Source organism: Bacillus sp. FSL R7-0166 (assembly GCF_038008935.1).
Classification (GTDB): Bacteria; Bacillota; Bacilli; order Bacillales; family Bacillaceae; genus Bacillus; species Bacillus altitudinis.
In genome coordinates this window covers 2,474,806-2,705,491 of the sequence record NZ_JBBPAC010000001.1, presented here as the reverse complement: position 1 = coordinate 2,705,491, position 230,686 = coordinate 2,474,806, and the positions used below count along the sequence as shown (strand labels likewise).

The following is a 230,686-nucleotide window of genomic DNA, read 5'->3' as shown; positions in this document are numbered from 1 at the left end:
CATCGTTGGAATACTTGCTGGCAAAATGACCTCACGGAAGACCGTTCTTTTTTTTGCGCCAAAGGTTTTCATGACTTTTAAATAATTCTCATCGACTTCTTGAAAGGCTGTATAAATGACGATGGTGGTAATGATCACACTGATAATGGCACCCATCGCGACAATGCTGATCATGCCTGGTCCAAGGGCAACAATTAAAATGGGGGCGAGAGCGACTTTCGGCATCGCATTTAAAATAACCAAATAAGGATCTAGAACATTTGCAAGACGGGTGGACCACCATAAGGCGGCGGCTAATAAAATGCCGCAAAAAGTACCAAGTAGAAAGCCGAGCACTGTTTCAAATAGTGTAATGCTCATATGATTGATTAATGAACCATCTGATAATTTTTGTACAAACAATTGGCAGACGGCAGATGGTGAACTGAAAATGAGCGGGTCAATCAGTCTGAAATGGCTCGCAAGCTCCCAAAGCGAAAAGAAACTGGCGAAAATGATCAACTGGTAGACTCGCGTCATGCGTTTTTCCATTCGAACTTTTTTTCGATAGGCTTCATGTAAAAGGTCACTGTGTTTCAACTGTCTTCAGCTCCTTCCAAATCGTTTGAAAGAGCTCTTGGAAACTTGCTGTCTGTCTCGCTTCAAAAGGAGAGAGCGTCCTCAGATCATCTGGAACCGTAAACATTCGCTGGATAGAGCCGGGATGCTTTGAGAATAAGAAAATGCGATCACTCATCGCAATGGCTTCGCCGATGTCATGCGTGACAAGAACAGCCGTTTTTTGATAGTTTTTTAATGTGTGAAAGACGAGGTCTTCTAATGTCAGTTTCGTCTGGTAATCTAGTGCTGAAAATGGCTCATCAAGCAGAAGTAGGCCGGGATCAACTGCAAGCGTTCGGGCGAGAGCCGCACGCTGCCTCATCCCGCCTGACAGCTCCTTCGGGTATTTTTCTTCGACATCATTGAGTCCAAGCTTTGGCAGTAAGCTAAGGGCAGCTGAGGTGGCTTCATGTGAATCTTGTTTTGCAATTTTTAATCCGAGAATGACATTTTCCTTGATCGTTTTCCATGGGAACAAATAATCTTGCTGGAGCATATAACCGATTTGATGCTCCTGTTGATTCGGTTCTTTTCCTTCGATTAAAATTCGACCTTCAGAGGGTGGCGTAATGCCTGCGATGATGGACAGCAAGGTTGTTTTCCCGCAGCCGCTGGGACCAATAAATGAGATGAATTCACCTTGAGTGATCTCCATATTGATGTGCTTGATGGCCGTGGTTTTTTCTTTTAAAGAGAAGTACGTGTGGGTCACATGGTCAATTTGAAGGAAAGACATGTGCTACCTCCTGTTCTATTTGTGATCTGTGACCTTCTTGGCAATGGATGAATCGACAAGTTGTTTGTACGGGATAAATTCCGGCAGTTCACCACTTGCTTTCATGATTTCCTGTAATTTGTTCCATTCCTCTTCATTTAGAAGGGGATCTGTTGCATAGGAGTTCTGCTGTTTGTAGCGTTTGATAGCTGTTGATAAGACATCAAGGTCTGTATCAGGAAATTGAGATTGGATTGTCTTGGCAATCTCCTCTGGGCTCTTTGCTTTGACCCATTTTTGCGCTTTGTAAATGGCACGAGTAAAGGCTTCAGCTGTCTCTTTGTTTTCCTCTAAGTAACTCTTCTTTGCCATAAAGGTGGTATAAGGCACCTTGCCGGAAGCCTCACCAAAGGAGGCGGTAATGTACCCTTTGCCTTCTTTTTCAATTAAGGAAGCTGTCGGTTCGAATAACTGCACAAAATCGCCAGTTCCAGAGGAAAAAGCACCTGAAATGTTGGCAAAATCAATATTTTGAATCATGCGAAGATCCTGTTTCAAATCAATGCCTTCTTTTTTCAGGACATATTCACCGACCATTTGCGGCATGCCGCCTTTCCGTTGTCCGAGAAAGTCCTTTCCTTTCAATTGATCCCAAGAGAATTGATTGATTTTTTCCCTTGAAACAAGAAATGTACCGTCTGTTTGTGTCAGCTGTGCAAAGTTCATGACAGAGTCTTTCGTGTCTTGTGCTTCCACATAAATAGAAGATTCAGATCCGGTCAGAGCGATATCAGCGCCGCCGGATAAGAGAGCTGTCATTGTTTTATCGCCGCCCCAAGTGGTTTTTAATTCAACCTCTAAGCCTTCATCTTTGAAAAATCCTTCGGATAGGGCGACATAAAGCGGTGCATAAAAGACCGAATGGGTCACCTCGGCTACTTGTACGGTCTGCTCTTGGTCTTTTTTACAGGCGACAAATGGAATAAAGAGCAGGACAACGAATATGAATGCCAGTCTGACTTTAATGGAACGATTCAAGAGTAATTCGCCTCCTTTGTTCTAGATCACTAATTAAAGTATGTCAAAAGGGATTTTTGGTGAGTGCCTAGATGAAATAAGAAGCGCATTGTTTATTTATAGAACGTGTCTTTTTTTCTATACTAGAAGCATGAATGCTTTCTTGAATTTGGTAGAAATAAAGGAGCGGTTTCGTGTATAGATTGAGTTGGGTATTTGTTGGATGGTATGTAGTGGGTCTTATTTTAATGGTCTTTTTTGAAGTGCCGGCATGGCTTCAGTTTGCGAATGGTATCTTTCTTGTGCTTTACGCCTGCTGCGTCATTGAGATTGGCCGAAATATCTACGGGGCATGGAGCTTTGTGATCGTAAGAGCAGCCATTGTGGGTGTGTTGACGTTTACGGTTGAATGGGTGGGGATCACAACTGATTTTCCATTTGGGGCCTATGATTATTATCCGACGCTTGGATTTCTTGTGGCGGGAGTACCTTTGACGATCGCTTTTGCATGGGTTGGTGTGTTTTTAAATAGTCTTTTTTTATCAAGACAACAATCGAAGTGGGAGCGAGCCGTCGAAACAGGTATATGGATTGTGCTGCTTGATCTCATATTAGATCCGGTAGCGGCTGAACGAAAGTTTTGGGTGTGGTATGACGGTGGAGGTTTCTTTGGTATCCCTTTTGAGAATTTTGTCAGCTGGGGTATCATTGGAGCAGGACTTTCATTTCTGTTCCCGCTTGTATCCATTGATCAGCAGGCATTGCGCTGGAATGGGCGTATTTATCAGGCCATGGTGTTCTTCTTTGGTCTTTTAGCATTAAAGGGCGGGTTGGATGTCATTTTTTATTTAGCACTGATCATTGTCATCTTGTGTGAAGGAAGGGTTCGATTTGAAAGAAAGCGACAAAAACCGATCGTTTAGACGACTCTTTTATTTTTATCTTGAACGATATTTACTGAACAAACATTTTCGCTGTGTCATGATGAAAGGTACGGTTGACCCAAAGGAGAAGCATCCTGTTCTTTATCTTGCTAATCACAGTTCATGGTGGGATGGACTGATCATTTTTCTTTTAATAGAACAAATGTCTGAGCTGGATCATGCCATGATGATGGAAGAGAAGCAGTTGAAGCAATATGCTTTTTTTCAAAAACTTGGTGCATTTCCAGTTCATAAAGAGAAATTGAAAAGTGTCAAGCAGGCATTAATGACTGCAAAGGAGAAGATGGAGGCTGGCGGGGCTGTGTGGCTCTTCCCGCAGGGGAAAATTATGCACCAAGACACACGGCCGCTTGAACTGGAAGGCGGAGCTTCTTTTTTAGTCAGGCAATTTGAGCAGGTCGTCATCAAACCTGTAACGCTACATTATACATTTAATCAATTTCAAAAACCGACGGTATCGGTTGAGTTTGGAGAAGATGTCCTAGTAGCTGGCGGATCACTTCGCAGTAAGGAAGTAACAAGTTTACTCGGAGACCTGCTTGAAACACAGTTAAACGCACATCAAGCACAGGTTATTGCTGATCCAGATTTTTCAACAAACGAACAATTTAGGCAGGTAACAAGGACAAGCCGGTCAACTAGTGATGCGTTTGATTCCTTTAAAAAGTGGGTGAAAACATGGCGGTCTTCTTAATTGTCATCAGTGTTTTGCTGCTCTGCCAATTGATGTTTACGATTTGGAATATGAAGCAATTTCCTGTACTCAAGCCGGCATCTCTTTCACGTGATGAACCCATTTCATTATCGATCCTCATTCCAGCGAGAAATGAAGAAAAACGGCTGGAAGCCTGCCTTCAGTCGATTGTTGATCAGTGTCTCCATCCGAAAGAGCTGATCGTGCTGGATGATCACTCGACAGATCAGACGAGAATGATTGCAGAGGGATTCGCAGAGACATATCCATGGATTCGCGTGCAGTCAGGTCAAGTACTGAAACGAGGATGGCTTGGAAAATCATATGCTTGTTCCCAGCTTGCTGAGGCAGCATCTTCTGATTGGCTGTTATTTTTAGATGCAGATGTCCGCTTAAAACAAGGAGCTATTGAAGCGGTGTACAAGCAGTTATGCATACAAAAAACGGGCATGCTTTCAGGTTTCCCAGAGCAAAAAACGGGAACGCCTTTTGAGCATCTTGTCGTTCCTATGATGATGTTTACGATTGGCTGTCATTTGCCAGTGAAGTGGGTCAGAACATCTCAACATCCTGCTTTTGCCGCAGCACATGGCGGCTTTATTGCCATTGAAAAGAACTGTTATCACGAAATAGGTGGTCATGAAGCGATCAAGGGTTCTCTTGTGGATGATATGGCTTTGGCTAAACGTGTGAAAGAGAAGGGCTTTCCGTTCACACTGGCAAGTATTCATTCTTTTGTCTACATGAGAATGTATGAGAGTGGACAGGAAGTATGGGAAGGATATCGGAAAAATTTGTTCCCGGGAGTGAATCGAAACATTGCTTTGTTAAGCAGTGTCTTTTGTTTATACTCCGTCCTTTATGTAGTTCCTGTTCTTTGCTTTATGATCGCACTGATTCATTTTGATGTGGTCAATCTCTGTTTAGCCCTTCTTTGCTACGGGCTGGGTGTATCCATTAAAGCGGTCATTGATATCGAAAATGGAAGAACGTCTACGATGGCCTTTTTATTGCCGGTCAGTATCATAAGCCTGATTGCCATTGGTTTTGCTTCTATGAAAATTGGGCTGAAAAAAGAAGGCTATGAATGGAAAGGAAGAAGGTACGAATGAAAAAAGTGATCATTATTGGCGGCGGACTTGGCGGGTTATCGGCTGCGATTCGCTTACAGTCACGCGGTTTCCAGGTCACCATTTTAGAAAAAGAAGCTTCTTTAGGCGGGAAATTACAACGCCATCAAGCGTCTGGCTACTCTTTTGATTTAGGACCGAGTACCATTACAATGAAGGCGTATTTTGAGGAAGTATTTACCTCCTGTCATAGACGAATGGAGGATTATGTGACGTTTTATCCGATTTTCCCCCTTACTAAAAACGTTTTTTCAGATGGACATACGGTCGAGTTTACGCCAGATATTGAGCAAATGGAATCACAAATTGCAGTTTTTAGTCCAGAGGATGCAAAGCGATACCGGGCATTTTTACAGGAATCGCAGAAGCTTTTTCAAATGGCAGAGGATCAGTTTTTAAATCGTTTATTATTGACTTGGAAGGATAAAGCGGATGTCAAGCTAATGAAAGCCCTTCTTGCTGTCAAACCTTTTACATCCGTTCAGCGCTTGCTGCGTCAATATTTTCGTCATCCTCATACATTGGCGATGTTTGGCCGGTATGCGACTTACATTGGCTCTTCTCCATACGAGGCACCTGCTATTTTTAATATGATGGCTTATTTAGAAGGAGAAAAAGGCATTTATGGTATTAAGGGCGGTACGTATCGTTTAGTTGAGGCATTTGAGACACTGGCAAAGGAATTGGGTGTCCAAATTCATCTCAATGAATCGGCCAAAAAGATTCATGTAAAGAATAAGCGAATCCAAGGAGTTGAAACGGATCAGCAGTTATATGAGGCAGATCAAGTCATTGCGGGGGCAGATGCACTGACTGTTTATCGCCAATTAATTGATGAAGAAGACCGCCCGAGCTTTAGAAATCAAAAACTGGCAAACATTGAGCCATCGTTATCAGGTTTTGTTCTTTTGTTGGGCGTCCCTAAAGTCTATGAACAATTGTCTCATCACAACGTGTTTTTTCCAGAGAATTATGAACAAGAATTCAAGGATATTTTTCAGAAAAAACAGCTTCCTCATGATCCGACGCTTTACATCTGTTATTCAGGTCATTCAGAGCCAGCTTTAAGCGGAGGGCCAGGAAGAAGTAACTTGTTTGTATTAGCCAATGCGCCATATGTGACAAAAGAGCAAAATTGGGACATGCTAAAGGAGACATATGGCCAGCATATGAAAACAAAACTAAAGGAAAAGGGTCTCTTTGATCTTGACCAGCTTGTAGAATATGAAGCGGTACAAACCCCGCTTGATTTGCAGCAAAAAACGGGAGCATATCATGGGGCCATTTATGGCATGTCGTCAAACTCGTTCAAGCAGGCGTTTTTTCGTATCAATAATCAATCAAAGGATATTGAAGGACTTTGGTTTGTTGGCGGCACAAGTCATCCAGGCGGCGGTACTCCGATGGTGACAAAATCAGGACAGCTCGTCGCAGAGGCTATTATCAAGCATTTGACGTAACACCGAATGAAAAGGAGAGAATTCAAGTGATTGTGGAAAAGAGAAGGTTCCCGTCGCCACATCCGCATATTCACTTATATACAGTGACATATGAGGCCGATGGACTTCGGATGAAGGGGCTGCTCGCTGAACCGGCCGGAGAAGGTCTCTATGACGGTTTTTTATATTTACGTGGCGGCATTAAAAATGTGGGAATGGTTAGACCTGGCCGAATTGTGCAATTTGCTGCGCAAGGGTTTGTCGTCTTTGCGCCCTTCTACCGAGGGAATCAAGGAGGGGAAGGGAACGAGGATTTTGCCGGAGAAGATCGGAAAGATGCATTTGCTGCATTTCAGCTGTTGAAACATCATCAAAAGGTGAAGCAGGAGCGCATTCATATCTTTGGTTTTTCCCGCGGCGGAATTATGGGCATATGGACCGCTGTTGAAATGAAGCATGAGGCCGCTTCCTTTGTGACATGGGGAGGCGTAAGTGATATGAAGCTCACCTATGAAGAACGTGTGGATATGAGAAGAATGATGAAGCGTGTGATAGGAGGTCCTCCGCATAAGGTACCAGAAGCATATGAGGCTAGAACGCCTTTGAATCATGTGCACCAAATTGAAGCACCTGTCCTAATCATTCATGGGGAGCTGGATGAGAATGTATCCATTGAGCATGCGTATTTATTAGAAGATGCACTGCGTCAGCATGGTAAGTCTGTGGAAACATGGTATTTTCACGGATATCATCATTATTTCCCGCCACAGCATAACCGGGAGATTGTCAGACGGTTGACGACATGGATGCACAGCCGAAAAGGCGGAAATGTGGTAAAATAAACGGTAGAAAGAAATATAGAAAGTAGGGGGATTTTCATTATGGGAATGCCTGTTGAATTTAATACAATGATTGTCACAAAAGGAAAAGAGACAAGAATTGAAGAAAATGTGTTTGAGCTCATGAAGGAAGGGTACCGCATTTATCCATTAAATATTCCGCTTGAGGTGCGTAAAACGAAAGACGGAGAAAAAACAGGGACAGCACATGTTGAAAAGCTGGAGCTCACAGACAATGTCACGAAGGTGACGTACCGTCTTGTGTCATTACATTCAACGAACTAAAAAAGCTGAGGGATTCATTCCCTCAGCTTTTTCCTTTTGATTAGACGAGTGGTCCGCCTTTTGCTTCAATATCACTTGCTGCATGGCTGAATTTTTTAAAGTTCTTTTTAAATTCATTTGCAAGGAAGTTTGCTTTTTCTTTGTAAGCCTCTTGATCGTCCCATGTTTTAGCAGGCTGAAGCACTTCATCTGGCACTCCTGGAATATGAAGCGGGATGTGTAATCCGAAGATGTCGTCAGTGATCATTTCAGCGTTGTCAAGATCTCCTTCGATCGCTGCCTGCACCATTGCTCTTGTATGAGCAAGATTCATTCGTTTGCCCGTACCGTAGCCGCCGCCAGTCCAGCCTGTATTCACAAGGAATACTTTTGCGCCGTGCTCATCGATTTTTTTACCAAGCATTTCAGCATAGACATGAGCAGGAAGTGGCAAGAATGGTGAACCAAAGCAAGTAGAGAACGTTGTTTCTGGTGACGTCACGCCACGCTCAGTTCCAGCTAGTTTACTTGTGTAACCACTCAAGAAGTGGTACATCGCCTGTTCTTTCGTTAAACGGCTGATTGGAGGTAAAACGCCGAATGCATCAGCTGTTAAAAAGACGATGGCAGATGGGTGACCTGCAATACTTGGTTTCACGATGTTATCAATCATTTCGATTGGGTAAGCCGCACGTGTATTTTCAGTAAAGAATGTGTCATCATAATCTGCTTCACGTGTTTCTTCATCAAGTACTACATTTTCAAGCACTGATCCGAAGCTGATGGCTTTGTAAATTTGTGGTTCTTTTTCTTCACTTAAGTTCACGCATTTTGCATAGCATCCGCCTTCAATATTGAAGACACCTGTGTTAGACCAGCCATGCTCATCGTCTCCAATCAGCTTGCGGCTTGCACTTGCAGAAAGCGTCGTTTTTCCAGTACCTGAAAGGCCGAAAAATAAAGCAACATCGCCTTCTTGACCGACGTTAGCAGAGCAGTGCATTGATAAAATATCTTGTTCAGGAAGCAGGTAGTTCATAACAGAGAAAATGGATTTTTTCATCTCACCTGCATATTCTGTTCCACCGATCAGAATCGTCCGTTTTTCAAAAGAAACGATAATAAACGTTTCAGAGTTTGTGCCATCTGTTTCAGGATCTGCTTTAAAGTGAGGTGCAGATAAGATGGTGAAAGGTTTTTCGTTTGATGATGGTGTTGATCCATCAGGTCTGATGAATAGTTGCTTTGCAAAGAGATTGTGCCAAGCGAATTCATTTACAACTGTAATTGGCATACGGTATTTTTCGTCAGCACCGGCAAAACCATCAAAGACAAATAGTTCATCACGTTCTTTTAAGTATGACACAACCTTTGTATATAAACGATCAAATGCCTCTTTCGAGATCGGCTGATTGACTTGACCCCAATCAATTTTATGTTCAGAGTTTTCTTCTTTTACGATGAATTTATCTTTAGGCGAACGTCCAGTGTAGGCACCAGTTGTGGCGCGGACAGCACCAGTTGAAGTTAAAACGCCTTCATTACGTGCCAAAATCTTTTCAACAAGTTTCGGAACAGATAAATTTTGGTGCGTATTTTCTAATGAGAGCAATGACTGCAAATCTTCTTTTAAATCCACTGAGTTCATAAAAAAACCCTTCCTTTACCGTTGAATTTGTTTGTTTTGATTAGTATAACACATTGATAATAATAGTCTATACTATTTAAACATTTTTGTGTGTGTTTTTTCATTTCTGCTATGAAAATATGCTTTTTGGTGATGCTAATGATGAGGTGAAAAAAAGGGGAGATAATTCCTATGAACCATTGACATGACGCAAGGGTTTAAGATAAGATATCTTATTGAACGGATACTCTTATCCCGAGTTGGTGGAGGGACAGGCCCGATGAAGCCCAGCAACCGGTTTCTTATGAAAAAGGCATGAACATGCTGAGAAACCAAGGTGCTAACCTGATGCAAGGTACAAGAACACCTTGAGCGATAAGAGTGAAAGGCATGCGATCTCAGACCCTTTCCTCGCAATGAAGGAAATGGTTTTTTTATTTTTGGGATATCATATGAACAAATTGCCAATAACATCTCTAATATAAACATGTTGAAATATAAGAGGGAACGAGTTCCGTATCATATTGGAGGCCTCATCTTGGGATGATGTGGTCTTGTACAGGAGGAAATAGCCATTATGAGTCAAAATCGTCGTTTATTTACTTCAGAATCAGTGACCGAAGGACATCCAGATAAAATCTGTGATCAAATTTCAGACAGCATTTTGGATGAAATTTTAAAGAAAGATCCAAATGCACGTGTTGCCTGTGAAACTTCTGTAACAACCGGTCTCGTATTAGTAAGCGGTGAGATTACAACGTCTACTTATGTTGACATTCCAAAGACGGTGCGTGACACGATTAAGGAAATTGGCTACACACGTGCGAAATATGGTTTTGATGCGGAAACATGTGCGGTTCTTACATCAATTGATGAACAGTCTGCTGATATTGCGCAAGGTGTAGACAAAGCGCTTGAAGCACGTGAAGGAACAATGACTGAAGAAGAAATTGATGCGATCGGTGCAGGTGACCAAGGTTTGATGTTTGGTTTTGCAAACAACGAAACTGAAGAGCTTATGCCACTGCCGATTTCTCTTGCACATAAATTATCTCGCCGTTTAACAGAAGTACGCAAGAATGAAACACTTGCATACCTTCGTCCAGACGGAAAAACTCAAGTAACAGTTGAATATGATGAACAAAACAAACCAGTTCGTATTGATACGGTGGTTATTTCTACACAGCATGCACCAGAAGTGACGCTTGAACAAATTCAAAGCGACTTAAAAGAGCATGTCATCCGCCCTGTCGTTCCAAGTGAACTGATCGATGAAGAAACAAAATACTTCATCAACCCAACAGGCCGCTTTGTCATCGGTGGACCTCAAGGGGATGCTGGTTTAACTGGACGTAAAATCATCGTTGATACTTATGGCGGGTATGCTCGTCACGGTGGCGGTGCTTTCTCTGGTAAGGATGCAACGAAGGTTGACCGTTCTGCAGCATATGCGGCTCGCTATGTAGCGAAAAACATCGTAGCAGCTGGTCTTGCAGATTCATGTGAAGTACAGCTTGCTTATGCAATTGGTGTTGCACAGCCTGTCTCCATTTCAATTGATACATTTGGAACAGGAAAAGCCTCTGAAGAGAAATTAATTGAAGTGGTACGTGCAAACTTTGATCTTCGTCCAGCCGGCATTATTAAAATGCTTGACTTACGTCGTCCGATCTATAAACAAACCGCTGCATATGGACATTTTGGCCGTCATGACTTGGATCTTCCATGGGAAAAAACGGATAAAGCCGACACGCTTCGCAAGGAAGCATTAGGAGAATAACAACATACAAAACCGCTTATTTTAAGCGGTTTTCCTTTTGATTAAAAAAAATTCTACAAAAAGCGTAAAAATGTGAAACAAAATTGGACAAAATACTGTCTAATTATAGGTCTACTTTTAAGAAATAACATAACGTGGAGGCAATAATATGTGTGGGTTTGTTGGTGTATTTAATCACCGTCCATTGTCCGAAACTACTGAGCAGGAAGAGTTAATTAAGCAAATGAATCGTCTCATCGTTCATCGAGGTCCGGATGATGAGGGGTACTTTCATGATGAGCATGTAGGATTTGGATTTAGACGTTTAAGTATTATAGATGTTGAACACGGAAAGCAGCCGCTTTCTTATGAAGATGAAAAATATTGGATTATTTTCAACGGAGAAATTTATAACTATGTGGAGCTGAAAGAAGAGCTTGTGAAAAAAGGCTATACGTTCAGCACAGATTCTGATACGGAAGTCCTTCTTGCCACATATCGCCACTATAAAGAAGAAGCGGCATCGAAGCTTCGCGGGATGTTTGCATTTTTAATTTGGGATAAAGAAGCGCAGTTATTATATGGCGCAAGAGATCCTTTCGGCATTAAACCGCTCTATTTTACACAATTGGATGACCAAGTGTACTTTGCTTCTGAACGCAAAAGCTTAATGGCTGTGAATGAGAACATTTTATTTGATGAGACTGCTTTGCAGCAGTATATGTCTTTTCAGTTCGTTCCTGAGCCAAATACACTTGATCAAAAAGTGCACAAAGTTGAGCCAGGTCATCAGTTTACACTGCGTCCAGGCCAAGACATTGCATTTAAGACTTACTGGAAAGTTCAATTCAAACCTGAACAAACACAAGAGCAGAAATTAGTAGAAGAAGTACGTGATGCTATCTATGATTCTGTAAAAGTCCACATGAGAAGTGATGTGCCTGTTGGTTCATTCCTATCAGGCGGGATCGATTCTTCTTTCATCGTGTCGGTCGCAAAGGAATTTCACCCTGAACTGAAGACATTCTCTGTTGGTTTCCAGCAGGATGGATTCAGTGAGGTGGATGTAGCAAAAGAAACAGCTGATAAGCTGGGATTGCAAAACTTTAGTGCTGTGATTTCTCCTGAGGAATATATGAATGAGCTTCCGAAGATCGTCTGGCATTTAGATGATCCTTTGGCTGATCCAGCGGCGATTCCATTGTATTTCGTGGCAAAAGAAGCGAAAAAACAAGTCACAGTTGTTCTTTCAGGTGAGGGAGCAGACGAGCTGTTCGGTGGATATAATATTTACCGTGAGCCGCTGTCTCTAAAGCCTTTTGAATCTGTACCATCCATGCTGAAAAAGCTTCTTCTTCGTCTGGCTCGTTTAATGCCAGAAGGAATGAAAGGGAAGAGCTTTATCGTTCGCGGCTGTACGCCATTAGAGGAACGTTATATCGGCAATGCAAAAATCTTTGAAGAGCCAGTGAAGAAAAACCTCTTAAAGCAGTATGATCCGAACATCACGTATCGTGACGTGACGAAAACATACTTCGAGGAAAGTGCAGGCTACAGTGATATTAACAAAATGCAATATGTTGATATCCATACGTGGATGCGCGGGGATATCCTGCTTAAAGCAGATAAGATGACAATGGCGAATTCTCTTGAGCTTCGTGTTCCATTCCTTGATAAGGTCGTATTTGAAGCAGCTTCTAAAATTCCAGAAGAGCTGAAAACGAAAGACGGCACAACGAAATATTTATTGCGTAAAGCAGCAGAAGGCATTGTGCCGGACCATGTGTTAAACCGTAAAAAACTAGGTTTCCCTGTTCCAATTCGTCATTGGCTGAAAAATGAGATGAACGCTTGGGCGAAAGATATCATTAAAAACAGTCAAACAGATGAATACATTAACAAGGCATATGTTCTTGATTTATTAAATGATCATTGTGCTGGAAAAGCAGATCATAGCCGTAAGATTTGGACTGTCCTGATCTTTATGATCTGGCATAGCATCTATGTAGAGCGCAGCATTGATCCAGAGCAGTTGAATCACCAGCCGAAAGAAGTTATTTTTAGCTAATGAAAAAGGTTTTCAGCTTTGTGCTGAAAACCTTTTTTGTCATGATAGAAAGTGGTGGAAAAGGGTAAAATAACAAGCGGTACACAGTTATTGCTTAATATCCTGAAAAAAACATGATAAAGTGAAGATACATGTATGATGTTAACGCGATAAAAGGGAACGATAGTATTGTCCTTTTTCTACATATTCTCTGCGGATACGATCCATGTCTTGGATATCTTCATCTGTTAACTGGCGAACGACTTTGGCTGGACGGCCAAAAGCGAGTGAACCTTTTGGGATGACTTTTCCTTGCGGGACAAGGCTGCCTGCACCAATAAAGGCTCCTTCGCCAATTTCCGCACCATCGAGAATGATGGATCCCATGCCAATGAGGGCATTTTTTCGAATGATAGAGCTATGTAATGTGACTTGGTGTCCAATGGTAGCACCATCTTCAATCAGAAGTGTTTTTCCGGGACTTTGATGCAGACAGGATAAGTCTTGAATGTTGACGTTTTTTCCAATTCTTACAGGAGCTACATCGCCTCTAATGACCGTTTGGAACCAAACGCTTGAATATTCTCCAATTGTGACATCACCTGTAATGGTGGCGTTTTCTGCAACAAAGACCGATTCATGAATCTCAGGTGTAAACGGATGATATGGATAAATCACTTTTTCGACTTCCTTTCTTAATACAACATTTGTGAGGTGTTTACTTTGTGGACTTGGCATGCTGAAAGACCGGTTGGTACAATTGTCATTGTACATGGTGCTAGTGAATATCATGGCCGATATAAATGGCTGATCGAAATGTGGCGAAATGCAGGCTATCACGTCGTCATGGGTGACCTGCCTGGGCAAGGGACATCGACACGTGCGAGAGGCCACATTCGTTCTTTTCAAGAATACATTGATACAGTGGATGAATGGATTGAACATGCGAAGTCGTTCAGACTTCCGACATTTTTACTTGGACATAGTATGGGGGGACTGATTTCGATTGAATGGTTCAAGCAGTATACCCATACGAAGATTGATGGCCTTATTTTATCATCACCTTGTTTAGGTCTGCAATTTAAACCGAAGAAGCTGATGGATTTTGCGTCAAAAGGGCTAAATGTGCTGGCGCCGTCTTTTAAAGTCGAATCCGGGCTGTCGATCGAACTTGCCACGCGGAATCAAGATGTGATAGAGGCAGATTCGAATGATTCGCTTTATGTGACGAAGGTGTCGGTTCGCTGGTATCGAGAACTGGTGAAAAATATCGATGCGGCGATGCAGCCTACGAATGTTTTTCGGTCGATTCCACTCCTGCTCATGCAGGCAGGCGATGACAAGATTGTAGATAAAACAAGAGTGATGAAATGGTTCAATGGCATTGAATCAACCAATAAATCATACCGTGAATGGGAAGGGCTTTATCATGAAATTTTTAATGAGCCCGAGCGAGAAGAAGTATTTAAGGCGGCAAGAGCCTTTACTGATCAATATATTTAATTGTGAGCTTAAGTTGGGGGTGGATTGATTTGTCAGTACCAGAACGTCCTTTTGCACTGATGACGAAGGTGTATAAAGATATTTTTCCGCTAGTTCATCAGGAGCTAAAAAAGTGGCGGGCTCATGCAGAAATGATTGAAAATGAAGAACTGAGAACGCAGGCACTAGCGAGCATATCCAGTAAAACCTTTCACTGTGAAGGCGGGGGAATTTTATCTCTGCTTGCAGGTGAAGCGAAGGAAACGTGTATTGAATTCATTGTGGCGTACCAAACGATTAGCGATTACTTAGATAATTTGTGTGACCGCAGTACATCACTTGATCCAAAGGATTTTCATATGCTGCATCAGGCAATGAGAGATGCACTCGATATTCATGCGGAGCTTAAGCCGTACTATCAATTCCGTGATGATCAAGAGGATCATGGATATCTGCATGCGCTTGTTAGGACATGCCAAAATGTGTTATCACGTCTAGCGCATTATCCGATCATTCAGCCCTATTTACATACGCTGTGTGATTATTATAGTGATTTACAAGTACATAAGCATGTGGTTCCTCATGAGCGTGAACCTCGATTAGAGTCATGGTTCCGCCAGTATGAAAAGGATTTACCGAAGATGGAGTGGTATGAGTTTTCCGCATGTGCAGGATCAACGCTGGGCATTTTCTGTCTTGTTGCTTATGCACTGCAGCCTGATTTTACAGAGAAGCAGGCGAAGCAAATTTACGAAAGTTATTTCCCTTATATCCAAGGTCTGCACATCTTACTGGACTATTTAATCGACCAAGAAGAGGACAGGCTGGAAGGCGATTTGAATTTTTGCTCGTACTACAACTCTCATCATGAGATGATGGATAGACTACAGCATTTTATTGAAAAAGCGGATGAACAGCTGAAAGGCATTCCACACGAGAACTTTCACAAACTAATCAATAGAGGGTTACTTGCGGTCTATTTGTCTGATGAAAAAGTGACAGCCCAAAAAGAGATGAACAAGCTGGCAAAGCGGTTGATCAAATCAAGCGGGAAAACATCGTTCTTTTTCTATATCAATGGCAGAGCCTATCGCACCTATCAGAAAATGCCTTGGATGAAATCTTCATAAAGGATAAAGTAAGCTCATCAGCTTGTAGAAAATGTTTTTCTACAAGCTTTTTGTTTTGAACTGTTTCGCTTGTATCCTCTTTTTTCATTACAATCCTCTTATTTGCTGCCGATATTATTCTTAGTGTACGAAAAATAGGAGAAAAGTATTGATATAATGAATCGAATCTACTCCTTATGACGTATATTTGTTGAAAAACTTAAAAAAGGGGAAGGTCGAATATGTCATTTTTTAAAAAGTTTGCAGCAAGTGTAGGAATCGGTGCAGCAAAAGTGGATACAATTTTGGAGAAAGATGCGTATGAACCGGGAGAAGAAGTAAAGGGAACAGTCCATGTGAAGGGCGGAAAAGTGCCTCAAGATATTCGCTATATTGATTTAAAGTTGAAAACATGGTACACCATTGTAAAAGATGATGAAGAGCAACGAAAACACACAACCATCCATTCTGTCCGAGTGACTGAATCATTCACGATTCAGCCTGCGGAAGCTCAGCAGTTTACATTCTCATTTCACCTTCCTCTTGATACACCAATGACTGTAGGTAAAGTAGAGGTGGCTGTTGTGACAGACCTTGATATTCAAGGTGGTATTGATAAATTTGATCATGACCGCATTTTCGTAAGCGCGCACCCTTGGGTGAATCGTGTGCTTGAGGCTGTCGGAAACTTAGGCTTTCACCTTCATGAAGCAGACTGTGAAGAAGCACCTTATTTCAGGCGCCGCCTTCCCTTTGTTCAAGAGTTTGAGTTCATACCGACTTCCGACTATTATCGTCAAATGCTTGATGAGTTAGAGGTGATTTTCTTCATTGATGAAGAGGGGCTAGATCTCATTTTTGAAGTTGACCGCAGAGCAAGAGGGCTGCGTGGCTGGCTGGAAGAAATGTATAATGACGGAGAACAGCTTGTACGTGTCCGCTTTACTCAATCAGAGCTTGCAGATGCAGAAGAGCTGGAAGTAGTGCTTGAAGAAATCATTGACCAATACGCTTATTAAATAAAAAAACTCAAATCCATTAAGAGGATTTGAGTTTTTTTTCGATGGCTACCACAAAGGGCGGATCGTTTTGAATATTCATGTATTGATAAGAGATCACCTGTACTTCTTCGTGATGGAGTGTTTTGCAATAATCAAGAAGGATGTCCTTCTCTTTTTTTCCTTCGGGATGACCGTGGTAAATCACAAGAACGATCAGACCACCAGGCTTAAGCCAATCCATGAGCTGTTTGATCGCTTCAATGGTCGTATGAGCCTGAGTCGTGACGGTTTTATCGCCTCCTGGTAAGTACCCAAGATTGAACACTGCACCAGATATGTGACCATAAGCTTCGGCTGGCAGATGCTCAGCAAGTTGTTCATGTCCGTCATGGATCAGGTGAACGTAAGGGTAGTGCTCACCAAGTCTTTTGCTTGTTTGCTCGATGGCTTCCTTCTGTACATCGAATGCGAAAACTTGTCCATCCTTCCCGACAAGGTCAGCTAAATAGCGTGTATCATGGCCATTTCCCATCGTTGCATCAATGACAATATCTCCTTTTTGACAAGCACGCTCTAACAGCTCTTTACTAAAAGGGAGCATCCGTTTTAAAATCATTTTGCCGCTTCTTCCAATCTGACGAAGCGTTTGCCTTGGTAGCTGTTACGTCTTTCAAGCTCAGCATTAATGGCATTGAGCACTTCCCATTTATTCACACTCCACATTGGACCTACCATTAATTCAATGGGACCATCGCCTGTAATACGATGAATAATCATTTCTGGGGGCAGGATCTCCAGCTGATCACAGACAAGCTGGACATATTCCTCTTGGCTGAGAAATTCTAGTTTGCCTTTCTCATATTGCTTCACCATCGGTGTTCCTTTTAACAGGTGAAGTAGATGAATTTTAATTCCTTGCACATCTAAATCAGCGACAGCTTTTGCTGTTTCCATCATCATATCTCGGTTTTCAAGAGGAAGACCGTTGATGATATGTGAACAGACTCGAATGCCATGTTTTCGCAGTTTTTCTACACCTTCTACGTAGCATTCATAATCATGAGCACGGTTGATGAGCATCGCTGTCCGCTCATGTACAGTTTGTAGACCAAGTTCAACCCATAGATACGTCCGCTCATTTAACTCAGCTAAATATTCCACGACGTCATCTGGCAGACAATCAGGTCTTGTGGCAATCGATAAACCAACCACTCCATCCAGGTTCATAACGGTTTCGTATTTTTCTTTTAAAACAGGCAGCGGCGCATGTGTATTTGTGTAAGCTTGGAAATACGCCATGTATTTTCCGTCTTTCCATTTTGTATGCATCCGGTCCTTGATTTCATTAAATTGAGTGATGAGATCATCCGCACGGTTCCCTGCAAAATCACCAGATCCTGCTGCGCTGCAAAATGTGCAACCTCCATGTGCGACAGTACCATCACGGTTTGGACAATCAAAGCCACCGTCTAATGCGACTTTAAATACTTTATGACCAAAGTGCTCACGCAAATGATAATTCCATGTGTGATAACGTTTTTCGCTGTTTGAATATAAAAAAGGGTTATGCTGATCCAAGTCAGTAACCTCCTTGCATAATAATAGGCATCCTTAAAGTTTAACAAAAATCACGAAAGAGGACAATTGAATCTGTCCAACATTTTCTTTAGTGAAAAAGCTTTACGTGGGCAAAATAGGCGAGAGCAATGATGAAATGGAGGAATGGCAAGATGGCAACAAGAAAATCAATCGATGAATTTGTCCAAAAAAGCACTGAGACTCTTGAGTTTGCAAGCGAACAGTTTGATTTGAGCTCTCGTCAAGAACATTATAACGAGGAAGAATTTTCAAAAGCGCAGCTCATGCTAGAGGATGCAGTGAATGAATTAGAAAAGTTAAAAGATGTCGCCAATGATCAGCAAAGAGAACGTTTAGACAGAACGCGTGTACAAATTCAAAGTCTGCAAAACCAAATGATTTTAGGTATTTCATACGAGAACGAATGATGAACAGATCCTTCTTTTAAGGGTCTGTTTTATTTTTTGGCTGTTTTCGTTGTTTTTGGATATATATTTGTCATAGGTTTTTATTCTGTTAAAGTATGTTATATATAGAAATTGCAAATATCTTCAAAGGGGTAGAAGAAATGTGGGTGACTCTTCCTGATTGGTTTTGGGCATTATATTACTTGTTTTTCTTAGCAACATTAGGAACCGCAATATTCAGTGTTGTGAAAAATAAACAAAGGGGATTGTCCATTCTAACCATTGTATTTACTGTTACAATTCCGATGATTAGCCTGATAAATAGCATTGGTAGAGTAGAAGGAATGAATGAATTTGAACACTTATTTAGTCAATTGCGACAGGGGGCAGTTTGGTCTATCTTTACAGTTATAGGCTATATATTTTTATTAGTATGGTGGGTGCTAATCCTGTTCAAAAGCAAGTCCAAAAACAAAGGAATAGTATCTAATTAAAACATTGTAGAGACCTCAATATTAGGGGTCTTTTATTATGCACTTTGACACGCTAAAACAAGCATTTGCTCTACTCGTTTTTCAAATGCTACATTCTTTTCCTTATCAAGCCATCGGAAGTAGCATAGGTAGTTTTCCAAATATTTTGTTGCAACTCCTTAAAACGCTCCATCCACTTTTTCAGGCGATTATGAAAGTGATGAACGTGTTGAACACCCTAAACCAGAAGCAAACCTGACTTCACGAATGCTTTTGAGTAGTTTCGTAAATTTTATCTGGTTCGTCTGCCTATTTTTTTCTAGAGTCCCTTGACTTTTCAATCAAGTGTCTATATTGTATTAAGTGTACTATATCAACTAATACACTATAGACACTTAAACGTGAAGAAAGGTGTTTAACCATGAAAAAAGAAAAAAAACCAATCAATTTAAAGTGGATGGTGCTGGCTGTTGCGTTAGCATGTACATTTTTTTTCGTTCTCGTTTTCATTGGTTTTGAAGTTCAAAAAGATTTTATTCCAAATTCGGTCCCTTTAATGCAAGGACATGATCAAGCGATAGGACTGCAAAAGCATGAATGAGAAAAGAGGGAGCCATCATGATTCAAATAGATCCAAGAAGCGCTGCACCAATATATGAACAAATCATTGAGCAGTTAAAAATTTTGTGCTTAAAAGGCGTGATGAAACCAGGTGACAAACTGCCCTCTGTGAGAGAGCTTGCCACCATTATTATTGCGAATCCAAACACCGTCAGCAAAGCGTATAAAGAGCTTGAACGGGAAGGAATTATTGAAACATTAAGAGGCCGTGGAACGTATGTGACAGAAGGTGCACAGTTAAAGCTGAATGAAGGGAAGGTGTTAGAGATGAAGGAGCAATTAAGGCAACTCATTATTGAAGCTCATTATGCCGGTATTGATATTCATCAACTCAAAGAGTGGTTGGAGGAGATCGGCTCAAGTCTAAAAGGAGGAAACCAAGTTGATTGAGGTCAGAAATGTATCAAAGAAATTAAATGGACGTGAAGTACTCAGCAACGTTTCCTTCAAGATAGGCGAAGGAGAGATCTTTGGCCTGCTTGGCCGGAATGGCTCTGGTAAAACAACACTTCTTCGCTTGATTCAGCAAATCCTTCTTCCAGATGAAGGAGAGATTTATTTTAAAGATGTACTCGTAAAAGACCACCCGTTAGTGAAGCAAAATATTGTGTATATGCCAGTCGTAAATCCCTACTTTGACCGGTACAATTATGGACAGCTTGTGAAGCTGTTAAAACAACTGTATCCAAAGTTTGACGTGACATATGCCAATGAGCTTGTGAACCGGTATGAGATTCCGGAAAAAGTGAAATACCGTGAATTGTCGACAGGTTTAAAGAAACAGCTGTCCCTCATTTTAAGTTTTGCCATCAAACCAGCAGTCATTTTGTTAGATGAGCCGACAGATGGGATTGATGCAGTCACAAGAAATGACGTTCTTCAGCTGATGATTGACGAGGTGGCAGAACGACAAACAACGATTTTAATTACATCTCACCGTTTAGAGGATATTGAGCGTATGTGTAACCGAATCGGGTTTTTGGAAGGAAATCAGCTCACAAGTGTTATGGATTTAGACGAATTAAAGAATGACTACGTTAAAATCCAGATGGCATTTGAAGAGGATATGAACTTAAGTATTAGAAAAAAAGGCGTTGCCATCTTAGATCAAGCGGGTGTGTTCTATACAGCACTTGTACTCAAAACAGATGAAGAAGCAAAAGAGTATTTGAAATCGCTTGAACCAAAAGTCTGGCATGAACTGCCTGTAAATTTAGAAGAAGTATTCATTGCAAAGTTTGGAGGGAAACGCAGATGGTAAAGCGGCAATTGTTATATAAGGAATGGAAGCAGTCTGAGCTGACATTCATTTTAGTGATGCTTGTTGCGGTCTTTGCGACGCCATTATCCTTTTTAATGGGATACTCATCCTTTCAAACTTGTTTAAACGATCCGACTTGTACACCACTCGATAATTACTTTTATTATGATTTCGGTTCTGATATGTTTATCACCTTTTCATGGACGATGAGTTTAATTTTTGCAATTACCCAGTTGGGTTTTGAAAGAAATAAAGGGCAAATTGATTTTACTTTATCTTTGCCGTTTAGCAGAACGACCATTTATCACACAAAGTTTTTCCTAGGTGCCGGAATTATCACGCTTGTTCATGTATTGTCATATGTCTTTACTTATATACTCATTTTATGCATTCAACCACAATATACGATTGCGTTTAACAGTGGTTATTTGATTGCACTTGTGTCCACCTTAATGTTTTATAGTTTGTGTCTTGCAGCAGGTGCTTTAACAGGAAGCGCAATTAGTCAAGCCATTGTTACATTCAGTACATCAATTTTACCTTATTTATTAATTTGGCTACCGATGTTTCATTTAGACTATTTATTAAAAACGGATAGAAGTTGGGTTGATATCAGTTATGACTACTTTATTATGCCCATAGCTCCAATTACTTATATAACAGACCGTTTTCAATTTCGAAATTTAGTTGAAAATCCAATTTGGTTTACAGGTGTAGAATTCATCGTGCCAATTGTGATGCTAATCGTATTTTATCTCATTGGTTTGTTTAGTTTTATTAAACATCCAGTTGAACGAAATGGACGATTCTTTGTTTACCCTAAAATGGATAGGCCCATTCAGATATTGGTCATTGCCTTCGGTGTTCTAGGATTTGGCTGGGTTGGATTTTCTTCAGACAATTCCATTTTTGGTTATATCGCTGGCATGTTAATCGGTGGAGCTGTAGGCGCGCTGACGAGTTATTTCTTAATCTATCGAAAAAGATAAACAGAGAGCAGGGGAGTAGAGATGATTCAAATTCAATCGTTAGATCATGTGTTTAAAATTGGGAAAAAGGGCAGGGAGAACGAGATTCCTGTGCTCAAAGACATTGATTTGTCTATTAAAAGAGGCGAAATTGCATGTATCGTCGGACGAAGCGGTTCGGGGAAATCAACTTTACTGAATTTAATATCGGGATATATTACGCCAACAAGCGGACAAATTATGGTTGATGGCACCAATGTGACCGGCTTTAATGAGAAAGAATGGGCAGACTTTCGGTTAGATCATTTTGGCTTTATCTTTCAAAGCTTTCAATTGATCGGGAGTTTAACAACATATGAGAACGTTGAACTTCCGCTCACTTTAAAAGGTGTGAAACCGTCTGAGCGAAAAGTGAAAGTAAAGGAAATGCTGAAACGAGTTGGTCTTGAACATCACGCAGGACATTATCCTAATGAACTGTCAGGTGGACAGCAGCAGCGTGTGAGTATTGCAAGAGCCTTGATCCTTAATCCGTCTATTATTTTAGCGGATGAGCCAACAGGCAGTCTGGATTCAGAAACTGAAGGCGAAATTCTAGCCTTTATCCAGCAGCTTAATCGTGAAAAAGGAATTACATTTGTCATCATTACACATGACGATGAAGTCGCTTCAATCGCAGACACAACGTTCCAGCTTCATGATGGTGTATTAAAGAAAGGGGATCAGTCCATTGAAATTTAGAGATCAGGTCAAATTCATCAGAAGAAATATGAAGAAAAATAGATTGCGTGTGTTTATGACCATACTTGCAACGACAATGGCATGCTCTTTCTTAATCGTTCTAGCGTCGGTTGGTTTTGGTCTGCAAAAATCGGCTCAAGATGAAATCATGAAACAACAAATCATCACAGAAATTAAAGTGTTAGGCAAAGAAAAAGGGGACGTCAAGGTCGACGATCTAAAGAAATATGATCATGCGAAATCTGTCGTTGCAAGAACGTCAATCATTCCATCGGTTCACGTCGAGCTCGATAATCGCTCAAGTGATACGCAGGCTGTACTGACAGATATGAAAGAAGAAAAAGAGGCAGGCCTTGAACTAGACCGTGGAAAAGTCCCAACATCGGCGAATGAAATTGTAGTTGGGTATCAAATGGCAGAACAACTTTGGACGGAAAAAGAACGAAAAGACTATGAAAAAGAAATGAATCAGACATCAAATGGTGAGGAGACACCGGAAGAGCCAAAAGGCTATACGAAGGAAATTTTAAACAAAGTCATTCAAATCAAGGTACCAAAACTGAATGAAGAAAATGAAGTGGTGAAAGAAAAGACGTTCGATTTCCGTGTCGTCGGTGTATTGAAGAAACCGAATTTGGAGTGGCAGCAGGATCATAAAATTCTTATTCCGAATGCTTATGAAAAAGAATTTAGTCAAGTGCTCGATCTGTCTCCTGATGCAGGAAATGTTGAAAAAATGACGTCTGTCTATGCTGATAAGTTCGACAATGTCGGTGCGCTCACAGATAAGCTGACAGATGACGGCTATCAAGTCATCTCTGTGACGAATCAGCTTGAAGGAATGGATATGTTCTTTACAGTCTTTAAAATTGGACTCATCTTTGTTGGATGTATTGCGGTCATTATTTCGGCGATTGGCATTTTCAATACGATGACAATGGCCGTTACAGAGCGGACACAAGAGATTGGGATCATGAAAGCCATCGGTGCGAATCCTTCCATTATTAAGCGAATGTTCCTCATGGAAAGTGCGTATATTGGGGTGATTGGATCGATCATCGGGATCATTATCTCGTACATCGTTAGTTTTGCAGTGAATTTAATCATTCCAGCGATTTTGTCTTCCATGTCTGAAGGGGGATCCAGTGATCAATTCTCGATCACCTTCTCCTATATTCCGCTAAGCCTTGTGGTCACAGCAACAGTGATTAGTGCAGGAGTCGCCATTATTTCTGGACTCAATCCAGCACGTAAGGCGACAAAAACGAATGTATTAACAGCACTAAGAAGAGAAATTTAAAAAAGAACCTCCTGTACCTATACTATAGTAGGCTGACAGGAGGTTTTTTTATCGTCAAAAGATGTCTATTGCTTTGGTGCCCGGTACCCTGCACGCTCAGCTTCTTCTACGGAGCAGAACATTTTGGTCACGTTTTTTGTCCGTGAGTAGTATCTGCTGCTCGGTGTGTGATATATGCCGTTGACACTTCCTTTAATATTACAGGCGGCAGATTCTTTTTTTGTTTCTTTTTGTGACTCATGACCGCCAGTATTCGACCCATCATCTTTAGGAGCAGATCGCTGGGCCGATGACGTGGTGTCTTTGTTTACTTTCTGGTGTTCTTTTTTGAGTGTTTCGTTTGTAGAGGTGAGCTTGTCTATTTTCTCTTCAAGCTCATGGATGGTTTTTTCTTGCTGTTTGACTGTCTTCTTTTCGGAGGTGATGGTTTCTAATTTCTTGGATAGCTTTTCTTTTTCTTTGGTCACGTCTTCTAAAGAGGCCGTCAGCGTTTCTTTGTCTTCCTTTAGACGAGAAATGTCAGATGCTAATTGTTTTTGCTCTTTCAGCAGCTGTTCAGAAGATGGATCTGCTTGTGCCTTCGGAGCACCTGTGCCGGCAAACGGTAATGACATAATAGAAAAAACAAGACCAATGGTCAAAAAAGGATAGAAGAGTTTTTTTGAAAAGATTTGTTGATTTTGGTGTTTAAGTAATAAGAAATTGACGGCATATCCTATGGCGAAACAAATACATAAAAGACCTATGATGAGTAACATCATCATCTGGCAGCCCCCCCTATATCGCTATTTATACCTATCATACCTCATTTTTCCATTTTGGGGAGCGGTTCAATTAAAAAAACCCTGTTTAAACAGGGTTTTCAGCGTGTAGACAAACCCTCGCATTCGGTGTCAGTCCTGTGTGCCGGTGCTCACGAATGTGAAATTCGCTCCGCTCCGGTACTCGTCCTTCCTAGACTGCAAAGGTTTTCTATCACGCTGAAAAGAAGACAAAGGGCTAAAATAAAGATCATTTTAGCCCTTTGTCAACAATCTGAAACCCTATTTATACAGGGTTTTCAGCTAATGGCAATCCTTTGATTGCTTCTTTTACCGTTAAATAAGTGATCGTATTCTGGAAGTCTGTATCTAAGTCTTTCATTTTCATCGCAAGCTGTGGTTTGATCCCAGTGATGATGAGTTCAGTTCCAGTTAAGTTCAGCAGGTGATGCAGTTTGAAAATTCGCGTTGCAACGGAATCATCGACATCTATTAAACCAGAAAGATCGACAATTAAATAATCATCCTTTGAATCTTCTAATATACAAGTTAACTTCGCGACGATGGCATCAAAGCGTTCTTCTGATAATTTTCCGATGAGTGGAAGAGCGGAAACCCCATTTTTGATTGGGACAATTGGCGTCGACAGAGAGGTGACTTCCTGTAAGGAATCTTCTAGGAGTTGTTCATATTCTTTCTGTTTTGTAATATCCTTTTGAAAGCCAATAAAAAATGTTTTGTCATCTTGTTCAATGTATAGAGGATCTATATTGAGTTCATTCCAAAAAAAAGTACCGTCTTTTTTATAATTTTTGAGCTGTGTGGTAATAGGTGTTTTGTGTTGAATTCCGTGACGTATTAAGTCAAGTTGCTCTTGATTTGTGTCTTTTCCTTGGAGGAATCGACAATTACGTCCAAGAATCTCATCTGGTTTGTATCCAGTCATTTGTGTAAAGCCATGATTCACATAAACGATAGGGTTATCCTCTAAAGAAGGGTCTGTAATGACAACACCAATCCGCGCATGATCCAGCGCTTTTTTTATGAGTTCAAGCTGTTTTTGCAATCCGAAGATGTTCGAGCTGACCATATTACCCTCCTTTGCTGCTACTATCAGACATTTAAGATGGTTTTTTTAAAACCAAATGAATTCTTTTTAAACGTAACATAACATATGTTCTGTTTCAATGATTGCAATCGTTTTGTTAAATTTGTCATCATAGTTTGTCCTCCATTAGAATAGAGTAAGTAAGGAGACTTTTCATTAGAAAAAGAAGGAATCATTTGGGAATAATTCATAAAATGACAAAAATAGTTAATATGGATTAGGTGAAAATGATTCCAATGCATCAAGATTGTTTTTGGGTCATTCACATATAATGGAAGAAACAAGCTTTTTTTCTTCGTTAGAGAGAATAGACCTTTTACATGGATTATGACGGAACAGCAGAATGGCATTACAGGGGGCTGGACAGCCTGAAGTCGCTTTACTATTCTAAGGGCTTTAGGAAGGTGATGAAAATGCTGCAACAAGTCATTATTGCTTGCGCCATTGGAGGGGTCATGGGCATTCTCGGTCACGTAAAGAAAAAAGGCAGGCTAGAGAAGCCCAGAATGACAAAGAAGTTTATTTATCTAGGGTTTATTGAAGATTGGCTCGTTGGGATGATTGCTGCTACACTGCTTGTCTTATCCTCAAATCCCGAATCTAGTCTGCACTTGATCATCTTATCCATTATTTCAGGTTACGGAGGAGAAGCAGTTCTGCGAAGCTTCGATTTTGTGAGAGAAGAACGTTCACAGGATGCAGGCTCCAACCGTCATAACCGATCTCCACACGAATAATATCCTCACTTTACCCTAGTCTAGGGTACATTCCCATTGTATACAAACCTGCTTGCACTTATGATCATAATTCTATAAAATACTACTTAGATGACGGTTACGATAAGAACAGTGAAGAGGAGTAGTAGGAAAGCAGTATTTGTCTTTAGAGAATTGACGGCTGGTGAAAGTCAATCAAATCTGCTTCTGAACTCGCCTCAGAGTTGCAGTTGCGTTAAAGCTTCTGTCGCATGTCTGCGTTAAAGATATTAAGTGAGCGTATGAACAGTTCATGACGCTAACAAGGGTGGTACCGCGGGAACCAAAAAATCTCTCGTCCCTTTCTAGGGATGAGGGTTTTTTGTTGATTTTAGAAAAATCTGAATTCTTGCAGTGGTCATCTGTGCAGATAAAGCCGTACACATTAAAGGAGGTTTTCACATTGAGTTTTCAGCATCGGGAAATTGAAAAGAAGTGGCAGGATTATTGGCTGACACATAAAACATTCGCCACATCTGACTCGGAAGATAAGCCAAAGTTTTATGCGCTAGATATGTTTCCTTATCCATCAGGAGCAGGGCTTCATGTAGGGCATCCTGAAGGATACACAGCAACGGATATTTTATCACGTATGAAACGTATGCAGGGATACGATGTTCTTCATCCAATGGGATGGGACGCATTTGGTCTTCCAGCGGAACAATATGCGCTGGATACAGGAAATGATCCAGCTGCATTTACAGAAGAGAACATTAATAATTTCCGCCGCCAAATTCAATCATTGGGCTTCTCGTATGATTGGGATCGAGAAATTAACACGACAGATCCGAATTATTATAAATGGACGCAGTGGATTTTCTTGAAATTGTACGAAAAAGGATTGGCGTATATTGATGAAGTACCTGTAAACTGGTGCCCAGCACTTGGTACAGTCCTTGCAAATGAAGAAGTCATTGATGGGAAAAGTGAGCGCGGAGGACATCCTGTTGAAAGACGTCCAATGAAGCAATGGATGCTAAAAATTACAGCATATGCGGACAGGCTATTAGAAGATTTAGAAGACATTGATTGGCCTGAAAGCATCAAAGACATGCAGCGCAACTGGATTGGACGTTCTGAAGGTGCACATGTTCACTTCGAAGTAGAAGGACATGACGAACAGTTTACGGTGTTTACAACACGTCCTGATACACTATTTGGTGCAACATATGCCGTTCTTGCACCAGAGCATGCACTAGTTGAAAAAATTACAACAGCTGCTCAAAAAGAAGCAGTTGAAGCATATATCAAAGAAATTCAATCTAAGAGTGACTTAGAGCGAACAGATCTTGCTAAAACGAAAACGGGCATTTTCACAGGTGCTTATGCCATCAATCCATTGAATGGGGAAAAGATGCCGATCTGGATTGCAGATTATGTGTTAGCCACATATGGCACTGGAGCGATCATGGCAGTTCCTGCTCATGATGAGCGTGATTATGAATTCGCCAAAACATTCGATCTTCCAATCAAAGAGGTTGTAGAAGGTGGAGACATTGACAAAGAAGCCTACACAGGTGATGGAAAGCACATCAATTCTGATTTCTTAAACGGCTTAGGGAAAGAAGAAGCAATTGAAAAAGCGATTGCATGGCTGGAAGAACATCAAAAAGGTGAAAAGAAAGTCACTTATCGTTTAAGAGACTGGCTGTTCAGCCGTCAGCGTTACTGGGGAGAGCCAATTCCAATTATTCATTGGGAGGACGGAACATCTTCAGCTGTTTCAGAGGAAGAGCTTCCACTGATTTTGCCTAAGACGACGGAGATTAAGCCAAGCGGAACAGGTGAATCACCTTTAGCGAATATTAAAGATTGGGTAGAGGTCGTCGATCCAGTGACAGGTAAAAAAGGACGCCGTGAAACCAATACGATGCCACAATGGGCAGGTAGCTGCTGGTACTTCTTACGTTATATTGATCCACATAACACAGAAGAACTTGCATCGCCTGAAAAGCTGAAGAAATGGCTTCCGGTTGATGTGTATATTGGTGGAGCAGAACATGCTGTGCTTCATCTGTTATATGCACGATTCTGGCATAAATTCTTGTATGATATTGGTGTTGTTCCAACAAAAGAACCGTTCATGAAATTGTTCAACCAAGGAATGATTCTTGGTGAAAATAATGAAAAAATGAGTAAATCAAAAGGGAATGTTGTCAACCCAGATGATATCGTAGAATCTCATGGTGCAGATACATTAAGACTGTATGAAATGTTCATGGGACCTTTAGATGCGTCAATTGCTTGGTCTGAAACAGGTCTTGATGGTGCTCGTCGTTTCCTAGATCGTGTATGGCGTCTGTTTACAAATGAAGATGGCTCCATCAGTGATAAAGTGACAGAGCAATCTGGCGGCGCATTAGAGCGCAGCTACCATGAAACCGTCATGAAGGTAACGGATCATTATGAAGGCTTACGTTTCAATACTGGGATTTCACAATTAATGGTGTTCATCAACGATGCATACAAGGCTGACACACTGCCGAAAGAATATGCAGAAGGCTTTGTGAAACTTCTTTCTCCAATTGCACCGCATGTAGCGGAAGAGCTTTGGAATAAACTTGGTCATGAAGGGTCTATTTCTTATGAAGCATGGCCGCAATATGATGAGTCAAAACTTGTCGATGATGAAGTGGAAATTGTCGTACAGCTAAATGGAAAAGTGAAAGCAAAATTAACGGTTCCTGCTGATGCAACAAAAGAGCAGCTAGAAGAGCTTGCGAAAAATGATGCACGGATAAAAGAACAGCTTGAAGGGAAAACAATCCGTAAAGTGATTGCGGTTCCTGGAAAACTTGTCAATATTGTCGCGAACTAATGAACGCACCCATCGGTATCAGCCGATGGGTGTTGTTTATTTCCCGGGACATAATTTTGTCGAAAACAAGGTAATTCCTCCATCAATCTCGTATTTAACAAGTTGATCAAGAAAATGAGGAGTGACGTCAATGGAAAAGGAAAGCAAACGTGAACAACTGCTCAGTTTATTAGGGGAAATGCCGGAGCGCCATCGTGTGGAGGCGTATACGTTAAAGATTGAGGAACGTGAATCGTACTTAGTAGAAACACTCATTCTCTCTATTCATGGGGTGGAGGAAGTTCCGGCTTACTTTGTGAAGCCGAAAGATACAGTAAAAAAAAGGCCTGTTGTCTTGTTTCAGCATTCTCATGGTGGGAATTATGTGGATGGGAAAGAAGAGTTATTGAAGGGGGCTCATTATTTGCAAGCGCCTTCATACGCAAAAGAATTCACTTCAAAGGGCTATAGTGTGTTGGCGATTGATCATGCGGGATTTGGTGAAAGAAGGGGAAGAACAGAAAGTGAAATTTTCAAAGAAATGCTGTTAACAGGAAAAGTGATGTGGGGCATGATGCTGTATGAGAGCATGTGTGCAATTGATTATTTGCTGTCCCGCTCTGATGTACTCCCAGAGCGTTTAGCTGTTTTTGGGATGTCAATGGGCGGCCTTCTTTCATGGTGGACGGCAGCACTTGATGAGAGGGTCAGTGTGTGTGTGGATCTTTGCGCACAGGTTGATCATCACACATTGATTGAAACAAATCATTTAGATAGACACGGTTTTTACTATTATGTACCGAGCTTAGCTAAGCACTTTACAGCAGCTGACATCCAAGAAATGATTTTCCCAAGACCGCATTTAAGCTTAGTTGGAAAGCATGATCAGCTTACTCCTGCTGAAGGTGTTGGACGAATTCAACAGACATTAAGTCAAGCCTATCAAGCTGCTTCCTTAAAGGAACGTTATCAGCTTATAGGTCTACATGCAGGTCATTTTGAAACGGCTGCTATGCGCCACGAGGCTACACGTTTTTTGAAAAAGTGGCTGTAATCAATAGACGGCATGGACATACTACTCCGATAGAAGATGAAGGAGGAAACAGATGAAAAAAATCACCATGATTGGCGGATGTGGTGTCATCGGACGTTTATTAACTAAAGAGCTCTCTTCGGAGTATGACCTGACCATCATTGATCAAACAAGATGTGTAGAAGAAGTCATTTTTGCAAATGCGGCAAATGATGTTGAGTTGTTTCAAGCCATTCCAAGAGATACAGATGTGATCATTCATCTTTTAAACATAGACATGACGCATGATGTGATGAATGAAAAGGAGTTTGCAAAAATGAATGAGGTGTTTTGGATAAGCACGTATAATATGTTTCGTTCAGCGACCAGGTTAAGCATTCCAAAAGTCATTTTTGCAAGCAGTAATCATGTGACAGATCGCTATGAAAAAGATGGTCACTCCTTACTAGGGCGAGAAATTACGACTGATGATGTACCAGCAACGAAAAATGTGTATGGCATTTTAAAATTTGCTTCCGAACAGCTTGGGCGTTTGTTTCACGATCAAACAGGTATGTCTGTCATCAATTTGAGAATTGGAACCGTCGTGACAGATGAGATGGAAGGATTGCACACCAAAAAAAGAACGAAACGAACGCTTCTTTCACATGAAGATCTTTTCAGCATGATCAAGGCTGCCATCGAAACAGACGTTCCATTCGGGACTTATTATGCCGTATCAGAAAACAAAGGAAAACCTTGGTCTACTGAGAAAACGAAGCAGGAGTTAGGCTACAGGCCAGATGTCAATACGGCAGAAATTCTGAAAGAAAACGATCAGGCATAGGGCATAATCATGACATTAGCTCATGATCTTTTTCTTTTCATTGATGAGGCTAAAAGCACGAATGGCATGATCATCTCTGTGGTCTGTCATGATGATTATAGACGCTTTCTTCCCCCGTTTGTTACATTTTAATCACGATATCGTCAAAGGCTGCAGCTTATGTTCAGACGAAATGATAACGCTTACAAAGAAAGGGCGTGATGAACATAGATCGTTCTATTAAAGGCCGATTGTTCAATGTATTTAATTACTCTTTTCTACTCATGTTCGCATTAATATGTGTGCTCCCGTTCATCCATGTCATTGCCGCCTCTTTTGCGACAGTAGAAGAGGTCATCTCAAAGAAGTTTATTTTGTTTCCAACGACGTTTTCTCTAGAGGCCTATCGCTATATCTTTTCTACAGATATTGTGTATCGCAGCCTGATTGTATCCATTCTTGTGACACTCGTTGGAACAGCGGTCAGCATGTTTTTGTCCTCACTCATGGCGTATGGGCTGTCTCGTCAGGAGCTAAAGGGCAGGAGAACCCTCATGTTTCTCGTTGTCTTCACGATGCTGTTTAGCGGAGGGATGATTCCGACGTTTATTGTCGTGAAAACACTTGGGCTGCTTGATACTTACTGGTCACTCATTCTGCCAGTGGCCATCAATGCATTCAATTTGATCATTTTGAAAAACTTCTTTCAAAACATTCCGGCAAGCCTTGAAGAATCAGCGAAGATGGACGGCTGTAACGATTTAGGGATCTTCTTTAAAATCGTGCTGCCACTTTCTTTGCCAGCTATTGCGACGATTTCACTTTTTTATGCCGTGACGTATTGGAATACGTACATGACAGCCATTTTATATTTAAACGATTCGGTGAAATGGCCAATTCAGGTCCTGTTAAGACAAATCGTCATTGTATCAAGCGGTATGCAGGGAGATATGTCAGATATGGGCTCATCCACACCGCCGCCAGACCAAACCATTAAAATGGCGGTCATCGTCGTGGCGACCATTCCCGTTCTGCTTGTCTATCCATTTATTCAAAAGCATTTCAACAAAGGGGCATTACTAGGTTCTGTAAAGGGTTAAAAAGATGGAATAACGGAGGGATCTTATGGGGAGAAAGAAATTATGGCTGATTGCCTTTGTTTTGTTATTTGCCGCAAGCGGTATTCTGTCAGCTTGTTCAAGTAAAGGGGCAAGCTCATCAGATGAAAAGGTTGATTTAGACAAAAAGGTGAAGCTGTCATGGATGGCGATTTTGTATCATCAGCAGCCGCCAAAAGATTCAGTGTTAGAAGAGATTGAGAAGCTTACAAATACAGAGCTTGATATTACGTGGGTGCCTGATGCGGTGAAAGAAGACCGTTTAAATTCAGCACTTGCCGCAGGGAACCTCCCGCAAATTGTGACGATTCAAGACATTAAGAATTCATCTGCTATCAATGCGTTCAGATCAGGCATGTTCTGGGAAATCGGTCCATACTTAAAGGATTATCCAAATTTAAGTAAGATGAACGAACTGATTAATAAAAATGCCTCTATCGATGGGAAGCTTTATGGCATTTATAGAGAGAGACCACTTTCAAGACAAGGGATTGTCATTCGAAAGGATTGGCTTGAAAATTTAAATTTGGATACACCAAAAACGCTAGATGACCTTTATGAGGTAGCCAAGGCATTTACTGAAAAAGATCCGAACAAAAATGGCAAGGACGATACAATTGGTTTTACAGACCGTAATGATTTGATTTACGGTGCATTTAAAACGCTTGGTTCTTATGAAGGAATGCCAACAGATTGGAAAGAAGAAAATGGCAAATTTACGCCAGACTTTATGACAGATGAGTATATGAATACAATGAAATATATGAAAAAGCTGCGTGACAATGGTTATATAAACAAAGACTTCCCAGTCACAAGCAAAACGCAGCAGCAAGAATTGTTTTCACAAGGAAAAGCGGGTATCTATGTTGGAAATATGGTAGATGCAGTGAACTTAAGAGATGATGCAACAGATAAAAACATGGAAGTGGATATTATCAACCGAATCAAAGGCCCAGATGGCAAAGAACGTGTATGGGCATCAGGCGGCCATAATGGCATCTTCGCCTTCCCGAAAACAAGCGTCAAATCAGAAGCAGAGTTAAAGAGAATTTTGGCTTTCTTTGACCGCATTGCAGAAGAAGACGTGTATGGTCTCATGACATACGGGATTGATGGAAAGCATTATAACAAACAAGATGGAAATACATTTGTGAGGGAAGAAAGCCAAGTGAAAAGCTGGCAGACAGATGTACAGCCGCTTGTCAGCCTCGTAGGGATTGATAAACGTTACTTGAAAAATAAAGGCGATGCAGTTCGTACAAAATATGAAGAGCTAGAAGAAGACAATAAAAACATCATTGTCGCTAACCCTGCTGAAAGCCTGTATTCAGAAACAGCATCAGAGCGAGGAAATGAATTGAAGAAAATCATCGATGATGCGACCTATAAGTTCATTCTTGGTGATATCAACGAAGAACAATTTAAGAAAGATGTAGAGAAGTGGAAATCAAATGGTGGAAATAAAATCATAGAAGAATATGAAGCTTCCTTTAAAAAATCAAAATGATGAACATGAAGACCCCCGCTTAGTAAAAAGCGGGGGTGTTTTCATTAAAAGTCGAAGTTGTCTGGATCAGGACCAATTCGTTTATTTTCATTTAAGGCAGACAGGCGCTTCATATCCTCATCAGATAGGACAAAATCGAAAATATCGGCATTTTCTTTTAAACGATGGGCTTTCGTTGATTTAGGAATCGTAATGACGCCTTTTTGAACATCCCAGCGCAAAATAATTTGAGCAGGTGTTTTGCTGTATATGCCCGCAAGCTCCGTGATCAGCGGGTGGTGCAGCAGCTCTCCCTGCATAAGTGGTGACCAGGCTTCCATTTGGATGCCATGTGTTTTCAAATACGTAAACAGCGTTTCCTGCGTGAGTTTTGGATGAAACTCGACTTGATTAATCGCTGGAATGATGTCCGCATCTTTCAATAATTCATCTAGATGATGCGTTTGGAAGTTACTCACACCGATGGCTCTGACTTTTCCTTCACGGTACAGCGTTTCAAGCGCGCGCCATGCTTCCTTGTATTTCCCTTCAACTGGCCAGTGAATTAAATACAGATCAAGGTAATCAAGCTGAAGTTTTTTCAGGCTGTCTTCGTATGCTTTTAGTGTCGCTTCATATCCTAAATCGGCATTCCACACTTTGGATGTCACAAAGATGTCTTCGCGGCGAAGGCCTGTTTCTGCTAGACCAAGTTGTATGCCTCGTCCAACGCCTTCTTCATTGCCGTAAATAGAAGCTGTATCAATACTGCGATATCCTAATTGAATGGCTGTTTTAACAGCTTCAATTAATTCCGTTCCCTCTTCAACCTGAAAGACCCCAAGACCAAATCCTGGCATGCGGACGCCGTTGTTTAATGTTTTTGTACTTTGTAAATCGTTCATATGAAAGTCTCCTTTAAATGGTTTGTTTGTATTCTTTTTGTTCGATTTGATGACTCACCATCGTGAGTATAGCCGCCATGAGCACCATGATGCCGCCAACCCAGCCGGTATGCACAAGCCCAAGGGTATCTGTCACGATGCCGCCTAAAAATGAACCAATGGCGATACCTGCATTAAAGGCAGCGATATTCAGAGCGGAAGCAACGTCGACAGCTCCAGGTGTATACCTTTCTGCAAAATCAACGACGGCAACTTGAAGGCCGGGGACATTCATGAAAGCAAACAGTCCCATCAGCATCACAGTTCCAATCCCGAGTGTCATAAATCCAGCAGTAAAGCTAAGGATAAACAAGATGAGACTTTGAATGATAAACATATAAATCAGTGCCTTCATTGGCTGTTTATTCGCTGCTTTTCCGCCAATGACATTCCCAGCGGCGATGGTCATCCCGTATAACAGCAGGATCAATGCAACTGTTCCAGGCGCAAGACCTGTCACATGCTGCAAGAGAGGGGATAAATAGGTGAAGACGACAAAAGTTCCTCCATACCCTGTAGCAGTAATGACAAATAAAAGCAACATTCTTTTCGACTTTAATAAGGCTGCTTGATCCTTAAACGTTGTTTTCACGCCCTGTTTCAATTGAGACGGAACAAGGAAATAGTTAGAAATCAGTGCGATTAGGCCAATCATAACAATCACACCAAATGACGTCCGCCAGCCGAGCTCATGACCAAGAAACGTACCGAATGGCACACCTGTCACAGTAGCGACTGTTAAACCAGTGAACATAAAGGCAATAGCGCTTGCCCGCTTTTCTTTCACCACAAGGCTTGCGGCAATGGTCGAGCCAATCGACATAAATACGCCATGTGATAGGGCTGAAATCACTCGTCCGATTAAGAGTACAGAAAAAGTCGGGGCAATCGTGGCGAGTGTATTTCCGATCAAAAAGACTAGCATAATGAGCAGAAGCAATGTCTTTTTTTTCATCGTTGACGTAAGTGAGGTTAGAATTGGTGCGCCAAAGGTAACACCGAGCGCATATAAAGAAACGGTCCATCCGGCCTGACTGACACTCACGCCAAAGTCTTCTGAGATCATCGGCAGAAGACCTACAGAGATAAATTCAGTTGTACCTATAGCAAATGCACTAATCGCTAGTGCGAGAAGGGCAAAGTGATTTTGTTTGTTTTGCATCGTGATTCACATCCTTCTTTCATGACATTTTGATAGACGAAGCCGATCGGCAAGAGTTATTATCTAACATAGATGACAGAAAAAAAAGTACGTACTTTTTTGTAATATAGGTACTAAAAAGTGCCTGTACAGCATCAAAAGGAGTGAAGCGACGTTGGAAAAGAAGAAATATAATATCTCTGTGGAGGCAACGCTTGAGGTGATCGGCGGGAAATGGAAGTGTGTCATCTTATGTCATTTAACACATGGGAAAAAGCGGACGAGTGAACTGAAGCGCCTCATGCCAAATATCACCCAAAAAATGCTCACACAGCAGCTGCGAGAGCTTGAAAATGACGGTGTGATTAACCGCATTGTATATGAACAAGTGCCGCCTAAAGTGGAGTATGAATTAAGTGAATACGGACAGTCACTTGAGCGAATTTTGAATGCGTTATGTGATTGGGGGGCAGCCCATATTGAACGAGTGTATGGCGAGCCGCTTTCAGTGCTGGAAGACAGTATTCTAAATGAACAGTTTAAATAAAAAAGTCCCGCTTCTTGTGAGAGCGGGACTTTGCTTTATGTGCCTTTTTTCTGATCACGGTATTTCCCAGGTGTCGTGCCTTCCAGCTTTTTAAAGGAACGGATGAAATTTTGCGGATTTTTGTATTTTAGCTTTTCCGAAATTTCTTTCACCGACATATCCGTCTCCACCAACCAGTTTTTGGCGACATGATGTCGGTAAGACGAGAGATATTCACTAAAGGAGATATCCATTTCCTTTCTAAAAATACTACTTAAATAATTTGGATTGTAGTGCAGGCGTGTAGCGATTTCGTCCAATGTCAAATCTGAGTCAAATTCTTGATGAATGATATGAATGATTTTCTCTGAGATATTTTTATATTGAGAGTCTTCACGCGCGCCGAGCTGATCAATGATGGGTCGAATGATCTCATGTTTCAGCCACGCTTCTGTATCTTCAAACGTTTTAAACTCAAAGATCGTATCATAGAGCATTTTATTATCTTCGACTTCAAACAATTCAATGCCTAGCAAATGCATCAGCTCGATGAGATTGTTTAAAAAACGAGCGAGAGCAATCTGGTACTCATGTGGTCCAGCATTTTTAGAAAAAATGGATTGCAGAAGCACATGTAAATAGTGATCTGCCTTGCCTTGATCGCCTGCTTTAATGGCATCGAATAAATCATGTTGCAGCTGTTTTGGGAAGTGAGTTTTAAACGTCTTTCCTTGCTGAATGTGTTCGTATAAAAGAATGGATTTTTTCTCTGCTTTGAGCCTGTATTTTAAGGCTTCTTTTCCCTCAATATAAGCATGTTTGGCCATAGAGAGCTCTTTAAATGAGCGACTGATCCCAATGCTGATCGACAAGCCCAGCTCTTCCTCAATCCGCTGCTGAATTGTTTCGGCTAATTGATTTAAATATTCAGTAAATTCCTCTTCTGACTTCGATTGATTGAGGACAATCGTCGTTTGATGCTGATTGACAACGGTCGGCTGAAGATGCTCCTCTAGCGGAATAATCTGCTCAATCAGTCCATTTATCGCAAATAAAAGCAAGTCTGCATCCTTTTTTTCATACGGCGTTCCTTTTAGTGTATCGATTTGGGTCACAAGCATGGATAAATGGGACCAGTCACGAGGAAAGCCTAGACTTTGAAATCGGTTGTGAATCTCTTCTTCCGTCAGCTTGCCAAGCAGCAACCGCACCATAAAGTATTGCTGTAAGTGTGTCACTTGCTGCTCAATCCGTTCCTCTAGATCATTGTTTTGATCTTTCATTTGTTTAATGCTCGATTCGATGAGCTCAAATTCATTTTGGAAAGGCTGTTTATGCAAAAACGACTCATTACGTGCAAAGGATTCGTATAATAAGCGAATCGGTTTATAAAAGTGTCTAGAGCCAAACCATGAAAATAATAATGAAAGCGCTAACAAAATAAAGCAAATAATAAAGGTGATCCACCCGATTGATTTCGTTTGTTGCTTTAGTTCGGGAATGGAGACAAAGGATAAGTATGTCCATTCGTTATAATCTGATTTTTGAAACGTAATTTGATAGTTTAGTTCATCGATTTTCATATCAAATTGTCCGGATCGTTCTTCAAGTGACAGGACATGTTTGACGAAATCTTGATTTTTTAACGAGTCACCAATTTGTTCTTTTCGATTATGTAGCAGCACTTTTCCGTTTGTATCAATGACAAACATACTATCAGATTGAGAGAAGTCAGGCATGTTGTCAGCAATCACGCAGCTTGGAATGCTGGCGACGGCGATCCCCTTTTTTTGGACACTATTCATCGGCAGCTGCTTGATTAAATTCACATTGTATTTGCAAAAGGATGTCTTTCCTTCTTTTGTTGAGACAAGTGGATTATTTTCTTCAAGTGCCCAGCTGGAATGACTCGGAATATTGAGGTAAGAGGTTAACGCTTTCTCTTGATCCCCGTTTGAGACATGATAAAGACCAGAATTGTTCATATACCAATCTTCCATTTTACTAACAAGTGTAATATTGGAGAGATCGGTGTCGAAGGTTTGCAGGTAATTCAGTTCTTGTTGGACTTGATTATAAAGTTGGAATTGATCTGGATTTAAAGGTTCTGCCAGTGTTTGAAGGAGAGGCGGCGAACTGACATAGTGAGTGAGAGAATGATCTACTGTCTTTAGAATATGCTCAATATTGGATTGCGTTTGTTTGACGCTGTCCAGCTTTTCATTTGAAATATTTTCGAGTGCAGTTTTTTGCGAATGCTGATAAGAAAAAATACCGACAATAATAACAGGAATCGTACTAAGCACGAAAAAAAACGTCACCAGCTTGTAATAAAATTTATACTGCTTTCTTTTCATAAAACCCCCCATTTCAAACGAAACAATCTTTTCCCCTTAGTTTATTAATCCAAAAATCTGGTAGGTTTGTCAATAATCATTTTCTGAGATTAGGATCATTTTCTTATGTTTTATGTAACGTTTTGAGTAGCTTCCCCTGAGTAAATATGATCTGATGATATGATTGTAGACGGATTTTTCATCCTTAAGATACAGTTAACACATGCATCAGCATGAGGGGAGGCTTTATCTGTGAAAACACAGGATGTCACTGCCAAGGGTGTGCCTGCGGCAGCTTTGAAAAAAGAAAAGAGAAAGCGCTTACTTAACCAATTACTTAGTCAAAAATTTCTGTATTTAATGATTTTGCCAGGGCTCCTTTATTTTCTTGTCTTTAAATATGTCCCAATGTGGGGGCTGATCATTGCCTTTCAAGATTACCAGCCGTTTCTCGGAATTCTTGGCAGTGAGTGGGTTGGCTTCAAACACTTTATTCGCTTATTTACAGAACCAACATTTTTCATCTTATTAAAAAATACGCTCATTTTATTTGCCATGAATGTCGTGATTTTCTTTCCGATTCCAATCTTATTAGCTCTTCTTTTAAACGAGGTCAGATTGGCACTGTTTAAGAAATTTGTTCAGACAATGATTTATATTCCTCACTTCATGTCATGGGTGATTGTCGTGTCCTTATCTTTTGTTTTGTTAACGGTAGATGGCGGGTTAATCAATGAATTGATTGCTTTCTTCGGAGGAGAAAAGATTAACTTCCTTCTTAGTCAAGAATGGTTTAGACCCATGTACATTTTGCAGGTAATCTGGAGAGAAGCGGGTTGGTCAACCATTATTTATCTTGCGGCGATTACAGCAGTGGATCCGCAGCTATATGAAGCAGCAAAAATGGATGGAGCCGGCAGACTCAGACAAATGTGGCACATCACCCTTCCTGCGATTAAAAGTGTCATTGTTGTACTGCTCATTTTAAAAATCGGTGATACGTTAGAGCTTGGATTTGAACATGTCTATTTATTACTCAATGCGACCAACAGGGAAGTTGCAGAGATTTTTGATACGTATGTGTATACAGCTGGTCTGAAGCAAGGACAATTCAGCTATAGTACTGCTGTTGGTTTATTTAAAGCAGCCGTTGGACTTATTTTGGTCATGATGGCAAACCGTTTAGCGAAGAAGTTTGGAGAAGAAGGGATTTATTAAAAGGGGAGATGAAGACCAATGACATTATCGATTGAAAAGGGATCACCGCTTGAGCATGCAGAGAAATTAGCACAAACAATAATGAAAGCGTATACACCGATTGAACTTCCGCCAGCTGGAAGGTGGCACTATCATCAAGGGGTTTTCCTTTGCGGAGTGATGAAGCTTTACGAAGCAACAGAAAACGAGGCGTACTTTGATTATGTGAAAAATTATGCTGACTCACTCATTGATGACCATGGGAATCTGTTATTCCGCAGAGACGAGCTTGATGCCATTCAAGCAGGGCTCATTTTATTCCCGCTGATTGAAAGAACGGGAGAGAAGCGGTATGTGAAGGCAGCGGAAAAGCTTCGGGGGCTTTACCGGACGCTGAATCGCACGTCTGAGGGCGGATTTTGGCATAAAGACAATTATGCCTATCAAATGTGGCTAGATGGTCTTTATATGGGTGGGCCTTTTGCTTTAAAGTATGCCCAGTTGACAGGAGAATCGGAGCTGGTGGACATGGTCATCCATCAAGAGCATCTCATGAGAAAGCATACCAAAGATGAAAAAACGGGCCTTTACTATCACGCATGGGATGAACGGAAAGTGATGCCATGGGCTGATCAACAGACGGGCTGTTCCCCAGAATTTTGGGCAAGATCCTTTGGCTGGTATGTCCTTGCGTTAGCCGATATGATCGAAGATTTGCCAGAAGGTCATGAAGGACGAAAATTGTGGAAGGACACACTGACAGATATGCTGGAAAGTGTAGCAAAGTATCAGGACGACGAAACAGGTCTATGGCATCAGATCATTGATAAAGGAAGTCATAGCGACAACTGGCTTGAAAGCTCAGGGTCATGTCTATTCATGTATGCGATGGCAAAAGCCATGAATGAAGGATATGTCAGTCTTCGATATGTTGATCATGTGGTCAAAGCGTATCAAGGGTTGATTCAGTATAAAACGGAGGAAAAAGACAACGGCGATTTTACAGTGAACGATATTTGTATTGGAACATCTGCGGGTTTTTATGATTATTACGTTGGCAGAGAGCGGAGCACGAATGATTTGCATGGAGCAGGCGCTTTTATTATGGCGTTAACTGAACTAGAAAAGCTGTCTGTGTTTCAAAAGGTATGAGGCGGCATCAAAGGGCTGCGGCATGGCTCCTCAGCTTCATCGCTGCCTTTTATTTGTCCGCCTGTCAGGGGAAAACAGAGGGGATTGATGTCCTTATTTTTTCTGACATGTCAAAAGCAATGAAAGACCAATTAGTGGAGAAAGCTTTTCAACCAAATCAGGAGACATACGACGTTCACATCTTCCCTGCAATTCCTGAAAAACTTCTTGTTGAAATAACTGCAAAAGAGGGGGACGTGATGTTTGTCCCGGAAGAAATGTTTAGAACATATGATGATCCTGAAAGCTTTCAGCTGCTTGAAGAGATGCGGGTAGATGGCGAAGGGGAAGGACCATATACGGTGGAAGATGCAAAGACGGGAAATACAGTCGATTATGCGGTCCAAATCAAGAAAGGAACAAAGCAGCTAAATGGCTATACCTTTCGATTACACCGAGATATGGTCGCCTTCATACCTGTGTATGCGGAGAAATCTAAAGAGGCACTGTCTCTCATGAAGCAGCTTCGTGAAAACCAATAGAAAAAGGGGTGGGGAATGTGAAAAGGGTCGCCGTTTGCGGGCTCAGTCACCGTGCTTTCAATATGTTTATCAAACCGCTCACCGAGGATTTCAATGAGCATTACAGGATTACAGGGCTCCTAGATGTAGATGAGAAGCGGTATACACTTTGTCAGGAGCGTTTTCCATCACTAAGGGGAGTCTCATTTTTTCATGAGGATGCATTTGGTCAGATGGTGAAGGAAGCAAGACCAGATATCGTCATTGTGGCGGGGCGAGATGATACACATGTCACATATATCCTGCAGGCACTGGATCATGATCTGGATGTCATAACGGAAAAGCCGATGGTCACAACAGCAAAAGATGCCAAACAGGTGATGGAAAAAGAGGCAGAAAGCAAAGGGAAGGTCACCGTCACCTTTAATTATCGCTACAATCCATTCCACCGAAAGATAAAAGAGCTTATTTTAGATGGAAAGATTGGAAGGGTCACGTCTGTTGAGTTAAGCTGGCTCATTGATACGTATCACGGAGCCAGTTATTTTAAAAGGTGGAACCGCTCGCGTCAATATTCAGGCGGTCTGTCTATTCATAAATCGACCCATCACTTTGACTTGGTCAACTGGTGGATTGATCAAAAGCCGAAGCAAGTATTTGCCTATGGCGCACTGAATTATTATGGGGATGAAAGTCCTTGGAATCCTTTGCAGGGTGAAGAGAATCGATATTGTGGAACCTGTCATGTAAGAGATACCTGTCATTATGAAGCAAGGTGGAATCCGCGGGTAGAGCGCACAAAGGTGGAGGATGACCATATTGAATCAGGTGAGCAGCAGTCAAAGCAATACTCGAATTATCGCCCGGATGCCTGTATTTTTGATCAAGAAATTGATATTGAGGATACATACGTGGCGTCAGTGGCTTATGATCAGGGGGCTTTGTTAAGTTACTCGATTCAATTTTCAGCGCCATATGAAGGCTACCGGCTTGCGATTAACGGGACGAAGGGACGGATTGAAACAAATGAGTTTCATGTGCCATCGAGAATCCCTTTTCAATTCCCTGAACAGACAATTGCATACTACCCGATGTTTGGTGGAAAAGAAACGATTGAAGTTGTGAAGCAATCAGGTGGTCATGGAGGCGGAGATCCGCTATTATTAGCAGATTTATTTTTAGGAAAAGATCCGCTCATTCCTTATGACATTTCAGCAGGAGCAGAGGCGGGTGCTTATTCCATTGCACTTGGCGAAGGCATGTGGCGCTCAGTTGCAGAAAAACGCCCGATTGAAATAGAAGAATTGTTTCAAAAAGAGACGGTGTAACGAGTAAGAGAGGAGGGAAGAGAGATGGATCATGATGGATCAATGAGCAGAATGCTGCGCATGTGTGAGTGGGTGATGAGACTCGCCTATACGAATTTGTTATGGCTTTTGTTCACTTTACTTGGGCTTGGAATCTTTGGCTTCATGCCTGCAACAACAGCGTTATTTTCTGTGATGAGAAAGTGGATACAAGGGCATGAGCAAGTCAGCGTCTTTCAAACCTTTTGGAAAGTATACCGCGAAGAATTTGTACGCTCTAATGTCATTGGAGTGGTGCTGGTCATCATCGGGACGATTATTTATGTAGACCTTGCTTATATTTATCCAACGAGTTGGTTTTTACACGTGCTTCGCTTTGCGATCTATATCTTTGGTTTTCTGTTTATTGTCAGCTTGTTTTATATCTTTCCGCTGCTGGCTCATTATGATTGGAAAAAGCGTCTTTATTTGAAATTTTCCCTTCTGCTTGGCATCTCGTATTTGCAATATACGCTCTCTATGCTCGTTTTCTCGGCTGTTCTCTTTATCCTATTTGCTTATTTGCCAGGGATCGTGCCGTTTTTTAGCATCAGCATTCTCGCATATGGCCACATGTGGCTAGCCTATCAAGTGTTTAAAAAGATAGAGTTTGAAAGCGAGCAGCCGGCAGTTGATGTGAAGAAACGATTCCCGTCTTTCCTTCAATCCAAGCGGGTGAATACGCAGTGATGTGTATGATTTGCTATAATGGTGTCACCGTGATTAAAAGGAGAGATGAGAGTCGTGTCAGTAAAAGAAATTTCAATAGAAGAATTAAAGCAAAAGCTAGCGCAAGAAGAAGCCATTCAGCTCGTCGATGTGCGTGAGGATGAAGAGGTAGCAGAAGGCATGATTCCAGAGGCTGTCCATATTCGAATGGGGGATATTCCTGAGAAGCTAGATGCGTTTGATAAGTCGCAAGAGTATTATATTATTTGCCGTTCTGGTAAACGCAGTGAGAATGTCTGCTATTTCTTAGAAGACCAAGGGTATCAAGCAACCAATGTCGTTGGCGGCATGCTTGCATGGACAGGAGAAACAAAACCGAAGCTGTAAAAAGAAGTCCTTTCATCGACAAGATGGAAGGCTTTTTTTGTTCATATGTCCGTCTCTATTTGCATAAAAATAGAGTAGCAAGAGAAGGGAGCGTGGCATATGTGCTGAAGGTAGCTGTATTTGATGAAGAACACGAGAAAGATTTGCAAAGCGAAATCAATCTTTTTTTAAAAGGAATGGACGACGACCAAATTATTGACATCAAATACAATGTGGCGGTGATCTGTGAGCAAGGAGGAGAGCAGCTCTACTGTTTTTCAGCGCTCATTTTATATAAAAAATAAAAGGACCTGCTGAAGGGTCCTTTCAGTGTGTAGACAAACCCTCGTATTCGCCCGCAGTCCTGCGTGCTGGTGCTCACGAATGTGAAATTCGCTCCGCGCCAGTACTCGTCCTTCCTAGGGCTGCAAAGGTTTTCTATTAAGACAAAGGGCTAAAATAAAGGTCCTTTTTGACATGATCAACTAGCATCAATATGTAAACGATGCTTTTTGCAGTGAACGCATTGAAAGAGGTAGCCTTGTAAGTCTCCTCCATTCACGAGCCATTGTTTCAGGTTCTCTTTTGTGAAATGTCCACCACTGCAAATCTCTTCAATATCCTCTGAGAGTTCTTCCTCTAAATGCTCAATTTCTTTCCATCCAACATACTGCACAATCGCGCAAAAATCCCCGCAATGGCTTAACCAATATTCCTGCTGCCATCCGCGGTAACCCGGCGTTCTGTAGATCAGTTCATCTATATAATCTTCATGATCGACGTCATCACAACTCACATCGTCTTGAAACATTCCATTATATGTTTGAGCAGCTGATCCATCTTTAATGCACCAAGGACAAATGCCAGAAACGTCTTCAATAGAATAAAAAGGACCATGATATACATAATCTCGTTCTTTCTCACAAACGGGGCATATCGTCTGCTCTTTTTTAATTACATGTAATGAAACTGGGTCTGGGTTGTACTTGAACGTAGGTAACGTCATATAAACCTCCATTATGTAGAAAAGTGATGATTCAACACTATTTTATCGGAATACGCGGTGTCATGACAATCTTCAATTATTTCAACGAGAAAAAAAGCCGTTCGGATGAGGAACGGCTTTTCTCTTGTGATGATTATGCTTTTTTTACTCTTGGACTTCTTGGTTTATTGTACTTATTTGCTTGTTTAATCGCTCTTCGTTCTTCATTTAATGATTTGTACAGGGATACAATCATTAAAATGATGACAACAGAGAACGGTAAAGCAGCAAGTTTGGCTGTGTTTTGCAAGGCCTGAAGACCGCCTGAAAATAAGAGAACTGCCGCTACTGCTGACTGGATAATACCCCAGCTGATCTTTACACTATTCGCTGGATTTAATGATCCATAGGTTGTCTGCATTCCGAGAACAAATGTAGCTGAGTCTGCTGATGTGATAAAGAATACCGCAATTAAAATAAGAGCTAGAATCGATGTGATCATTGCCAGCGGATATTCATTTAGTACACCAAAAAGCATGGTTTCCGTAGAAAGGCCTGCAACATCGACAATATTCTTTTGCTGTAAGTCCATCGCAGAAACACCGAAAATAGAGAACCAAAGAAATACAAGGATAGATGGAGCAACTAACACACCAACTAAAAACTCTCGAATGGTTCGTCCACGTGATACACGTGCAATAAAGATCCCGACAAATGGTGCCCAAGAGATCCACCATGCCCAATAAAAGATCGTCCATCCGTTAATCCATTCTCTCTTTTCAGGGTCATTTGGAGATAAGCGAAAGCTCATTTGAACGATGTTGGATAAGTATTGTCCAATAGAGTCAGTAAATGAATTTAAAATATAAACTGTTGGACCTACCAAAAGTAAGAAAAACATCAGAACAGCTGCTAATACCATGTTGATATTACTTAAATATTTAATCCCTTTACCAATACCGCTAAGAGCAGATGCAAGGAAGAGCACCGTCACAATGATGATAATAATCAATTGTGTGCTAAAGGCATTTGGAATGTTAAATAGATAATCCAATCCACCATTGATTTGTGCTGCGCCTAATCCTAAGCTCGTTGCAACACCAACAACTGTCGCAAACACAGCAATACAATCGATGGTTTTTCCGATCCATCCGTGCGTTTTATCTCCTAAAACTGGCTGCAGTGTTGCACTGATTAAGCCAGGCGCATCTTTTCTAAATTTAAAGTATGCAATGCAAAGCGCAACAATGGCATAGATCGCCCATGCATGAAGTCCCCAGTGGAAAAAAGTATAACGAAGGGAATCACGGAAGGCTTGTGCAGTTTCAGTGTCACCCGTTGGTGATTGAATCGCATAATGACTGATCGGTTCAGCTGCTCCGTAAAAAACAAGCCCAATACCCATTCCAGCACTAAATAGCATCGCAAACCAAGAAAAAAGACCAAATTCAGGCTCTTCACCTGGCTTTCCTAACGTAATTTTTCCGATAGGGCTAAAGATAAAGAATAGACAAAAGCCGACTAGAAGCGATACGACTAATAAATAATACCAGCCAAAGTCATTTGTAATGTATGTTTGAATTTGATCTGTCACATTTTGCAGTGATTCTGGAGAAAAGGCTCCCCATAGAACGGCAATAAATGTGATTGCAATCACAATCCAAAATACACTTGATACGTTTTTCACACCATCTCACTCTCCTGTTGTTCTACACGTTTAAGCAGAGGATTTTGTTTAATATCCCCTGTCTCAACTATTTTCAAACAAAAAGAGGCGAGTTTCTCACTCGACCTCTATTTTACCGTAACATGTTTTGCTTCCATTTATCAACCATCGATATGTGAAGATGACTTTTCTTCAATTCGTTTGCGCAGACGGTAGACATATTCTTTTAAACAAACTGCGAAAATCGTAAACGCTAAAATAATGGCGATTTTTAACGGGGTAATGGACAGCTTCATAAAGAAAGCGGCTGTCAAACTAATGACAACTGCAAGGACAATCGGAAGTGCGCGTCTAATCATTGAAATCTCTCCTTTACTTCTAGTGCGGCATTCATGCCAGCTAACCTGCCTGTCACAAGTGCTGAAGTAATATTGTAACCACCTGTGTAACCGTGAATATCTAAAATTTCTCCGCAGAAATAAAGACCGGACATTTTTTTGGATGCCATTTTCCTCGGTTCAATTTCTTTGACAGAAACGCCGCCACCTGTAACAAAGGCTTTATCTAAAGAAAGCGTCCCATTTGCATGGACGATGAAATGTTTACAATCATGCGCAAAAGCGCGCAGTTTATCTTTAGCGAGACCAGAAAATGTCTCCTGCGGATCAATGCCATTTCGTTCTAAAAGGAACAATAAATAGCGCTCTTGCATCCAAGATTTCAGGACATTTTTAATGGCTTTTTTTGGTTCATCTTTTAAATCACGATGAAGCTTTTGGAAAAGCTCCTCGTCATTGAGCTTTGGGTATAAGTCAATTTGAAGACGGACGGCCGGTTGCTTTTTCAGTTCCTTTACAACAAATCCGCTGCATCTCAGAACGGCAGGACCTGATAAGCCAAAGTGTGTAAAGATCATATCCATGACATGAGTGACGACGGGTTTTCCTTTTTTATTTAAAACACTCACGGCCACACTTCTTAATGAAAGACCTTGAAGCACTTTGTCCTTAATAAAACGCTCGTCTGACGTGACGGGTACTTCTGTTGGGAAGAGCTCTGTAATGGTATGGCCAGCGGCTTCTGCCCATGCATAGCCATCGCCAGTAGAGCCTGTATGCGGCACACTTTTCCCGCCAACAGCAATGACAACGGCATGACTTGAAATTTTTTCATCATTATTTGTAACAATTCCAGCTGCTTGTCCGTCTTGATACAGAACGGTTTTAATCTTTTCATTCGTTCGAATGGTCACATTGAGCACGCGGAGCCTATCTAATAGGGCATCCACAACAGATTGTGCTTTGTTTGAGACAGGGAACATACGTCCATGGTCTTCTTCTTTTAGTTCAATACCTAGATTTTCAAAGAACGAAATAATATCCTCGTTATTGAACTCAGAAAATGCACTATATAGAAAACGGCCGTTTCCGGGAATATGCTTGATGATTTCTTCTACTGGAAGGCGATTGGTCACATTGCAGCGTCCACCGCCAGAAATGGCGAGCTTTCTGCCAAGTTTGTTTCCTTTGTCAATTAACAGAACCGATGCACCGTGTTCTGCCGATGCAATCGCGGCCATCAGTCCAGAAGGTCCACCGCCAATGACAATGACATCATAATGTTTCATGTTACATTCCTCTTTCTACTTTCAGTCATTTCTCTATTATAACGAAGATTGGGGAAGGCTGAAATATGAATTGATTGGTTTTGTGACTTCTGTATTGGATTTGTTACCTGTGCGATGAAATGATGTGTTAAAATAGTTAAGTTGAATATTCATTAGAAAAATGGTGGTTAAGCGCATGTCTAATAAACTGCTTCGTGGTACGTTGGTTTTAACGATAGGGACTTATCTCTCTCGTATTCTTGGTATGATTTACTTAATTCCATTTAGCGCAATGGTCGGAGCGACTGGTGGTGCGCTATTCCAATATGGATACAATCAGTATACGATCTTTTTAAGTATTGCTACGCTCGGTTTTCCAACAGCGGTATCGAAATTCGTCTCTAAATATAATGCAATCGGCGATTATGAGACAACAAGAAAAATGTTCAGGGCGGGTATGTCGGTCATGCTTGTCACCGGTATTATCGCCTTTTCTATTTTATATTTGACCGCACCGATCTTTGCCAAGATTCAGCTTGGAGGATCGAATGAAACTGGCGGTTTGACGGTTGATCAAGTGGTTTATGTGATTCGGATGGTCAGTTTGGGTCTATTGGTTGTACCCATTATGAGTCTTGTGCGAGGGTTTTTCCAAGGCCACTCGATGATGGGCCCGACAGCTGTTTCCCAAGTCATCGAACAACTTGTCAGAATCATCTTCCTATTAACAGCGACGTTTATCATTTTAAAAGTGCTTGACGGCGGTCTTGTTATTGCGGTTGGTTATGCCACATTTGCCGCACTCATTGGTGCGTTTGGCGGTCTATTTACGCTTTATTTATATTGGCTGAAGCGGAAAGATCGGCTTTTGGCAATGCAGCCGAATACAGGGGACTATTCTGGATTATCTTATAAGCAAATGTTTACAGAGCTTTTCAGTTATGCAGCACCCTATGTGTTTGTTGGGCTTGCCATTCCGATTTATTCTTATATTGATACAAATACAATTAACAGAGCGATGATTGCATCAGGACATCAGGATATTAGTACAGCGGTTCTGTCTATTGTGACGTTATATTTACCGAAGCTTGTCATGATTCCTGTGTCACTTGCAACTGCATTTGGTTTAACATTGATTCCAACCATAACGGAATCCTTTACAGCGCGAAATTACAAGCTGCTGAATCGGCAAATTGATCAAACGATGCAGGTCATTTTATTCTTCGTTCTGCCTGCTTCATTTGGCATTTCGGCATTGGCTGGACCAGTTTATTGGTTTTTCTATCCGTCTGTGCACCCTGAGATTGGGACTTCTATTTTGTTTTGGTATGCACCTGTTGCGTTACTGTTTTCTTTATTCACCATTAACGCAGCGATTTTACAAGGGATTAACAAACAAAAATTTGCGATCGTCAGTCTTTTGTTAGGGATTATCATTAAAACGGTTCTCAATATCCCGCTGATTAGCTGGCTGCAAGGAAACGGTTCTGTGCTTGCAACGGCATTAGGCTACAGTGCCTCGATTTTATATATGTTCATCATGATCAAGCGCCATGCAGGCTATTCGTTCCGCAGGATTTTCAAACGGTTTATTTTAATTGGTATTTTAACGGCAATCATGGCTGTAGTGGCTTATGTGACATGTCAGCTTGTGAGTCAAGTCATTTCATATGAAGGCGGAATCATACAAGCTGGTATTGTTATTTTGATTTCAATGATCACTGGCGGCGGTGTGTATATGTTCTTATCTTATAAAGTTGGATTGTTAGAGCGTGTACTTGGCAGCCGGATGCCGTCATTTTTAAGAAAAAAGAGTTAAGAAGAGGTGGAGAAGCATGAGGCTTGATAAATTGCTGGCAAATACCGGCTTTGGTTCAAGGAAAGATGTAAAGAAGCTGGTCAAGGCCCGGGCTGTCACAGTGAATGGAGAAGTGGCGAAGCAGGTGAAAGATCATGTCGATCCAACAAATGATGAAGTGCTCGTGCATGGAGAGCGTGTAGAGTATAAAGAATTCATTTATCTCATGATGAACAAGCCAGATGGCGTCATTTCAGCAACGGAGGATCTGCGAGATGAGACGGTTGTTGATTTACTAGAGCCAGAGGATATGGCAAGGGAGCCATTCCCTGTGGGGAGACTGGATAAGGATACAGTTGGTCTCCTCCTCCTTACAAATGACGGCCAGCTTGCTCATCAATTGTTATCTCCGAAAAAGCATGTTCCGAAAACGTATGAAGTTCACCTAAAATACCCGCTTGGAGATCAAGACATCACTCGTCTTGAAGAGGGAGTTGTGATTTTAGACGACTACCGAACGAAGCCGGCGAAGGTTGAAGTAGATGCCAACCAAGAGGCAGATACACGAATCCGTTTAACGATTACTGAAGGGAAGTACCATCAAGTGAAGCTGATGGCACAAGCAGTGGGCAATGAAGTGATCTTTTTAAAACGGCTCTCAATGGGGGCTGTTTCATTAGACGAAGATTTGGCGCCTGGAGAATACCGTGAATTGACGGAAGAAGAGTTAGACAGCTTAATCAATCGTGATTAATATAGAGAAAAAGAAAAGAACCGGCATCCGCCGGTTCTTTTTGTTATATGGAAGTTCATTATTCGCTTATGATGATATTTTTACTTTTTTTCTCGTTGTTTCCCATTTGCCTCTGCTTGGACTATGAACAAGATCGTTATAGGCAAGCACGTTTAAGTCTCTTTGGATGGTTCTAGGTGTGATCCCGAATTCATCAACCAGCTCTTGTGTCGTCACAAGACCTTTCTCTTGAATGAACATATAAACTGATTTTATTCGAGTCATCATACGGTTTGTTGAAGGTTTCAAAAAACCACTCCCTATCAATAAGATCGGATGGACTTGACTAACCACAACTTACTACACTAAAACTGCGAAATAAGGACATGCAACAATGGTAAATGTTCGTGTTTCTTAATGTTTTATTCTATTATACACGTTATTATGCATCTAGTTCCACCAAAAAGTCAACTTTACGTGTTTTTAAACTTGTCTTCATGAATTGAAATATGTTATATATCATGATTTGAATCCGGTTACAACCCAATAAACACAAGGCGTATAAAGAAAATTACCACTTAAGAAAGATCAAAAAATAAACACAGAAAATTTACAAAATAAAAAATCATTCATACAAAAAAGACACATTCAAATGAGAAATGTGTCTTTTTATTTTGGCTATCCTTCTAAGAAAAAGAGCTGCAAGAAAAATAAGACGGCAAAAATGAGCACAAGAATATGCACTTCTTTCCATTTTCCTTTTGCCAGCTTCACAAGTGGATATGAAATAAATCCTAGTGAAATTCCTGTAGAGATGCTAGATGTCAGCGGCATGGAAAGAATGACAAGAAAAGCAGGAAATGCTTCGTCAAGCTCATTCCAGCGAATACGTGACACTGAATTCATCATCAAACAGCCGACAATGATTAAGACAGGTGAAGTGATGGACGGCAAAGACGAAATGGCTTGAACGAGCGGACCAAAAAACAAAGCCACAATAAACAATGCAGCAACGGTTAAAGAGGTCAGTCCAGTTCTTCCGCCAGCAGCCACTCCTGATGAGGATTCAATGTAAGCTGTGGTTGGGCTTGTTCCAAACATTGAGCCAATTGTCGTCGCAGCAGAGTCAGCAAGTAAGGCTCTGCGTACTTTTGGGAGCTGACCATTTTTCATTAGACCTGCTTGTTCCGCAACCCCGATCATTGTTCCTGTTGTATCAAAAATCGTCACAAGTAAAAAGGAGAAGACAACAGCATACAAGTGATGGGAAAATACATCGCCAAACGCAGCGAATGGATTTGTAATCAGCATTCCTTCAGGGAGTGCTGGGGTATCCACTAGCACTTTAGGAAAATGAAGCTGACCTGTTGCAAGTGCAATTAACGTGGTTGCTAACATGCCGATAAACAGGGCTCCATTCACTTGAAGAACCATTAATATGACAGAAATCATTAAACCAACGAGTGTCAAAATGACAACAGGTGAACTTAAATTGCCAAGCTTCACAAGATTTTGTGGATCAGCAGTGATGATCCCAGACTGTCTTAGCCCAATGAATGCAATAAATAATCCGATACCTGCTGTAATCCCGTACTTTAAATTATCTGGAATCGCCTCAATGAGTTGTTTTCTAAGGGATGTTAACGATAAAATAATAAAGAGTATTCCAGCAACAAATACCGCACTAAATGCTGTTTGATAGCTGAGACCCCCACCACCGACAACAGTGACGGTGAAATAGACATTCAGCCCCATACCTGGTGCAATGGCAATCGGATAGTTTGCAAAGAGTGCCATCCAGAGGGTACCGACAACAGCAGCGATAATGGTTGCAGTAAAGACTTGGTCAAAAGGAATGCCTGCATCTGAAAGGATTCCTGGATTGACGGCTACAATATATACCATCGTAAAAAATGTCGTCATACCAGCGAGTAATTCTTTCTTTATATTGGTTTGGTTCTCTTTTAACTGAAACATAAAATCCTCCATTTACGAACATTATTACAAAACACTTAATATAATATTCGTTTTAAGGGTGGATTGCAACCTTTTTTCAAGGAGGAATGGAAAAATGAATTGGGAAGCAGAAGTCATACGAAAAAAAGACAGTTTGATTCAGGATACACAATCTTTTTTACAAATTGAAAGTGTCTTGGATGAAGAAGGCGGCACAGCAGGAAAACCGTTCGGTGAAAAAGTGGATGAGGCTCTTCAGTATATGCTCAAAAAAGGGCAGGACGAGGGCTTCAAAGTGAAAAATGTTGATGGTTATGCTGGTCATATTGAATATGGAGAAGGCGAAGATATCGTCGGTGTGCTATGTCATGTGGATGTCGTGCCTGCGGGAGACAACTGGACAACCCCGCCATTTTCAGCGGACATAAGAGAAAATAAAATCTTTGCAAGAGGAGCCATTGATGATAAAGGGCCGACCATGGCGGCGTTTTACGCATTGAAAATTTTAAAAGATGCCGGTCTGCCGCTGTCGAAAAAGATTCGAATCATCATTGGCACAGATGAAGAAAGCGATTGGAGATGCGTCGATCACTATTTCAAGCATGAGGCGATGCCGCAAATCGGGTTTGCGCCAGATGCTGATTTTCCAATTATTCATGCTGAAAAAGGGATCATAGATGCCATCGTATCCTTTACATACGAACAATCAGAAGAAAACAAGCGTTACATCCTCAAGCAATTCACATCAGGCATGCGTCTCAATATGGTCCCAGATGAGGCTCGCGCAATTGTGGCAGCAGCAAACGAGCACGATGCTGAAGCCTTAAAAACGGCTTTTGCAGCCTATCTTGCGGAAAATCAGTTAACCGGTGAGACAAACCATACAGCAGGTGGACTGACATTCACATTAAAAGGTGTATCAGTTCATGCAATGGAGCCGGCGAATGGCACAAATGCGGGCATTCATATGGCGAATTTCTTATGTGCACATGAATTAGATGAAAGAGGGCTCGCTTTTACATCACAAATAAATGCTTTATTTGATCAAGACACAAGAGGACAAAAACTCGGTATCGCTTGTAAGGATGATATTAGTGGTGACTTGACCTTGAATGTTGGTACAATCCGCTATTCGCAAAACGAAGAAGCGAAGCTTGGGCTGAATGTCCGCTATCCCGTAACCGCGGACGGTGAGGAAGTCAAAAAAGGGATTGAACGAATAAAAGGGGCAACGATCGAGAAATTTGATGACAGTCCTCCTCATCACGTCTCAAAAGACCATCCACTTGTGAAAACATTACAGCGTGTCTACGAAGAACAAACAGGAGATCCTGCCCATCTTATTGCGATTGGGGGAGGAACGTATGCAAGGTCATTAGAAGCAGGTGTTGCCTTTGGCCCTCTATTCCCTGGAAGACCTGATTGCGCACACCAAAAGGATGAATATATCGAAATCGATGATTTACTACGAGCAACTGCTCTATATGCACAAGCCATGTATGAATTGGCGAAATAAAAAAGGAAAGAGAAGAGGGGATTCACCGTGAAAAAAATGTTCTTATGCTCTTCATTCAAAGACAGCTATTCTCTCTTGTCTGACTTTGCAGGCGACACCTTAAAAGGAAAAAGTGTGACATTCATTCCGGTAGCCAGTGAAGTGGAAGAAGTCACGCACTATGTCGATGCAGCAAAAGAAGCCTTTCATCAATTAGAAATGCGTGTAGAGACTGTTCAACTGACCGGGCAAACGGTTCAGGAGATCACACAGATCATTAGGAAGAATGATGTCATGTATGTATCTGGCGGCAATACCTTTTATTTGCTGCAAGAATTAAGAAAACACGGGCTCGATCGTGTATTGAAAGAAGAGATCGGCAAAGGCAAGCTGTATATCGGAGAATCTGCGGGGAGTATTATTATGGCGCCAAGCATCGAATACATCTCACTGATGGATGATCAGGAGAAAGCGCTAGAATTATCTTCCTTTGAAGGATTCAATGAGATTAGCAGCTATCCGGTACCACATATAAACAATCCTTATTTAGGTGAAGCCGCACAGCATATCATAGAGAAAGATCAAAATACGCTCTCTTTATGCCCGCTCACTGATGAACAAGTTCTACTTGTGACAGGCGAACAGACTGAGGTCAAGACGGTCTTGTAGGAATTGTTCATATGAAACGAATAAAAAGGAACAGGAGCATAAGCCCTGTTCCTTTTTTAATCTTGAAACACATCACTTGATAAATAACGTTCACCCGTGTCTGCTGTCATACAAATGACAATGTGATCCTTTGGCATTTGCTTGGCTGCTTCAATCGCTGCATAGCATGCCGCGCCAGATGATGGACCGACTAAAATACCTTCAAGACGGGCGAGCTTTCGTGTGATGTCGTAAGCATCTTCATCACTCACTTGCACAATCTCATCATACACCTGTTCGTTTAAAATTTGTGGGATAAATCCTGGACTTGTGCCAACAAGCTTATGTTTGCCAGGTTTCCCGCCTGATAAAACAGGAGACCCCTTTGGCTCTGCCACACGTATCGTCAATTCCGGGAATGCTTTCTTGAGTTCCTCTCCAGTGCCTGTAATGGTTCCACCAGTTCCAGCAGTGGCGACAAAAGCGGCAAGCGGCTGCCCAATCTGTTGCACTGCATCCATAATTTCTACAGCCGTTGTCCCTCTATGAGCATCAGGGTTCGCACCATTGTCAAATTGCATGGGAATAAAGCTATTAGGAATTTGAGCAGCTAATTCTTCTGCCTTGCGAATACAGCCTGGCATTTTTTCCTCCCCCGGGGTTAAAACGACCTGTGCGCCGTATGCCTTTAAAATATTGATTCTTTCTTGGGTCATCGTATCAGGCATGATCAGAATGGCTTTGTAGCCTCTTGCTGCAGCGTTCATCGCTAAGCCAATTCCTGTATTCCCGCTCGTTGGTTCAATAATCGTTGCCCCTTTTGTGAGCTTTCCTTGTTTTTCTGCCTCAAGGATCATATTGTAAGCAGCCCGATCTTTTACACTTCCGCTAGGATTAAATGATTCCAGTTTTAAATAAACAGCAGCGCCATGTTCTGGCTGAAGGCGCTGTAATTTTACAAGTGGTGTATGACCTATTAATTCAGCTATATTTTGTGCAACCTTCATCATGTGACACCCTTTCTTCTCATTCCGCATTACTTTAGTTATACTATCATCAATGGGGATTCGTAAAGTTTGTTAAAAAGGACAGGTGAAAATATGGCCGAAAGCCGTCATTATTTTATCGGGATTCCAATCCCTGAACAACTCGCGCATCAAATAAAAGCGGATATAGACAAGAGGAGCGGACTTTCCTTTCAAAAATGGACAGCACCCATTGATTATCATGTCACTCTTGTGTTTTTAGGTGCGATTCAAGAGGACCGTTTAAATAAGATATCTGAGCTGCTTGAACAGCTGTCTCATGAGGTGTCTGCTTTCCCGCTGAAGCTGAAGGAGATAGGGGTATTTGGTCAAAAGGAGCGGCCGAGAGTCTTTTTTGCAAAGCCTATTGAAAGTAAGCCTTTGATGGATCTAAGAGAAAAGGTGAAAGCAGCCGTTTTGACAGCAGGTCATCCTGTCGAAAAGAGACCCTTTCATCCACATATGACGATTGCGCGCAAATGGAATAGAGAACAGCCCTATATAGAACAAGCGTCCTTACGGAAAGAACCATATTCGATGGAGGTTTCTAGTATCGCTTTATTTGAAATTCGTCTAAAAGAAACCCCACGTTATCACGCGATCAAACAATTTACATTACATAAATGATTCTAGAGGTTGGAGTGAGCAGCAGATGGCGCAAATTATTAAAATCCAAGATTATATATCACGATATGAACAAGACCCGCATCATTACATCAATCAGTTTATTCGGTTGAAAAAACAAAGATGGGATGAGTTAAAAAAGGCTTCCAAAGAGCAGGTGCAAAAGCAGGCTGACCAAGCCACCGAGCAAGCACCTGAGCAAGAGGAAGAAAAGAGAAAGAAATTCTCCTTAAAAAGAAAGCAAAAAGAAGCCGATATGAAAAAGGAACGTGACCTGAGTCTTTTTAACGAGCCAACAGATATAGAACAAGGTGTTTTTACAAACGTTCCTACCGATGAAACGAAGCTGATTCACTTTTTTAAAGATCATCTTTACGATGTTCAGTTAAAATGGGCCAGCTCGACGATCTCTCATATTTCAACTGTCTCTCACCACATTCGATATGATGAAAAGCTGCGGATGCTTGCAAGGCAGCTGCCAGATTCTTATTTTGTGATGTACAAGCCGGTGCTGCTCATTCAAAAAGCTGAGATGGAATTGTGTCCAGTGCTCATTACACCGCTTGAAGTCATCTGTTTATCTTTCTTAGAAGCAGAGCCAGACAGCGTATATATTGGATCGAAGGAACGTTTTTGGGAAAAACGGGCGACGGGAAAAGCTGTTCAATCCGTTTTAAACCCTTGTGCAAGCCTTCTGCGCTCTGGAACTGTTGTGTCAAAAATTTTACAGCAAAGTGGTGTAGAACTTCCTGTAAAAAAAATCCTCATCAGCCGCACTTCGTATATTGATTTGCCCGAAGTTCCATTCGGGATGGAGGTTGTCGATAAGAAGAAAGCGGAGGATTGGTTTGACAAGCAGCGGAAAAACACCGCGCCGACAAAGCACCAGCAATTCAAAGCGACAAAGGCATTGCTCGCTTATGGTGAATCAGACAGCAAAAGAAGGCAGGAATGGCTCGATTAAAGGCATATCAAGGTCACCAAAAAAATGAGACCTGAGTGGAGCTAATATATGAATGAATGGTACTTTATCGTCAATCCAGCAGCAGGACAAGGAAAAGGACTCCGCACTTGGAGAAGCATAGAGAAAGAATTACAAAAGGTAGAGATCTCATACAGATCGTTTCTTACCCAGCATGAAGGACATGCCGAAGTTTTGGCGAGACAGATTAGCGCTATGCAAGACGACAGATTGAAACGGCTGATCGTCATTGGCGGTGATGGCACAATTCATGAAGTGCTAAATGGTTTAAAAGAAATCGATCATGTGCAGCTAAGCTTTGTCCCAGCAGGTCATTGGAATGATGCTGCGAAGGGGCTGGGCATCCAGCGTCATGATGTGATCAAAGAAGTGAGAAAACAAAAGAGGATGCTGACGAAAACATTTTCTCTCGGTTCCTTTCAAGATCATGCAGAAAGTCCGCAATCTGTTCTTTTTCTCAATCATATTGGTGTTGGGTTTGATGCGCATGTCTTGAAGAGAACGGTCCATTTTAGAGGGAAAAAGTGGCTCAACCGACTCAAACTCGGGTTTATCATCTACCCGCTGTCTTTTCTACATTCGTTATGGTCATTCAAACCGTTTGACCTTGCTCTTTTTATTGAAAATGAGAGAAAAGTTTTTCGCCAAGTGTGGTTTGTGATCGTATGTAATCACCCATATTATGGAGGCGGGCTGGAAGCAGCGCCGGAAGCGAGTGCGAGGCAATCAGGATTTCAAACGCTCGTTGTCACGGATTTGAATCCATTGAAAGTTCTCTTATTTTTAAGTGCAATGGTTTTTAAAAAGCACCTTGTAATGGAAGGAGTCACCCTTTTTCAGCATGAAGAAGCCTACTTGGAGGCAGATGAAAAAATTTTATTTCACGCCGATGGAGAAGTGATTGGCGCCACTCCAGTGTTTGTTAAGGCTAGTGAGCGATCGTTAAAATTACGTGGCTAAGAAGCAGCCAGTGTGCGCACGAGCAAAAGAAACATGAAAAAAGACTTCCTTTTTCATAAGGTTCTTGTCCTGATTTTCTAGTTTTGCTTGACGAGTATAAGAAGGTAGCGATAAAATCTATAGGACGGCTATTGTTTAGCATCTCATTCTCAATAGCTGTCCTTTTTGTTTTTATGATCATATAAATAAAAAATAAACAGCCAATTGATCTCAATCGGCTGAATTTTGTCGACTAAAAAAGCATGATTTAAAATATTTTAAGAAATGATGGGTTGAAAATTGATATGAACTGGTTGGGACAAATATTAGGTAGCGAATGGCACATCTCTCCTGCTGGAGGCGCTACGGGAGATGCGTATTTCGCAACACACAATGACCAAAAGCTATTTTTAAAACGCAATACGTCACCGTTTCTTGCGGTTTTGTCAGCTGAAGGCATTGTGCCGAAGCTTGTCTGGACAAAACGGATGGAAAATGGGGATGTCATTACTGCGCAGCACTGGCTGAGCGGCAGAGAGCTGAAGCCAAAGGACATGAATGACCGTCCTGTAGCGGAGCAGCTAAGAAAAATTCATACATCAAAAGAGCTGCTCGATATGCTGAAACGATTAGAAAAGCACTCGCTTGACCCGGCATCGATCTTGATGCATCTCAAGGCATCGATCTTAAAAGAGCAGATTGACTCACATGATATCACGCGCGCCATCCAGTATTTAGAGAAACATGTGGACGCAGTTCATTTCGAGGATAAGGTCGTATGCCATTGTGACCTCAACCATAATAATTGGCTGCTGACAGATGAAAATCAGCTCTATTTAATTGATTGGGACGGGGCAATGATTGCAGATCCAGCGATTGATCTTGGACCGCTCTTATACCATTATGTTGAAGAAGAGAACTGGGAAAGCTGGCTCTCTATGTATGGTGCTCCGCTGACCGACAACTTGCGAAAACGCATGGCATGGTATGTGCTGGCTGAAACTGTCTCGTTTGTCGTTTGGCATAAAAGAAAAGGAAATGAAAAGGCGCAAAAAGAAGTGCAAGCCGAGCTACATGCACTCTTAAAACGGTTAAACATCCATTAAGACAGTGGAATGTTCTCGACCCAGTTAGATAGATGAGATTGATGCGCTTCGATATGTGCATCAATTGAACTGACAGAGGTGCCTTTTTGGCTGTAATCATAAATATCGGTTAGTAGCTGACGAACGTCAGCATCCAAATCTTCTTTTGCCAGCATTAATTGAATCACGCGTCCCACCTGTTCATATTCTGCAACAGTCCCGCAGCAATCCAGCTGGTGATCAGTTAAAATATCTTTGATTAATTGAAGCTGATGTTGGCGGTTTAATCCCATACGTATGCTCCTTTCAAGCGTGTCATTTATGTGGTTAAACTGTGCATTCAGCTTTGATTTTATACATGAAGCAGACCAGCCCAAATAGCAGCTGGTCTTTTTCATATGTGCGGATAAGTTGCTGTCTTGCGGCTCTTTATGTTTCATGGTATCTTGATAAAATGTAAAGAAAATAGAGGTGTATCAAATTGAGAATGCGACATAAACCGTGGGCGGATGATTACTTAGCTGAAAATGCTCATATTGCTTTAGCCAACCCTGAACAATACAAAGGGAAATGGCATGAGCTGTTTGGAAATGATCATCCAATCCATATCGAAGTCGGTACAGGAAAAGGGAGTTTTATTGCCGGAATGGGCAAGCTTCATCCTGAGATAAACTATATCGGCATTGAATTATTTAAAAGTGTCATTGTGACGGCAGTCGATAAAATCAAAGAAACAGATGTAGAAAACGTAAAGCTTCTAAACATCAACGCAGAGACACTGACAGATGTCTTTGCGGAAAATGAGATTGATCGGGTGTATTTGAACTTCTCTGATCCGTGGCCAAAATCAAGGCATGAAAAACGGAGATTGACATTTAAAGCTTTTTTAAAGCGATATGAACAGATCCTCCGTCCAGGCGGTGAATTACATTTCAAAACCGATAACCGCGGACTATTTGAATATTCCTTGAAAAGCTTTTCGTCTTACGGACTCCTTTTAACGTATGTGAGCCTTGATTTACATGAGGATGGTCTCGAAGGAAATGTCATGACAGAATATGAAGAGAAATTCTCTTCCATGGGACAACCGATCTATCGATCAGAAGTAAAATTCCCTGAATAAAAAGCGAACAAAGCTGGCTGCAACGAACGATTGCGGTCAGCTTTTTTGATGAAAAGATTAGCACATGCGATTTTCCTTTGTATTTGCTACGATAGAAAAAGGAGGGATGACAGCAATGGAGACAATGAAAATAGGTGAAATGGAACTGTTCTGGTTAAATGGGGGAGATACACACATGGATGGCGGTGCCATGTTTGGCGTGGTGCCAAAGCCATTATGGTCAAAAAAATACCCTGTGAATGATCGAAATCAAATTGAATTACGGTGTGATCCAATGCTTATACGGTGGAACGGTCTTCATCTGTTAGTAGATTCCGGCATCGGGTCAGGGAAGCTGACAGAGAAACAAAAACGCAATTATGGCGTCACAGAGGAAACGAAAATAGAAGAATCACTTGCGGCTCTCGGTTTGCGCCCATCTGATATAGATTACGTCTTAATGACTCATTTGCATTTTGATCATGCAAGCGGGCTGACAAAACGTGAAGGCGATGAGCTCGTGTCTGTTTTTCAGCAGGCAAAAATCATCACGTCCAAAATTGAATGGGACGAAATGAGAGCGCCGAACATTCGCTCAAGAAATACATATTGGAAAGAAAACTGGGAGCCTGTTGCCGATCAAGTCATGACATTTGAAGATAGCATCGAAGTAACAGAAGGCATCCGCCTGCATCATACAGGCGGACATAGCGATGGGCATAGCATCTTAACGCTCACAAGTCAGGGAGAAACGGCTATTCATTTAGCGGATATCATGCCGACACACGCTCATAAAAACCCGCTATGGGTCTTGGCATACGATGATTATCCAATGACCTCGATCCCAGCGAAGCAAAAATGGCAGGCATTCGCCGAAGAAAACAATGCATGGTACTTGTTTTATCATGATGCCATCTACCGTGCTGTAAAGTGGGATGAAGACGGGGCAATGACCCATGAGGTCAAAAGAGAAACCGGAAGATAAAAGATCATCTGTATGTTTTTTCGCCTTTCACACAAAATAACGACAAAATGAACTTGTGAAAGGAAGAGTGCAGGTGAATCAATTTTATCGTGTACATGGTGATGTCATCGAGACACCGTTAAGAGGGATGGAAGTCATGTCTGTCCCTTATTTAAACAAAGGGGTCGCATTTACAAAAGAAGAGCGGGAAGAGCTTGGGTTAAAGGGATTTCTGCCGCCGAAGGTGTTAACACTAGAGGATCAAGCAAAGCGTGCATATGAGCAGTTCAAAGCACAGCCAGACGCACTTGGGAAAAATGTCTATTTAACTGCGCTTCATGACAGAAATGAAGTGCTCTTTTATAAATTATTAAATGAGCATTTGGCAGAAATGCTGCCGATTGTTTACACACCGACCGTAGGAACAGCGATTCAGCGTTACAGCCACGAGTATAGAAAGCCAAGAGGAATTTATTTATCCATTGATGACCTAGAAGGAATGGAAGAAATTTTTGCATCTTACGGAGTGGATGAATCAATTGATCTCATTGTCGCAACAGATGCAGAAGGAATTTTAGGCATCGGCGACTGGGGTGTAGGCGGAATCGCCATTTCAGTCGGGAAGCTGGCTGTTTATACAGCCGCAGCAGGTATTGATCCTAGCCGTGTGCTGGCAGTGGTGCTTGATGCTGGAACCAACCAGGAAAGCCTTTTAAATGATCCGCTTTATGTGGGAAATCAGCACTCCCGCGTTCGAGGAGAGCGCTATGATCAGTTTATTGATCAATATGTTGAGCTTGCCCGTGCGACTTTTCCAAATGCACTTCTTCACTGGGAAGACTTCGGTACAAAAAATGCGCGCGCCATTTTGGAAAAATATAAGGACCGTATTTGTACATTTAATGATGATATTCAAGGAACTGGAGCCGTCTCACTTGCTGCCGTTCTGGCTTGTGCAAAAGCATCGAAGGTTCCGCTGAAAGATCACCGAATCGTGATCTTTGGAGCAGGTACAGCAGGGATTGGTATAGCCGAGCAAATTCGTGATGCCATCGTGCGAGATGGTGTCAAAGAAGAGGAATCATATGATCATTTCTGGTGTATTGATAAAACGGGACTGCTCACAGATGATTCACCTGACATTCAGCCATTCCAAAAGCCGTATGCAAGACGTTCTGATGAAGTGAAGGATTATGCACGTAATGGTCCAAAGCATTCAATTGATTTGTTAGAGGTCGTGAAGCAGGCGAAACCTACGATCTTAATTGGTACCTCAACTGTAGGTGGGGCATTTACAGAGGAAATAGTGAAAGAAATGGCGTCACATGTAGAGCGGCCAGCGATTTTACCGATGTCAAACCCGACACCTCTTTCAGAGGCAAAGCCGGAAGATCTCATTGAGTGGACAGAAGGACGTGCGCTTGTCACAACGGGAAGCCCGTTTGATCCCGTTGAATATGGCGGTGTGACATATGAAATTGGGCAGGCAAATAATGCCCTTGTGTTTCCAGGGCTTGGTCTTGGAACGATTGTGTGTAAAGCCCGCCTCATGACAGACAGCATGTTTGTTGCGAGTGCTGAAGCGATTGCGAGCATGGTCAATGTCGGAAAACCGGGTGCTGCGATGCTTCCAAGTGTTGATCAGCTCAGAACAGTTTCAGCGACAGTGGCTGTCCGTGTGGCACAAGCAGCGATTGACGAAGGAATTGCGGAAGAAACCCCTGATGATCTCATTCAGGCTGTGCAAGACGCCATGTGGCACCCTGTATACAAAAAAATCAAAGCCATCTAAAAAAAGCTTCGCAAGGACTTGTCTTTGCGAAGCTTTCTTATTAAGCAACAGAATCAATGACATCAACGATCATGCCTGTTTTTGCATCAATCATGACTTCATACTGTTCAAGCTCGCCAAAGGCGGAGCGTGTAATACCAGATTTGTACACATCAATCGTTTCACCATTTACGGTATACGGTTCTGGTACAGTATAAATCCAAGAGCCATCAATCGGGCCGCGCTGTTTAAAAGCGGATTTCACAATTTTTAACGCTTTTTCAGACGAGATATACGTCGGGAAAAAGACTTTCTTTGCAACAATTGCAGCGGCTACGCCAATACTCGCACCAATCAGAACATGTTTTAACTTCAACGTGCTGCACCTCCGTATTGCTGTTTTTTCCATTATACAAAACTTGTCCAGCGATGTTAAGAAATCCGAATACTTGAAAGCATATTCAAAATTTCTGGAGAGATACTTGGAAAACCGAAAGAATTCTTATAGTATAAAGTGAGTGTTATTTTTATAGGAATTTATATGGTCATTACATAGAAATGAGGGTAACTGTCAAATGAACGAAGAAACAATGTCGCTTTTCCGAAATTTAACAGAATTACAAGGGACTCCAGGTAATGAGCACCATGTGCGTGCTTTTATGAAAAAGGAACTTGAGAAATATTCCGATGAACTCATACAGGATCGTCTTGGCGGAGTGTTTGGTGTCCGCAAAGGCCCAGAGAACGCGCCGAAGATTATGGTGGCTGGTCATATGGATGAAGTCGGCTTTATGGTGTCATCCATTACGAAAAATGGAATGATTCGTTTTCAAACACTTGGCGGCTGGTGGAGTCAAGTGATGCTTGCGCAGCGTGTGGATGTTCATACGGATCACGGGCCAATTCCGGGCGTTGTATCGAGCACACCTCCTCATCTTCTGACACCAGAACAAAAAAGCAAACCAGTAAAACCGTCAGATATGCTGATTGATATTGGTGCAGACAGTGAAGAAGAAGCGAAAGAGCTTGGCATTCGCCCAGGGCAGCAAATCGTTCCTGCAACGGTCTTTACCCCAATGGCCAATCCGAAAAAGATTTTAGCCAAAGCTTGGGATAACCGCTATGGGTGCGGACTTGCCATTGAATTATTGAAAGAATTAAAAGACGAAGCTCTTTCATGTCAGCTATATTCAGGCGCAACCGTCCAAGAGGAAGTAGGGCTCAGAGGGGCTGAGGTAGCTGCGAATATGATTAAACCGGATCTGTTCTTTGCTCTAGATGCGAGTCCTGCAAATGATGTGACGGGAGACAAATCACAATTTGGCCAGCTTGGAAAAGGTGCACTTCTTCGTATTTATGATCGCACGATGATTACGCACCGAGGCATGAGAGAATTTGTCCTCGATACAGCCGAAACAAACAATATTCCATATCAATATTTCGTATCGCCAGGCGGTACGGATGCTGGACGTGTTCATATCTCAAATCAAGGTGTACCATCTGCTGTTATTGGTGTATGTGCGCGTTACATTCATACAAGTCACTCTGTCTTGCATGTGGATGATTATGCAGCGGCAAAAGAATTAATTGTTCGTCTTGTGAAAAATTGTGATCAAAGCACGGTGGATTCGATTTATCAACAAGTGTAAACGATAAGAAAAAGGCTGCCTCATTAAGAGCACAGCCTTTTTCTTATTCCTGTTCAAACACGTATGACAACGCCTTAATCGCTTGATTCACTGTTTCGACAGTGATATTTGCTTTGTTTGATAATTCCTTTAGGGGATGATGTAATTCTTTAGGACGAATCAAAATAAGGGGTTTCCCTTTGGCGATGGCAGAAGAAGCATCCATTGCCGTGTTCCACTGTTTATATTTCTCACCAAAGCGGGCGATGACAACGTCTGCCTTATTTAATAATAGTTCGGTGCGGAAATTGTTCAAATCAGAAGCCGCATCGTCTTTCAAGATGGCATTTGGCTGCCCGCCTAAAATATCTTCTCCGATGTTATCTGATCGGTCATGATTCTCCATTGGACCAACAAACGTTACTGGTAGTTTCAACGACTGGCTTTTTTCCTTAATTTCATCGCGCCACTGGCTATGAATTTCTCCAGCTAAATAAACCGTTAATTGCATAACAATCTCCTCCTTGTGCACAAACTTAGTAAAGGTTTGCCCTGTTTCTTTTCATGTTACACAAGAAGTGCTTGATAAAGCAAAAAAAATATGATTATGATATTCATGGTAGAGACTATTTTTCATCGTAAGAAGACTACATATAATGGGAAGGACAGGCCTCTTCGTCTTTCCTATGAGAAAGCAGGAAGACGACGTTGATGACTTATTTAAAAAGAAAGGGTATTTCCCTTTCGCCAAAGGTGTATTTTATTGATGCACTCTCTTATATGGCTTTAGGTCTATTTGCTACATTAGTGGTAGGGCTGATTTTAAAAACAGCAGGCGGCCTGTTATCATTTCCTCTCATCGTGGAAATGGGAACGCTCGCTATGGGGCTGATGGGACCAGCAATTGGCGTAGCGGTTGCTTATCGCTTAAACGCTTCTCCTTTAATTATTTTCGCAAGTGTTGTGTCAGGTGCCGCTGGAGCAGAGCTTGGGGGACCTGCTGGAAGCTTCGTGGCTGCTCTCATTGGTGTGGAATTAGGCAAACTGATCAGTGGTGAGACAAGAATTGATATTATTTTAACGCCGCTTGTGACCATTATCACAGGTTTTCTCACCGCTGCTTTCATCGGCCCTGGGATTCAGGCGGTGATGACAGGGCTCGGCAGGCTGATCGTATGGGGGACTGATCAAAGTCCACTCATCATGGGCATGCTGGTTGCAACCATTGTTGGACTTGCTCTTAGCTCACCGATTTCAAGCGCTGCGCTTGCGCTGATGCTTGATTTAAGCGGTCTTGCTGCTGGTGCGGCAACGATTGGCTGCTGCGCTCAGATGGTCGGCTTTGCTGCTGCAGGATTTAGAGAAAATCGTTTTGGCGGTCTTGCTGCGGTAGGCATTGGAACATCAAAACTACAGCTTTCGAACATTGTGAAAAATCCACTCATTCTCATTCCGCCGACGATTGCAGGACTGATTCTTGCGCCAATTGGTATCATTGGCTTTGGGATGGTCAATAATGCGGCAGGAGCAGGTATGGGAACGAGCGGACTTGTCGGCCAGCTCATGACTCTCACAGTCATGGGATTTCATCCTTCCGTTTTCCTCGCTATTGCTCTCTTGCATTTCGTTGGCCCGGCAGTGATTAGTTTGGTAGTATCAGAATGGATGAGAAAGAAAGGCTATATACAATTCGGAGATTTAAGTATACAAACTGGAGGAATCAAACATGAAAAAAATTGAATCAAACGAAGAATTACAAAAAGTGATTCAAGAAGACTTAACAGTATTACTATTTTCAGCTGACTGGTGCCCGGACTGCACATTTATTGAGCCGTTTTTGCCAGAGCTTGAAGCAAACTATCCAGAATTTGAATACTTCTATGTGGATAGAGATCAGTTCATCGACACTTGTGCAGAGTGGGAAATTTACGGAATTCCAAGCTTTTTAGTCTTTAAAAACGGACAAGAGATCAACCGTTTTGTCAGCAAAGATCGTAAGACAAAGGAAGAGATTGAAGCATTTTTAACAGATTCTCTTTCTAAATAACGAAAGGAGGGTCTTATCATGGCGAAAATGACATCAAGACAGCTTGCCAATCAATTGAAAAGCCGTCTGACGAACGACAGCTGGACCCACCAGTTTGACAGGGAAAAAGATACGCTTCGTGTGGAAGATAAACATACAGGAAAGGGCATCACGCTTGAGCTCCCGCCGATTATTGCAAAATGGGAAGTAAAGCCTGATGAAACACTGGATGAGATCGTTTATTATGTGAAAGAGGCGCTCAGCGCTATGAAAGGTGAAGCGCAGCATATCTCAGGTAAAGAGAAGCACATTTATCCGGTCATTCGTTCAACGTCCTTTCCAGAAACATCGAGTGATGAGATTCCGCTCGTTTTTGATGAGCATACAGCAGAGACAAGAATCTACTATGCACTTGACCTTGGAAGCACCTACAGATTAATTGACGAGAAGATGCTGCAAAAGGAAAACTGGACAAAAGAACGAATCAGAGAAACCGCAAGTTTTAACGTCCGTTCACTAAAGACTGTCGTGAAAATGGATGAAGTGGCGGGCAACCGTTTTTATTTCTTCCGTGCAAACGACGGGTACGATGCAAGCAGAATATTAAATGAATCGATTTTACAAGAATACGCGCAAAAAGTAGAGGGGCAAATGGCTATTTCCGTTCCCCATCAAGATGTGTTCATCATTGCAGATGTACGCAATGAATCAGGCTATGATATTTTAGGGCAAATGTCGATGAGCTTCTTCGCCAGCGGCACGGTTCCGATTACGGCCTTGTCATTTTTATATGACGAAGGCAAGCTTGAACCGATCTTTATTCTTGCAAAAAGCAGACCAAAACAGTAGTAGAAGGGAATTTTGAAGAATGAACGTTTTTTATAATGCAGAAGGTGTCGGCGACACACTCCTTATTTCATTGAAAGATGTAACAAGAGAAGAAGTAGGTCATGAAACGTTTGGAGATGTCGTAAGAATCTTCAATCAAGACACAAAAGAAACAACAGGTTTTAATATTTTCAATGCATCTACTTACATGAAAATTGAAGAAAACGGATCTGTACCGCTTTCTGAAACGCTTGTTCAAGATATCAATGAAATTTTGAACCGCAACGGTGTCAGTGAAACATTAACAGTTGATCTATCACCTAAGTTTGTGGTCGGTTATGTGAAGGAAAAAGAAAAACATCCGAATGCAGATAAACTGAACATTTGCCAAGTAGATGTTGGCGATGAAACCTTACAAATCGTGTGCGGTGCACCAAACGTTGATCAAGGTCAATATGTTGTGGTTGCAAAGGTCGGTGCTGTGATGCCGAGCGGTTTGGTGATCAAAGATGCTGAACTAAGAGGTGTTCCTTCAAGCGGAATGATTTGTTCTGCAAAAGAATTAGATCTTCCGAATGCGCCTGCTGAAAAAGGAATCCTTGTTCTAGAAGGAAGCCGCCAAGCTGGCGAACCATTTGAAGCGTAACCTCCCATAAACGGGTACAAATGAGCGAAGAATGTGTTATACCAAAAGTCACTAAGTACGTACTTAGTGACTTTTTTTCATCTACAGACAGCATGAACAGCAAAGTGTAGCACTTTTCTCGCTTTTCTGCATGAAAAAGCAATGGTATACTAAAAATCGCCCAAGAAAACGTAAGGGGAGTTAAAGTGAGTGATAAATGATGAGTTGGTTAGATAAATTTTTTAGTGTATTTTTAGGAGAAGAAAAAAAAGAAGAAAAAGCTGAGAGGCCTGAAACAGGTCCGATTGCACCAAAGCAGCCAGCTGTTGAACAGCATAAAGAATATAAAAAAGTTGAAGATACGAAAGTGTATTATGAATATCCAAAAGGCAATTTCCGCTTTCCTCTCGTTCCAGATGAACCTGCACGTGAGGCAGCAAAGCAACAAGAAAGAAGGCGCACGCGGCCAAGTCAGCCAAAGGCAAAGCAGACGACCTATCAGCCAAAACAAACGGTGCAGCCTGATCTCAATAAAAAGCCTTTTAAACCAGAGCAAATCCCTTCACCCATCTATGGCTACCACCAGGATATGCGTCCTAAACCTGCAGCAGCCAAAGAAGACACATCTTCTGTCAAAATGAAATCGGCAGAAGAAACGTCACAGCGTGTCACACTGTTATCAGAAGAAGCAGAGCGTGAACGGAATGTAAGACAGCAAATGAACATCCCGTCTATACGAAAAGAACAACGTATGGAAGACATGATGTCAGCCCAAACAGAAGAACAAGTAGAGAAGCAACCTGTCACGACGCCGCTTACTTTGCAAGAGGAACTCGCTTATCAAGATCACGTTCAATCAACGATGGAACGTTTATATGACGAGCCTTTCAGTGAGACAGAGGATCAAGATCAAGCTTTGTCACAGACCAAAGACGATCGGGAAGCATTCTTACATATGGAGCAAGCTGAAGCATCTAACGAGCCTCTAGAGATGGAGCAAGAACAGGCAGTCACCATTGAACAAGAAGAGCCGATGATTCCGCTTGAAGATGATGCTCAGAAAAAAGAGAGCTTTACATTTGAAACAGCTGAAAGCCCATCACCAGCACTCGACATGGAGATAGAAAGCCCAGTAGAAGAAACTGCGATGCTGGAAGAGAAGAACATAGAGGCTATGGAGGAAAGAGCAGAGGCTGCATGGATAGAAGAAAGTCAAGCAGACGTGTCAGTGGCAGCATTTGAACAAGAAGAACCGATGATCATACAAGATTTGCAAGATGATGATTCCCTGCCGGAAGAAAAATTAACAGATGATGAAGTCATGCCAGTTGAAGAAGCATCAGATGAATTTGCTGACTCTGGACAAGCAGAGATCGCTGGGGATATGGCAGAAGAGCTTGAGGAAACACCTGAAGAAACGCATGAAATAAAACGTGAAGAACCAAAACCGTCTTCTCCACAGCCAAAGCGCTCAAGCGGTCAAACCTCCACCGTTCCTTTTAACGTCATGATGTTAAAAAGTGATCAGCGCGTGCAAGGACAGAAGAAAACGGCAGATGCACAAGGATATGTATTTCCTAGTTTAGCCCTTCTAGACGTTCCGCCAGCACAAAAAGAAGAGGACGGAACATGGGTGAAAGAACGGGCAGAACTGCTCAATGCCACACTGAAAAACTTCAATGTCAGAGCAAGTGTTGTTCATGTGACGCAAGGTCCTTCTGTTACAAGGTTTGAAGTACATCCTGAACCAGGCGTGAAAGTGAACAAAATTACAAACCTGTCAGATGATATCAAACTTAGTTTGTCTGCAAAAGATATTCGAATCGAAGCGCCGATTCCTGGGAAGAACACGATTGGAATCGAAGTGCCGAACCTTCACAGTAAAATGGTTTTCTTGAGAGAAATGATCAGAAGCAGTGCCTTTAGAGACAATCCATCTCCATTAACGGCGGCGCTCGGATTGGATATTTCCGGTCAGCCCGTTGTGGTTGATTTGCAAAAAATGCCGCACGGCTTAATTGCCGGAGCAACAGGTTCAGGGAAAAGTGTCTGTATTAATACCATTCTCGTGAGCCTGATGTTTAAAGCCTCACCTGATGAAGTGAAAATGCTGTTAATCGACCCTAAAATGGTTGAACTGGCGCCGTATAATCACATTCCGCATCTTGTGAGCCCAGTCATTACCGATGCCAAGACAGCAACAGCTGCTTTGAAATGGGTAGTAGATGAAATGGAAAGACGCTATGAACTGTTTGCACACTCTGGTGTGAGAGAAATCAAACGATTTAACGAACTGGTGAAAGAAAAACAAATGGGTGAAAAACTGCCATATCTCGTCGTTGTCATTGATGAGCTGGCTGATTTAATGATGGTCGCACCAAATGAAGTCGAAGAAAGCATTTGCCGAATTGCCCAAAAAGCAAGAGCATGCGGGATTCACTTACTCATTGCGACGCAAAGACCTTCTGTTGATGTCATTACAGGTCTCATTAAAGCAAACATCCCAACAAGAATTGCTTTCTCTGTTTCAAGCCAAGTGGATTCAAGAACCATTATTGATATGGCAGGTGCTGAAAAGCTTCTCGGAAAAGGAGACATGCTGTTCTTAGAAAATGGCTCTGGCAAACCGACAAGACTACAAGGGAACTTTGTATCAGATCGAGAGATTGATGAAGTGGTAGCGCATGTGAGAAAACAGCGCAAACCTGTGTTCCTTTTTGAACAGGAAGAATTGATGCTCCAAGGCTCTGCCATTACAGACGAAGATGAATTGTTTATGGACGCATGCAGATTCGCCATCGAGCAAAATAGTGCAAGTACATCCAGTTTGCAAAGAAGATTTAGAATTGGCTACAATCGAGCAGCAAGATTGATTGATATGATGGAACGTGAAGGAATGATCTCTGGGGCAAAAGGCAGTAAGCCAAGAGAGGTCCTCATGACACTGAGTGACTTAGAACAATTGATCTAAACAAACCACTTCATTTTTTTGATAAACATGGTATGATAGCACATAGGTGCAATTTTTGAATTGGACGCTTTTCGCATGCCTGTCTGAACGCTTTTTAATGAAAATGAGCGAAAGCAGGTGTTAGAAATGGGAAAGTTGTCGGATACTAATCATAGTTAATATTGATTAGAATAGGAAGATCGGAAAAAAATCTTTATTTGGAGCTGCGATTTGTGATCAGCTAGAGACAAAAATCACAAGTTGCAAATTGAAATGAGCGTCATATACTGTAAGTCAGATAGACGTTTGTTGGAGGTACAATTATGACTGTTTATCATTTTGTTGGAATAAAAGGGACAGGTATGAGTCCACTGGCCCAAATTCTTCATGATACTGGGTATACTGTCCAAGGATCGGATATCGAAAAACATATCTTTACACAAAAAGCATTAGAAGAACGAAATATTAAAATTCTTCCATTTGACCCAGATAATATTCAGCCAGGGATGACGGTGATTGCAGGAAATGCATTCCCAGATACACACCCTGAGATTGAGCGTGCTCTTTCTGAAGGGATTCCTGTTATTCGTTATCATAAATTTCTTGGAGAATACATGGATTCATTCACAAACGTTGCAATTACTGGTGCTCATGGTAAAACATCGACAACAGGTCTGCTTGCACATGTGATGCAAGCGGCAAAACCAACTTCCTACTTAATCGGTGATGGATCTGGAATGGGGAAAGAAAACAGCGAGTATTTTGTATTTGAAGCGTGCGAATACCGCAGACATTTCCTCAGCTACCATCCAGACTATGCGATCATGACCAATATTGATTTTGATCACCCTGATTATTTCACGGATATTGATGACGTGTTTGATGCGTTTCAAAACATGGCACTTCAAGTGAAAAAAGCCATCATCGCTTGCGGTGATGACGAGCATCTTCTCAAGATCCAAGCAAAAGTACCTGTTGTGTACTACGGATTCAATGAAGAAAATGATTTCCAAGCACGAAATGTTGTGAAAAACACAGAAGGCACGACATTTGATGTATTTGTACGTAATACGTTTTATGATACCTTCTACATTCCTGCTTACGGAAACCACAATGTCCTTAACTCATTAGCGGTCATTGCATTATGCCACTATGAGGCCATTGATGTAGAGCTTATCAAAGGTGCTTTAACGACATTTGGCGGTGTGAAACGACGCTTTAATGAAAAAGTAGTCGGTGAACAAGTCTTAATTGACGACTATGCGCACCATCCGACTGAAATTGAAGTCACGATCGAAGCAGCTCGCCAAAAGTATCCAGACCGTGATATTGTAGCAGTCTTCCAGCCGCACACTTTCACTCGTACACAGCAATTTTTAAGTGAATTTGCGGACAGTCTGAAAAAAGCAGACTATGTATACCTCTGTGATATTTTCGGTTCAGCTCGTGAAAACATTGGGAAACTAAGCATTGAAGATTTGCGGGAAAAAATTCCGCAAGCCCAATTGATTGAAGAAGAAGAGACATCTGTGCTGAAAGCACATGAAAATGCGATCTTGGTCTTTATGGGAGCAGGAGATATTCAAAAGTATCTTCGTGCTTATGAGAAAGTCGCAGTATAATTGCCTGTCAAAAAGTGCCGATTCAATCGGCGCTTTTTATTTTGAATAAAATGTGACAAAGGGGCTAAATGTGACAAGATGTGCCGCTTTTTTTCGTTCGCTGTGGACAGGAATTGGCGAATAAGTGTAGAATTATTATTCAATCGGTCATTCTAGGCGATGTTTGAATGATACAACGAGAGGGTATTGAATTGAATATGCCCGCAGCAAAGGAGGTATCAGATGATTATTATTCTCTATTTAAGCGTTGCACTCATCGCAATCGCTTTCCTCATTCTTGTCATCTACTTGTCCAAAACATTGAAATCCTTACAGCTGACATTAAAGAATGTCGCATCAACTTTAGAAGGTCTTGAAGGACAGATGCAAGGCATCACCACAGAGACAGCACAGTTGCTACATAAGACCAATCAGCTTGCTGAAGATATTCAAGACAAATCGGCAAAACTTAACACAGTTGTGGATGCGGTGCAGGGAATTGGCGGCTCGATCAACCAATTTAATACAAGCATAAAGCAGGCAGCTGGTGCGGTTTCTTCATCCGTTGAACGAAATCAGGAGAAAGTCACGGATGTGGTAAGCTGGAGTAACGCAGCACTTGAAATCTATAAAAAATGGAAACAACGTAAACAACAATAATCAACCATTTTCGCATAGGAGGAATAATCATGAGCAAAGACGGAATCAATAGCAAAGACTTTTTGATCGGAACACTTATCGGTGGCATTATCGGTGCAACAACGGCATTATTTTTAGCACCAAAGTCAGGGAAAGAGCTTCGCGATGATTTGAACACCCAAGCGAATGCCCTAAAAGAAAAAACAGATCGTCTCACAACAGATGCAAAGGAAAAAGGCACTGAATATGTGACGATTGCGAAAGACAAAACATCTGAATTGTCTCAGCTCGTAGCAGAGCAGTCAAACCAGATTTTAGACAAAGTAAAAGACATAAAAGATCGTACAGCTGGAAAAGCTAAACAAGTAAAAAGCGAAGCAGAAGATGCTGCAGCAAATATTGCAAATGAAGCTTCAGATGTAGCAGATGAAGCAAAAGTAAGAGCACAAGAAGCAAAAGCAGACATTGAAGACGGCATCAAAGATGTCAAAGAAAAAGTAGAACAATCTACGAAAGGCTAACTCGCTGCTTAAGTTAGGAAGGAGCACATCATGTCTAAACAACTCATAGAAACAGAAGAACAGTTTGATCAACTAACGAATCAAGACGGAACCTTTGTCTTTTTTAAGCACAGTTTGACATGTCCAATCAGCCAAGCTGCTTTTCAAGAGTTTGAAGCGTTTGCGTCAGAACATGAGGATGTTCCTGCTTATTTCTTGCAAATTCAAAACACAAGAGAGCTTTCATCCTATGTGACTGAAAAGTCAGGGATCAAGCACGAAAGCCCGCAGGCACTCATCTTTAGCGGTGGCAAAGTAAAGTGGCATGCTTCTCACTCAAGCATTACAAAAGAAGCGCTTGAACATAACATGTAGAAAAACGTCAGCGATTGCTGACGTTTTTTTTATAAAAAAGGTTTACTTGCATCAAAAGTATGCTATAATCTTACACATAATACTTTATCGCTTAAAAGCGTTTGGGTAATAAAGAATTTTTTCGTGACAATTCCGAAATCTTTGTTTATAATAAACCCTATTATAAGAGATCAAAAATAAAAAGCGAGAGCGGGCAGAGGAAAGGATGACAAAAATGAGCAACAATGAATTGGAACAATTGAGACAGCAAGCAGATGAACTAAATCTTCAAATCTTAAAACTGATCAATGAAAGAGGAAACATTGTAAAAGAAATTGGAAAGGCAAAAGAAGCGCAAGGTGTCAACCGTTATGACCCTGTCAGAGAGCGCACAATGCTTAATCAAATTCTTGAAGAAAATGATGGCCCATTTGAAAATTCAACGATTCAACATATTTTCAAAGAAATTTTCAAAGCAGGTTTAGAGCTTCAAGAAGATGACCACAGCAAAGCACTTCTTGTTTCTCGTAAGAAAAAACCTGAAAATACAATTGTAAATATCAATGGAGAAGCGATCGGTGACGGAAAACAACGTTTCATCGTTGGACCATGTGCCGTTGAAAGCTACGAGCAAGTTGCAGAAGTAGCGGCAGCAGCGAAACAGCAGGGACTAAAACTTCTTCGTGGCGGCGCATTTAAGCCTCGCACAAGTCCATACGACTTCCAAGGACTTGGCGTAGACGGTCTAAAAATTCTAAAACGTGTAGCAGATGAATACGGTCTTGCTGTTATTAGTGAAATCGTGAACCCTGCTCATATTGAAGAAGCGATTGAGCATATCGATGTCATCCAAATTGGAGCACGTAACATGCAAAACTTCGAGCTTTTAAAAGAAGCTGGATCTGTGAACAAACCAGTTCTTTTAAAACGCGGTCTTGCAGCAACAATTTCAGAATTCATCAATGCAGCTGAATACATCATCGCACAAGGAAATGACCAAATCATCCTTTGCGAGCGAGGCATCCGCACATACGAAACAGCCACAAGAAATACACTAGATATCTCGGCTGTGCCAATCTTGAAACAAGAGACACATTTACCAGTCTTTGTTGACGTGACACACTCAACTGGACGAAGAGATCTACTTCTTCCAACAGCTAAAGCAGCTCTTGCGATTGGAGCAGACGGTGTGATGGCAGAAGTGCATCCAGATCCATCTGTTGCCCTATCTGATTCAGCGCAGCAAATGGACATTCCACAATTCGAAAAATGGTTAGATGCATTAAGACCACTTGTCAACATTCACGCATAATCATAAATAGAAAAGCCGCCGGATGACAGCCCGGCGGTTTTTTTCATGAAAAAATACGATAAGACTGGCAATGAAAGGAAGAAAACACATTGCAAGCTTAAAACACGCTTGTTCACAATGTTTTCATTTTTAAAATTTGATAGAATCTGCTAAGATCATTGTCATAGCTGACGTTCACGACGACTTTTGGTGAAATATGATTCAATTTACAGGTAACAAGCTCATTAAAGTTTGTTTAATTTAGTTATAAAAAGAAAGGGAACGTTTTCATATGATGAAAAAACGTGTATAATTTCATAAAAGAAGGTCATTTTGATGTAGATTGAAAAATTATGTGTCTCTTTTCATCGTTTTAATGACAAATAGGATATTATTTTCCTCGTATCTGACATGTCTCTATCCAATTGGTGAATGCTATAGATATGAAGTGTATTTGAAGGAGTGATTTATGTGAATAATGTTACAATATATGATGTAGCAAGAGAAGCAAACGTAAGTATGGCAACGGTATCACGCGTTGTTAATGGTAATCCAAACGTAAAACCAACAACAAGAAAAAAGGTGCTTGAAGCAATTGATCGTCTCGGCTACCGTCCGAACGCAGTCGCACGAGGCCTTGCAAGTAAAAAGACTACAACAGTTGGGGTCATCATCCCTGATATTTCAAGTATCTTCTATTCAGAGCTTGCACGAGGAATTGAAGATATTGCGACGATGTACAAGTACAACATTATTTTGAGCAACTCAGACCAAAATACTGATAAAGAACTTCATTTGTTAAACACAATGCTTGGCAAACAAGTAGATGGAATCGTTTTTATGGGCGGAAACATTACAGATGTGCATGTGGAAGAATTTAAGCGCTCTCCTGTACCAATTGTACTTGCAGCATCTGTTGAAGAGCAGGCACAAACACCATCAGTCAACATTAACTATGAACAAGCCATTTATGATTCAGTTCAGCTATTAGTTGAAAAAGGACATAAACGAATTGCGTTTGTATCTGGACCAATGTCAGAACCAATTAACTCTATGAGAAAGCTTGCTGGTTATAAGCGTGCGCTTGAAGAAGCTGGTATCGTATTTGACGAAGCGCTTGTTGCTGAAGGAGACTACTCATATGACTCTGGTATTGAAGCGCTCGCTAATCTGCTTGATCAATCTGACAAGCCGACGGCTGTGATTGCAGCTACTGACGAAATGGCGCTAGGTGTCATTCATGGAGCGCAGGACAGAGGCGTATCAATTCCTGAAGATTTAGAAGTGATTGGTTTTGATAACACAAGACTATCCCTCATGGTGCGCCCTCAATTGACAACAGTTGTTCAGCCTACTTATGATATTGGCGCTGTTGCGATGAGACTTTTGACAAAGCTCATGAACAAAGAACAAGTAGAAGATCAAATTGTTGAATTGCCACATAGAATCGAAGAAAGACAATCGACGAAATAAAAAAGAAAGCAGGCTCACTTGATCAGTGGACGCCTGCTTTTTTTATGCCTTTTTCTTTTCTCGTCGAACAGGCATGAGTGCTTTTTCTACCGTTTGTGCATTTTTTTCTGTAATTTCTGCTCTTCTTGGAATCGGTGGATATAGATCGTCAGGATCTAGCCATGTGGATGGAAGCGGAACAGGCGATTGTTTTTCCCATGCCCGAATCCATTCCTGAGGAAGTGCATCTGGTGGTGTGATGCCTTTCATCTCAAGCCAAATGCGGCTCCATGCTCTTGGGACGACACGCCAAATATCATAGCCGCCTCCGCCCACAGCGATCCATTTTCCATCACAATATTGATGCGCCAGCTCATGGGCAATTCTAGGAATTTCCTCATATATTTTCATGGTAGCAGATAAATGCGTCAAAGGGTCATAATAGTGGGCATCTGCTCCATTTTGTGTCAAAATGACATCTGGTTTAAAAAAAGCAGCAATCTCTGTCACTGCTGTTCGATAGGCTTCTAAAAATGATTCGTCTTCTGTAAATGCGTCAAGCGGGATATTATATGCATAGCCATAGCCTTTATCATGACCCCTTTCCTGTACTTGTCCAGTTCCAGGGAACAAATAGCGCCCTGTTTCATGAATGGAAACAGTACATACCTCTGGATCATCATAGAAGCTAAACTGGACACCATCGCCATGATGAGCATCGGTATCAATATATAAAATTCTAGCGCCATATGTCTTTTGAATATACTGAATGGCCACAGAGCTGTCATTATAAATACAAAAGCCAGAAGCACGCCCTTTAAATCCATGGTGAAGCCCGCCGCCAAGATTGAGCGCATGCTGCGAATGTCCAAGCATCACTTGATCAACTGCTGTTAATGTCCCGCCAACTAGGAGAGAAGCTGCCTCATGCATCCCTGCAAACATCGGGGTGTCCTCAGTGCCAAGACCATAACGTTCCCCCTCTGTGGTGGACAGTTTTCCTTCACTTGCCCGCTGCACTGCTTGAATGTAGTCTGCTGTATGGACAAGCTTTAATTCCTCCAGCGTCGCCATACGAGGTGCGACAATCTCATCATCCGTTAACGCCTTCATTTTTTGAAGAAGATCATAAGTTAAGTAGACGCGAAGCTGATTGAAGGGATGATCTTGGTGAAACTGGTACGTTTGAAAAGATGGTGAAAAAACAAAGGTCGCTTCCTTCATTTGATCGTCTGCTCCATAGGCCATAGCACCTTATAGCCTTTTGCACGAATTAGCTTCGTCACATGATCAGCATGCATCGTTTGAAGGCGGAAGACGAGCACTTTAGAGGATTCATTGGCATGTGGGTACACGAGTACACTCAGCATTTGAATATGCTGCTCTTTTAAAATGGACGTAATGTCTGCAAGACCCTCTGTCACTTGCGCTACTTCAACCTCTAAATGTGATCCAGGCTGATCTGCACCTGTTAGTCTTACAAACGTACGAAGTAAATCTGTTTTTGTGATGATCCCTACAAGCTTGCCGCGTCTCACAACGGGAAGACAGCCAATTCCGTGTTCAAAAAAGACACTTGAAATCTCCTCAACGAAATCAAGCGGATGAGCGGTAATCGTCTCTAGCACCATGATGTCTTCAACCGGCCGCTGAATAAAAAGCTGCCTTTTCTCTGTTTCAAAAATACTTGGACTGGCATTTTTAATATCCCGATCTGTCACCATCCCAATGACAGATCCCTGCTCAGATACGATGGGAATATGCCGAATGTGATGTGCACTCATTTTTTGAATGGCTTCTTCAATCGTATCGGTTTTGCGCAGCGTGATCACATCACGCTCCATAATTTGTTCAATCATCATGTTTACCAATCCCCTTTGCCAAAAAAACGAATTGAACGTTAATACATAAAGCGCTGATGGAAGCGAAGACGATCGAAACGCTCGATCGAATCAGGACTTACATTTTTTCCGATCCGTGCCATTAAACAATTGGCTGGATGTGAGCTAATCTCTGGCTCGTCTGTTGCAAACCAGACAAGACCGCCGGCGTTCATCATTTTCTCCATCATTTTGCGGTACTCCCACACGTTTTTCTTCGTCCCCTTTAAATCCCAATGCCAGTAATATTCAGTTGTAATGATAATGTAATTCTCCATTTGCTCATCCATCATGCTCACATCCAGTAAATGCTTGCCAAGTGAACAGCCTCTGAATGGAGGAGCGACTTCAATGGCACCGAGCTCAATTAAATTGTCCATGTTGCCTTCTGACCAGCGTTCAAGCGGATCAGGGTACAAATACGTGACATAGCCTACGACAAGCTCATCCACCCTAGCAATGATAATACGTCCTTCAGGAAGATCTGCTATTTCAACAAGTGCTTGTTTCTGTTCCTCAGGCGTGCGAAATGCCGTTAGTCCTTCATGAAACGTATAGTTCGCAAGCTCTGATGCAGGTACCGGTCCTTCAATCAGGATGGAACCTGTTTCTCGCTTAATGGTTTTTGAATAATAAGTTTTAGGATGCTCCACGTATCCACCGCCTCAAATTCTAGTGAGTCGTCTCTATTCTATCTTAAATCTTGCAATAATTAAAACGGTTTCATCAGAAGTTTTTTAAAAATTGAGAAAAAAAGTCATCTATACTATAATGGTCATTGTAAACGTATGCAAAGGGGGACTGTTTGATGAAAGTGGAAACGCTACCATCAGTAAAAGGGGACTATCATTTAAATGATTATGAGCAAGCATACAAAGAATTTTCATGGGAGGAAGCGAGAAAAAATTTCTCTTGGTATGAAACAGGAAAAGTAAATGCAGCTTATGAAGCGATTGACAGACATGCGGACTCGTTTCGTAAAAACAAGGTGGCGCTTCACTACAAAGATTCACAGCGGGATGAAAAGTATACGTTCAGGGATATGAAAATCAAGACAAACAAAGCAGGAAATCTATTAAGAGAACAGGCACATGTGCAAAAAGGGGATCGCGTGTTTATCTTTATGCCAAGATCACCTGAGCTCTATTTTCTACTGCTTGGTGCTGTCAAAATTGGTGCGATCGTCGGTCCGTTATTTGAGGCATTTATGGAAGGTGCCGTCAAAGATCGTTTAGAAAATAGTGAGGCAAAAGTGATTGTGACAACGCCTGATCTGCTTGAGCGGATTCCGTTTGCAGAACTTCCAAAGCTTGAATCCGTCATCATTGTCGGTGGTGAAAAAGAGGATGCAGGTGGTGTGCGGACGATTCACTTTGAAGAAGCATTTGAGCAGGCAGCGAAGGAACTTGAAATCGAGTGGATGGATGAAAAAGATGGATACTTGCTTCATTACACGTCAGGGTCCACTGGTACGCCAAAAGGTGTGCTCCATGTTCATGGCGCAATGGTGCAGCAAGGCCAGACGGGTAAATGGGTACTTGATTTGAAAGAAGAAGATGTCTACTGGTGTACAGCTGATCCAGGCTGGGTAACAGGGACGGTGTACGGTATTTTTTCTCCGTGGTTGAATGGAGCGACGAATGTGATTTTAGGCGGCAGGTTCAATCCTGATACGTGGTACGAAACCATTGAATCGCTTGGTGTGACCGTTTGGTACAGTGCACCGACAGCCTTCAGAATGCTGATGGGAGCAGGAGACGATCTCATTCAAAAATATGATCTCAGCTCACTCCGTCATGTGTTAAGTGTAGGAGAGCCACTTAATCCAGAAGTGATCCGCTGGGGAGACGCTGTATTCGGTAAACGAATTCATGATACTTGGTGGATGACAGAAACAGGTGCACAGCTGATTTGTAACTATCCATCCATGGATATCAAACCAGGTTCGATGGGGAAACCAATTCCAGGCGTTGAAGCTGCGATTGTGGATAATGCCGGAAATGAACTTCCGCCATACCGGATGGGGAACCTTGCCATCAAAAAAGGCTGGCCGTCTATGATGCATACGATCTGGAACAATCCTGAAAAATATGAATCTTACTTTATGCCGGGAGATTGGTATGTTTCAGGAGATTCTGCTTATATGGATGAAGACGGATACTTCTGGTTCCAGGGACGTGTCGACGATGTCATCATGACGTCAGGAGAGCGGGTCGGTCCATTTGAGGTAGAAAGTAAACTGGTGGAACATCCGGCCATTGCAGAGGCTGGTGTCATCGGAAAACCAGATCCTGTGCGCGGTGAAATTATTAAAGCATTTATAGCGCTTAGAAGCGGATACGAACCGTCTGATGACCTGAAAGAAGAAATTCGTACGTTCGTGAAAAAAGGACTCGCTGCACATGCAGCACCGAGAGAAATTGAGTTTAAAGACAAATTGCCAAAAACACGCAGCGGTAAAATTATGAGACGTGTGCTAAAAGCGTGGGAACTGAATTTACCTGCTGGCGATCTCTCGACAATGGAAGATTAATCACTTCCGTCAGTTGACTTGATATCAAAAGTATGTTAAAAATGACTTTAGTTGAATATGAAAAGGTTTTGACTGAGATTCAGTAGAATCATCTTTCCCTGTCCAAGAGAGCTGACGGCTGGTGCGAGTCAGTACACAGAGATATTCGAATTACCCTCACGAACCGCTTTTACGAAAAGGAGCATATGCTATCTGATTAGTGAAAGAACGGATCTGTCCGTTATCAGTGTAAGTGAAAAGACGTGTTGTTTTGTCTTTTAAGCAGGGTGGTACCGCGATATATATCGTCCCTTCGTTCATTCGAAGGGGCGTTTTTTATGTTGAATTGTAAAAAAAGGAGATTTGGATATGAGTCAATTGATGGAAGATTTATCGTTCAGAGGATTAATTCAGCAGCAAACAGATGAAGAAGGTTTAACAAAATTATTAGCAGAAGAAAAAATCAAGCTATACTCCGGCTTTGATCCAACAGCTGACAGCTTGCACATTGGTCACTTACTCCCAATTTTAACATTGCGCAGATTCCAAGAAGCAGGTCATCATCCGATTGCACTTGTTGGCGGCGCAACTGGACTGATTGGTGACCCAAGTTTCAAAAAAGCAGAACGTTCACTAAACCCAGCAGAAATCGTCGAACAGTGGTCAGAGAAAATCAAAGGCCAGCTCTCTCAATTCCTTGATTTTGAAGCAGGTGACAACCCAGCTGTTATCGTCAATAACTATGACTGGATCAGTCAAATGAATGTCATCACGTTCCTTCGTGATATTGGAAAGAACTTCGGTGTCAACTTCATGCTCGCAAAAGATATCGTCAGCTCCCGTATTGAAACAGGGATTTCGTACACAGAATTCAGCTACGTGATTCTGCAATCGTTAGACTTCTTGAACCTTTACAGAAATGAAAACTGTAAGCTGCAAATCGGCGGAAGTGACCAGTGGGGAAATATCACATCTGGACTTGAGTTGATCCGTAAGTCTGAAGCAGAAGGCGCAAAAGCATTCGGTCTCACCATGCCGCTTGTCACAAAAGCAGACGGCACGAAGTTTGGGAAAACAGAAGGTGGTGCCATCTGGTTAGATAAAGAAAAAACATCACCATATGAATTCTACCAATTCTGGATTAACACAGATGACCGTGATGTCGTGAAATACTTAAAATACTTTACGTTCCTATCAAAAGAAGAGATCGCATCGTACGAAGAAAAAGTGCAAACAGCCCCTGAAAAGCGTGAAGCACAGCGCCGTTTGGCAGAAGAAGTCACAACACTTGTGCATGGCCGTGAATCACTAGAACAGGCTGTCAACATCTCAAATGCGCTATTTAAAGGCGAGATCAAATCTCTTACAGCAGAAGAAGTGAAAGTAGGCTTTAAAGATGTGCCATCAATGGAGAAAGACAGTGCAGAAGAATTAACACTTGTTGATGTTCTTGTCGAATCAAAACTGTCTCCATCAAAACGTCAAGCACGTGAAGATATCACAAACGGTGCCGTCTACATCAACGGAGAGAGACAAACCGACAAAGACTATGTGCTTTCAGCTGAAGACCGAATTGAAAACCAATTTACGGTCTTAAGAAGAGGGAAAAAGAAATACTTCCTTGTGACGTATAAATAAATCCTTATGCAACAGTAAGTATCATGAAAAGCACCTCAAATGTTCATATACATTGAGGTGCTTTTCTTTTTTATTCAGAAGTAGGAATTAAGCTTTTACAGAGCGGTTTTCTCTCATTTGTCTGTTTCTTATTCAAGAAGTGAATCTTCGTTTGTATAAGCATGTTCTACCTTACAAATTCGGGTTGTATAGGATTCATACCAATCTTTTTTTCCTTTTTTTTGAACACGCTGATGTGCTGTATGTGCTTTCCATTCTTTGATGGCTGCTAATGAATCCCAGTAAGAGACAGTGATTCCAACACCATGTTCATCTCGTGCACTTTCCATTCCAAGAAACCCGTCTAGTTCTTTCGCTAATTGTTCCATTTTTTGAGCAGCAGCAGCGTATTCTTTCTGCTCAACATTTGTTCGTTTTGATGTGAAAATGACTGCATAGTAAGGTGGTGCAGGTGTTTGAGTAAATAGCATCTAGTAGAACCTCCTTTTGTCTATTCACATTATATATGAAAGATAGAGAGGTCCGTAGTCTTTTTGTTTTAATTTCAAAAAGACCATGGTGCTTTTTCATTAGGTATTGTGCTGTAAAATCATCTGATAAATATTACCTTGTTCACTTTTCTGTCATATTTTTCTTGTTTAAAATAGAGACGTATCAGAAAATTAAGGGGGAATGAACATGATCGTTTTAAAGAAAAGGAGTTTGCAAATTCTGATTGCGCTTGCCTTAGTGCTAGGTTCAATGGTCTTCATCCAGCCGAAAGAGGCCAAAGCGGCTGAGCATAATCCGGTAGTGATGGTACATGGTATGGGCGGTGCGTCTTATAACTTTGCTTCGATCAAACGATACTTGGTATCACAGGGATGGGATCAAAACCAACTTTTTGCAATCGATTTCATAGACAAAACAGGTAATAACCTGAACAATGGCCCGAGGCTCTCTAGATTCGTCAAAGATGTACTAGCCAAAACGGGCGCCAAAAAAGTAGATATTGTGGCTCATAGTATGGGTGGTGCGAACACGTTATACTATATTAAAAACCTAGACGGCGGAGATAAAATTGAAAACGTCGTCACACTTGGTGGAGCGAATGGACTCGTATCACTCAGAGCATTACCAGGCACCGATCCAAATCAAAAAATTCTTTACACATCTGTCTATAGCTCAGCCGATCTCATTGTCGTCAACAGCCTTTCGCGTTTAATTGGCGCGAGAAACGTCCTCATCCACGGCGTTGGACATATCGGTCTATTAACCTCAAGCCAAGTCAAAGGCTATGTGAAAGAAGGATTGAATGGCGGAGGACAGAATACGAATTAAAAAATGAAAAAGACAGCGATTTGTGCTGTCTTTTTTGATGTCATGGTTATATGGGAGCTGCTAGGTGTTGGAGAAGATTTTTAGGAGGATAAAAGATGACGCAAAAACTCAAACAACATTTCTTAGGCTACTTTCTCTATTTCCCATGTTCATTTCTGATCATCTATATAATCTGGATGGCAATCGTCAAATCAGTGCAATGGACAGAAGTCATATCTAATTGTACATCCATCATTGGCATCTATTACTTAATAGCCAGTGTGTGGTTTCTCTTTTTAGTGCAAAAACAGACAAAACATCGTACATAGCCAAATAAAAACATGTACAAATCAACCACCATTCCTTACACTACATATAATGAACGAGATTCTTTGGAGGTGGGGATTTGTGCAACATCATCAAAAGGCTTTGATTATGGTCGATGTACAGAAAGCATTCGAGCACGAACAATGGGGAGAACGGAATAATCTAGATGCAGAGAAGAACATCAGTCGTCTATTGACGTTTTGGAGAGAAAAAGGCTGGACAGTCATTCATATTCAGCATACATCGGATCAGCCGCACTCCTTATTTCATCCAGCAAATGAAGGGCACTCCTTCAAAGAGGTCGCCAAACCGCTAGATGAAGAAACGGTCATACAAAAGAAAGTCAACAGTAGCTTTATAGGTACAAACTTAGAGGAACAACTAAGATCGAACGAGATCGACACTATTGTGATCGCTGGACTCACAACACCACACTGCGTATCTACCACAACAAGAATGAGTGGAAACCTAGGCTTTGAGACATACCTCATGTCGGATGCAACAGCCGCCTTTGGACTCGCAGATCAAACCGGTACATACTATGATCCAGAAACGATCCATCGCCTTTCACTTGCAACACTGCATGACGAATTTGCGACTATCCTGACAACTGAGCAGCTGATCACAAATTGGGCAAGCAAAAGCTCCTAGAATCATCTCTAGGAGCTTTTTGCTTGTTCATCCAGCGGCTGTTTTCGTTGTTCAATACTTGAGTAGATGAGATCAATTCCAATAAATAAGAAGCTGACAAAGAAAGATAAAATGAGTGTGCCGTGCTCCCAAATGGAGACATTGACTATGTTCATATTAAGGACAAACTTAATTGAGAAATGCACAACGATCCATGAGAGTAAAAATTCAAAGATAAACGTGAACCATTGAGGAAATCTTAGCAAAGAGGAAATTCCTTTACCAATGAATACTAAAAAGATCGACCAAAAAAGAACAATCCCACTGACGAATAGACAGAAGGTCAATAATGAAAGAAATGATGCATAGGTAATATATTCTCCAAAAAGAAAATTCACTCCTAATGAAACAACATAAAGTACAGAACTTGGAATGATGATGACAAAACTAATCGAAAAAAAGATGAGTAAAATGAGGAGAATTTCAGCGATAGCTCCAGGCGCTTCATCGACAACTTTTGTCTTTCTCAAAATCGCATAGATAACAATTGAAATGAGCATAAGTGCTAACATAAATGAAATAATCGACAAATTGCTTTCCTCCTTAACGTTCTTTACATTATTGTTTTAAGTTGTGAGTTATCCAGTAAATGTAATTGTAAGAGGAAAATGAAAAAGAGTAAAGAGTAATCGGTGTTCTAATTTTCTTGTGTGTAAATTTGTAGCTAGAGAGTATCGTACAAAAGACCAAACAAAAAACCCTAGAAATCCTTGAACAATCAAGGTCTCTAGGGTTTGTTTGATCACTCTCTGAGAGAGTCATGAAATTAACGAGAGTAGAACTCAACGATTAGTTGTTCGCTGATTTCAGGCGCTAATTCAGAACGCTCTGGAAGACGAGTGAAAGTTCCTTCAAGCTTTTCAGCATCGAAAGTAAGGTATTCAGGTACGAAGTTGTTCACTTCAACTGATTCTTTCACAACTGCAAGGTTTTGAGATTTCTCACGAAGAGCAATCGTTTGACCTGGTTTCACAGAGAAAGATGGGATGTCTACACGGCTTCCATCAACAAGGATGTGACCATGGTTTACTAGCTGACGAGCTTGGCGGCGCGTACGAGCAAGGCCAAGACGGTATACTAGGTTGTCAAGGCGAGTTTCAAGAAGAATCATGAAGTTTTCACCTTGTTTACCAGGAAGTTTAGCAGCTCTGTCAAATAGTGTACGGAATTGACGTTCGTTGACACCGTACATGTGACGAAGCTTTTGCTTCTCTTGTAATTGTAAACCGTATTCAGATAGTTTTTTGCGTTGTCCTGGACCATGTGGGCCTGGAGCGTAAGGGCGTTTTTCAAGTTCCTTACCTGTTCCGCTTAATGAAATGCCTAAACGGCGGGAAATCTTCCAACTTGGACCTGTATAGCGAGCCATAATGTGACTCCTCCTTATGTTTTTATTTGTGAAAAATAAAAACCGTCTGTTCTTTGTCTTTTCCGTCATTATGTTTTCATGCATCCTCGCTCCAGCAGCAGGGAGTTACAAGATGCACCTCCATATAGAAGGAACAAAATGATACAAAAAAGCCGAACAAAAAGGCTGCCATATTTCACACAAACTCTATTATATGACGCCAGATAGGAGAAGTCAACCTATTTAAAGAGGAGAATGTCAAACGTGGTCGGCATTCATTCGGGAAGAAAGCAAAACAAAAAAGCAGACACATTGTCTGCTTTTCAAGTATCATGACGCATCAGTAGATGCTGATAACGCATTTTGGACAACCTCTGTAAATTGAACTAAGTACGTTTCATCTATTTCATTGAAACGATCTTTCACTGGACTGTCAATGTCGAGTACCCCAATGATTTGTCCATTTACTTTAAGAGGGATCACGATTTCAGACTGCGATGCGGCATCACATGCAATATGACCAGGGAATGCATGGACATCAGCGATACGCTGTACATCACCTGTCGCAAATGCTGTACCGCAAACCCCTTTTCCAGAAGGAATGCGTACACATGCGGGTAGTCCGTTGAATGGACCAAGCACAAGCTCTCCGCCTTTTGCTAAATAAAATCCTGCCCAATTGACTTCAGGAAGCGAGTGATAAAGCAGCGCCGCAGCATTGGCTAGGTTGGCAATGAGATCAGGTTCACCATCCGTAATCGCTTCTACTTGCTTGATGAGTAATTGATAGTCTTTCGATGGATCACCAGACTGTTTTTCGACATGAAACATGAAAATCTCCTACTTTCTATCTCAAAAATACATAACTTGCGCTTCACATGTGGGATTTGTCGAGCAATGATTAAAGGAACTTCCGCCTTCACCTTGAAGTATGTACACATGAAGAGGGGTGAGCGGATGAAAACATCAACAACCGTGCAAACAAAAGACCGTATTATTGAAGCTGCCATCAGACTTTTTAACCAAAAAGGATTTTCTGGAACCTCTGTCCGTGAGATTGCGAAGGAAGCAAACGTCAACGTTGCCCATATATCTTATTACTTTCAAGGAAAAGGAGGGCTGCTCGAGCAGCTCGTATCCGATTTTTATGAAGGCTATATTCAGATGATTGAATCGCACATCCAGCACATGGAAACCCGTCATGCAAAAGAATGTTTACTTCATGTGGTTTTTGATATTTTATCTTATCAGCATGAAAATCGTCAATTAACCCGTTTCGTTTATCGAGAAGTGACCATTGATTCAACGCTGATCAGGGAAATCATGTCCACCTATTTAACAAAGGAAAAATACTTGTTTCAGCTCATCATTGAAAAAGGAAAAAGCACCCATGTGATTTGTAAGCAGCTGTCACTCTCATCATTTATGATCCAGCTAAAATCACTTCTGATGATGCCATATCTGCAGCCGCAATATTTAACAGAGGTGCTTTATATCAACCCAAGCGAGCCTTACTTTTATCAAACGTACTATAAGGAACTGAGCCGGTCGCTTCATCATCTGTTAGAACCAAATGAACCCGCACTTGATCCTCACCTGAAACTCATGATGTCTTCAAATTGATCATACGCATATCCGAGATCTTCCGCTTGATGGGCATCAGACCCGAATATGAGCGGAATTTTTTTCTGTTTTGCAAGATCGATCATCCATTTATCTAAATAGATACTTCTGGCATATGTTTTACGAAGACCTGATGTATTAAAATCTAAGGACATGCCTTTTTTTGCCGTTTCTTCAAGACAAAGGGTGACCCTTTGACATAGTTCTGGCGACATTTCGTATGGGAAAAGTTGTTTGAATTTCTGGACAAGGGTGATATGACCGATTCTCTTTGGCTTATATGGACCTAAAGATGATAGAATAGAAGAATGAATTTGGTCATAGTAGCTTTGATAGACGTGTTCGGTGCTGCCATAGATACTGATCAGCTGCTTGAAGGCGTGCTCATCAAAATCAAGACAAATATAATCATTGCCAGCAGGAAGAAAATGAACAGATAAAATGCTATCGTCTAGTTCAGGGCCGTAGCAGTCTAAAAAGGCACTTGTTTCCTCTTCATACTCTTTGATATAGTCGACCTCAAGCCCAGTTTTTACTATTAACTGTCCTTTATATTCCTGTTTCAGCTGATCCAGCTTCGTCAAATAGGCTTCAAGGTCTTGAAGCTTCATGGCGCTATCCTGCTCAGGCGTTGGATCTCGAAACGAAGGAGGCAGCGGGGCATGCTCGGTAAAGGTGATGGAATCAAATCCCTTTTTCATTGCTTTTTCAATATAAGAATGAAAAGGATCAAGCGTACCGTGCGGGCAAAATGGCGTATGTAAATGTGCATCTTGTTTCAACATGTCGTCACCTCTTGTCGATATTTTGAAAAACGTCATGTTTATCAGCGAAAATAATGAAAAATCATGACCAAAAATGCTGGTTACATGGTATCATAATAACAATGAAAACGACAGCTTCCGCATACATAAAAACAGGTCACATCAATACATGTGGCCAAATGATAGAAAGCCTGAATGACTTTCTTGAAAAAACATACATAAAACCGTGAATGGATCGTATTGGAAAAAATACAATCCTGCTTATAAAAAACAAATGCAAAGCGGACACGAAAGGGTTCTCAGGTCTACTCGGGACACTACCCTGACATCACTTAGATCACAACAAGGGGGCTCATTATGGAGTTTATCATCGGTTTAATTGTCATTTTGCTTGCTTTGTTTTCAGTCGGTTATTTCCTCAGAAAAAATATATATAAAGAGATTGACCGATTGGAAGCATGGAAAATTGAAATTTTAAACAGATCAATTGTAGAAGAAATTTCAAAAATCAAACATTTAAAAATGACCGGAGAAACAGAGCAGTTTTTTGAAAGATGGCGTGCAGAGTGGGACGATATCGTCACAGCCCATCTTCCAAAGGTAGAGGAGCTATTATATGATGCAGAGGAGTATTCTGATAAATATCGATTCTCCAAAGCAAAGCAAGTTCTTGCACATATAGGAGATCTGCTCACCGCTGCTGATTCAAACATCGAAGACATTTTAAAAGAGATTGCAGACCTTGTCACAAGTGAAGAGCAAAACCGAAAAGACATCGAGAAGGTCAAAGAGCAATATCAAACGGTACGAAAAAATCTACTTGCTTACAGCCATTTATATGGCACCCTTTATGACAAAATGGAGCAGGACTTGGACGAGGCCTGGGAAGGGATCAAGCAGTATGAAGAAGAGACAGAAAACGGAAACTACATGACAGCAAGGAAAATTTTGCTTGAGCAAGACCGCAGACTCGATCAGCTGCAATTATATATCAATGATGTACCGAAGCTCATCGCAGACTGTAAACAAACTGTGCCAGGTCAGCTGACGAAGCTGAAAGACGGTTATAAAGAAATGACAGACAAAGGCTACAAGCTAGAGCACATCCAGATCACAAAAGAGCTGGAGAACTTGAATAAACAGCTGACCCGTGCGGAGAAGCTGCTGATTGATGAACTCAACTTAGATGAAGCATCAAGCATTCTGCAAATGATTGATGATGCGATTCAGACGCTGTATGATCAGTTAGAAGCAGAAGTAGAAGCAGGTCAGGAAATCAAGAGCAAAATGCCTGAGCTGACCGAAGCATTTGAAAAACTTGAACAAGACCACACGCAGACAAAGGCAGAAACGGCTCTTGTGAAAGAAAGCTACAAGCTGACAGCAGGAGAGCTGGATCAGCAGAAAGCATTCGAAAAACGATTAGAAGAAATTGAAAAGCTTATGAAGCAAATACGAGAGAAGCTTGATCGTGACCATGTCGCATACACATTATTAATGGATGAAATCAATCAGCTTGAGACCTTTATTGAGGATGCCAAAACACTTCATGAAGCGTTTAAAGATCACCTTCAATCGTTACGAAAAGAAGAATTACAGGCAAGAGAAACATTGGCTGAACTTAAAACCATGTTGACAGATACAGTGCGCCAGCTGCACAAAAGCAACATTCCAGGTGTACCTGCTGACATCAAAGATCGTGCTGAAAAAGCGCAGGAGATGATTCAGCAAGTGCAGGAGCAGCTAGAGAATTTGCCGCTGAATATGCCAGCAGTGAACCAGCAATTAAAAGAAGCCTCTGAAACAGTCAGACATGTGGTTGATGAAACACATGACATGCTTCGTAAAGTGGATCAAATTGAACGGATTATACAATACGGCAACCGGTTTAGAAGTCAAAACCACATTCTTTCAGAGCAATTAAAAGAGGCAGAACGAAGATTTTATGCCTATGATTATAACGATTCATTTGAAGTGGCAGCAGCTGCTGTCGAAAAAGCATCACCTGGAGCCGTCCAGAAGCTTTTAACTCAGCAAGAAAAAGAATATCAGCATCAATAAAAAAGCTGAAGTCCATTTTAGGACTTCAGCTTTTTCCATGTTATGAAGCTTGCTTTTGGCGTTCTTCTGAAGCAGAAGAAGTGAATAGAGAGATAACAAATCCAATCACGATTCCGAGTATGGCAGGTACAATCCAGCCAATGCCAAGGTCATATAGCGGCAAGATCGTTTGAAAGAGATCTTTCACAGGACCGATAGGCAGTTTAGCCGCTGCTAAACCGTCAAACAGACTGACGCAGCCAGTTAAAATCAAAGTAAGGACATACACAGGTCTTCTATGACCAAGCCATTTGTCAGCAAGTGATAAAACGATAATCACAATTGCTAACGGGTAAATCGCAGTTAACACAGGTACTGAAAAAGCGATAATATGAGCAAGTCCAAAATTTGAAATGATAAAACTGAATAATGTGACGAGTGTAACGACCATTTTATAAGAAAGTTTAGGTAATAAATTTGAGAAATACTCTCCGCACGATGTCACGAGACCGATACTTGTGGTTAAACAGGCAACCGTAATCGCCGCGCCTAACACAATATTACCTAAACTGCCAAAAAGAAATTGCGAGGACTGAGCCAAGATTTTACTACCATCTCCAACAAAACCAATGGCGTGTGTACTTGAAGCACCTAAATAAGCAAGTGATAGATAAACAAATGTTAATCCGCAAGCTGCAATTAGACCTGCTTTGATACAAGCAGAAGTGAGTGCCTTTTTACTTGTTATACCACGTCCTTTAATGGCGTTGATGACAACAACCCCAAACACAATAGATGCAAGAGCATCCATGGTTTTATAGCCTTCTAAAAACCCTTTGAAAAATGATCCATTGCTATAGGACACATCAGGTGTGCCAATGACGCCCATCGGTGTCAAAATGGCTTTGACGATAATAATCAAAATGATCGTAAATTTAATCGGTGTTAACACTTTTCCTACACGATCCACGATTTTCGTTGGATTTAGCGCAAGATAATACGTAATACCAAAAAAGGCCAGTGTAAATAAAAGAAGTGAGAGCCAAGCTGGTACACCAGCTAAAAAGGGTAGTGCACCAATTTCATATGAAACCGTTCCTGTACGAGGAATAGCGAAAAGTGGCCCGATAGATAAATATAAAATGACGGTAAACGCTGTTCCAAAAGCTGGGTGAGCTTTATCAGCTAATCCTTTCGCATCTCGACCTGTCAAAGCGATTGCAATAATCCCTAGAAGAGGTAAACCGACACCTGTTAATAAAAATCCGCCCATTGCTTTCCACACATTTTGCCCAGCATATTGCCCAAGCTCTGGTGGATAAATCATATTACCGGCGCCGAAGAATAGAGCAAACAGCATAAAACCTATGATAACCGTATCTTTCGTCGACAAAGTTGCCTTCATTGCATTTAAAGCCTCCATTATTATGTTGAAATATTCTGTTAATTAGTTGCTAGGTAACCGTTCATCATTAACAATCACTAATTATAAAGGATGTACGCCTGATGTCAACATGTGTTTTCGTACAAAAGTCATGAATTTTTCTATTTTAGTATATGGAGGACAATAAAAAAACATCCCCTTCACTTTGGAAGAGGATGTTTAAAGAATGATTAGGATGCAAGCTGTTTAGGCGGGCCAGTCAACATAGAGATGAGTACGCCAATCCCTGCGCCGATGATCGCTGGTACAACCCACCCAATGCCTAAATCGTAAAATGGAATAAATGAATCTAAGAAGTTAGGTAAACCCCCTAGATTGAATTTGGCAGCAAGTAAGCCGTCAATAATGGCAAAAAATCCAGTGAAGATCAAGGATACGACATAAATCACTCGTCTGCCGTTAATCCAGCGGTCAAGGAACGATAATAAAATAATGACAATGGCCAGTGGATATATCGCTACGAGTACAGGCACCGATAGAGAAATGATTTGTGCCAGTCCGAGGTTTGCAACGAATGTGCTAAATAAAGAAACAATTAGAACGACGGTACGATAAGAAAGTGCTGGGAAAAGCTTTGAAAAATATTCCCCGCATGACGAGACAAGTCCAACACTTGTTGTGAGACAAGCGAATAAAATGGCTGCGCCAAGAACAATGTTACCAGCAGAACCGAATAAAAAGTTTGCAGAAAGTGAAAGTAGTTTTCCTCCTTCATTTGCTCCGACCATTCCAGTTGCATCAGGGCTTGAAGCACCAACATAAGCAAGTGAAATATACACGAGTGCTAGTCCCACTGCTGCAACAAGACCAGCTTTTATACAAGCCGATGCAAGTGATTTTCGTTCTGTGATCCCTCTATCTTTCACAGCTGTTACGACCACGATTCCAAAAACGATAGAAGCAAGAGCATCCATTGTTTTATAACCTTCTAAAAACCCAGTAAAGAGAGGGTTTGCTTTATATGTCGCATCAGGCGCACCGATCATTCCCATCGGTGTAGCAATGGCTTTAAACACAATAATGGCAATAACCGCTAATAAGATTGGTGTCAGCACTTTACCAATTCGATCAACCAGCTTTGAAGGGTTTAAAGCAAGAAGATACGTAATGGTGAAAAACACCAGAGTAAAGATGAATAATGGAATCCATGATTCAGCCTGTCCTTCAGAAAGAAATGGAGCTAATCCAATTTCATAAGAAACCGTACCAGTTCGCGGAATGGCGAAAAATGGTCCAATGGATAAATACAGAATAACGGTGAAGATGGTCCCGAATTTAGGGTGAGCTTTATCGGCAAGACCTTTGGCTCCGGTACCTGTAAGGGCGACAGCAATAACCCCTAATAGCGGAAGACCTACGCCTGTGAGTAGAAATCCGCCGATGGCAAGCCATACATTTTCACCTGCATATTGCCCAAGAACAGGTGGGAAAATCATATTTCCTGCACCAAAGAATAATGCAAAAAGCATTAGCCCAATAGCCAATGTCTCTTTTATACTTAAACTATTTTTCAAAATAGTCCCTCCTCAATCAGTGTATTGTGTCAAATTTAAATATTCTGACAATTTAGGTGTTTATATGACAATTGCACTATGGATGATATAGTGAAAATGGAAAGTTGTCAACTGCCATTTTCAGAAAATTCTCTGTCTGACTTCATTATGGTAACATATAAATGCATTCATTTTTTAAGTTTTTTTGTAAGGAGTTTAAGATATGATTTATCTTGATAATAGTGCCACAACAAAGCCTTATCCAGAGGTTTTACAAGTGCATCAGCAAGTGAGTGAGCGTTTTTTTGGGAATCCGTCTTCGCTGCATCAACTTGGAATTGATGCGAGCCGTCTATTGAGTGAAACGCGAAAACAAATCCTTCACTATACAGGCTTTACACAATATGAGATTATTTTTACTTCAGGTGCAACAGAAGCAAATAACATTGCCATCAAAGGGGCTGCTCTTGCCAAGATGAACCGAGGCAGACATATTGTCACAACAGCGATTGAGCATCCATCTGTCATCGAATCGTTTGAACAGCTGAAAACATTATTTGGCTTTGATATTTCCTATATTCAAGTAAATGAGCATGGCCGTGCAGATATGACGCATTTAAAAGAAGTGCTTCGCCCTGATACAGTGCTTGTCAGTCTCATGCATGTAAACAATGAAACAGGCGCGATTCAGCCGATAGAGGAAGCGGCCAGCATCATTCGGAAGTATGCCAAAGAGGCGATTTTTCATGTCGACGGCGTACAAGGAATTGGCAAGGTTCCGCTGCCTAAAAAGATGGATATTGATCTTTTAACGATGTCAGGCCACAAGATTCACGGCCTGAAGGGAACAGGTGCCCTCTTTTTAAAGAAAGAGATCGTGCTTGCGCCTTTTATCACAGGAGGAGAGCAAGAACTTGGCCTTCGCTCAGGGACTGAGAACCCTGCTGGAGCTGTCAGCTTAGCAAAAGCCATAAAGCAATCATTTGAATATTTAAACAAGCATCATGATGAGATGATCGCCTTAAAAACGGAGCTAGAGCAACAGCTTGGAAAGATAGAAGGCATCGTCATAAACACACCGCTGACGCATAGTGCACCGCACATTGTGAATTTTTCAGTGCCTGGTATTCAAATCGAAGTCCTTCTCCATATGCTCGAAAAAGAAGGCATTTACGTTTCGACAACGTCTGCTTGTTCTGCTAAGAAAAAGGAACCAAGCCGTGTCCTGCTGACGATGGGGAAATCAGAAGAAGTAGCCAAAAGCAGCATGAGAATCAGTTTGACATATGGACAAGGACCAGAGCTAACGCCGCAAATCATCACATCGATCGCACAAAGTGTGAAAAAATTAAAAGGAATGAGATAACAACATGAAGTATGACCATATTTTAGTCCGTTTTGGTGAGATCTCAACAAAAGGGAAAAATAGAAAGAAATTTATCGAAAAACTAAGACAGCATATCCGGTTTGTATTGAAAGACTTTGAAGCATTAAAGTATGCATCTGACAGAGACCGCATTACGATCATGCTAAACGGAGAAGACCCTGAACCGATTTCAGAACAGCTTAAAGGTGTATTTGGCATTCAAAGCTTTAGCCTGGCTGTGAAATGTGAGACAAATCTTGATGCCATCAAAGAAGCGGCACTCTCAGCGATTCAGGAAGTGTATGAACAAGGAAATACATTTAAGGTCTCAACGAAACGCTCTTATAAACAATTTGAGCTTGATTCAAATGAAATGAACCGAGAAATTGGTGGACATGTTCTAAGGAATACAGACAACTTAACAGTTAATGTGAAACAGCCAGATGTTCACTTGCGAATTGAAATAAGAGAACACGCGACGTACATTACATTTAAAGATGTAAAAGGTGCAGGCGGACTGCCAGTTGGTTCAAGCGGAAGAGCGATGCTGATGCTCTCTGGCGGCTTTGACAGCCCAGTGGCCGGCTATCAGGCAATGAAACGAGGCATTCAAATTGAAGCTGTTCATTTCTTTAGCCCACCTTATACAAGTGAACGTGCTAAGCAAAAGGTCATTGATCTAGCGGAATGCTTAGCTGCCTATGGAGGCGAAGTCAAGCTTCACATCGTTCCTTTTACAAAAATCCAAGAGCTCATTCACAAACAAGTACCAGAAAACTATACGATGACTTCAACGAGAAGAATGATGCTCAAAATTGCAGATAAAATAAGAGCCAAGCGTGATGCGCTTGCCATTATTACAGGTGAAAGCCTTGGTCAAGTGGCAAGTCAGACACTTGAAAGCATGTATGCCATTAATCATGTCACAAACACACCGATCATTCGCCCACTGATTGCCGTGGATAAGAATGACATTATCGAAGAAGCGAGACGAATTGGCACATATGAGACAAGCATTCAGCCATTTGAGGATTGCTGCACGATCTTTACGCCGCCATCTCCAAAAACAAAACCAAAACTTGAAAAAGTAGAACGCTACGAAAGCTTTGCTGAATTCGAGCCAATGCTTGACGAGGCAGTGGAGCAGATCGAAACAATCGTCGTCACAAATGAAAAGAAAGCAGCTGACAAATTCGCTGATTTATTCTAAATAAAAAATTTCATAATAATTACCATAAAATCAATCGCATGAAGTCATGTGTTTCTACACATTCTATATTCACAAGGAGGTGAGAACACATGGCTCAACAAAACAGACAAAGCAGTTCTAATCAATTAGTCGTTCCAGGCGCTGCACAAGCGATCGACCAAATGAAGTACGAAATCGCTTCAGAATTTGGCGTAAACCTTGGACCAGAAACAACAGCTCGCGCTAACGGATCAGTTGGTGGAGAAATCACTAAGCGTCTTGTATCTTACGCTCAACAACATATGGGTGGCGGATCTTTCTAAGACACACAATTAAAAAGCTATGGCTTATGAGCGGGTTCATTCCCGCTCTTTTCTTTTTGTACATATAAATTGTTAGAATATTTTTAAAAAAGAAGACGAAATGAAAAAATTATGGCATAATACTAGGAGTAGGTCCTAATTCAAGCATTTTTCAGTTATGAGTGTTAGAATAGGTAAATTGAAACATGATTCGTTTCATAGAAAGAGGCTAAAAGGAGCTGTACCATGAAAAGAGAAGACTTAATTGCACCAGAACAATATAACTTAGTCAGTGAGATTGAAGCGTTCAGTCATGACCAGAAGAAAATCGCCCTGCACTGGCAGGACGGGAATGGCCATGAAGCGCATGTGACATATGCAGCATTAGTAGAAGAGGCGAATAAAATTGGTCATGTTCTATTAAATGCAGGCTTTAAAAAAGGCGATAAAATCATTGTGATGGTGCCTCGTATGCTAGAGGCATACAGCATTTATTTAGCCATTTTAAAAACAGGAATGGTTGTAATTCCTTGTTCAGAAATGCTTCGCGCTAAAGATATAGATTACCGAATTGAGCATGCAGAAGCAAAAGGAGCGATTGTTTACGCATCATTCATTCAATCGTTTGAAGGAACTAATCAGCCAAAAGATTTTAAAACATTCTCAATTGGTGAGAATGATCATGGCTGGACAAACATTGTTGCGCAAAAGGAAGAGCAGTCAAGCGAGTTGAAATTGGCAGACACAACACGTACGGACATGGCGTTTCTCTCTTATACATCAGGCACAACAGGTAATCCCAAAGGGGTTGTTCATACACACGGCTGGGCGTATGCACATTTACGTACAGCGGCCAAAGCATGGCTCTCCATTAATGAAGGGGATAAAGTATGGGCAACAGCAGGACCAGGCTGGCAAAAATGGGTGTGGAGTCCTCTCTTATCTGTTTTAGGAAGCGGAGCAGAAGGTTTTGTTTATGGAGGAAAGTTTAATCCGGATACGTACTTAGAGCTGCTTCAAAAAAATGAAATCAATGTTCTATGCTGTACTCCAACAGAATATCGATTTATGGCAAAAGTGGATGACCTCAGTCAGTACGAGCTACCAACATTGCATAGTGCTGTTTCTGCGGGAGAGCCACTCAACCGTGAAGTCATCGATACGTTCAAAAAACATTTCGATATCGAAGTGCGAGATGGTTACGGGCAAACAGAAAGCACGCTGCTAGTCGGGGTGCTGAAAGGAATGGACATCAAGCCAGGCAGCATGGGCAAACCAACACCTGGCAATGAAGTAGAGATCATTGATGAGAATGGCCAGATCTGTGCTCCAGGAGAAATAGGTGACATTGCCGTTCATCTTGAAACGCCGGCTTTATTCAAGGAATACTACAAAGATGCAGAGCGTACAAAGGCGCAGCGCCGCGGGGATTACTTTATCACCGGTGACCGTGCGAAAAAAGATGAAGACGGGTATTTTTGGTTTGAAAGCCGCAGGGATGACATCATTGTCAGCTCAGGTTATACAATTGGTCCATTTGAAGTTGAAGATGCACTGATTAAACACCCAGCAGTGAAAGAATGTGCGGTCGTGGCAAGTCCAGATGAAATCAGAGGATCAATCGTGAAAGCATACGTCGTCCTGCGTGATGCATCTACACAAAGCGATGAGCTGATTAAAGAACTGCAAACACACGTGAAAAATACAACAGCACCGTACAAATATCCAAGAGAAATCGAATTCATTGACGAGCTACCAAAAACTCCGTCAGCGAAAATTCGACGTGTCGAGCTGAGAGAAAGAGAGCTTGCACGAAAATCATCATGACAGTAGAAACAATAAGCGTCTGGATGGAAAATCATCCAGCGCTTTTTTTATTGGACAAATCAAATATGTAAAATTCGTTCATGATGTTTTATGTTAAAATGTGTAAGGATGACTTGAAAAGGAGAATGTTCTGAAAATGTCGATTGCGATAATTCATGGGATTGTGCTTGCTTTTGGTCTTATTTTACCTTTGGGCGCACAAAATGTATTTGTATTTCAGCAAGGAGCCCTTCAGCCTCGATTATATCGCGTACTGCCTGTGGTCATTACAGCTGCTCTCTGCGACACACTTTTAATTACTTTAGCTGTCATTGGGGTTTCGGTTGTTGTACTCACCATTCCTATCTTGCAAATGGGTCTTTTTATCATTGGATTTTTCTTTTTACTTTATATGGGGTGGTCAGTTTGGAACACGAGCTCTGCATCAGGTAATCAAGAAAAGATGGACCTGATGCCCGTGAGAAAACAAATCATATTTGCCTGTTCCGTTTCACTTTTAAATCCTCACGCGATTCTCGATACAATAGGAGTGATAGGAACGAACTCTCTTCAATATCATGGGGCGGAAAAATTGGCATTTACCGCAGCCTGTATCATTGTCTCGTGGTTATGGTTTATGGGTCTTGTCCTTCTCGGGAAAATGTTAGGAAAGCTAGATACAAACGGCAAGTGGATGAACCGGATCAATAAAGCCTCTGCGGTCATGATCTGGCTGGTTGCATTATATATCGCCTATCAGCTTATTGGATAAAGGATACATAGAGCAAAAGAGACGTGATGCATGAAAATGAGAGCTGAACATGTCATGGGAAAAAGCGTTGGATGGAAAACATCTGGCGCTTTTTTGTTGTCTACTGTCTCGGGGCAAGCATCAGTTACACCCCGTTCATTTTTATCAGACATGCTGATGATTCAATTACCTGGAGAAAATGATCAAAATAGGATCTATGCTACACTATAATAAATGTATTTTATTGGATGTGGAGGTTTTCAAATGGCTCATAAAGAACAGCGTAAAGGGGCAGTGCTTGCTGTCTTTGATACATTGACGTTTGGTGTACCAGTTTTGCTGTGGAATTTATATAAGAATACGAATAAAACATTGAAGCTGATGATCCCGATTATTCCAATAGTAGGTTTCATCACGTATCTTTTAGCATCTCTTCACTAACGTTTTCTAAAATGATCTGCATGAGCGATACGCTCATGCTTTTTTCATTCGATCATTTTTTGAAGATGGTTTGATTTAATAGACGGAGAGCTTGTACGATATCATCCATTTGATTTTGGTCAGAGGAAGAAAGGCTGTCCATGAGCATGGATTCAATTTGTTGAAATGCTTTGTCCATACACGCACGGCCTTTTTTAGACAGCATAATGACATGTTTTCGCTTGTCATCTTTATCTTCTTGTCTATCAATGAATTGTTTTTCGTGAAGCTTTTTCAATTCTCTGCTGACATTCGGAAGAGACATGTGCTGACAATCGGCGATTTCGCTAGGTGTTAGCTGCTCACTGACGGCTAACTGCTCCAGAATCAAATATTGTAGAGTGGTTAGATCAGATGGTTTGACCTTGCTCATCATAGCATGTTTCAGCTCAGAAAAAGTAGAAGCAAATGTGACAAACTCTTTGAAAAAATGTGGGTTTTTCATCCTGTTTCACCTCCTACGTACCATACCAAATTTATTATCAAAAAACAATTATCATTTGACAACTAAAAAAGATAGGTGTATGCTTTTTGTTATCAAATGATAACTAAAGGAGATAAGCCATGAATGTACTCATTATTTATACTCACCCTCATCACAATAGTTTAAATGGTGCTTTTTTTAAAGAAATCCTAAAGGGCAGTGAAGAAAATCCAAACGTTCAAGAAGTGAGAATCATAGATTTATACCAAGACAAATTTGATCCTGTACTTATTTTTAATGAAGAGAAAAAAAGACGTGATATGCATAAGGACCCTGAGATTCAAGAATATCAAGAGAAAATCAAATGGGCAGACAACATCGTGTTTGTTTATCCGATTTGGTGGGGTAGGCCGCCAGCTATGTTGCTTGGTTTTATTGATCGCATGTTTGCAGCGAATTTTGCTTACCGTCAAACTGGCGGTCTGCTTCCAGAAGGCTTGTTAAAAGGAAAGAGGGCTGTATGTGTATCGACAATGCAAGGACCGACCCACTACCCTTTCTTCTTTTTGCAGAATGCCCACAAGGTGTTAATGAAACGAGCTCTTTTACAATATGTCGGGATTAAACCGGTGAAGTTCTTTGAATTTGGCATGATGGAAAGTCCAAAAGGGAAGCATGACGTGAAATTAAAACGGATATACAACTATTTTCGGAATATCAGCTCATAAAACCACATTCCTTGAGTCACTTTTCTTCTAATTTGAACCTGTTATGTCTTAAAATGACAGAGAGGGTGAGTGACTCATTCTCTTTATCTGAAAAGGGGGATATGGATGAAGAAAACATTGTTTAAAGATGCGGCTCTTATCACACTTGATCCATCTTTAGGTTTTCTGGAGAAGGGAGATCTATTAATTGAAGGGGCACATATTGTAGAAGTCGGACCTTCGATTGAAGCAAGCGGTGCTGATGTTGTGGATGCGTCTGACATGGTCATCATGCCAGGGCTTGTGGATACCCATCGTCATGTGTGGCAGTCTGTCATACGGGGGATCGGAACAGATTGGTCTTTGCAAACGTATTTGAGCAAAATTTATTATGGCAACTATGGGGCGATGAGACGTCCATCAGATGATCGAATTGCTAATTATTTAGGCGCATTAGAGGCATTAGATGCAGGAGTGACCACGTTTTTCGACTGGACGATGATCAATTCTATGGATCATACAGAAGAACTCATTGGAGGTTTAAAAGATGCGGGTATTCGAGCGGTCTTTGGTTTTGGTACCTCTGGAGATGCAGCGTATTGGGACAGAGAGAGTACGCTCACGAATATGGAAGACGCAGCCCGCGTGAAACAAAAACATTTTCAATCATCGGATCAGCTGTTGACGATGGGACTTGCCATTCGTGGACCTGAATTTTCTTCATGGGAGACGACCGTCTTTGAAATTGAAACAGCGAGATCACTAGATGCATTATGCAGTATGCACATTGGCTTTGGAAATTGGGGAGCGGCGGATCGATCGATTGAGCGGCTTCATCAAGCAGGGCTGCTCGGGCCTGATTTGAATATGGTGCATATCAATGCAATTGATGCAGATCAAATGAAGATGTTAGCTGACAGCGGAAGCTCCATCTCGATTACACCTGAGATTGAAATGATGATGGGACACGGATATCCTGTCACAGGGCTCGCCATTGAAAATGGCGTTCTGCCAACGCTTGGTGTAGATGTGGTGACAGCGACAGGCGGAGATTTATTTACCCAAATGAAATTCGGACTACAGGCGGAGCGGGCGATTCAAAATCAATCTTTATTGATGGAAGGGACGATGCCAGGGCCTGAACTTGGATTGTCTGCACAGCAAATGCTTGAAGCAGCCACAATAAACGGGGCTCGTGCCTTGAAGCTTGATGACAAAATCGGCTCGCTCACACCTAGAAAAGAAGCTGATTTTATCTTGATCGATCGGACAAGCATGAATCTTCTTCCGATGACAGATCCAGCTGGGGCAGTTGTGCAAACGGCACACCCTTCAAATGTTGATTCTGTCTATGTGGCTGGAAAAGCAGTGAAACAAAATGGGAAGCTAGTTGGAGTGAACTTAGAAGAGATCAAACAAAAAGCTTATGCGGCAAGAGATCATATTTTATCGCACAAGTTTGAATCAACGCCATCATAAACAAACAATCCCCATAGGCAGCTGCCTATGGGGATGAGATTACAAGGATTCTTTAATGACTTTTTTGTAATACTGGACAGATAGGAATCCGAAGATAGAATATAGCACCGTATAAATCGACATGACGATGAGCATTGGTGTCCACAGTTCACCGCCGAAGAAAAACCAGCCTGACTGTACTGCAAAGTAGCTGTGAAGCAACCCGACAACGAGCGGAATTCCAAAGTTAAATAGCTGTTTGAGCCGAATACCTTTTAATAGATCTTTCTCAGTAAAACCAAGCTTACGCAAGATCGTGTAAGAGCTTTGTTCTTCTTCACTTTCATTCATCTGCTTAAAGTATAAAATACAGCCTGATGTGACAAGGAAGCTGAGACCTAAAAATCCGACTATAAACATCATCAGTCCTATTGTTTGCTTTTGCTGCTGAGCTGAAGCCAATTGAGACATGCTGTTTTCACCTAGTTTTAAAGAGTTAAACACGTTATTTGCTTTTTCAAGATTTTTTTTATCTTTTATATTGACTGCGATATATAGACTATTCTCAAATTGCAGATATTTCTGTTGGTCTAGCTGTAGCTTAGGATCCTTCTGTTGGTCTAGCTGCTCAAAAACATCTTGACTCACGACGGCAACAGGCAGACCGCCAAAAGTGAAGTTATAGGAAATGAGATAATCTTTTTTCAAATCCAAGACTTTCAAATCGAGCGGTTTCTTGATGAGAAGCTTCACATCGCCTGAGCTTTTAATCGGCATGAATTTCTTTAATAGATCACTGTAGCCGCTTAAAATCACTTCGTTGTTCCCCACATGAATATTTGGTGCGTTTTTCTCACTAATCACAGGCAGTGTCAGTATGCCGGGTTCATTATTCATATTTTTTAACTCTGCATCCATATCCATGAGTTTTTTTGCATCAAATTTTGCTCGAATCACTTTGACCTGCTTTAGATCATAAGCAATATGTTTGTCAGAAAGTGCACGAGTGAAGGTGTTGGCTTCTTTCTCAGATCCCATGACGAAATGTGAAGGGATCTGTTGTTCAGCGGTTTTTTCTGCTGAGTAATAGGAAATGTAGCTTAAAGATAACAACCCGATGGCAAGCGCAGATACCGTTGTAATAATCGTTAAAAGCAGTGCGTTTGATTTTAACCGGAACATAATAGATGACAGAGACAGGACTTCATGAATGGCGAGATAGCCATTTTTTCGTTTGCGTACGATATTGGCAATGAACGAAACAGAGCCTTTATAGAAAAGAAAGGTACCGATAATGACAGAGGCTAGAATATAAATCATCGCTAAAAGTAACGCAAGCATGGACGTATATGTGCCGGTAAAAAGCTGAGAAGAAATATAATAGCCTGAGCTGATGAATGCAATGCCTAGAACCCCAATGATGATTTCAAACACAGAGATTTTTTTCACACGCTGTTCTGTAGAAGACGTGGTTCTAAATAAAGATAAAATCGTCTGTCTATTAATAAACCATCGATTTCTTAACATAATTAATCCATAGATGACGAAAAAGACGATCAGTGTCTGCAAAAGGGCCATGCCTGAAAAATGCAGGTTGGCGATGGCGTTCACGCCGGTTACTTTAAATAGCACCATCAGCATGAGTTTTGAACCGATAAATCCAGCTATGATACCAATAGCCATGGAGACCACATATAGGATAAAGTTTTCTGCATTGAGTAGTTTGGAAATTTTTTGTTTCGTCATGCCAATGAGCTGCAGGAGACCTATTTCTCTCCCTCTTCGTTTAATAAAAATGCTGTTCGCATATAACAGGAAGATTCCAACAATGGCAATGAGTAGTACTGAAGCGGCTTTAATCGACGCACCGCCCTTAATGGACCCCTTTACATCATCAAGTGCTGGTGAGTACTGCAAGGTGACAAAAGAAAAGTAGAGCGCCACACTAAATACAAGTGCAAACACGTATAAATAGTAATTTTTTAAGTTTTTCTTCAGATTGCGGAAGACGAGCTGATTAATGTTCATGCTTCACACCGCCTAAAACACCTTGCGTTTTCATAATATCCTCGAAAAACATCTTTCTCTCTAGAGCGCCTTTATTCAATTGTGTATAGATCTGTCCATCTTTGATAAAAATCACTCGTCTTGAATAACTGGCTGCAACAGGGTCATGCGTCACCATGACAATGGTTGCTTTGCGCTTGTGATTGAATTCTTGCAGCTTGTTCAGTAAGTCAGAAGCAGATTTGGAATCAAGTGCTCCAGTTGGTTCATCAGCAAAAATGAGGCTTGGTTCATGAATAAAGGCACGTACTGCAGATGTCCGTTGCTTTTGTCCACCAGACAGTTCATTTGGATATTTGTCTCTTAGTTCATAAATCCCCATATCCTCTGCAAGCTGTTGAAAGCGTTCAAAAGCTTCTTTTTTAGGCGTTTTGGAGATGGATAATGGCAAGAGGATGTTCTCTTTAACCGTGAGTGTATCAAGTAAGTTGTAATCCTGAAAAACAAAGCCAAGCTGTTTCTTTCTAAATTCAGCGAGCTGCTGATCTTTCATTTGCGTCATATCTGCATCTGCGATCCGAATCGATCCGCTGGACACATGATCAATCGATGACAATACGTTCAAAAGGGTCGTTTTCCCCGAGCCTGATGGCCCCATGATGCTGACAAATTCTCCAGCTTCTATCGTCAAATCAATGCCTTTCAGCACCTCTTGTTTATTGAATTTATTTCCATAGCTTTTATATAACTTGCGAGCTTCTAAAATGTTCATCTGTCGAACCCCTTTTTTATTTAATTGATATCTCTAGTATAAAAAGAAGCCGATCAGACTTCCTGCGATTTGGCGAACAAAACAGACGAGCATGTGACATTGTTGTCACATGCTTGTTTGATATGTCAAAGCCTTATGTAGAATTCAGATTGTTATTCAATTATTTTATCTGTTTTTCGCTATGATGTATCAAATTTCTTGTTTTTTTCTGATGAACCTTTACAGAGTATTTGATTTCATGTAAGATATGCATATCAAATATATGCATAGTAAATCTATGTATTAGAGGTGACGATGGATGAAAGTGAGTAAAGAGCTTCTAAAGGGGAGTACAGCTACCCTTATTTTAAGCTTGTTAAATGAAAAGCCGATGTATGGATATGAAATGATTAAGGAATTGGAGTCGAAATCCGAAGGGATTTTTAGCTTTAAAGAGGGGACGATATATCCTATTTTGCACACTTTGGAGGGGAAAGGATTCATTGTGTCTTACTGGGGTGAAGGGAATGGCAATCGAAAAAGGAAGTATTATCGGATTAATGAACAGGGCAAAGCGTTTATGAAGGAAAAGAAAGAAGAATGGACTGTGTTTAAAGATGCAGTAGATGGCGTTTTGAACGGGGAGAAAGTCGTATGGGACTAGAGAAAAAGTTTGAACAATATATCAAAAATGTGTGTAAACGAATCAAAAATAAAGACGTACATGCAAGTATAAAGCTTGAGCTTCGTGATCATTTATACACGCTGAAAGAGGAAGCGGTCAGTGCGGGCATGTCAGAAGAAGAGGCGGTAGATCAAGCGCTCGATCAAATTGGAGATGCAGCCATACTCGGAATGCAGCTTCATGAAACACACAAAACTCAAGTTGACTTTAAAACGATACTTCTTGTATTAGCTACTTGTTTATTTGGGCTGTTTGTAATGTATTATTTTCAGTTTCATTCTCATTTACTTCATTTTCAAGACACGAATATCTTTTATAAAAGTCTCATTTACTATGTATTTGGTCTTGCGTTGATGCTTGGACTGTTTGCTTTTGATTATCGGCGCTTTTTACCCTATTCATGGCATTTATACATAGGAACGATTGGAATGCTGATTCTTACAATGATGATTGGGACAAGAGTGAACGGTATTCTCTTTTTAAGCTTAAATAATGGATCGATCAATCTGACTGAAATTTTTCCATTTCTGATGATTATTTCGTTAGCTGGCATTTATCAATCTTGGAATTGGAAGAATGGTTTCAAGTCCTGGCTAGGGTTAGCGATTGTCACTTTACCCATTATTTTATTACATATAGTCGGATCTCTTTCTGCAACCATCACCTTTATGGTCATATGCATAACGATGATGTATGTATCTCATGCAAGAATGAGACAGCTTATTCCGTTTACAGCAGCAGGTATTGTCTATCTCATTGTTCAATTATTTTCTCTGTATCAAGCTGATATGGCCCACTTTTACCAATACTCACTTCATGAATTTAGCTCAAATGGTTTTCAAATAAATCCGTACGCATTGTATGATGTTCACACTGATTGGATGTTGACGTATATCATTTATTCATTCGGATGGTTTGCAGGATTGGCCGTTCTTATGTTGTTTGTGACTTTGATTTATAGAGTAGTTCATACAGCGAAACGAGTTCAATCTGCTTATGGCAAAATATTAATGATTGGTTTGGCAACCACATTTGCAGCAAAATTTATCTTAAGTATTTTCACAAACTTTGGATTATTGCCTATATCAGGAGTTTCCATGCCTTTTATGAGCTATGGGGGATCTCATATTCTTCTAGAAATGATGTCAGTCGGGCTGCTAATGAGTATTTATAGAAGGAAACAGCTAGGAGAAATATGCCGTGAAGTAGCGTGATATGGCTGTATAAAATCACCCAATCTCTTCAATGCATCGTTGGATGAAGAGATTGGGTTTCTTGAACTGTATGTTCACATGCTTGCAATATGCACAAAATCATTCTTTTTCGGAAAAATAAAGGTGAAAGTTGTCCCTTGATCTAATGTGGAGTTGACCTCGATCGTGATATGAAGAGCGTCAGCTCCCTTTTTTGTTAAATAGAGCCCCATGCCTGTGGAGGCCGTGTCATTGTGATGTCTTGTGGAGGTAAAGCCTTTTTCAAAAATACGGGACACGTCTCTTGGGTCAATTCCTCTGCCTTGATCTGTGATGGTGAGCACCACTTGTTCGTTCATTTGTTTGCTTTCGATGATAATGTCAGATGATTGGCTGTACTTGACGGCGTTTGTCAGCACTTGTCTGATCATAAAGGATAACCATTTTGTATCACTTAATACATCTCGCTCTTCTAATAAAAGGTCAAAGCCAATTCCTTTTTGCATACACCACGATTGGAGCGCTTTGATTTCTTTCGTTAGCATGTTTTGGAGATCCAGTTTTTCAATAAATAAATCATTTTCAATATGTTGGATCCTGCTCTGATGCAGCTGTGCATCAAGGAGTAAATGTATTCTAAGCCATTCATAGGTCATATTTGATTTGAGCGGCTGTTCTGTTATGCGGTCAATCATTAAGTGCATCGCCGTGAGCGGCGTTTTCACCTCATGTATCCATGAGAGCAGTTCATCTTTTTCTTCTTCCAGCGCAGTCTTTTGCTTAGCCGTCATCTGGCGGTATCGGTCGATTTGCTCTGACGCTGCCTCCTGTACAATTTGTTCAAAGGGGGAAGAGGGTTTGAGACGCATTTGATGGTCTATATTTTCATCCCATTCTTTCAGTTGCATGTAATAAGCAGTTTCTTTCCGGTAACGAAAAAAAAGAAAAACAATGAAGAGTAATGTAGACAAAAGCACGATATAAAAAAGAGAAGCGAGTGGAATCGTTGTATCCAAATATGCAACAAAGAGAATGAGAAGCTGCAAACTAAGAAAGAACAAGATCCAGCTTCTTCGTTCTTTTAGAAATGCTTGCAGCATCATTGATCATCCTTTTCTTTTGCAAGATAACCTTGACCCACCTTTGTTTCAATGAAGGTGCCAAGGGAGATTTCGTCTAGTTTTTTTCTAAGGCGGTTGACGTTTACAGTGAGTGTATTGTCACTCACGAATCGTTCATCGTCCCATAAAGCTTGGATGAGAGATTCCCTTTTGACGATATGGTTTTTATGCTGAATCAATTCTTTGAGAATAAAAAACTCATTTTTTGTTAATTCAATCTCACCGTTTTCATTTGTCACTGTATTATTTTCGAGATCAAGGGTAGCGCCGCACCAGACTTTTAAGTTGGCTGGTTCCGCATTGTAATCATGGACTCGGCGAAGAACAGCACTTACTTTGGCGATGAGAACGTCAAAGTGAAAGGGCTTTTGTACAAAATCATCAGCTCCAAGCTGCATCGACATGACCATATCAGCAGGGTGATCACGAGAGGAAAGAAAGATGATGGGCACATTAGAATGATGCCGAATCATGCGGCACCAATGAAAGCCATCATACTTTGGCAGCTGAATATCAATAATGACTAAATCAGGCTGGATGGAAGTGAACTCCTGCATGACCTGTTGAAAATTGTTGATCCCATACACATCATAAGACCAGTTGACTAAACGTTCTTTGATTTCTTGGAAGAGGGTTGTATCATCCTCAATCAGCAAAATTTTAAACAAAACGAGCACCACACTTTTTGAATTACTTGTACATCATTGTAGCGGAAAACAGGCACTCCCGCTAGAAGCAGACAGTAAAAAAGCAAGGGAAGAGATCCCTTGCTTCGGTTTATTTACCTAAAAAGTGCTTTTTAAAGAATGATAATTGATATTCAAGTGTGAGCGGGTCATTAAAGTAAAACTCTTCCGCATTTGCTTCATACACACGATGTTTTTTCACAGCAGGAATGGACTTATAGATTTCACTGTTTTGATAGGAATTGTCCATTTCGCTGTTTTTGCTAATGATCATATAGTCTCCGGCAAATTCAGGGATGACCTCTTGTGATACCGCATAATAACCAGCTTTTAATGCTTTTTCTTTTACTTTTTCAGGCATTTTTAGTTTCATTGCTTGGTAGAGGATTTCTGTTCCGCGACCCCATGCATCTCCAAAGACGTAAAGGTCTTTTGTGCCGCTTTCAAAGACAGATACGGTTGCATCTTCACCAATTTTTGCTTTGATTTCTTTGCCAGTTTCAGCTGCGCGTTTTTTGAAATCCTTGACCCATGCTTCTGCTTCTTTTTCTTTGTTTAAGACTTTTCCAATTTCAATATGCTGCTGAAGGTAATCGACTTTGTTATACGTGAATAAAACAGTTGGGGCGATTTTTTTCAGTTTTTCTACATTTTTTGCACCGCTTAAACCGATGATGACATCAGGCTTTAGCTTCATGATTTTTTCCACATTTTCATCTGATACTTCTTCCACATTTTTTAATTTCTTTTTGAAACGTGGATTCTTTTTTGACCAAGAGTCAACACCCACAAGGTTCACACCAAGTGACAAGACATTTCCTGTATAAGAGGCGAGAACAACAACACGTTTTGGATTTGCTGGCAACTTCACAGGTCCATTTTCAGATTGATATGTAATCGTGTCTGACGTTGATTGATTTTTTCCCTTATTTGAGGAAGAGTTGCTGCTATTGCCACATGCGCTCAACGCAAGTACGAAGATGAGCATCAGAGGGAACAATATTTTCTTCATGAATGTAGACTCCTTTGAAATCGGCACATAAGCCGTGTATTTGGTTGTATGAGTGATAATGATAATTATTATCACTCAGATATCATACCATAGATGTGAGGTTTGTTGTCAATGATATTTTAGCAGTGGATAGAGGAATTCGGATAGAAAGAAAAAAAGATCAAGGCAGTGTATGACCTGATCTTTTTTCTTATTTAAACCAGCCTTTTTCTTTGGAACGAGTAATGGCCTCAATTCGGTTTTTGACTTCTAGTTTATCTAAAATAACGGATATGTAGTTTCGGACAGTGCCGCTTTTTATGCTGAGTTCCTTGGCGATTTCTTTTGTGTTTTTTCCGTCTGCGACGAGTTCTAGAACCGACTTTTCTCGTTCAGTTAAAGGATTTTCGTCGCTATACAAGTCTTCCATTAATTCAGGGGCGTACACCTTTTTCCCTTTCATCACGCTGCGGATGGCACTTGCCAAATCCTCGCTTGGGCTGTCTTTCAGCATGTAGCCGCTAACGCCAGCTTTCAGCGCTCTTTGAAAATAGCCAGAACGGGCAAAGGTAGTTAAAATGATGATCTTCACATCAGACTTTTTGAGTTCTTCAGCGGCATCGAGCCCAGATTTTCCTGGCATCTCAATATCCATTAAACAAATGTCGACCGGGTGTTTTTTAGCAAAATCTATGGCGTCCTGGCCGTTTGTGCCTTTTCCAACAACCGTCATATCGTCTTCTAAATCGAGAAGCGATCCAAGAGCACCGAGCAGCATTTGCTGATCCTCTGCGATAAAGATGTTAATCATTTTATTTCCTCCTTATCTTTCGCTGCTGAATCATTTGGAATGCTCATGATCAGCTTCGTCCCGTTTTTTGTCTCAATGTGCAGGCGTCCATTTGCAAATTCCAATCTTTCTCTAATCCCTGCAAGGCCATGTCCCTTCGTTTGAGAGGATGGATGACTGCCTTTAAATGTGCCGTTATCCTCAACTGTAATGACAGCTTCCTTTGACTTTTGATGAATCGTGATTTGACAGACAGTGGCGTCGCTATGCTTGACGACATTCGTCACGGCCTCTTTGATGCACATGCTCACAATGTTTTCGTTAAGAAGAGAGATGTGTTTCGGCGCTTCCTTTTCATCATAAATCATGTCAATATCCGCGGCTTCAAGGATTTGCTTGATGTTCAATATTTCATCTTTGATCCGAATGCCTTTCATGGAAGAAACAATTTTCCGCACTTCATTTAGAGACGTTCTAGCTGTCTGCTGGACACTCTTTAGTTCGGCACGAGCCTGTTCAGGGTCTTTATACACGAGTTTACGGGCAAGGTCACTCTTTAATCCAATGAGAGAGAGTTTTTGTCCAAGTGTGTCATGCAGATCGCGAGCAATTCGCTGTCTTTCTTCAAGTTTGACAAGATCGGCGATCCGTTCATTGGCATATTCTAATTTCTCTTCTAGCCGTTCACGTTCCTTCCTGCTTCGAATGCTAAGAGGGAGGAGGATGGCGCTGATCAGTGTAATTACGACAAACGGAATTTGTGTGAGAAACCATCCCTTTTTTAAAATCAAGCTAAAGTTCACTGCTACGGCGGCGCTCCCTAGATGAATATAGTATAAGATATAGAAAGGGACTTTTCTTTTGATATGCCCGTTGAAATAGGCGATACAAAAAGCAAAATAAATGTAGCTGTAGAGCATCACATAACCAGTTGAAATGGCGATTAATACAAGGCCGAATACATATAACGACCAGCCCTTTGAGACAAAGGCAAAACGGTAGACCGCAAAAAAGACGACGTTTAAAATAATGCCGATCACAATGCCTAAAGTCGAAGGGGTCTTAAAGATAAAATAAAAGGGCAGGATGAAAAAAATCGCCCAAATATATGGGGAAATCCCATGCAGTTTTTGAATTTTCAGTTGTTTTTTCATCCGTGATTCACCTTTTTCATTTTTTCAGTCTTTTTCACTACTTTATCAAATTGAACAGGTGAGCGCATCCTGCAAATACAACAAGCTCCTTCTATTGTAAGAAAGAGCTTGCGCCAATTATGCATTCTTCTTCAGAATGTCTCCTTTAATGACAGGTGCGGGCATCTTCTTAGATTGCCGTGCTTCTTTAAAGGTAACGAATGCTTTCGTTTCTTCATCCCAAAGTCTAAATTTCATTGATTCGATACTTGTTTTTAAAGTGATGGTTGGCACATTTTGAAGCGGCTCACTATGATCATGTGCATGCTCCAAGTGATAATTCGGTACCCTCGGACTTAAATGATGAACATGGTGATAGCCGATATTGCCTGTTAACCATTGAAGAAGTTTTGGCAATTTGTAAAAAGAACTGCCTTCTACAGCTGCCTGCACGTAATTCCAATGTTCATCTGCTTCAAAGTAAGAATCTTCAAATGTATGCTGCACGTAAAACAGCCATACGCCGATTGATCCTGAGATCAGGAAGATTGGACCTTGGACAAGCAGGAACTCCTGCCAGCCAAAAAGAAGACACGTTGCAGTTGCTAGCGCAATGATGCTCACGTTTGTGAAATACGTGTTCCAGCGCTCTTTTTTACGAGCATTTTTGACGTTGAAACGGTTTTTTAAGAGAAAAACAAAGATCGGTCCTAAAATAAACATCACAAAAGGATTACGGTAAAATCTGTAGCGAAACTTCGTCCAAGCTGATGCCTCTTGATATTCTTTGACTGTCAGTAGCCAAATGTCGCCAGTACCTCGTTTGTCTAGATTACTGCTTGTGGCATGGTGAATTGAATGATCTCTTTGCCATTGAAGATAAGGGAAAAGGGTGAGTACGCCCGTTACAAATCCGAACAGGTGATTTAGCGGCTTCTGTTTAAAAAAGGATTGATGGCAGCAGTCGTGAAAAATAATAAAGACACGTACTAAAAAACCAGCTGCAATCACCGCAAAGAAGAGGGTTAAAAGGTAGGAGATGTTCAGGCTATAATAGGCAAGAAACCAAAGCCCCAAAAATGGAATGAATGTATTAAAGAGTTGAATGATACTTTTTTTCGAATTAGCACCAGAGAATTGGCCAACTTGTTTTCTTAAAGTGGCTTGCTGCTGTGTGTTTGTTGAAGTCGTCATGAACGTTCAAGTCCTTTCCGTTTCTTTCTACTTCAAAGTATAGAAGGAAAGGTGTCATGCTCATAGTAGCACCCATCATGTATTCAATATGACATTTGTCATGTTGGACGCGGGAAAGGCTGATGGTTCAAGGGTTGTAAGCTTATTTTATTTTAAATAAAAAAAGTAAAGGCGCTTAGCCTTCACTTTTTATGCACGTGCTTCATGTACTTTTAACTGCTTGCCTTTAATCGTTGTGTGCCGCATGGCTTTTAGCACAAGAGGGCCTTTGCCATTTAAAATATCTACATATGTTTTCGTTTCCTGAATGGTAATAATCCCAATGTCATCAAACGCAACGCCGTCTATTTTGGCGATCGTTCCAACGAAATCAACTGCCCGGAGTTTCTTTTTCTTCCCGCCATTAAAATACAGCTTCATAATATCTTTTTCTATGCCGGCCTGCTTATTTTCCTTTTGAATCGGTGTTTCAATTTTTTCTTCAAAGCTTGCCACATGCTGTTCTGCTTCTTCTTTTGTAGGATAAGGCTGAATTTGAAAATGAATGCCAGCTTCCTCTTTTAATTCTTCAATGAGCGGCTGCCCGTGCCTTGTCATAAACGCAATCGTTTTTCCGCTTTTACCCGCTCTGCCAGTTCTTCCAGTCCGGTGAATGTAGCGTTCTTTTTCATATGGCAAGTCGTAATGAATGACATGTGTCATATCACTGACATCAATTCCTCGGGCTGCAATATCTGTTGCGATCAAATAACGGAATTCCCCGTTTTTAAATTCATCCATGACGGCAAAGCGGTCTTCCTGCCTCATCCCGCCATGAATCTTATCGCAAGGAACATCCCACTCATCTAGCTTCATCGTCAGCTCATTCACTCGCTCCTGCGTATTGCAAAAAATGATACAGCTATCTGGATTTTCAATGACAATCGTTCGTTGAAGTAATGAAAACTTGCCTTCTTCCTCGGTTTCAATCAACGTGTGGGTGATTTGCTGCTTCGTCGTTTCCTCCCGAGCAATCTCTATCACTTTTGGCGATTGTAAAAACTGCTCACTCAAATCCTTCATTTCATCAGACATCGTCGCTGAAAATAACATCGACATCCGCTTTGGCGGCAGATGCTGAATAATAGAAGAGACTTGATCAATAAATCCCATGTTCAGCATTTCGTCTGCTTCATCTAACACGAAAAATGACAGATTGTCTAAAGAAAGTGTCCCTTTTTCGAGGTGATCCAATATTCGTCCTGGCGTTCCGCACACAATGTGGTTCTTTTGTGCAAGCTCTATTTTTTGTGCTTGAAATGGAGCTTTTCCATAAATGGCGGCCGCTTTGATTCGTTTAAATCGTCCGAGGCTGGTCAGATCCTGTTTGACCTGCATGGCAAGTTCTCTTGTTGGGACGAGGATGAGGGCTTGAGGTTTATTCTCAGCCCAATCCACCATTTCACAAATTGGCAGACCGTAGGCTGCTGTTTTGCCACTGCCTGTCTGAGATTTGACAATGAGGTCCTGCTTTGAAAAAGCAACGGATAATGTCTCGTGCTGAACAGGTGTAGGTGTATGGAAATGAAGCGCTTCTAGCGCTTGTTTCAATTCATCGCTTAATGGATATTGATCAAAATGTTGTAATGGCATCGTGTTCTCCTTTTCGTACATGTATACTTGTGACATCATACCATATCTTTTCAAAGACACCATGACCTTGAATGAAAAAGCATGAAAAAAAGCCCCGTAAAGGAGCTTGTCAATGATTAAAGGAATCTGCGTTTTACTTTTTCCCAATAGGAGTTATCTTTTAATTTGACCGTTTTGATCACTTTACCAGAAAGGCCAATGTCAATTTGTTTGACATGTTTTGTACCTAGCGCTTCGTTATCAAGACCGATAATCGGATGGTCGTTACCGTCCTGAACAACCTTTAGTGTCAGTTTGCGATCACTGCTTAAAATGAAAGGAGCTCCAAGTGTACGGTATGAGTTGTTATTCAGCGATGCCAGCTCGGTTACTTGCATACACGGAAGCATCGGATCCACCACGGCGCCGTTGACAGATTTATTGTAGGCCGTTGAACCGGTCGGAGTGGAAATAATCATCCCGTCGCCTCTAAAGGTTTCAAAATGGAAATCATCTATATACACATCGATGACAAATGTTTTAATGATGCTAGAGCGGATCGACAGTTCGTTTAAACAATGGAACTGGTTTGTACTGTCAACGCTTACATCGATGATCGGATATTTTCTCACTTCAATTTGTTCAGTGTTCATGGCATCAATCATTTTATCAAAATGTTCTAACGAAAAATCGCAGTATAGGTGCGAATTCTCTGTTTTTGATACCCCTACATACAAGCAGTCATCCCGGAAGTTCGTTTTGCGGACCGCTTGAAGAAATGTACCATCTCCACCAATTGAAGCAATGATATGGGCATCTTCTGCACGCTTTACGACGTGAAAGCCTTGATCGGTAGCGAGCTTCTCCAGAGAAGAAATGTGTCCATCCAATTCATGATCTTTTTTGTAAAAGAAAAATACATTGCGACGATTGTCTGTCATTGACGTTCTCCCCTTTGTTGTCAAAAATAGATTTCGAGTAGTAAAGGGCTTACATAAAAACCCTTGCTCACATTTTACACTTTTTTCATATGAAAGTAAAAATATTAGAAAGACGCTTCATCATGATAGAGGCTTCCATTTGAGAAATGAGTCATTGTAAGTGATTAGACAACGCTGACTTTGAGCATAATTTAATAGCTCATTTTGGAGGATAGAGAGGTCTGGGCGTTTCGTTGTGGGGATGATCTGAGCTATTAGATGTGGAAAGAGGATAAAATAACCAATTTTTCGTCATGATGAGCAAATGATAGAAGATGTAAAGTTGATCGTCATTTCACATCGGTGCTATCATATGTTGAAATGAAATGTAAAAAAACCACAGTTCCTGTGAAACATTTCATGTGTGTATTCGTATGAACGAAGTGAGACAAAAAGGAGGAGAAAGAAATGAATGCGAAAAGATGGGTAGCCTTAATCATTGCACTTGGTGTTTTCGGCTTTTCGATTGTGATTAGTATCACGACGGCCTTGTATGAAAGCTTCAATGATAATAAGATGAGCTATCAATTCGGGGACGAAATCGAAGAAAAGGTACTAGAGGATGGCAGCGGAGCGAGTAAAATTGCTGTACTTGAGATTAATGGTACGATTCAAGATAACGGTGGTGCATCCAGCCTTTTAGGCGGGGAAGCATATGATCATCGTGCGTTCTTAAAAGAATTAGATAAAGCAAAAGACGATGCGTCTGTGAAAGGTGTCTTGCTGCGCGTTAACTCTCCTGGCGGCGGTGTCTATGAAAGTGCTGAAATACATAAAAAATTAGAAGAAGTAAAGAAAGCGAAGAAGCCAATTTATGTTTCTATGGGTTCAATGGCGGCTTCTGGTGGCTATTATGTATCCACTCCAGCGAAAAAAATCTTTGCTTCACCTGAAACGTTAACAGGCTCTCTCGGGGTCATCATGCAAAGTTTGAATTATGCAAAGCTGGCAGATAATTTAGGCATTAAATATGAAACCATTAAAAGTGGAAAATTCAAAGACATCATGTCACCAAATCGTGATATGACAAAAGATGAGCGCGACATCATGCAAAGCATGGTTGACAACTCTTATGAAGGTTTTGTGAAAGTCATCTCAGAAGGACGCGGCATGTCTAAGCAGGACGTCAAGAAAATTGCTGACGGCCGGGTCTATGACGGAACACAGGCGAAATCGAACGGATTAGTGGATGAGCTTGGGTACTATGAAGATGCACTAAAAGCAATGAAGAAAAATGAAAAAGGCCTAAAAGGAGCAAAGGTTATCAGCTATTCACAAAGCTTTGGCTGGAACTCTCTTTTCAATATGAGTGCAAGCAAGCTCTTTAAAAGCGAAATTGATTTTCTGAACTTAAAAGAAACACTGGCTGGCTCAAATGGGTCTAAACCGATGTATCTCTATTCAAAATAAAGGAGGGATCATAGATGGATTCTACATTCGATGAAGTAACGGAAAGTCGCAGCCAAGAGGAAGAATCAAGGCCGACTCTTGCGAAGCGCACTTCAATTGAAGCGCAGGCCTTTGCAGGTTTCTGGATTAGATTTTGGGCATTTATCCTAGATTGGCTCGTCGTATGGGGTGTTAACCATTTGACGGTTTCTCCAATCTTTAGTCTCTTTGGCTGGTCAAAAGGTGGAGGCTGGTTTTCCCCATTTTCCGTCACAACCACAATTGTCTTTCTGCTTTATTTTGCGATCATGACGAAGATTTTCCAACAAACACTTGGAAAGATGGTGTTTGGAATCAAAGTCGTCTCACTTCAGCCGGAGAAGAAGCTGCCATGGGATGTCATTTTCTTTAGAGAAATTGTGGGGCGATATATTAATACGCTTTTTGTTCTCTATGCTGTGGTTGGGTTTACGCCGAAAAAGCAGGGGGTTCATGACTACTTTGCAGATACGGTGGTTGTTCATGAACATTTATATGAAAAAACAGAATCAAACGCATAATCAAAGAGAGTTTGGCCGGGTACCGGTCAAACTCTTTTTTTGGGTGATTGGGTATAAAATCCAGAAGGAGAGCCATAATCGTAGAGGAAGCATCATTTGTTATGGAGGAAGTGAGCACAGTGCTGTACGTTTGGATTGCCGCTTTTTTGTTCCTTGTGATCTTATTGATCTTTATGAAAGTGACCATTTCACTGGACTATTCACATGCAAATGACAATGACCATATTGCGGTGAAGATCATCACGTTATATGGAATCGTCAGACTGAAGAAAGACATTCCGATGGTGAAAGTGAATACGGAAGATCAAACGATTGATATTCGTGAAAAGAAAATGGCCAGCACCAAAACGCCTAATCAAGAAAAAGAAACCATGCATAAAAAAGTGGGAAAACGTGATGTAAAGGAAATCCTTCATCAAATGGAGCGTATTACAAAAGAGATTGTCGATCTAAACCGGATCATGCGAAAGTTCTTCATTCATATAAAAATCGTCTCATTTCACTGGTCCACATGGATTGGTTTTCATGACGCAGCTTTAACAGGTGTAGCAGCCGGCGGTGTGTGGTCAGTCAAAGGAGCACTTCTTGCCTGTATGCAGGAGCATCTCACCTTTAAGCACAAACCCGTCTATGAAGTGATTCCCGCTTTTCAGCACAATGTGTCACAGACACACTTTGCATGTATAGCTTATTTTCGGATTGGACATGCTATGCTTGCAGCCATTCGATTACTTGTCCATTGGTTAAAAGGGAGAAAGGCGAGAAAAAATGCCTCTCTTCAAGCAACGAAGAATGAATCATCTGTTTAAGGAGGAACCCGAAAATGGCAGATCATCCAATCCAAGGTCTGATGAAGACAGCGATGGAAAACTTAAAAGAAATGATTGATGTGAACACGATCATCGGCGATCCAGTCGAAACCCCTGACGGCAGTGTCATTCTCACTGTGTCAAAGGTTGGTTTTGGATTTGCAGCCGGCGGCAGTGAATTCAACGGTAACCAAAAGAAAGAAAAACGGTCTGATGAACAAGAACGAAAAGAACCGAGACTCCCATTTGGAGGCGGAAGCGGCGGGGGAGTATCGATTACACCAATCGCCTTTTTAATTGTGGGAACAAATGGCGTTAGAATGCTTCATTTGGATGAACACACACATCTGCTCGATAAAATATTGGATTCTGCTCCTCAAGCAATTGAACGTCTTCAGCACATGTTTAAGAAGGATGAACGGGAGCATCGTCACAAAGAACGAAAACTAGATGACATAGACCTTTAAAAAGTTAGCTGCCCTGCAGTTAACTTTTTTTTCAAAATGGACGATTAGGCTTTGCAGTTTTTTGCTTTCTCTACTATGATAGAACCATACATTTGATAAGGGAGGAATTGTTTTGGCATCGATCACATTTAAAGGGAGCCCAGTAACGCTTGTAGGAAATGAAGTGAAAGTAGGCGAGCAGGCTCCAGATTTCACGGTATTAACGAACTCACTAGGAGAAGTTTCACTTTCTGATTTAACAGGAAAAGTGACGATTATCTCAGTGATTCCTTCTATTGATACAGGTGTGTGTGACGCACAAACAAGACGTTTCAATGAAGAGGCAGCCGGCTTAGGTCCGGTCAATATTTATACCATTAGTGCAGACCTACCATTTGCACAAGCACGCTGGTGCGGAGCAAACGGAATTGAAAATGTCGAAACATTATCTGATCATAGAGATATGTCATTTGGTGAAGCGTTTGGTTTATATATGAAAGAATTGCGTTTATTGGCGCGTGCGGTCTTCGTATTAGACCCAAGCGGAAAAGTGGTTTACACTGAGTATGTAAGCGAAGCAACCAATCATCCAAATTATGAAAAAGCCATTGAGGCTGCGAAATCACTGTTATAAAAGCAGCATCGACAAGAGCTCCGGCTTCATACTGGGGCTCTTTTCAATGAGAACATCTAGCTTTTAACAAAGCGAGGAGAGAAAAGCATTGCAGAAAGATCAAGTGAGTACGATTTTTGAGCTGCTCGATACAGCTTCAATTCGTTTAAAAAAGGAACAGAACATTTCCTATATTGAAGCATTGGCAGAAGCAGGAGAAGCCTTTTTCCAGTCAAATGATCGAAACGGTTTACTAAAAGATTTAATAGAGAAAGCAGATTTCGCCTCTTATGATCATGAGCAGATTCGTAAAGCGTTTCAGCTCGCCGTACTGAAAGGACAAAAAGATATTTCACATCCAAACCGGCAGATGACACCTGATACAATTGGTCTGTTTGTCAGCTATTTGGTCAATAAATTTTTAGAAGGACAAAAAGAGCTGGTTGTCTTTGATCCAGCAGCGGGAACAGGGAATTTACTGCTTGCGGTCCTCAACAATGTAACAGCAGAAACAAAACGTGGTTTTGCCTCTGAAATTGATGACGTGCTCATTAAAATTGCGTGGGCACAAGCGAACTTAGAAGAAAAAGAAGTAGAGCTTTTCCACCAGGACAGCCTTGAGCCGCTTCTTATCTCACCAGCAGATGTTGCTGTATGCAGTCTTCCTGTCGGGTATTATCCAAATGATGAGCGCGCTAAAGACTATGAATTAAAGGCAAAAGAAGGTCATTCCTTTGCGCATTATTTATTCATTGAGCAAAGTCTTCGTTACACGAAAGAAGGCGGCTTCTTATTCTTCATCATTCCAAACGATTTATTTGAAGGAAAAGAAAGCGTACAATTAAAGGATTTCATCAAAGAACATGCATATATGAATGCGTTAATTCAGCTGCCAGTCTCTATGTTCAAAGACAAAAAGCATGCCAAAAGCTTATTTGTGATGCAAAAGAAAAAAGAGGGGCTCGAAGCACCGAAACGTATGCTATTTGCCAATCTGCCCTCTTTCTCACAGAAGGAAGCAATGGTTGGCGTCATGAGAAAATTAGACCAATGGTTTATAGAAGAAAAAGAAACGAAAGAATAGCCAGAGTGATGTCTGGCTATTTTATTATTCAGAAAATAACGACTTATTGATGTAAGCGGTAACAGTTCGAAGGTGTACTTGAAATGCAAAGTTTTCAATGTTTAAATGAAAAAGTCAGATATTTTTCGGACTTATCGTTAAACTATAAAAGACCCGTTCAAACAGGTTGAATATAGCACCGAAAAAACGTGAAACCTTATATAACAACTGAGTAAAAGGAGCGACAGTAATGTCCAAAATTATTGCAATCAACGCAGGAAGCTCATCTCTTAAATTCCAATTGTTCGACATGCCAGAAGAAACCGTTTTAACAAAAGGTCTTGTTGAAAGAATCGGAATGGACAACAGTATCTTCACGATTTCTGTAGATGGAGAAAAGAAAACAGAAGTCACAGATATTCCAGATCATGCAGTAGCGGTTAAAATGCTGCTTGAAAAACTAATTGAATTTAACATCATCAAAGACTTTAATGAAATTGATGGCGTAGGACACCGCGTCGTTCACGGCGGAGAAAAATTCAGCGATTCTGTTGTTTTAACAGATGAAGTCATCAATGACATTGATCAGCTTTCAGAGCTTGCACCACTTCACAACCCTGCAAACGTTGTAGGAATCAAAGCATTCAAACAAATTCTGCCTGACGTACCAGCGATTGCTGTGTTCGATACAGCGTTCCACCAAACAATGCCAGAGCAGTCTTACCTATACAGCCTTCCGTACGACTACTACAAAAACTTTGGTATTCGTAAATACGGATTCCACGGGACAAGCCATAAGTTCGTAACAGAGCGTGCAGCAGAGCTACTAGGCCGTCCTCTTGAAGAGCTTCGTTTGATTTCTTGCCACCTTGGAAATGGTGCAAGTATCGCAGCAGTTGAAGGCGGAAAATCAATCGATACGTCAATGGGCTTCACACCACTTGCGGGTGTTGCAATGGGAACACGTTCAGGTAACATTGACCCTGCCCTTATTCCATTTATTATGGAGAAAACAGGACATACAGCGGAAGAAGTACTTTCTACTTTGAATAAGAAGAGTGGTCTTTTAGGTGTGTCTGGTCTTTCAAGTGATCTTCGTGATATCGAAGAAGCGACAGAAGAAGGAAACGACCGTGCAGAAGTAGCACTAGATATTTTTGCAAGCCGTATTCATAAATACATCGGTTCTTATGCAGCGAGAATGAATGGTGTAGATGCCATCATCTTCACAGCTGGAATCGGTGAAAACAGCTCAGAAGTGAGAGCACGTGTACTTCGTGGTCTAGAATTCATGGGCGTATATTGGGATCCATCTCTTAACAACATGAGAGGCGAAGAAGCATTCATCAGCTACCCTCACTCTCCTGTAAAAGTCATCGTGATTCCAACGAACGAAGAAGTCATGATTGCAAGAGACGTTATGCGTTTAGCGTAACATCCTTTTAAAGCTCTTTTCCTCAGCGGAAAAGGGCTTTTTTCTATTGAAATCAGCATGCTATAATGTGAGGCAATATGAAAGGAGCGGTGTGAAGAGATGAGCGCCCAAGAACATAAACGCGAAGCGAAAACGAGGCTTCATGTAAAAGTCATTACCGTCAGTGATACAAGGACAAAAGAAACAGATAAAAGCGGCCGTCTGATGATTGATTTGCTCAAAGAACAAGGGCATCTTATTCTTGCATACGATATTGTGAAAGATCACATTGGAGCGATTCAAGACGCCGTCTTAGAAGGAACAAGTGAAGCGAAGATTGATGCCGTCTTGTTAAACGGGGGAACTGGTATTGCAACAAGGGACGTCACGATTGAATCCATTACACCTCTTTTCTCAAAAGAGCTGCCGGGCTTTGGAGAAATTTTTCGCATGCTGAGCTATACAGAAGATATTGGATCAGCCGCTATCTTATCTAGAGCGACGGCAGGGGTGATTAACCAAAAAGCCGTTTTTGCCACACCAGGCTCTACCGGAGCAGTTCGGTTAGCCATGACCAAACTCATTATTCCAGAGCTTCCTCATGTCTTGCGAGAGCTTGAAAAAGATCAAAAATAGCCCAAAATGACTCTGCCAAGAAAATTTGGCAGAGTTTTTTTCATAAAGGGGTTGAAAAAACAATTTTTCCTTGTTACAGTGTATACATACTAAATGCATGTTTATAAATTAAAACTTATTTTTATGCAAAAAACATTTACAGAATCAAAACAAGCGAGAGGAGCTTTTCAAACATGTCACAAAATAAAAAAGTCGTATTAGCATATTCCGGAGGTCTTGATACCTCTGTTGCAGTTAAATGGTTACAGGAGCAAGGTTACGAAGTTGTTGCTTGCTGCCTGGACGTAGGTGAAGGAAAAGATTTAGCATTCGTTCAACAAAAAGCACTTCAAGTCGGAGCTGTTCAATCTTACATGATCGACGCAAAAGAAGAGTTTGCTGAAGAATTTGCACTTGCAGCACTGCAAGCACACACGATGTATGAAGGGAAATACCCGTTAGTATCTGCACTATCTCGTCCGCTCATTGCCAAAAAATTAGTGGAAGTCGCAGAGAAAGAAAATGCCGTAGCCGTTGCACACGGATGTACAGGGAAAGGAAACGACCAAGTTCGTTTTGAAGTATCAATCAAAGCATTGAATCCAGACCTAGAAGTTCTTGCACCAGTGCGTGAATGGAAATGGTCTCGTGATGAAGAAATCGACTATGCACAAAAGCACGGTATTCCAATTCCGATTAACCTAGACAGCCCGTATTCAATCGACCAAAACCTTTGGGGCAGAAGTAACGAATGTGGTATTTTAGAAGATCCTTGGGCAGCGCCGCCAGAAGGTGCTTATGATCTGACAAATCCACTTGAAAAAACACCTGACACTCCTGAAATCATTGAAATCACGTTTGAAAAAGGAAAACCAACAGCGATTGACGGAATCCAGTATTCATTATCTGATCTCATCCTTCATTTAAATGAAGTTGCTGGCCAGCATGGTGTAGGCAGAATCGATCATGTTGAAAACCGTCTTGTTGGAATCAAATCTCGTGAAGTATATGAGTGCCCAGGTGCAGTTACCCTATTAAAAGCACACAAAGAACTTGAAGACTTAACGCTTGTCAAAGAAGTAGCACACTTTAAGCCAATCGTTGAACAAAAAATGGCTGAATTAATATACAACGGCTTATGGTTCTCACCACTTAAATCAGCACTAGATGCATTCTTACAAGAAACGCAAAAGAACGTAACAGGTGTTGTACGTGTGAAACTATTTAAAGGCCATGCCATTGTAGAAGGACGTAAATCACCATATTCACTTTATGATGAAAATCTAGCAACTTACACAAAAGCAGATGAATTCGATCATGATGCAGCTGTAGGATTTATTAACCTTTGGGGTTTACCAACAAAAGTAAACAGCATCGTGAACAAAAAGGAGCAGGTTAAAGCATGAAAAAGCTTTGGGGAGGCCGATTTCAAAAAACACCAGAAAAATGGGTCGATGAGTTTGGTGCATCCATTCATTTCGACAAACAATTAGTCAAAGAAGATCTGACCGGCTCCCTTGCCCATGCAAGTATGCTGAATAAATGCGGTATCATCGGTGATGAGGAGGCCGCTGCAATCAAAGACGGACTGAATACGCTCATGAAAAAGGCAGAGGCGGATGAACTCGATTTCTCAGTGGATTATGAGGACATTCATTTAAACCTTGAAAAAATGCTCATTGATGAGATTGGTCCGCTTGGCGGCAAATTGCACACAGCGAGAAGCCGGAATGATCAGGTCGCAACCGATATGCATTTATATTTGAATAACCAAGTAGAGCATATCATTGAGCTGATCTCTTCTTTTCAAACAGTGCTTGTAGAAAAAGCTGAACAGCACGTTGAAACGATTTTTCCAGGATATACGCACTTACAGCGTGCACAGCCTATTTCCTTTGCCCATCATATGCTTGCCTACTTTTGGATGCTTGAGCGGGACAAAGCACGTTTTCAAGATTCATTGAAGCGGATTAATGTGTCACCACTTGGATGCGGGGCGTTAGCAGGAACGACATTCCCAATTGATCGTGAATATACAGCAGAGCTTCTTGGCTTTGACCATATTTACGAGAACAGCCTTGATGGCGTGAGTGATCGTGATTTCATTTTAGAGTTCTTGTCTAATAGCAGCCTTGTGATGATGCACCTCTCACGTCTTTGTGAAGAAATCATTTTATGGTGCTCTCAAGAATTCAAATTTATTGAGCTTGATGACACGTACGCAACAGGCAGCAGCATGATGCCGCAAAAGAAAAACCCAGATATGGCTGAATTGATCCGCGGAAAAACAGGGCGGGTATATGGCAACCTGATGGGGCTGCTCACGATTATGAAAGGCTTGCCGCTTACGTATAACAAAGACTTGCAAGAAGATAAAGAAGGCATGTTTGATACGGTGAAAACGATCGCTGGCAGCCTGCAAATCTTCACAGGCATGATTCAAACAATGACAGTGAACGAAGACGTTATGAAAAAAGCAACAAAAGAAGATTTCTCAAATGCGACCGAAGTGGCAGACTACCTTGCGAAAAAAGGCATGCCATTCCGTGAAGCACACGAAATCGTTGGGAAGCTTGTGTATACATGCATTCAAAAAGGCATCTATTTAAGTGACCTTCCATTTGAAACATTTACAGAAGCAAGCGGCCTCTTTGAACAAGACATTTACACTGTTCTTGATCCGTATGTTGCGGTTGAAAAAAGAACAAGTGCAGGTGGAACTGGATTCAAACAAATTCAGCTCGCTTTAGAAAAAGCAAAAGCCTGCCTAGCATAATTCGCCAAAACCATTCGTTTATACGGATGGTTTTTTTTCATGGGAAAAAGGAGATTGATCTTCACTGGAGAAAATGAAAGCATACCAGTGTCAAGCTGAATAAGGAGTGACAACAGTTCATGAAGAAAACGCTTCAGGCTTTGTTTGATCAGCCTATCGTATCAGTGAAAACGTTAGGAGAACCATACGATGGCCGGGCTAATGATGTGTGGCTGATTTCCTTACAAGACCAAACGGAATATGTAGTGAAATCTCCAAAAACTGCAAGAGAAGAAAGTGAATTTGTGTATGGGATCAACTTGATTTATGGAGTAGATGCCCGTAATGTACAGGAGCATCTTGATGAAATCAATGAAAAGCTGGCTCATACGAATTCCTTTCATATTCCGAAAGTTGTTCGTAAAGTGAAGAAGGCGGGGAAACACTTTTATGTCATGGAAAAAGTAGAAGGAATCCCTTTAACATCTTTTGAGGGCCGTTCAGCACAATTCTATAGGGATTACGGGAGGAAACTAGCGCATCTTCATTCATATCAAACTAACTTTTTCGGTGCAGTATACGGGGGAGAAAAGAGACATTTGAGAGAATTCCATGCGCTGTTAAAAAAGGCAGTTTCCAAACTTATCAGCCGCTATTACGCTGATCAGCCTGAATATCAGGATTATGCAGAAAAGGTGCAGCAAAAGCTTGAAAAGCTAAGTCCTCCTGATGCAGCCAGTCTCATTTTAATTGATTTAGACCCATCACAATATATTGAAGAAGATGATCAAGTGACGAGTCTAGTTGATACGGAATATGTCGTATTTGGACCAGCTGCGTTTGATTTGATTGCACTCGAATACCTTTTGACGAAAGAAGCTGCACAAGCGGTTCAATTAGGGTATGAAGAGATTTGCCCGCTTCCTCGTCAGCTTCATGAGGTAAGAGAATGCTATCGGTTTGTTTCACTGCTTCTCGATATCCATGGTTCATGGGATATGAAAAAGTGGATGAATCACCCTATACGTTTTTCCCCTCACTGTTAAAGGGTTCAAAAGTGCGAAGGGAGCCGGTTTATAGTAAAGTAAAGATAACAAAAGAAACACATGAACTTGCAACCTTTGCTTTAGGAGGAGATTGTGTGCGACACGCATTAATAACAGCGGGTTCTAAAGGACTTGGCAGGAAAGTCACCGAGTCTTTACTGAATATGGGGTATTCTGTGACAGTCAATTATCGAAGTGATGATGAAGCTGTCCGGCAGATGAAAGAAGAACTGCAAGAATACGAAGAAAAGATTCAATTTGTCCAAGGCGATGTGACAAACAAAGAAGATTTAAAAAACATAGTCGAGCTGGCAGCAGAGCGATTTGGGCGGATTGATGCCTTGATCAATAATGCTGGACCTTATATTTTTGAACGAAAAAAACTTGCGGATTACTCTGAAGACGAATGGTATCAAATGATGGAAGGCAACCTATCCGCAGTGTTCCATTTGTTCCGAATGGTGATCCCTATGATGAGAAAACAAGGCTTTGGCCGGATTATCACATATGGCTTCCAAGGAGCAGACCATGCGCCAGGCTGGATGCACAGATCAGCCTTTGGAGCGGCAAAAGTGGGCCTTGCGTCATTAACGAAAACCATTGCGATTGAAGAAGCCGAAAACGGCATCACCGCTAATATGGTGTGTCCAGGCAAAATCGTTGGAGACATGAAAGAATCAACGATAGAGGAAGCACGTCAGATAAAAGACGATGAAACACCGATTGGTCGGTCTGGGACAGGTGAGGATATCGGTCGTATCATTTCATTTCTATGTGATGACCGTTCAGACCTCATTACAGGAACCGTCATTGAAGCAACAGGTGGTCTTAATGTGATTCACAGGCACTAAGTTTTTCAGCTTTTTATAGAGGGAATAGACAAAATGAGATCAAATTCGAAAGGTGGATATATTTACATGAAAGCTACATATCATGGACATTCAGTCGTACACATTGAAACAAACGGATACCATATTTGGATTGATCCATTTTTAAATGGAAATAAGCACACGGATATCAAACCGCAAGATGTGAAAGCAGATGTGATTTTGCTCACGCACGGGCATGGAGATCACGTCGGAGACACGATTGAAATCGCTAAAAACAATGACGCACTCGTGATTGCGCCATTCGAACTTGCCACTTATTTAGGCTGGCAAGGGGTGAAAACGCACCCGCTTTCTATAGGCGGCGGACGTGAATTTGAATTTGGTAAAGTCAAACTGACGCAAGCGTTCCATGGCTCAGCGGTCATTGATGAAGAATCCAAAACGATTACGTATACAGGTATGCCATCCGGTATTTTATTTACTGCTGAAGGCAAAACAATTTATCATGCTGGAGACACGGCTCTCTTCTCGGATATGAAACTCATTGGGGAGCTGAATCATATTGAGCTCGCCTTCCTGCCAATAGGTGATAACTTCACGATGGGACCAGACGATGCGAGAATCGCAGCAGAGTGGCTTCGTGCGAAACAAGTCGTACCGATTCATTACAGTACATTCCCGCCGATTGAGCAAGATCCTCATGCCTTTGCAGACAGCTTGCATGGCGGCGTGGGTCACGTATTAAACAGCGGAGAATCCATCGATATTTAATAATAGGAAGAAAAGCCGGCATCCAACCGGCTTTTTTTATTTGCCTGTATCGTGCTCGTGTAAAAGACAAATTGCTATTAAAAGCCTCCTGCCTTTATAATGAAATATAGATGAAAACGCTGAAAACAAAAAGGGTGAACGGGATTGGCGACAAAGCATGAGCAAATTTTATCGTATATTGATTCATTAGATGTCGGAGAGAAAATTTCTGTCCGGCGTATAGCGAAAGAAATGAAAGTCAGTGAAGGCACGGCTTACCGGGCTATTAAGGATGCTGAAAATAAAGGGTTCGTGAGCACCATTGAACGAGTCGGTACCATTCGAATTGAACAGAAGAAAAAAGAAAATATTGAAAAGCTGACATATGCGGAAGTGGTCAATGTCATTGATGGCCAGGTGCTTGGTGGACGAGCTGGCTTACATAAAACGTTAAATAAATTTGTCATCGGTGCAATGGAACTGGATGCAATGATGCGTTACACAGCAGCAGGCAACCTGTTGATCGTAGGAAACCGAATCAATGCTCACCGGCAAGCATTAGAGGCGGGAGCGGCTGTGCTGGTCACGGGGGGATTCTCAACAGATGATGAAATTATTCAGCTCGCAGATGAGCTTGAGCTACCCATTTTATCAACAAGCTACGATACATTTACCGTAGCGGCTCTCATTAACCGGGCCATTTATGACCAGTTGATTAAAAAAGAAATTGTGCTTGTGGAGGATATTTTAACGCCGATAGAACGGACCGTCTATTTATCGCCAGAAGACAAACTTGAGAAATGGTATGAAAAGAATTATGAAACCGGGCACGGCCGGTTCCCGGTAGCAGACGATCAAATGAAAATACACGGCATTTTGACCTCAAAAGATATTGCAGGCCATGACCGTTCTACACCGATTGAAAAGGTGATGACAAAAAATCCGCTGACCGTTATTGGCAAAACATCTGTCGCTTCAGCTGCACAAATGATGGTGTGGGAAGGTATTGAGGTGCTGCCAGTTGTAAATGATCATGCGAAGCTGATTGGGATGATTAGCCGTCAGGACGTGCTGAAGGCGCTGCAAATGATTCAAAAGCAGCCGCAGGTCGGTGAAAAGCTGGATGATGTCGTGTCACGAGGATTTAAGGAGACTGAGACAGAAAAACCAAAAACAGATGCGGTGTACCAATATGAAGTCTCACCACAAATGACAAATCAGCTCGGCAATATTTCGTATGGTGTGTTTACACAAATTTTAATCGAATCAGCCAACCGCTTCTTAAAGTCTCATAAAAAAGGCGAGCTAATTGTAGAGAGTCTTTCTGTCTATTTCTTAAAACCGGTTCAAATGGAATCCACGATACAGATCAAACCGAATATTTTAGAAGTTGGGCGCAAGTTTGGAAAGCTGGAAGTGGAAGTTTACCATCAGTCAAATATTGTAGGCAAAGCGATGTTGATGGTGCAGCTGATGGAGAGAGGATAATAGGCAAAAAAGGGCGGCATGAATGCGCCCTTTCAGCGTGTAAACAAACCCTCGTATTCTTTATCAGTCCTGCGTGCTGGTGCTCACGAATGTGACATTCGCTCCGCGCCAGTACTCCTCCTTCCTAGGGCTGCAAAGGTTTTCTATCACGCTGAAAAGAAGAGAAAGGGCTAAAATAAAGTTCATTTTAGCCCTTTCTCTATTATGCGTGGTCTTTTTCGCCTTCCTTTAAAAAGAGCGGAAGATAGTGCTTATAGGCTTTATATCCGGCCCATGTACTGCCGATACCAACTGCAACAAAAACAAACCCAATGACAAATGCGAGTGACGAGCGGTTTAAAAATAATTGATTCACACCGAAGAGCAGGACAAAGCAGCCAAGTGCCATACTTGATTTGGCAGACCAGAATTTCTTTTCGACCGGCCGGTTCGTACGGACATTCTTTGCTTTGTAATATAAATAAAACATGGCAGAACAAATAATAAACACAATCAAAACAAGCATGTGCCAAGCCTCCATTGTAAGTGGTTACAACCCTATTTTAAACGTAAATAGGCTTGCTTACTAGAATAAATTGTCTATTCCTCACTTTTCTGTCTGGGTAGATTATGATTTAATAATAAAAAGAGTATCGCATAAGAAGGAGTATTTATGAAAAAAGAACTGATTAGAACCATATCATTATATGACACCATCATCATTCATAGACATGTAAGACCTGATCCAGACGCATATGGATCGCAGTGCGGCCTTACGGAAATCTTGCGTGCCACCTATCCAGAAAAAAATATTTATGCGACAGGAACCCCTGAGCCATCCCTTTCATTTTTATATGAATTAGATGAGGTGCCAGATGAAGTGTACAAAGGTGCCCTTGTCATTGTCTGTGACACTGCGAATCAAGCAAGAATTGATGATCAGCGTTATTCAATGGGCGATAAGCTGATGAAAATTGATCATCATCCGAATGAAGATCCGTATGGTGATTTGCTTTGGGTTGATACAGAAGCAAGCTCTGTTAGTGAAATGATTTATGAGCTGTATTTAGAGGGGAAAGAAGAAGGATATCAGCTGAATACAAAGGCGGCAGAACTCATTTATGCCGGCATTGTAGGAGACACAGGCCGTTTCCTTTTCCCAAACACAACGAAAAAGACACTCAAATATGCAGGTGAACTCATCGAATATCCGTTTTCATCATCAGACCTTTTCAATCAATTGTATGAGACAGATTTGAATGTCGTGAAATTAAATGGCTATATTTTTCAACATATCTCCTTATCAGAGAATGGCGTAGCTTCTGTTTTTATTAAACGTGACATTTTGGAGTCGTTCCAAACAACAGCGCAGCAAGCCTCACAGCTTGTTGGAACACTTGGAAATATTGCAGGGATTAAGGCATGGGTCTTTTTTGTGGAAGAGAACGATCAGATTCGTGTGAGATTCCGCTCAAAAGGCGTCGTCATTAACACCATTGCTAAAAAATATCATGGCGGAGGTCACCCGCTTGCAGCCGGTGCGTCCATATATGATTGGGCAGTTGCAGATGAGATTTTGCGTGATTTAGAAGAAGTATGTAAATCATCATCGTGAGAGAGGGGCTTCAAGTCCCCCCTCTCTTTTTTTGTGCTTGAGAAAAGGGTTACTTGGATACAGGGATAAACCAGCAGCCGATGTCAGTTGAATCTTCATAGGCTTGGAGATTTTGATGCTTTAATTCTTTTTTAATTAAATGGGCCATCATTTCTGTCTCGGCATAAGCACACATGCCGTCTTTAATCCGGCTTGCTTTGTCTCGTGCCATTTGACGATAGCTGTAAACCTCCATTGTTCTCACCTCTTTCTTGTGATGATCTCGTTCTTCTTTTAGTGTATAAAAATAACAAGTGAAAAGCGATCATTGAGTGCAGAAATTCATAAAAATTCCACATCATCTATTATTCAGCAAAGGAAATACGCACTTCAAGCGATAGCTTTGTATAAATGGTCAGCTCAGTGACTTTGGCGCGGTATGCCTTTTCTCTAATCGTATATTCTTTATTTTCCACGGTCCGTTTTAAGAGCTCTTTTGTTTTATAGACACTTTCAATATCCTTTGTGATCACCTCTGAGATATCCTCTTTCACCTGATCTTCAAATTTCAAGGTATCTGGCTCCGGGATTTTGTACTGCTCACGGTTGACGAGGTGAACATCTACGCTCTGAATAAGCAGACGCTGCTTATTGTCTTCATTTAATTTATGCAAATCTTCCCGATAGAGTGTGATTTGTTCTTTCAGACTGTCCATATGGTGCTGCTGGCTTCTGAGCAGTGTCACTTGCTTCTCTTGAAAGGTGCCATACGTAAAGAGAAAAATCAGCCAGCTGATAATTGCGCCGAACATCATCCCAGCAAAAAAACGCTGCCAGCCTGGACGTTTATACAGCTCAGGCACCCTCATGATGACACATGCTCCTGAGTGAGCCACGTAATCAGGAGATACCCCGTTTGCGCACCGCCCATAGCAGAGATAATTAACAAGATCTGCTTGAAAATATCACGTGTGTTCCCTTCGAAAATCCCTCTTTCAAAACTATAGACCGCATCAAAAGTTCCACCGATTGCCGCAACAAGTGCCCAAATTTTTAAGCGGTTGGCAAGACTTGAAATAATTGATAGCGGTGGCTGACCAGATAAATATGCACCTACCCCGCCGATAATGGCACCGCCCAAAATAACCCCCAGTGCGATAAAATAACAGCTAATAAAGTTTGGAATAAAGGCTTCCTTCACATCCATTTTTCCCACCTCACTCTATTCAATATATGGCGTGTGCTGGACAAGTATGAACGAGCGGAAAAGAAAGAACATTTGTTTCTCACCGCATCGCGTTTTATAATGAAAGAATGAATTTAGACGAAAGGAGTGGATTAAGCATGTCCTATGTTCATCTTCAGGTCCACAGTGGATACAGCTTGTTGAGCAGTGCAGCGAAGGTCAAGGAGCTCGTATTAAAGGCGAAAGAACTTGGCTATCAAGCGCTCGCTCTTACGGATGACCATGTGATGTATGGAACGGTTGAATTTTATAAGGAATGTAAAACACATGGCATCAAGCCGATTATCGGTTTAACAGCTTCTGTCTTCATAGATGAACAAGAGACAGAGGCTTATCCTTTGATCCTCCTTGCCAAAAACAATGAAGGCTATCAAAACTTGATCAAAATTAGCAGTGTCTTGAAATCAAAGTCAAAAACCGGCCTGAAAGAGAAATGGCTGAAAGCCTATCATCATGGCCTTATTGCCATCACACCAGGCGTATCCGGCTATATTGAAACGCTGCTGCAACATGATCAGCTAGATGAAGCAAGGGATGCAGCGAGCCATTTAAAAGATCTTTTTGGTGAGGAACATGTGTATTTAGCCGTTCAGCCGTTTCAGCAGGACGAAGAGCTGTCTCATAAGCTGCGGGAACTCTCAAAAAGGGCGAACATCCCGCTTGTGGCAACAGGTGACGTCCACTATATCCATCAAGAGGACAAAACCGCATATACATGTTTAAAGGCCATTAAAGCAGGCCAGCAGTTATCAGAAATAGAGGAAGACCAAGGAGACAAGCATTTCAGATCGACCGAAGAAATGATGAAGTGGTTTGGTGATGATCCAGAATTGCTGGCAAGAACGGTTGAGATTGCAAACCGCTGTGAGGTCGATTTAAATCTTGGTCAGACGAAACTGCCAACTTATCCGACGCCTGATCAATCAACAGCTGATCAGTTTTTACGAAGAGTGTGCCAAGAAGGCATGAAACGAAGACAGATTGCTTCAAATGACACATATATCAAAAGGCTTGAGTATGAGCTGAGCATCATTCAAAAAATGAATTTCAGTGATTATTTCCTCGTTGTGTGGGATTTTATGAAGTATGCTCATGATCATGGCATTGTCACAGGTCCTGGCAGGGGATCAGCAGCAGGCTCTTTAGTTGCGTATGTTCTGTTTATTACAGATGTCGATCCGATCCGTCACGGGCTTTTATTTGAGCGTTTTTTAAATCCTGAACGCATCAGCATGCCAGATATAGATATCGATTTTCCTGACACGAGAAGAGATGAAATCATTTCATATGTAAAAGATAAATATGGGGATATGCATGTGGCGCAAATTGTCACGTTTGGAACACTTGCCGCAAAGGCAGCTTTAAGAGATGTCGGACGTGTGATGGGAATTGATTCAAAAGCAGCAGACCGCCTTGCAAAGCTCATCCCATCAAAGCCAGGGACGACACTGAAAGAAGCGGTGACAGTCTCCTCAGAATTAAAAACACTGCTCCAGCAATCTGAAGAGCTGCAAAGAGTGTTTCAAACCGCTTTAAAGGTAGAAGGATTACCAAGACATACGTCAACACATGCAGCCGGCGTTGTCCTAAGTGAGGAGCCGCTCACACAAGTCGTACCTATTCAAGAAGGGCATGATGGAGTGTATTTGACGCAATATGCGATGAATTATTTAGAAGATCTCGGTCTTTTAAAAATGGATTTTTTAGGTTTGAGAAACTTAACATTAATTGAATCCATTAAAAACCAGATTGAAAGACAGGAAAACGTCCACATTAACTTTAGTGACATTTCATATGAAGATCAAAAAACGTTTGATTTGTTATCAGCGGGAGATACAACGGGGATTTTCCAGCTGGAGTCACAAGGTATGCGTCAGGTGCTGAGACGACTGAAACCTTCTAGTCTAGAAGATATCGTGGCTGTCAATGCCTTATACCGCCCGGGACCGATGGAGAATATCCCGCTCTTTATCGACCGAAAGCATGGCAGAGTGAAAGTCTCCTACCCGCATCCAGATTTGTATGACATCTTAAAGGATACATATGGGGTCATCGTCTATCAGGAGCAAATCATGCTGATTGCAGCAAAGATGGCAGGCTTTAAGCTGGGCGAGGCCGATCTACTAAGAAGAGCCGTTTCAAAGAAGGATAAAAAGGTGCTTGATGAAGAGCGAAGCCATTTTGTTGAAGGATGCCTAAAAAAGGAGTATCCTGTTAACATTGCAAATGACGTTTATGACCTAATCGTCAAATTTGCAAACTATGGTTTTAATAGAAGCCATGCTGTTGCATATAGCATGATCGGCTTTCAGCTTGCTTATTTAAAAGCGCATTATCCGTTATATTTTATGTGCGGTCTTTTAACGAGTGTGATTGGAAATGAAGACAAAGTGGCTCAATATTTCTATGAGGCAAAGGAAAAAGGGATATCGGTGTTGAAGCCTTCTATTAATAAGAGCGAATTTCCATTCACGGTTGAAAAAGGGGAGATCCGCTACAGCTTAAGAGCGATCAAAAATGTCGGAGTGTCAGCTGTAAAGGATATATACAGAGCAAGACAGGAAAAGCCATTTGAAGATTTATTTGATTTTTGCGCAAGGGTATCAACAAAGAGTGTCAACCGAAAAACGATTGAAGCCCTCATTTTCTCAGGGGCAATGGATGAGCTTCATCCAAATCGTGCTTCGTTATTAGCATCGATAGATATTGCGTTAGACCATGTGTCATTTTTAACACCTGAGGATCAACTGGACTTTCTTGGGGATACAACGTTCTCCATTAAGCCAAAATATGCGGAGATAGACGAACTGCCGCTTGTTGATCTCCTGCAATTTGAAAAAGAAGCACTCGGGTTATATTTATCAAATCACCCTGTACAAGCGTATCGAGATCGCTTAAGAGAGAATGGTGCGGTGGAAATCATCAGACTTTCTTCCTATATAAAGCGAAAGATCTCAATGGGTGGTCTTTTGACAAAGGTGAAATCGATTCGGACAAAAAATGGACAATCGATGGCATTTGTCACATTCGGGGATGAAACGGGAGAAATGGAAGGTGTCGTCTTTCCAGAGCAATTTAGAAAGCTGTCCCCCTTACTTGAGGAGGGCGCAATGCTTTATGTTGAAGGCAGAATAGATGTCAGAAATGAGAGCAGTCAAATCATCGTGCAAGAAGCTGTTCTACTGGAAGAGATGGGCTCTAAAAGAAAAGAATCTGTCTACATTCGAGTCAAAGAAGAGAACCATACGCAGGAACTGCTAGAACAAGTGAAACGAGTGATCTCCATGCACAGCGGAGAAGCAGATGTCTATTTGTATTATGAAAAGCAAAAAAAGACGATGAGACTTCCAGATGCATACAAAGTTCATGCAGATCATGCGGTCATTTTCCAGTTAAAAGAGCTGCTAGGTGAACAAAACGTTGTGATTAAATGATGACAAATCGTTTGAATATGTTTTACAATTTCACCTATTGTGTTATCATTTTAAAGATTCTGTGTATTTAAACTGCCAAGTATGTGCTTATCAACTTAGCAATTCATTAAATCATTTTCCACTTGAAGGAGTGTTCATCACATGTCATTAAGAGAAGAAGCATTACATATGCACAAAGAGAATCAAGGCAAACTCGAATCAAAATCAAAGGTACAAGTGAAAAATGCGAAAGACTTGAGCTTGGCTTACTCACCAGGTGTGGCAGAGCCATGTAAAGATATTTATGACGACACAAGCAAAGTGTATGATTATACAATGAAAGGCAATATGGTTGCTGTTGTCACAGACGGAAGTGCTGTGTTAGGGCTTGGAAACATTGGGGCAGAAGCATCTCTTCCAGTAATGGAAGGAAAAGCTGTCTTATTCAAAAGCTTTGCAGGTGTTGATGCATTCCCAATCGCACTTGCAACAAACGATGTAGACAAAATCGTTGAAACAGTGAAGCTTCTTGAGCCGACATTTGGCGGCGTGAACCTTGAAGATATTGCAGCACCAAACTGCTTTATCATTGAAGAGCGTTTGAAAAAAGAGACAAACATTCCTGTTTTCCACGATGATCAGCACGGGACAGCGATTGTAACAGTGGCAGGACTTGTGAATGCACTGAAGCTGTCTGGAAAATCAATGTCTTCAATTAAAGTGGTTGCAAACGGCGCTGGAGCAGCAGGAATTGCGATTATCAAACTTCTTTATCATTTCGGTGTACGTGATATCATCATGTGTGATACAAAAGGCGCTATTTATGAAGGCCGTCCGAATGGTATGAATGCAGTGAAAAATGAAGTAGCTAAATTCACGAACCAAGATCGTAAAGAAGGTTCTTTAGAAGAAGTGATTGAAGGCGCAGATGTCTTTATCGGCGTTTCAGTAGCAGGTGCTTTAACTAAAGAAATGGTTGGAAAAATGGCAAAAGATCCTGTCATCTTCGCAATGGCGAATCCAAACCCAGAGATCATGCCAGAAGATGCACATGCAGCAGGTGCAAGTGTTGTAGGAACTGGCCGTTCTGACTTCCCGAACCAAGTGAACAACGTCCTTGCATTCCCTGGTATTTTCCGCGGGGCGCTTGATGTACGTGCGACACACATTAACGAAGAAATGAAAATTGCAGCTGTTGAAGCGATTGCTTCCCTTGTATCAGATGAAGAATTGTCAGCGGAATACGTTATCCCTGCACCATTTGATGCACGAGTAGCGCCAGCGGTAGCCAAAGCAGTGGCAAAAGCAGCAATGGAAACGGGCGTTTCAAGAATCAAAGTAGACCCAGAGGCTGTTGCAGAAAAAACAAGAAAATTAACGATTATCGGCGAGTAATCGAATTGGAAAAGTGTGCACGTTCTTTCTGAATTTGGAGGAAAAACGTGCACCATTTCCTCTCTTACACGAAATTTTTTTCATCCTAAATGAGATTTTTTTGTAGACGTTCACAATTCACATATACCAACTACTCAGCGCCCCAAACCTATACTCATTTCTCATCAATTCCCCACTGAAAAAATTGAATGAAGGATGACAGCGTTTGACAAAAAAAGTACAATAGTTTCGGTACAGTTATGACATGTCCTATAATAGTGGATGTGCGTGTAAAGAAAAAACCCTTCAAAAAGGGAGGTAGTCATTTGTCAATCAAGAATATTTTCAGTAAAAAGAAAAAATATGCATCTGTACCCTCTGAACAGGCAAGTCAAGATGTGCCTGAAGGCATCATGACCAAATGTCCGCAATGTAAAAAAATAATGCTCACCAAAGAACTAGATAAAAATTTACGTGTTTGCATGAATTGCGGCAGACATTTGCAAATGAATGCAAAACAACGTATTGAAAGCCTTGTAGACGAAGGCACATTTGAAGAATTTAACGGTCACCTCATTTCTGAGAATCCGCTCGGTTTCCCAGGCTACGAAGAAAAGCTTCAGAAAGACAGAGAAAAAACTTCTTTGAATGAAGCCATCGTGACAGGAAAAGGTGAAATTAAAGGTCAAAGTGCTGTCATTGCTGTCATGGATGCCACGTTCCGTATGGGCAGCATGGGCTCAGTTGTTGGTGAAAAGATTACATTAGCTATTGAGAAAGCAAAAGCGGACAAGGTGCCATTTATCATCTTCACTGCATCTGGAGGAGCAAGAATGCAAGAGGGGATTCTTAGTCTAATGCAGATGGCAAAAACAAGTTCAGCATTAAAGCTGTTCAGCGAGGATCAAGGTCTGATTATCTCTGTGATGACCAATCCGACAACTGGCGGTGTATCAGCTAGTTTTGCGTCTCTCGGTGATTACAACTTTGCAGAGCCTGGTGCATTAATTGGTTTTGCTGGTCGCAGAATCATTGAACAAACCATTCGTGAAGACCTACCAGAGGACTTCCAAACGGCTGAATTTTTAATGAAGCATGGTCAGCTAGATGCTGTGATTCACCGTGCAGAAATGAAAGAAACATTAGGCCAAATCTTAGCATTACACAGCACAGGAGGTGAACGAGAGTGGCTGGAGAACTAGAATTTGAAAAACCTGTCATTGAACTTCGAGCGAAAATTGATGAATTGAAAAAGTTCACACAAAACTCAGAGATGGATTTAAGTGCGGAAATTGAGCGCCTTGAAACGCGTCTGAGTAAGCTTGAAACAGACATTTATACAAATTTAAAGCCGTGGGACAGAGTGCAAATTGCTCGTCATGCGATGCGCCCAACAACTCTCGATTACATTCAAGAGCTGTTTGATCACTTTTTCGAATGTCACGGTGATCGTTTTTATGGTGACGATGAAGCCATCGTTGGAGGAATTGCCACGTTTAAAGGACTTCCTGTCACAGTCATTGGTCATCAGCGCGGAAAAGACACAAAAGAAAACTTGCGCCGTAATTTCGGGATGCCGCATCCAGAAGGTTACCGTAAAGCATTGCGCTTGATGAAACAAGCAGATAAATTTAATCGTCCAATCATTTGCTTTATTGATACAAAAGGAGCTTATCCTGGTAAAGCAGCTGAAGAACGCGGACAAAGTGAAGCAATTGCGAAAAACCTTTTCGAAATGGCAGGACTTCGTGTACCGGTTGTCTGTATTGTCATTGGAGAAGGCGGAAGTGGCGGAGCACTAGGCTTAGGCGTAGGAAACCACCTATTTATGCTAGAGAACTCAACATATTCAGTGATTTCACCTGAAGGTGCAGCAGCACTGCTCTGGAAGGACTCATCACTTGCAAAAAAAGCTGCAGAATCAATGAAAATTACCGCTCCAGACCTAAAAGAATTAGATATTATAGATGATGTTATTAAAGAAGTGCAAGGTGGAGCACACCGAGACGTGAAACAACAAGCAGCCTACATTGAAAAAACATTAAAACAGTCACTTACATCTTTGCTCAAACAATCGCCTGAAGAATTAGTCGAACAAAGATATCAAAAATACAAAGCAATCGGCAAAGTATCGATTGAAAATCAATATATTGGGGTAAACTAAATAAACGTACAGCCTTTTGGCTGGCGTTTATTTTTTTCGTCTTTTTTCATCAAAACGATCTGATGTAAGCGCTATTTGAAAATAATTTTCTTTTGTTTTCATAAAATTTGAAACGTCTGAAAACGCTGATTTGACAAGGTTTAGAGCACTTGAAACAACTGTTTTTTGAACAAAGTGCTTTCATGACTTTCTTAACTTTTGTTTAAAAACATTTTATTTAATTGTATAATAAGTACGGTTTTAGAAATTCGTATTGAAAACATCCGGTTTTGCTCACGATTGTTTTCAAGCAGTGGAAATGGTATGTTTAATTCATATATGGTCTCTGAGGTGAAAAAGATGAAGCGTATAGGAGTTTTAACGAGCGGTGGGGATTCCCCAGGAATGAATGCAGCTGTGCGCGCAGTTGTAAGGAAAGCAATTTACCATAATGTAGAAGTTTACGGTATTTATAATGGATATTCAGGTCTAATTAACGGTAAAATTGAGAAACTCGAAATAGGTTCAGTAGGCGATATCATTCATCGTGGAGGAACAAAACTTTACACGGCAAGATGTCCTGAATTCAAGACAGTTGAAGGTCGTGAAAAAGGGATTGAGAACTTAAAAAAATTCGGTATTGAAGGACTTGTTGTCATCGGTGGAGATGGCTCATTCATGGGAGCGAAGAAATTAACAGAGCTCGGTTTTCCATGTGTAGGTGTCCCTGGCACGATTGACAATGACATTCCTGGTACTGATTTCACTATTGGCTTTGATACAGCACTAAATACAGTCATTGATGCCATTGATAAAATTCGTGATACAGCCACATCTCATGAACGTACATACGTAGTGGAAGTAATGGGAAGACATGCAGGGGATATTGCCCTTTGGTCAGGTCTTGCAGGCGGAGCTGAATCGATTTTGATTCCTGAAGCAGACTATGACATGGACGAAATTATTGCCAGATTGAGAAGAGGACATGAGCGCGGCAAGAAGCACAGTATCATCATTGTCGCAGAAGGCGTAGGCAGCGGTGTCGAATTTGGTAAGAGAATTGAAGAAGAGACAAGCCTTGAAACGCGTGTATCTGTCTTAGGACATATTCAGCGTGGAGGTTCTCCAAGTGCGTTTGACCGAGTGCTCGCAAGTCGCCTAGGAGCGTATGCAGTAGAACTTCTTCTTGAAGGAAGAGGCGGACGCTGTGTAGGCATACAAAGCAACGAACTCGTTCATCACGATATTTTAGACATCTTAGATAAAAAGCATACAGTCGATCAAAATATGTACCGACTTTCACAAGAGCTCTCTATATAAAACGAGAAGACCTTAGGAGGAACAGTAATGAGAAAGACAAAAATCGTTTGTACAATCGGTCCAGCAAGTGAAAGCATTGAAAAGCTGACTGAATTGATTGAAGCAGGAATGAATGTAGCCAGACTAAACTTCTCTCATGGAGATTTTGAAGAGCATGGTGCACGTATTGAAAACATTCGCAAAGCAGGTAAAACTTTAGGCAAGGACATTGCGATCCTTCTTGATACAAAAGGTCCAGAGATCCGTACACGTACAGTTGAAAACGGCTCAATTGAGTTAGTTGCTGGTGCTGATCTTATCGTGAGTATGGAAGACATTGTGGGAAACACTGAAAAAATCAGTGTGACGTACGAAGATTTAATTCATGATGTAGAAGTGGGCTCAACCATTTTATTAGATGATGGTCTGATTGGTCTAGAAGTAAAAGAGTTAAATAAGGACCGAAAAGAAATCGTCACAAAAGTAATGAATACAGGCACACTGAAAAATAAAAAAGGTGTCAACGTACCGGGTGTGAGTGTGAACTTGCCGGGTATTACAGAAAAGGATGCCAATGATATTCTGTTCGGAATTGAACAAGGTGTCGATTTCATCGCAGCTTCTTTTGTAAGACGAGCTTCTGATGTTCTTGAAATTCGTGAGCTACTTGAAAAGAACAACGCAGCTGACATTCAAATCATTCCGAAGATTGAAAACCAAGAGGGCGTTGATAACATCGATGAAATCCTTGAGGTATCAGATGGACTGATGGTCGCGCGTGGAGATCTTGGTGTAGAGATTCCGGCAGAAGAAGTACCACTTGTTCAAAAAATGCTGATCAAAAAATGCAACCGTTTAGGCAAGCCTGTCATCACAGCAACTCAAATGCTGGACAGCATGCAGCGTAACCCGCGTCCAACTCGTGCGGAAGCAAGTGACGTGGCAAATGCTATTTTTGACGGTACAGATGCGATCATGCTATCTGGTGAAACAGCAGCAGGAACATATCCAGTTGAAGCTGTGCAAACGATGCACAACATTGCCTCACGTTCAGAGGAAGCACTTAACTATAAAGCGATCCTTTCTCGCAGAAGCGAAGAAGTAGAAGTCAGCATTACAGATGCGATCGGTCAATCTGTTGCGCATACAGCAATGAAGCTTGATGTGGCAGCAATTGTGACACCTACTGAGAGCGGTCATACAGCGAGAATGATTTCAAAATATAGACCAAAAGCACCAATCGTTGCAGTCACAGCAAACGAATCAGTGGCAAGAAAACTTTCACTCGTATTCGGTGTATTTGCAAAGAGCGGTTCAAAAACGACATCTACTGATGAAATGCTTGAGAATGCAGTAGAAAAGTCAATTGAAACAGGCTATGTAAGACATGGTGATTTAATCGTGATTACAGCTGGTGTGCCAGTTGGTGAAACAGGTACAACCAACTTAATGAAAGTGTATGTTGTCGGTGACATCATTGCGAAGGGTCAAGGAATTGGCCGCAAATCTGCATTTGGACCGGTTGTTATTGCACAGAGCGGAAAAGAAGCAGAGGAAAAAATGTACGATGGTGCGATTCTTGTCGCAAACTGCACAGATCGTGACATGATGGGTGCTTTAGAAAAAGCGTCTGCCCTTATCACGGAAGAAGGCGGTTTAACAAGCCATGCAGCAGTCGTTGGGCTTAGCCTTGGCATTCCAGTCATTGTCGGTCTTGACAGTGCCACAACACTTCTAAAAGAAGGCGAAGAGATTACAGTAGATCCAGCACGCGGAGCGATCTACAAAGGCCGTGCAAGCGTCCTTTAAATCACACACGAGGGGAGTTGTCTGACTCCTCTCTTTTTTTATGTTACACTAAAAAAAGTAAACAGCTTTCGATGAAAGAGACCCCATGAGGTGATATGGCTTGAAAAAATATTTTCTACTATTATTGATTCTGTTCCCAGCAGTGGAAATTAGTTTATTTTTAATCTCAAGTAACATCATTGGTATTTTACCAACGATGCTAGTCATTGTGCTGACAAGTGCACTAGGTGCTTACTTTGCAAGAAAACAAGGAATAGAAGCATTTCAGAAAGTGCAGCGAGATTTACAGTATGGCAAAATGCCAGGGGCCACCATTGTCGATGGCTTCTGCATTCTGATCGGTGGTTTGCTGCTGCTCATACCTGGATTCCTTTCTGATCTGATTGGGGCTGTGCTGCTCATTCCCATGACAAGAAAACGGATCAAACCGCTCTTTGAGCGCTGGCTTAGAAACATGTCCAATCGCAAACGCTATACGATTATACGCTAAAGAGACCTTCATCAGGTCTCTTTTACTTTTGCGCACCATACCGAATGTACTGATAAAGGTCTCTGAAAACCCCTGCATTACGAAAAGCCTGCCAAACGACAAGAGAAGCGGGACCGAGTGCAAGTCCAAGAAAACCAAAGCATTTTAACCCGACAAACAGTGCCACAAGTGTTGCTAAAGGATTAAGACCGATTGATTTACTTAAGACTTTTGGCTCTGATATTTGTCTTTGAATGAGCACCACAATATACAAAATGCCCAGTCCAATGGCGAGTGAAAGATTTCCTGTCATGGCGGAGTAAATGATCCACGGAAGAAAAACGGTGCCACTCCCGATGTAAGGAAGTAAATCAACTAGACCAATACATAGAGCGATCACAATCGCATGTTCGACCTTTAAGATGAAAAGTCCAATCAGCACGATTCCAATGGTCATGGCAACAAGGAGAAGCTGGGCTTTCATAAAGCCAGAAATGGCTTTTTTGATTTCAGATAAAATGGCACGTGTATGAAGCATCCATTTGGCGGGAAAGATACGAGAACCATATTTTTTTAACGTAAACCAATCTTTTGTGATAAAAAAAGTCGCTAGTGCGGAAAATAAAAGCGTCGCTGCTGCATCAGGCAAAAGACCTAAAAAAGCTGGAATGAATTCAAGAGTTTTTGAAAGGAAAGTCCCGATTTTTGCCGCTGCTTCGTCACCAAGTGCTTGGATTTGTCCTAAAATCGATTCCTTTTGACCTGCTTGAAGTGTATTAAATTGAGCAGTCAAATCATGATATAAAGGCAAAATCTGATCTGTGAAAAAACGTTCCACAATCCCAATCATTTGATCAAGATGACCTGGCAGGACCTTTGCTAAATAAGCACTTCCTGAAATGATTTCCGCCACTAAAAGTGTCATGAATCCAGCTGCTACCACTAAAAAGAGTAATAACACAATGATAACAACAAAACCTCTTGGCATCCCGGTCATGTTTTCGATTTTGCATACGGCTGGATGAATCAAACACGACACGGCAAATGCAATCCAAAATGGATATAAAAACGGAAAAGACTGATATAAAAAAACAACCGCACAAACGGCGATGCTGAAAATCATCAAACTTCGCAAAAAAATGCCCACATACGTGTGATTCACACAATCCCCTCCAAAAAACAAGCATGTCCGATACTTCATTTTATTCAAAAAGATTAGTAATATGAAAAGGTCGCAATAAAAAGAAAGAAAGGAGCGGCGTATGTTTACTCAAGCAAATTTGTTTTTGGTTCTTTTACTCGTTATTGCACTTATTGCAAAAAACAATTCGTTAATTTTAGCGGTCTCTGTGCTGATTGCAATTAAGCTGATTGGCCTGGATCAAAAAATATTCCCGGTTCTGCAATCAAAAGGTATTAATTGGGGTGTGACGGTCATCACGATCGCAGTGCTTGTACCGATCGCAACAGGGGACATTGGATTTAAACAGCTTGGAGAAGCAATGAAATCCTCTTATGCTTGGATTGCACTCGGAGCGGGTATATTAGTAGCATTAATTGCAAAAAACGGCATTGTGCTACTCGAAAACGATCCGCATATCACCGCAGCACTTGTATTCGGTACGATTTTGGCAGTCAGCTTATTCAAAGGTGTGGCTGTTGGCCCGCTAATTGGTGCTGGAATTGCCTATTTAGCGATGCAAGCAGTGAAATTTTTCAGCGGTTAAAAAGAGAGTGGCTCATGCCACTTTCTTTTGATATTTTTTCTGACGTGAGCTTTTGCAAAAAAACATAATTAAATATATTAAAAGAAGCAAAATCCCTTTATTCCATGCCCGAACCGGAAGGCTGGAAAAAAAAATATCAAAAAAAATTATAGTTAAACATTTAACAAATGTCTGATTATTGTTTATAATGGGAATAGGCTTAATTTTGAACTCATTGATCAAACAAGAGATATGAGGCTAAAAGCGCTCTAACCGTATAGGTAAATGTAAGCATTTTCTTTTCTAAACCTGCCAGCCTATTTTGGTTGGATAGCGCTTTCAAAAAGCGAGAATTTTGCAACGAAGGGGAATCTTTTTAAAAAGGGGAGATTGAACATGACAGCAACAAGAGGTCTTGAAGGTATCGTGGCAACAACTTCATCCGTAAGCTCAATTATTGATGATACTCTTACTTATGTAGGGTACAATATCGATGATTTAACTGAAAAAGCGACTTTCGAAGAAATTGTCTACCTGTTATGGCACTTAAAGCTGCCGAATGAGCAGGAGCTAAGCGAGTTAAAGCAGCAGCTCAATGAAAATGCTCATATTCCGCAAGAGATCATTGAGCACTTTAAATCTTATTCGCTGGATGGGGTTCATCCAATGTCTGCGATTCGTACAGCGGTATCCTTATTAGGTTTACTTGATGACGAATCAGAGATTATGGACAAAGAAGCGAATTACAGAAAAGCCATTCGCTTACAAGCGAAAATTTCTGGACTTGTCGCTGCATTCTCACGTATTCGAAAGGGACTTGAGCCTGTACAGCCAAAAGAAGAATACAGCTATGCTGCAAACTTCTTATATATGCTAAACGGCGAAGAGCCTTCACCAGTAGAAATTGAAGCGATTGATAAAGCGCTTATTCTACATGCGGATCACGAATTAAACGCATCGACATTTACAGCACGCGTATGTGTTGCTACACTATCAGATATCTACTCTGGTGTAACAGCGGCTATCGGCGCATTGAAAGGACCACTTCATGGCGGCGCGAATGAAGGCGTAATGAAGATGCTGTCAGAAATTGGCGAAGTTGAAAACGTAGATTCCTATATTCATGGTAAGCTAGAGAAGAAAGAGAAAATTATGGGCTTTGGCCACCGCGTTTACCGCCAGGGTGACCCGCGTGCAAAACATTTAAAAGAAATGAGCCAGCGCTTAACAAATCTCACAGGCGAGCCAAAATGGTATGAAATGTCTGTACGCGCAGAGGAAATCGTGACATCAGAGAAAAATCTTCCACCAAATGTTGATTTTTATTCTGCTTCTGTCTATCACAGTCTTGGGATTGATCATGACTTGTTTACACCAATTTTCGTGATCAGCCGATTCTCTGGATGGATTGCTCACATTTTAGAGCAATATGACAACAACCGTCTGATCCGTCCAAGAGCTGACTATATTGGACCTGATCTTCAAACGTTTGTTCCGATCAGTGAAAGAGACTAATGTTTATAGAATAGCGGAGGCTGATCCATCTAAACCAATCAGCCTCCATATCAACAAAAAACGAATCACGTGAAAAACTTCTTGGCTTGCAGACATCAAGCTTGGAAGTTTCAAATATTCACTACATAACCTGGGAGGTAATATCATTGTCACAAGGCGAAAAAATTACAGTTACTGGCGGCGTATTGAATGTACCAAATAATCCAATTATCCCGTTTATCGAAGGGGACGGAATCGGTCCTGACATTTGGAAAGCAGCATCAAGAGTTCTTGAAGCAGCTGTAGAAAAAGCATATAAAGGTGAAAAGCAAATCACTTGGAAAGAAGTATATGCAGGTGAAAAAGCTTACAATAAAACTGGCGAGTGGCTTCCAGAGCAAACACTTGAAGACATTCGTGAATATTTAATCGCGATCAAAGGACCACTGACAACACCAATTGGCGGAGGAATCCGTTCATTGAACGTGGCACTAAGACAAGAGCTTGATTTATTCACATGCTTACGTCCAGTTCGCTGGTTCAAAGGTGTACCATCTCCTGTGAAACGTCCAGAAGACACAGACATGGTCATCTTCCGTGAAAACACTGAAGATATCTATGCAGGAATCGAGTATGCAAAAGGATCAGACGAAGTGAAGAAGTTAATCGACTTCTTGAAAAACGAATTAGGTGTGAATAAAATCCGTTTCCCAGAAACATCAGGTATCGGAATCAAACCAGTTTCTGAAGAGGGAACATCTCGTCTTGTCAGAGCAGCGATCCAATATGCGATTGACCAAGGCCGTAAATCTGTGACGCTTGTTCACAAAGGAAACATCATGAAATTTACAGAAGGAGCCTTCAAAAACTGGGGCTACGAAGTGGCTGAAAAAGAGTTTGGCGACAAAGTCTTTACATGGGCACAATATGATCGTATTGTAGAACAAGATGGAAAAGATGCGGCAAACAAAGCGCAAAGTGAAGCAGAAGCTGCTGGCAAAATCATTGTCAAAGACAGCATTGCAGATATTTTCCTTCAACAAATTTTAACTCGTCCAGCTGAGTTCGATGTTGTCGCAACAATGAACTTAAACGGAGACTACATCTCTGATGCACTTGCAGCACAAGTTGGTGGAATTGGTATCGCACCTGGTGCAAATATCAACTACGAAACAGGACACGCTATTTTTGAAGCGACTCACGGAACAGCACCGAAATATGCTGGTCTTGATAAAGTGAATCCATCTTCTGTTCTTCTATCAGGCGTGCTTTTACTTGAGCACCTTGGATGGCAAGAAGCTGCTGATCTAGTGATTCAATCTGTTGAAAAAACAATTGCATCTAAAGTCGTCACGTACGATTTTGCTAGATTAATGGATGGTGCAACAGAAGTGAAATGTTCTGAGTTTGCTGACGAGCTCATCAAAAACTTGTCTTGATTCTTAAACTTTAAAGTTAAAGGGGAAAAAGGAAATGGCAAACAAGCGTAAAAAAGTATCTGTCATCGGAGCAGGCTTTACTGGAGCAACTACAGCATTTCTAACAGCTCAAAAAGAATTAGCGGATGTCGTATTAGTGGATATCCCTCAGCTTGAGAACCCGACAAAAGGGAAAGCACTTGACATGCTGGAAGCAAGTCCTGTTCAAGGCTTCGATGCGAATATTACAGGAACTTCTAACTACGAAGATACAGCCGGTTCTGATGTCGTGGTCATTACGGCAGGAATTGCAAGAAAGCCGGGAATGAGCCGTGACGACCTCGTGTCAACAAATGAAAAAATCATGCGCAGTGTGACACGTGAAATCGTTAAATATTCTCCAGAAGCGATCATTGTTGTGTTAACAAACCCTGTTGATGCAATGACATATGCAGTTTATAAAGAATCAGGATTACCAAAAGAAAAAGTCATCGGACAATCAGGAATTCTTGATACAGCACGTTTCCGTACGTTCGTTGCTCAAGAATTAAACCTATCTGTGAAAGATGTGACGGGCTTTGTTCTTGGCGGACATGGGGACGACATGGTTCCTCTTGTACGTTACTCTTATGCAGGCGGTATCCCGCTGGAAACATTAATTCCTAAAGAGCGAATTGATGCAATTGTTGAAAGAACAAGAAAAGGCGGCGGTGAAATCGTCAACCTATTAGGTAACGGTAGTGCGTATTATGCACCTGCTGCTTCACTCGTTGAAATGGTTGAGGCAATCTTAAAAGATCAACGCCGCGTCATGCCGACGATTGCATACCTTGAAGGTGAATATGGCTACGAAGGCATTTACCTTGGAGTTCCAACAATCGTAGGTGGAAACGGCCTTGAGCAGATCATCGAGCTTGAGCTGACAGAAGAAGAAAGAAGTCAGCTTGACCGTTCTGTTGAATCTGTAAAGAACGTCATGAAAGTATTGTCTTAATATGAATAAAAAAGAAGGCTTCTCGTATGAGGAGTCTTCTTTTTGTTTACAAAGCCAATCTTGTCGAAATTTTAAATTGTTCTCTTGTTAAGCTTTCGTTAAAATGAAAGAGAAAGCATGACTTCTCGCTTTTCACATAAGATACAAAAAACCGGATGCAGGGGAAATCACTAATTGGAGGCACAACATGAATAAAAAAATATTAGTTGTGGATGATGAAGAATCAATTGTAACACTTCTAAGCTATAACCTTGAAAGGGCGGGCTACGATGTCGTCACAGCAAGAGACGGAGAAGAAGCGCTTGAAAAAGCAGCAAGTGAACAGCCTGATCTGATTGTGCTTGATTTAATGCTTCCGAAAATGGACGGCATTGAAGTGTGCAAACAACTGAGAATTCAAAAAATGATGTTCCCTATTTTAATGCTGACAGCAAAGGACGATGAATTTGATAAGGTGCTCGGTCTTGAACTTGGAGCCGACGATTACATGACAAAACCTTTCAGTCCTAGAGAAGTGGGTGCTCGGGTAAAAGCCATTTTGAGAAGAGCACAGCAATCTCAGCCGGCTCCCGTGCAAGAAGAGAAGGAAGAGATCATTGCAGACCAAATCAAAATTGGAGACCTGCGCATTTTACCTGAACATTACGAAGTTTATTTCCAAGAAGAACGTCTAGAGCTCACGCCAAAGGAATTTGAACTGCTTCTTTATTTGGCTAAGCATAAAGGCCGTGTCCTGACGCGTGATCTATTGTTAAGTGCGGTTTGGAATTATGACTTTGCAGGTGATACTCGTATTGTGGATGTGCATATCAGCCACTTGCGGGACAAAATTGAAAAGAACACGAAAAAACCAACATATATTAAAACCATTCGAGGCTTAGGCTACAAATTGGAGGAGCCAAAGCCAAATGAGTAAAGTGAGAACCCGCCTTTTTTCTGGGCTCATTTTTCTCCTGTTTATTGTGTTTGTTGCGCTTGGTCTTTTCTTGGATCATATGTTTCATATTTTCTATGAAACAAAATTAACCGAACGAATGGAAAAGGAATCGAGTTTTCTCCTTTCTTCAATGAATGTTGAAGATTTGAACGCGGAGCAAAACAAGAAGATTCTCAACCAAGCAAAGCAGCATCTCGATATGAATGCGTCGATTGTGGACGTGAAAGGGAATATCATACATACAACGGGTCAAGCAGAACAAAGGGCTGTCATTTTAAACACACTGAAAAGTGAGCAGCTCCAAACAAAAGGAACGTTCATTGAGGATGAGAAGGATGCGCTGTTTCATTATGCAGTTCCAATGATGAAACAAAACGAACCGGCGGGATATTTATTTCTTCATGCTTCATTCCAGCCTTTGAATGAGATTGACGGCCAGCTCTGGCTTGCATTGGCCTTTTGTCTTGGTTCGGCCATCATTATCATCGTCTTCTTTGGCTATCGCATGTCGATGAAGTATGTAAAGCCGATTGATTATGCCACAAAGGTGGCCAAACAGCTTGAACGAGGGAACTATGATACAAATAACTATGAAGAGCTGATCATTGAAACAAGTGAACTCAATACATCAATGAAGCGTCTGGCAGAAAGTCTTCAAGACATGACAAGCGCTGGCGAAATGCAGCGAGATCGTCTGCAAACAGTCATTGAAAACATTGGAGCGGGGATTATTTTGATTGATAAAATGGGCTATATTCACTTAGTCAATCGAACATTCCGCAAGCAATTCAAAGTGCAAAAACATATTTACATGCACAAGCTGTATCATGAAGCCTTTACCCATGAAGAGATTATTGAGTTAATAGACGAAATTTTCATGACAGAAACCAAGGTTCGAAAGTTTTTACGTCTCGCTGTTGACATCGAGCGCCGTTATTTTCAAGTCGATGGTGTTCCGATCTTAAGTACAGACGATGAATGGAAAGGAATTGTTCTTGTCTTTCATGATGTGACAGAAACAAAGCAGCTAGAACAGATGCGAAAAGACTTTGTCGCTAACGTGTCACACGAATTAAAGACACCGATCACGTCCATTAAAGGCTTTTCTGAAACACTTCTTGATGGTGCCATTGACGACAAAGAAGCGCTCACACAATTTTTGTCCATCATCCTAAAAGAGAGTATTCGTTTAGAAACGCTCATCCAAGACTTACTTGATCTCTCGAAAATTGAACAGCAGCATTTTAAGCTGAATATTCAAGAAGCCAATGCGACAGAAATCATTCAAGAGATTGAAGTGCTGCTAAAACAAAAGGCTGCTGAAAAAGGCATTGACCTACAAGTGCGTGTCCCGAAAGAGCCGGTCTATGTCATGGCAGATCCGCTGAGATTAAAACAAATTTTCCTCAATCTGATCAATAATGCTCTCACCTATACACCAGAGGGAGGAAGTGTCACGATCACAGCAAGACAGAGGAAAGACAGCTATGAATTTGATGTAGCAGATACAGGAATCGGTATGAAAAAGAGTGAGATTCCAAGAATATTCGAGAGATTTTATCGAATTGATAAAGATCGAAGTAGAAACTCAGGCGGTACAGGGCTTGGTCTTGCCATTGTCAAACACCTTGTCGAAGCACATGAAGGAACGATTTCTGTTCATAGCAAACAAGGCAAAGGGACGACGTTTACCGTGAGTTTAAAGTCAAAATAGAGAAGAATGGAAAGTGGCGTTAAAATTTACATGATCTTTACAATGAATTCATGTTTTGTTAATCAATCATTGGTAGGATGAATAGGAACCCCTTCATCCAAGGAGCCAATTTTGGAAGGACGAAAACACTTGTTGTTTTCGTCCCTTTTTTATGCAGGCTCGTCTATTTTCTTTTCAAAATAAACTTTGATAAAATGAACATACAATGTGCGAAAGAGACGGCTGAGCCGGCTCAGTCGATGGAGGATTAAAAGATGACAGATCAAAAGAAATTAGTACTTGTGGATGGAAACAGTCTCGCTTATCGAGCTTTTTTTGCTTTACCGCTATTATCAAATGATAAAGGCGTACATACAAATGCCATTTATGGCTTTGCGATGATCTTAATGAAGATGCTGGAAGACGAGAAGCCGACTCATATGCTCGTAGCATTTGATGCGGGTAAAACCACCTTCCGTCACGAGACCTTTAAGGAATATAAAGGCGGAAGACAAAAAACTCCGCCAGAACTATCAGAACAAATGCCGTTCATCCGTGAGCTATTAGATGCTTATCAAGTGAAAAGGTACGAGCTTCCGCAATACGAGGCAGATGACATTATCGGCACACTGGCTGTAGAGGCAGAAAAGGACGGCTTTGAGGTCAAAATCTTCTCAGGAGATAAAGACTTAACGCAGCTTTCAACAGACCATACAACAGTAGCCATTACGAAAAAAGGGATCACAGAAGTAGAATATTACACACCGGCACATATTGAAGAGAAATACGGCCTCAGACCAGATCAAATCATCGACATGAAAGGGCTGATGGGAGACTCATCAGACAATATCCCTGGCGTGCCTGGTGTCGGTGAAAAAACAGCGATCAAATTACTAAAGCAGTTTGAAACGGTTGAAAATCTGCTTGATCATATTGACGAAGTCAGCGGGAAAAAGCTAAAAGAAAAGCTTGAAGAATATAAAGAACAAGCGGTGATGAGTAAAAAGCTGGCGACGATTCTCGTAGAAGCACCAATAGATGTGTCAAGCAAAGAGCTCGCCTATGAAGGTCCTCACATGGAGCAGGTCATCTCTCTTTATAAAGAACTGGGCTTTCAAACGCTGCTAGAGCGTTTAGGAGAAGCGCCAGAATCAGATGAACCAGTAGAAATAGACGAACTAGACGTGAAGAAAATGACAGATGTCACGGAGGACATGCTGACAGATCACGCTGCACTTGTGGTAGAACAGCTAGGAGACAATTATCACGAAGCCGATTTGATAGGGTTTGCGATCCATAATGAGAACGGTGCATTTTTTATGACAAAAGAAGATGCTCTGCAATCTGAAGCGTTTAAACAATGGGTACAGGATGAAACGAAGAAGAAATGGGTCTTTGATTCCAAAAGAGCGGTTGTTGCCCTCAGATGGCATGATGTCGATCTTAAAGGTGTCGATAACGATGTCCTGCTCGCTTCCTATGTGGTCAATCCGCAGAAATCCTATGAGGACGTTGCAAGTGTGGCGAAGGAATATGGCCTGAACATAGCCCTTTCCGATGAAAAAGTATACGGAAAAGGAGCGAAACAGGCAATTCCACCTGAAGAAGAGCTAAAAGACCATCTTGGAAGAAAAGCAGCAGCGATCTCAGCGCTGCATGATTTGACCCTTGAAGCGTTAGAAAAGAATGACCAGCATGAGCTGTATGAAGATTTAGAGTTGCCACTTGCCCTCATCTTAGGTGAAATGGAATCTCTTGGGGTAAAAGTGGATGTTGAACGTCTTCAGAAAATGGGTGAAGAACTCACGAAGAAGCTGAAGGAATATGAAGAAACCATTCATCGGTTAGCAGGAGAAACATTTAACATCAATTCACCGAAGCAACTTGGTGTGATTTTATTTGAAAAATTAGGACTGCCTGTTATCAAAAAAACCAAAACAGGCTACTCTACGTCTGCGGATGTCCTTGAAAAGCTTGAAGACAAGCACGAAATTATTCGGTCCATTCTGCATTACCGTCAAATAGGAAAGCTGCAATCTACTTATGTGGAAGGCTTAATGAAAGTGACGCGCAAAGATACGCATAAAGTGCACACAAGATTTAATCAGGCACTTACACAAACAGGAAGACTAAGCTCAACAGACCCAAACCTTCAAAACATCCCGATTCGTTTAGAAGAAGGCCGAAAAATTCGTCAAGCGTTCGTTCCGTCAAAAGAAGGCTGGCTCATGTTTGCAGCTGACTATTCTCAAATTGAGCTGCGTGTACTCGCGCACATTTCTCAAGATGAGAACTTGATTGAAGCCTTTACGCAAGATATGGATATTCATACGAAAACAGCCATGGATGTGTTCCATGTCTCAGAAGAAGAAGTGACTTCCTCTATGAGAAGACAGGCCAAAGCTGTCAACTTCGGAATCGTATATGGAATTAGTGATTATGGACTGTCTCAAAATCTTGGGATTACAAGAAAAGAAGCAGCGGCCTTCATTGACCGTTATTTAACAAGCTTTAAAGGCGTGAAAACCTATATGGAGGACATCGTGCAGGAAGCAAAACAAAAAGGATATGTGACCACGCTTCTTAAACGTAGACGATATATCCCAGATATCACAAGCCGTAATTTTAATGTGAAAAGCTTTGCGGAAAGAACGGCAATGAACACACCGATCCAAGGCAGTGCCGCCGATATCATCAAAAAAGCGATGATTGATATGGCACGAAAGTTAAAAGAAGAGAATCTGCAGGCAAATCTGTTATTGCAAGTGCACGATGAACTGATCTTTGAAGCGCCAAAAGAAGAAATCGCCATATTAGAAAAAATCGTCCCAGAAGTCATGGAAAGCGCACTTCAGCTCGATGTGCCGCTAAAAGTCGATTTCGCTTCAGGCCCATCTTGGTACGACGCAAAATAAAGAGAGAGAAAAAGGAGCGAGGAGCATGCCGGAATTACCAGAGGTTGAGACCGTCCGGCGCACTCTTCAGCGGTTAGTCAAAGGAAAAACGATTGAAACGGTCGATATCAAATGGCCAAATATCATCAAACGTCCTGGGGAACCGGAAGAGTTCGCTAGAAGGATGGTAGGAGAAACCATTCAAACCATTGAAAGAAGAGGGAAGTTTCTACTCTTTCATTTAGACCACTATGTGATGGTCTCCCATTTAAGAATGGAAGGGAAATACCGTGTACATGAAACGGGTGAGCCTTATGATAAACATGTACACGTCGTCTTTACGTTCACAGATGGTACCGAACTTCGGTATCATGATGTCCGTAAATTTGGGACGATGCATCTATTTCAGCCAGGCGAAGAAGAAAAAGAACTTCCGCTATCACAGCTGGGGTATGAACCTTTTTCAGACTCATTTACACCAGACTATTTATGGGAGCAATTAAAGAAAACCTCCCGCGTGGTCAAAACGGCTTTACTTGATCAAAAAATCGTGGTAGGCCTCGGTAATATTTATGTAGATGAAGTGCTGTTTAAATCAGGCATTCATCCAGAAACAAAAGCGAATCAGCTAAGTCTTGCATCTTGCAAGGTGCTCCACAAACATATTATTGACACACTTCAAGTGGCTGTTGATGCAGGAGGTAGCACCATTCGTTCCTACATCAATTCACAAGGTGATATTGGGACTTTTCAGTTACAGCTTCTTGTATATGACCGGCGGGGAGAACCTTGCCAGACGTGCGGAAGTATCATAGAAAAAACAGTGGTTGGAGGGCGCGGCACTCATTTTTGTGTGACCTGCCAAAAACGCCCTTCATAAAAGTAAGCCGTCAGCATGCTTCCTTTTTGCCATGCATACGATAAAAAACATTCTTTTTTCAGCAAGGTGTAGACTGACACACAGCCCACCTGCTCTTCATATAGTGAAGAAGAGTCTAAGGACGCCTAGAGACTCTTGATCATCGTTGCATGAACAGAAAGGAAGAGTACAGGTATGATTTCGTTTTCGCTTCTGTTTTTAGCTATTGCCGTCAGCATTGACAGCTTTTCTGTAGGTTTTACGTATGGTCTTCGCAAGATGAGGATTCCATTTAAAGCCATCGTTATTATTGCTTGCTGTTCAGGAATTGTGTTGCTCATTTCCATGCTGATTGGCAGCCTGCTCACGACATTCCTCCCTGTCTCAGTGACAGATAAACTGGGTGGAGGCATTTTAATTGCTATCGGACTTTGGGTTCTGTATCAATTTTATAAACCAGCGAAAGAGCGTGATTTGCTCCTTCATGAAAAAACACTTCTCAATGTAGAAGTGCAGTCTCTTGGGCTTGTCATTCATATTTTGCGAAAGCCTACAAGTGCAGATATTGACCGCTCTGGCACCATTAATGGAATGGAAGCGGTGCTTCTTGGAATTGCTTTATCCATCGATGCATTTGGTGCAGGAATTGGTGCAGCGATTCTTGGTTTTTCTCCAATTGTCATGAGCATCACGGTCGCTGTGATGAGTTCTCTTTTTGTATGCATCGGACTGCGTGCAGGTCATTATTTGGCCAATTGGCGCTGGATCGATAAACTCGCATGCTTACCAGGGCTGTTGCTCATTTTAATTGGGGTGTGGAAGCTGTAAAGGAGGAAACGAATTGACGCTCGTCATTGGATTAACAGGCGGGATTGCTAGCGGAAAAAGCACAGTCTCGCAGATGATAAAAGAGAAAGGCATTCGGGTGGTGGATGCAGATATCATTGCAAAAGAAGCGGTTTCTAAAGGAGCGCCTGCCCTTCATCAAATCGTTCAAACTTTTGGTGAAGAGGTTCTTCTGCCAAATGGTGAACTGAACCGGCAGCAGCTTGGAGCGATCATTTTTTCTGATGAAGAGAAAAGAAAAAAGCTCAATGCCATCGTTCATCCTGAAGTCAGAAAGGAAATGCTCAAGCAGCGTGATGAAGGGGTCAGCAACCAAGAAACTTTTGTTGTGCTTGATATTCCGCTCCTATTTGAGAGCAAGCTGGAAGGGCTAGTCGACCGTATCATCGTTGTGTACACGACGCCTGATTTGCAGCTGTCGCGGCTCATGAATCGAAACGACCTGAGCGAGGAAGAAGCGCTGAATCGCATTCACTCCCAGCAGCCTCTTGAGGAGAAATGCCAAAAAGCAGACCGTGTGATAGAAAACACAAAAGATCTTGCTTTTATTAGAAAGCAATTAGAGAACATATTAAACGAATGGGAACATACAGATAAGTAAGAGTACATACAGTACTCTTCTTTTTTTATGCTTTTTTCGTCAATTTCATTGCAAAGAACAGCCCTTTTTTGAAAATATACGTTTATATACTGGCAATTACATTCTAATGTGATATACTAATTTCATAAATAAATTTATTGAGTATAACACATAATAGAGGAGTGACCTGTTCATGAAGGTAAAAGCAGCGATCAATGGGTTTGGCAGAATTGGACGCATGGTCTTCAGAAAAGCAATGCTTGATGATCAAATTCAAATTGTAGCGGTGAACGCAAGCTATCCTGCCGAAACGCTAGCACATTTAATTAAATATGACACAAATCATGGACGTTACGAATGCGATGTGACAGCAGAAGATGACGCGTTGATTGTCAATGGCAAAAGAGTGCTTTTGCTCAATAATAGAGACCCAAAGCAGCTTCCATGGGGAGAGCTTGGGATTGATATCGTGATCGAAGCAACAGGGAAATTTAATTCAAAAGATCAAGCGATGGGCCATATAGATGCCGGAGCGAAAAAGGTCGTACTTACAGCTCCAGGTAAAAATGAAGACGTTACAATTGTAATGGGTGTCAATGAGGATGATCTTGATCCTGAAAAGCACGTCGTTATTTCAAACGCATCTTGTACAACAAACTGTTTAGCGCCAGTTGTCAAATTGTTAGATGATGAATTTGGCATCGACAACGGCTTAATGACAACGGTTCATGCTTATACAAATGATCAAAAAAATATCGACAACCCCCACAAGGATTTGCGCCGGGCAAGAGCATGTGCCCAGTCCATCATTCCAACGACGACGGGTGCCGCTAAAGCGCTTTCTTTAGTGCTGCCGCACATGAAAGGGAAATTACATGGACTTGCACTTCGCGTGCCAGTTTCTAATGTATCGATGGTTGATCTTGTGGTCGACTTGAAAAAAGATGTCACAGCAGAAGAGGTCAATGCTGCCTTTGCAACGGCTTCAAAAACATCTCTTGCTGGCATATTAGATTACACCGAGGAACCACTTGTCTCCACAGACTTTAACACAAACCCTTATTCTGCTGTCGTTGATGGACTTACAACGATGGTGATGGAAGGCAGAAAAGTAAAAGTTCTTGCATGGTATGACAATGAATGGGGCTATTCTTGCAGAGTGGTTGATCTTGTAAAGTTTGTTGGTTCACAGATGAAAGAGCTTTCAGCTGTTTGAAATGAAGAAGACTGAACGTCCCTTTTCAAGAAATGAGAGAAAATCCCACTAAAAACACAGCTTGCAAAATGGGTCTAAACAAAGTATACTATTTTTCGTGAACTTCTTGTTCGCAGACTCATTCGGGTATACTTAAAGGGTTAGGACCTCTTTGGACTAACTTTCCCCCGTGGTATATGTCCGGTCCGGCTGCTTAGAACTTCACTCTTTCATTCTTGTTTAAGGGGGGTCCATGATGGAAACAATCGGACGTCACGTTATCTCCGAGTTATGGGGATGCGACTGTGATAAACTGAACGACATGGATTTTATTGAAAAAACGTTTGTAAATGCAGCTTTGAAATCAGGAGCTGAAGTAAGAGAGGTTGCTTTTCACAAATTTGCACCTCAAGGAGTAAGTGGAGTTGTCATTATTTCTGAATCTCATCTGACAATTCACAGCTTTCCTGAACATGGTTATGCGAGCATAGATGTTTATACTTGCGGCGATCTAGATCCGAATATTGCAGCAGATCATATCGGAGATGAACTAGGTGCTGAAACAAGAGAAAACATCGAAATTCCTCGAGGCATGGGACCTGTACAAGTGAAACAGGCGCAAGCCAAAGCACTGTAAACATAAAAAAGATTGCAATGGGAGCTGGCCAAAAGCATTAAATGCCTTTGTGTTATGCTCCTTTTTATATTTGTTCCATACACGGGCATCCAGCATGATCCAACCTGTCTATACTTTTGTTCTAGGAAAACAAAGGTTTTTTTTATAAAATAAAGAAGAGGGTTTATGACAAAGGGGATACGTGTATGACTTTAGGGCAAAAGCTAAAACGATTCATTTCAAATCATACAGAAACATCTGACCATCATCCAGTGTCAGAGCTGAAAAGCCATTACTACAAATCGACACAAACTCAAGTTTTCCAAGCGGTAGAAGCCGTTCTTTCAAGAAACGATTCCTATCAAGTGACATCTGTTTCAGCAGAACGAGGTGAAATCAGCGCAAACATACGAACGCCGAAAAAAGCTTTTCTCGTGGCGACTGTCATTTCAATTCGTCCTTTTGAAACAGCTGTCGATTTTAATGTGACAACAGAAACAGCACTGCCAACAGACTTTGGCTACAGTCAAAAGGCTGTTTTGTCCCTTTATAAAGAACTAGACAAACAACTTCCAAGAAGAGATCGGAGCTGATGAAATGAAATGTCCCACATGTCAGCACCTTGGCACAAGGGTGCTTGATTCAAGACCAGTAGATGAAGGGAAGTCCATCCGTCGCAGAAGAGAGTGTGAAAGCTGTCAATATCGCTTCACGACGTTTGAAAAATTAGAAGAATTGCCATTGATTGTGGTGAAAAAAGAAGGAATTCGAGAAGAATTCAGCCGGGAAAAGATGCTGAGAGGCCTCATCAAAGCGTGTGAAAAACGTCCTGTCGCTTTAAAACAGCTCGAGGATGTCTGCTTTAACATCGAGAAGGAATTGCGTAACCAAGGCATGTCAGAGGTGAAAAGCGAGCTTGTAGGGGAAATGGTGATGGACGAGCTGGCGAAAATTGATGAAGTGTCTTACGTCAGGTTTGCGTCGGTATACCGTCAATTTAAAGATATCAATGTATTTATTGATGAATTAAAAGATTTATTAAAGAAAGAACGCTAAAAAAGAGCTGAAGATTCTTCATGCTCTTTTTCCTGCGTAAAGCGTAAAACGCAAAAAGAGTGTACAATGAAGACAACCGTATTAAGGGAGGATCAGCATATGACAGAGCATTGGAAGGAAGTGCTAGCCGTCGATCCGTATGTCGTCAAAAGCGCTTCATTGCTCGGTGACATCGATAGACAGCTTATTACTCTTTTATATCAGCCGCTTATTGGCATGTCCGCTTTCAGTTTATACATGACGCTGTGGGGAGAGCTGGAACAAAATCGAATGTGGGGGAAACCCGCACCTCACCGTCAGCTGATGGTGATGCTGCAAACGAATTTAAATGATATTTTTGAGGAGCGCTTAAAGCTTGAAGCGATCGGATTACTCCGCACATATGAACAGGAAACGGAAGAAGGCAGACTGTTTACATATGAGCTCGTGCCGCCGCTGAGACCGGATGAATTTTTCCAAGACGGTATGCTGAATGTCCTTTTGTATCATCGGGTAGAGAAAGCAAAATATATGCAGCTTCGTGATTATTTTTCTTATCCAGGAGTTCCTGCTGATGCAAAGAACATCTCCCGATCGTTTGAAGAAGTGTTTCACGTCTTGCAGCCAGGAGAGCGCAAGATGACAGAGGAAATCAATCAGGCGTCATCGCTTGACGAGGGCTACGAATATGTGACAGTTGGCTCAAGTCAGCCTGCACCGCTTTCAGATGAATCTTTTGATTTTGATCTATTGTTAGCAGGCATGTCGGATATGATGATTCCGAGAAAGGCTTTGACAAAGCAAGTGAAAGAGACAATTAAGAAGTTAGCGGTCGTCTATGGCATCACCCCACTGCAAATGCAAAATATTGTCGCAGGTGCCTGTGGTTCAGATCAGATGATATCAACTGAGGATCTGCGAAAAGCAGCGAGAGACTGGTATCAAATTGAATACAGAGGTGAACAGCCGAAGCTGATTGATCAAAAACAGCCAAGACATTTACGTCACAATGTCACGCAGAATTCAGGTGCAGATGCGCCTGATGCGAAATTGATTGAAAAGCTTGATCATATTTCGCCTAGAGAGCTTCTAAAAGATATGGCAGATGGCATTGAGCCAACATATGCAGACTTAAGAATTGTTGAAGATATTATGCTTGAGCAGCAGCTAGAGCCTGGGGTCATGAATGTCCTGATCTACTATACACTGCTAAAAACGGATATGAAACTGTCCAAAACATATATGCAGAAAATCGCCGCCCATTGGGTGCGAAAGAAAATCAAAACCGTGGCAGCTGCTATGAAAATTGCCAAAGAAGAGAATAGGCAAATGACAGAATGGGCGCAGCAAAAAAATAAGCGTCAATCCTATGGATCAGGAAAAGTGATCCGCGAGGAGAAGCTGCCTGACTGGATGAAAGAAGCTGAAACGAAAGAACAGCCCGCAAAAGAACAGACAGATAACTTGTCTACAGAGGACCTTGAACGAGAAAAAGAAAAATTGTTAGATCAGTTTAATAATATGAAAAAGTACAATGCACATTAATGTGAGGTGAGATGGAGATGAAACCGATCGGTCGTTCATTTGATCAGCTAAAAGGGCGGGTAGATTTTCGCGTGAGATACAATCAGATTAAAGAAAGTGTCCTAGCTGATGAAGATGTAAAAGCTTTTTTAAAGGAGCATCAAGAGGACATCCAAGAAGACATGATCAATCGCAGTTTGAACAGGCTCTTTGAATATGTACAGCAATCAAAGGGCTGTTCTTACTGCTTAGAGGAAGAGAATGTAAATGTCATTTTAGACGGGTATCACCCGAAGCTTGTGATCAAAGGTCAGAGCATTGATATTGAATATTCCCCTTGTCCTGTCAAACTGCGGCTTGATAGACAGAAAAAACAGCAAGAACTCATGAAAAGTATGTATATTCCGCAGAATGTTCTTCAAGCGACGTTTGCTGATTTAAATGTGGTTGGAAGACAAGAAGTCATTCAAAAAGTAGGTCAATTCTTGCAAAGTTATGATGAAACAGGTAAGGGCAAAGGCCTCTATTTACATGGAAAGTTTGGGGTCGGAAAAACATTTATTCTGGCAGCGATTGCGCAGCAGTTAGCGGTAAAAGAGTATCCATCTCTCCTTGTATACGTGCCTGAATTTGTGAGAGAGTTAAAAAATTCGTTAGCCGATCATACACTCGAAGAGAAGCTGAATATGGTCAAATCAACACCGATTTTAATGCTTGATGATATTGGAGCAGAGTCGATGACAAGCTGGGTACGAGATGAACTTTTAGGAACAATCTTGCAATACCGCATGGCAGAGCAGCTGCCGACTTTTTTCTCTTCTAATTTCTCACCGAATGAGTTAAAGCATCACTTTACGTACTCACAGCGCGGGGAAAAAGAAGAGGTGAAGGCAGCTCGATTAATGGAACGTATTCTCTACCTAGCGGAACCAGTTTTGCTTGAAGGGGAAAATCGCCGTCATTTATAAAAAGATAGGTCACGTGAAGGGGAGCGGATGAGATGAACAAAAGAAAATGGCTGCTTTTTCTCGTGATTGGCATTCTAGCTGCTGTGCTATGGTGGCTCAACAAACAGCATCTTCAACTGTCGCCGAAAGATGTGAAGAATTGGATTCTTCAATTTGGGATGCTGGCTCCCTTTGTCTTTCTTTTCTTATCACTTTTTCGTCCATTTGTGCTTGTCCCTCTCACCGTCTTTTCGCTAGCAGCGGGTTTGGCATTCGGCAGTGTCCTTGGGACCATTTATGCCTTAGCTGGTGCGACAGCAGGTGCAACAGGATCTTTCCTGCTTGCCTCAACCTTCCGTTCAAACAAGCAAGAAACTGAATCAAGCAATCGGAAGCTAAAAGCGGTGACGTCCCGTATTCAAGAACATGGATTTCTTTATATCCTCTTATTACGCATTGCACCCATTCACTTTGATTTTGTCAGTTATGCCGCAGCAGCTTCACGTGCGAATTACCGTGCATTTGCGGCAGCGACTTTTTTAGGATTAATACCTGGTACTGTGGCGTTAAATGTCCTTGGATCAAGCTTTGTGAGCGGAAATTATGCCGCCTTAGCGATTGTTTGTTTGATTTATTTGATCTTTATCTCAGTGCCACTGATTTTAAAAAGAAAGATGCCTGATTTATTTTAGGCGTCTATTTTTTATGTTCCCCCCATATATATGTAACAGATGTCGTTAGGGGGGACAAACATGCTTGAAATAATCTTTGAAGATGAATATGATACCGCCGCTTTTTTACATCTTGCTGAACACTTGGACAGTCGGCATCACATTTCGATTCAACAAGGGAAAGACCGGCTTCTCATAGAAGCGAAGAAATCAGGAGAAGCCATAGAGCACATTGTGCGGACATTACTGATTCACTTTTTTTTGGAATGCAAAGAAAATGAACGCATGCGCAGCATCCTTGAAAACACATACTTATTTAAAGATCCAGAAGAGCAGCACCAAATTCTTTCAATCGCCCATAGCATCATGAAAGGGGATCTAGATGATATCCCTGGAATTCATCAAGACCCACCGAGGGAGGATCTGTTAAAAAAAGAGCTTGAGACGATTTCTTTACAGAAAGGTGTTTTTTCCATTGGTTCATTTATGACATTTAGGCTCTCGGCGTATGACAGAAGGCTGAAGAACTATGTTGAAGTATCCATCGAAGAATATAAAATGGAACAAGAATATCAAAACTTTATTCAATCCCTTCGAGACTATGTGATGTCAAGAGAACCTAAGCTTGAAAAAGTACATGTTGTGCATCAGGACCGCCTGATGATTTGGGAATTTCGGTACGCTTCTGAGCGTGATCAAAAACAATACATAGACAGACAGTTTGTAAGAGAGCATCCAATGTATATTGATTCGCAGTTGATTGCACCGCTTGTATCCATTGCGCCACAAAAGATTGACCTATTTACAGATGATACAGGTCACTCGATGGTGCAAACCATTCAAAATATTTTTCAAGAAAGAGTTGAGGTATTCCCTCCTCATTCGTTTCAGGAACAGCATGTTCAATTTGTTCCTAGTCATTTGGAAAAGAAAAGTGAAAAGCTTTCTTGATTTTCACGAAAAAACGTTTTATAATACGGTGTAACTTCATACAGAGACCGTATTGATAAGGACATGAACAAATGAACACCCGCTTAAAGAGAGGGAAGCCGTGGCTGAAAGCTTCCTAGCAGAGGACCATTTGCTTTACCACCTTTGAACATCAGCTGTGAACTGTTTAGTAATAGCTGACGGGAATTCCCGTTATTGAACCACAAGCCGTATTTGCTTTTGACAAAGCAAGCTGCAAATACGGGAAAAAGGGTGGAACCACGATTCCGTTTATTCAACCTCGTCCCTTTCCAGGGGCGGGGTTTTTATATTGCCAAAAAAAGGAGTGACTAGAGATGTCAGAACAAATTCAACTTACATTTCCAGATGGAGCAGTCAAGGAGTTTGACAAAACAGCTACAACAGAAGACATCGCGGCATCAATTAGCCCAGGCCTAAAGAAAAAAGCGCTTGCCGGTAAATTGAACGGCAAAGAAATAGATCTGCGTACGCCGCTGTTAGAAAGTGGAACAATCGAGATCATCACAGATAAGAGTGAAGAAGCGCTCGATATTATGCGCCACAGCACAGCGCATTTGCTTGCACAGGCAATCAAACGCATTTATGGAAAAGAGCATCACGTCCAGTTTGGCGTAGGCCCTGTCATCGAAAATGGCTTTTACTATGATGTTGACATCGATGTAGCGATTACACCTGAAGATTTACCAAAGATTGAAAAAGAAATGAAAAAAATCATTAACAGCAATTTGCCGATTGAGCGCATTGAAGTTTCTAGAGAAGAAGCAAAAGCACGCTTTGAAGCAATTGGCGATGAATTGAAGCTAGAGCTGTTAGAAGCAATCCCAGAAGGCGAAGCCGTCACAATTTATGAGCAAGGTGAATTCTTCGATCTATGCCGCGGTATTCACTTGCCGTCTACAGGGAAAATCAAAGAATTCAAGCTGTTAAGCCTTGCAGGTGCTTACTGGAGAGGCGACAGTAACAACCAAATGCTTCAGCGTATTTACGGAACAGCTTTCTTCAGCAAAGAAGAATTAAACGAGCATTTACGTCTGCTTGAAGAAGCAAAAGAGCGCGATCACCGTAAACTAGGAAAAGAATTGAAACTGTTTGCGAACTCCCAAAAAGTGGGCCAAGGTCTTCCGCTCTGGCTGCCAAAAGGGGCCACAATTCGCCGCGTCATTGAGCGTTATATTGTTGATAAAGAAGTACGCCTTGGTTATGAGCATGTGTATACACCCGTTCTTGCGAGTGTAGAATTGTATAAAACATCAGGCCACTGGGCGCATTATCAAGAAGACATGTTCCCTGTGATGGAAATGGACAACGAAGATCTTGTCCTCCGTCCAATGAACTGTCCGCACCATATGATGATTTACAAAAACGAGCCGCATAGCTATCGCGAATTGCCAATTCGGATTGCAGAGCTTGGTACAATGCACCGTTATGAAATGTCAGGTGCTTTATCCGGCCTTCAGCGTGTTCGAGGGATGACATTAAACGATGCCCATATCTTTGTTCGTCCAGATCAAATCAAAGACGAATTCATTCGTACAGTTCGCCTAATTGAAGAAGTGTATCAAGACTTTGGCTTGAATGACTACACATTCCGCTTATCTTACCGTGATCCAGAAGATACTGAGAAGTATTTCGACGATGATGCGATGTGGAATAAAGCGCAGTCTATGCTGAAAGATGCAATGGACGAGCTTGGACATGACTACTATGAAGCAGAAGGCGAAGCGGCATTTTATGGTCCGAAGCTTGACGTCCAAGTAAAGACAGCTCTTGGAAAAGAAGAGACTTTGTCTACTGTACAGCTAGACTTCTTACTTCCAGAGCGTTTCGATCTCACATATATCGGAGAAGATGGAAAACACCATCGTCCAGTTGTCATTCATAGAGGAGTTGTGTCCACAATGGAACGCTTCGTTGCCTTCTTAATTGAAGAATACAAAGGAGCTCTTCCAACATGGCTGGCACCTGTACAATTCCAAGTCATCCCGGTTTCACCATCTGTCCATTTAGACTATGCGAAAAAAGTGCAAGAACGTTTGCAGCTTGAAGGACTGCGTGTAGAACTAGACAGTCGTGATGAAAAAATAGGATACAAAATTAGAGAAGCGCAAATGCAAAAGATTCCGTACATGCTGGTTGTCGGTGATCAAGAAGCAGAAAATGGCGCAGTTAATGTAAGAAAATACGGGGAACAAGATTCAGAAACAATGGACCTCGAAGCTTTTGTGAAACATGCAGTCGCAGAAGCAAAAAAATAATGAAGGCGCACGAAACAGTCAGTGATCTCATCTATTGAGGTTGCTGGCTTTTTTCTTATGGAAAAAAATTCTCCACTGGTGATCCAAGTGCGCAAATGATACGTTTAGATAGTACGAAAGTATGGGTAAGTATGTACTATTAGATAGAGGCAAATTGGGGGAATGAAAGCGATGATTCAAACAACAAACACTTCATCAACACAAGTATTGGAGCAATCAGCTGTGCTTCGTGCGCTAGAGCACTCACTGGCGATGATTGAATTTGATGTCACAGGTAAGGTACTATGGGTCAATGATATTTTTGCAAAAGCCATGAAATATTCAAAGGAAGAAATGATTGGTTTAAAGCATAGACAGTTTTGTCCTCCGCATATTGCAGAAGACGCAAGTTATCAAATGTTTTGGAAGCGTTTGAAGAATGGTCAAGTGTTTCAGGAAAAGGTGCAGCGGATCACGAAGTACGGTGACACCTTATGGCTTGAAGCGACGTATACACCAGTGCTCAATGAAGAGGGGAATGTAGTGGCTGTCGTGAAAGTGGCAACAGATATTACGGAGAGAGAAAACACAATGAAGCAGGTAGTAGAAGACCTAAAGGATATGTCTGCAAAATTAATGGAGCGAGCGGAAATCGGCATCCAGCATAGTCAAAGTGTAAATGCTTCTTTTGAACATATCGCGAATGAAACGGATCAAAATATGAGTTTGCTAGAAGGGTTAACAGAGCAGGTGGAGTCGATCAGCTCAATTGCTACAACGATTAACAGTATCGCTTCCCAAACGCAGCTGCTCGCATTGAACGCGGCCATAGAAGCTGCGCATGCGGGTTCCTATGGAAATGGCTTTAGTGTCGTCGCGGCAGAAATCCGTAAGCTTGCGACAGATTCAAAGGAAGCGATCGTAAAGGTGGATCGTTATGTGAAGGCGATCCATTTAGAAGTTGAAAAGGTCAGCAACGGAACAAGCCGTGCAAAGACAAGTGTGTTTACAAACCGGGATCTTGTCAAGCAGGCAAGCGAGGAATTCATGAATGTAGGAGAAGCAGCACGCGGCTTAGATCGTCAAGCACAAAGTTTAGCAGCAATTGTATAGCCGAAAACGAAAAAACACCCAATCTCGATCAGGAGAAGGGTGTTTTTCCTATGGTTTATTTTAAAATATCAAACAATTCGTGTAAGTCTTTAATTTCATAATCTGGTGTCACATCTGTTTCATTTTTCTTGCCATGACGATTGATCCAAACAGTTTGGATGCCAGCGCGAGAAGCGCCGAGAATATCTGTTTTTGGATTATCTCCTACCATGATGACATCATCTTTTGTGAGATTTAACAGCTGAAGGCAGTGCTCAAAGATGCCAGGATCAGGCTTTCCTTTCCCGTAATCTCCTGAAATCACAATTTCATTAAAATAAGGGGCAAGTTCCGGAACACCTGCAAGTTTTTCTTTTTGCAGACTAGGATCTCCATTTGTTAAAAGGAGTAATTCATAGGTGCCCTTCAGGCGCTCTAAAACAGGATACGTTTCTTCATAGACATATGGGCGTTTTCTACGCTCTGCTGCAAAGAAATCTGCTAAGTATTGACCAAATGCTTCATCGTCAATTCCTGCCTCTTTTAAGCCGTTCGTCCAAGCATTTTTGCGATACTCTGGTGCAAGGGCATTCAGCTTTTGAAAGCCTTCGCTAATCGGCTCACTAAAATTAGACCACAGTCCTTCAAAAGGATTAATGCCAATCATAACAGTATAATCATATGTTTCATAAGAAGAGTACAGCTTTCTTGCTTCTTCACGCACAATCTGTTCAAACGATTCTGGATCAAGTCCATATTTCTTTTCCGCTTCCCTGCATGTTTCCTGAAAAGTGGTATGAATGCTTTTTTCATCCCAAAGCAAAGTATCATCTAAATCGAAAAATACGGCTTTCATGATCTTCTCCCTTGTTATGTATGTAGTTACCCTCAATTGCATGTGACAGGCTCATGTTCATTTTACAATAGAAGTTTTAGAGTTTAAATAGATTATTTAGTAATAAAAAAAGTGCACAAAAATGTGCACTCTTACATTATTTTGATAAATCAATGGTCTTATACTTACCGCCAGTCCATCCTAATCCTGATGAGACTTGAAGCGAGAATTTCTTTTCGTTTGGAACTTCAAAAGCAATTCTGCCTTTTTTAGATAATTTAGGATTTATTTGTTTTAAGAAGAAACTTGAATCGGTATCATTTACATACATATTATTTGTTGCAAGTGATTTGTATTCTGTGCCGTCTTTGCCAATTAACCTGAACATCTCAGTATCTACCATTCTGCCTTTTTTACCTGTATTTTTGACCGTTACTTCAACAATCACAAATTTGCCGTCTGTCGTTACATCGCTCATATACTGTTTTTGTAAAGATTTCGCTTCTGTTACGCTGTTTACTTGATAAGTAAAATCTTCGACTGCTACTTTATCTCCAATTTTATGCGTTTTTTCTTTATCATTTTTCTTTTCGCTACTCGTTACTGCATTTTTAGAACCAGTATTTGATGTATTATCTTTTTTGCTGCCGCCCCCAGCCATACAAGATACAAAGATAATAATCAAAATGAGAATAATGATACTAAGACACCCAATCTTAAAAAACTTTTTCAAATAAATCCCCTACTTTTCCTTAATTTATTAAATGAATTTGAATACTTCTCCAATGATAAGTCTAAAGAATTATAAAATCAATCATTTTTTTGAAAAAATAGATATATAATCCTTTTTTATATGGAATATGATTTATATTTTTGTTTATTTATGTATACAACTTGATTTATATCGGTGTGATAATGAAAAATTGAAGGATTTGAAGAGACTTTATTTCTTTTTAAATAAGGCTTGCCCAAATCGTTTCGTCATGCTAAAATGAAAAAGTTGTTTCAAGAGTTCCGTTACTTGACGGACAAATGAAAATTGTGTAGAATAGTTAACGAATTGAATAGATATCACAAGCAGAAGCACCCGCTTCTCACCTGATTGACACATGTTTGTAGTTGACAGGTTGACCGTACATTTATTTTTTCATGCAAATGTTCGCAGTGTGGGTGTTTTATATGCCCACACTTTTTGTTTGCCTGTAAAACATACAACGAAATGGTCAAAATGAATTGTGAACTCAATTCAAAATCTCATGGAGGTGGCTCACTATTAGCAAAGATCAATTAGTTAATGAAGGTATTCGTGCGCGTGAAGTTCGTTTGATCGGACAAAATGGCGATCAGCTTGGGATTAAAACCCGCCAGGAAGCTCTGGAAATTGCTACGAAAGCCAATCTTGACCTTGTGTTAGTTGCTGCAAATGCAAAACCACCTGTTTGCCGAATCATGGACTACGGTAAGTTCCGTTTCGAACAACAGAAGAAGGAAAAAGAGGCACGTAAGAATCAAAAAATCATTAGCTTAAAAGAAGTTCGGTTGAGCCCGACAATCGATGAACATGATTTTAACACGAAGCTCCGTAATGCAATCAAATTCCTTGAAAAGGGAGATAAAGTGAAAGCTTCTATCCGCTTTAAAGGCCGTGCGATTACGCATAAAGAAATCGGACAGCGCGTGTTAGACCGTTTCTCTGAAGCTTGCGCTGAAGTAGCAACAGTAGAAACAAAACCTAAGATGGACGGACGCAGCATGTTCCTCATGCTTGCACCAAAAGTCGAAAAGTAAAAGTAACAGAGGGAGGAAACATCCAATGCCAAAAATGAAAACTCACCGCGGATCTGCTAAACGTTTCAAAAAAACAGGTTCTGGTAAACTTAAACGTTCTCATGCGTACACAAGTCACTTGTTCGCTAACAAATCTACAAAGCAAAAACGTAAATTGCGTAAGAGCGCAATCGTAAGTGCTGGAGATTTCAAACGTATCAAACAACAACTTGCAAACATCAAGTAATCTGGAATAGGAAACATAGGAGGGAATTACAATGCCAAGAGTAAAAGGCGGAACTGTGTCGCGTCAGCGTCGTAAAAAGGTTCTTAAATTAGCAAAAGGTTATTTCGGTTCAAAACATAGATTATATAAAGTAGCAAACCAACAGGTGATGAAATCTGGAAACTACGCTTTCCGTGACCGTCGTCAGAAAAAACGTGACTTCCGTAAACTATGGATCACTCGTATCAATGCTGCAGCTCGTATGAACGGTCTTTCTTACAGCCGTTTAATGCATGGCTTAAAGCTTTCTGGTATCGAAGTAAACCGCAAAATGCTTGCTGACCTTGCTGTGAATGACTTAAACGCGTTCAACCAGCTTGCTGATGCTGCAAAAGCACAACTAGACAAGTAAGTCATATAAAAGATCATTCCGCCGAGGAGTGATCTTTTTTTCTCATCATGTGAGGTGAAATCAATGAATATCGCTCTGATCGTGCTGCTCATCTTGGTCAATGTCTATGGGTTTTGTCTCATGGGAGAGGATAAACGCCGGGCGAAAGCACACAAATGGAGAATATCAGAAGCGCACTTATGGAGTATCGCAGTACTTTTTGGTGCTGCCGGGTCATTTCTTGGCATGCAGTATTTCCGCCATAAAACGAAGCATCCTGCCTTTCAAATGGGTATGCCTGCTTTAATTGTTGTCCAATTGTTGATATTGGTCTATCTCAATCTCATCTGAAAAGGAGCAGACGCCGTTAAGTCGGCGTGTCTGCTCCCTTTTTTTGTTTGATTTTTTTGATGGGCTGATCCCAATCAATTTTTGTTTGAGGATACCGTTCAATGATGTTTTCCTCAAGTTTTTCAAAGTCTTCTAATGTGAATTCATTTAGCTTCTCAGGTGACTCCGTCCAAACGTAAATGGAGTGGACAAACAGAGGATGATCCTTAGAAGGAACATGCTTCTCCCCTTCAAACAAGACACCTTTATAGACGAAATTAAAATTTTTACGGGCATTTTGCTGTTCGTCCATAAAATAAAAGCCTTCTTTTAATTGTGCTTGTTTCAGCTTTCTTCTCGGGTTTGAGAAGAATTTTACCGCCATGTAAAAAATATAGACAAGCAATGCAACAAGAGCAAGTCTAATGAGGATGACAAACATGACAGGATGCACCTCCAATACCGTTATCTGATGTACTACGAATGAGAAAGACAAAAGGTTTCAACTTTTTTTAAAAAAATATTTCGATTAACGAAAAAATATTCATAAAAAGATCGTATTGAACGAAAGAGGTTTTGTATAATAAGAATGCACCATGAAGAAAAAGGAGGATACACAGAATGACAAAACTAGATCAAACATTAACTATGCTGAAAGACCTAACGGATGCAAAAGGGATTCCAGGAAATGAACGTGATGTAAAAAAAGTCATGCAGTCATACATAGAAACATATGCGGATGAAGTCTCTACAGACCGCCTTGGTAGCTTAATTGCTAAGAAGGAAGGAAATGCAAATGGGCCTAAAGTGATGCTTGCTGGTCACTTAGATGAAGTAGGATTCATGGTGACAAAAATCGATGACAAAGGCTATATTCGTTTTCAAACGGTCGGTGGCTGGTGGTCTCAAGTGATGTTGGCGCAGCGTGTCACCATTGTGACGAAAAAAGGAGACATTACAGGTGTGATTGGTTCTAAACCGCCACATGTCTTATCACCAGAAGCACGAAAGAAATCAATCGAAATCACAGATATGTTCATTGATATTGGAGCTTCGAGCAAAGAACAGGCAATGGAATGGGGCGTCCTCCCTGGAGATCAAATCGTACCTTACTTTGAGTTTACGGTAATGAATGACGAAAAAATGCTTCTTGCAAAAGCCTGGGACAACCGTATCGGCTGTGCAGTAGCGATTGATGTCATGAAGAATTTAAAGGATACTCAGCATGAAAATATTGCATACAGTGTAGCAACTGTCCAAGAGGAAGTTGGCTTGCGCGGAGCTAAAACAGCTGCAGCTACCATCCAGCCTGATATTGGATTTGCTATTGATGTTGGAGTAGCAGGTGATACACCAGGTATTACTGAAAAAGAAGCAACAAGCAAACTTGGCAAAGGACCAACGATTGTTGTATTCGACGCTTCCATGGTTTCTCATAAGGGGCTTCGGGATTTTGTTGTCCAAACTGCCGATGAATTAAACATTCCTTATCAATATGATTCCATGCCAGGTGGAGGAACAGATGCTGGAGGTATTCACTTAACAGGTCATGGCGTTCCATCACTATCCATCGGGATTCCAAGCAGATATATTCATACCCATGCAGCCATGATTCATCGAGATGATTATGAAAATGCGGTGAAGCTTTTAACAGAAGTCATCAAAAGACTTGATCAAAAAACGGTCGAACAAATTACGTACGGTTCTTAATGATGAAACCTTTCCTCAGTATGGGGAAAGGTTTTTTAATTGCGTTGAATTTCCCAGGAAATGAACTTTGGAATGTAAGTTGTGTCAAAAGAACTGTTTTCAGTAAATGAAGTGATATTTTTCTAGTGAGGAAGGCACATGTGATCCATCTTGTATTTATGTAAGATGAAATCAATAAAAAGGACAGAGCCAATTGAGGCTCTGTCAAAAGAGAGTTTATGGAAGTAGGTGAAGCTTATTTTAGATTAAATCAATTATTCCTATTTGTCAACTTGGTTTTAAAAGAAAGAAAAATCACTCAATTTATGTTATATTTGTAACAAATTGTTTATACAAAGGGGATGGTTAAATGAATGCGGTTTCAATTGTGATAGGATCGATGTGTATTTTAGCGATTGCCTATCGCCTCTATGGCACGTTTATGATGGTGAAGGTACTAAAGGTCACAGATGATCATCCTACACCGGCACATGCACTCGAGGATGGGAAAGATTATGTGCCAACAAACAAATGGGTCACATTTGGGCATCACTTTGCTGCAATTGCCGCTGCCGGTCCATTAGTTGGTCCGATTTTAGCCGCACAATTTGGGTATTTACCTGGTCTCCTTTGGCTCTTAATTGGAGCGGTGATTGGCGGAGCTGTTCATGATCTTGTGGTCTTGTTTGCTTCGATGCGAAAAAAGGGGAAATCACTATCCGAGGTAGCGAAAGAGGAGCTTGGTCCTGTGGCAGGATTTTGCACAGGGCTCGCCATGTTATTTATTATTACAATTACAATGGCAGGACTGTCCATGGTTGTGCTTCATGCTTTAGAACGAAATCCTTGGGGAACCTTTGCAGTTGGTATTACCATTCCAATAGCGATGGGAGTCGGCCTTTATTATAAAAAGACAGGCAATTTAAAGCTGGCGACATCTGCGGGATTCATATTACTGATGTTGGGGGTATTCCTTGGACCGAATATTCAAGGAACAGCACTTGGAGATTTGTTAACACTTGATACAAAAACGCTTGCTCTTGCCCTGCCAATCTATGCGTTCTTTGCTGCGGCCCTGCCGGTTTGGTTGCTTTTGGCACCAAGAGACTATTTAAGCAGTTTTATGAAAATTGGTGTTTTCATTGCGCTGATTGCGGGAATCTTTGTGGTTAATCCAACCATCCAATTTCCGGCGTTTACAGAGTTTGTGAGTGGCGGAGGACCTGTCTTAGCTGGACCTGTCTGGCCTTTTATTTCGATTACCATTGCTTGTGGCGCGATTTCGGGTTTTCATGCATTTGTTGGCTCAGGCACAACGCCAAAAATGCTAGATCGTTGGAGTGATATGAAGCCGGTTGCGTTTGGCGCGATGCTCGTAGAATGTTTAGTGGGAATCATGGCGTTAATTGCCGCTACTGCGCTTCATCCGGGAGATTATTTTGCAATTAATAGTACACCTGAAGTGTTCCGAACGCTTGGTATGAGTGTCGAGAATCTTCCGCAGCTAAGTAAAGAAATCGGTCTTGATTTAGAAGGAAGAACAGGTGGAGCTGTTACATTAGCTGTAGGGATGGCGTATATCTTTACGGGAATTCCGTTCTTTAGTCATTTGGCCTCTTATTTCTTCCAATTCGTGATTATGTTTGAAGCCGTCTTTATTTTAACGGCAATTGACGCAGGAACCCGTGTCGCGCGATATTTGATCCAAGACTTCTTTGGAGAAGCATATAAACCGCTGAAACGAAATGACTGGGTACCAGGTTCAGTCTTTGCAAGTGCACTTGCTTGTTTTATGTGGGGATACTTGCTTTACTCTGGAGACATTGGGTCCATTTGGGCACTCTTTGGCGTGTCAAACCAACTAATGGCCTCGGTCGGATTAATCATTGGGGCGACGGTTGTGTTAAAAATTGCGGATAAAAGGCGGTATATGTTAACTTGTTTAATTCCACTTGCTTACTTATATGTGACGGTGAATTATGCGGGTTATTGGATGGTTGCGAATGTCTATCTCAATCCTGAAGCATCTGGCTACAGTGTATTGAATGCAGTGCTTTCGATGATTATGCTGATTTTAGGTTTTGTCATTATCGTGTTCGCTATTAAAAAATGGATCGAAATTTGGCGCGATCCAGCTCTTCGAATGGAGACGCCAATCACTGGCTAAATGAACAAAGCCGGCTTGCTCATAAATAAGCAAACCGGCTTCTTGTTATTGCTGATGCTCAGGCTTTAAGCCCTGCTCTAATGTTTCAAGAATTTCATTTTTTTCATCTTCTGATGCCTCTTGCCATAACACCTCAAACAAAACACCAAGCCCTGGTAGCATTTTTTCCTCGCCACTTTGAATCGCATCTAAAATCGTATGCTCAAGCTGCTCTTGATTATGGCCAGTAATGTTTTGAATCACTGCGCCTCTTAAATTAAAATCCATTGCCCACACTCCTTTTTTGATGGTGATAGCCCTATTCTGTCTCAAAGACAGGTTTATTATGTAGTGTGCTTGAGATATAATAAATTCATGATATTTAAAGGAGTTAAAGTCGCTTGAAGTATATAGAATCAGCTAAAAACGCACACATTAAACAATGGAAAAAGCTCCATACAAAAAAAGAACGAACGAAAACAGGGCTATTCCTTGTTGAAGGAAAACACTTAGTAGAAGAAGCATTGAAAAGCGGGGTTGTGAAAGAGTTAATGATCACAACACCTGACATGCTCCCTGCTGACATCGAGCCTGACATTGAGCTGTATGAATTAAGTGAAGAGGCTTTTACTGCGATGACGGAAACGGAAACACCTCAGCAAATCGCAGCGGTTTGTACAATTCCTGTATTTGAGGAGAAAAAGTATGAACGAATGCTTCTGTTAGATGCAGTGCAGGATCCGGGGAATTTAGGCACACTCATTCGGACAGCAGATGCAGCGGGGCTTGATGCTGTGGTCCTAGGGGATGGAACCGTTGATGCGTTTAACGGAAAAACGCTCCGTTCAGCACAAGGGTCTCATTTTCACCTGCCTATCTTAAAACAAACACTACAACAGACAATTCCAGCATTAAAGGCGCAAGGTATACCTGTATATGGCACTGCTTTAAAAAATGCGAAAGAGTATAGACACATAGCATCAGAAGGTCCATTTGCGTTAATTGTAGGCAACGAGGGAGCAGGTATTGATCCAGAGATTCTTCAAATGACAGATCAAAATTTATATGTTCCAATGTACGGACAAGCGGAATCATTAAATGTGGCTGTGGCAGCAGCGGTTCTTGTCTATCATTTGCGCGGATAGTGTTGCATCACGTCCTATTTTTCACTATAATGAAACTAATATTTTAAAAACCATGATAGAGGAAGATTGTTTCACGAAGCGTCCTATTAGGGAGAATGCATCGTAGACTGAAAGTGCATTTAAGGAATGCTGAAACAGGAATTCACCTCTGGAGTTGTCACCGGGACCGCAGGTTTTGCGTAAAGGTGGACCGGATTCGTTTGATTCCGTTATGTCAATGAAGCTTATTCGCACATGTATTTGTGCTTAACAAGGGTGGTACCGCGACCACAACTCGTCCCTTCTTTTTTGGAGGGGCGGGTTTTTTTATTGTCTTCAAACAATCAAACACCCGTTTATTCAGACGGTTTTGTATATTAAAAGGAGGATGACACTCATGCAAGAAACGTTAAAACAGCTTGAAACAGAAGCGATAGCGAAGGTAGAAGCAGCCAGCTCGCTCAAAGAAGTCAATGACATTCGTGTTCAATATTTAGGGAAAAAAGGTCCGATTACAGAAGTGCTGCGCGGAATGGGCAAGCTTTCCGCTGAAGAAAGACCAAAAATGGGCGCACTTGCAAATGAAGTGAGAGAGCAGATTGCTGGTGCCATTGCTGAAAAAAATGAGCAGCTAGAAGCAGAAGAAGTGAAAAAGAAACTGGCTTCTCAAACCATTGATGTCACATTGCCAGCAAGTCCGATCAAAATCGGGGCAAGACATCCATTAACGATTGTCGTAGAAGATATTGAAGATTTATTTATCGGCATGGGCTATACCGTTGAAGAGGGCCCAGAGGTGGAAACAGATTACTATAACTTTGAAGCGCTCAATCTTCCAAAAGAACACCCTGCACGTGATATGCAGGACAGCTTCTATATTACTGAAGACACACTCATGAGAACACAAACATCACCCGTTCAAGCACGTACACTTGAGAAATATAAAGGCCAAGGTCCTGTGAAGATCATCTGTCCTGGTAAGGTATATAGACGTGACAGCGATGATGCCACTCACTCCCATCAATTCATGCAGATTGAAGGACTTGTGGTAGATCACAATATTAGCATGAGTGACCTCAAAGGAACGCTTGAGACAGTCGCAAGAAAAATGTTTGGGGAAGATCGTGAAATTAGACTGCGCCCAAGCTTTTTCCCATTCACAGAACCTTCCGTTGAAGTTGATGTGTCATGCTTTAAATGCGGCGGGAAAGGCTGTTCCGTATGTAAAGGAACAGGCTGGATTGAAATTTTAGGTGCAGGAATGGTTCACCCGAATGTATTAAAAATGAGCGGATTTGATCCAGATACTTACCAAGGCTTTGCTTTTGGAATGGGTGTTGAACGTATTGCGATGCTGAAATACGGCATAGATGACATTCGTCATTTCTACACAAATGATATTAGATTCACGAAGCAATTTAAGCAGGACTAAGAGGAGGAAATCAACATGTTTGTTTCATATAAATGGTTAGAGGACTATGTCGATTTAGAAGGCATTCAGCCGGATGAATTAGCAGAGAAAATCACAAGAAGCGGAATTGAAGTGGAAGCCGTTGAGTATAAAGGCGAAGGCATCAAAGGTGTTGTCGTTGGACACGTCATTGAACGTGAACAGCATCCGAATGCGGATAAATTAAACAAATGTCTTGTTGATATCGGCGAAGACGCACCGGTGCAAATTATATGCGGGGCTCCAAATGTGGATAAAGGACAGCATGTGGCTGTCGCAACGGTTGGTGCAGTCCTTCCTGGAAACTTTAAAATTAAAAAAGCAAAACTACGCGGTGAAGAGTCTCATGGCATGATTTGTTCTCTGCAAGAATTAGGCGTAGAGAGCAAGCTCGTACCAAAAGAATATGCAGAAGGCATCTTTGTTTTCCCGAATGACGTGAAACCAGGAGATGATGCCCTTCAAGCGCTTCAATTAGATGACGCGGTACTTGAGCTTGGCTTAACACCAAACCGTGCCGATGCCCTTAATATGCTAGGTGTCGCTTATGAGGTTGCCGCCATTTTAGGGAGAGACATCAAGCTTCCTGATACAGCGCATGAAACTTCTTCTGAAAAAGCAGCAGACTATATTTCTGTTAAAATTGAGGATCAAGAAGCGAATCCACTTTATGCAGCGAAGATCATTAAAAATGTAAAGATTGGACCAGCACCACTTTGGATGCAAACAAGATTGATGAATGCAGGTATCCGCCCAATTAACAACGTCGTGGATATTACGAATTTTGTCTTACTTGAATACGGTCAACCACTACATGCCTTTGATTATGACCGGTTTGGTTCAAAGCAGGTGGTTGTACGTAAAGCGGCTGAAAATGAAATGATTCAAACTCTGGATGAACAAGAACGTACATTGTCTTCGAAGCATCTTGTCATTACAAATGGCACAAAAGCGCATGCTGTTGCAGGTGTCATGGGCGGTTTTGAATCAGAGGTGCGTGATGAGACGACAACGATTCTTTTAGAAGCGGCATATTTCAACGGTCAAACCGTCCGTCAAGCATCTAGAGACTTAGGGCTTCGCAGTGAATCAAGCACACGATTTGAAAAAGGGCTCGATCCGCAGCGGACGAAATCAGCAGCCGAAAGAGCAGCGCAATTGATCAGTATGTATGCAGGCGGCGAAGTGCTAAGTGGTACAGTTGAGGAAAACCACCTTGAAACAAGTATGAATGTCATCCACGTATCAACTGAGCGTGTGAACAAGGTGCTTGGTATGAGCATTTCAAAAGAAGATATGATTCAGATTTTCAACAAACTAGGCTTTACTGTGGGCGAATCAAATGATGTGCTTGTTGTAACGGTTCCTTCCCGTAGAATGGATATTACGATTGAAGAGGACCTCATTGAAGAAGTCGCGAGATTATACGGCTACGACAATATTCCATCTACACTCCCTGCGACAGCTGGTACCGTTGGTGGTCTTACGCCATACCAAGTGAAGCGCAGAAAGGTGAGACGTTTCTTAGAGGGCGCAGGGCTTTCTCAAGCGATTACGTATTCATTAACGAATCAGCATAAGTCCACAGCCTTTGCTTTAAATCCAGCTTATCAAACCAGACTTTCCTTGCCGATGAGTGAGGAACGAAGTGTGCTGAGACAAAGCCTTCTGCCAAACTTACTTGATTCTGTCGCATATAACTTAGCAAGACAAGCTGATTCTTTTGCCTTTTACGAAACAGGTTCTGTTTTCTTAGCGGAAACGGAAGGCGCAAAACCAGTAGAGAAAGAGCATGTGGCAGGTGCGTTAACAGGTCTTTGGCATAAAAATCTTTGGCAGGGCGAGAAAAAAGCTGTCGATTTTTATGTAGCGAAGGGTATTGCAGAAGGGCTGTTTGAAAAGCTTGGTGTATCAGGAGAGATCACGTATGTTCAAGCAGAGCGTGAGGGCCTTCACCCAGGACGTACAGCTGATGTTCATTTAAATGGAAAAGTGATTGGCTTTGTAGCTGCACTTCATCCATTAGTGGAAAAGGAATTAGATTTAAAAGAAACGTATGTATTTGAATTTGATTTAACAGATGTAATGACGTCTGAAACAGAGGATATGAAATATACGGCTATTCCGAGATTCCCAGCAGTGACAAGAGACATCGCACTTGTCGTCGATCAGCATATTTCAAGCGGACAGCTGGAGCAAGTCATTTATGAAGCTGGCGGCCAATTGCTCACAGACCTTTCCGTCTTTGATGTGTATGAGGGTGAGCATATGGAAGAAGGCAAGAAATCTGTTGCATTCTCTCTGCAATATTTAAACCCAGAACAAACGTTGACCGAGGAAGAAGTCACGGCTGTTCATACAAACGTATTGAAAGCATTAGAAGATACGTATCAAGCCGTCTTGCGCGGATAATAAAAAGAGCTATCGCTTTATGGGCGATAGCTCTTAGCGTGTAGACAAACCCTCGCATTCTTTGTCAGTCCTGCGCGCTGGTACTCACGAATGTCAAATTCGCTCTGTGCCAGTGCTCGTCCTTCCTAGACTGCAAAGGTTTTCTATCACGCTGAAAAGAAGACAAAGGGCTAAAATCAAGTTCATTTTAGCCCTTTGTCAACAATCTGAGAGCTATCGCTTTATGGGCGATAGCTCTTTTTTAATTATAACCATTTTTTCGCTTTTTGGGTGTTGGCAAAATGAAGTTTTGTAAATTGGCGTAAAGCCTCTTCGCCGTGCTGTTTCATCAGCTTTGCTGCCGCTTTGTCAACATGCGGACCGGCCCCTTTTGGAATGTCAAAGCCCGCTGCTTTTGATAATTTATCCATTTCAATTAAAAAAGCATATCTTGCAATAATAGAAGCTGCAGCAACTGATAAGTGAATGCCTTCTGCTTTCGTACTAAAATATGTACGCTCCCGAATGATCTTTTTCCCCGCAAGGTGCCTGAAATAAATGCCTGGTTCGGCAAATTGGTCAATGAGAATGGCTTCTGGTTTCTTGCCATCCAGTTTTTCTAGCACGGAGGTGATGACTTGGTTATGAAGCAGTGCCTTCATTTTCCCTTGGCTCATGCCCTTTTCCTGCATCGCATTGTATTTTTCATTCCGAAGCACGAGAAGGCTGAACGGGATGGTTTTGATCAAGTCTTTGGCAATGTTGATAATCTGCGGATCTTTGAGTCCTTTTGAGTCTTTCACCCCGAGCTCTTTCATGAGAGCAAGCTGACTGGAATCAACATAAGCCGCACAGACCGTAATGGGTCCAAAATAATCGCCAGTACCGACCTCATCTGAGCCAATAACCGACATGGAAGCGATGCCGGGTGGTGGGCTGTACGGTGTGATGGATGGTGTTTTTTTGCTTTTTGTTTCAGCTGCTTGTAAATGGTTGAACTGACTTGCTTCAGCTTCTGCCTTTTGTCCTTGGAACAGTACTTTTCCAGATTTGTAGGCTGTAATCGTACAGCCGGGAACCTTTGCTTGAAAAAGAGCGCCTGGTGGCAAAGTGTCAGTTAAATGCTGAGCGTACACGCTCTTCATTTTTTTCATGTCTTCTGATGTTGCTTTTAAGACGGATTGGGGCACAGTGGATAACTCCTTTTTACCTTGATATCATTGATTTCTAAAGTGTACCATAACAGGGAAGGGCTCGTCTTTCCATTCAATGTCTAAACATGTTATGATAGAGACTAGGATTCTCGTGGAATGGAGGAGAAACGTTGTCTGACGGCGGTAAAACGAAAACAACAGTTGAGATTTACGGACAGTCCTATACGATCATCGGTCAAGAAACGAAGATGCATATGCGACATGTTGCTTCAATTGTTGATGATAAAATGAGAGAAATCAATGAAAAAAATCCATACCTTGATATAAACAAATTAGCTGTACTGACAGCAGTCAATGTCGTCCACGACTACTTGAAATTAAAAGAGCAATACGAAAAACTAGAGCTTCATCTAAAAGAAAAGGAATGAAATTACCGTGATCGATATCATCATTTTGTTTTTGCTTCTTATGGGAACGCTTGTCGGTCTAAAACGCGGGTTTATTCTTCAATTTATTAAATTGATTAGCTTTGTTGTTTCTATTTTAGTGGCTTCTATGTTTTATCAGTCACTTGCACCACAGCTTACGTGGATTCCAGCACCTAATTTTAGCAGCGGTCAAGCGCAGCTTGCTTTCTTTAGTGGGAATCTAGAAACAGCTTATTATAATACCATTGCGTTTATCATTCTGTTTATCTTGACCAAAATCCTGCTCGCTATCATCGGCGGATTGCTCACAACCATTGCAAGTATCCCTGTGATTAAACAGGTCAACAAACTGCTTGGCGCTGTTTTAGGATTTCTTGAAACCTATCTATTTGTGTTTATTCTATTGTTTGTGGCCGCATTACTTCCAGTCGATGCGCTTCAAACCATGATGAGCAAATCAATGTTAGCAGATGTGATCGTAAATAGCACCCCTTACCTGTCCGGTCTTGTCAAAGACCTATGGTCGACGTATGGAGTTTAAGAACTTCTCCTTTCTTGGAGAAGTTTTTTCTCATTCCATGACAGAAAGTTGTCGGATGAAGGGAAAGTTTGTATATTTATATAGGAAGATGCCAAAGCGGCTGGAGGATGAGAGATGAATAAAAAAGATATTATCAAACTTCTTGAAACAATTGCAGTTTATATGGAGCTAAAAGGAGATAATCCTTTTAAAATTTCTGCCTTTCGTAAAGCAGCTGCGGCACTGGAACAAGATGACCGCAGTCTTTCTCAAATAGATGACCTATTAGCATTACCCGGCATTGGAAAAGGAACCTTTGCTGTGATCACAGAGTATATCGAAAAAGGACAGTCTGAAACACTCGAACAATTAAAAAAAGAAGTGCCTGAAGGACTTGTCCCCCTCTTAAAATTGCAAGGACTCGGCGGGAAGAAGATTGCTAAGCTCTACCAAGAGCTTGGTGTTCACGATGCACAGTCTTTAAAAGAAGCATGTGAAGCGGAAAAAGTACAAACGCTTGCTGGGTTTGGCAAAAAAACAGAAGAAAAGATTCTTGCCGCTCTTGAGGAGGCGGGAAAGCAGCCAGAACGACTGCCAATTGGTTTTGCATTAGATGTGGCAGAGCGAATTGATGATGCGCTGGAACAGATGGAGGGAATCATCCGTTTTTCAAGAGCGGGCAGTTTAAGACGTGCGCGTGAAACGGTTAAAGATTTAGATTACATCATTGCGACTGATAACCCTGAACAAGTGAGAAAGCAGCTTGTTGCTCTTGATGATGTCAAAGATGTCATTGCGAGCGGTGATACGAAGGTATCGGTCATGCTTGCACTTGATTTTGAAATCAGTGTAGATTTCCGGCTTGTGACAACAGACCAATTTGCAACAACGCTGCACCATTTCACTGGCTCAAAAGATCATAACATTCGTATGCGACAGCTTGCGAAGGAGCGCGGTGAGCGTATTAGTGAATATGGGGTTGAAACGATCGAAACTGGGGATGTGAAAACATTTGAAGACGAAAGCGCTTTTTATGCACATTTCCAACTTCCGCTCATTCCGCCAGAAATTCGTGAAACCGGAGCAGAGATTGATTCGTATAAAGAAAGTATGCAATTTGTAGAACGAAAAGATATCAAAGGCGATCTTCATATGCACTCGACATGGAGTGATGGCGCTTTTTCTATTCGCGAAATGGCAGAGGCATGTATCGCAAAAGGCTATGAATACATGGCGATCACAGACCACTCACAATATTTAAAAGTAGCAAACGGTTTAACAAAAGAACGTTTGCGTTTGCAAGCAAAAGAAATTGACAAGCTGAATCAAGAATTCGAACATTTTCACATTTTCAAAGGGGTCGAAATGGATATTCTGCCGGATGGATCGTTAGATTATGATGATGACTTTCTAGCAGACATGGATTTTGTCATTGCGTCTATTCATTCTAGCTTCTCTCAGCCGGAGGAAGTCATTATGGAGCGCCTAGAAAATGCCTTGAATAATCAGCATGTGGATTTAATTGCCCATCCAACTGGCCGTTTGATCGGTAGACGAGACGGCTATGCTTTAAATATTGATCAGCTCATAGAGCTTGCGAAAAAAACGGGCACTGCACTGGAACTCAACAGCAACCCGTCAAGACTTGATTTAAAAACAGAGCATTTAATGAAAGCAAACGAAGCGGGTGTGAACATCATGATCAACACAGATGCACACAACATCGCCATGCTCGATCATATGGACGTCGGTGTCACAGCTGCAAGAAAAGGATGGACACCAAAAGCAAATGTCGTGAATACATTTTCACTCAATGAGATGAAAAAGTTTTTAACGCGTGACAGGTAGTCGTTAGGAGGCTGGACCATGCTGCAACAAAAAGTGTTAGCATCATTAGAATTTCATAAAGTAAAAGAAAAAGTCATGTCCTATACTGCTTCGACTTTAGGGAAAGAAAAAGCGCAGGACTTAATACCACTCACAGATATCAAGAGCATTCAGCATCTGCTAGAAGAGGTAGCAGAAGCGCAAGATGTGATTCGTTTAAAAGGATCTGCGCCGTTTGGCGGGTTAACGGATATTAGACGAAGCGTCAAACGAGCAGAAATAGGCAGTATATTAAGCCCTGCTGAGCTGATGGAAATTGCGGCGCTGTTATATACCACAAAAAACATGAAGCACTTTCTCACCTCTATGTATGAGGACGGAGTAGAGATACCCCGTCTTCATACATATGCAGAATCGCTGATTTTACTGCCAGACGTGAGAAAAGAAATCGAAAGCTGTATTGGTGACAATGGAGAAGTGCTTGATCACGCAACGCCTGCCCTCCGCACCATACGAACGCAGTTACGATCACTAGAATCAAAAGTACGAGATAAATTAGAATCAATGATTCGTTCACAATCTGCCACGAAAATGCTGTCAGACACCATTGTGACCATTCGTAATGATCGGTTTGTCATTCCCGTAAAACAAGAGTACCGCTCGAATTATGGGGGGATTGTTCACGATCAATCTTCTTCAGGCGCAACTCTTTTTATTGAGCCGCAGGTGGTCGTAGATTTAAATAACACCTTGCAGCAAACTCGCCTAAAAGAAAAGCAAGAGATTGAAAAGATTTTGCAAATGCTGACAGCGAGTGTGTCAGAGCACATTGATGAATTGCTTCATAATGTGAATGAACTTCAGACATTAGATTTTATTTTCGCCAAAGCCAAATATGCAAAAGCAGAAAAAGCCACAAAACCTACTGTGAATAACCAAGGGGAGATTTATTTAAAACGGGCAAGACATCCCCTATTGCCCCGAGATCAGGTTGTGGCAAATGATATTGAGCTAGGCAAAGATTTTTCTACGATCGTCATCACAGGTCCAAATACAGGCGGTAAGACCGTCACTTTAAAAACACTTGGACTTCTTACGCTGATGACGCAGGCAGGTCTTCATATTCCAGTCGAAGAAGGATCAGAAGTGGCTGTATTCGATCAAGTCTTTGCTGATATTGGAGACGAGCAGTCTATTGAACAGAGCTTGAGTACATTCTCATCTCATATGGTCAATATTGTGGATATCCTAAAGCATTTAACGTCTAATTCACTCGTGTTATTTGATGAATTAGGTGCGGGGACAGATCCTGCTGAAGGTGCAGCACTTGCGATGAGCATCTTAGATGAAGTTCATCAAACAAATGCGCGCGTCATCGCAACGACTCACTATCCTGAGCTGAAGGCATACGGATATAACCGAGAAGGCGTCACAAATGCGAGTGTAGAGTTTGATATTGAAACCTTATCTCCTACATATCGCTTGCTCATCGGGGTGCCGGGACGAAGTAATGCATTTGAAATTTCCAAACGTCTAGGACTGCCTCATCATTTAATTGACCGTGCAAAAGCAGATATGCATGCGGAACATAATGAAGTCGATCAGATGATTGCATCATTAGAAGACAGCAAAAAACAAGCAGAAGAAGAACTGCATGAGACGGAATTCTATAGAAAAGAAGCAGAGAAGCTCCATAAAGAACTGCAAAAACAAATCCTTGAATGGAATGAACAAAAGGACAAACTGCTGGAAGAAGCTGAACAAAAAGCGGCAGAAAAAATTGAACAAGCAACAAAAGAAGCAGAAGAGATTATTCAAGAGCTTCGGTCCATTAAAAGTGAGCATCGTTCGTTCAAAGAACATGAACTCATTGATGCGAGAAAGCGTCTTGAAGAAGCTGTCCCTGAGTTTGACCGTAAGAAAAAACCAGAGCCAGTAAAAAAAGCAGCAAGACAGCTAAAGCCAGGCGATGAAGTCAAAGTGCTAACGTTTGGCCAAAAAGGAACGCTCATCGAACAAACGGGTAACAAAGAATGGAGTGTCCAAATGGGCATTCTGAAAATGAAAGTAAAAGAAAAAGATATGGAATTTATCAAATCAGCACCGGAATTTAAGCAAGAGAAAGCCATCACGGCGGTCAAAGGAAAAGACTATCATGTATCACTTGAGCTTGATTTAAGAGGAGAGCGTTATGAGAATGCCTTAAGCAGAGTCGAGAAATACTTAGATGATGCCGTCTTAGCTGGCTATCCGCGCGTGTCGATCATTCACGGTAAAGGCACTGGCGCCCTGAGAAAAGGGGTCCAGGAATTATTAAAGCAGCACCGTAGTGTAAAAAATGCTCGTTTTGGAGAACAAGGCGAGGGAGGATCAGGCGTCACCATCGTCGAATTAAAGTAAAAAGGAGAAAACGCATGAAAGCCTTTTGGGAAAATGAACTTGTGGAAATTGCCGCCTATTACAGCGTGGCCGTCCTATGTCTTGTCTTATTTCTTACCATATTTGAACTCGTGACCTCCTATAAAAACTGGGAAGAGATTCAGCGGGGGAACTTAGCTGTTGCTATGGCAACCGGCGGGAAGATTTTTGGGATTGCCAATGTCTTTCAGCATTCCATCGCTCAGCACAACTCCCTTCTTCAAATGATCGGATGGGGCGTATACGGCTTTGTGATGCTGCTTGTCAGCTATTTCATTTTTGAATTTTTAACACCACGATTTAAAGTAGACAAAGAGATTGAGAATGATAATAGAGCGGTCGGGTTTATTTCACTCATTATTTCTGTTGGGCTGTCTTATGTAGTAGCAGCCGGCATTTAAGGAGACGACATGGAAAAACTAGCCAAAGTATTAATTGTAGTTGCCTGCACTTTTGCGGTTATTGGTGCCGTTTACATGTTCCTGTAAAATGAAGAATACATTCTTGAAAGCTGTCAGGGAAAACCTTGACAGCTTTTCACTCATCAAAGGCGGCGAATCAGAATGAATCAAATCTTGCAGAAAGACGAACTCATAAAGCGCATTGAAACTTGTCTCAAAAAGACATCTCTTCCCCAAGACATATATGAACCGTATATTGCACGTCCTTTTCAAACGACTGGTTTTTTTGATGATTTGAGTCCATATATCGACATTGATCCATCCGGCTATATTCTTATTCAATATGAACGAGGGATTAAAGTGCTTCATAAAAGAACAAAAGAGGCGGATGAAGTCGTTTATTGGATTTTAGAAGACACCATCTTTCTAACTGTGTACCTAGACATGATGAGACAATATCAAGTGGACAACATCCAAACACATTTACCTAATGACCCTAGTATCCATAAACAGATTGTGGAGAGAGTCCATGAGTCATTTCGTGCGATCGGTGGATTATACGAAAAGTGGCATCATGAAGGGAAAAGAGCCTCTATAGAAACACCGGCGAAAAAATGAAGATGTGCCATAGAACGAGCTCGATTTGAAAAAAGCAAACTGCCATAAGGAAAAGTTTGCTATAATAAAATAGTACGAAAGTTCAGGAAGGAGGGTTTTTATGCAGTCAGATAAACGATGGCTTCTGCATTACCCGAATCAAATTCCCCACGAACTCACCATCCCAAATGAAACATTGCAATCTTACTTATTCAGCTCCGCAGAGGCAGCACCTGAGCATACAGCCATTCATTTTTTAGGAAAAAACATCACCTACCAGCAGTTACAAGAAGATGCGCTGAAATTAGCCAGTCACTTGATTGACATCGGTGTCAAAAAAGGCGACAGAGTAGCGATTATGCTGCCAAACTGCCCGCAATCGGTGATTTCTTATTATGCGGTTTTAATAGCAGGCGGCATTGTCGTTCAAACCAATCCGCTTTATACGGAGAAAGAACTGGAATATCAAATGGAGGACAGCGGCTCTAAGGTGCTGATCACTCTCGATCTACTGTATCCAAAGGCCTATAAAATGAAAGCGCTGACAAGTATGGAACATTTGATCATCACAAAATTACAAGATTACTTGCCATTTCCGAAAAACATATTGTTTCCGATTGTCCAGCGAAGGAAAAACAACATGGTCATCCAAGTGGAGAAGAGTGATACCATTCATCATTTCTCACAGATCATGAAAGAATCGTCAGGAGAACGGATTCCGCAAATATCCTTTCAACCGAAAGAGGATGTCGCAGTTTTGCAATATACAGGCGGAACGACAGGTTTACCAAAAGGGGTCATGCTCACACACGAAAATATAGTAGCCAATACAGAAATGTGTGCATCCTGGATGTATAAAACGAACCGTGGAAAAGAGCGGATTCTTGGGATCATTCCGTTCTTTCATGTATACGGCATGACGACCGTGCTAAACCTTGCAGTCAAAGAAGGTCATCAAATGATTCTTCTTCCGCGTTTTGATGCAGCGGATGCGCTGAAGACCATTGAAAAACAGAAACCGACGCTGTTCCCAGGAGCACCAACGATGTATATTGCCCTGCTTCATCATCCGAATATTGAGAAGTATGACCTATCATCCATCACGGCATGCTTAAGCGGATCGGCCGCTCTTCCTGTTGAAGTCAAACAGAGTTTTGAAAAACTAACAGGAGGAAGGCTTGTAGAAGGGTATGGACTTTCAGAAACTTCTCCTGTCACTCATGCCAATTTCTTATGGGGAGCGAACAAAATAGGAAGTATCGGGTGCCCTTGGCCGAATACGGATGCCGGTATTTATTGTGAAGAAACGGGTGGACTCAAAGCGCCATATGAGCACGGAGAGATTATCGTCAAAGGTCCTCAAATCATGAAAGGGTACTGGAATCAGCCGGATGAGACAGCGGCAGTGTTAAGAGACGGCTGGTTTTTTACAGGAGACATTGGGTATATGGATGAGGATGGTTTTTTCTATATCGTAGACCGGAAAAAAGATGTCATCATCGCGAGTGGCTATAATATTTACCCAAGAGAGGTTGAAGAAGCCCTTTATGAGCATGAGCTTGTACAAGAAGTTGTTGTGGCGGGTATTCCAGATCCGTATAGAGGGGAAACAGTAAAAGCCTTTGTTGTCCCGAAGAAGGATGCCTATGTAACAGAGGATGAACTGGATCGTTTTGTTAGAACAAGAATTGCCTCATTTAAAGTGCCGCGTGTCTACGAATTTAAGGAATCACTGCCTAAAACGGCTGTAGGGAAAATCTTGCGCAGAGTGTTAATTGAAGAAGAAAAAAGAAAGCAATCATCTTCAACAGAAGAACCAGTCGATCGATGAGAGAATGAACCAGCATCATCCGGTCAAGCGGCCGGATGATTTGAATTGTACGTGTCTGCTCTGGTATGCTAAAGGTTGAAAAGAAAGAAGAACATCACTTGACAAATCACTCGTTTCTTTTTAACATAAAGTTATGAATGAATGCTCATTCAATTCAGAAAGGGACGAAGCACATTGAAGCAGAAAAGACCGAAGTACATGCAAATTATTGATGCAGCCGTTGTGGTGATTGCAGAGAACGGCTACCATCAATCACAAGTTTCAAAGATTGCCAAACAAGCAGGAGTAGCAGACGGAACCATTTATCTCTATTTCAAAAACAAAGAGGATATTCTGATCTCGTTGTTTAAAGAAAAAATGGGACAATTCATCGAACGGATGGAAAACGATATTCAAAAGAAACCGTCTGCGAAAGAAAAGCTTCTTCTCCTCATTCGAGAACACTTTCGCCTGCTATCGCAAGACCATCATTTGGCCCTTGTGACACAGCTTGAACTCAGGCAGTCAAACCTTGAACTGCGCCAAAAAATCAATGAGGTGCTGAAAGGGTATTTAAATATGCTAGACTCCATTTTAACCGAGGGAAAGAAGACAGGAGAATTTAGACAAAATCTAGATGTCCGCTTAGCGAGACAAATGGTATTTGGGACGATTGATGAAACCGCTACAACATGGGTCATGAATGATCAAAAGTATGACCTGCCAGCACTCGCAGAAAGTGTACATGATCTTCTCTTAAACGGAATACATCAATCTTAAAGACAATTGAAAAAGGATGATTGACATGGAAAAAATACTTAGCTTACACCAAGACGAACAGACAGCACTCATCACGATTCAACACCCGCCTGCAAATGCCTTATCCTCTCAGCTTCTCACTGAACTCAACGACATGTTTGATCAGCTTGAACAAAACAGTGAAGTGAGAGCTATTGTCATTCATGGAGAAGGTAGATTTTTCTCAGCAGGTGCTGATATTAAAGAATTTACGACCTTGCAGGAAGAATCTGATTATGCCAGCCTTGCAGACAGAGGACAGCAAGTGTTTGAACGAATTGAACAATGTCCAAAACCGGTGATTGCTTCCATTCACGGGGCAGCATTAGGCGGCGGGCTTGAGCTGGCGATGTCGTGTGATATTCGAATCGCAACAAAAGATGCAAAGCTGGGACTGCCGGAATTAAATCTCGGTATTATCCCAGGATTCGGCGGAACGCAGCGCCTGCCTCGCTACGTTGGATCAGCTAAAGCACTTGAAATGATGGGAACAGCTGAGCCAATTACAGGAGAAGAAGCATTTGCCTGCGGACTTGTTTCAAAACTTGCGGAAACAGAGGAAGAAGCGCTGGAAACAGCCAAAACATTGGCAGCGAAATTTGCAGCGAAAAGCCCTAAAACGCTTGAGTATGTGCTTGAGTTATTGAATGCGACAAAAGTGTACTCATATGATGGCGGAATGAAGCTGGAAGCCAAAAAGTTTGCTGAGGTGTTCCAGTCGAATGATGCCAAAGAAGGCATCCAAGCTTTTATTGAAAAGCGTAAACCGAATTTTAAAGGGGAATAAGGGATTAGTACGACACAAGGGGGAGAAATGAATGAATATTTTTGTTTTAATGAAGCGTACGTTTGACACGGAAGAGAAAATCTCTATTCAGTCTGGTGCTATTCAAGAAGATGGGGCAGAGTTCATTATTAATCCTTATGATGAGTACGCAATTGAAGAAGCGATTCAGCTTCGGGATGAGCACGGGGGAGAAGTAACGGTCGTGACAGTTGGCAATGAAGATGCGGAGAAGCAGCTTAGAACAGCACTTGCAATGGGCTGCGATCAAGCCGTTTTATTAAATGTTGAAGATGATTTGGAGGAGTGGGATCAGTTTTCCGCTTCTACGATTCTATATCACTATTTCAAGGATAAAGAAGCTTCCTTGATCTTAGCAGGGAATGTAGCGATTGACGGCGGATCTGGACAGGTGGCCCCGCGTCTTGCTGAATTACTCGGTTTTCCATATGTCACAACCATTACAAGTATTCAAATTGACGGCGGCTCAGCTTCAATTGAGCGAGATGCAGAGGGTGATGTGGAAGTGATTTCTGCCGAGCTCCCGCTAGTGGTCACCGCGCAGCAAGGTCTCAATGAGCCTCGTTATCCATCGTTACCAGGCATCATGAAGGCAAAGAAAAAGCCTTTAGAAGAACTGGAATTAGACGATCTAGATCTAGATGAAGACGATGTGCCATATAAAATCAAAACAATCGAACGCTTCTTACCGGAGAAAAAAGAGGGTGGCAAGGTGCTGAGCGGAGAGCTTCAGGATCAGGTCAAGGAACTGACAGACCTGCTAAGAAATGAAGCAAAAGTCATCTAAACATCCACTTTACGATATCACGAGAACAAGGGGGAGCTTATAGGATGAGTAAAAAAGTTGTTGTACTTGGAGAAAGTCGTGACGGTAAATTAAGAAATGTGACATTTGAAGCGATTGCTGCCGCTCACGAGGTGGCTGATGGCGGTGAAGTGATTGGCGTTTTAATAGGGAATCACGTCAAAGATCAAGCGGATGAACTGCTTTATTATGGAGCGGATCATGTGATGATCGTCGAGCACCCGCATCTTTCTTATTATACGTCTGATGGTTTTGCGCAGGCGCTTCAGGCAATATTAGATCAAGTCAATCCTGATGCAGTGCTCTTCGGTCATACATCGATCGGAAAAGACTTGTCACCAAAAATAGCTGCACGCCTGCAAACAGGCTTAATTTCAGATGCAATAGATGTAAGCGTTACCGGTGAACATCTTGTTTTCACTAGACCGATTTATTCAGGAAAAGCTTTTGAAAAAGTCATTTCAACAGATCGTCTGCTTTTGGCTACTATCCGTCCAAACAACGTGGCACCGCTGGAGCGTGATACGTCACGCAGCGGAGAAGTGACGCCAGTTTCTGTCGATATTCAAAACCTAAGAACGATCGTGAAGGAAGTCATTAAAAAAACATCAGAAGGTGTAGATTTATCTGAAGCGAAGGTTATTGTCGCAGGAGGCAGGGGGGTCAAGAGCAAAGAAGGCTTTGAACCGCTGAAAGAACTTGCCCAAACGCTTGGCGCAGCAGTCGGTGCCTCGCGTGGTGCATGTGACGCTGACTACTGCGATTATGCCCTGCAAATTGGTCAAACCGGTAAAGTGGTCACACCTGACCTTTACATTGCCTGCGGGATTTCAGGAGCTATTCAGCATTTAGCCGGTATGTCCAACAGTAAAGTCATTGTTGCAATCAACAAAGACCCAGAAGCTGAAATCTTCAAAATCGCTGATTACGGAATAGTTGGTGACTTATTCGAAGTCGTTCCGCTTTTAAATGAAGAGTTAAAAAAGATGAATATCCATTCTTAACGCTCATACACTCAGAATGCCTAGGTATTCTGGGTTTTTTTGTATGTTATCACGAAACAAAGGAGCGGTTTACAAGTGAATGGGACAGTAAAAGTCAATGAAGTGATTGGACGCATTTCTAAACACATCTATGGACACTTTCAAGAGCATTTAGGAAGAGGAATTTATGACGGAATTTGGGTAGGGAAAGATTCAGAGATTGATCATGTTGAAGGGATACGTACCGATGTACTAAAGGCACTTCAAGCCTTACATATCCCGGTGCTGAGGTGGCCGGGCGGCTGTTTTGCAGACGAGTATCACTGGGCAAATGGTGTAGGTGATCTGAGTGAACGAAAGCCGATGGTAAACACCCATTGGGGTGGTACGGTTGAATCCAATGCATTTGGTACGCATGAATTTATGGCATTATGTGAGCTGCTTGAATGTGAGCCATACATTTGCGGCAATGTGGGAAGCGGGTCTGTTCAAGAATTAGCCGATTGGGTCGAATACATGACATTTCCAAAAGGGACACCTATGTCAGACTGGCGCATTAAAAACGGAAAACAAGAACCTTGGAAGCTGACCTATGTTGGTGTAGGCAATGAAAGCTGGGGCTGCGGTGGAAATATGACGCCAGAGTATTATGCAGACTTATATAAACGCTACCAAACGTATGTGAGAGAATTTGCTGGTCAGCACATTTACAAAATCGCATGCGGTGCGAATTCAAATGATGTGAATTGGACAAAAGTATTAATGGAGCGTGCAGCGCCGTGGATGGATGGGCTCAGTTTGCATTACTATACGGTCCCAGGAACATGGGAGAAGAAAGGGTCAGCGACCGATTTTGATGAGGATGAGTGGTTTACAACGCTGAAAAAGGCGTCTGAAATGGAGCGGCTTGTTGTGGAACACGGAGAGATCATGGATCGTTATGACCCAGACAAGCGAATCGGGATGATTATTGATGAATGGGGGACATGGTATGATCCAGAACCGGGGACAAATCCAGGGTTTTTGTATCAGCAAAACACATTAAGAGATGCTCTAGTCTGTGCCTTGCATTTTCATATTTTTCATCGCCATTGCCAGCGGATTCATATGGCGAATATTGCCCAGACCGTCAATGTGCTACAAGCGATGGTGTTAACGCAGGACGAAAAGATGCTCCTGACACCTACCTATCACGTATTTCACATGTTTCAAGTACATCAAGAAGAAGAAGCGCTTGAAGTAGAATTGAATGCGCCTTCGTATGAACGCCGGGGTGAAAAAATCCCTCAAGTCAGTGTGTCAGCCTCGCGGTCATCTGACAAGATGCATATAAGTTTATGTCATGTGAATCCCCATGAAAAAGCAGACGTATCTCTTGCGATAGAGGGAATCGGTGCAAAAACGAAGGTCACTGGCCGTGTGCTGACTGCTGATCGGATGAATGCGCACAACACGTTCGATGATCCTCATTCCGTTCAGCCTGCGGACTTTCGGCAATTTGCTGTTAAGCACGGCGAGCTGACTATTGATCTGCCGCCTATGTCGGTTGTCATGTTGACCGTCGATCTGGCTTGATCGCATATTTCAATGTTTGATGAGAAGAATGTTGGGGCATCATACATTGTAAATGAAGCGGAAAGGGAGTTATGTCATATGCTTAGAACCATTCTGATGATCATCGGTGCGATTGTTGTTATTGGTGCGATCATACGGTTTGTTTTTTAATTCATTTCATAAAAAATGATTCGTAAGCATTTCATTCGCAAGTCACATTGGTAGATGCTATACTAAAAAGCATAATTTACATTGGAGGAATGAATAATGGCAATCGTAAAAGCTACTGACGCAACATTTTCACAAGAAACTGCAGAAGGTGTTGTTCTTGCAGACTTTTGGGCACCTTGGTGCGGACCTTGTAAAATGATTGCTCCAGTTCTTGAAGAACTTGATCAAGAAATGGGCGATAAAATGAAAATTGTAAAAATTGATGTGGATGATAACCAAGAAACTGCTGGTAAATACGGCGTTATGAGTATCCCAACACTTCTTGTTTTAAAAGACGGTGAAGTCGTCGAAACGTCTGTTGGTTTCAAACCAAAAGAAGCACTAGCTGAGCTTGTAAACAAACATCTATAAACCGATCTATGCCCGCGTGGCATGATCTCAAAAGCGGTTCTCGTATAGTCGAGAGCCGCTTTTCTTTCATCGTGGTATAAAACAAATGTTCGTGATACACTAGAAGGAGTGAAAGAGGAAAACAAGGACGGATGAAAATATGAACAAATTGATCAAAGAAAAGCTGTCAGTCTTACCTGATCAACCAGGCTGTTACTTAATGAAAGATAGACAAAATACGATCATTTATGTGGGAAAGGCAAAGGTATTAAAAAATAGGGTCCGCTCTTATTTTACAGGATCTCATGATGCCAAAACGCAGCGGCTCGTCAGTGAAATCGAAGACTTTGAATACATTGTCACCTCTTCAAATATTGAGGCACTTATTTTAGAGCTGAATTTAATCAAAAAATATGACCCGAAATACAATGTCATGCTCAAGGATGACAAAACGTACCCTTTTATTAAAATTACGAATGAACGTCATCCTAAGCTGATTGTCACCCGCAATGTGAAAAAGGATAAAGGGAAATACTTCGGTCCATATCCGAACGTACAAGCAGCAAGAGAAACGAAAAAGCTGCTCGACCGTTTATATCCACTTAGAAAATGTGCGACACTCCCTGACCGAGTCTGCCTTTATTATCATCTTGGGCAATGTCTTGCTCCGTGTGTGTATGACATTTCTGAAGAAACGAATAAACAGCTCGTCGACGAAATCACAAGATTTCTAAATGGAGGGCATCAGCAAATCAAGAAAGAATTAACAGAAAAGATGCAAGAAGCGGCCGAACAATTAGAGTTTGAGCGGGCAAAAGAACTGAGAGATCAAATCGCATATATTGACTCAACGATGGAAAAGCAAAAGATGACGATGAGTGACTTATCTGATCGTGATGTGTTTGCCTATGCTTATGATAAGGGCTGGATGTGTGTCCAAGTCTTCTTCATCAGACAGGGGAAATTAATTGAACGTGATGTCAGCCTATTTCCGATGTATCAAGACCCTGAGGAAGAATTTCTCACGTTTATGGGGCAGTTTTATGAAAAGAACAACCACTTTTTGCCGAAGGAAATTTTGGTGCCAGACAGCGTCGATCAAGAGATGATTGAGCAATTGCTTGAAACGAATGTTCATCAGCCGAAAAAAGGAAAGAAAAAGGATTTGCTTTTACTTGCCCACCAAAATGCCAAAATTGCTCTCAAAGAAAAGTTCTCGCTCATAGAGCGCGATGAAGAACGGACAATTGGTGCAGTGAAGCAGCTTGGTGATGCACTTAATATTTATATGCCATACCGGATTGAGGCATTTGATAACTCCAATATCCAAGGAGCAGACCCCGTATCCGCTATGGTTGTCTTCCAAGACGGGAAGCCGTATAAAAAGGAATACCGAAAATACAAAATTAAAACCGTTGAGGGGCCCGATGATTATGCTTCCATGCGTGAAGTCATTAGAAGGCGGTATACCCGTGTGTTAAAAGATGAACTGCCGCTTCCTGACTTGATTTTAATCGATGGAGGAAAAGGACAGATCAACGCAGCCATAGATGTGCTCGAAAATGAATTAAATCTGTCTGTTCCTGTGGCAGGTCTAGTGAAAGATGAAAAACACAGGACATCGAATCTGATGATGGGTGATACGCTTGAAATTGTTGCGCTCGAACGAAATAGTCAGGCCTTTTATTTATTGCAGCGTATTCAAGATGAAGTGCACCGATTTGCGATTAGTTTTCACCGGCAGCTGCGCGGGAAGAATGCATTCCAGTCTATTCTAGACGATGTCCCAGGTATCGGGGAAAAGCGCAAAAAGCAGTTACTTAAACATTTTGGCTCTGTGAAAAAGATGAAAGAAGCCTCTATCCAGGATTTTCAGGACGCTGGTATTCCGAAACAAACGGCTGAACTTTTAATGGAAGCATTAAAAAAATAGATTGTACTTTTTCCAAAAGTCTGTTAAGATGTGACTAATTTAATAAATGAACGTGTTGTTTGTTGAAGATAGAGGTGCGAACTTCAAGAGTAAGCCTTCAGAGATCGAGGGGATCTAGGAAGAGGGCTGAAAGGGGAGCGTCGCCGAAGTGAATAAAATCCACTCATTTTATTCGCTGGCTGTACATTGAAGAAATGTAGGGCTGTCAAGAATGTATTTCTTGGAGGGCTATCTCATTGTTTGCATCGTTTGATGATGATTTTAAAGCAATGGGAGATTTGTTCTCTCATTGCTTTTTTATTTGCAGTGCAGAGAGCAGTCTCCGCAGCCTCTTCTCTCACACGTGATCTTTTGAAAAAGGGTGGTAGACATGGGACTAATTGTACAAAAATTTGGTGGAACATCTGTTGGATCGACAGAAAAAATTCGCAATGTCGCAGAGAGAGTCATCGCTGAACGCGAAGCAGGAAATGATGTGGTCGTGGTTGTGTCTGCGATGGGCAAATCAACGGATGTTCTAGTAGACCTAGCGAAAGAACTCACAGACGATCCAAGCAAAAGAGAAATGGATATGCTACTGACAACTGGTGAGCAGGTGACCATTTCATTATTAGCGATGGCACTGCAAGCAAAAGGTTATGATGCCATTTCCTTTACAGGCTGGCAAGCTGGGATGAAAACAGAGAAGGTGCACGGAAATGCAAGAATCGTGGACATCGATGAAGCAAGAATCAAAGAAGAACTGAGTGCGGGAAAAGTCGTCGTTGTAGCAGGTTTCCAAGGAATTGCGGATGATCTACATATTACAACACTTGGGCGTGGTGGATCAGATACGACAGCAGTGGCACTAGCTGCGGCACTCAAAGCGGACAAATGTGATATTTATACGGACGTACCAGGTGTGTTTACAACAGATCCTCGTTATGTGCCGTCTGCGCGAAAACTTGCAGGAATTTCATACGATGAAATGCTTGAGTTAGCCAATTTAGGAGCAGGTGTGCTGCATCCGAGAGCGGTCGAATTTGCGAAAAATTATCAAATCCCACTAGAAGTCCGTTCTAGTATTGAAAATGAATCGGGTACGTTAATTGAGGAGGAATCATCCATGGAACAAAATCTAGTTGTAAGAGGTATTGCATTTGAAGATCAGATGACACGCGTGACGGTATGCGGCCTTTCGAGCGGTTTAACAACGCTATCGACGATTTTTACGACACTTGCAAAGCAAAATATCAATGTCGATATCATTATTCAGTCTGTCACAAGCACCAATCAGACCTCCATCTCTTTCTCTGTGAAAACGGATGATTTGTCTAAAACAGTTGAAGTATTAGAAGAATATAAAGGAGCGCTTGGCTATGAGCAGATTGAGACAGAAAGCAAATTAGCCAAAGTATCTATCGTTGGCTCTGGTATGGTCTCAAACCCAGGCGTTGCGGCTGAAATGTTCGCTGTGTTAGCTCAAAAAGACATTCAAGTGAAAATGGTCAGTACGTCTGAGATCAAAGTCTCAACAGTCGTTGATCGTGAAGATATGGTGAAAGCTGTAGAAGCCCTTCATGATGCGTTTGAATTATCAAAGGTGAGCGCCGCTGCTCATTCTTAAATCTTTAAAAGAGGTGTATCCCATAAAAAGATACACCTCTTTTTTATATTGGAAATCATCAGCATATGAAGAAAGAAAAACATGCGTAAACCGGTACGCCAACTGTGCTATGATAGAAGGGTATATAAAAAAGGCGTGACACGAAGTCATCGCCTTTCATAAACAGTGTTAGCTAGGGTCTCTTAAATCCCATTTAACGGTTAAAATGACTTTATCAGCACGCTTTTTTACTTGTTCATAGGATTCAGCCACGTGCTCGTTGAGAAGCTGAATCTGTTCAGCGATAAAACCTGCTTCCATTTGAAAGCATGGCTCCTTTTGATAGCTGAGTCGATTGGATACTAGTGGACCTTCGAGCTCAAACTCAATTTCCTGTTTTTTCGAATGGACCATTGTGAGAGTTCCCCATCCGGCATCATGGAAAAATTCGGGGATCTTTTCCCATGACTCTTGAGGAAATTTACGAGCAAGCAGTTTACCCGCAAAATACATCATAGATGAATGATCCTGACCAAGAATGTCAGGCAGCAGAACTTCGCGTATCAGCTCGTAGGCAAATCCATTGACTTCAATTTCTTTTAGCTGTTCTAAGTTAGATTCGAATTTATTCATTGTATGGCTCCCCTCTTTCAACAATTTATTATAGCTTATGTGGGCATATGATGACAGAGTTTTCCCTGAAGTCTAAGAAATTCTTATTGTAGTAAAACGAATTTTGATTTAAAACTTTTAAATTTCGGAAAATTTTAATTTATGTACGCGGTTTCTTGACGCTTTTTTGACATAGGAGTAAAATGAAATTGTCAATAAATTTGAATAAAGTGCTTACAATTGAAAGAAGCGGGGGTAAGACAATTTTCAAGCAATTGCACTTTTTTTACTAGGGGGTAAAGTAATGTCGGGGAACAAAGAATTTTTTTATCGGAGATTGCATTCTTTGCTTGGCGTCATTCCGGTCGGTCTATTTTTAGTACAGCACTTAGTGATTAACCACTTTGCGACGAATGGACCAGAGGCGTTTAACAAAGCTGCACACTTTATGGAACAGCTTCCATTCAGATATGCACTTGAGCTGTTCGTGATTTTCTTACCACTGATCTATCATGCTGTTTATGGGGTGTACATAGCCTTTACGGCACAAAACAACACGTCTCGCTTCAGTTACTTAAGAAACTGGTTGTTCAGACTGCAACGGATTACAGGTATCATCACATTGATTTTTGTCACTTGGCACGTATGGGAAACACGCATTCAAGCGCAGCTTGGAGCTGAAGTAAACTATGACATGATGGCGAATATTTTAAGCTCTCCATTTATGCTAGGTTTCTATATTGTCGGCGTTTTATCTACTATTTTCCACTTTGCTAATGGCTTGTGGTCATTTGCTGTCAGCTGGGGAATTACAGTTTCACCACGCTCACAAAGAATCTCCACATATGTGACATTAGGTATATTTATAGCGCTTTCATATGTAGGGCTAAGAGCAATTTTCGCTTTTGTTTAAGAGGAAATAGATTAGTAGAAGAGGGAGAGGGGCTACAATGAGTAATTCTAGCATCATCGTTGTCGGAGGCGGCTTAGCTGGTCTCATGGCAACTATCAAAGCAGCAGAAGCGGGAACAGCTGTTAAACTATTTTCAATCGTACCTGTGAAACGTTCGCATTCTGTTTGTGCACAGGGCGGAATTAACGGAGCGGTCAATACAAAAGGTGAAGGAGATTCACCTTATGAGCATTTTGATGACACGGTATATGGCGGAGACTTTTTAGCTAACCAGCCGCCAGTAAAGGCAATGTGTGAAGCAGCGCCGTCCATTATCCACTTACTTGATCGTATGGGTGTAATGTTTAACAGAACACCAGAAGGATTACTGGACTTCCGCCGTTTCGGGGGAACACAGCACCACCGTACAGCATTTGCTGGTGCGACAACAGGTCAGCAGTTATTATATGCACTAGATGAGCAGGTTCGCCGCTATGAAGTAGCAGGGCTTGTGACGAAATATGAAGGCTGGGAATTCCTTGGTGCTGTGTTAGATGACGAGGAAGTATGCCGAGGCATTGTCGCACAGAACTTGACGACAATGGAAATCGAATCCTTCCGTTCAGATGCTGTCATCATGGCAACAGGAGGCCCTGGTATCGTATTCGGTAAATCAACGAACTCCATGATTAATACCGGATCAGCTGCATCGATCGTTTATCAGCAAGGTGCTCATTATGCTAATGGAGAATTCATTCAAATTCACCCAACAGCGATCCCAGGAGATGACAAGCTGCGTCTCATGAGTGAATCAGCTCGTGGTGAAGGTGGACGTGTTTGGACATATAAAGACGGAAAACCTTGGTACTTCCTAGAAGAAAAGTACCCAGCATACGGAAACCTTGTACCGCGTGACATTGCAACGCGTGAAATTTTCGACGTATGTGTGGAGCAAAAGCTTGGCATCAACGGAGAGAACATGGTGTATCTAGACCTTTCTCACAAAGATCCAAAAGAGCTTGATATTAAGCTTGGTGGAATCATTGAAATCTATGAAAAATTCATGGGTGATGACCCGCGTAAGCTTCCGATGAAAATTTTCCCGGCTGTTCATTATTCAATGGGCGGATTATGGGTTGATTATGATCAAATGACGAATATCAAAGGCTTGTTTGCTGCAGGAGAATGTGATTACTCTATGCACGGCGGAAACAGACTTGGTGCAAACTCATTGCTTTCTGCGATTTACGGCGGAATGGTTGCTGGACCAAATGCTGTGAAATACATTAGCGGTCTTGAAAAGTCTGCAGAAGATTTATCATCTGCAACATTCGACAGTGCCGTGAAGAAAGAGCAGGAGAAATGGGACAACATCCTTAGCATGGATGGCACAGAAAATGCATATGTGCTTCATAAAGAGCTTGGAGAATGGATGACGGACAACGTGACAGTGGTTCGTTACAACGAGAAGCTCTTAAAAACAGATCAGAAGATTGAAGAACTGATGGAGCGCTATAAGCATATTAACATCAACGATACAGCTTCATGGAGCAACCAAGGCGCTGCCTTCACGCGTCAGCTTGACAACATGCTTCAGCTGGCACGCGTCATTACGATTGGGGCTTACAACCGGAATGAAAGCCGAGGCGCACACTATAAACCGGAATTCCCAGAAAGAAACGATGAAGAATTCCTAAAAACAACGATGGCTACGTTCAAAGGGAAGAACCAAAAACCTGCATTCCACTATGAGGACGTCGATGTATCGTTAATTGCACCTCGTAAACGAGATTACTCGAAGAAAAAGGTGGAGAAATAAGATGAGTGAAAAAAACACGATTCAATTTATTATCACACGTCAAGATACAGCAGATGGCAAGCCTTATGATGAGGAATTCGAAATCCCTTACCGTCCGAATATGAACGTCATTTCTGCACTCATGGAAATCAGACGTAATCCGGTCAATAAAAAAGGTGAAAAAACAACGGCGATCAACTGGGACATGAACTGTCTTGAAGAAGTATGCGGCGCTTGTTCCATGGTCATTAATGGAACGCCTCGCCAATCATGTACTGCACTGATTGACAAGTTAGAGCAGCCGATCCGTCTTCAGCCGATGAAAACGTTCCCGGTTGTGAGAGACTTGCAGGTTGATCGAAGCCGTATGTTCAATTCATTGAAAAAAGTCAAAGCATGGGTGCCGATCGATGGCACATATGATCTTGGACCTGGACCAAGAATGCCTGAGAAAAAGCGTCAATGGGCGTATGAGCTTTCAAAGTGTATGACATGTGGTGTCTGCCTTGAAGCTTGTCCAAACGTGAATGATAAGTCTTCCTTTATGGGCCCTGCACCGCTTTCACAAGTTCGTCTATTTAACGCACATCCGACAGGTGCAATGAATAAGTCTGACCGCTTAGAAGAAATTATGGGTGATGGCGGTCTTGCAAACTGCGGGAACTCTCAAAACTGTGTGCAGGCTTGTCCGAAAGGAATCCCGCTCACAACATCAATTGCAGCACTTAACCGAGATACAACATTACAAGCTTTCCGTAACTTCTTCGGAAGCGATCACGCAGAATAACATCACATTCAGTCCTCCTTGCCAATCATGATGAGTGTTTACAAGAGGCTGGATGCAAAACATAACAAACGCCTCTTCCAATACGGGAGAGGCGTTTTGTTTGCGAATAAGGAGTGGATCAAATGAGGCTGCCGTCATATATTGAAGAGCCGTTTGAAGAGTGGAGGGCATCGTTTCGATTTTATGTGGAAACAACCGTCCGTTTTTCAGAAACGGATATGTTTGGTCACATGAACAATGTCACCCCATTTGTGTATTTTGAAGAGGCGCGGATTGCCTTCTTTCAAAAAACGGGAATTGTAGATAAACGAATGAAGCGTGCGCGAGAGACGATTACGGTCGTGGCAAACCTTCAATGTGATTACATCAAGCAAGTGGAAATCGGTGAGAGACTTCGAGTGTATGTAAAGCCAGAAAAGGTTGGATCAAGCTCTCTCATCCTTCATTATTTAGGAGAAAATGAACAGCAAGAACCGTGTTTTACAGGCTCAGTCACGATGGTGCAAATAAGTAAAGACACCGGTGCCCCTGTACCGTTTACAGAAGAGGAAAAAGAGACTTTTCAGGCCCAGCGACATTAAAGAATCACGGTCACATGTTTCATTTTGTTATAATAAAAGAATCATAATGAAGAAGAAACAAAGGAGAGCACATGAAGATCTTTCAATACGACACCATTGATAGTACAAATAATGAAGCGAAAAGGCTCATTCAGCAAGGAGAAACCCCTTCTTTTGCCGTATATGCCCGGCAGCAGACAGCAGGGAGAGGCAGGCTTGGCAGACCGTGGGAAACGCCTACAGGGAATGTAGCTGTCACGATGACAGTAAAACCGCCAGTAGATATCTCCACCCAATCAACGATTGCACCGCTGACGGCACTCGCCATTTATGATGTACTCAAACCACTTATGAGAGTAGAGGATCAGCTGGCAATCAAATGGCCAAATGATCTATTGATTAATGAAGCGAAAGTATCTGGCACATTAATTGAAGCAGACCGCAGCGCCATTTACATCGGTGTGGGCATCAATGTAGAGACAAAGCCGGAGCACGTTCCGTATAAAACCGTTTGCCTATCAGAACTGACTGAGGTGAAAGCGGACCAGCTAGTGAAAGATTTGGCAGCGGCCTTTGAAAAATTCCATGCACGCTGGCAAATGGAAGGATTTGAAGCCCTCACTGCCCTTTATAACAAACGATTATATCGGCTAAATCAACCGCTTCGTATTTCATTAGATCGTGAAAAGCAAACATGGCAGGAAGGAATTTGCTGTGGTGTGAACCGTTATGGTCATATTCAGTTAAAAGATGATCAAGGACATATAAAAGCCCATTCAGCAGGAGATATTGATGCACCGCCCAAGTAGACAATTTCTCGTTCGATTAGTGTCTAGAAAACCGTTACATTCGATGTTAGAACGGAGTGCTTTAAGATCTTTACACTGAAAAAAAGACAAAGAGCTAAAATCAGTTCATTTTAGCTCTTTGTCGACAAGATGACGTCTCATTTATGCTTCTCTTTTTATTTGAGGTTGAACCATGTAGTCTTGTTTTGTAAAGACCACTCCATCTAGAATTTCTCTTGCGGTTCGAATGACTTTCACTCTATTTTGTGAGATATCAATTTCAGTTTGCATAATACCAGCAGGATGACCAATTCGAAGTGTATCATCTTGACCTTGAAACAGCTGTGCCGGAAGCGTTTGATCCATGAAACAGCTGGCTGACACACAGACAGATCCGGTAATGGCAAGTGCTTGGTGCGGTCTTTGCATCGATAGCATCCGAACGATGATGTCCATATCTGCTGCTCTTCTCAATATTCCATTTGTATCTACATAATCAGCGGGCTCGCTAATAATTGCAAGCTTTGGAACAGCTGGAGACTGTAATGTGGCCAGTTCTTTTGGTGCAAAGTGGCACATTTCAGCAGCGATGGAGCGAATCTCTTCTAAATCATCCAGCAATTCGTCTGTAAACTCCTCAGGCAATTCAGTTCCTTTTAATTGAATATCTTTGGCACGGACAAAGGCGATTGGATTTGCAATGTCAACGATTGAGATCGGAATCTCTCCAAACTTTGTCTGGATCGTATCCATTTTGTTTCCAGTCGGAAAGGTTTTACCTGTGACAGCGCCTTCAGGTTTCTCAAAGGATAAATAAATGGGAGAACCTGTTCCTTTCACTCCTGGAATTTCTGCCTGTCCTTCAAATTTCACTTCTCCGTTCTCGACTTCTACCTCTGCCACAATGATTTTATTCGTGTTGGTATTCAGAATACGTACTGTTGTGACAGGCTCAACTGCTTGGACAAGTCCTTTAATGATGGCATACGGTCCAACTGCTGATGAGATATTCCCACAGTTTCCTTTAAAGTCGACAAATCTTTCATTGATGCTGACTTGTGCAAACGTATAGTTCACATCCACATCTGGACGAGTGGCTTTATCGATAATGGCCACCTTACTTGTTAAAGAATTACCGCCCCCGATTCCATCAACTTGCAGCCGGTCAGGGCTACCCATAATGTCTAATAGAAATGCTTCGAGCTCATCGTGTTCGTAAGGTGCATCATTGGCTTGAATGAAGACCCCTTTGCTTGTACCGCCTCGCATGATTGTGATTGGAACTTTTCTCATTGCTCTCACCCTCAATTGTTTAGTTACTATTTATCTAATCAAAATGGTAAAGTATAATAAGAAATAAGTTAAATACATTATTTTAAGATAAACTGATAAAATATTTTTATAATAAGGTCAAAAGGAGGGCACACAATGGATGAGAAAGATTGGCGGTTTTTAAAGGTGTTATATGAAGAGAAGAACATCACAAAAGCGGCAGAAAAATTATTTGTATCGCAGCCTGCCTTAAGTTATCGATTGAAACAGCTTGAAGAGGAATTTGACATGAAGCTTTTCTTTAAAAGAAAGCGAGGCATTGAATTTACATCAGAGGGCGAATACTTGGCTAAATACGCAAATGACATGCTCAAGCAGCTCCAGCAAACGAAAGATGGCATGCTCAATATGCAAAAAAAGGTCAAAGGAACGATCAGGTTAGGGGTGTCGAGTAACTTTGCTCAATATAAACTGCCGGAAATTTTAAGAGAGTTTTCTAAGCAGTATCCACATGTTCAATTTATGGTGAACACAGGATGGAGCACAAAAGTCATGGATTTATTAGGGACATCAAGTGTACATTTAGGGATTTTAAGAGGAGATTACGACTGGAATGGAGAGCGATTTTTGCTTGATAAAGAACGCCTTTGTATCATTTCAAAATCAGAAATACAGCTAAAGGACCTTCCGAAACTGCCGCTCATTGACTATCACACGGATAGTTCATTAAAACGATTGATTAACAGATGGTGGCAGGAGACGTTCACGATGCCTCCGCTTGTGACAATGGAGACAGACAGGCAAGATACATCAAAAGAGATGGTGAAGCATGGTTTAGGTTATGCCATTGTCCCGGAAATTTGCCTCAGACCAAGTGATGAGCTATTTGTAAAAGGTCTTTCGTATAAAGATGGACAGCCTGTTTTAAGAGATACATGGCTCATGTACCAGCCGGATTCCCTTCATTTGTCTGTTGTGAAAGCATTCATTGAGTTTTTAAGAAGTCAGCAAGGCTAATTATAAAAAAAATTTATTGAATAGACGAAAAAATCGATATTTTCATTATAAAAAAAGCTATTATATCCTTGAAATAGAAAGCGCTAACATTTCGGGCCGCAAGTGCAAAAGGGGCGCTTGTGGATCGTGTAAAGAAGAGGATGGAGGGATATGAAGTGCTAGCTATTTTAGGGATCTTGATGGTCGTGACTTTTACATTTCTTATTATGACAAAACGTATGCATCCGGTGGTGGCTCTAACCGTTGTGCCAATCATCTTTGCATTAATCGGTGGATTTTACAGCGGATTAGGGGACATGATGCTTGATGGACTCAAGACCGTTGCACCATCTGCTGCTTTATTGTTATTTGCCATCTTATTCTTCGGTGTCATGCTGGATGCTGGATTGTTTGACCCATTGATCAAACTGATTTTACGTCTTGTGAAAGGCGATCCGGTGAAAATTGCTTTTGGGGTAGCGATTTTGTCTATGCTTGTTGCATTAGATGGTGATGGAACGACAACGTACATGATTACCGTATCAGCTATGCTGCCACTTTTCTTAAGAATTGGGATGAACCCACTGATTTTAGGGACGATTTCATTATTATCATTAGGCATTATGAGTGGAATGACGCCTTGGGGCGGTCCAGCCACTCGTGCGATTGCTGCACTTGGTTTAGATGCAGCGGAATTCTTCATTCCATTACTCCCGACGATGATAGGGGGCGGTCTTTTTATCCTTTTTACAGCGTATGTTCTTGGAAAAAAAGAACGGAAGCGCATTGGGGTTGCCGAGATTCAGTATAAAGAAGAGGTCTCGATCTCTCCTGAATTGGCGGCATCAATTGAAGATGGCGTTGCAGATATGAAGAGACCAAACCTGATTTGGGTCAACTTCTTCCTGACGATTGCTGTCATGGTGACACTTGTATTGGATATCGTACCGATTCCTGTACTCTTTCTCATTGGCTTTGTCATTGCGCTTATGATCAACTATCCAAAAGTTGAAGATCAGCGTGAGCGGATTTTATCGCATGCAGGAAATGCCTTAACGGTCATTACCCTTGTGTTTGCAGCAGGAATTTTCACAGGCATTTTTTCGGGAACAAAAATGGTGGAGTCCATTGCTCACTTGGTCATTTACATGATTCCAGATTCATACAGCTCATTTTTTCCACTCATTGTCGCGTTGACGAGTATGCCATTTACATTTGTTCTTTCAAATGATGCGTATTATTTCGGGGTGCTGCCAATCTTAGCTGAAGCCGGCGCAGCTTACGGAATTGATCCAGTAGAAATTGCGCGCGCCTCTATTATCGGACAGCCTGTCCATTTACTGAGTCCGCTTGTGGCTTCCACATTACTACTTGTGAGTATGCTGAATAAAGATATCGGTGATTTGCAAAAGTACGCACTGTTATGGACCGTACTCACAGCCCTGTTTACAACACTTATTGCTCTTTTAACAGGAGCCATTTCGATATTTTAAAAGCTTGTTTGATCAAGGACGATGTCTCTATAGGGGACTCGTCCTTTTTTGTGCGGTTTGAAGGGGAGCAAATTGGACGCTCATCTGTGGGAATTCTCGATTTTAACGTCACCTACCTCAAGTACCCGGCATATGATATCTCGACTATACAGAATCCCATTCTATAGAGACTAGAGCTCTCACCTTAGCAAGGAGGGTTACAATACTTGAAGGAGAAAGAGTTTCAATCCAAGCCGCTATTAACCAAAAGAGAAAGAGAAGTATTCGAATTGCTCGTCCAAGATAAAACAACAAAAGAAATTGCAAGCGAGCTTTTTATTAGCGAAAAGACTGTTCGAAATCATATTTCGAATGCCATGCAAAAGCTAGGAGTCAAAGGTCGTTCACAGGCCGTAGTCGAGCTTCTGCGTATGGGTGAGCTAGAGCTCTAACGTCAGCCGGTTTTCCTTCCGCACCAGGGAGGAGCCGGTTATTTCTATATCGTTTCCATGAGTCTCTTCTTGCAATTTCTTTGAAAAACGAGGAAAATAGGAATGTACGTTTTAATCAAAGTGAGATGCTATAGTGAGGTATCAATGAAATGGAAACGAATGAGTCAGGCCATGTTGCAGAAATTGAAAAATCATTGCGCCATATTGCTGCAATCATTAAGCAAAAAGGTAGAGAAATTCTGAATCAATATACGATTACACCTCCTCAATTTGTAGGGCTTCAGTGGCTTTATGAATTCGGAGATATGACAATAGGTGAGCTATCACAAAAGATGTATTTGGCTTGCAGCACGACAACCGATTTAATTGACCGAATGGAAAAAAGTGAACTTGTTGAACGGGTGAAAGATCCGTCTGACCGCCGCGTGGTTCGCATTCATTTATTACCTGAAGGTGAGCGGATCATTCAAGAAGTGATTGTCAAACGCCAAGAATACGTCAGTGAACTTCTAGGGGCTTTCTCAGAAGAAGAAGCCATCGTTTTCAACCAATCTTTAACGAAACTACAGCAGCAAATGAAAAGAAAATGAGGCGATTTTGTTGGATCAACCCATCGGCGTGATTGATTCCGGCGTAGGCGGTTTAACCGTTGCGAAGGAAATCATGAGACAACTGCCAAAAGAAAAAATTATTTATGTAGGCGACACAAAACGATGTCCATACGGCCCTCGAGCAGAAGAAGAGGTTCTTCAATATACATGGGAAATGGCGCACTACCTATTAAGACATCACCATATTAAAATGCTAGTCATTGCGTGTAACACTGCGACGGCGATAGCACTTGATGAAATTAAAGCAACACTTGATATCCCGGTCATTGGTGTGATCCAGCCCGGAGCCCGCACAGCGATCAAGGTGACAAACAATCAGCATATTGGCGTCATCGGCACAGTCAATACGATCAAAAGTGAGGCCTATAAAGAAGCACTGCTTTCTTTAAAAGCAGGACTAACTGTTCAAAGTCTGGCATGTCCATTGCTTGTGCCATTTGTGGAAAGTGGTACGTTTTTAGATCATACAGCAGATGAAGTCGTAAAAGCTTCTCTTGAACCGATGAAAGAAACAGGCATTGATACGCTTATTCTTGGCTGCACACACTACCCGATTTTAAAAGAACCGATTCAGCGCTTTATGGGCAGTGGCGTCAATATCATTTCATCAGGAGATGAGACAGCGAGAGAAGCGAGCACAATTCTTTCATATAAAGGGCTGTTAAATGACTCGAAGGAAGAGCCTGTTCATACGATTTATACAACAGGGCAGCAACAAAACTTTCAAAACATCGCTCAAGACTGGTTCGGCTACCTGCCAGGAAAGGTCGAAACGGTTTCGCTTGAACATGTATATCAGCAATAACCTACTTCTCATGGAAGTGGGTTATTTTTTTATGAAAAGGGTCTAATCCTCTGAGGGAGCTCGTATACATACTAGTACAAACCACTAGAGGAGGGTGAAGTATGCTGAAAAAAGGAACTACAGCAGCTGTTACGTGTATTGCGTCAGCCATGCTTTTATCAGGATGCGGATTGTTTCAAACAGACCAAGCGAAAACAGAGATTGATCCACCACAAAATGTCACGTTTGTGAAAGAAAATAAAGAAGAGAAACAAACAGCGAAAGAAGGAAAAGAAGAGAAGCAAGCAGATACCGTCATGAGAGAATTATATTTAATTGATAAAAATGGATATGTTGTGTCTCAATCCATTCCGCTGCCGAAAAACGAAGGAAGTGCGAAACAAACACTTGAATACCTCGTAGACGGGGGACCGATTTCTAACCTGATGCCAAATGGATTCAGAGCCGTGCTGCCGGCGGACACGAGCGTATCTGTCGATATTAAAGATGGCACCGCGGTTGTTGATTTCTCAAATGAATTCAAAAACTATAAAAAAGAAGACGAACAGCGCATTTTGCAATCAGTCACTTGGACATTAACGCAGTTTGATTCGGTAGCGAAAGTCAAATTAAAGATGAATGGCCATGAATTAAAAGAGATGCCTGTGAATGGGACGCCGATTTCAGATGATTTAAGCAGAGAGGACGGCATTAATATTCAGCACGAGGCTGCGGCTGATATGACATCGACAAAGCCTGTGACCGTCTACTATTTAGCTGAATCTGATGAACAGACGTACTATGTCCCGGTGACCAAAAGAGCACCAAAAGACGAGGATGATCCAATTACAGCAGCCATTGATGAGCTCGTCTCTGGACCAAGCAAAACAAGCCAATTGCTGACAGACTTTGATCAAGATGTGAAGCTGAATGATGTCCCGAAAGTAAAAGACGGTCATGTGACACTAGATTTCAATGAATCTATTTTTGGCAGTGCAGATGAAAAGAAAAAGGTCATTTCACAAAAAGTTCTTGATAGCATTGTGCTGACATTAACAGAGCTGCCAGATGTGAAAAGCGTGTCTGTGAAGGTAAACGGAAAGGCAGAGCTTGTGAACGAAAAAGGAACAGAGCTTACAAAGCCGGTTTCACGACCAGAACAAGTGAATACAGGTAGTTTTTAACGTCACACATTGATATAATGGAGAAAAAGAGGCATGCACATTCGCTGCCTCTTTTTTATTCCAAGCGATTAGAACGGATCGTGGTTGTCTAAGTTAATAGGAGAACCCCGCTGACACCCGCGCGGAATGTATATTGTAACGGAGGTAAAACATGAGATTAGATGAAAGACAATACGACGAATTAAGAAAAATTGAAATACAGGCAGGCTACATTACGCACCCAGAAGGCTCTGTCTTAATCTCAGCGGGAAATACGAAGGTGATTTGTAACGCATCTATCGAGGACCGCGTACCTCCTTTTTTAAGAGGAGAAGGAAAAGGCTGGATTACAGCAGAATATAGCATGCTTCCAAGAGCAACGGCTCAAAGAACGATAAGAGAATCATCTAAAGGAAAAGTCACAGGACGTACAATGGAGATCCAGCGTTTAATTGGACGAGCTCTACGTGCAGTCGTTGATTTAGAAAAGCTTGGTGAACGCACCATTTGGATTGATTGTGATGTTATTCAAGCAGACGGTGGAACACGCACAGCTTCTATTACAGGTGCATTTGTGGCCATGACACTAGCGATTCAAAAGCTTCAATCAGAAGGCGTTTTGAAAGAAAATCCGATCACTGATTATTTAGCTGCGATATCCGTCGGAATTGATTCTAAACAGGGACTTCTGTTAGATTTAAATTATGAAGAAGATTCTTCAGCTGAAGTGGATATGAATGTCATCATGACAGGCGCTGGGCGCTTTGTTGAACTTCAAGGTACTGGCGAAGAAGCAACATTCTCAAGAGAACAACTAAACGGACTGCTTGATTTAGCCGAAAAAGGCATCAAAGAATTAATTGAAAAGCAAAAAGCAGTGACAGGAGAAGTTATCGAATAAAGAGAAGGGTTTGATCAAGATGAAAACTGCCATCATCGCAACGCACAATGCGGGCAAAGCGAAAGAATTCAAAGCCATTCTTGAGCCAAAAGGATTCACGGTCAAAACACTAGCGGACATCGGATTTACGGAAGAGATCGAAGAAACAGGACATACCTTTGAAGAAAATGCGATCATCAAAGCCGAGGCCATTCAAGCCAAAGCAGGTGAAATGGTGATTGCAGACGACTCGGGTCTGTCGATTGATTACCTTGGCGGAAAGCCTGGCGTCTATTCAGCGAGGTACGCGGGCGAGCATAAAGACGATGCCGAGAACGTGGAAAAGGTGCTAAGTGAGCTGCGAGGCATTGAAAAAGAAGACCGCACTGCTAGATTCAGATGTGCCCTGGCTGTCAGTATACCGGGGAAAGAGACCAAAACGGTAGAAGGATCAGTAGAAGGCTTTATCGCAGAAGAACCGATCGGCGAAAACGGCTTCGGATACGACCCAATTTTCATCGTCAAAGACAAAGACCAGACGATGGCCGAGTTATCACCAGAGGAAAAAAACAAGATCAGCCATCGAGCGGTCGCGCTTCAAAAGCTTTCATCACTGCTAGACGCAAATGAATAAGGGGGAATGAAGCCATGAAGATACTCATCATTAGTGACAGTCATGGACTCACAGACGAACTTCAAACCATTGCCAAACGGCATGCGGCTGAAGTGGACATGATGATTCACTGCGGAGATTCAGAACTCGAAACGAACCACCCAGCACTCGAAGGATACAAAGTCGTCAAAGGAAATTGTGACTTTATGGGCGATTTTGAAGAAGAGCTCCTGCTCCCACTCGACGGAGGCGGAAAACTATTTCTCACTCACGGACATCTGCATGGCATCAAACAATCCTTGCTTCAAGTCTACTACCGTGCAGAAGAGCTAGGCGCAGACATTATCTGCTTTGGCCACTCGCACATCCCTGGCAGTGAACTGCTAAGAGGAAAACTACTCATTAACCCAGGCAGCGTGCACCTGCCAAGAGTGCGCAAAGAGCGCAGCTATGCTATACTGACACTAGATGGAAGCGAAGCAAACGTACAGTTTTTCACGGACGAAGGTCACGTCATACAAGACCTCGAAAACACTGTCACATTGGAAGGTATTTCATAAGGGTGCAGCATTTGCCCCTTATGAAAAAACTTTCGAAAAACCGTTGACTTTAAAGAACAATAGTAATATAATAAATCTTGTCGCTGAGGTAATACACCAAAGCACACTACATAACAACATGTCCCAGTAGCTCAGCAGGATAGAGCAACGGCCTTCTAAGCCGTCGGTCGGGAGTTCGAATCTCTCCTGGGACGTACAGTTTTACAATATCAAGCCTTGATATGTCAGGGTTTTGGGCAGAGAAGGGATGCTAACACAGATTAGAACACTGTGAGAGTATTCCCTTTTTTATGCTTACAAGTAATTTTCATAAATGTTATGTTTCCTCTATTTTATTTTTTACTGGAGGAGACAGTATGGCAAAGAAAAAAGGCATCTTTGATATAGATGCAGACATTGATCTGTTTAAACAAGGAATATTACAGGTATACAAAAAAAGTTATCAGGTACTAAGGCATCTACAGTAATTTCAGTAAGTGAGATGGCAGAGACTTAGATAATGTTATGAAAATGATTATTCAGCAAATGATAGAGGACTATTACTGATTATATTTGCTACATAGCAAAGTTTAGAAAAGATTACAAAAGTAGAATATCTTGAGGATATTACTACATATAGTATTAATCTGTGGCTAGAATCAATTGCTGTTTCAAATCAGACAAAGCTTAACAAGGTTAAAATGATTCAAGGCTATTTTAGATAATTGTTTCAATAATGGTTGCTGTAGTTCAAATTTTTGGTATGGCATAAATACCAAAGTTGATAAGCAGGTTAAATAAGGTGCATGTTTAAATACATTTATAGTTTTAATGGATGCTGTAGCAGTGCTTACTCTTTATAAAACAGGTGTAGGATTAATATGCTTGGGCAATTAGAAGAAAGACACATTGATTTTGAAAATAAGCAACTCTGTATGGAAGGTACAAAAGAGATTGCTGAAATTACTGGAGTAAGCAAGGCAACATTATATAGAAAAATTAAATATTACAAGGCAGTCTGAAATGAAGTGACCCCCTAAATTTAGACGCGGTTTTTTTATGAGACAGCTTTCGAGGCATGAGTTCGATATTGTACCGGACTCATGCCTTTTAGTTTGGTCTTTATACGTGTGTGATTTTAGTAGTCAATATATTGTTCAAGTTCTTGCTTGAAGTGTTCGATGTTCTCAAATTCTTTTAGGTATAGAAATTCAGACTTTAAGATACCGAAGAAGTTCTCGATAACTGCGTTATCGTAACAGTTCCCTTTTCGGGACATACTCTGTGTAATCCCACGCTTTTTAAGGCGTGTCTATATTGCTTCATTTGGTAATGCCATCCTTGATCAGAATGTATCATTAGTTTCTCCTCTTCATCTAAACGGTTGAACGCCTGATGAAGCATCGTTGGGACGAATAAACAGGTCTTGAACCGACTGTATAGGTAATGATTTCACCATTAAATAGATCTAATTGCTTGAAAATGACGAGCCAAAATATTAGGCGCTATTTTGTTCACTGTGCCTCTGTATGAACGATATTTCTTCACTCGGACCATGCATTTTAGTCTAGAGCTTTCATGATGCGCTGGACTTTTTTGTGATTTACCTTTTGTCCCCGGTTGATTAGTTCATCACGAATCCGGCGATATCCATAACGTCCTTGATGTTCCTGATAAATGGTTTGAATCATCTTTTTCAGTTCGACATCCTGATCAGGACGAGCTAAATGCTTGATCAAGTATTAGTAAATACTGCGCAGAATACATGCGAGCTTAAGAAGTGATTTCACCGGATACTGATGCCTAAGCTTTTTCGCCATGATATTGATACTTTCTGACCCAATATTAAAGTATGCTTTTGTGCACGCCAATCTGTTTTGCAATTCCAAGCAGGGATTCGCGGTCAATGAGGTATCGTTTTACAGCTTTGATTTTATCTTCAATTGTAAATTTAGCCAAAAGAAAAACACCTCCAAATGTTAGACTGTGTCTAATATTTGGGGTGCACTTCAAAAAGGGCTGTCTTTTTTATTTTTCAGGGATACTGTATAATATTACTAAAATATATAAGTCTAGAAGGAGTCTAAATAAGTTGGAACTACATATTATTCAATCAACTATAAAAGAACTTGAGAGTAGCAGTTTTAATATAAATAATATAATAACTAGTGTATTAAGAATTGCTCAACAAAGATTTGATATTGAGGAGTTGCTTTTCTTTAAACTCCTTAGAATAAAAATAACTTCAGAAGGTAACAAGGGTGTTTTTGAAGATGTAAAGAAAATTGCATTTAGAAAAAGAATGTCAGTTGAAGAATATGAGCAATTATGCAATAAAGTATATTTGTTAACTTTAGAGGTTAGAAAAACTAACTGGTATGATGAGAAGTCTCAAAAGATGATAAATGATAGAATCATTCCTTATACAATTAGTGAGATAATATTAGATTTAGATCACCATCAATCATTGTTAGAAGATAATAAAGTTCCAGAGGGGTTAGCATCCCTTGATGCTTTTTATGCTAATGAAAGTAAACAAAAGTTGGATAATGCACTTTATAACCATATCTTTAATTACAAGACTATTTTAAATAGAATTAAAGATAGATTAATGGATTATTTATTTAATGTAGAAAATGAAATGCTTCAAGAAAAGGAGATAGATATCATGGATGTGAAAACAGAATTACAGTTATTGATACAGGAAGGGTACACAGTAAAACAAAAATGTTATGTACGTTCAAATGGTGAATTTTATGGGGATTATATTTCAGGGGAAGATTATGTAGCATGGCTACAAAAGTGTAAAATATTTATTAAAAAAAACATTAATGATAGAGAAATATATGATGAATTCGCTGATCAAGCAAATAATGCAGATGGGAATGGACAAGATGTTTTTCGGAAGTTAATAGGAACCTTAAAAGCATTGGAATTTTATGAATTTTCAGAAGAAACAGAAGTGGAAATTAGCAACTTGAATAATAAGATAGATAAAATTTTTATAAGTCATTCTTCAAAAGATGTGGAATATGTGAAGCTATTAGTACAGCTTTTAAATGATATTGGAATAAAAAAGAGTGAAGAACATATTTTTTGTAGCTCATTACCTGGCTATAGTATCCCGTATGGAGAAAGTATTTATGAGTATTTGAAAAAGGAATTAAATAGCAGTAATATTATGGTTCTTTTTGTACTCTCTCATAATTATTATCAAAGTGCACCTTGTTTAAATGAAATGGGAGCAGCTTGGATTTCATCAAAGAATTATAATTCATTATTAACACCTAATTTTGATTTTAGACAGATGACCGGCGCAATTGATCTAACAAAAATAAGTCTTTATATCAATGATGAGAATGGTTTAAATAAGTTTAAAGATAAATTGGTTGAAATTTTGAAACTTGAAGATGTCAATTATCAAATTTGGGGTGAAGATAGAAAAAAATTTATTGAAAGTGTTAATAAAATAGCTCTTTTAGAAGCATCTAATCTTAATACACAGGTTCAAATTGAAAGGGTAAATACTACTGGAGCTGGTATTGAATTGCAATTAAGATTTGTAAATGTGACTGATAAGGATATTGAATTTAAGTATATTGATTTTGAACTAGTTGATAGTAATGGAAATAAAATTACCTTAAGTGCTGAAGATGACATATTAAAGGAATTTAGATTGTATAGCAGGGAAAATAAAGTAGTCAAATGGCTTTTTGATTATGAAGGAGGATATAATCCAAGAAGAGATAACAATAACTTATCAAAAGTATCACTTGAAATTTATAATTAAATGGGGGACTACTTATGATTCATCAATTTACTCCCTCTATATACAGTAACATTACTGAAAATTACATTTTTCACTATATCAAAATACACTATGGAAAGACAATTCATTGAACAAAAAAAGTAGGTGCAAAAGAGTGTTAAAAAATTTTGACTACAACATAGGATTAATAAGTGAGCAATGGAGACACTAAGCTTGAAACAACTAAACCCATCACACTAGAAGCCACAAGATAAAATAAAACAATTGTTACAGGTGTATCAATATTCCCTAAGATCATCACAAGGGCAATAATAGCGCTGGGCAATATAATTAATAACATTTTGGATGGCGTGCTTTGCTGTAACACTTAATGACCTCCTGGTTGATCCATTAAATAGATATTTTAGTTGATTTTAACATATGGAGATTGTGCGAACAACATAAGAGGGATAGCAATCTACTTTAAGAGTGGACGAACGAAACTTGCTGATTTTGTGGAAATAATTTCAATTAAACCTTTTGTGTAATAAAATGTATATGATTTATATAAAGGGGTGAGATGGCGTGAAGCATTTTTTAACGGCAATCGTAGTGGCTATCATTGTGGGGATCATTGTATATATTGCAGATGATGGTTTAAGCATGTTTCCGTTGATGCTGATTTTAACGGTTGCGATCTATATCGTAAGCAGGATTAGCGACGCATTGATTAAGAAATACTCAAAAGAAAATAGTTAATAACACAGCCCTCCATTGGAAGGGCTTTTTTTAATTAACCTTCCATTTATTTTTTAACTAATGTAAAAGACATTGCAAAGCGATAAATATGCAAAAGAGAGAATATTCTTTCTCCAGCTAAAAAAATTAAGGTGTATAGTAGGAGGAGAAGATGAATCGAGTTTTAAGTAGGAATTTGCATTATCAAATGGACAGTTAGAAAGTGATTTGCAGGGGCATTAATTTTCTGGTTATGGAGTTGATACTGGAAATGGATGTTTTATGGATGATCATACTTTGAAATTTATACTTTCCGAACAAAGCCAAAAGGGTGATGTTGACATATATGAGGAACTTGAAGAGGCATAGTATGAGGATACAAGAAGTTGGTTAGTCCTGCGCTTTCAGGAGAAAGTTGATTTAGCGATCTTTTCTACTGGTTTTGAGGATGAACGAGAATGGAGATGAAGCTTATCTCGTTACAGATTTTTTATTGAATGATTAAATGGGGGAAAAGTACATAATCTCAAACACTTTAGAAAAACAATGGAAGGAGTCATCACTTGTACAACATCAATCCAACACACCTGTTATATAGAAATGGAGAGACAACAACATCGAGATCACGAGCGGTCAAATCGTTGCCTGTGATCCTTTTGTTTCAGAAGGTGACCAATCTTTTACGAGGAAGGTTGCTCAAGGGAAATATCCTATTCTACTTCTAGTGAAGCGGTTAGAAAGCGGAGACGAACGCGTAGCCTATGCAATGATCAAGTTTACAAACGAGCAAGCAATAGAATGGGAGCTTGCAACAAGAGCAGGGCAGGAACTCAAACATATGAAAGAAGACGAGTTTTACGGTTAGGGTGTGAATACGGGTATGGGCTGTTTCATGGATGCTGAGGCTGCATTATATTTACAAGCTTATGAGGATAAGCGCTATAAAGAGGACAATGATTTTTATTTTTATGAGGAATTTGCACAAGCGCTTGAGAAAAACTACAAGCACACTTGGGACTGGCTTGTCACCCGTTTTCATGACAAGGTGGACATTGCCATGTTTACAACAGGCTTCGGTGACGGGATGTACCCAAGCTTTTGGGGGCTGGTTGAAAACGGAGAACCTGCTTGCCTTGTTACAGACTTTCTTATAATGGATTGATCAGAAAGCCATGAACCATATAGTTCTTTGGCTATAGGTGTAGCGTATATAAAGAGATGGTGAAGTGGATAGATAAATTGTTTAACATAAATCGAGAGTATAAGAAATAAAAGTAGTCCCAAAGGGACTACTTTTAAAGTTAATTATATACATTGCCTGCAAGAGTAACTGGATATTTACCCAGATTCGTTACTTCTAAATAATAGTCTTTTGTAGTCGAAACGTTATTAAAATTGATTTCTAACCATAAACGACCGTCCGCTTTCTTGACATCACCATAATAAGACAATGCGGAGACTTTATTACCTGTTTGTGCATCTACTAATTTATATTCAACATGTGCTTTTGCATCATTTCTTTGAGACTCCTGCCACCCTTTATAGATAGTTCCAGTGCTATTTCTTATAGTGAATTTTGTCCCTTTATAATAATCTAAATTTGAACCATTACCTTGTAAAGTTCTTTCTTGTAAGTAGTAAACAGAGGATGCTTTTGTTGAAATTTGACCGTTGGACTTTGCTGAAAGAGTTGAAAGATTATGTGTTATGGGAGAAACGTTTTCAGAAATACTTGAACCTGTTGCACTTGCAATTGATCCGGAGCTTAAGACTGCTGTAGCCAGTATTGTTGTAGCTGCTAATTTCTTTAACATATTAAAGCCTCCTAGTAATTTTTGTAATACATTTATATTGTATACTTTTTTCTCATTAAATGGAATAAAACTCATTTAATTCTGTTTGTGTAGTTGAGTCTTTATCCTTAAAAATAAACAAAATGAAAGTTAGTAGAATAAAAGAAATTTAGATGTGTAAAAATTAAAAAACACTCCGATAATGAAGAAGTAAGATAATGATAAGGGAGTGTTATTTTTGAAGAAATGGATAGTTGTGATGTTGCTGGTAATCCTTTCATTCACGCAGGTATTTCAAGTTGCAAATGCTGCTAAGGATGAATGGAATCAATTAGCTGATTTGCCAACAGCAAGAATTGGAGCTGTAGCTAATGCAGTTGAGGGGAAAATATACGTGATTGGAGGATTTAATGCTCTTAACGAAACATTAGAGTATGATCCATCCACAGATAAATGGACAAAAAAGAAAGATATACCTACTGGCAGAGGAGGAGCTACATCAGTAACAGTAGGCTCTAAAATTTATGTTCTTGCTGGAAAACATCAAGGCACAACCTATGATAAATTTGAAGTATACGATACAAAAAAAGACGAGTGGGAAACATTACCTGATATTCCCTTTGTTAGCAAATCAAAAGGCTCTTATAACGTCCAAGCAGGTGTGATAGGAAATAAAATTTATGTATTAGGTGGAAAAGAGTTTTTTAGTTATGATCTATCTAAACAAACATGGAAAGAAGAAGCTTCGCTTAATGCTAAAACAGCAGGTGCAATTGGTCTAGTATTAGACGAAAAGTTTTATATCTTTGGAAAAAACGATAAGCGTGAAGTTTTTGAATATAATGCAACGAAAGAAGTTTGGTCTACCAAGAAGAAAGGAATTGCCTCAGGTTATCTGAGTGGTGTAATTTATAAAAACAATATGATATTCCCTGCAAGTTCACCAAGAAAATTATATGTATATGATACTGAACAAGAAGGTTTAGTTGGGGTAGATGTCCTTTACCACAATATGCGTATAGGAGCTTCATCAGTTGTTATAGGGGATACATTATACGTTATAGGTGGTAGAGAATATAATGTGAACTACACAGAGATTGCAGACAAAAACTACAAATCTGTCATCTCTATCTCCTTAAAAGACCTAGAATTTCCAAACAACACAGAAACACCTGGCGACAAAGACCCAGAACCAACCACACCACCTAAAGACGATGATACAACAGATGAAGACGGCGATGCTCTCCTCGTGATCACAATGGTCAATGGCTTACAGAAAGAGTATGACCTTTCAATGAAAGAAGTCAACGCCTTCCTATCCTGGTACAAAAAACGTGATGCTGGCGAAGGTCCAGGGTTTTATGAAATTGACGAGCATGACAACAACAAAGGTCCTTTTGAAAGTAAAAAGGACTATGTGGTATTCAACAACATTCTCATGTTCGAAGTGAATAAATATAAAAAGTAAATAACATCAAAGCCATCTAGTCTAACTAGGTGGCTTTTGCGTTTGTTCGACAGCTTTCACCAATTTTAAGGCAAATTTAAGCTTCCATTTCATTTCAATTATATTAAATCTTTGTTACAATAAGACAGCTTTGCCCGAAGACACGTTCATACTTTGGACATCTTTTTTTCATCAATTCTTAAAAATTTTATGTTTTGATATGAAACTCTTTTGATGATCCATGCGTCTTTATAAGTGTCAAAAGAAAAGAGGTTATCAATATGCTATTCAAAAAGCTATCAGAAAATAAGTCTGTAAAATGGATAGGATATACAAGCTTTTACTTACTTATTTTGCTATTATTGTTCTTTATTTACGGATTCCATACAGCAAATACGGGATCATTCATTTACAACGATTTTTAATTGGAGATTAAACTATGAAACTATTACACACGATTCATGAATACCAACAAACGAAACCGACACAGCCAGCATTTGTTTCTCAACATGCTTCGATCACATATGATGAGCTTTGGCGTCTATCAGACCAAATGGCTGGTGCGATCGATGCAGTCGCAGCTGGCAGTGAACCTGTCATTGTCTACGGTCATATGGAGCCAGAGATGCTGATTTCTTTCTTAGGTACTGTGAAATCAGGCAGACCCTATATTCCGGTCGATATCTCAATACCTGTCGAGCGCATCGTCTCAATCATTGAAAGCTCAAAAGCCAGTCTATTGATTTGTGCAAATGAGCAGGCTATACCAGATGTAGAAGAACACATTGAAGTGAAGAGTGCGGCATCGCTTTTAGCACTTGAAAAAGAAGCACCGCCATCCACGCAGTGGGTTCAACAAGATGATGTTTTCTACATTATTTATACGTCTGGCAGTACCGGAAAACCGAAAGGCGTTCAGGTAACAGCCAATAATTTAGAAAGTTTTACAGAGTGGATGTGCCGCGATTTCCCAATTGGTGAGGGGCGCACGTTCTTAAATCAAGCACCGTTTTCTTTTGACTTATCAGTGATGGATCTCTATCCAGCGCTTCAATCAGGCGGCACGCTTTACTGTTTAGTAAAAGATCTTGTCAATAAGCCAAAGGATATGTTTGCAGCACTTGGTCAATCTGACGTTGAAGTGTGGACATCAACACCTTCCTTTGTCCAAATGTGCTTAATGGATCCTTCCTTTACAGGGGAGCTTTTACCAGAGTTGAAAGTTTTCTTGTTCTGCGGTGAGGCGCTTCCTGTAGCTGTAGCAAGTGCGCTTCTTGAGCGTTTTCCTAAGGCGCAGGTCTTTAATACGTATGGTCCAACTGAAGCAACTGTTGCGATTACATCGATTGAAGTCACGCAGGAGATTCTTGATCAGCACGATTCTTTACCAGTGGGTTATGCCAAACCGGATACAGAAATCGTCATATTAGATGAAGAAGGCAAGACACTCCCTGATGGGGAAAAAGGGGAAATTGTCATCGTGGGGCCAAGCGTCACGAGAGGCTACTTAGGTGAACAAGCCTTAACGGATAAAGTGTTCTTTGAATACGAAGGACGTCCTGCTTACCGCACAGGTGACGCAGGTGTGGCGCAGGATGGTTTGATTACGTGCCACGGTCGTCTGGACTATCAAATTAAGCTACATGGATACCGAATGGAGCTTGAAGAAATTGAATATCATGTGAGCGAGACAACGTATGTCAATGCTTGTGTGATTGTGCCGTTTCAGCCAAACGGGCATGTGGAGTACTTAATTGCAGCCATTGTCCCAACTGAGCATTCCTTTGAAAAAGAATATCAGCTGACAAGTGCGATTAAGAAAGAAATGGCGGATTCACTGCCTGCGTACATGATTCCAAGAAAGTTTGTCTATCTTGAGCAGCTGTACATGACGCCAAACGGGAAGGTTGACCGTAAAAGAATCGCGAAAGAGGTTCTTCTATGATTCCGTTTAGTTCATTCTTTTTCTTCATTCTAATTGGTATTCTTCTTTTGCCGACGATGATTCTTGGTCTTCGCGGCAAAAGAATGCAGGGCTATAACATGTTTGCAACGGTTGTGGCACTAGCGCTTATTTTCTCAAAGGATGCACATGGCGCTTTGTTGCTGTTCCTGTTTACAGTGTGGCAAGTCTTGATCATCCGCCTATACCTTGCGTACCGGTTGAAGGCGAACAAGGCGTCTGTCTTCTATATGGCAGTGGTGGCATCAATTTTGCCGCTTGTGCTGTCAAAGGTATTACCGTTCTTTTTAACTCATCACCCGCACCAACCGCCGCCAATAAACTGGCTGAGCTTTTTGGGGATCTCGTACTTAACATTTAAAGGTGTTCAGTTAATTATCGAGACAAGAGACGGCTTGATTAAGAAGAAAATTCCGATTCACCGTTTGGTCTATTTCATTGTCTTTTTCCCGACGATTTCATCAGGTCCGATTGACCGTTACCGCCGATTTGAAAAAGATATGGATACACCGCCTGAAAAGGAAGCATACAGTGATCTTCTATATGCCGGTATTCATAAAATTTTTATTGGCTTCTTATATAAGTTCATTATTGGTTATCTGATTCACACGTATATTCTGATGAATATTCATCACATTAGCAGCAGTCACTTTGTTCAGCAGTTAACGTATATGTATGCTTACAGCATGTATTTGTTCTTTGACTTTGCTGGATATACAGCATTTGCTGTAGGTGTGAGTTATATCATGGGTATTAAATCACCAGAAAACTTTAATAAACCGTTTATCAGCCGTAATATTAAAGACTTCTGGAATCGCTGGCACATGTCGCTATCCTTTTGGTTCAGAGATTATGTGTTTATGAGATTTGTGTTCTTTATGACAAAGAAGAAGTGGATCAAGAACCGGATGGCTGTATCAAATATTGGGTACTTTGTCCTCTTTCTATTGATGGGTGCTTGGCATGGTCTCGCCCTTCAATACATTATTTACGGACTATACCATGCAGTTGTGATGTCCGGTTACAATTTATTTGAGAAGTGGAATAAAAAGCACAAGTGGTGGCCGGATAATAAGGTCACAATGGTTGTGTCGATCATTATTACATTCCATGTGATTTGTTTCGGATTTTATATTTTTTCAGGAAAACCATTTCATCATTAATGATTAAGGGAGTAGAAAATTATGGAATTTAAAAATCAAGTATACGGTATTATTGCAGAGGTTTGTCAGGACGACGTTGTGAAAGAAAATCCAGAGATTGCAATTTTTGACGAAGGTCTTCTAGATTCATTTGGTACAGTAGAACTACTTATGGCAATTGAAAGTCAACTTGGAATTACTGTTCCGATTACAGAGTTTGATCGTGATGTGTGGGATACACCGAATCACATTGCTGAGCAGCTGGCAGAGATGAAGTAATGAAAAAGCGTTTTTTTGGGCCGCTTATTTTAGCGGCTGTTCTATTCATTGGTGTTCTTCTTGTACCAAATGCATGGCTCTCACATCTGATCCCAAAAGACAAATTACAAAAGTCAGCCACAGAATTAGATCCAGGGATGTTTCAAGGGCTTTATTTACAAGATGAAATGCTAAAAGATCCAACTTATTTGCCGATCTATGGATCTTCTGAACTTTCACGTTTTGATCCATATCACCCTTCGAATTTCTTTCATGAAAATCCTCAAGGGTTTACACCTTATCTTGTTGGAAAAGGTGGATCGCAATCATTAATTCATGCCATGAACTTTGCAGCGCATATGGATGAATTAAAAGGGAAAAAGCTTGTGTTTATCGTGTCCCCGCAGTGGTTTGTCAAAGGGGGATCAGACGAGAATCACTTTGCTCCTAACTATTCAGCGCTTCAGGCGCTTGATCTCGCTTATAATAAAGAAATTGATCCAGCTGTTAAAAAAGAGCTCATCAAAAGAATCATGAAGTTTAAGGCAGTAAAGAACGACATGGTCATCACAGAGCTTTTTAAAGCAGAGCTTTCTGGGAACAAATTCGCCTTTGGTGCGATTTCTCCTATTGCAAAAATGTATTATGGCATGCTTCAAAAGAAAGACATGTACTATACGATTGGGTCTGGGCATGAGCGCAAGCTTCGTCCGTCTCCTTCAGTGAAAGGGAAAACATGGACTGAGCTTGAAAAAGAAGCGAGCGTCCTAGGATCTGAAAAAGCAGGGGACAACCCGTTTTATATTGATCAGAGACTGTTTGATCGCAAGCTGAAGCCGATCATGAAAAAGATGAAGGATTCTCGTCGTGACAATTCTTATGCAGAATCACCTGAATATAAAGATTTCCAGATCATGCTGGATATTTTAAAACAGGCAGGGGCTAAGCCTTTATTCGTGACGATTCCCGTCAACGGAAAATGGTATGATTACACTGGTTTTCCGAAAGAGGGACGTACAGATTATTATCAAAAAATCAATCGTCAAATTCGAGATAATGGGTATGAAGTCGCAGATTTGACTTCTCATGAGTATGACCCATATTTCTTTAAGGATACGATTCATGTGTCGTATAAAGGATGGGTATACATCGATAAGGCGATCGAAAAGTTTTACAAAGAGCAGTAGATTGCAGCAGCTTTCTGCTGCTTTTTGTTTGTCGAATGAGTGGATTTCTTGTATAAATAAGGTGGAAGGGCTATGCTGAATATGGAGGCGATACGATGAATCGTTCTGAGAAAAAAGAACTATTAAAGCGTTCAAAGAAGCATTTTAATGATCATGCCTTTTGGGAAAAGTTAAAAAAGACGGCACAAAAAGCTGGAGTTTCTCTTGTCTATGCTGTGTTATTACTTTATTATACATTGCAAAAACCCGAAGTACCGGTTAAAGCGAAAACCCTCATCATTGGGGCGCTAGGGTACTTTATCCTTCCGATTGATCTGATCCCTGATACATTGGTGGGGATCGGCTACACAGATGATCTAGGCGCCATCACATTTGCTCTGCTTCAAGTGGCAATGTACATTGATGACGATGTCAAAGGAAAAGCGAAAGACAGGCTGGGAAAATGGTTCGGTGAAAAAAGCGATACGTCTTTCATTGATCAAAAGCTTGAAGATGGCGGTATGCCGTCTGCTTAAAGAAAAGCCTCCTAAACGGAGGCTTCAGCGTGTAGACAAACCCTCGCATTCTTTGTCAGTCCTGCGCTTCGGTGCTCGTTCTTCCTAGACTTCAAGGGTTTTCAACTACGCTGAAAAAAAGACAAAGGGCTAAAATAAAGTTCATTTTAGCCCTTTGTCAACAATCTAATGCCTCCTAAACGGAGGCTTTTTTCATTACCCTAAAAATTTCACGCAAACCGGATGCGGAACGGTGATGTCTGATTGTAAGACAGTGAGTCGACCGGTTTCTTTGTCACGTTTGTATAACACAAGGTTGCTAGATTCTTGGTTTGAACCAACGAGAAATTCTTCTGTTGGATCAAGGACAAAGTCTCTAGGCCAATTTCCTTCAGATGAAGCAATTTCAACGAGGCTTAGTTTGCCGTCATGATCTGCTTTGAAAATGGCAATGCTGTCATGTCCACGATTTCCTGCATACACAAATTGACCGTCAGAAGACACATGAATGGCGCTGCCTTGATTATTCTCTGTGAAGTCATTAGGAATGGTTGCGATCGTTTGGATCTCTTCGAAATGACCATCTTCAAAGTAACGAAGTACAATGACCTCTGAGCTGAGCTCTGTCATCACATAGGCCACAGGTTTCGTTGGGTGGAATGTGATATGACGAGGGCCGCTGCCTGGTTTTGTTTCAAATGTATGGGCAAGCTCAAGTTTGCCGTTTTCTTTCTTATACGTATAAATTCCGTCTGTGCCAAGGTCAACAGCTACTGCAAATTGTTCATCAGGTGTCAAACCCATAAAGTGAGTGTGCGGTTTTTCTTGACGGTCTTCGTTTGGTCCAGTGCCTTCATGTTGCGCCTGTGACAGCGTGCGGGTCACTGAGCCGTTTTCAGCATCAATTTCGTACATCTCTGCTGTTCCTTTATGATAGTTTGCTGTAAACGCTATTTTCGTTTGGCTGTCCACGCTGACGTGACAAGGAGAAGCCCCATCGGCAAGCTCTTGGTTGATGAAACGAAGTGCGCCGGTGTCGGCATCAATTTGATACGCAGCAAGACCGCCTTGTGCTCCTTCTTTCACAACAGCATACACAAACTTTTGAGAATCTGAGACAGTTAAATATGTAGGATTTTCAAGTTCTGCAGCCACTTCTACTTGTTCAATCTGCTGCTTGTCCGTATTTAAAGTAAAAGAATAGATTCCTTTGCTGTCTCCTTTTGTATACGTTCCGATATAACCTCTGATGTTAGCCATGTATTGCCCTCCTTCTATTAGATGCTCTCATTCTATCACAAATTCATAGGAAAACGCTTTAGAAAGGCATGCTGAAGGAAAAAACAAACGCAATGAAATCTCACAATATTCTTCAAAAACCGTGTGAAAAAATATCACAAAAGCTTGTTCAAAAGAAAACCGTTCATGTAGAGTAAATAAATTGAAGAAAAAATACAAAAAATTTTAGGTTTTTTCATTCCTTGTCTAGCAAAGGTGTAAGCGTATACATTTTATTTTGATTAGTCTAAATTGTCTAATAATTTTAAAAATGCTGTTGACACTGTATGGAAAGCGGCGTAAGATGGGTTCAACAAAAGCAAACAAACACGAAAGAGCAAGCGTGAGACACTTCAATATAAAGTGTCTGAAAATTCAACTACTTTTTGTTTGAAAGAGAGGGTGCTCACTGAAGATGGAAGACCAAAAGGAACAGTGGATCTTTTTAAACGATGAACTCGTGAAAAAAGAGGATGCGAAAATTTCAGTTTATGATCATGGCTTCTTATATGGTGACGGTGTGTTCGAAGGAATACGTGTATATAACGGAAATATCTTTCGAATGAAAGAACATTTAGACCGCCTGTATGATTCCGCTAGATCCATTATGCTGAACATTCCATATTCACTTGAGGAGCTCACTGAAAAAATGATTCATACAGTTGAAAGGAACGGCCTAAAAGATGCCTATATCCGCCTTGTTGTCTCAAGAGGAGCCGGTGATCTTGGCTTAGATCCAAACAACTGCGGGAGAGCCAACACAGTGATCATTGTAGAGCCGCTGGCCATCTTTCCAAAGCACCTATATGAAACAGGTATTGATATTGTGACAGTACCAACGAGACGAAATCGTCCTGACGTATTGAGTCCGAAAGTGAAATCATTAAACTATTTGAATAACATTCTTGTCCGAATTGAAGCCCATATGGCCGGTGTCAGTGAAGCGCTCATGCTGAACGATCAAGGGTATGTGGCTGAAGGTTCAGCGGACAACGTGTTTATTTATAAAAAAGGCAAGCTTTATACACCGCCAGGTTATATCGGCGCACTTGAAGGCATCACAAGAAATGCCATCATGGAAATCGCAGAAGACTTAGGCTACGAAGTGAAAGAAGAACCTTTCACAAGGCATGATGTGTATACAGCTGAAGAAGTCTTCCTGACAGGAACCGCTGCCGAAGTCATCGCTGTTGTAAAAGTTGACGGCCGTATCATTGGCGAAGGAAAACCAGGGTTCCACACAAACAAACTTCTTGAACAATTCCGCAAGCGAGTCGTTGAAGAAGGAGAAAAAGTAGTCTTTACCGATGAAAACATTCACGCAAGCTAAATAGATATCGATAAACGTTGAAGAGGACTAGTAGCTTTAGAGTCAGTATCTACAGAGAGCCGGTGCTAGCTGGAAACCGGTGTTACTTTCTAAAGTGAACTCACCTCTGAGTGTCTGCTTGAAATGATAGTAGGGCAGACCGAGTGACATTGCATCACTCGTTACCAAAATGGATGAAAGATGTCCATGAGACGGCAGCATGATTTGCCGTGAACAAGGGTGGTACCGCGAAAAACAAAGCTTTTTCGCCCCTTTGACCTAGTGAAAAGTAGTGTCATTGTGGGGTGAGAAGGCTTTTTTATATGGTCTCATATCTCTATCTTGAATGGAAAAGGGTGAAAGAACTTGACTGAAGCAAGACAAAGAGGAGGAAATCAAATGGGGACAAATGTACAAATGGAGACGGAAAAATCAAATGCACCACAAACGATGAACGGTGCACTCATGTTAATTGAAGCACTCAAAAGAGAAAAAGTAGAAGTCATTTTTGGTTATCCTGGCGGAGCCGTTTTACCGATCTACGATAAAATTTACGATTCTGGTTTATTTCATGTCCTGCCAAGACATGAGCAAGGAGCGATTCACGCAGCGGAGGGATACGCCAGAGTATCTGGTAAACCAGGCGTTGTCATTGCCACATCAGGACCGGGGGCAACAAATCTAGTCACAGGAATTGCAGATGCGATGATTGATTCACTACCTATGGTTATCTTTACTGGACAGGTGGCAACCTCAGTCATTGGATCAGATGCTTTCCAAGAAGCAGATGTACTTGGTATCACAATGCCAATCACAAAACACAGCTATCAAGTGAGACGTCCAGAAGAGTTACCGGGTGTCATTAAAGAGGCATTTCACATCGCAACAACCGGCAGACCTGGTCCAGTCTTGATTGATATTCCAAAAGATGTCGCTGGCATCGAAGGGACATTTGAATACGATCAGCCAATCGATTTGCCTGGTTATCAGCCGAAAATTGAGCCGAATTATTTGCAAATTCGCAAGTTAGTAGAAGCTGTAAGTAGAGCAAAGAAACCAGTTATTCTAGCAGGAGCTGGCGTTCTTCATGGCAAAGCGTCGGAAGAATTAAGGCAATTTGTAGAGCAGCAGCAAATCCCTGTCGCTCATACATTGCTTGGGCTTGGCGGATTCCCAGCAAAGCATCCTCTTTTCCTAGGAATGGCGGGTATGCACGGCACATATGCAGCGAACATGGCACTTCATCAATGTGACTTACTCATTTCAATCGGAGCGAGATTTGATGACAGGGTAACCGGCAACCTCAATCATTTTGCAAAGCATGCGAAGGTGGCACATATTGATATCGACCCAGCGGAAATTGGTAAAAACATTCACACCCATATCCCAGTTGTTGGTGACAGTAAGCTAGTGCTTCAAGAATTGATCAAGCAGGACGGGAAACAAGGTGAATCAGACGAGTGGAAGAGCCAGCTAAATCAGTGGAAGGAAGAATATCCACTCTGGTACGTTGAAAACGAAGCTGAAGGTTTTAAACCTCAAAAGCTGATTGAATACATTCATCAATTCACAAAAGGTGAAGCCATTGTGGCAACTGATGTCGGACAGCACCAAATGTGGGCTGCACAGTTCTATCCATTCGAAAATGCCGATAAATGGGTGACATCTGGTGGGCTTGGCACAATGGGATTTGGTTTACCGGCAGCGATTGGCGCGCAGCTAGCTGATCAAGAGGCAACGGTTGTGGCGATTTTAGGAGACGGAGGTTTCCAAATGACCCTGCAAGAACTTGCCGTTATCCGTGAGCTGAACCTTCCAGTGAAAGTGATTGTTCTCAATAATCACAGTCTTGGAATGGTAAGACAATGGCAAGAAATTTTTTACGAAGAACGCTACTCACATTCTAAATTTTCAGAGCAGCCAGACTTCGTGAAATTATCTGAAGCTTATGGCATTAAAGGGATCAGAATCTCATCAGACGAAGAGGCGCAAGAAAAACTCGAAGAAGCATTAACGTCTAGAGAGCCTGTTTTCATCGATGTCAATGTAGCGAGAGATGAGAAAGTATTCCCGATGGTAGCACCGGGGAAAGGACTTCATGAGATGGTGGGGGTGAAACCTTGAAAAGAATTATTGTGTTGACTGTATTAAATCGATCAGGCGTACTGAACAGAATCACAGGCCTTTTTACGAAAAGACACTACAACATTGAAAGCATTACGGTCGGCCATTCTGAGATTCAAGATGTATCACGCATCACGTTCGTCGTCCATGTAGACCAGGAGAAAGACATCGAACAGCTGACAAAACAGCTGAACAAACAAATCGATGTCCTCAAAGTAACGGATATTACAAACCAATCAATCGTTCAGCGAGAGCTGGCTTTGATAAAAGTCGTATCTGCACCAGCATCTAGAATGGAGATCACGGGGGTCATTGAACCGTTTAGGGCTTCTATTGTAGATGTGAGCAGAGAGAGTGTCGTCATTCAGGTGACAGGTGAGTCTTCAAAAATTGAAGCACTCATTGAATTACTTAAGCCATACGGCATTAAAGAAGTCGCCAGAACTGGCACCACGGCCTTTGCGAGAGATAATCAGCAAAAGCCGCAAACAAATAAAACAATTTCAATTGTCTAAACAAAAGGAGAGAGTCAAATGGTAAAAGTATATTATAACGGTGATATTCAAGAAAACGTATTAAACGGTCAAAAGGTAGCTATCATTGGTTACGGATCACAAGGTCATGCACATGCATTGAACTTAAAAGAGAGCGGCGTAGATGTCATTGTCGGCGTAAGAAAAGGCGGATCTTATACAAAAGCACAAGAAGACGGTCATCAAGTATTCACAGTAAAAGAAGCAGCAGCACAAGCAGATGTCGTCATGGTATTACTTCCAGATGAGCAGCAGAAGAAAGTATATGATGAAGAAATCAAAGATCAATTAGAAGCAGGTAACTCACTTGTATTCGCACACGGATTCAACGTTCACTTCCATCAAATTGTTCCTCCAAGTGACGTAGATGTGTATCTTGTGGCTCCAAAAGGTCCAGGACATCTTGTCAGAAGAACATATGAGCAAGGCGCTGGTGTACCTGCACTATTTGCTATCTATCAAGACGTATCTGGTCAAGCGAAAGACAAAGCACTTGCTTATGCAAAAGCAATCGGTGGAGCAAGAGCGGGCGTTCTTGAAACAACATTTAAAGAAGAAACAGAAACGGATCTATTCGGTGAGCAGGCAGTTCTTTGTGGAGGTCTTACTTCATTAGTAAAAGCAGGTTTTGAAACATTAACAGAAGCTGGTTATCAGCCAGAGCTTGCATACTTCGAGTGTCTGCATGAACTGAAATTGATCGTTGACCTTATGTATGAAGAAGGATTAGAAGGTATGAGATATTCAATCTCTGATACAGCGCAATGGGGTGACTTCGTATCAGGACCACGCGTTGTGGATGCAAAAGTAAAAGAATCAATGAAAGCAGTCTTGACTGACATCCAAAACGGAACATTCGCGAAAGAATGGATTGTTGAAAACCAAGTGAATCGTCCACGTTTCAATGCAATCAATGCAAATGAAAATGAGCACCAAATTGAAATCGTCGGAAGAAAGCTTCGTGAAATGATGCCTTTCGTTAAACAAGGAAAGAAAAAGGAAGCGGTGAGCGTCGGTGCGAAAAATTAATTTTTTTGACACAACACTTCGAGATGGAGAGCAATCACCAGGAGTGAACTTAAATGCACAAGAAAAGCTAATC

Annotated in this window: 227 protein-coding genes, 1 tRNA gene, 3 pseudogenes, 2 riboswitches and 5 other annotated features (2 of these 238 running past the window's edge); of the genes and pseudogenes, 171 read left to right on the top strand and 60 right to left on the bottom strand. The window is 41.3% G+C overall.

The features are described 5' to 3' along the window. The 3 genes in view from NST01_RS13910 to NST01_RS13900 are tightly spaced (at most 34 nt apart) and all read right to left on the bottom strand, a layout consistent with a single transcriptional unit that may run on beyond the window. Positions 1-531 carry the 5' portion of an ABC transporter permease gene (locus NST01_RS13910; protein WP_370529235.1) on the bottom strand. 216 nt of this gene lie to the left of the window's left edge, so 531 of the gene's 747 nt are visible here — the first part of the coding sequence; it begins with the start codon at positions 529-531; the stop codon falls past the left edge of the window. 34 nt (positions 532-565) lie between these two features. Further along, positions 566-1,336, bottom strand: a complete 771-nt coding sequence (locus NST01_RS13905; RefSeq protein WP_007501922.1) for an ABC transporter ATP-binding protein — start codon at positions 1,334-1,336, stop codon at positions 566-568. Between the two features lie 15 nt (positions 1,337-1,351). Beyond that, complete coding sequence (locus NST01_RS13900) at positions 1,352-2,353, bottom strand: ABC transporter substrate-binding protein (RefSeq protein WP_024719321.1); 1,002 nt, start codon at positions 2,351-2,353, stop codon at positions 1,352-1,354. 173 nt (positions 2,354-2,526) lie between these two features. Here NST01_RS13900 and NST01_RS13895 point away from each other — a divergent pair, with 173 nt between their 5' ends. Genes NST01_RS13895 through NST01_RS13870 form a run of 6 tightly spaced genes read left to right on the top strand, consistent with a single transcriptional unit; the run spans position 2,527 to position 7,663 of the window. After that, a complete protein-coding gene (locus tag NST01_RS13895) occupies positions 2,527-3,255 on the top strand; it encodes a carotenoid biosynthesis protein (RefSeq protein WP_249669752.1) in 729 nt (242 codons plus the stop codon). Further along, positions 3,224-3,970 carry a lysophospholipid acyltransferase family protein gene (locus tag NST01_RS13890; protein ID WP_148944650.1) on the top strand — a complete coding sequence of 249 codons (747 nt, stop codon included), beginning with the start codon at positions 3,224-3,226 and terminating at the stop codon, positions 3,968-3,970. Before NST01_RS13895 ends, NST01_RS13890 begins: the two co-directional genes overlap by 32 nt. Continuing rightward, positions 3,955-5,082, top strand: a complete 1,128-nt coding sequence (locus tag NST01_RS13885) for a glycosyltransferase (protein ID WP_249669750.1) — start codon at positions 3,955-3,957, stop codon at positions 5,080-5,082. Before NST01_RS13890 ends, NST01_RS13885 begins: the two co-directional genes overlap by 16 nt. Then, on the top strand, positions 5,079-6,560 hold the full coding sequence (locus NST01_RS13880) for a phytoene desaturase family protein (RefSeq protein ID WP_249669747.1): 1,482 nt from the start codon (positions 5,079-5,081) through the stop codon (positions 6,558-6,560). Before NST01_RS13885 ends, NST01_RS13880 begins: the two co-directional genes overlap by 4 nt. Before the next feature lie 26 nt (positions 6,561-6,586). Beyond that, on the top strand, positions 6,587-7,381 hold the full coding sequence (locus NST01_RS13875; RefSeq protein WP_017367901.1) for an alpha/beta hydrolase family protein: 795 nt from the start codon (positions 6,587-6,589) through the stop codon (positions 7,379-7,381). A gap of 39 nt (positions 7,382-7,420) precedes the next feature. Continuing rightward, complete coding sequence (locus NST01_RS13870) at positions 7,421-7,663, top strand: DUF2584 domain-containing protein (protein ID WP_003217584.1); 243 nt, start codon at positions 7,421-7,423, stop codon at positions 7,661-7,663. A 40-nt stretch (positions 7,664-7,703) separates the two neighbouring features. Here the strand turns inward: NST01_RS13870 and pckA are convergent, their stop codons facing one another. After that, on the bottom strand, positions 7,704-9,290 hold the full coding sequence (pckA, locus tag NST01_RS13865; protein WP_007501908.1) for a phosphoenolpyruvate carboxykinase (ATP): 1,587 nt from the start codon (positions 9,288-9,290) through the stop codon (positions 7,704-7,706). A 226-nt stretch (positions 9,291-9,516) separates the two neighbouring features. Next, a riboswitch (SAM riboswitch) is annotated at positions 9,517-9,651 on the top strand. Between the two features lie 195 nt (positions 9,652-9,846). Between pckA and metK the strand changes: the two genes are divergently transcribed. Together metK and asnB are read left to right on the top strand one after the other, a co-directional pair. Further along, positions 9,847-11,049: a methionine adenosyltransferase gene (gene metK, locus NST01_RS13860; protein WP_008342973.1), complete on the top strand. Its 1,203-nt coding sequence runs from the start codon at positions 9,847-9,849 to the stop codon at positions 11,047-11,049. A gap of 148 nt (positions 11,050-11,197) precedes the next feature. Then, positions 11,198-13,096, top strand: coding sequence for an asparagine synthase (glutamine-hydrolyzing) (gene asnB, locus NST01_RS13855; protein WP_047945244.1), 1,899 nt, complete (start codon positions 11,198-11,200; stop codon positions 13,094-13,096). 141 nt (positions 13,097-13,237) lie between these two features. Here the strand turns inward: asnB and NST01_RS13850 are convergent, their stop codons facing one another. Then, positions 13,238-13,753, bottom strand: coding sequence for a gamma carbonic anhydrase (locus NST01_RS13850; protein WP_148944653.1), 516 nt, complete (start codon positions 13,751-13,753; stop codon positions 13,238-13,240). 45 nt (positions 13,754-13,798) lie between these two features. On the opposite strand from NST01_RS13850, the gene NST01_RS13845 reads away from it, so the two are divergent. The 3 genes from NST01_RS13845 (at position 13,799) to NST01_RS13835 (ending at position 16,685) form a co-directional block, all read left to right on the top strand. Continuing rightward, positions 13,799-14,578, top strand: coding sequence for an alpha/beta hydrolase (locus tag NST01_RS13845; protein WP_007501904.1), 780 nt, complete (start codon positions 13,799-13,801; stop codon positions 14,576-14,578). A gap of 29 nt (positions 14,579-14,607) precedes the next feature. Continuing rightward, positions 14,608-15,687, top strand: coding sequence for a tetraprenyl-beta-curcumene synthase family protein (locus tag NST01_RS13840; RefSeq protein ID WP_019743684.1), 1,080 nt, complete (start codon positions 14,608-14,610; stop codon positions 15,685-15,687). 221 nt (positions 15,688-15,908) lie between these two features. After that, positions 15,909-16,685 carry a sporulation protein gene (locus tag NST01_RS13835; protein WP_035391053.1) on the top strand — a complete coding sequence of 259 codons (777 nt, stop codon included), beginning with the start codon at positions 15,909-15,911 and terminating at the stop codon, positions 16,683-16,685. A 19-nt stretch (positions 16,686-16,704) separates the two neighbouring features. Here the strand turns inward: NST01_RS13835 and NST01_RS13830 are convergent, their stop codons facing one another. Then, a complete protein-coding gene (locus NST01_RS13830) occupies positions 16,705-17,283 on the bottom strand; it encodes a tRNA (mnm(5)s(2)U34)-methyltransferase (protein WP_035391055.1) in 579 nt (192 codons plus the stop codon). Continuing rightward, a complete protein-coding gene (locus NST01_RS13825) occupies positions 17,280-18,245 on the bottom strand; it encodes a TIGR01212 family radical SAM protein (RefSeq protein WP_017358356.1) in 966 nt (321 codons plus the stop codon). The genes NST01_RS13830 and NST01_RS13825 overlap by 4 nt, the downstream gene beginning before the upstream one ends. A gap of 152 nt (positions 18,246-18,397) precedes the next feature. Here NST01_RS13825 and NST01_RS13820 point away from each other — a divergent pair, with 152 nt between their 5' ends. Then, the gene (locus tag NST01_RS13820) at positions 18,398-18,673 is read left to right on the top strand and encodes a YtzC family protein (RefSeq protein ID WP_019743687.1); all 276 of its coding nucleotides are present in this window, start codon (positions 18,398-18,400) and stop codon (positions 18,671-18,673) included. 140 nt (positions 18,674-18,813) lie between these two features. Next, positions 18,814-19,146 (top strand): hypothetical protein, encoded by a 333-nt coding sequence (locus NST01_RS13815; protein WP_144684188.1) that lies wholly within the window; start codon positions 18,814-18,816, stop codon positions 19,144-19,146. A 35-nt stretch (positions 19,147-19,181) separates the two neighbouring features. On the opposite strand, the pseudogene NST01_RS13810 reads toward NST01_RS13815, so the two are convergent. Further along, positions 19,182-19,342 (bottom strand): annotated as a pseudogene (locus tag NST01_RS13810) (IS1595 family transposase); the annotation flags it as partial. Positions 19,343-19,546: 204 nt separating this feature from the next. On the opposite strand from NST01_RS13810, the gene NST01_RS13805 reads away from it, so the two are divergent. Genes NST01_RS13805 through NST01_RS13780 form a run of 6 tightly spaced genes read left to right on the top strand, consistent with a single transcriptional unit; the run spans position 19,547 to position 24,016 of the window. Then, on the top strand, positions 19,547-19,726 hold the full coding sequence (locus NST01_RS13805) for a hypothetical protein (protein ID WP_008342991.1): 180 nt from the start codon (positions 19,547-19,549) through the stop codon (positions 19,724-19,726). A gap of 17 nt (positions 19,727-19,743) precedes the next feature. Continuing rightward, positions 19,744-20,136, top strand: coding sequence for a GntR family transcriptional regulator (locus tag NST01_RS13800; RefSeq protein WP_017358353.1), 393 nt, complete (start codon positions 19,744-19,746; stop codon positions 20,134-20,136). Then, positions 20,129-21,007: an ATP-binding cassette domain-containing protein gene (locus NST01_RS13795; RefSeq protein ID WP_007501894.1), complete on the top strand. Its 879-nt coding sequence runs from the start codon at positions 20,129-20,131 to the stop codon at positions 21,005-21,007. The genes NST01_RS13800 and NST01_RS13795 overlap by 8 nt, the downstream gene beginning before the upstream one ends. Then, positions 21,001-21,996: an ABC-2 transporter permease gene (locus tag NST01_RS13790; RefSeq protein WP_017358352.1), complete on the top strand. Its 996-nt coding sequence runs from the start codon at positions 21,001-21,003 to the stop codon at positions 21,994-21,996. Before NST01_RS13795 ends, NST01_RS13790 begins: the two co-directional genes overlap by 7 nt. Before the next feature lie 21 nt (positions 21,997-22,017). Then, positions 22,018-22,716, top strand: coding sequence for an ABC transporter ATP-binding protein (locus NST01_RS13785; RefSeq protein WP_007501890.1), 699 nt, complete (start codon positions 22,018-22,020; stop codon positions 22,714-22,716). After that, positions 22,706-24,016: an ABC transporter permease gene (locus NST01_RS13780; protein ID WP_008342997.1), complete on the top strand. Its 1,311-nt coding sequence runs from the start codon at positions 22,706-22,708 to the stop codon at positions 24,014-24,016. Before NST01_RS13785 ends, NST01_RS13780 begins: the two co-directional genes overlap by 11 nt. A 65-nt stretch (positions 24,017-24,081) precedes the next feature. Here NST01_RS13780 and NST01_RS13775 read toward each other — a convergent pair whose 3' ends face one another. Together NST01_RS13775 and NST01_RS13770 are read right to left on the bottom strand one after the other, a co-directional pair. Then, positions 24,082-24,780, bottom strand: coding sequence for a sunset domain-containing protein (locus tag NST01_RS13775; RefSeq protein ID WP_046344266.1), 699 nt, complete (start codon positions 24,778-24,780; stop codon positions 24,082-24,084). A gap of 283 nt (positions 24,781-25,063) precedes the next feature. Next, on the bottom strand, positions 25,064-25,867 hold the full coding sequence (locus NST01_RS13770; RefSeq protein ID WP_017367889.1) for a PAS domain-containing protein: 804 nt from the start codon (positions 25,865-25,867) through the stop codon (positions 25,064-25,066). Positions 25,868-26,292: 425 nt separating this feature from the next. Here NST01_RS13770 and NST01_RS13765 point away from each other — a divergent pair, with 425 nt between their 5' ends. From NST01_RS13765 to NST01_RS13740, 6 genes are all read left to right on the top strand, one after another. After that, on the top strand, positions 26,293-26,622 hold the full coding sequence (locus NST01_RS13765) for a DUF4257 domain-containing protein (protein ID WP_008343006.1): 330 nt from the start codon (positions 26,293-26,295) through the stop codon (positions 26,620-26,622). A gap of 102 nt (positions 26,623-26,724) precedes the next feature. Next, positions 26,725-26,946: a binding site (T-box leader), on the top strand. A 97-nt stretch (positions 26,947-27,043) separates the two neighbouring features. Beyond that, on the top strand, positions 27,044-29,458 hold the full coding sequence (leuS, locus tag NST01_RS13760) for a leucine--tRNA ligase (RefSeq protein ID WP_017367888.1): 2,415 nt from the start codon (positions 27,044-27,046) through the stop codon (positions 29,456-29,458). Between the two features lie 130 nt (positions 29,459-29,588). Beyond that, positions 29,589-30,491, top strand: a complete 903-nt coding sequence (locus NST01_RS13755; protein WP_047945261.1) for a dienelactone hydrolase family protein — start codon at positions 29,589-29,591, stop codon at positions 30,489-30,491. Between the two features lie 52 nt (positions 30,492-30,543). Next, on the top strand, positions 30,544-31,296 hold the full coding sequence (locus NST01_RS13750; RefSeq protein ID WP_341042017.1) for an NAD-dependent epimerase/dehydratase family protein: 753 nt from the start codon (positions 30,544-30,546) through the stop codon (positions 31,294-31,296). A 218-nt stretch (positions 31,297-31,514) separates the two neighbouring features. Continuing rightward, positions 31,515-32,375 carry a carbohydrate ABC transporter permease gene (locus NST01_RS13745; protein ID WP_098680761.1) on the top strand — a complete coding sequence of 287 codons (861 nt, stop codon included), beginning with the start codon at positions 31,515-31,517 and terminating at the stop codon, positions 32,373-32,375. Positions 32,376-32,400: 25 nt separating this feature from the next. Beyond that, positions 32,401-33,900, top strand: coding sequence for an extracellular solute-binding protein (locus NST01_RS13740; protein WP_007501870.1), 1,500 nt, complete (start codon positions 32,401-32,403; stop codon positions 33,898-33,900). Between the two features lie 44 nt (positions 33,901-33,944). Here the strand turns inward: NST01_RS13740 and NST01_RS13735 are convergent, their stop codons facing one another. Together NST01_RS13735 and NST01_RS13730 are read right to left on the bottom strand one after the other, a co-directional pair. Then, positions 33,945-34,784, bottom strand: coding sequence for an aldo/keto reductase (locus NST01_RS13735; protein ID WP_017367885.1), 840 nt, complete (start codon positions 34,782-34,784; stop codon positions 33,945-33,947). 13 nt (positions 34,785-34,797) lie between these two features. Continuing rightward, positions 34,798-35,985, bottom strand: a complete 1,188-nt coding sequence (locus NST01_RS13730) for an MFS transporter (protein WP_341042014.1) — start codon at positions 35,983-35,985, stop codon at positions 34,798-34,800. A 154-nt stretch (positions 35,986-36,139) separates the two neighbouring features. On the opposite strand from NST01_RS13730, the gene NST01_RS13725 reads away from it, so the two are divergent. Further along, on the top strand, positions 36,140-36,511 hold the full coding sequence (locus NST01_RS13725; RefSeq protein WP_008343017.1) for a winged helix-turn-helix transcriptional regulator: 372 nt from the start codon (positions 36,140-36,142) through the stop codon (positions 36,509-36,511). A gap of 35 nt (positions 36,512-36,546) precedes the next feature. On the opposite strand, the gene NST01_RS13720 is transcribed toward NST01_RS13725, so the two are convergent. After that, on the bottom strand, positions 36,547-38,847 hold the full coding sequence (locus tag NST01_RS13720) for a helix-turn-helix domain-containing protein (RefSeq protein WP_019743703.1): 2,301 nt from the start codon (positions 38,845-38,847) through the stop codon (positions 36,547-36,549). A 231-nt stretch (positions 38,848-39,078) separates the two neighbouring features. Between NST01_RS13720 and NST01_RS13715 the strand changes: the two genes are divergently transcribed. From NST01_RS13715 to NST01_RS13685, 7 genes are all read left to right on the top strand, one after another. Next, positions 39,079-40,044 (top strand): ABC transporter permease, encoded by a 966-nt coding sequence (locus NST01_RS13715; protein ID WP_008343019.1) that lies wholly within the window; start codon positions 39,079-39,081, stop codon positions 40,042-40,044. Positions 40,045-40,062: 18 nt separating this feature from the next. Then, positions 40,063-41,175: a glycoside hydrolase family 88/105 protein gene (locus NST01_RS13710; protein ID WP_341042013.1), complete on the top strand. Its 1,113-nt coding sequence runs from the start codon at positions 40,063-40,065 to the stop codon at positions 41,173-41,175. Then, positions 41,172-41,696 carry a hypothetical protein gene (locus NST01_RS13705; RefSeq protein WP_052320999.1) on the top strand — a complete coding sequence of 175 codons (525 nt, stop codon included), beginning with the start codon at positions 41,172-41,174 and terminating at the stop codon, positions 41,694-41,696. The genes NST01_RS13710 and NST01_RS13705 overlap by 4 nt, the downstream gene beginning before the upstream one ends. Positions 41,697-41,713: 17 nt before the next feature. Next, on the top strand, positions 41,714-43,003 hold the full coding sequence (locus NST01_RS13700) for a Gfo/Idh/MocA family protein (protein WP_045034175.1): 1,290 nt from the start codon (positions 41,714-41,716) through the stop codon (positions 43,001-43,003). Between the two features lie 24 nt (positions 43,004-43,027). Continuing rightward, positions 43,028-43,711: a YesL family protein gene (locus NST01_RS13695; RefSeq protein WP_007501858.1), complete on the top strand. Its 684-nt coding sequence runs from the start codon at positions 43,028-43,030 to the stop codon at positions 43,709-43,711. Between the two features lie 54 nt (positions 43,712-43,765). Further along, the gene (locus NST01_RS13690) at positions 43,766-44,077 is read left to right on the top strand and encodes a rhodanese-like domain-containing protein (protein WP_057079186.1); all 312 of its coding nucleotides are present in this window, start codon (positions 43,766-43,768) and stop codon (positions 44,075-44,077) included. A 101-nt stretch (positions 44,078-44,178) separates the two neighbouring features. Beyond that, on the top strand, positions 44,179-44,361 hold the full coding sequence (locus NST01_RS13685) for a sporulation protein Cse60 (protein ID WP_003217582.1): 183 nt from the start codon (positions 44,179-44,181) through the stop codon (positions 44,359-44,361). Positions 44,362-44,537: 176 nt separating this feature from the next. On the opposite strand, the gene NST01_RS13680 is transcribed toward NST01_RS13685, so the two are convergent. The 4 genes from NST01_RS13680 to NST01_RS13665 form a co-directional block, all read right to left on the bottom strand. Further along, positions 44,538-45,062 (bottom strand): CbrC family protein, encoded by a 525-nt coding sequence (locus NST01_RS13680; RefSeq protein WP_265785034.1) that lies wholly within the window; start codon positions 45,060-45,062, stop codon positions 44,538-44,540. Positions 45,063-45,195: 133 nt separating this feature from the next. Further along, positions 45,196-46,728: a glycine betaine transporter OpuD gene (gene opuD, locus NST01_RS13675; protein ID WP_138826283.1), complete on the bottom strand. Its 1,533-nt coding sequence runs from the start codon at positions 46,726-46,728 to the stop codon at positions 45,196-45,198. Positions 46,729-46,868: 140 nt separating this feature from the next. After that, positions 46,869-47,066, bottom strand: a complete 198-nt coding sequence (locus NST01_RS13670; RefSeq protein WP_008343027.1) for a hypothetical protein — start codon at positions 47,064-47,066, stop codon at positions 46,869-46,871. Next, positions 47,063-48,334 (bottom strand): BaiN/RdsA family NAD(P)/FAD-dependent oxidoreductase, encoded by a 1,272-nt coding sequence (locus tag NST01_RS13665; protein WP_341042011.1) that lies wholly within the window; start codon positions 48,332-48,334, stop codon positions 47,063-47,065. Before NST01_RS13665 ends, NST01_RS13670 begins: the two co-directional genes overlap by 4 nt. A gap of 175 nt (positions 48,335-48,509) precedes the next feature. On the opposite strand from NST01_RS13665, the gene NST01_RS13660 reads away from it, so the two are divergent. After that, positions 48,510-50,132: a putative polysaccharide biosynthesis protein gene (locus NST01_RS13660; protein WP_017358331.1), complete on the top strand. Its 1,623-nt coding sequence runs from the start codon at positions 48,510-48,512 to the stop codon at positions 50,130-50,132. 16 nt (positions 50,133-50,148) lie between these two features. Continuing rightward, the gene (locus NST01_RS13655) at positions 50,149-50,865 is read left to right on the top strand and encodes a pseudouridine synthase (RefSeq protein ID WP_025207823.1); all 717 of its coding nucleotides are present in this window, start codon (positions 50,149-50,151) and stop codon (positions 50,863-50,865) included. 66 nt (positions 50,866-50,931) lie between these two features. Here the strand turns inward: NST01_RS13655 and NST01_RS13650 are convergent, their stop codons facing one another. Together NST01_RS13650 and NST01_RS13645 are read right to left on the bottom strand one after the other, a co-directional pair. Next, the gene (locus tag NST01_RS13650; RefSeq protein WP_008356419.1) at positions 50,932-51,153 is read right to left on the bottom strand and encodes a DeoR family transcriptional regulator; all 222 of its coding nucleotides are present in this window, start codon (positions 51,151-51,153) and stop codon (positions 50,932-50,934) included. A gap of 369 nt (positions 51,154-51,522) precedes the next feature. Continuing rightward, entirely contained in the window at positions 51,523-52,821 is a 1,299-nt protein-coding gene (locus NST01_RS13645) for an NCS2 family permease (RefSeq protein WP_025207822.1), read from the bottom strand. A 94-nt stretch (positions 52,822-52,915) separates the two neighbouring features. On the opposite strand from NST01_RS13645, the gene pepV reads away from it, so the two are divergent. Together pepV and NST01_RS13635 are read left to right on the top strand one after the other, a co-directional pair. Beyond that, complete coding sequence (pepV, locus tag NST01_RS13640) at positions 52,916-54,316, top strand: dipeptidase PepV (protein ID WP_341042009.1); 1,401 nt, start codon at positions 52,916-52,918, stop codon at positions 54,314-54,316. A gap of 27 nt (positions 54,317-54,343) precedes the next feature. Then, complete coding sequence (locus NST01_RS13635) at positions 54,344-54,964, top strand: Type 1 glutamine amidotransferase-like domain-containing protein (protein ID WP_046344245.1); 621 nt, start codon at positions 54,344-54,346, stop codon at positions 54,962-54,964. Positions 54,965-55,020: 56 nt separating this feature from the next. Here NST01_RS13635 and cysK read toward each other — a convergent pair whose 3' ends face one another. Beyond that, complete coding sequence (gene cysK / locus NST01_RS13630; protein WP_076822452.1) at positions 55,021-55,950, bottom strand: cysteine synthase A; 930 nt, start codon at positions 55,948-55,950, stop codon at positions 55,021-55,023. Between the two features lie 69 nt (positions 55,951-56,019). Between cysK and thpR the strand changes: the two genes are divergently transcribed. The 4 genes from thpR (at position 56,020) to NST01_RS13610 (ending at position 59,619) form a co-directional block, all read left to right on the top strand. Further along, positions 56,020-56,595: an RNA 2',3'-cyclic phosphodiesterase gene (thpR, locus tag NST01_RS13625; RefSeq protein WP_341042008.1), complete on the top strand. Its 576-nt coding sequence runs from the start codon at positions 56,020-56,022 to the stop codon at positions 56,593-56,595. A 25-nt stretch (positions 56,596-56,620) separates the two neighbouring features. Continuing rightward, a complete protein-coding gene (locus NST01_RS13620; protein ID WP_017367870.1) occupies positions 56,621-57,556 on the top strand; it encodes a hypothetical protein in 936 nt (311 codons plus the stop codon). Positions 57,557-57,604: 48 nt separating this feature from the next. Continuing rightward, positions 57,605-58,534, top strand: coding sequence for a YegS/Rv2252/BmrU family lipid kinase (locus tag NST01_RS13615; RefSeq protein WP_019743712.1), 930 nt, complete (start codon positions 57,605-57,607; stop codon positions 58,532-58,534). A gap of 284 nt (positions 58,535-58,818) precedes the next feature. Further along, positions 58,819-59,619 carry a phosphotransferase family protein gene (locus tag NST01_RS13610; protein WP_026050132.1) on the top strand — a complete coding sequence of 267 codons (801 nt, stop codon included), beginning with the start codon at positions 58,819-58,821 and terminating at the stop codon, positions 59,617-59,619. On the opposite strand, the gene NST01_RS13605 is transcribed toward NST01_RS13610, so the two are convergent. After that, positions 59,616-59,891 (bottom strand): YtzH-like family protein, encoded by a 276-nt coding sequence (locus NST01_RS13605; protein WP_017358323.1) that lies wholly within the window; start codon positions 59,889-59,891, stop codon positions 59,616-59,618. The genes NST01_RS13610 and NST01_RS13605 overlap by 4 nt on opposite strands. Positions 59,892-60,079: 188 nt before the next feature. Here NST01_RS13605 and trmB point away from each other — a divergent pair, with 188 nt between their 5' ends. The 3 genes from trmB (at position 60,080) to NST01_RS13590 (ending at position 63,456) form a co-directional block, all read left to right on the top strand. Beyond that, positions 60,080-60,721: a tRNA (guanosine(46)-N7)-methyltransferase TrmB gene (gene trmB / locus NST01_RS13600; RefSeq protein WP_025207815.1), complete on the top strand. Its 642-nt coding sequence runs from the start codon at positions 60,080-60,082 to the stop codon at positions 60,719-60,721. A 115-nt stretch (positions 60,722-60,836) separates the two neighbouring features. After that, entirely contained in the window at positions 60,837-61,685 is an 849-nt protein-coding gene (locus NST01_RS13595; protein ID WP_008343041.1) for a YtnP family quorum-quenching lactonase, read from the top strand. A gap of 73 nt (positions 61,686-61,758) precedes the next feature. Then, positions 61,759-63,456, top strand: a complete 1,698-nt coding sequence (locus NST01_RS13590) for an NAD-dependent malic enzyme (RefSeq protein WP_008343042.1) — start codon at positions 61,759-61,761, stop codon at positions 63,454-63,456. A gap of 40 nt (positions 63,457-63,496) precedes the next feature. On the opposite strand, the gene NST01_RS13585 is transcribed toward NST01_RS13590, so the two are convergent. After that, positions 63,497-63,811, bottom strand: a complete 315-nt coding sequence (locus NST01_RS13585; RefSeq protein ID WP_003217759.1) for a PepSY domain-containing protein — start codon at positions 63,809-63,811, stop codon at positions 63,497-63,499. Between the two features lie 199 nt (positions 63,812-64,010). Between NST01_RS13585 and NST01_RS13580 the strand changes: the two genes are divergently transcribed. Then, on the top strand, positions 64,011-65,084 hold the full coding sequence (locus NST01_RS13580; protein ID WP_341042006.1) for a M42 family metallopeptidase: 1,074 nt from the start codon (positions 64,011-64,013) through the stop codon (positions 65,082-65,084). A 43-nt stretch (positions 65,085-65,127) separates the two neighbouring features. On the opposite strand, the gene NST01_RS13575 is transcribed toward NST01_RS13580, so the two are convergent. Continuing rightward, a complete protein-coding gene (locus NST01_RS13575) occupies positions 65,128-65,574 on the bottom strand; it encodes a YtoQ family protein (protein ID WP_007501817.1) in 447 nt (148 codons plus the stop codon). 200 nt (positions 65,575-65,774) lie between these two features. Here NST01_RS13575 and NST01_RS13570 point away from each other — a divergent pair, with 200 nt between their 5' ends. The 11 genes from NST01_RS13570 to ccpA all read left to right on the top strand — a co-directional run bounded on the left by NST01_RS13570 (position 65,775) and on the right by ccpA (position 77,350). After that, positions 65,775-66,803, top strand: a complete 1,029-nt coding sequence (locus NST01_RS13570; protein ID WP_125589986.1) for a PTS transporter subunit IIC — start codon at positions 65,775-65,777, stop codon at positions 66,801-66,803. Further along, complete coding sequence (locus NST01_RS13565) at positions 66,790-67,110, top strand: thioredoxin family protein (RefSeq protein WP_003217665.1); 321 nt, start codon at positions 66,790-66,792, stop codon at positions 67,108-67,110. The genes NST01_RS13570 and NST01_RS13565 overlap by 14 nt, the downstream gene beginning before the upstream one ends. An 18-nt stretch (positions 67,111-67,128) precedes the next feature. After that, positions 67,129-67,938: a DUF1444 domain-containing protein gene (locus tag NST01_RS13560; protein WP_035391098.1), complete on the top strand. Its 810-nt coding sequence runs from the start codon at positions 67,129-67,131 to the stop codon at positions 67,936-67,938. A 19-nt stretch (positions 67,939-67,957) separates the two neighbouring features. Next, a complete protein-coding gene (gene ytpR / locus NST01_RS13555) occupies positions 67,958-68,563 on the top strand; it encodes a YtpR family tRNA-binding protein (protein WP_007501813.1) in 606 nt (201 codons plus the stop codon). Positions 68,564-68,759: 196 nt separating this feature from the next. Continuing rightward, positions 68,760-71,513 carry a DNA translocase FtsK gene (locus NST01_RS13550; RefSeq protein WP_074041940.1) on the top strand — a complete coding sequence of 918 codons (2,754 nt, stop codon included), beginning with the start codon at positions 68,760-68,762 and terminating at the stop codon, positions 71,511-71,513. A gap of 302 nt (positions 71,514-71,815) precedes the next feature. Continuing rightward, entirely contained in the window at positions 71,816-73,114 is a 1,299-nt protein-coding gene (gene murC, locus NST01_RS13545; RefSeq protein ID WP_008343047.1) for a UDP-N-acetylmuramate--L-alanine ligase, read from the top strand. Positions 73,115-73,336: 222 nt separating this feature from the next. Next, complete coding sequence (locus tag NST01_RS13540) at positions 73,337-73,753, top strand: DUF948 domain-containing protein (protein WP_017367864.1); 417 nt, start codon at positions 73,337-73,339, stop codon at positions 73,751-73,753. Positions 73,754-73,782: 29 nt separating this feature from the next. Then, positions 73,783-74,253 carry a YtxH domain-containing protein gene (locus NST01_RS13535; protein ID WP_007501807.1) on the top strand — a complete coding sequence of 157 codons (471 nt, stop codon included), beginning with the start codon at positions 73,783-73,785 and terminating at the stop codon, positions 74,251-74,253. A gap of 30 nt (positions 74,254-74,283) precedes the next feature. After that, the gene (gene ytxJ, locus NST01_RS13530; protein ID WP_007501805.1) at positions 74,284-74,607 is read left to right on the top strand and encodes a bacillithiol system redox-active protein YtxJ; all 324 of its coding nucleotides are present in this window, start codon (positions 74,284-74,286) and stop codon (positions 74,605-74,607) included. Between the two features lie 214 nt (positions 74,608-74,821). Then, entirely contained in the window at positions 74,822-75,898 is a 1,077-nt protein-coding gene (locus tag NST01_RS13525) for a bifunctional 3-deoxy-7-phosphoheptulonate synthase/chorismate mutase (RefSeq protein WP_017358315.1), read from the top strand. A 450-nt stretch (positions 75,899-76,348) separates the two neighbouring features. Continuing rightward, positions 76,349-77,350: a catabolite control protein A gene (gene ccpA / locus NST01_RS13520; protein WP_035702055.1), complete on the top strand. Its 1,002-nt coding sequence runs from the start codon at positions 76,349-76,351 to the stop codon at positions 77,348-77,350. Positions 77,351-77,392: 42 nt separating this feature from the next. On the opposite strand, the gene NST01_RS13515 is transcribed toward ccpA, so the two are convergent. Genes NST01_RS13515 through NST01_RS13505 form a run of 3 tightly spaced genes read right to left on the bottom strand, consistent with a single transcriptional unit; the run spans position 77,393 to position 79,862 of the window. Continuing rightward, positions 77,393-78,553 (bottom strand): acetoin utilization protein AcuC, encoded by a 1,161-nt coding sequence (locus NST01_RS13515; RefSeq protein WP_144680007.1) that lies wholly within the window; start codon positions 78,551-78,553, stop codon positions 77,393-77,395. Further along, entirely contained in the window at positions 78,550-79,191 is a 642-nt protein-coding gene (locus NST01_RS13510; RefSeq protein ID WP_008343059.1) for a CBS and ACT domain-containing protein, read from the bottom strand. The genes NST01_RS13515 and NST01_RS13510 overlap by 4 nt, the downstream gene beginning before the upstream one ends. 38 nt (positions 79,192-79,229) lie before the next feature. After that, the gene (locus NST01_RS13505) at positions 79,230-79,862 is read right to left on the bottom strand and encodes a GNAT family N-acetyltransferase (RefSeq protein WP_017358311.1); all 633 of its coding nucleotides are present in this window, start codon (positions 79,860-79,862) and stop codon (positions 79,230-79,232) included. 155 nt (positions 79,863-80,017) lie between these two features. Here NST01_RS13505 and acsA point away from each other — a divergent pair, with 155 nt between their 5' ends. Further along, a complete protein-coding gene (gene acsA, locus NST01_RS13500) occupies positions 80,018-81,742 on the top strand; it encodes an acetate--CoA ligase (protein WP_035391106.1) in 1,725 nt (574 codons plus the stop codon). A gap of 59 nt (positions 81,743-81,801) precedes the next feature. Next, positions 81,802-82,037 (top strand) — a binding site (T-box leader). Positions 82,038-82,090: 53 nt separating this feature from the next. Further along, positions 82,091-83,359, top strand: coding sequence for a tyrosine--tRNA ligase (tyrS, locus tag NST01_RS13495; RefSeq protein WP_039964123.1), 1,269 nt, complete (start codon positions 82,091-82,093; stop codon positions 83,357-83,359). A 128-nt stretch (positions 83,360-83,487) separates the two neighbouring features. On the opposite strand, the gene NST01_RS13490 is transcribed toward tyrS, so the two are convergent. Then, positions 83,488-83,829 (bottom strand): antibiotic biosynthesis monooxygenase family protein, encoded by a 342-nt coding sequence (locus NST01_RS13490; protein ID WP_341042005.1) that lies wholly within the window; start codon positions 83,827-83,829, stop codon positions 83,488-83,490. A 271-nt stretch (positions 83,830-84,100) separates the two neighbouring features. Here NST01_RS13490 and NST01_RS13485 point away from each other — a divergent pair, with 271 nt between their 5' ends. From NST01_RS13485 to NST01_RS13475, 3 genes are all read left to right on the top strand, one after another. Further along, positions 84,101-84,679 carry an esterase/lipase family protein gene (locus tag NST01_RS13485; RefSeq protein ID WP_409333920.1) on the top strand — a complete coding sequence of 193 codons (579 nt, stop codon included), beginning with the start codon at positions 84,101-84,103 and terminating at the stop codon, positions 84,677-84,679. A gap of 95 nt (positions 84,680-84,774) precedes the next feature. Further along, positions 84,775-84,987 carry a hypothetical protein gene (locus NST01_RS13480; protein ID WP_341042002.1) on the top strand — a complete coding sequence of 71 codons (213 nt, stop codon included), beginning with the start codon at positions 84,775-84,777 and terminating at the stop codon, positions 84,985-84,987. A gap of 49 nt (positions 84,988-85,036) precedes the next feature. Then, the gene (locus NST01_RS13475) at positions 85,037-85,636 is read left to right on the top strand and encodes a cysteine hydrolase family protein (RefSeq protein ID WP_414092521.1); all 600 of its coding nucleotides are present in this window, start codon (positions 85,037-85,039) and stop codon (positions 85,634-85,636) included. An 8-nt stretch (positions 85,637-85,644) separates the two neighbouring features. On the opposite strand, the gene NST01_RS13470 is transcribed toward NST01_RS13475, so the two are convergent. The 3 genes from NST01_RS13470 to NST01_RS13460 all read right to left on the bottom strand — a co-directional run bounded on the left by NST01_RS13470 (position 85,645) and on the right by NST01_RS13460 (position 87,854). After that, on the bottom strand, positions 85,645-86,205 hold the full coding sequence (locus tag NST01_RS13470) for a hypothetical protein (protein ID WP_035702040.1): 561 nt from the start codon (positions 86,203-86,205) through the stop codon (positions 85,645-85,647). 236 nt (positions 86,206-86,441) lie between these two features. Beyond that, positions 86,442-87,044: a 30S ribosomal protein S4 gene (gene rpsD / locus NST01_RS13465; RefSeq protein WP_007501777.1), complete on the bottom strand. Its 603-nt coding sequence runs from the start codon at positions 87,042-87,044 to the stop codon at positions 86,442-86,444. Positions 87,045-87,353: 309 nt separating this feature from the next. Beyond that, on the bottom strand, positions 87,354-87,854 hold the full coding sequence (locus NST01_RS13460) for a GAF domain-containing protein (RefSeq protein WP_046344223.1): 501 nt from the start codon (positions 87,852-87,854) through the stop codon (positions 87,354-87,356). Positions 87,855-87,980: 126 nt separating this feature from the next. Here NST01_RS13460 and refZ point away from each other — a divergent pair, with 126 nt between their 5' ends. After that, on the top strand, positions 87,981-88,646 hold the full coding sequence (refZ, locus tag NST01_RS13455) for a forespore capture DNA-binding protein RefZ (RefSeq protein WP_017358301.1): 666 nt from the start codon (positions 87,981-87,983) through the stop codon (positions 88,644-88,646). Here the strand turns inward: refZ and hisJ are convergent. Beyond that, positions 88,616-89,431: a histidinol-phosphatase HisJ gene (gene hisJ / locus NST01_RS13450; protein ID WP_265153719.1), complete on the bottom strand. Its 816-nt coding sequence runs from the start codon at positions 89,429-89,431 to the stop codon at positions 88,616-88,618. The two genes, refZ and hisJ, sit on opposite strands and share 31 nt — an antisense overlap. Before the next feature lie 336 nt (positions 89,432-89,767). On the opposite strand from hisJ, the gene ezrA reads away from it, so the two are divergent. Next, the gene (gene ezrA, locus NST01_RS13445; protein WP_007501773.1) at positions 89,768-91,471 is read left to right on the top strand and encodes a septation ring formation regulator EzrA; all 1,704 of its coding nucleotides are present in this window, start codon (positions 89,768-89,770) and stop codon (positions 91,469-91,471) included. A 40-nt stretch (positions 91,472-91,511) separates the two neighbouring features. Here ezrA and brnQ (NST01_RS13440) read toward each other — a convergent pair whose 3' ends face one another. Both brnQ (NST01_RS13440) and brnQ (NST01_RS13435) read right to left on the bottom strand, forming a co-directional pair. Further along, a complete protein-coding gene (gene brnQ / locus NST01_RS13440; protein ID WP_341041998.1) occupies positions 91,512-92,855 on the bottom strand; it encodes a branched-chain amino acid transport system II carrier protein in 1,344 nt (447 codons plus the stop codon). Between the two features lie 209 nt (positions 92,856-93,064). Continuing rightward, a complete protein-coding gene (brnQ, locus tag NST01_RS13435) occupies positions 93,065-94,408 on the bottom strand; it encodes a branched-chain amino acid transport system II carrier protein (RefSeq protein WP_057079202.1) in 1,344 nt (447 codons plus the stop codon). Between the two features lie 202 nt (positions 94,409-94,610). Here brnQ (NST01_RS13435) and NST01_RS13430 point away from each other — a divergent pair, with 202 nt between their 5' ends. From NST01_RS13430 to NST01_RS13400, 7 genes are all read left to right on the top strand, one after another. After that, complete coding sequence (locus tag NST01_RS13430) at positions 94,611-95,753, top strand: cysteine desulfurase family protein (protein ID WP_202734286.1); 1,143 nt, start codon at positions 94,611-94,613, stop codon at positions 95,751-95,753. Positions 95,754-95,757: 4 nt separating this feature from the next. Further along, positions 95,758-96,963 (top strand): tRNA uracil 4-sulfurtransferase ThiI, encoded by a 1,206-nt coding sequence (gene thiI, locus NST01_RS13425; protein ID WP_241511361.1) that lies wholly within the window; start codon positions 95,758-95,760, stop codon positions 96,961-96,963. A gap of 89 nt (positions 96,964-97,052) precedes the next feature. Next, positions 97,053-97,265, top strand: a complete 213-nt coding sequence (locus NST01_RS13420; RefSeq protein WP_003216385.1) for an alpha/beta-type small acid-soluble spore protein — start codon at positions 97,053-97,055, stop codon at positions 97,263-97,265. Positions 97,266-97,490: 225 nt separating this feature from the next. Continuing rightward, the gene (gene mbcS, locus NST01_RS13415) at positions 97,491-99,071 is read left to right on the top strand and encodes an acyl-CoA synthetase MbcS (RefSeq protein WP_268390294.1); all 1,581 of its coding nucleotides are present in this window, start codon (positions 97,491-97,493) and stop codon (positions 99,069-99,071) included. Between the two features lie 136 nt (positions 99,072-99,207). Next, entirely contained in the window at positions 99,208-99,822 is a 615-nt protein-coding gene (locus NST01_RS13410) for a LysE/ArgO family amino acid transporter (protein WP_098680632.1), read from the top strand. A gap of 30 nt (positions 99,823-99,852) precedes the next feature. Then, positions 99,853-100,032: a hypothetical protein gene (locus NST01_RS13405; protein WP_008343099.1), complete on the top strand. Its 180-nt coding sequence runs from the start codon at positions 99,853-99,855 to the stop codon at positions 100,030-100,032. A gap of 33 nt (positions 100,033-100,065) precedes the next feature. Further along, on the top strand, positions 100,066-100,242 hold the full coding sequence (locus tag NST01_RS13400) for a hypothetical protein (protein WP_008343101.1): 177 nt from the start codon (positions 100,066-100,068) through the stop codon (positions 100,240-100,242). A 52-nt stretch (positions 100,243-100,294) separates the two neighbouring features. Here NST01_RS13400 and NST01_RS13395 read toward each other — a convergent pair whose 3' ends face one another. Further along, a complete protein-coding gene (locus tag NST01_RS13395) occupies positions 100,295-100,726 on the bottom strand; it encodes a MarR family winged helix-turn-helix transcriptional regulator (RefSeq protein ID WP_046526494.1) in 432 nt (143 codons plus the stop codon). A gap of 119 nt (positions 100,727-100,845) precedes the next feature. Here NST01_RS13395 and NST01_RS13390 point away from each other — a divergent pair, with 119 nt between their 5' ends. Continuing rightward, on the top strand, positions 100,846-101,433 hold the full coding sequence (locus tag NST01_RS13390; RefSeq protein WP_017358293.1) for an NAD(P)H-dependent oxidoreductase: 588 nt from the start codon (positions 100,846-100,848) through the stop codon (positions 101,431-101,433). A gap of 105 nt (positions 101,434-101,538) precedes the next feature. Then, positions 101,539-102,891: an amidohydrolase family protein gene (locus NST01_RS13385; protein WP_039964107.1), complete on the top strand. Its 1,353-nt coding sequence runs from the start codon at positions 101,539-101,541 to the stop codon at positions 102,889-102,891. A 39-nt stretch (positions 102,892-102,930) separates the two neighbouring features. Here the strand turns inward: NST01_RS13385 and NST01_RS13380 are convergent, their stop codons facing one another. Both NST01_RS13380 and NST01_RS13375 read right to left on the bottom strand, forming a co-directional pair. After that, positions 102,931-104,898, bottom strand: a complete 1,968-nt coding sequence (locus NST01_RS13380) for an ABC transporter permease (RefSeq protein WP_265785093.1) — start codon at positions 104,896-104,898, stop codon at positions 102,931-102,933. Continuing rightward, entirely contained in the window at positions 104,888-105,649 is a 762-nt protein-coding gene (locus NST01_RS13375; RefSeq protein WP_017358290.1) for an ABC transporter ATP-binding protein, read from the bottom strand. The genes NST01_RS13380 and NST01_RS13375 overlap by 11 nt, the downstream gene beginning before the upstream one ends. A 298-nt stretch (positions 105,650-105,947) precedes the next feature. Between NST01_RS13375 and NST01_RS13370 the strand changes: the two genes are divergently transcribed. Together NST01_RS13370 and NST01_RS13365 are read left to right on the top strand one after the other, a co-directional pair. Then, complete coding sequence (locus NST01_RS13370) at positions 105,948-106,292, top strand: PadR family transcriptional regulator (protein WP_035391131.1); 345 nt, start codon at positions 105,948-105,950, stop codon at positions 106,290-106,292. Next, positions 106,283-107,527, top strand: a complete 1,245-nt coding sequence (locus NST01_RS13365; protein WP_046344207.1) for an FtsW/RodA/SpoVE family cell cycle protein — start codon at positions 106,283-106,285, stop codon at positions 107,525-107,527. Before NST01_RS13370 ends, NST01_RS13365 begins: the two co-directional genes overlap by 10 nt. Positions 107,528-107,601: 74 nt before the next feature. Here NST01_RS13365 and NST01_RS13360 read toward each other — a convergent pair whose 3' ends face one another. The 8 genes from NST01_RS13360 to NST01_RS13325 all read right to left on the bottom strand — a co-directional run bounded on the left by NST01_RS13360 (position 107,602) and on the right by NST01_RS13325 (position 115,973). After that, on the bottom strand, positions 107,602-108,606 hold the full coding sequence (locus tag NST01_RS13360) for a sensor histidine kinase (protein ID WP_019743716.1): 1,005 nt from the start codon (positions 108,604-108,606) through the stop codon (positions 107,602-107,604). Then, entirely contained in the window at positions 108,606-109,295 is a 690-nt protein-coding gene (locus NST01_RS13355; protein WP_017358287.1) for a response regulator transcription factor, read from the bottom strand. Before NST01_RS13355 ends, NST01_RS13360 begins: the two co-directional genes overlap by 1 nt. A 109-nt stretch (positions 109,296-109,404) precedes the next feature. Next, positions 109,405-110,325 (bottom strand): iron-hydroxamate ABC transporter substrate-binding protein, encoded by a 921-nt coding sequence (locus NST01_RS13350; protein WP_098680633.1) that lies wholly within the window; start codon positions 110,323-110,325, stop codon positions 109,405-109,407. A gap of 190 nt (positions 110,326-110,515) precedes the next feature. Beyond that, positions 110,516-111,115: a response regulator transcription factor gene (locus NST01_RS13345; protein WP_035391139.1), complete on the bottom strand. Its 600-nt coding sequence runs from the start codon at positions 111,113-111,115 to the stop codon at positions 110,516-110,518. After that, positions 111,112-112,248, bottom strand: coding sequence for a sensor histidine kinase (locus tag NST01_RS13340; protein WP_035391140.1), 1,137 nt, complete (start codon positions 112,246-112,248; stop codon positions 111,112-111,114). Before NST01_RS13340 ends, NST01_RS13345 begins: the two co-directional genes overlap by 4 nt. Positions 112,249-112,365: 117 nt before the next feature. Next, positions 112,366-113,421, bottom strand: coding sequence for a fatty acid desaturase (locus NST01_RS13335; protein WP_007501745.1), 1,056 nt, complete (start codon positions 113,419-113,421; stop codon positions 112,366-112,368). Between the two features lie 189 nt (positions 113,422-113,610). Continuing rightward, entirely contained in the window at positions 113,611-115,053 is a 1,443-nt protein-coding gene (locus NST01_RS13330) for a DEAD/DEAH box helicase (RefSeq protein WP_017367842.1), read from the bottom strand. 116 nt (positions 115,054-115,169) lie between these two features. Beyond that, on the bottom strand, positions 115,170-115,973 hold the full coding sequence (locus NST01_RS13325) for an NAD kinase (protein ID WP_008343132.1): 804 nt from the start codon (positions 115,971-115,973) through the stop codon (positions 115,170-115,172). 447 nt (positions 115,974-116,420) lie between these two features. On the opposite strand from NST01_RS13325, the gene sppA reads away from it, so the two are divergent. The 14 genes from sppA (at position 116,421) to NST01_RS13255 (ending at position 129,790) form a co-directional block, all read left to right on the top strand. Next, positions 116,421-117,422 carry a signal peptide peptidase SppA gene (gene sppA, locus NST01_RS13320; protein ID WP_041092550.1) on the top strand — a complete coding sequence of 334 codons (1,002 nt, stop codon included), beginning with the start codon at positions 116,421-116,423 and terminating at the stop codon, positions 117,420-117,422. 14 nt (positions 117,423-117,436) lie between these two features. After that, positions 117,437-117,961: an RDD family protein gene (locus tag NST01_RS13315; protein ID WP_048001848.1), complete on the top strand. Its 525-nt coding sequence runs from the start codon at positions 117,437-117,439 to the stop codon at positions 117,959-117,961. Positions 117,962-118,062: 101 nt separating this feature from the next. Continuing rightward, entirely contained in the window at positions 118,063-118,770 is a 708-nt protein-coding gene (locus tag NST01_RS13310) for a DUF2953 domain-containing protein (RefSeq protein ID WP_341041987.1), read from the top strand. A gap of 14 nt (positions 118,771-118,784) precedes the next feature. After that, the gene (gene ytfJ, locus NST01_RS13305; RefSeq protein ID WP_007501733.1) at positions 118,785-119,237 is read left to right on the top strand and encodes a GerW family sporulation protein; all 453 of its coding nucleotides are present in this window, start codon (positions 118,785-118,787) and stop codon (positions 119,235-119,237) included. Between the two features lie 112 nt (positions 119,238-119,349). Next, complete coding sequence (tpx, locus tag NST01_RS13300) at positions 119,350-119,850, top strand: thiol peroxidase (protein ID WP_007501731.1); 501 nt, start codon at positions 119,350-119,352, stop codon at positions 119,848-119,850. A gap of 88 nt (positions 119,851-119,938) precedes the next feature. After that, positions 119,939-120,913 (top strand): class I SAM-dependent methyltransferase, encoded by a 975-nt coding sequence (locus NST01_RS13295; protein WP_008343142.1) that lies wholly within the window; start codon positions 119,939-119,941, stop codon positions 120,911-120,913. A gap of 229 nt (positions 120,914-121,142) precedes the next feature. Continuing rightward, on the top strand, positions 121,143-122,327 hold the full coding sequence (locus NST01_RS13290) for an acetate kinase (protein ID WP_007501728.1): 1,185 nt from the start codon (positions 121,143-121,145) through the stop codon (positions 122,325-122,327). A gap of 99 nt (positions 122,328-122,426) precedes the next feature. Next, the gene (locus NST01_RS13285) at positions 122,427-122,942 is read left to right on the top strand and encodes a MogA/MoaB family molybdenum cofactor biosynthesis protein (RefSeq protein WP_025207781.1); all 516 of its coding nucleotides are present in this window, start codon (positions 122,427-122,429) and stop codon (positions 122,940-122,942) included. 173 nt (positions 122,943-123,115) lie between these two features. Beyond that, positions 123,116-124,327: an argininosuccinate synthase gene (locus NST01_RS13280; RefSeq protein WP_008343148.1), complete on the top strand. Its 1,212-nt coding sequence runs from the start codon at positions 123,116-123,118 to the stop codon at positions 124,325-124,327. Then, positions 124,324-125,697 carry an argininosuccinate lyase gene (argH, locus tag NST01_RS13275; protein WP_008343150.1) on the top strand — a complete coding sequence of 458 codons (1,374 nt, stop codon included), beginning with the start codon at positions 124,324-124,326 and terminating at the stop codon, positions 125,695-125,697. Before NST01_RS13280 ends, argH begins: the two co-directional genes overlap by 4 nt. Positions 125,698-125,816: 119 nt before the next feature. Continuing rightward, the gene (locus NST01_RS13270) at positions 125,817-126,722 is read left to right on the top strand and encodes a phosphotransferase (protein ID WP_236810008.1); all 906 of its coding nucleotides are present in this window, start codon (positions 125,817-125,819) and stop codon (positions 126,720-126,722) included. Positions 126,723-126,817: 95 nt separating this feature from the next. Beyond that, the gene (locus NST01_RS13265) at positions 126,818-127,573 is read left to right on the top strand and encodes an SDR family oxidoreductase (RefSeq protein ID WP_341041985.1); all 756 of its coding nucleotides are present in this window, start codon (positions 126,818-126,820) and stop codon (positions 127,571-127,573) included. A gap of 66 nt (positions 127,574-127,639) precedes the next feature. Further along, on the top strand, positions 127,640-128,323 hold the full coding sequence (locus NST01_RS13260) for a metal-dependent hydrolase (protein ID WP_035391153.1): 684 nt from the start codon (positions 127,640-127,642) through the stop codon (positions 128,321-128,323). A gap of 144 nt (positions 128,324-128,467) precedes the next feature. Beyond that, on the top strand, positions 128,468-129,790 hold the full coding sequence (locus NST01_RS13255; RefSeq protein ID WP_017358275.1) for a CBS domain-containing protein: 1,323 nt from the start codon (positions 128,468-128,470) through the stop codon (positions 129,788-129,790). Positions 129,791-129,992: 202 nt separating this feature from the next. Here NST01_RS13255 and NST01_RS13250 read toward each other — a convergent pair whose 3' ends face one another. Beyond that, positions 129,993-130,295 carry a YtpI family protein gene (locus NST01_RS13250; RefSeq protein WP_008343164.1) on the bottom strand — a complete coding sequence of 101 codons (303 nt, stop codon included), beginning with the start codon at positions 130,293-130,295 and terminating at the stop codon, positions 129,993-129,995. 147 nt (positions 130,296-130,442) lie between these two features. On the opposite strand from NST01_RS13250, the gene NST01_RS13245 reads away from it, so the two are divergent. Beyond that, positions 130,443-131,384 carry a DHH family phosphoesterase gene (locus NST01_RS13245; protein ID WP_007501719.1) on the top strand — a complete coding sequence of 314 codons (942 nt, stop codon included), beginning with the start codon at positions 130,443-130,445 and terminating at the stop codon, positions 131,382-131,384. Between the two features lie 49 nt (positions 131,385-131,433). Here the strand turns inward: NST01_RS13245 and NST01_RS13240 are convergent, their stop codons facing one another. The 3 genes from NST01_RS13240 to NST01_RS13230 all read right to left on the bottom strand — a co-directional run bounded on the left by NST01_RS13240 (position 131,434) and on the right by NST01_RS13230 (position 132,570). After that, positions 131,434-131,619, bottom strand: a complete 186-nt coding sequence (locus NST01_RS13240; protein ID WP_008346082.1) for a hypothetical protein — start codon at positions 131,617-131,619, stop codon at positions 131,434-131,436. Between the two features lie 109 nt (positions 131,620-131,728). Next, a complete protein-coding gene (gene ytrI, locus NST01_RS13235; protein WP_007501718.1) occupies positions 131,729-132,232 on the bottom strand; it encodes a sporulation membrane protein YtrI in 504 nt (167 codons plus the stop codon). Continuing rightward, complete coding sequence (locus NST01_RS13230) at positions 132,229-132,570, bottom strand: YtrH family sporulation protein (protein ID WP_007501717.1); 342 nt, start codon at positions 132,568-132,570, stop codon at positions 132,229-132,231. The genes ytrI and NST01_RS13230 overlap by 4 nt, the downstream gene beginning before the upstream one ends. 137 nt (positions 132,571-132,707) lie before the next feature. Between NST01_RS13230 and dnaE the strand changes: the two genes are divergently transcribed. The 7 genes from dnaE (at position 132,708) to NST01_RS13195 (ending at position 143,137) form a co-directional block, all read left to right on the top strand. Beyond that, on the top strand, positions 132,708-136,043 hold the full coding sequence (dnaE, locus tag NST01_RS13225) for a DNA polymerase III subunit alpha (protein ID WP_341041984.1): 3,336 nt from the start codon (positions 132,708-132,710) through the stop codon (positions 136,041-136,043). A gap of 141 nt (positions 136,044-136,184) precedes the next feature. Further along, positions 136,185-137,417 (top strand): NAD(P)-dependent malic enzyme, encoded by a 1,233-nt coding sequence (locus tag NST01_RS13220; protein ID WP_007501712.1) that lies wholly within the window; start codon positions 136,185-136,187, stop codon positions 137,415-137,417. Positions 137,418-137,722: 305 nt separating this feature from the next. Next, positions 137,723-138,598 (top strand): acetyl-CoA carboxylase, carboxyltransferase subunit beta, encoded by an 876-nt coding sequence (gene accD, locus NST01_RS13215; protein WP_008346077.1) that lies wholly within the window; start codon positions 137,723-137,725, stop codon positions 138,596-138,598. Further along, positions 138,583-139,560: an acetyl-CoA carboxylase carboxyl transferase subunit alpha gene (gene accA / locus NST01_RS13210; protein ID WP_017358272.1), complete on the top strand. Its 978-nt coding sequence runs from the start codon at positions 138,583-138,585 to the stop codon at positions 139,558-139,560. The genes accD and accA overlap by 16 nt, the downstream gene beginning before the upstream one ends. Before the next feature lie 339 nt (positions 139,561-139,899). Then, positions 139,900-140,859, top strand: coding sequence for a 6-phosphofructokinase (gene pfkA / locus NST01_RS13205; protein WP_017358271.1), 960 nt, complete (start codon positions 139,900-139,902; stop codon positions 140,857-140,859). 27 nt (positions 140,860-140,886) lie between these two features. Then, positions 140,887-142,647: a pyruvate kinase gene (gene pyk / locus NST01_RS13200; RefSeq protein WP_008346071.1), complete on the top strand. Its 1,761-nt coding sequence runs from the start codon at positions 140,887-140,889 to the stop codon at positions 142,645-142,647. A 100-nt stretch (positions 142,648-142,747) separates the two neighbouring features. Continuing rightward, on the top strand, positions 142,748-143,137 hold the full coding sequence (locus NST01_RS13195) for an FxsA family protein (protein WP_007501703.1): 390 nt from the start codon (positions 142,748-142,750) through the stop codon (positions 143,135-143,137). 22 nt (positions 143,138-143,159) lie between these two features. Here NST01_RS13195 and ytvI read toward each other — a convergent pair whose 3' ends face one another. Beyond that, positions 143,160-144,278 (bottom strand): sporulation integral membrane protein YtvI, encoded by a 1,119-nt coding sequence (gene ytvI, locus NST01_RS13190; protein ID WP_017358270.1) that lies wholly within the window; start codon positions 144,276-144,278, stop codon positions 143,160-143,162. A 100-nt stretch (positions 144,279-144,378) separates the two neighbouring features. On the opposite strand from ytvI, the gene NST01_RS13185 reads away from it, so the two are divergent. From NST01_RS13185 to NST01_RS13090, 20 genes are all read left to right on the top strand, one after another. After that, positions 144,379-144,843, top strand: a complete 465-nt coding sequence (locus NST01_RS13185) for a DUF441 domain-containing protein (RefSeq protein ID WP_007501699.1) — start codon at positions 144,379-144,381, stop codon at positions 144,841-144,843. A 375-nt stretch (positions 144,844-145,218) separates the two neighbouring features. Then, a complete protein-coding gene (gene citZ / locus NST01_RS13180; RefSeq protein WP_008346063.1) occupies positions 145,219-146,337 on the top strand; it encodes a citrate synthase in 1,119 nt (372 codons plus the stop codon). A 146-nt stretch (positions 146,338-146,483) separates the two neighbouring features. Beyond that, on the top strand, positions 146,484-147,755 hold the full coding sequence (gene icd, locus NST01_RS13175; RefSeq protein ID WP_024424789.1) for an NADP-dependent isocitrate dehydrogenase: 1,272 nt from the start codon (positions 146,484-146,486) through the stop codon (positions 147,753-147,755). A gap of 34 nt (positions 147,756-147,789) precedes the next feature. Beyond that, a complete protein-coding gene (gene mdh, locus NST01_RS13170) occupies positions 147,790-148,728 on the top strand; it encodes a malate dehydrogenase (RefSeq protein ID WP_007501693.1) in 939 nt (312 codons plus the stop codon). Between the two features lie 187 nt (positions 148,729-148,915). Beyond that, a complete protein-coding gene (locus NST01_RS13165) occupies positions 148,916-149,644 on the top strand; it encodes a response regulator transcription factor (RefSeq protein WP_007501691.1) in 729 nt (242 codons plus the stop codon). Then, positions 149,637-151,379 (top strand): two-component system histidine kinase PnpS, encoded by a 1,743-nt coding sequence (gene pnpS, locus NST01_RS13160; protein ID WP_017358268.1) that lies wholly within the window; start codon positions 149,637-149,639, stop codon positions 151,377-151,379. Before NST01_RS13165 ends, pnpS begins: the two co-directional genes overlap by 8 nt. A 254-nt stretch (positions 151,380-151,633) precedes the next feature. After that, positions 151,634-154,273, top strand: coding sequence for a DNA polymerase I (gene polA / locus NST01_RS13155; RefSeq protein WP_050827545.1), 2,640 nt, complete (start codon positions 151,634-151,636; stop codon positions 154,271-154,273). Positions 154,274-154,298: 25 nt separating this feature from the next. After that, entirely contained in the window at positions 154,299-155,132 is an 834-nt protein-coding gene (gene mutM, locus NST01_RS13150; RefSeq protein ID WP_007501686.1) for a DNA-formamidopyrimidine glycosylase, read from the top strand. A gap of 174 nt (positions 155,133-155,306) precedes the next feature. Then, positions 155,307-155,939 (top strand): sporulation membrane protein YtaF, encoded by a 633-nt coding sequence (gene ytaF, locus NST01_RS13145; protein WP_007501684.1) that lies wholly within the window; start codon positions 155,307-155,309, stop codon positions 155,937-155,939. Positions 155,940-155,952: 13 nt separating this feature from the next. Beyond that, positions 155,953-156,558 carry a dephospho-CoA kinase gene (coaE, locus tag NST01_RS13140; protein ID WP_035701967.1) on the top strand — a complete coding sequence of 202 codons (606 nt, stop codon included), beginning with the start codon at positions 155,953-155,955 and terminating at the stop codon, positions 156,556-156,558. A gap of 172 nt (positions 156,559-156,730) precedes the next feature. Then, complete coding sequence (locus tag NST01_RS13135) at positions 156,731-157,753, top strand: glyceraldehyde-3-phosphate dehydrogenase (protein WP_017367827.1); 1,023 nt, start codon at positions 156,731-156,733, stop codon at positions 157,751-157,753. A 235-nt stretch (positions 157,754-157,988) separates the two neighbouring features. Further along, positions 157,989-158,369, top strand: coding sequence for an adenosylmethionine decarboxylase (gene speD, locus NST01_RS13130; protein WP_003216492.1), 381 nt, complete (start codon positions 157,989-157,991; stop codon positions 158,367-158,369). Positions 158,370-158,554: 185 nt separating this feature from the next. After that, positions 158,555-158,941 (top strand): hypothetical protein, encoded by a 387-nt coding sequence (locus NST01_RS13125; protein WP_017358264.1) that lies wholly within the window; start codon positions 158,555-158,557, stop codon positions 158,939-158,941. Between the two features lie 4 nt (positions 158,942-158,945). Further along, complete coding sequence (gene nrdR / locus NST01_RS13120) at positions 158,946-159,404, top strand: transcriptional regulator NrdR (RefSeq protein ID WP_003216720.1); 459 nt, start codon at positions 158,946-158,948, stop codon at positions 159,402-159,404. Positions 159,405-159,503: 99 nt separating this feature from the next. Beyond that, positions 159,504-160,928 (top strand): replication initiation and membrane attachment family protein, encoded by a 1,425-nt coding sequence (locus NST01_RS13115; RefSeq protein ID WP_048002758.1) that lies wholly within the window; start codon positions 159,504-159,506, stop codon positions 160,926-160,928. A 17-nt stretch (positions 160,929-160,945) separates the two neighbouring features. After that, positions 160,946-161,875, top strand: a complete 930-nt coding sequence (gene dnaI / locus NST01_RS13110) for a primosomal protein DnaI (RefSeq protein ID WP_008346034.1) — start codon at positions 160,946-160,948, stop codon at positions 161,873-161,875. Positions 161,876-161,907: 32 nt separating this feature from the next. After that, positions 161,908-162,546, top strand: coding sequence for a TVP38/TMEM64 family protein (locus tag NST01_RS13105; RefSeq protein ID WP_008346032.1), 639 nt, complete (start codon positions 161,908-161,910; stop codon positions 162,544-162,546). 60 nt (positions 162,547-162,606) lie between these two features. Continuing rightward, complete coding sequence (gene ytxC, locus NST01_RS13100) at positions 162,607-163,476, top strand: putative sporulation protein YtxC (RefSeq protein WP_008346029.1); 870 nt, start codon at positions 162,607-162,609, stop codon at positions 163,474-163,476. Positions 163,477-163,519: 43 nt separating this feature from the next. After that, positions 163,520-163,767 (top strand) — a binding site (T-box leader). 44 nt (positions 163,768-163,811) lie between these two features. Then, positions 163,812-165,752: a threonine--tRNA ligase gene (gene thrS / locus NST01_RS13095; RefSeq protein WP_007501674.1), complete on the top strand. Its 1,941-nt coding sequence runs from the start codon at positions 163,812-163,814 to the stop codon at positions 165,750-165,752. Between the two features lie 171 nt (positions 165,753-165,923). After that, positions 165,924-166,844, top strand: coding sequence for a methyl-accepting chemotaxis protein (locus tag NST01_RS13090; protein ID WP_017358260.1), 921 nt, complete (start codon positions 165,924-165,926; stop codon positions 166,842-166,844). A 55-nt stretch (positions 166,845-166,899) separates the two neighbouring features. Here NST01_RS13090 and NST01_RS13085 read toward each other — a convergent pair whose 3' ends face one another. Both NST01_RS13085 and NST01_RS13080 read right to left on the bottom strand, forming a co-directional pair. Beyond that, positions 166,900-167,679: an HAD family hydrolase gene (locus NST01_RS13085; RefSeq protein WP_024718651.1), complete on the bottom strand. Its 780-nt coding sequence runs from the start codon at positions 167,677-167,679 to the stop codon at positions 166,900-166,902. Positions 167,680-167,815: 136 nt separating this feature from the next. Continuing rightward, the gene (locus NST01_RS13080) at positions 167,816-168,391 is read right to left on the bottom strand and encodes a DUF4352 domain-containing protein (RefSeq protein ID WP_017358258.1); all 576 of its coding nucleotides are present in this window, start codon (positions 168,389-168,391) and stop codon (positions 167,816-167,818) included. A gap of 336 nt (positions 168,392-168,727) precedes the next feature. Next, positions 168,728-168,859: a sequence feature (ribosomal protein L20 leader region), on the top strand. Between the two features lie 71 nt (positions 168,860-168,930). Between NST01_RS13080 and infC the strand changes: the two genes are divergently transcribed. The 4 genes from infC to NST01_RS13060 all read left to right on the top strand — a co-directional run bounded on the left by infC (position 168,931) and on the right by NST01_RS13060 (position 170,393). Further along, the gene (gene infC, locus NST01_RS13075) at positions 168,931-169,446 is read left to right on the top strand and encodes a translation initiation factor IF-3 (protein WP_024718649.1); all 516 of its coding nucleotides are present in this window, start codon (positions 168,931-168,933) and stop codon (positions 169,444-169,446) included. Positions 169,447-169,471: 25 nt separating this feature from the next. Next, positions 169,472-169,672, top strand: a complete 201-nt coding sequence (gene rpmI, locus NST01_RS13070; RefSeq protein WP_003216324.1) for a 50S ribosomal protein L35 — start codon at positions 169,472-169,474, stop codon at positions 169,670-169,672. Between the two features lie 31 nt (positions 169,673-169,703). Further along, entirely contained in the window at positions 169,704-170,063 is a 360-nt protein-coding gene (gene rplT / locus NST01_RS13065; RefSeq protein ID WP_007501659.1) for a 50S ribosomal protein L20, read from the top strand. A gap of 63 nt (positions 170,064-170,126) precedes the next feature. After that, on the top strand, positions 170,127-170,393 hold the full coding sequence (locus NST01_RS13060; RefSeq protein WP_098680641.1) for a DUF1294 domain-containing protein: 267 nt from the start codon (positions 170,127-170,129) through the stop codon (positions 170,391-170,393). Positions 170,394-170,409: 16 nt separating this feature from the next. Here NST01_RS13060 and NST01_RS13055 read toward each other — a convergent pair whose 3' ends face one another. Beyond that, on the bottom strand, positions 170,410-170,814 hold the full coding sequence (locus NST01_RS13055; RefSeq protein ID WP_008346017.1) for a hypothetical protein: 405 nt from the start codon (positions 170,812-170,814) through the stop codon (positions 170,410-170,412). Between the two features lie 179 nt (positions 170,815-170,993). Here NST01_RS13055 and NST01_RS13050 point away from each other — a divergent pair, with 179 nt between their 5' ends. Beyond that, positions 170,994-172,082 (top strand): M42 family metallopeptidase, encoded by a 1,089-nt coding sequence (locus NST01_RS13050; protein WP_017358255.1) that lies wholly within the window; start codon positions 170,994-170,996, stop codon positions 172,080-172,082. 349 nt (positions 172,083-172,431) lie between these two features. After that, positions 172,432-174,228, top strand: a complete 1,797-nt coding sequence (gene cstA, locus NST01_RS13045) for a carbon starvation protein CstA (protein ID WP_008346013.1) — start codon at positions 172,432-172,434, stop codon at positions 174,226-174,228. A gap of 45 nt (positions 174,229-174,273) precedes the next feature. Here the strand turns inward: cstA and sspI are convergent, their stop codons facing one another. Then, the gene (gene sspI, locus NST01_RS13040; protein ID WP_008346010.1) at positions 174,274-174,495 is read right to left on the bottom strand and encodes a small acid-soluble spore protein SspI; all 222 of its coding nucleotides are present in this window, start codon (positions 174,493-174,495) and stop codon (positions 174,274-174,276) included. Between the two features lie 113 nt (positions 174,496-174,608). Between sspI and NST01_RS13035 the strand changes: the two genes are divergently transcribed. The 3 genes from NST01_RS13035 (at position 174,609) to pheT (ending at position 179,193) form a co-directional block, all read left to right on the top strand. Beyond that, positions 174,609-175,352, top strand: a complete 744-nt coding sequence (locus tag NST01_RS13035) for a TrmH family RNA methyltransferase (RefSeq protein ID WP_017358254.1) — start codon at positions 174,609-174,611, stop codon at positions 175,350-175,352. A gap of 376 nt (positions 175,353-175,728) precedes the next feature. Further along, on the top strand, positions 175,729-176,763 hold the full coding sequence (gene pheS, locus NST01_RS13030) for a phenylalanine--tRNA ligase subunit alpha (RefSeq protein ID WP_008346004.1): 1,035 nt from the start codon (positions 175,729-175,731) through the stop codon (positions 176,761-176,763). Between the two features lie 15 nt (positions 176,764-176,778). Then, the gene (gene pheT / locus NST01_RS13025) at positions 176,779-179,193 is read left to right on the top strand and encodes a phenylalanine--tRNA ligase subunit beta (protein WP_079919760.1); all 2,415 of its coding nucleotides are present in this window, start codon (positions 176,779-176,781) and stop codon (positions 179,191-179,193) included. A 245-nt stretch (positions 179,194-179,438) separates the two neighbouring features. Here pheT and rnhC read toward each other — a convergent pair whose 3' ends face one another. Beyond that, positions 179,439-180,362 carry a ribonuclease HIII gene (gene rnhC, locus NST01_RS13020; protein ID WP_110487335.1) on the bottom strand — a complete coding sequence of 308 codons (924 nt, stop codon included), beginning with the start codon at positions 180,360-180,362 and terminating at the stop codon, positions 179,439-179,441. Between the two features lie 134 nt (positions 180,363-180,496). On the opposite strand from rnhC, the gene zapA reads away from it, so the two are divergent. The 15 genes from zapA to NST01_RS12945 all read left to right on the top strand — a co-directional run bounded on the left by zapA (position 180,497) and on the right by NST01_RS12945 (position 197,372). Then, on the top strand, positions 180,497-180,754 hold the full coding sequence (zapA, locus tag NST01_RS13015; RefSeq protein WP_008345998.1) for a cell division protein ZapA: 258 nt from the start codon (positions 180,497-180,499) through the stop codon (positions 180,752-180,754). Between the two features lie 7 nt (positions 180,755-180,761). After that, on the top strand, positions 180,762-181,295 hold the full coding sequence (locus tag NST01_RS13010; RefSeq protein ID WP_017358251.1) for a CvpA family protein: 534 nt from the start codon (positions 180,762-180,764) through the stop codon (positions 181,293-181,295). A 114-nt stretch (positions 181,296-181,409) separates the two neighbouring features. Further along, positions 181,410-183,122 (top strand): DNA polymerase/3'-5' exonuclease PolX, encoded by a 1,713-nt coding sequence (gene polX, locus NST01_RS13005; RefSeq protein WP_146270707.1) that lies wholly within the window; start codon positions 181,410-181,412, stop codon positions 183,120-183,122. Between the two features lie 21 nt (positions 183,123-183,143). Then, positions 183,144-185,501, top strand: a complete 2,358-nt coding sequence (locus tag NST01_RS13000) for an endonuclease MutS2 (RefSeq protein WP_191218985.1) — start codon at positions 183,144-183,146, stop codon at positions 185,499-185,501. A gap of 14 nt (positions 185,502-185,515) precedes the next feature. After that, on the top strand, positions 185,516-185,920 hold the full coding sequence (locus NST01_RS12995) for a DUF350 domain-containing protein (protein WP_008345990.1): 405 nt from the start codon (positions 185,516-185,518) through the stop codon (positions 185,918-185,920). Positions 185,921-186,082: 162 nt separating this feature from the next. Further along, a complete protein-coding gene (locus NST01_RS12990; RefSeq protein ID WP_191218945.1) occupies positions 186,083-186,538 on the top strand; it encodes an Imm63 family immunity protein in 456 nt (151 codons plus the stop codon). Between the two features lie 100 nt (positions 186,539-186,638). Next, positions 186,639-188,348 (top strand): AMP-binding protein, encoded by a 1,710-nt coding sequence (locus NST01_RS12985; RefSeq protein ID WP_191218946.1) that lies wholly within the window; start codon positions 186,639-186,641, stop codon positions 188,346-188,348. A gap of 174 nt (positions 188,349-188,522) precedes the next feature. Further along, entirely contained in the window at positions 188,523-189,107 is a 585-nt protein-coding gene (locus NST01_RS12980; RefSeq protein WP_017367816.1) for a TetR/AcrR family transcriptional regulator, read from the top strand. 25 nt (positions 189,108-189,132) lie between these two features. Beyond that, positions 189,133-189,912, top strand: a complete 780-nt coding sequence (locus NST01_RS12975; protein ID WP_017358245.1) for an enoyl-CoA hydratase — start codon at positions 189,133-189,135, stop codon at positions 189,910-189,912. A gap of 31 nt (positions 189,913-189,943) precedes the next feature. Further along, entirely contained in the window at positions 189,944-190,717 is a 774-nt protein-coding gene (locus NST01_RS12970) for an electron transfer flavoprotein subunit beta/FixA family protein (protein WP_035391188.1), read from the top strand. Positions 190,718-190,761: 44 nt separating this feature from the next. After that, positions 190,762-191,739 (top strand): electron transfer flavoprotein subunit alpha/FixB family protein, encoded by a 978-nt coding sequence (locus tag NST01_RS12965; RefSeq protein WP_191218947.1) that lies wholly within the window; start codon positions 190,762-190,764, stop codon positions 191,737-191,739. Positions 191,740-191,814: 75 nt separating this feature from the next. Further along, complete coding sequence (locus NST01_RS12960) at positions 191,815-193,293, top strand: alpha-L-arabinofuranosidase C-terminal domain-containing protein (protein WP_191218948.1); 1,479 nt, start codon at positions 191,815-191,817, stop codon at positions 193,291-193,293. A 246-nt stretch (positions 193,294-193,539) separates the two neighbouring features. Next, positions 193,540-193,854 (top strand): thioredoxin, encoded by a 315-nt coding sequence (gene trxA / locus NST01_RS12955; protein WP_007501629.1) that lies wholly within the window; start codon positions 193,540-193,542, stop codon positions 193,852-193,854. Positions 193,855-193,993: 139 nt separating this feature from the next. Then, positions 193,994-195,766: an excinuclease ABC subunit UvrC gene (gene uvrC, locus NST01_RS12950; protein ID WP_007501627.1), complete on the top strand. Its 1,773-nt coding sequence runs from the start codon at positions 193,994-193,996 to the stop codon at positions 195,764-195,766. Between the two features lie 61 nt (positions 195,767-195,827). Beyond that, positions 195,828-196,005, top strand: a riboswitch (Lysine riboswitch). 131 nt (positions 196,006-196,136) lie between these two features. Next, positions 196,137-197,372: an aspartate kinase gene (locus NST01_RS12945; protein ID WP_056705939.1), complete on the top strand. Its 1,236-nt coding sequence runs from the start codon at positions 196,137-196,139 to the stop codon at positions 197,370-197,372. A gap of 168 nt (positions 197,373-197,540) precedes the next feature. On the opposite strand, the gene NST01_RS12940 is transcribed toward NST01_RS12945, so the two are convergent. Further along, the gene (locus NST01_RS12940; RefSeq protein WP_008345974.1) at positions 197,541-197,984 is read right to left on the bottom strand and encodes a YslB family protein; all 444 of its coding nucleotides are present in this window, start codon (positions 197,982-197,984) and stop codon (positions 197,541-197,543) included. A 283-nt stretch (positions 197,985-198,267) separates the two neighbouring features. Between NST01_RS12940 and NST01_RS12935 the strand changes: the two genes are divergently transcribed. From NST01_RS12935 to NST01_RS12915, 5 genes are all read left to right on the top strand, one after another. Then, complete coding sequence (locus tag NST01_RS12935) at positions 198,268-198,876, top strand: succinate dehydrogenase cytochrome b558 subunit (protein WP_007501622.1); 609 nt, start codon at positions 198,268-198,270, stop codon at positions 198,874-198,876. A gap of 37 nt (positions 198,877-198,913) precedes the next feature. After that, entirely contained in the window at positions 198,914-200,674 is a 1,761-nt protein-coding gene (sdhA, locus tag NST01_RS12930) for a succinate dehydrogenase flavoprotein subunit (protein WP_008345971.1), read from the top strand. A 1-nt stretch (position 200,675) separates the two neighbouring features. Beyond that, a complete protein-coding gene (gene sdhB, locus NST01_RS12925) occupies positions 200,676-201,440 on the top strand; it encodes a succinate dehydrogenase iron-sulfur subunit (RefSeq protein WP_008345969.1) in 765 nt (254 codons plus the stop codon). Between the two features lie 122 nt (positions 201,441-201,562). Further along, positions 201,563-202,021: an acyl-CoA thioesterase gene (locus tag NST01_RS12920; RefSeq protein ID WP_007501614.1), complete on the top strand. Its 459-nt coding sequence runs from the start codon at positions 201,563-201,565 to the stop codon at positions 202,019-202,021. Positions 202,022-202,092: 71 nt separating this feature from the next. After that, complete coding sequence (locus tag NST01_RS12915; protein ID WP_341041975.1) at positions 202,093-202,809, top strand: biotin--[acetyl-CoA-carboxylase] ligase; 717 nt, start codon at positions 202,093-202,095, stop codon at positions 202,807-202,809. Between the two features lie 141 nt (positions 202,810-202,950). Here NST01_RS12915 and NST01_RS12910 read toward each other — a convergent pair whose 3' ends face one another. Then, positions 202,951-204,081 carry a 2-methylaconitate cis-trans isomerase PrpF family protein gene (locus NST01_RS12910; protein ID WP_135226592.1) on the bottom strand — a complete coding sequence of 377 codons (1,131 nt, stop codon included), beginning with the start codon at positions 204,079-204,081 and terminating at the stop codon, positions 202,951-202,953. A gap of 135 nt (positions 204,082-204,216) precedes the next feature. On the opposite strand from NST01_RS12910, the gene NST01_RS12905 reads away from it, so the two are divergent. The 11 genes from NST01_RS12905 to NST01_RS12855 all read left to right on the top strand — a co-directional run bounded on the left by NST01_RS12905 (position 204,217) and on the right by NST01_RS12855 (position 212,592). Beyond that, complete coding sequence (locus NST01_RS12905) at positions 204,217-205,077, top strand: LysR family transcriptional regulator (protein WP_007501609.1); 861 nt, start codon at positions 204,217-204,219, stop codon at positions 205,075-205,077. A 155-nt stretch (positions 205,078-205,232) separates the two neighbouring features. After that, complete coding sequence (locus NST01_RS12900; protein ID WP_025207747.1) at positions 205,233-206,549, top strand: CitMHS family transporter; 1,317 nt, start codon at positions 205,233-205,235, stop codon at positions 206,547-206,549. Between the two features lie 206 nt (positions 206,550-206,755). Beyond that, the gene (gene gerE, locus NST01_RS12895; protein ID WP_003184172.1) at positions 206,756-206,980 is read left to right on the top strand and encodes a spore germination transcription factor GerE; all 225 of its coding nucleotides are present in this window, start codon (positions 206,756-206,758) and stop codon (positions 206,978-206,980) included. Positions 206,981-207,129: 149 nt separating this feature from the next. Continuing rightward, entirely contained in the window at positions 207,130-207,570 is a 441-nt protein-coding gene (locus NST01_RS12890; RefSeq protein WP_007501606.1) for a MarR family winged helix-turn-helix transcriptional regulator, read from the top strand. Positions 207,571-207,577: 7 nt separating this feature from the next. Then, on the top strand, positions 207,578-208,396 hold the full coding sequence (gene racE, locus NST01_RS12885; protein WP_108611299.1) for a glutamate racemase: 819 nt from the start codon (positions 207,578-207,580) through the stop codon (positions 208,394-208,396). A 101-nt stretch (positions 208,397-208,497) separates the two neighbouring features. Further along, positions 208,498-209,559, top strand: coding sequence for a GerMN domain-containing protein (locus tag NST01_RS12880; RefSeq protein ID WP_048003339.1), 1,062 nt, complete (start codon positions 208,498-208,500; stop codon positions 209,557-209,559). Between the two features lie 151 nt (positions 209,560-209,710). Continuing rightward, positions 209,711-210,439 (top strand): ribonuclease PH, encoded by a 729-nt coding sequence (gene rph, locus NST01_RS12875; RefSeq protein ID WP_007501599.1) that lies wholly within the window; start codon positions 209,711-209,713, stop codon positions 210,437-210,439. Between the two features lie 10 nt (positions 210,440-210,449). After that, a complete protein-coding gene (locus tag NST01_RS12870; protein ID WP_341041972.1) occupies positions 210,450-211,052 on the top strand; it encodes an XTP/dITP diphosphatase in 603 nt (200 codons plus the stop codon). A gap of 14 nt (positions 211,053-211,066) precedes the next feature. Continuing rightward, positions 211,067-211,591, top strand: a complete 525-nt coding sequence (locus tag NST01_RS12865) for a YfcE family phosphodiesterase (RefSeq protein ID WP_008345914.1) — start codon at positions 211,067-211,069, stop codon at positions 211,589-211,591. Between the two features lie 120 nt (positions 211,592-211,711). Then, positions 211,712-211,785, top strand: a tRNA-Arg gene (locus NST01_RS12860). 666 nt (positions 211,786-212,451) lie between these two features. After that, on the top strand, positions 212,452-212,592 hold the full coding sequence (locus NST01_RS12855; RefSeq protein ID WP_326115914.1) for a helix-turn-helix transcriptional regulator: 141 nt from the start codon (positions 212,452-212,454) through the stop codon (positions 212,590-212,592). A gap of 35 nt (positions 212,593-212,627) precedes the next feature. Here the strand turns inward: NST01_RS12855 and NST01_RS12850 are convergent. Further along, a pseudogene (locus NST01_RS12850) lies at positions 212,628-213,381 on the bottom strand (IS3 family transposase); the annotation flags it as partial. Between the two features lie 281 nt (positions 213,382-213,662). On the opposite strand from NST01_RS12850, the gene NST01_RS12845 reads away from it, so the two are divergent. Continuing rightward, positions 213,663-215,360, top strand: a complete 1,698-nt coding sequence (locus NST01_RS12845) for a toll/interleukin-1 receptor domain-containing protein (RefSeq protein ID WP_326115912.1) — start codon at positions 213,663-213,665, stop codon at positions 215,358-215,360. 163 nt (positions 215,361-215,523) lie between these two features. On the opposite strand, the gene NST01_RS12840 is transcribed toward NST01_RS12845, so the two are convergent. Then, positions 215,524-215,706: a hypothetical protein gene (locus NST01_RS12840; RefSeq protein WP_326115910.1), complete on the bottom strand. Its 183-nt coding sequence runs from the start codon at positions 215,704-215,706 to the stop codon at positions 215,524-215,526. A gap of 197 nt (positions 215,707-215,903) precedes the next feature. Between NST01_RS12840 and NST01_RS12835 the strand changes: the two genes are divergently transcribed. Continuing rightward, on the top strand, positions 215,904-216,077 hold the full coding sequence (locus NST01_RS12835) for a hypothetical protein (protein WP_326115909.1): 174 nt from the start codon (positions 215,904-215,906) through the stop codon (positions 216,075-216,077). 595 nt (positions 216,078-216,672) lie between these two features. Beyond that, a pseudogene (locus tag NST01_RS12830) lies at positions 216,673-217,218 on the top strand (DUF4241 domain-containing protein). 139 nt (positions 217,219-217,357) lie between these two features. Here NST01_RS12830 and NST01_RS12825 read toward each other — a convergent pair. Continuing rightward, entirely contained in the window at positions 217,358-217,870 is a 513-nt protein-coding gene (locus NST01_RS12825; RefSeq protein ID WP_326115907.1) for a hypothetical protein, read from the bottom strand. 217 nt (positions 217,871-218,087) lie between these two features. On the opposite strand from NST01_RS12825, the gene NST01_RS12820 reads away from it, so the two are divergent. The 7 genes from NST01_RS12820 to NST01_RS12790 all read left to right on the top strand — a co-directional run bounded on the left by NST01_RS12820 (position 218,088) and on the right by NST01_RS12790 (position 224,361). After that, on the top strand, positions 218,088-219,317 hold the full coding sequence (locus NST01_RS12820) for a Kelch repeat-containing protein (RefSeq protein WP_326115905.1): 1,230 nt from the start codon (positions 218,088-218,090) through the stop codon (positions 219,315-219,317). Between the two features lie 254 nt (positions 219,318-219,571). Further along, a complete protein-coding gene (locus NST01_RS12815; RefSeq protein WP_024427820.1) occupies positions 219,572-219,721 on the top strand; it encodes a teichoic acid D-Ala incorporation-associated protein DltX in 150 nt (49 codons plus the stop codon). A 14-nt stretch (positions 219,722-219,735) separates the two neighbouring features. Beyond that, positions 219,736-221,241 (top strand): D-alanine--poly(phosphoribitol) ligase subunit DltA, encoded by a 1,506-nt coding sequence (dltA, locus tag NST01_RS12810; RefSeq protein ID WP_326115903.1) that lies wholly within the window; start codon positions 219,736-219,738, stop codon positions 221,239-221,241. After that, positions 221,238-222,422, top strand: a complete 1,185-nt coding sequence (gene dltB / locus NST01_RS12805) for a D-alanyl-lipoteichoic acid biosynthesis protein DltB (RefSeq protein ID WP_326115901.1) — start codon at positions 221,238-221,240, stop codon at positions 222,420-222,422. Before dltA ends, dltB begins: the two co-directional genes overlap by 4 nt. A 21-nt stretch (positions 222,423-222,443) precedes the next feature. Continuing rightward, positions 222,444-222,680, top strand: a complete 237-nt coding sequence (gene dltC / locus NST01_RS12800; protein WP_003216498.1) for a D-alanine--poly(phosphoribitol) ligase subunit 2 — start codon at positions 222,444-222,446, stop codon at positions 222,678-222,680. Continuing rightward, entirely contained in the window at positions 222,680-223,846 is a 1,167-nt protein-coding gene (gene dltD / locus NST01_RS12795) for a D-alanyl-lipoteichoic acid biosynthesis protein DltD (RefSeq protein ID WP_203143494.1), read from the top strand. Before dltC ends, dltD begins: the two co-directional genes overlap by 1 nt. A gap of 95 nt (positions 223,847-223,941) precedes the next feature. Continuing rightward, positions 223,942-224,361, top strand: a complete 420-nt coding sequence (locus NST01_RS12790; protein ID WP_008342863.1) for a YkvA family protein — start codon at positions 223,942-223,944, stop codon at positions 224,359-224,361. Positions 224,362-224,556: 195 nt separating this feature from the next. Here NST01_RS12790 and NST01_RS12785 read toward each other — a convergent pair whose 3' ends face one another. Continuing rightward, the gene (locus tag NST01_RS12785) at positions 224,557-225,600 is read right to left on the bottom strand and encodes a lactonase family protein (protein WP_326115898.1); all 1,044 of its coding nucleotides are present in this window, start codon (positions 225,598-225,600) and stop codon (positions 224,557-224,559) included. 433 nt (positions 225,601-226,033) lie between these two features. On the opposite strand from NST01_RS12785, the gene ilvE reads away from it, so the two are divergent. The 5 genes from ilvE to NST01_RS12760 all read left to right on the top strand — a co-directional run. Continuing rightward, a complete protein-coding gene (gene ilvE, locus NST01_RS12780) occupies positions 226,034-226,948 on the top strand; it encodes a branched-chain-amino-acid transaminase (RefSeq protein WP_008342856.1) in 915 nt (304 codons plus the stop codon). A gap of 8 nt (positions 226,949-226,956) precedes the next feature. Further along, positions 226,957-227,204, top strand: a binding site (T-box leader). Between the two features lie 122 nt (positions 227,205-227,326). Beyond that, on the top strand, positions 227,327-229,051 hold the full coding sequence (gene ilvB / locus NST01_RS12775) for an acetolactate synthase large subunit (RefSeq protein ID WP_326115896.1): 1,725 nt from the start codon (positions 227,327-227,329) through the stop codon (positions 229,049-229,051). Next, positions 229,048-229,566, top strand: coding sequence for an acetolactate synthase small subunit (gene ilvN, locus NST01_RS12770; protein WP_007501584.1), 519 nt, complete (start codon positions 229,048-229,050; stop codon positions 229,564-229,566). Before ilvB ends, ilvN begins: the two co-directional genes overlap by 4 nt. A gap of 18 nt (positions 229,567-229,584) precedes the next feature. Beyond that, entirely contained in the window at positions 229,585-230,613 is a 1,029-nt protein-coding gene (gene ilvC, locus NST01_RS12765) for a ketol-acid reductoisomerase (RefSeq protein ID WP_007501581.1), read from the top strand. Continuing rightward, positions 230,600-230,686, top strand: partial view of a 2-isopropylmalate synthase gene (locus tag NST01_RS12760; protein WP_008342850.1) — the beginning only. It continues 1,467 nt past the right edge of the window; 87 of the gene's 1,554 nt are visible here — the first part of the coding sequence; it begins with the start codon at positions 230,600-230,602; its stop codon lies off the right edge, out of view. The genes ilvC and NST01_RS12760 overlap by 14 nt, the downstream gene beginning before the upstream one ends.

Coding starts and splice junctions, on each gene's coding strand:
- NST01_RS13105 (WP_008346032.1), top strand. CDS start 161,908: ATGAACAAAAGAAAATGGCTGCTTTTTCTCGTGATTGGCATTCTAGCT.
- NST01_RS12880 (WP_048003339.1), top strand. CDS start 208,498: ATGCTGAAAAAAGGAACTACAGCAGCTGTTACGTGTATTGCGTCAGCC.
- NST01_RS12855 (WP_326115914.1), top strand. CDS start 212,452: ATGCTTGGGCAATTAGAAGAAAGACACATTGATTTTGAAAATAAGCAA.
- metK (WP_008342973.1), top strand. CDS start 9,847: ATGAGTCAAAATCGTCGTTTATTTACTTCAGAATCAGTGACCGAAGGA.
- NST01_RS13260 (WP_035391153.1), top strand. CDS start 127,640: ATGAAAGCTACATATCATGGACATTCAGTCGTACACATTGAAACAAAC.
- NST01_RS13680 (WP_265785034.1), bottom strand. CDS start 45,062: ATGACGTTACCTACGTTCAAGTACAACCCAGACCCAGTTTCATTACAT.
- rpmI (WP_003216324.1), top strand. CDS start 169,472: ATGCCAAAAATGAAAACTCACCGCGGATCTGCTAAACGTTTCAAAAAA.
- NST01_RS13280 (WP_008343148.1), top strand. CDS start 123,116: ATGTCACAAAATAAAAAAGTCGTATTAGCATATTCCGGAGGTCTTGAT.
- pnpS (WP_017358268.1), top strand. CDS start 149,637: ATGAGTAAAGTGAGAACCCGCCTTTTTTCTGGGCTCATTTTTCTCCTG.
- murC (WP_008343047.1), top strand. CDS start 71,816: ATGACTGTTTATCATTTTGTTGGAATAAAAGGGACAGGTATGAGTCCA.
- NST01_RS13525 (WP_017358315.1), top strand. CDS start 74,822: ATGAGCAACAATGAATTGGAACAATTGAGACAGCAAGCAGATGAACTA.
- tyrS (WP_039964123.1), top strand. CDS start 82,091: ATGAGTCAATTGATGGAAGATTTATCGTTCAGAGGATTAATTCAGCAG.
- NST01_RS12910 (WP_135226592.1), bottom strand. CDS start 204,081: ATGAGAAAAGTTCCAATCACAATCATGCGAGGCGGTACAAGCAAAGGG.
- NST01_RS13490 (WP_341042005.1), bottom strand. CDS start 83,829: ATGCTATTTACTCAAACACCTGCACCACCTTACTATGCAGTCATTTTC.
- NST01_RS13370 (WP_035391131.1), top strand. CDS start 105,948: ATGAAAGTGAGTAAAGAGCTTCTAAAGGGGAGTACAGCTACCCTTATT.
- NST01_RS13695 (WP_007501858.1), top strand. CDS start 43,028: ATGGATCATGATGGATCAATGAGCAGAATGCTGCGCATGTGTGAGTGG.
- NST01_RS13250 (WP_008343164.1), bottom strand. CDS start 130,295: ATGCTTGTTTTGATTGTGTTTATTATTTGTTCTGCCATGTTTTATTTA.
- sdhB (WP_008345969.1), top strand. CDS start 200,676: ATGAGTGAAAAAAACACGATTCAATTTATTATCACACGTCAAGATACA.
- NST01_RS12825 (WP_326115907.1), bottom strand. CDS start 217,870: ATGTTAAAGAAATTAGCAGCTACAACAATACTGGCTACAGCAGTCTTA.
- NST01_RS13655 (WP_025207823.1), top strand. CDS start 50,149: ATGAGGCTTGATAAATTGCTGGCAAATACCGGCTTTGGTTCAAGGAAA.
- NST01_RS12790 (WP_008342863.1), top strand. CDS start 223,942: ATGAATCGTTCTGAGAAAAAAGAACTATTAAAGCGTTCAAAGAAGCAT.
- dltA (WP_326115903.1), top strand. CDS start 219,736: ATGAAACTATTACACACGATTCATGAATACCAACAAACGAAACCGACA.
- NST01_RS13595 (WP_008343041.1), top strand. CDS start 60,837: ATGGAGACAATGAAAATAGGTGAAATGGAACTGTTCTGGTTAAATGGG.
- NST01_RS13510 (WP_008343059.1), bottom strand. CDS start 79,191: ATGATGATTGAACAAATTATGGAGCGTGATGTGATCACGCTGCGCAAA.
- sppA (WP_041092550.1), top strand. CDS start 116,421: ATGAATGCGAAAAGATGGGTAGCCTTAATCATTGCACTTGGTGTTTTC.
- NST01_RS13785 (WP_007501890.1), top strand. CDS start 22,018: ATGATTCAAATTCAATCGTTAGATCATGTGTTTAAAATTGGGAAAAAG.
- dltB (WP_326115901.1), top strand. CDS start 221,238: ATGATTCCGTTTAGTTCATTCTTTTTCTTCATTCTAATTGGTATTCTT.
- NST01_RS13550 (WP_074041940.1), top strand. CDS start 68,760: ATGATGAGTTGGTTAGATAAATTTTTTAGTGTATTTTTAGGAGAAGAA.
- NST01_RS13515 (WP_144680007.1), bottom strand. CDS start 78,553: ATGAAGGAAGCGACCTTTGTTTTTTCACCATCTTTTCAAACGTACCAG.
- NST01_RS13090 (WP_017358260.1), top strand. CDS start 165,924: ATGATTCAAACAACAAACACTTCATCAACACAAGTATTGGAGCAATCA.
- pyk (WP_008346071.1), top strand. CDS start 140,887: ATGAGAAAGACAAAAATCGTTTGTACAATCGGTCCAGCAAGTGAAAGC.
- dltD (WP_203143494.1), top strand. CDS start 222,680: ATGAAAAAGCGTTTTTTTGGGCCGCTTATTTTAGCGGCTGTTCTATTC.
- NST01_RS13705 (WP_052320999.1), top strand. CDS start 41,172: ATGAGGCGGCATCAAAGGGCTGCGGCATGGCTCCTCAGCTTCATCGCT.
- NST01_RS13460 (WP_046344223.1), bottom strand. CDS start 87,854: ATGTTTCATGTCGAAAAACAGTCTGGTGATCCATCGAAAGACTATCAA.
- NST01_RS13220 (WP_007501712.1), top strand. CDS start 136,185: ATGTCATTAAGAGAAGAAGCATTACATATGCACAAAGAGAATCAAGGC.
- NST01_RS12995 (WP_008345990.1), top strand. CDS start 185,516: ATGAAAGCCTTTTGGGAAAATGAACTTGTGGAAATTGCCGCCTATTAC.
- NST01_RS13115 (WP_048002758.1), top strand. CDS start 159,504: ATGACAGAGCATTGGAAGGAAGTGCTAGCCGTCGATCCGTATGTCGTC.
- NST01_RS13660 (WP_017358331.1), top strand. CDS start 48,510: ATGTCTAATAAACTGCTTCGTGGTACGTTGGTTTTAACGATAGGGACT.
- ilvB (WP_326115896.1), top strand. CDS start 227,327: ATGGGGACAAATGTACAAATGGAGACGGAAAAATCAAATGCACCACAA.
- NST01_RS13750 (WP_341042017.1), top strand. CDS start 30,544: ATGAAAAAAATCACCATGATTGGCGGATGTGGTGTCATCGGACGTTTA.
- NST01_RS13125 (WP_017358264.1), top strand. CDS start 158,555: ATGACTTTAGGGCAAAAGCTAAAACGATTCATTTCAAATCATACAGAA.
- NST01_RS12785 (WP_326115898.1), bottom strand. CDS start 225,600: ATGGCTAACATCAGAGGTTATATCGGAACGTATACAAAAGGAGACAGC.
- polX (WP_146270707.1), top strand. CDS start 181,410: ATGAATAAAAAAGATATTATCAAACTTCTTGAAACAATTGCAGTTTAT.
- NST01_RS12890 (WP_007501606.1), top strand. CDS start 207,130: ATGGAAACGAATGAGTCAGGCCATGTTGCAGAAATTGAAAAATCATTG.
- NST01_RS13830 (WP_035391055.1), bottom strand. CDS start 17,283: ATGATTTTAAAACGGATGCTCCCTTTTAGTAAAGAGCTGTTAGAGCGT.
- ytfJ (WP_007501733.1), top strand. CDS start 118,785: ATGGCAGATCATCCAATCCAAGGTCTGATGAAGACAGCGATGGAAAAC.
- NST01_RS13285 (WP_025207781.1), top strand. CDS start 122,427: ATGAGCGCCCAAGAACATAAACGCGAAGCGAAAACGAGGCTTCATGTA.
- NST01_RS12940 (WP_008345974.1), bottom strand. CDS start 197,984: ATGAATAAATTCGAATCTAACTTAGAACAGCTAAAAGAAATTGAAGTC.
- NST01_RS12945 (WP_056705939.1), top strand. CDS start 196,137: ATGGGACTAATTGTACAAAAATTTGGTGGAACATCTGTTGGATCGACA.
- NST01_RS13135 (WP_017367827.1), top strand. CDS start 156,731: ATGAAGGTAAAAGCAGCGATCAATGGGTTTGGCAGAATTGGACGCATG.
- pheT (WP_079919760.1), top strand. CDS start 176,779: ATGTTTGTTTCATATAAATGGTTAGAGGACTATGTCGATTTAGAAGGC.
- nrdR (WP_003216720.1), top strand. CDS start 158,946: ATGAAATGTCCCACATGTCAGCACCTTGGCACAAGGGTGCTTGATTCA.
- NST01_RS13340 (WP_035391140.1), bottom strand. CDS start 112,248: ATGAAAAAACAACTGAAAATTCAAAAACTGCATGGGATTTCCCCATAT.
- NST01_RS13790 (WP_017358352.1), top strand. CDS start 21,001: ATGGTAAAGCGGCAATTGTTATATAAGGAATGGAAGCAGTCTGAGCTG.
- NST01_RS13730 (WP_341042014.1), bottom strand. CDS start 35,985: ATGCAAAACAAACAAAATCACTTTGCCCTTCTCGCACTAGCGATTAGT.
- rph (WP_007501599.1), top strand. CDS start 209,711: ATGAGATTAGATGAAAGACAATACGACGAATTAAGAAAAATTGAAATA.
- NST01_RS12985 (WP_191218946.1), top strand. CDS start 186,639: ATGCAGTCAGATAAACGATGGCTTCTGCATTACCCGAATCAAATTCCC.
- citZ (WP_008346063.1), top strand. CDS start 145,219: ATGACAGCAACAAGAGGTCTTGAAGGTATCGTGGCAACAACTTCATCC.
- NST01_RS13380 (WP_265785093.1), bottom strand. CDS start 104,898: ATGAACATTAATCAGCTCGTCTTCCGCAATCTGAAGAAAAACTTAAAA.
- dnaE (WP_341041984.1), top strand. CDS start 132,708: ATGTCCTATGTTCATCTTCAGGTCCACAGTGGATACAGCTTGTTGAGC.
- NST01_RS13375 (WP_017358290.1), bottom strand. CDS start 105,649: ATGAACATTTTAGAAGCTCGCAAGTTATATAAAAGCTATGGAAATAAA.
- NST01_RS13185 (WP_007501699.1), top strand. CDS start 144,379: ATGTTTACTCAAGCAAATTTGTTTTTGGTTCTTTTACTCGTTATTGCA.
- NST01_RS13400 (WP_008343101.1), top strand. CDS start 100,066: ATGGCTCATAAAGAACAGCGTAAAGGGGCAGTGCTTGCTGTCTTTGAT.
- NST01_RS12990 (WP_191218945.1), top strand. CDS start 186,083: ATGAATCAAATCTTGCAGAAAGACGAACTCATAAAGCGCATTGAAACT.
- NST01_RS13605 (WP_017358323.1), bottom strand. CDS start 59,891: ATGGGATTAAACCGCCAACATCAGCTTCAATTAATCAAAGATATTTTA.
- rpsD (WP_007501777.1), bottom strand. CDS start 87,044: ATGGCTCGCTATACAGGTCCAAGTTGGAAGATTTCCCGCCGTTTAGGC.
- NST01_RS13270 (WP_236810008.1), top strand. CDS start 125,817: ATGAAGAAAACGCTTCAGGCTTTGTTTGATCAGCCTATCGTATCAGTG.
- NST01_RS13330 (WP_017367842.1), bottom strand. CDS start 115,053: ATGCCATTACAACATTTTGATCAATATCCATTAAGCGATGAATTGAAA.
- NST01_RS13665 (WP_341042011.1), bottom strand. CDS start 48,334: ATGAAACATTATGATGTCATTGTCATTGGCGGTGGACCTTCTGGACTG.
- cysK (WP_076822452.1), bottom strand. CDS start 55,950: ATGAAGGTTGCACAAAATATAGCTGAATTAATAGGTCATACACCACTT.
- NST01_RS13325 (WP_008343132.1), bottom strand. CDS start 115,973: ATGACAGACAATCGTCGCAATGTATTTTTCTTTTACAAAAAAGATCAT.
- NST01_RS13310 (WP_341041987.1), top strand. CDS start 118,063: ATGGAGGAAGTGAGCACAGTGCTGTACGTTTGGATTGCCGCTTTTTTG.
- NST01_RS12970 (WP_035391188.1), top strand. CDS start 189,944: ATGAATATTTTTGTTTTAATGAAGCGTACGTTTGACACGGAAGAGAAA.
- NST01_RS13240 (WP_008346082.1), bottom strand. CDS start 131,619: ATGGAGGTTTACAGCTATCGTCAAATGGCACGAGACAAAGCAAGCCGG.
- NST01_RS13085 (WP_024718651.1), bottom strand. CDS start 167,679: ATGAAAGCCGTATTTTTCGATTTAGATGATACTTTGCTTTGGGATGAA.
- argH (WP_008343150.1), top strand. CDS start 124,324: ATGAAAAAGCTTTGGGGAGGCCGATTTCAAAAAACACCAGAAAAATGG.
- thiI (WP_241511361.1), top strand. CDS start 95,758: ATGAAGTATGACCATATTTTAGTCCGTTTTGGTGAGATCTCAACAAAA.
- ilvE (WP_008342856.1), top strand. CDS start 226,034: ATGGAAGACCAAAAGGAACAGTGGATCTTTTTAAACGATGAACTCGTG.
- NST01_RS13775 (WP_046344266.1), bottom strand. CDS start 24,780: ATGATGATGTTACTCATCATAGGTCTTTTATGTATTTGTTTCGCCATA.
- NST01_RS13060 (WP_098680641.1), top strand. CDS start 170,127: ATGAATATCGCTCTGATCGTGCTGCTCATCTTGGTCAATGTCTATGGG.
- NST01_RS13755 (WP_047945261.1), top strand. CDS start 29,589: ATGGAAAAGGAAAGCAAACGTGAACAACTGCTCAGTTTATTAGGGGAA.
- sspI (WP_008346010.1), bottom strand. CDS start 174,495: ATGGATTTTAATTTAAGAGGCGCAGTGATTCAAAACATTACTGGCCAT.
- NST01_RS13720 (WP_019743703.1), bottom strand. CDS start 38,847: ATGAAAAGAAAGCAGTATAAATTTTATTACAAGCTGGTGACGTTTTTT.
- NST01_RS13345 (WP_035391139.1), bottom strand. CDS start 111,115: ATGATTAACATCTTTATCGCAGAGGATCAGCAAATGCTGCTCGGTGCT.
- NST01_RS13670 (WP_008343027.1), bottom strand. CDS start 47,066: ATGATTAGACGCGCACTTCCGATTGTCCTTGCAGTTGTCATTAGTTTG.
- NST01_RS13560 (WP_035391098.1), top strand. CDS start 67,129: ATGGCGAAAATGACATCAAGACAGCTTGCCAATCAATTGAAAAGCCGT.
- NST01_RS12965 (WP_191218947.1), top strand. CDS start 190,762: ATGAGTAAAAAAGTTGTTGTACTTGGAGAAAGTCGTGACGGTAAATTA.
- ytrI (WP_007501718.1), bottom strand. CDS start 132,232: ATGAGGGTGCCTGAGCTGTATAAACGTCCAGGCTGGCAGCGTTTTTTT.
- NST01_RS13350 (WP_098680633.1), bottom strand. CDS start 110,325: ATGAAGAAAATATTGTTCCCTCTGATGCTCATCTTCGTACTTGCGTTG.
- NST01_RS13365 (WP_046344207.1), top strand. CDS start 106,283: ATGGGACTAGAGAAAAAGTTTGAACAATATATCAAAAATGTGTGTAAA.
- NST01_RS13540 (WP_017367864.1), top strand. CDS start 73,337: ATGATTATTATTCTCTATTTAAGCGTTGCACTCATCGCAATCGCTTTC.
- speD (WP_003216492.1), top strand. CDS start 157,989: ATGGAAACAATCGGACGTCACGTTATCTCCGAGTTATGGGGATGCGAC.
- polA (WP_050827545.1), top strand. CDS start 151,634: ATGACAGATCAAAAGAAATTAGTACTTGTGGATGGAAACAGTCTCGCT.
- NST01_RS13535 (WP_007501807.1), top strand. CDS start 73,783: ATGAGCAAAGACGGAATCAATAGCAAAGACTTTTTGATCGGAACACTT.
- pepV (WP_341042009.1), top strand. CDS start 52,916: ATGAATTGGGAAGCAGAAGTCATACGAAAAAAAGACAGTTTGATTCAG.
- NST01_RS13885 (WP_249669750.1), top strand. CDS start 3,955: ATGGCGGTCTTCTTAATTGTCATCAGTGTTTTGCTGCTCTGCCAATTG.
- thrS (WP_007501674.1), top strand. CDS start 163,812: ATGTCAGAACAAATTCAACTTACATTTCCAGATGGAGCAGTCAAGGAG.
- NST01_RS13615 (WP_019743712.1), top strand. CDS start 57,605: ATGAATGAATGGTACTTTATCGTCAATCCAGCAGCAGGACAAGGAAAA.
- NST01_RS13430 (WP_202734286.1), top strand. CDS start 94,611: ATGATTTATCTTGATAATAGTGCCACAACAAAGCCTTATCCAGAGGTT.
- dltC (WP_003216498.1), top strand. CDS start 222,444: ATGGAATTTAAAAATCAAGTATACGGTATTATTGCAGAGGTTTGTCAG.
- NST01_RS13770 (WP_017367889.1), bottom strand. CDS start 25,867: ATGGTCAGCTCGAACATCTTCGGATTGCAAAAACAGCTTGAACTCATA.
- NST01_RS13570 (WP_125589986.1), top strand. CDS start 65,775: ATGACTTATTTAAAAAGAAAGGGTATTTCCCTTTCGCCAAAGGTGTAT.
- NST01_RS13905 (WP_007501922.1), bottom strand. CDS start 1,336: ATGTCTTTCCTTCAAATTGACCATGTGACCCACACGTACTTCTCTTTA.
- NST01_RS12905 (WP_007501609.1), top strand. CDS start 204,217: ATGGATGAGAAAGATTGGCGGTTTTTAAAGGTGTTATATGAAGAGAAG.
- hisJ (WP_265153719.1), bottom strand. CDS start 89,431: ATGTTGAAACAAGATGCACATTTACATACGCCATTTTGCCCGCACGGT.
- NST01_RS13245 (WP_007501719.1), top strand. CDS start 130,443: ATGAAAAAAGAACTGATTAGAACCATATCATTATATGACACCATCATC.
- brnQ (WP_341041998.1), bottom strand. CDS start 92,855: ATGAAGGCAACTTTGTCGACGAAAGATACGGTTATCATAGGTTTTATG.
- ytxJ (WP_007501805.1), top strand. CDS start 74,284: ATGTCTAAACAACTCATAGAAACAGAAGAACAGTTTGATCAACTAACG.
- ytxC (WP_008346029.1), top strand. CDS start 162,607: ATGCTTGAAATAATCTTTGAAGATGAATATGATACCGCCGCTTTTTTA.
- mbcS (WP_268390294.1), top strand. CDS start 97,491: ATGAAAAGAGAAGACTTAATTGCACCAGAACAATATAACTTAGTCAGT.
- ytaF (WP_007501684.1), top strand. CDS start 155,307: ATGATTTCGTTTTCGCTTCTGTTTTTAGCTATTGCCGTCAGCATTGAC.
- NST01_RS13405 (WP_008343099.1), top strand. CDS start 99,853: ATGAAAATGAGAGCTGAACATGTCATGGGAAAAAGCGTTGGATGGAAA.
- ezrA (WP_007501773.1), top strand. CDS start 89,768: ATGGAGTTTATCATCGGTTTAATTGTCATTTTGCTTGCTTTGTTTTCA.
- NST01_RS13820 (WP_019743687.1), top strand. CDS start 18,398: ATGGCAACAAGAAAATCAATCGATGAATTTGTCCAAAAAAGCACTGAG.
- NST01_RS13485 (WP_409333920.1), top strand. CDS start 84,101: ATGGTCTTCATCCAGCCGAAAGAGGCCAAAGCGGCTGAGCATAATCCG.
- NST01_RS13420 (WP_003216385.1), top strand. CDS start 97,053: ATGGCTCAACAAAACAGACAAAGCAGTTCTAATCAATTAGTCGTTCCA.
- NST01_RS12915 (WP_341041975.1), top strand. CDS start 202,093: ATGAAGATCTTTCAATACGACACCATTGATAGTACAAATAATGAAGCG.
- cstA (WP_008346013.1), top strand. CDS start 172,432: ATGAATGCGGTTTCAATTGTGATAGGATCGATGTGTATTTTAGCGATT.
- NST01_RS13050 (WP_017358255.1), top strand. CDS start 170,994: ATGACAAAACTAGATCAAACATTAACTATGCTGAAAGACCTAACGGAT.
- NST01_RS13290 (WP_007501728.1), top strand. CDS start 121,143: ATGTCCAAAATTATTGCAATCAACGCAGGAAGCTCATCTCTTAAATTC.
- NST01_RS13805 (WP_008342991.1), top strand. CDS start 19,547: ATGAAAAAAGAAAAAAAACCAATCAATTTAAAGTGGATGGTGCTGGCT.
- ilvC (WP_007501581.1), top strand. CDS start 229,585: ATGGTAAAAGTATATTATAACGGTGATATTCAAGAAAACGTATTAAAC.
- NST01_RS13580 (WP_341042006.1), top strand. CDS start 64,011: ATGAACGAAGAAACAATGTCGCTTTTCCGAAATTTAACAGAATTACAA.
- pckA (WP_007501908.1), bottom strand. CDS start 9,290: ATGAACTCAGTGGATTTAAAAGAAGATTTGCAGTCATTGCTCTCATTA.
- NST01_RS13645 (WP_025207822.1), bottom strand. CDS start 52,821: ATGTTTCAGTTAAAAGAGAACCAAACCAATATAAAGAAAGAATTACTC.
- NST01_RS13710 (WP_341042013.1), top strand. CDS start 40,063: ATGACATTATCGATTGAAAAGGGATCACCGCTTGAGCATGCAGAGAAA.
- NST01_RS13165 (WP_007501691.1), top strand. CDS start 148,916: ATGAATAAAAAAATATTAGTTGTGGATGATGAAGAATCAATTGTAACA.
- NST01_RS13835 (WP_035391053.1), top strand. CDS start 15,909: ATGTCATTTTTTAAAAAGTTTGCAGCAAGTGTAGGAATCGGTGCAGCA.
- NST01_RS13610 (WP_026050132.1), top strand. CDS start 58,819: ATGAACTGGTTGGGACAAATATTAGGTAGCGAATGGCACATCTCTCCT.
- NST01_RS13765 (WP_008343006.1), top strand. CDS start 26,293: ATGAAAATGCTGCAACAAGTCATTATTGCTTGCGCCATTGGAGGGGTC.
- NST01_RS13815 (WP_144684188.1), top strand. CDS start 18,814: ATGTGGGTGACTCTTCCTGATTGGTTTTGGGCATTATATTACTTGTTT.
- NST01_RS13575 (WP_007501817.1), bottom strand. CDS start 65,574: ATGCAATTAACGGTTTATTTAGCTGGAGAAATTCATAGCCAGTGGCGC.
- NST01_RS13385 (WP_039964107.1), top strand. CDS start 101,539: ATGAAGAAAACATTGTTTAAAGATGCGGCTCTTATCACACTTGATCCA.
- trxA (WP_007501629.1), top strand. CDS start 193,540: ATGGCAATCGTAAAAGCTACTGACGCAACATTTTCACAAGAAACTGCA.
- NST01_RS13360 (WP_019743716.1), bottom strand. CDS start 108,606: ATGCTGCAAGCATTTCTAAAAGAACGAAGAAGCTGGATCTTGTTCTTT.
- NST01_RS13740 (WP_007501870.1), top strand. CDS start 32,401: ATGGGGAGAAAGAAATTATGGCTGATTGCCTTTGTTTTGTTATTTGCC.
- NST01_RS12920 (WP_007501614.1), top strand. CDS start 201,563: ATGAGGCTGCCGTCATATATTGAAGAGCCGTTTGAAGAGTGGAGGGCA.
- NST01_RS13800 (WP_017358353.1), top strand. CDS start 19,744: ATGATTCAAATAGATCCAAGAAGCGCTGCACCAATATATGAACAAATC.
- mutM (WP_007501686.1), top strand. CDS start 154,299: ATGCCGGAATTACCAGAGGTTGAGACCGTCCGGCGCACTCTTCAGCGG.
- sdhA (WP_008345971.1), top strand. CDS start 198,914: ATGAGTAATTCTAGCATCATCGTTGTCGGAGGCGGCTTAGCTGGTCTC.
- rplT (WP_007501659.1), top strand. CDS start 169,704: ATGCCAAGAGTAAAAGGCGGAACTGTGTCGCGTCAGCGTCGTAAAAAG.
- NST01_RS13390 (WP_017358293.1), top strand. CDS start 100,846: ATGAATGTACTCATTATTTATACTCACCCTCATCACAATAGTTTAAAT.
- NST01_RS13620 (WP_017367870.1), top strand. CDS start 56,621: ATGGCGCAAATTATTAAAATCCAAGATTATATATCACGATATGAACAA.
- NST01_RS12975 (WP_017358245.1), top strand. CDS start 189,133: ATGGAAAAAATACTTAGCTTACACCAAGACGAACAGACAGCACTCATC.
- NST01_RS13230 (WP_007501717.1), bottom strand. CDS start 132,570: ATGGATGTGAAGGAAGCCTTTATTCCAAACTTTATTAGCTGTTATTTT.
- acsA (WP_035391106.1), top strand. CDS start 80,018: ATGAAAGTGGAAACGCTACCATCAGTAAAAGGGGACTATCATTTAAAT.
- dnaI (WP_008346034.1), top strand. CDS start 160,946: ATGAAACCGATCGGTCGTTCATTTGATCAGCTAAAAGGGCGGGTAGAT.
- NST01_RS13315 (WP_048001848.1), top strand. CDS start 117,437: ATGGATTCTACATTCGATGAAGTAACGGAAAGTCGCAGCCAAGAGGAA.
- ytpR (WP_007501813.1), top strand. CDS start 67,958: ATGAACGTTTTTTATAATGCAGAAGGTGTCGGCGACACACTCCTTATT.
- NST01_RS13055 (WP_008346017.1), bottom strand. CDS start 170,814: ATGTTTGTCATCCTCATTAGACTTGCTCTTGTTGCATTGCTTGTCTAT.
- NST01_RS12865 (WP_008345914.1), top strand. CDS start 211,067: ATGAAGATACTCATCATTAGTGACAGTCATGGACTCACAGACGAACTT.
- asnB (WP_047945244.1), top strand. CDS start 11,198: ATGTGTGGGTTTGTTGGTGTATTTAATCACCGTCCATTGTCCGAAACT.
- NST01_RS13410 (WP_098680632.1), top strand. CDS start 99,208: ATGTCGATTGCGATAATTCATGGGATTGTGCTTGCTTTTGGTCTTATT.
- NST01_RS13395 (WP_046526494.1), bottom strand. CDS start 100,726: ATGAAAAACCCACATTTTTTCAAAGAGTTTGTCACATTTGCTTCTACT.
- NST01_RS13870 (WP_003217584.1), top strand. CDS start 7,421: ATGGGAATGCCTGTTGAATTTAATACAATGATTGTCACAAAAGGAAAA.
- NST01_RS13880 (WP_249669747.1), top strand. CDS start 5,079: ATGAAAAAAGTGATCATTATTGGCGGCGGACTTGGCGGGTTATCGGCT.
- NST01_RS13335 (WP_007501745.1), bottom strand. CDS start 113,421: ATGACGACTTCAACAAACACACAGCAGCAAGCCACTTTAAGAAAACAA.
- refZ (WP_017358301.1), top strand. CDS start 87,981: ATGAAAACATCAACAACCGTGCAAACAAAAGACCGTATTATTGAAGCT.
- pheS (WP_008346004.1), top strand. CDS start 175,729: ATGCAAGAAACGTTAAAACAGCTTGAAACAGAAGCGATAGCGAAGGTA.
- NST01_RS13565 (WP_003217665.1), top strand. CDS start 66,790: ATGAAAAAAATTGAATCAAACGAAGAATTACAAAAAGTGATTCAAGAA.
- NST01_RS12935 (WP_007501622.1), top strand. CDS start 198,268: ATGTCGGGGAACAAAGAATTTTTTTATCGGAGATTGCATTCTTTGCTT.
- NST01_RS13480 (WP_341042002.1), top strand. CDS start 84,775: ATGACGCAAAAACTCAAACAACATTTCTTAGGCTACTTTCTCTATTTC.
- uvrC (WP_007501627.1), top strand. CDS start 193,994: ATGAACAAATTGATCAAAGAAAAGCTGTCAGTCTTACCTGATCAACCA.
- pfkA (WP_017358271.1), top strand. CDS start 139,900: ATGAAGCGTATAGGAGTTTTAACGAGCGGTGGGGATTCCCCAGGAATG.
- NST01_RS13735 (WP_017367885.1), bottom strand. CDS start 34,784: ATGAACGATTTACAAAGTACAAAAACATTAAACAACGGCGTCCGCATG.
- NST01_RS13475 (WP_414092521.1), top strand. CDS start 85,037: ATGAACGAGATTCTTTGGAGGTGGGGATTTGTGCAACATCATCAAAAG.
- mdh (WP_007501693.1), top strand. CDS start 147,790: ATGGCAAACAAGCGTAAAAAAGTATCTGTCATCGGAGCAGGCTTTACT.